Source organism: Rhodococcus qingshengii JCM 15477, assembly GCF_023221595.1.
In the GTDB taxonomy this organism is placed as follows: Bacteria; Actinomycetota; Actinomycetes; order Mycobacteriales; family Mycobacteriaceae; genus Rhodococcus_F; species Rhodococcus_F qingshengii.
In genome coordinates this window covers 4160001-4332500 of sequence record NZ_CP096563.1, presented here as the reverse complement: position 1 = coordinate 4332500, position 172500 = coordinate 4160001, and the positions used below count along the sequence as shown (strand labels likewise).

General features: G+C 62.1%; 152 protein-coding genes, 2 tRNA genes, 2 rRNA genes, 1 pseudogene and 2 riboswitches (1 of these 159 cut by a window edge). Of the genes and pseudogenes, 96 read left to right on the top strand and 61 right to left on the bottom strand.

The genetic code is table 11. From position 1 onward, the window contains the following. From M0639_RS19660 to M0639_RS19640, 5 genes are all read left to right on the top strand, one after another. Positions 1-2956: ribosomal RNA gene (locus tag M0639_RS19660) — 23S ribosomal RNA — on the top strand; it begins 177 nt to the left of the window's first position. 153 nt (positions 2957-3109) lie between these two features. Next, a 5S ribosomal RNA gene (gene rrf, locus M0639_RS19655) occupies positions 3110-3226 on the top strand. Positions 3227-4013: 787 nt separating this feature from the next. Beyond that, complete coding sequence (gene istA, locus M0639_RS19650; RefSeq protein WP_064075337.1) at positions 4014-5558, top strand: IS21 family transposase; 1545 nt, start codon at positions 4014-4016, stop codon at positions 5556-5558. Continuing rightward, positions 5555-6349, top strand: coding sequence for an IS21-like element helper ATPase IstB (gene istB / locus M0639_RS19645; protein ID WP_183591811.1), 795 nt, complete (start codon positions 5555-5557; stop codon positions 6347-6349). The genes istA and istB overlap by 4 nt, the downstream gene beginning before the upstream one ends. A 120-nt stretch (positions 6350-6469) precedes the next feature. Continuing rightward, positions 6470-7708, top strand: coding sequence for a plasmid pRiA4b ORF-3 family protein (locus M0639_RS19640; protein WP_248671210.1), 1239 nt, complete (start codon positions 6470-6472; stop codon positions 7706-7708). A gap of 81 nt (positions 7709-7789) precedes the next feature. Here the strand turns inward: M0639_RS19640 and M0639_RS19635 are convergent, their stop codons facing one another. Together M0639_RS19635 and M0639_RS19630 are read right to left on the bottom strand one after the other, a co-directional pair. Then, entirely contained in the window at positions 7790-8365 is a 576-nt protein-coding gene (locus M0639_RS19635; RefSeq protein WP_003940660.1) for a TerD family protein, read from the bottom strand. Positions 8366-8478: 113 nt separating this feature from the next. Next, complete coding sequence (locus M0639_RS19630) at positions 8479-11661, bottom strand: DEAD/DEAH box helicase (RefSeq protein ID WP_064074705.1); 3183 nt, start codon at positions 11659-11661, stop codon at positions 8479-8481. Positions 11662-11773: 112 nt separating this feature from the next. Here M0639_RS19630 and M0639_RS19625 point away from each other — a divergent pair, with 112 nt between their 5' ends. Further along, positions 11774-12901 carry an alpha/beta hydrolase gene (locus M0639_RS19625; RefSeq protein WP_031333643.1) on the top strand — a complete coding sequence of 376 codons (1128 nt, stop codon included), beginning with the start codon at positions 11774-11776 and terminating at the stop codon, positions 12899-12901. A 52-nt stretch (positions 12902-12953) separates the two neighbouring features. Here M0639_RS19625 and M0639_RS19620 read toward each other — a convergent pair whose 3' ends face one another. Continuing rightward, positions 12954-13313 carry an excalibur calcium-binding domain-containing protein gene (locus M0639_RS19620; RefSeq protein WP_003940648.1) on the bottom strand — a complete coding sequence of 120 codons (360 nt, stop codon included), beginning with the start codon at positions 13311-13313 and terminating at the stop codon, positions 12954-12956. 172 nt (positions 13314-13485) lie between these two features. Beyond that, positions 13486-14859 carry a dicarboxylate/amino acid:cation symporter gene (locus M0639_RS19615; RefSeq protein WP_003940669.1) on the bottom strand — a complete coding sequence of 458 codons (1374 nt, stop codon included), beginning with the start codon at positions 14857-14859 and terminating at the stop codon, positions 13486-13488. A 339-nt stretch (positions 14860-15198) separates the two neighbouring features. On the opposite strand from M0639_RS19615, the gene M0639_RS19610 reads away from it, so the two are divergent. The 3 genes from M0639_RS19610 to M0639_RS19600 all read left to right on the top strand — a co-directional run bounded on the left by M0639_RS19610 (position 15199) and on the right by M0639_RS19600 (position 19013). Beyond that, a complete protein-coding gene (locus M0639_RS19610) occupies positions 15199-16104 on the top strand; it encodes a phosphodiesterase (protein ID WP_064074706.1) in 906 nt (301 codons plus the stop codon). A 78-nt stretch (positions 16105-16182) separates the two neighbouring features. Further along, a riboswitch (SAM riboswitch) is annotated at positions 16183-16296 on the top strand. Beyond that, positions 16279-17625 (top strand): LLM class flavin-dependent oxidoreductase, encoded by a 1347-nt coding sequence (locus tag M0639_RS19605; protein ID WP_156525050.1) that lies wholly within the window; start codon positions 16279-16281, stop codon positions 17623-17625. (Overlaps the previous riboswitch by 18 nt.) A 20-nt stretch (positions 17626-17645) precedes the next feature. Then, positions 17646-19013, top strand: coding sequence for an NtaA/DmoA family FMN-dependent monooxygenase (locus M0639_RS19600; RefSeq protein WP_007729254.1), 1368 nt, complete (start codon positions 17646-17648; stop codon positions 19011-19013). 51 nt (positions 19014-19064) lie between these two features. Here the strand turns inward: M0639_RS19600 and M0639_RS19595 are convergent, their stop codons facing one another. After that, the gene (locus M0639_RS19595) at positions 19065-20558 is read right to left on the bottom strand and encodes a stealth family protein (protein WP_020970156.1); all 1494 of its coding nucleotides are present in this window, start codon (positions 20556-20558) and stop codon (positions 19065-19067) included. Between the two features lie 280 nt (positions 20559-20838). Between M0639_RS19595 and M0639_RS19590 the strand changes: the two genes are divergently transcribed. Continuing rightward, positions 20839-21072 (top strand): hypothetical protein, encoded by a 234-nt coding sequence (locus tag M0639_RS19590; protein WP_047269827.1) that lies wholly within the window; start codon positions 20839-20841, stop codon positions 21070-21072. 3 nt (positions 21073-21075) lie between these two features. On the opposite strand, the gene M0639_RS19585 is transcribed toward M0639_RS19590, so the two are convergent. Beyond that, positions 21076-21624, bottom strand: a complete 549-nt coding sequence (locus tag M0639_RS19585; RefSeq protein WP_231915211.1) for a nuclear transport factor 2 family protein — start codon at positions 21622-21624, stop codon at positions 21076-21078. Positions 21625-21735: 111 nt separating this feature from the next. Here M0639_RS19585 and M0639_RS19580 point away from each other — a divergent pair, with 111 nt between their 5' ends. After that, positions 21736-22710, top strand: a complete 975-nt coding sequence (locus tag M0639_RS19580; RefSeq protein ID WP_064074729.1) for a TauD/TfdA dioxygenase family protein — start codon at positions 21736-21738, stop codon at positions 22708-22710. Between the two features lie 349 nt (positions 22711-23059). Continuing rightward, positions 23060-23185 carry a hypothetical protein gene (locus M0639_RS34965; protein WP_257217594.1) on the top strand — a complete coding sequence of 42 codons (126 nt, stop codon included), beginning with the start codon at positions 23060-23062 and terminating at the stop codon, positions 23183-23185. A gap of 89 nt (positions 23186-23274) precedes the next feature. Here the strand turns inward: M0639_RS34965 and M0639_RS19575 are convergent, their stop codons facing one another. Next, positions 23275-23559: an MBL fold metallo-hydrolase gene (locus M0639_RS19575; RefSeq protein ID WP_231915212.1), complete on the bottom strand. Its 285-nt coding sequence runs from the start codon at positions 23557-23559 to the stop codon at positions 23275-23277. 31 nt (positions 23560-23590) lie between these two features. Next, a complete protein-coding gene (locus tag M0639_RS19570; RefSeq protein ID WP_064074707.1) occupies positions 23591-25384 on the bottom strand; it encodes an alanine racemase in 1794 nt (597 codons plus the stop codon). A 160-nt stretch (positions 25385-25544) separates the two neighbouring features. Between M0639_RS19570 and M0639_RS19565 the strand changes: the two genes are divergently transcribed. Continuing rightward, positions 25545-26990 carry an amino acid permease gene (locus tag M0639_RS19565; protein WP_007729264.1) on the top strand — a complete coding sequence of 482 codons (1446 nt, stop codon included), beginning with the start codon at positions 25545-25547 and terminating at the stop codon, positions 26988-26990. Then, a complete protein-coding gene (locus M0639_RS19560) occupies positions 26987-27907 on the top strand; it encodes a universal stress protein (protein WP_064074708.1) in 921 nt (306 codons plus the stop codon). Before M0639_RS19565 ends, M0639_RS19560 begins: the two co-directional genes overlap by 4 nt. Positions 27908-27949: 42 nt before the next feature. Here the strand turns inward: M0639_RS19560 and M0639_RS19555 are convergent, their stop codons facing one another. Further along, the gene (locus M0639_RS19555; protein WP_029255764.1) at positions 27950-28951 is read right to left on the bottom strand and encodes an MBL fold metallo-hydrolase; all 1002 of its coding nucleotides are present in this window, start codon (positions 28949-28951) and stop codon (positions 27950-27952) included. Between the two features lie 296 nt (positions 28952-29247). Here M0639_RS19555 and M0639_RS19550 point away from each other — a divergent pair, with 296 nt between their 5' ends. The 7 genes from M0639_RS19550 (at position 29248) to M0639_RS19520 (ending at position 39560) form a co-directional block, all read left to right on the top strand. After that, positions 29248-30348: an LLM class flavin-dependent oxidoreductase gene (locus M0639_RS19550; RefSeq protein ID WP_064074709.1), complete on the top strand. Its 1101-nt coding sequence runs from the start codon at positions 29248-29250 to the stop codon at positions 30346-30348. 110 nt (positions 30349-30458) lie between these two features. Then, positions 30459-32582, top strand: a complete 2124-nt coding sequence (locus M0639_RS19545) for a hypothetical protein (protein ID WP_231915213.1) — start codon at positions 30459-30461, stop codon at positions 32580-32582. Further along, complete coding sequence (locus tag M0639_RS19540) at positions 32575-34092, top strand: ATP-binding protein (RefSeq protein WP_064074710.1); 1518 nt, start codon at positions 32575-32577, stop codon at positions 34090-34092. Before M0639_RS19545 ends, M0639_RS19540 begins: the two co-directional genes overlap by 8 nt. Beyond that, positions 34089-37013: a Z1 domain-containing protein gene (locus M0639_RS19535; RefSeq protein ID WP_064074711.1), complete on the top strand. Its 2925-nt coding sequence runs from the start codon at positions 34089-34091 to the stop codon at positions 37011-37013. The genes M0639_RS19540 and M0639_RS19535 overlap by 4 nt, the downstream gene beginning before the upstream one ends. Positions 37014-37046: 33 nt before the next feature. Then, positions 37047-37901: a ParA family protein gene (locus M0639_RS19530; protein ID WP_003940667.1), complete on the top strand. Its 855-nt coding sequence runs from the start codon at positions 37047-37049 to the stop codon at positions 37899-37901. Next, on the top strand, positions 37898-38389 hold the full coding sequence (locus M0639_RS19525; RefSeq protein WP_064074712.1) for a hypothetical protein: 492 nt from the start codon (positions 37898-37900) through the stop codon (positions 38387-38389). The genes M0639_RS19530 and M0639_RS19525 overlap by 4 nt, the downstream gene beginning before the upstream one ends. 175 nt (positions 38390-38564) lie before the next feature. Continuing rightward, complete coding sequence (locus M0639_RS19520; RefSeq protein WP_054825839.1) at positions 38565-39560, top strand: HNH endonuclease; 996 nt, start codon at positions 38565-38567, stop codon at positions 39558-39560. A gap of 45 nt (positions 39561-39605) precedes the next feature. On the opposite strand, the gene M0639_RS19515 is transcribed toward M0639_RS19520, so the two are convergent. Next, on the bottom strand, positions 39606-40196 hold the full coding sequence (locus M0639_RS19515; RefSeq protein WP_064074713.1) for a T3SS (YopN, CesT) and YbjN peptide-binding chaperone 1: 591 nt from the start codon (positions 40194-40196) through the stop codon (positions 39606-39608). Positions 40197-40535: 339 nt separating this feature from the next. Between M0639_RS19515 and M0639_RS19510 the strand changes: the two genes are divergently transcribed. The 5 genes from M0639_RS19510 to M0639_RS19490 all read left to right on the top strand — a co-directional run bounded on the left by M0639_RS19510 (position 40536) and on the right by M0639_RS19490 (position 46371). Beyond that, positions 40536-41834, top strand: coding sequence for a plasmid pRiA4b ORF-3 family protein (locus M0639_RS19510; protein WP_306669948.1), 1299 nt, complete (start codon positions 40536-40538; stop codon positions 41832-41834). A gap of 388 nt (positions 41835-42222) precedes the next feature. Continuing rightward, a complete protein-coding gene (locus M0639_RS19505; RefSeq protein ID WP_208722058.1) occupies positions 42223-43875 on the top strand; it encodes a sodium:solute symporter family transporter in 1653 nt (550 codons plus the stop codon). A 27-nt stretch (positions 43876-43902) separates the two neighbouring features. Next, positions 43903-44034 (top strand): putative transporter small subunit, encoded by a 132-nt coding sequence (locus tag M0639_RS19500; RefSeq protein ID WP_003941363.1) that lies wholly within the window; start codon positions 43903-43905, stop codon positions 44032-44034. A gap of 85 nt (positions 44035-44119) precedes the next feature. Beyond that, complete coding sequence (locus tag M0639_RS19495; protein WP_003941330.1) at positions 44120-44581, top strand: MarR family winged helix-turn-helix transcriptional regulator; 462 nt, start codon at positions 44120-44122, stop codon at positions 44579-44581. Continuing rightward, entirely contained in the window at positions 44578-46371 is a 1794-nt protein-coding gene (locus M0639_RS19490) for an AMP-dependent synthetase/ligase (protein WP_064074716.1), read from the top strand. Before M0639_RS19495 ends, M0639_RS19490 begins: the two co-directional genes overlap by 4 nt. On the opposite strand, the gene M0639_RS19485 is transcribed toward M0639_RS19490, so the two are convergent. Then, positions 46368-46748, bottom strand: a complete 381-nt coding sequence (locus M0639_RS19485) for a helix-turn-helix domain-containing protein (protein ID WP_007726046.1) — start codon at positions 46746-46748, stop codon at positions 46368-46370. The genes M0639_RS19490 and M0639_RS19485 overlap by 4 nt on opposite strands. 223 nt (positions 46749-46971) lie before the next feature. Between M0639_RS19485 and M0639_RS19480 the strand changes: the two genes are divergently transcribed. The 3 genes from M0639_RS19480 to M0639_RS19470 all read left to right on the top strand — a co-directional run bounded on the left by M0639_RS19480 (position 46972) and on the right by M0639_RS19470 (position 49252). After that, positions 46972-47217, top strand: coding sequence for a hypothetical protein (locus M0639_RS19480; protein WP_231915214.1), 246 nt, complete (start codon positions 46972-46974; stop codon positions 47215-47217). Positions 47218-47342: 125 nt separating this feature from the next. Then, complete coding sequence (locus tag M0639_RS19475; protein ID WP_064074718.1) at positions 47343-48932, top strand: FAD-dependent oxidoreductase; 1590 nt, start codon at positions 47343-47345, stop codon at positions 48930-48932. Further along, positions 48929-49252, top strand: a complete 324-nt coding sequence (locus tag M0639_RS19470; protein ID WP_007726052.1) for a 4Fe-4S dicluster domain-containing protein — start codon at positions 48929-48931, stop codon at positions 49250-49252. Before M0639_RS19475 ends, M0639_RS19470 begins: the two co-directional genes overlap by 4 nt. Here M0639_RS19470 and M0639_RS19465 read toward each other — a convergent pair. Further along, positions 49242-50297, bottom strand: coding sequence for a 2,3-butanediol dehydrogenase (locus M0639_RS19465; protein WP_003941279.1), 1056 nt, complete (start codon positions 50295-50297; stop codon positions 49242-49244). The two genes, M0639_RS19470 and M0639_RS19465, sit on opposite strands and share 11 nt — an antisense overlap. Before the next feature lie 175 nt (positions 50298-50472). Between M0639_RS19465 and M0639_RS19460 the strand changes: the two genes are divergently transcribed. After that, positions 50473-50967, top strand: a complete 495-nt coding sequence (locus M0639_RS19460; RefSeq protein WP_003941299.1) for a DUF3558 family protein — start codon at positions 50473-50475, stop codon at positions 50965-50967. A gap of 41 nt (positions 50968-51008) precedes the next feature. Then, positions 51009-51335, top strand: a complete 327-nt coding sequence (locus tag M0639_RS19455; protein WP_003941339.1) for a hypothetical protein — start codon at positions 51009-51011, stop codon at positions 51333-51335. A 1-nt stretch (position 51336) separates the two neighbouring features. Here the strand turns inward: M0639_RS19455 and M0639_RS19450 are convergent, their stop codons facing one another. The 3 genes from M0639_RS19450 to M0639_RS19440 form a co-directional block, all read right to left on the bottom strand. Further along, positions 51337-51690, bottom strand: coding sequence for a UBP-type zinc finger domain-containing protein (locus M0639_RS19450; RefSeq protein ID WP_003941317.1), 354 nt, complete (start codon positions 51688-51690; stop codon positions 51337-51339). A 69-nt stretch (positions 51691-51759) separates the two neighbouring features. Further along, positions 51760-53196, bottom strand: coding sequence for an ATP-binding protein (locus M0639_RS19445; protein ID WP_003941311.1), 1437 nt, complete (start codon positions 53194-53196; stop codon positions 51760-51762). A gap of 9 nt (positions 53197-53205) precedes the next feature. Next, a complete protein-coding gene (locus M0639_RS19440; protein WP_003941369.1) occupies positions 53206-54882 on the bottom strand; it encodes an NAD(P)/FAD-dependent oxidoreductase in 1677 nt (558 codons plus the stop codon). Between the two features lie 213 nt (positions 54883-55095). Here M0639_RS19440 and M0639_RS19435 point away from each other — a divergent pair, with 213 nt between their 5' ends. Continuing rightward, positions 55096-55590: a DUF3558 domain-containing protein gene (locus M0639_RS19435; RefSeq protein ID WP_082893221.1), complete on the top strand. Its 495-nt coding sequence runs from the start codon at positions 55096-55098 to the stop codon at positions 55588-55590. Between the two features lie 212 nt (positions 55591-55802). Further along, positions 55803-55982, top strand: a complete 180-nt coding sequence (locus M0639_RS19430; protein ID WP_248671209.1) for a hypothetical protein — start codon at positions 55803-55805, stop codon at positions 55980-55982. Between the two features lie 56 nt (positions 55983-56038). Here M0639_RS19430 and M0639_RS19425 read toward each other — a convergent pair whose 3' ends face one another. Beyond that, positions 56039-56500 carry a 6,7-dimethyl-8-ribityllumazine synthase gene (locus M0639_RS19425; RefSeq protein WP_003941401.1) on the bottom strand — a complete coding sequence of 154 codons (462 nt, stop codon included), beginning with the start codon at positions 56498-56500 and terminating at the stop codon, positions 56039-56041. A gap of 46 nt (positions 56501-56546) precedes the next feature. Continuing rightward, entirely contained in the window at positions 56547-57059 is a 513-nt protein-coding gene (locus tag M0639_RS19420; RefSeq protein ID WP_003941343.1) for an Lrp/AsnC family transcriptional regulator, read from the bottom strand. A 219-nt stretch (positions 57060-57278) separates the two neighbouring features. On the opposite strand from M0639_RS19420, the gene M0639_RS19415 reads away from it, so the two are divergent. The 3 genes from M0639_RS19415 to M0639_RS19405 all read left to right on the top strand — a co-directional run bounded on the left by M0639_RS19415 (position 57279) and on the right by M0639_RS19405 (position 61123). Next, entirely contained in the window at positions 57279-58394 is a 1116-nt protein-coding gene (locus M0639_RS19415) for a Glu/Leu/Phe/Val family dehydrogenase (protein WP_003941274.1), read from the top strand. Positions 58395-58523: 129 nt separating this feature from the next. After that, entirely contained in the window at positions 58524-59642 is a 1119-nt protein-coding gene (locus tag M0639_RS19410; RefSeq protein ID WP_064074719.1) for a methyltransferase, read from the top strand. 113 nt (positions 59643-59755) lie between these two features. Beyond that, entirely contained in the window at positions 59756-61123 is a 1368-nt protein-coding gene (locus M0639_RS19405) for an acetamidase/formamidase family protein (RefSeq protein ID WP_058227701.1), read from the top strand. Between the two features lie 21 nt (positions 61124-61144). Here the strand turns inward: M0639_RS19405 and M0639_RS19400 are convergent, their stop codons facing one another. The 7 genes from M0639_RS19400 to M0639_RS19370 form a co-directional block, all read right to left on the bottom strand. Then, on the bottom strand, positions 61145-62491 hold the full coding sequence (locus M0639_RS19400; RefSeq protein WP_007726081.1) for a T3SS (YopN, CesT) and YbjN peptide-binding chaperone 1: 1347 nt from the start codon (positions 62489-62491) through the stop codon (positions 61145-61147). A gap of 212 nt (positions 62492-62703) precedes the next feature. Then, the gene (locus M0639_RS19395; protein WP_064074720.1) at positions 62704-63186 is read right to left on the bottom strand and encodes a hypothetical protein; all 483 of its coding nucleotides are present in this window, start codon (positions 63184-63186) and stop codon (positions 62704-62706) included. 165 nt (positions 63187-63351) lie between these two features. Continuing rightward, on the bottom strand, positions 63352-63909 hold the full coding sequence (locus M0639_RS19390; protein WP_030536825.1) for a LysM peptidoglycan-binding domain-containing protein: 558 nt from the start codon (positions 63907-63909) through the stop codon (positions 63352-63354). A 288-nt stretch (positions 63910-64197) separates the two neighbouring features. Continuing rightward, on the bottom strand, positions 64198-64992 hold the full coding sequence (locus M0639_RS19385) for an ABC transporter ATP-binding protein (RefSeq protein ID WP_030536826.1): 795 nt from the start codon (positions 64990-64992) through the stop codon (positions 64198-64200). An 8-nt stretch (positions 64993-65000) separates the two neighbouring features. After that, the gene (locus M0639_RS19380; protein WP_003941393.1) at positions 65001-65804 is read right to left on the bottom strand and encodes an ABC transporter permease; all 804 of its coding nucleotides are present in this window, start codon (positions 65802-65804) and stop codon (positions 65001-65003) included. Then, positions 65782-66810 carry an ABC transporter substrate-binding protein gene (locus M0639_RS19375; RefSeq protein ID WP_030536827.1) on the bottom strand — a complete coding sequence of 343 codons (1029 nt, stop codon included), beginning with the start codon at positions 66808-66810 and terminating at the stop codon, positions 65782-65784. The genes M0639_RS19380 and M0639_RS19375 overlap by 23 nt, the downstream gene beginning before the upstream one ends. After that, complete coding sequence (locus M0639_RS19370) at positions 66810-67553, bottom strand: TenA family protein (protein WP_007726090.1); 744 nt, start codon at positions 67551-67553, stop codon at positions 66810-66812. The genes M0639_RS19375 and M0639_RS19370 overlap by 1 nt, the downstream gene beginning before the upstream one ends. Then, positions 67541-67636: riboswitch (TPP riboswitch) on the bottom strand. It overlaps the preceding gene by 13 nt. A 104-nt stretch (positions 67637-67740) precedes the next feature. Here M0639_RS19370 and M0639_RS19365 point away from each other — a divergent pair. Further along, complete coding sequence (locus tag M0639_RS19365) at positions 67741-69309, top strand: carboxylesterase/lipase family protein (RefSeq protein ID WP_058037977.1); 1569 nt, start codon at positions 67741-67743, stop codon at positions 69307-69309. Here the strand turns inward: M0639_RS19365 and M0639_RS19360 are convergent. Together M0639_RS19360 and M0639_RS19355 are read right to left on the bottom strand one after the other, a co-directional pair. Further along, on the bottom strand, positions 69302-70528 hold the full coding sequence (locus M0639_RS19360; protein ID WP_039972654.1) for an MFS transporter: 1227 nt from the start codon (positions 70526-70528) through the stop codon (positions 69302-69304). The genes M0639_RS19365 and M0639_RS19360 overlap by 8 nt on opposite strands. 161 nt (positions 70529-70689) lie before the next feature. Beyond that, a complete protein-coding gene (locus tag M0639_RS19355) occupies positions 70690-70959 on the bottom strand; it encodes a GNAT family N-acetyltransferase (RefSeq protein ID WP_007726096.1) in 270 nt (89 codons plus the stop codon). A 574-nt stretch (positions 70960-71533) separates the two neighbouring features. Between M0639_RS19355 and M0639_RS19350 the strand changes: the two genes are divergently transcribed. Continuing rightward, complete coding sequence (locus M0639_RS19350; protein WP_003941297.1) at positions 71534-71860, top strand: hypothetical protein; 327 nt, start codon at positions 71534-71536, stop codon at positions 71858-71860. A 57-nt stretch (positions 71861-71917) separates the two neighbouring features. Here the strand turns inward: M0639_RS19350 and M0639_RS19345 are convergent, their stop codons facing one another. Further along, complete coding sequence (locus tag M0639_RS19345; RefSeq protein WP_003941379.1) at positions 71918-72541, bottom strand: Type 1 glutamine amidotransferase-like domain-containing protein; 624 nt, start codon at positions 72539-72541, stop codon at positions 71918-71920. Between the two features lie 34 nt (positions 72542-72575). Continuing rightward, positions 72576-73394 (bottom strand): maleylpyruvate isomerase family mycothiol-dependent enzyme, encoded by an 819-nt coding sequence (locus tag M0639_RS19340; RefSeq protein ID WP_064074722.1) that lies wholly within the window; start codon positions 73392-73394, stop codon positions 72576-72578. 191 nt (positions 73395-73585) lie between these two features. Between M0639_RS19340 and M0639_RS19335 the strand changes: the two genes are divergently transcribed. The 4 genes from M0639_RS19335 (at position 73586) to M0639_RS19320 (ending at position 78514) form a co-directional block, all read left to right on the top strand. Then, positions 73586-75124, top strand: coding sequence for an AMP-binding protein (locus M0639_RS19335; protein ID WP_042447907.1), 1539 nt, complete (start codon positions 73586-73588; stop codon positions 75122-75124). A gap of 527 nt (positions 75125-75651) precedes the next feature. Continuing rightward, positions 75652-76761, top strand: a complete 1110-nt coding sequence (locus tag M0639_RS19330) for a Re/Si-specific NAD(P)(+) transhydrogenase subunit alpha (RefSeq protein ID WP_003941381.1) — start codon at positions 75652-75654, stop codon at positions 76759-76761. Then, positions 76761-77084: an NAD(P) transhydrogenase subunit alpha part 2 gene (locus M0639_RS19325; RefSeq protein WP_003941319.1), complete on the top strand. Its 324-nt coding sequence runs from the start codon at positions 76761-76763 to the stop codon at positions 77082-77084. The genes M0639_RS19330 and M0639_RS19325 overlap by 1 nt, the downstream gene beginning before the upstream one ends. After that, entirely contained in the window at positions 77084-78514 is a 1431-nt protein-coding gene (locus tag M0639_RS19320) for an NAD(P)(+) transhydrogenase (Re/Si-specific) subunit beta (RefSeq protein WP_003941368.1), read from the top strand. Before M0639_RS19325 ends, M0639_RS19320 begins: the two co-directional genes overlap by 1 nt. Positions 78515-78888: 374 nt before the next feature. On the opposite strand, the gene M0639_RS19315 is transcribed toward M0639_RS19320, so the two are convergent. The 5 genes from M0639_RS19315 to pdhA are packed head-to-tail and all read right to left on the bottom strand — an operon-like array spanning position 78889 to position 84055. Next, on the bottom strand, positions 78889-79542 hold the full coding sequence (locus tag M0639_RS19315) for a hypothetical protein (RefSeq protein WP_007726101.1): 654 nt from the start codon (positions 79540-79542) through the stop codon (positions 78889-78891). Between the two features lie 29 nt (positions 79543-79571). Further along, a complete protein-coding gene (locus M0639_RS19310) occupies positions 79572-80777 on the bottom strand; it encodes an MFS transporter (RefSeq protein WP_064074723.1) in 1206 nt (401 codons plus the stop codon). A gap of 10 nt (positions 80778-80787) precedes the next feature. Continuing rightward, positions 80788-81996: a dihydrolipoamide acetyltransferase family protein gene (locus M0639_RS19305; protein ID WP_064074724.1), complete on the bottom strand. Its 1209-nt coding sequence runs from the start codon at positions 81994-81996 to the stop codon at positions 80788-80790. After that, positions 81993-82970, bottom strand: coding sequence for an alpha-ketoacid dehydrogenase subunit beta (locus tag M0639_RS19300; protein ID WP_064074725.1), 978 nt, complete (start codon positions 82968-82970; stop codon positions 81993-81995). The genes M0639_RS19305 and M0639_RS19300 overlap by 4 nt, the downstream gene beginning before the upstream one ends. Beyond that, a complete protein-coding gene (pdhA, locus tag M0639_RS19295; RefSeq protein WP_047270247.1) occupies positions 82967-84055 on the bottom strand; it encodes a pyruvate dehydrogenase (acetyl-transferring) E1 component subunit alpha in 1089 nt (362 codons plus the stop codon). The genes M0639_RS19300 and pdhA overlap by 4 nt, the downstream gene beginning before the upstream one ends. Before the next feature lie 221 nt (positions 84056-84276). Here pdhA and M0639_RS19290 point away from each other — a divergent pair, with 221 nt between their 5' ends. Continuing rightward, on the top strand, positions 84277-85305 hold the full coding sequence (locus tag M0639_RS19290) for a phosphotransferase family protein (RefSeq protein WP_054826356.1): 1029 nt from the start codon (positions 84277-84279) through the stop codon (positions 85303-85305). On the opposite strand, the gene M0639_RS19285 is transcribed toward M0639_RS19290, so the two are convergent. From M0639_RS19285 to M0639_RS19275, 3 genes are read right to left on the bottom strand one after another with little or no spacing between them, the layout of a single operon-like run. Next, positions 85302-85751: an acyl-CoA thioesterase gene (locus tag M0639_RS19285; RefSeq protein WP_054826357.1), complete on the bottom strand. Its 450-nt coding sequence runs from the start codon at positions 85749-85751 to the stop codon at positions 85302-85304. The genes M0639_RS19290 and M0639_RS19285 overlap by 4 nt on opposite strands. Then, positions 85748-86986 (bottom strand): benzoate/H(+) symporter BenE family transporter, encoded by a 1239-nt coding sequence (locus M0639_RS19280; RefSeq protein ID WP_047270249.1) that lies wholly within the window; start codon positions 86984-86986, stop codon positions 85748-85750. Before M0639_RS19280 ends, M0639_RS19285 begins: the two co-directional genes overlap by 4 nt. 36 nt (positions 86987-87022) lie before the next feature. Next, positions 87023-87496 carry an Lrp/AsnC family transcriptional regulator gene (locus M0639_RS19275; RefSeq protein ID WP_003941284.1) on the bottom strand — a complete coding sequence of 158 codons (474 nt, stop codon included), beginning with the start codon at positions 87494-87496 and terminating at the stop codon, positions 87023-87025. Positions 87497-87598: 102 nt separating this feature from the next. Between M0639_RS19275 and M0639_RS19270 the strand changes: the two genes are divergently transcribed. Continuing rightward, positions 87599-88222: a LysE family translocator gene (locus M0639_RS19270; RefSeq protein ID WP_003941342.1), complete on the top strand. Its 624-nt coding sequence runs from the start codon at positions 87599-87601 to the stop codon at positions 88220-88222. Positions 88223-88244: 22 nt separating this feature from the next. Next, positions 88245-89081 carry a sulfurtransferase gene (locus M0639_RS19265; RefSeq protein WP_030536840.1) on the top strand — a complete coding sequence of 279 codons (837 nt, stop codon included), beginning with the start codon at positions 88245-88247 and terminating at the stop codon, positions 89079-89081. A 1-nt stretch (position 89082) separates the two neighbouring features. Here the strand turns inward: M0639_RS19265 and M0639_RS19260 are convergent, their stop codons facing one another. Then, positions 89083-89544: a DUF6328 family protein gene (locus M0639_RS19260; protein WP_003941357.1), complete on the bottom strand. Its 462-nt coding sequence runs from the start codon at positions 89542-89544 to the stop codon at positions 89083-89085. A 13-nt stretch (positions 89545-89557) separates the two neighbouring features. Continuing rightward, a complete protein-coding gene (locus tag M0639_RS19255) occupies positions 89558-90376 on the bottom strand; it encodes a shikimate 5-dehydrogenase (RefSeq protein ID WP_064074733.1) in 819 nt (272 codons plus the stop codon). Between the two features lie 127 nt (positions 90377-90503). Between M0639_RS19255 and M0639_RS19250 the strand changes: the two genes are divergently transcribed. Continuing rightward, positions 90504-92078, top strand: a complete 1575-nt coding sequence (locus tag M0639_RS19250; protein ID WP_030536842.1) for a molybdopterin-dependent oxidoreductase — start codon at positions 90504-90506, stop codon at positions 92076-92078. Here the strand turns inward: M0639_RS19250 and M0639_RS19245 are convergent. After that, entirely contained in the window at positions 92065-92700 is a 636-nt protein-coding gene (locus M0639_RS19245) for a TetR/AcrR family transcriptional regulator C-terminal domain-containing protein (RefSeq protein ID WP_054187324.1), read from the bottom strand. The two genes, M0639_RS19250 and M0639_RS19245, sit on opposite strands and share 14 nt — an antisense overlap. A gap of 158 nt (positions 92701-92858) precedes the next feature. Between M0639_RS19245 and M0639_RS19240 the strand changes: the two genes are divergently transcribed. Next, on the top strand, positions 92859-94091 hold the full coding sequence (locus M0639_RS19240) for a metal-dependent hydrolase family protein (RefSeq protein WP_064074726.1): 1233 nt from the start codon (positions 92859-92861) through the stop codon (positions 94089-94091). 1 nt (position 94092) lies between these two features. Here the strand turns inward: M0639_RS19240 and M0639_RS19235 are convergent. The 4 genes and pseudogenes from M0639_RS19235 to M0639_RS19215 all read right to left on the bottom strand — a co-directional run. After that, positions 94093-94593: pseudogene (locus tag M0639_RS19235) on the bottom strand (HNH endonuclease family protein); the annotation flags it as partial. 26 nt (positions 94594-94619) lie between these two features. Then, positions 94620-97106: a site-specific integrase gene (locus M0639_RS19230; RefSeq protein ID WP_011133408.1), complete on the bottom strand. Its 2487-nt coding sequence runs from the start codon at positions 97104-97106 to the stop codon at positions 94620-94622. Continuing rightward, on the bottom strand, positions 97103-98362 hold the full coding sequence (locus tag M0639_RS19225) for a tyrosine-type recombinase/integrase (RefSeq protein ID WP_064074683.1): 1260 nt from the start codon (positions 98360-98362) through the stop codon (positions 97103-97105). Before M0639_RS19225 ends, M0639_RS19230 begins: the two co-directional genes overlap by 4 nt. A gap of 388 nt (positions 98363-98750) precedes the next feature. Continuing rightward, the gene (locus tag M0639_RS19215) at positions 98751-99671 is read right to left on the bottom strand and encodes an NADP-dependent oxidoreductase (RefSeq protein WP_042445331.1); all 921 of its coding nucleotides are present in this window, start codon (positions 99669-99671) and stop codon (positions 98751-98753) included. A gap of 63 nt (positions 99672-99734) precedes the next feature. On the opposite strand from M0639_RS19215, the gene M0639_RS19210 reads away from it, so the two are divergent. From M0639_RS19210 to M0639_RS19200, 3 genes are all read left to right on the top strand, one after another. Next, positions 99735-102551, top strand: coding sequence for a DEAD/DEAH box helicase (locus M0639_RS19210; RefSeq protein WP_064075267.1), 2817 nt, complete (start codon positions 99735-99737; stop codon positions 102549-102551). After that, complete coding sequence (locus M0639_RS19205; protein WP_047270178.1) at positions 102548-103321, top strand: SWIM zinc finger family protein; 774 nt, start codon at positions 102548-102550, stop codon at positions 103319-103321. Before M0639_RS19210 ends, M0639_RS19205 begins: the two co-directional genes overlap by 4 nt. A 149-nt stretch (positions 103322-103470) precedes the next feature. After that, positions 103471-104220, top strand: coding sequence for a GntR family transcriptional regulator (locus M0639_RS19200; protein WP_007726130.1), 750 nt, complete (start codon positions 103471-103473; stop codon positions 104218-104220). Between the two features lie 54 nt (positions 104221-104274). Here the strand turns inward: M0639_RS19200 and M0639_RS19195 are convergent, their stop codons facing one another. Together M0639_RS19195 and M0639_RS19190 are read right to left on the bottom strand one after the other, a co-directional pair. After that, positions 104275-104733, bottom strand: coding sequence for a PTS sugar transporter subunit IIA (locus M0639_RS19195; protein WP_064075266.1), 459 nt, complete (start codon positions 104731-104733; stop codon positions 104275-104277). After that, positions 104730-104960 carry a PTS sugar transporter subunit IIB gene (locus M0639_RS19190; protein ID WP_064075265.1) on the bottom strand — a complete coding sequence of 77 codons (231 nt, stop codon included), beginning with the start codon at positions 104958-104960 and terminating at the stop codon, positions 104730-104732. Before M0639_RS19190 ends, M0639_RS19195 begins: the two co-directional genes overlap by 4 nt. Before the next feature lie 327 nt (positions 104961-105287). Between M0639_RS19190 and M0639_RS19185 the strand changes: the two genes are divergently transcribed. The 11 genes from M0639_RS19185 (at position 105288) to M0639_RS19135 (ending at position 116875) form a co-directional block, all read left to right on the top strand. Then, positions 105288-106631 (top strand): PTS transporter subunit EIIC, encoded by a 1344-nt coding sequence (locus M0639_RS19185; RefSeq protein ID WP_064075264.1) that lies wholly within the window; start codon positions 105288-105290, stop codon positions 106629-106631. Between the two features lie 2 nt (positions 106632-106633). Continuing rightward, positions 106634-106903, top strand: coding sequence for an HPr family phosphocarrier protein (locus tag M0639_RS19180; RefSeq protein WP_003941322.1), 270 nt, complete (start codon positions 106634-106636; stop codon positions 106901-106903). Next, complete coding sequence (gene ptsP, locus M0639_RS19175; RefSeq protein ID WP_064075263.1) at positions 106903-108576, top strand: phosphoenolpyruvate--protein phosphotransferase; 1674 nt, start codon at positions 106903-106905, stop codon at positions 108574-108576. Before M0639_RS19180 ends, ptsP begins: the two co-directional genes overlap by 1 nt. Further along, on the top strand, positions 108573-109814 hold the full coding sequence (locus M0639_RS19170) for an N-acetylglucosamine-6-phosphate deacetylase (RefSeq protein WP_082893283.1): 1242 nt from the start codon (positions 108573-108575) through the stop codon (positions 109812-109814). Before ptsP ends, M0639_RS19170 begins: the two co-directional genes overlap by 4 nt. Next, positions 109802-110581 (top strand): glucosamine-6-phosphate deaminase, encoded by a 780-nt coding sequence (nagB, locus tag M0639_RS19165; RefSeq protein WP_007726140.1) that lies wholly within the window; start codon positions 109802-109804, stop codon positions 110579-110581. The genes M0639_RS19170 and nagB overlap by 13 nt, the downstream gene beginning before the upstream one ends. A 1-nt stretch (position 110582) precedes the next feature. Then, complete coding sequence (locus M0639_RS19160; RefSeq protein ID WP_050655248.1) at positions 110583-111305, top strand: copper homeostasis protein CutC; 723 nt, start codon at positions 110583-110585, stop codon at positions 111303-111305. 129 nt (positions 111306-111434) lie between these two features. Next, a complete protein-coding gene (locus tag M0639_RS19155) occupies positions 111435-112952 on the top strand; it encodes a CoA-acylating methylmalonate-semialdehyde dehydrogenase (protein ID WP_003941275.1) in 1518 nt (505 codons plus the stop codon). 14 nt (positions 112953-112966) lie between these two features. Next, entirely contained in the window at positions 112967-114127 is a 1161-nt protein-coding gene (locus tag M0639_RS19150; RefSeq protein WP_064075262.1) for an isobutyryl-CoA dehydrogenase, read from the top strand. Next, a complete protein-coding gene (locus M0639_RS19145) occupies positions 114124-115182 on the top strand; it encodes an enoyl-CoA hydratase/isomerase family protein (protein WP_042923165.1) in 1059 nt (352 codons plus the stop codon). The genes M0639_RS19150 and M0639_RS19145 overlap by 4 nt, the downstream gene beginning before the upstream one ends. A 23-nt stretch (positions 115183-115205) precedes the next feature. Further along, complete coding sequence (gene mmsB / locus M0639_RS19140) at positions 115206-116099, top strand: 3-hydroxyisobutyrate dehydrogenase (RefSeq protein ID WP_003941308.1); 894 nt, start codon at positions 115206-115208, stop codon at positions 116097-116099. Beyond that, positions 116099-116875, top strand: coding sequence for an enoyl-CoA hydratase (locus M0639_RS19135; protein WP_003941374.1), 777 nt, complete (start codon positions 116099-116101; stop codon positions 116873-116875). Before mmsB ends, M0639_RS19135 begins: the two co-directional genes overlap by 1 nt. 93 nt (positions 116876-116968) lie before the next feature. Here M0639_RS19135 and M0639_RS19130 read toward each other — a convergent pair whose 3' ends face one another. Further along, entirely contained in the window at positions 116969-117502 is a 534-nt protein-coding gene (locus tag M0639_RS19130; RefSeq protein WP_054825961.1) for a MarR family winged helix-turn-helix transcriptional regulator, read from the bottom strand. Between the two features lie 85 nt (positions 117503-117587). Here M0639_RS19130 and mraY point away from each other — a divergent pair, with 85 nt between their 5' ends. Continuing rightward, the gene (gene mraY / locus M0639_RS19125; protein ID WP_003941316.1) at positions 117588-118664 is read left to right on the top strand and encodes a phospho-N-acetylmuramoyl-pentapeptide-transferase; all 1077 of its coding nucleotides are present in this window, start codon (positions 117588-117590) and stop codon (positions 118662-118664) included. Here mraY and M0639_RS19120 read toward each other — a convergent pair. Next, positions 118661-119929, bottom strand: coding sequence for a multidrug effflux MFS transporter (locus M0639_RS19120; protein WP_100084653.1), 1269 nt, complete (start codon positions 119927-119929; stop codon positions 118661-118663). The two genes, mraY and M0639_RS19120, sit on opposite strands and share 4 nt — an antisense overlap. Positions 119930-120162: 233 nt before the next feature. On the opposite strand from M0639_RS19120, the gene M0639_RS19115 reads away from it, so the two are divergent. Beyond that, positions 120163-120233 (top strand) — tRNA-Cys (locus tag M0639_RS19115). 159 nt (positions 120234-120392) lie between these two features. Next, positions 120393-121688: a DNA (cytosine-5-)-methyltransferase gene (gene dcm / locus M0639_RS19110; protein WP_064075261.1), complete on the top strand. Its 1296-nt coding sequence runs from the start codon at positions 120393-120395 to the stop codon at positions 121686-121688. Positions 121689-121769: 81 nt separating this feature from the next. On the opposite strand, the gene M0639_RS34960 is transcribed toward dcm, so the two are convergent. Continuing rightward, on the bottom strand, positions 121770-121895 hold the full coding sequence (locus M0639_RS34960; RefSeq protein ID WP_255246884.1) for a hypothetical protein: 126 nt from the start codon (positions 121893-121895) through the stop codon (positions 121770-121772). Positions 121896-122289: 394 nt separating this feature from the next. Then, positions 122290-122937, bottom strand: coding sequence for a TetR/AcrR family transcriptional regulator (locus tag M0639_RS19105; RefSeq protein WP_003941289.1), 648 nt, complete (start codon positions 122935-122937; stop codon positions 122290-122292). 97 nt (positions 122938-123034) lie between these two features. Between M0639_RS19105 and M0639_RS19100 the strand changes: the two genes are divergently transcribed. Continuing rightward, positions 123035-124825, top strand: coding sequence for an N-acyl-D-amino-acid deacylase family protein (locus M0639_RS19100; RefSeq protein ID WP_003941306.1), 1791 nt, complete (start codon positions 123035-123037; stop codon positions 124823-124825). After that, positions 124822-125667, top strand: coding sequence for an alpha/beta fold hydrolase (locus tag M0639_RS19095; protein WP_054186753.1), 846 nt, complete (start codon positions 124822-124824; stop codon positions 125665-125667). The genes M0639_RS19100 and M0639_RS19095 overlap by 4 nt, the downstream gene beginning before the upstream one ends. A gap of 73 nt (positions 125668-125740) precedes the next feature. Here the strand turns inward: M0639_RS19095 and M0639_RS19090 are convergent, their stop codons facing one another. Genes M0639_RS19090 through M0639_RS19080 form a run of 3 tightly spaced genes read right to left on the bottom strand, consistent with a single transcriptional unit; the run spans position 125741 to position 128839 of the window. Continuing rightward, entirely contained in the window at positions 125741-126880 is a 1140-nt protein-coding gene (locus M0639_RS19090; protein WP_064075260.1) for a sulfotransferase family protein, read from the bottom strand. 7 nt (positions 126881-126887) lie between these two features. Next, positions 126888-127670 (bottom strand): SDR family oxidoreductase, encoded by a 783-nt coding sequence (locus M0639_RS19085; RefSeq protein WP_054801046.1) that lies wholly within the window; start codon positions 127668-127670, stop codon positions 126888-126890. 2 nt (positions 127671-127672) lie between these two features. Then, a complete protein-coding gene (locus M0639_RS19080; RefSeq protein WP_064075259.1) occupies positions 127673-128839 on the bottom strand; it encodes a hypothetical protein in 1167 nt (388 codons plus the stop codon). Positions 128840-128955: 116 nt separating this feature from the next. Here M0639_RS19080 and M0639_RS19075 point away from each other — a divergent pair, with 116 nt between their 5' ends. The 5 genes from M0639_RS19075 (at position 128956) to M0639_RS19055 (ending at position 134324) form a co-directional block, all read left to right on the top strand. Then, entirely contained in the window at positions 128956-129891 is a 936-nt protein-coding gene (locus tag M0639_RS19075) for a helix-turn-helix domain-containing protein (protein ID WP_047270168.1), read from the top strand. 143 nt (positions 129892-130034) lie between these two features. Continuing rightward, complete coding sequence (gene cysD / locus M0639_RS19070) at positions 130035-130961, top strand: sulfate adenylyltransferase subunit CysD (RefSeq protein WP_003941285.1); 927 nt, start codon at positions 130035-130037, stop codon at positions 130959-130961. Next, a complete protein-coding gene (gene cysC / locus M0639_RS19065) occupies positions 130961-132805 on the top strand; it encodes an adenylyl-sulfate kinase (RefSeq protein ID WP_064075258.1) in 1845 nt (614 codons plus the stop codon). Before cysD ends, cysC begins: the two co-directional genes overlap by 1 nt. Continuing rightward, positions 132802-133956 carry a 3'(2'),5'-bisphosphate nucleotidase CysQ gene (locus M0639_RS19060; protein ID WP_064075257.1) on the top strand — a complete coding sequence of 385 codons (1155 nt, stop codon included), beginning with the start codon at positions 132802-132804 and terminating at the stop codon, positions 133954-133956. Before cysC ends, M0639_RS19060 begins: the two co-directional genes overlap by 4 nt. Continuing rightward, positions 133953-134324, top strand: coding sequence for a nuclear transport factor 2 family protein (locus M0639_RS19055; protein WP_064075256.1), 372 nt, complete (start codon positions 133953-133955; stop codon positions 134322-134324). The genes M0639_RS19060 and M0639_RS19055 overlap by 4 nt, the downstream gene beginning before the upstream one ends. A gap of 9 nt (positions 134325-134333) precedes the next feature. Here the strand turns inward: M0639_RS19055 and M0639_RS19050 are convergent, their stop codons facing one another. Further along, positions 134334-135485, bottom strand: coding sequence for a N(5)-(carboxyethyl)ornithine synthase (locus M0639_RS19050; RefSeq protein WP_003941354.1), 1152 nt, complete (start codon positions 135483-135485; stop codon positions 134334-134336). A gap of 233 nt (positions 135486-135718) precedes the next feature. After that, entirely contained in the window at positions 135719-136096 is a 378-nt protein-coding gene (locus tag M0639_RS19045) for a MarR family winged helix-turn-helix transcriptional regulator (protein WP_003941367.1), read from the bottom strand. An 85-nt stretch (positions 136097-136181) separates the two neighbouring features. Between M0639_RS19045 and M0639_RS19040 the strand changes: the two genes are divergently transcribed. Next, the gene (locus M0639_RS19040) at positions 136182-137711 is read left to right on the top strand and encodes an MFS transporter (RefSeq protein ID WP_064075255.1); all 1530 of its coding nucleotides are present in this window, start codon (positions 136182-136184) and stop codon (positions 137709-137711) included. A 73-nt stretch (positions 137712-137784) separates the two neighbouring features. Here M0639_RS19040 and M0639_RS19035 read toward each other — a convergent pair whose 3' ends face one another. The 4 genes from M0639_RS19035 to M0639_RS19020 all read right to left on the bottom strand — a co-directional run bounded on the left by M0639_RS19035 (position 137785) and on the right by M0639_RS19020 (position 142228). After that, positions 137785-139677: an FAD-dependent monooxygenase gene (locus M0639_RS19035; RefSeq protein WP_064075254.1), complete on the bottom strand. Its 1893-nt coding sequence runs from the start codon at positions 139675-139677 to the stop codon at positions 137785-137787. A 2-nt stretch (positions 139678-139679) separates the two neighbouring features. Continuing rightward, entirely contained in the window at positions 139680-141008 is a 1329-nt protein-coding gene (locus M0639_RS19030; protein ID WP_064075253.1) for an MFS transporter, read from the bottom strand. Between the two features lie 128 nt (positions 141009-141136). Continuing rightward, complete coding sequence (locus M0639_RS19025) at positions 141137-142063, bottom strand: LysR substrate-binding domain-containing protein (RefSeq protein ID WP_064075252.1); 927 nt, start codon at positions 142061-142063, stop codon at positions 141137-141139. An 89-nt stretch (positions 142064-142152) separates the two neighbouring features. Then, a tRNA-Arg gene (locus tag M0639_RS19020) sits at positions 142153-142228 on the bottom strand. Positions 142229-142471: 243 nt separating this feature from the next. On the opposite strand from M0639_RS19020, the gene M0639_RS19015 reads away from it, so the two are divergent. Further along, positions 142472-144841, top strand: a complete 2370-nt coding sequence (locus M0639_RS19015; RefSeq protein ID WP_003941371.1) for a phosphoketolase family protein — start codon at positions 142472-142474, stop codon at positions 144839-144841. Between the two features lie 55 nt (positions 144842-144896). Here M0639_RS19015 and M0639_RS19010 read toward each other — a convergent pair whose 3' ends face one another. Both M0639_RS19010 and M0639_RS19005 read right to left on the bottom strand, forming a co-directional pair. After that, a complete protein-coding gene (locus M0639_RS19010; RefSeq protein ID WP_030537330.1) occupies positions 144897-145616 on the bottom strand; it encodes a DUF305 domain-containing protein in 720 nt (239 codons plus the stop codon). Beyond that, positions 145609-146436 carry a thioredoxin-like domain-containing protein gene (locus M0639_RS19005; RefSeq protein ID WP_003941378.1) on the bottom strand — a complete coding sequence of 276 codons (828 nt, stop codon included), beginning with the start codon at positions 146434-146436 and terminating at the stop codon, positions 145609-145611. Before M0639_RS19005 ends, M0639_RS19010 begins: the two co-directional genes overlap by 8 nt. A 216-nt stretch (positions 146437-146652) precedes the next feature. On the opposite strand from M0639_RS19005, the gene argS reads away from it, so the two are divergent. From argS to M0639_RS18895, 22 genes are all read left to right on the top strand, one after another. Beyond that, on the top strand, positions 146653-148305 hold the full coding sequence (gene argS / locus M0639_RS19000; protein ID WP_003941360.1) for an arginine--tRNA ligase: 1653 nt from the start codon (positions 146653-146655) through the stop codon (positions 148303-148305). Further along, complete coding sequence (lysA, locus tag M0639_RS18995; RefSeq protein WP_064075251.1) at positions 148302-149723, top strand: diaminopimelate decarboxylase; 1422 nt, start codon at positions 148302-148304, stop codon at positions 149721-149723. The genes argS and lysA overlap by 4 nt, the downstream gene beginning before the upstream one ends. Then, entirely contained in the window at positions 149720-151033 is a 1314-nt protein-coding gene (locus tag M0639_RS18990; RefSeq protein ID WP_007726192.1) for a homoserine dehydrogenase, read from the top strand. Before lysA ends, M0639_RS18990 begins: the two co-directional genes overlap by 4 nt. Then, positions 151030-152112, top strand: coding sequence for a threonine synthase (gene thrC / locus M0639_RS18985; protein ID WP_003941280.1), 1083 nt, complete (start codon positions 151030-151032; stop codon positions 152110-152112). The genes M0639_RS18990 and thrC overlap by 4 nt, the downstream gene beginning before the upstream one ends. A gap of 44 nt (positions 152113-152156) precedes the next feature. Next, a complete protein-coding gene (gene thrB / locus M0639_RS18980; protein WP_007726194.1) occupies positions 152157-153101 on the top strand; it encodes a homoserine kinase in 945 nt (314 codons plus the stop codon). Positions 153102-153604: 503 nt separating this feature from the next. Then, positions 153605-155743 carry a transcription termination factor Rho gene (gene rho / locus M0639_RS18975; protein WP_064075250.1) on the top strand — a complete coding sequence of 713 codons (2139 nt, stop codon included), beginning with the start codon at positions 153605-153607 and terminating at the stop codon, positions 155741-155743. Between the two features lie 226 nt (positions 155744-155969). Beyond that, on the top strand, positions 155970-156206 hold the full coding sequence (rpmE, locus tag M0639_RS18970; RefSeq protein ID WP_003941310.1) for a 50S ribosomal protein L31: 237 nt from the start codon (positions 155970-155972) through the stop codon (positions 156204-156206). 146 nt (positions 156207-156352) lie between these two features. Continuing rightward, positions 156353-157432, top strand: a complete 1080-nt coding sequence (gene prfA, locus M0639_RS18965) for a peptide chain release factor 1 (protein WP_003941341.1) — start codon at positions 156353-156355, stop codon at positions 157430-157432. Positions 157433-157509: 77 nt separating this feature from the next. Next, on the top strand, positions 157510-158442 hold the full coding sequence (gene prmC / locus M0639_RS18960) for a peptide chain release factor N(5)-glutamine methyltransferase (protein ID WP_030537333.1): 933 nt from the start codon (positions 157510-157512) through the stop codon (positions 158440-158442). After that, on the top strand, positions 158439-159101 hold the full coding sequence (locus M0639_RS18955; protein WP_003941345.1) for an L-threonylcarbamoyladenylate synthase: 663 nt from the start codon (positions 158439-158441) through the stop codon (positions 159099-159101). The genes prmC and M0639_RS18955 overlap by 4 nt, the downstream gene beginning before the upstream one ends. A gap of 2 nt (positions 159102-159103) precedes the next feature. Beyond that, positions 159104-160429, top strand: a complete 1326-nt coding sequence (locus M0639_RS18950) for a serine hydroxymethyltransferase (RefSeq protein ID WP_054186743.1) — start codon at positions 159104-159106, stop codon at positions 160427-160429. After that, positions 160426-161613, top strand: coding sequence for a glycosyltransferase family 4 protein (locus M0639_RS18945; protein WP_030537335.1), 1188 nt, complete (start codon positions 160426-160428; stop codon positions 161611-161613). Before M0639_RS18950 ends, M0639_RS18945 begins: the two co-directional genes overlap by 4 nt. A 32-nt stretch (positions 161614-161645) precedes the next feature. Next, complete coding sequence (locus tag M0639_RS18940) at positions 161646-162116, top strand: Cg1360 family ATP-synthase-associated protein (RefSeq protein WP_030537336.1); 471 nt, start codon at positions 161646-161648, stop codon at positions 162114-162116. Positions 162117-162396: 280 nt separating this feature from the next. Further along, entirely contained in the window at positions 162397-163224 is an 828-nt protein-coding gene (gene atpB, locus M0639_RS18935; RefSeq protein ID WP_003941403.1) for a F0F1 ATP synthase subunit A, read from the top strand. A gap of 83 nt (positions 163225-163307) precedes the next feature. Continuing rightward, on the top strand, positions 163308-163550 hold the full coding sequence (locus tag M0639_RS18930; protein ID WP_003941327.1) for an ATP synthase F0 subunit C: 243 nt from the start codon (positions 163308-163310) through the stop codon (positions 163548-163550). 7 nt (positions 163551-163557) lie between these two features. Beyond that, positions 163558-164118 carry a F0F1 ATP synthase subunit B gene (locus M0639_RS18925; protein ID WP_003941337.1) on the top strand — a complete coding sequence of 187 codons (561 nt, stop codon included), beginning with the start codon at positions 163558-163560 and terminating at the stop codon, positions 164116-164118. Between the two features lie 5 nt (positions 164119-164123). Further along, positions 164124-164948, top strand: a complete 825-nt coding sequence (locus tag M0639_RS18920; protein ID WP_003941304.1) for a F0F1 ATP synthase subunit delta — start codon at positions 164124-164126, stop codon at positions 164946-164948. Positions 164949-165010: 62 nt separating this feature from the next. Then, the gene (atpA, locus tag M0639_RS18915) at positions 165011-166654 is read left to right on the top strand and encodes a F0F1 ATP synthase subunit alpha (RefSeq protein WP_007726218.1); all 1644 of its coding nucleotides are present in this window, start codon (positions 165011-165013) and stop codon (positions 166652-166654) included. Between the two features lie 48 nt (positions 166655-166702). Beyond that, positions 166703-167686 carry a F0F1 ATP synthase subunit gamma gene (locus tag M0639_RS18910; RefSeq protein ID WP_003941320.1) on the top strand — a complete coding sequence of 328 codons (984 nt, stop codon included), beginning with the start codon at positions 166703-166705 and terminating at the stop codon, positions 167684-167686. 3 nt (positions 167687-167689) lie between these two features. Beyond that, a complete protein-coding gene (gene atpD / locus M0639_RS18905) occupies positions 167690-169141 on the top strand; it encodes a F0F1 ATP synthase subunit beta (protein ID WP_003941349.1) in 1452 nt (483 codons plus the stop codon). 6 nt (positions 169142-169147) lie between these two features. Next, the gene (locus tag M0639_RS18900; RefSeq protein WP_003941287.1) at positions 169148-169516 is read left to right on the top strand and encodes a F0F1 ATP synthase subunit epsilon; all 369 of its coding nucleotides are present in this window, start codon (positions 169148-169150) and stop codon (positions 169514-169516) included. Between the two features lie 49 nt (positions 169517-169565). Continuing rightward, positions 169566-169988, top strand: coding sequence for a DUF2550 domain-containing protein (locus M0639_RS18895; RefSeq protein ID WP_029255703.1), 423 nt, complete (start codon positions 169566-169568; stop codon positions 169986-169988). Positions 169989-169998: 10 nt separating this feature from the next. Here M0639_RS18895 and M0639_RS18890 read toward each other — a convergent pair whose 3' ends face one another. After that, positions 169999-170571 (bottom strand): cob(I)yrinic acid a,c-diamide adenosyltransferase, encoded by a 573-nt coding sequence (locus tag M0639_RS18890; protein WP_030537338.1) that lies wholly within the window; start codon positions 170569-170571, stop codon positions 169999-170001. Positions 170572-170625: 54 nt separating this feature from the next. On the opposite strand from M0639_RS18890, the gene murA reads away from it, so the two are divergent. Then, the gene (gene murA / locus M0639_RS18885; RefSeq protein WP_030537339.1) at positions 170626-171885 is read left to right on the top strand and encodes a UDP-N-acetylglucosamine 1-carboxyvinyltransferase; all 1260 of its coding nucleotides are present in this window, start codon (positions 170626-170628) and stop codon (positions 171883-171885) included. The last annotated feature ends 615 nt before the right edge of the window (positions 171886-172500 follow it).

The window sequence follows — 172500 nt, the reverse complement described above, 5'->3', positions numbered from 1 at the left end:
GGAGGGAACGTGGGGAAGTGAAACATCTCAGTACCCACAGGAAGAGAAAACAACCGTGATTCCGTGAGTAGTGGCGAGCGAAAGCGGAAGAGGCTAAACCATGGGTGTGTGATAGCCGGCAGGTGTTGCATTCGTGGGGTTGTGGGGTTCATTTTGTCAATACTGCCGTGTTGGCCAACAGTAAGAAATCACAGGGTTAGTGGAAGTGGTCTGGAACGGCCTGTCGTAGAGGGTGAGAATCCCGTACACGAAAACTTTGTGACTGTTGTAATGGAAACCCAAGTAGCACCGGGCCCGTGAAATCTGGTGTGAATCTGTCGGGACCACCCGATAAGCCTGAATACTCCCTGGTGACCGATAGCGGACTAGTACCGTGAGGGAAAGGTGAAAAGTACCCCGGGAGGGGAGTGAAATAGTACCTGAAACCGTGCGCTTACAATCCGTCAGAGCCTTCGAGCAGTTTACTGCTGGGGGTGATGGCGTGCCTTTTGAAGAATGAGCCTGCGAGTTAGTGGCATGTCGCGAGGTTAACCCGTGTGGGGTAGCCGTAGCGAAAGCGAGTCCGAATAGGGCGATCGTAGTGGCATGCTCTAGACCCGAAGCGGAGTGATCTACCCATGGCCAGGTTGAAGCGACGGTAAGACGTCGTGGAGGACCGAACCCACTTAGGTTGAAAACTGAGGGGATGAGTTGTGGGTAGGGGTGAAAGGCCAATCAAACTCCGTGATAGCTGGTTCTCCCCGAAATGCATTTAGGTGCAGCGTCGCGTGTTTCTCACCGGAGGTAGAGCTACTGGATGGTCTAGGGGGCCCACAAGCTTACCGAAATCAGCCAAACTCCGAATGCCGGTGAGTGAGAGCGCGGCAGTGAGACTGCGGGCGATAAGGTTCGTAGTCGAGAGGGAAACAGCCCAGATCGCCAGCTAAGGTCCCTAAGCGTGTACTAAGTGGAAAAGGATGTGGGGTCGCGAAGACAACCAGGAGGTTGGCTTAGAAGCAGCCACCCTTGAAAGAGTGCGTAATAGCTCACTGGTCAAGTGATCCTGCGCCGACAATGTAGCGGGGCTCAAGTACACCACCGAAGCTGCGGCATTCACGCAATAGCCCCCAGTTGATCCACGGATTTTCTGGCAGGTGTGTGGATGGGTAGGGGAGCGTCGTGTGGCCATGGAAGCGGCAGGGTGACCTAGCCGTGGAGGCCACACGAGTGAGAATGCAGGCATGAGTAGCGAAAGACGAGTGAGAAACTCGTCCGCCGAATGACCAAGGGTTCCTGGGCCAGGTTAATCCGCCCAGGGTGAGTCGGGACCTAAGACGAGGCCGACAGGCGTAGCCGATGGACAACGGGTTGATATTCCCGTACCCGTGTGAACGCGCCCATGGTGAATCAGTGATACTAACCATCCTGAAGCCACGAGAAGACCTTCGGGTCTCGAGTTGGTGGATGCATGGGACCTGATCTGGTAGTAGCCAAGCGATGGGGTGACGCAGGAAGGTAGCTGAGCCAGTCAGTGGTAATACTGGTGTAAGCGTGTAGGGCGTGACCTAGGCAAATCCGGGTCGCACATAGCCTGAGACGTGATGCGTAGCCGATTGAGGCGAATTCAGTGATCCTATGCTGCCGAGAAAAGCCTCTAGCGAGCTTTCACACGGCCCGTACCCCAAACCGACACAGGTGGTCAGGTAGAGAATACTAAGGCGATCGAGATAACTATGGTTAAGGAACTCGGCAAAATGCCCCCGTAACTTCGGGAGAAGGGGGGCCCTGTCTGGTGACGACATTTACTGTCTGAGCTGGGTGGGGCCGCAGAGACCAGTGAGAAGCGACTGTTTACTAAAAACACAGGTCCGTGCGAAGTCGTAAGACGATGTATACGGACTGACGCCTGCCCGGTGCTGGAAGGTTAAGAGGACCGGTTAGTTCTTCGGAGCGAAGCTGAGAATTTAAGCCCCAGTAAACGGCGGTGGTAACTATAACCATCCTAAGGTAGCGAAATTCCTTGTCGGGTAAGTTCCGACCTGCACGAATGGCGTAACGACTTCTCAGCTGTCTCAACCGTAGACTCGGCGAAATTGCATTACGAGTAAAGATGCTCGTTACGCGCGGCAGGACGAAAAGACCCCGGGACCTTCACTACAGCTTGGTATTGGTGTTCGGTTCGGTTTGTGTAGGATAGGTGGGAGACTGTGAAGCGGTGACGCCAGTTATCGTGGAGTCGTTGTTGAAATACCACTCTGATCGAATTGGACCTCTAACCTCGGACCATGATCTGGTTCAGGGACAGTGCCTGGTGGGTAGTTTAACTGGGGCGGTTGCCTCCCAAAATGTAACGGAGGCGCCCAAAGGTTCCCTCAGCCTGGTTGGCAATCAGGTGTCGAGTGCAAGTGCACAAGGGAGCTTGACTGTGAGACTGACAGGTCGAGCAGGGACGAAAGTCGGGACTAGTGATCCGGCACCGGCAAGTGGAAGCGGTGTCGCTCAACGGATAAAAGGTACCCCGGGGATAACAGGCTGATCTTCCCCAAGAGTCCATATCGACGGGATGGTTTGGCACCTCGATGTCGGCTCGTCGCATCCTGGGGCTGGAGTAGGTCCCAAGGGTTGGGCTGTTCGCCCATTAAAGCGGCACGCGAGCTGGGTTTAGAACGTCGTGAGACAGTTCGGTCTCTATCCGCCGCGCGCGTTAGAAACTTGAGGAAGGCTGTCCCTAGTACGAGAGGACCGGGACGGACGAACCTCTGGTGTGCCAGTTGTTCCGCCAGGAGCACCGCTGGTTAGCTACGTTCGGAAGGGATAACCGCTGAAAGCATCTAAGCGGGAAGCCTGTTCCAAGATGAGGTTTCTCACCCCCTCGAGGGGGTAAGGCCCCCGGCAGACCACCGGGTTGATAGGCCAGAACTGGAAGTGCAGTAATGCATGCAGGTGACTGGTACTAATAGGCCGAGGACTTACCACAAAGAAGCTACGCGTCCACTGTGCGGTATCTGAAACAACACACAGATACTGATGAGAAACCCTGTTTTCTCCATCCCCCAACACCAGAAACTGGTGTTGACGGGTGGTGAAACCAGGTGATCAGAAGAAGGTTACTGTGACAGTTTCATAGAGTTACGGCGGTCATAGCGAAGGGGAAACGCCCGGTCCCATTCCGAACCCGGAAGCTAAGCCCTTCAGCGCCGATGGTACTGCACTCGACAGGGTGTGGGAGAGTAGGACACCGCCGAACACACATTAGAGAAGCCCCCCAACCAGTGATGGTTGGGGGGCTTTCTCGTACCCAAAACACCCCACCACCACCACCATCACCCGAAAGCACCGCCGCCGGCACCCCCGACTTCGAGCGAACGGCACGTTCGTCGCCTCAGATCGACCCAACGCACCGTTCACACCATCAAAGGGGCGGGCACGCCGCCGACTCACCACCCCGCCCGGGACCGAGCGAACGACACGCTCACCCTCTTAGGCGAGGGGAACGGTACGTTCACTATCAGGGCAGGAATTGGGCGAGGAAGATGCCGCCGCCGATGCACGTAGCGACTTGTTAGCCAAGGTATAGATTGTGAACCGTCTCATAAGTCCGAAGTACTCTCCGATTTTGTGCCTTCGTCCCTAGCACTTTGGCCTAGGCTGAGTCTCATGGTGGGGTTGAGCAGCTCGAGGGTGTCGCATTTGCGACTCGTTCCGACGGAACCTGAAGAACTGCAAAGGTTTGTACTAGAAGCTGGCGGAGGGCGTGGGGGCATTCAGATTGCGCGATCGTTGCGTTCGAAGAGGCGCGCGGTACCGGCGCAATACGCGATACGTATCAGTGTCGACAATGTTTGTCGGCGGCCATGAAATTCTGCCCGGAGACGGCCACGAAACTGCCCGCTGGCGGACATGAAACCTGCCCGGTGGCGGTCATGGGATCTGCCCGACACGACGTCGTCTGCCTCACCGGCTCCGACGGTTGAGGCCCCTCCTCAGGTGCGATCGGCGGTGCTGAAGCGCCCGTCGCCCTGAGGAGGGACAACTTGAAGTCTGCCGAGGAGATCATGGAAATCCTGGATGCCTACGACCTGACAGGGTCGTTGCGTGATGCCGGCGAGCTGGCCGGATGCTCGCACCACACGGTCAAGCACTACGTGGACCGCCGTGCTGCCGGGGGTGAGCTGGACAAGGCCGTGACTCGGCCGCAGTTGATCGATGAGTACCTGCCCAAGGTCGAGGAGTGGGTCGAGCGGTCCAAGGGCAAGGTCCGTGCCGACAGAGCGCACGAGAAGCTGCTCGCGATGGGCTACAAGGGTTCGGAGCGCACCACCCGTCGTGCGGTCGCATCGGTGAAGAAGTCATACCGGTCAGGACATGTGCGGGTCCACCGGCCCTGGGTCACCGAGCCGGGGATGTGGCTGCAGTACGACTACGGCGACGGACCTGTCGTCGACGGCGTCAAGACGGTTCTGTTCGTGGCGTGGCTGGCGTGGTCGCGGTTCCGGGTCGTGATCGCGCTGCGCGATAAGACCATGCCGTCCGTGTTCGCCGCGCTGGACCAGACCTTCCGCCGGTTGGGTGGGGTGCCGACCTACGTGCTGACCGACAACGAGAAGACCGTCACGACCGAGCACATCGCCGGGATCCCGGTCCGCAACGGACAGCTCGTCACCTTCGCCGAGCACTACTCGGTCGTGGTCCACACCTGTGTGCCGGCGGATCCGGCGTCCAAGGGCGGCACCGAGTCGTCGGTGAAGATCAGCAAGGCCGACCTGGTGCCCAAGGACACCAACCTGCGTGAGGAGTACGCGTCGTTTAGCGAGCTCGAGGAGGCGTGTGAGGCGTTCTGTCAGAAGGTCAACACCCGGGCTCACCGGACCACGAAGCGGCCACCGGTCGAGATGTTGGCCGAAGAGCGGACACGGCTACACCCGGTCCCGACACAGCCGCACACAGTCGCGTTCGGCACCACCCGGGTAGTGCCGGGCAACACGCCGATGGTGATGTTCGAGTCCGGCCAGTACTCGGTGCCACACACCCTGCTCGGCGCCACGGTGTGGGTTCGTGCCCAAGGACTCGGCGACGGCGAGGAGGTCGTCATCGTTCACGTCGGCGAGGACGGACCCGCCGAGGTCGCCCGCCACGCGCGCGCGACGCCGGGCACGCCGAGGATCAACGACGAGCACTTCCCACCGCAGCCGGAAGGTCCGTTGAACCGGCAGCCGCGAGCGAAGAACCCAGCGGAAGCCGAGTTCCTCGACCTGGGCGAGGGCGCCCGCCTGTGGCTGGTCGAGGCCGCTGCGGCGGGCACGCCGCGGATGAGGGTCAAGATGGCCGAAGCCCTCAGCCTGGCCAAGCTGTTCGACCCCGTCGAGGTCGACTGGGCACTCGGCCACGCCGCCGTCCACGGCCGGTTCGCCGAGGCCGATCTGTCCTCGATCCTCGACCACCACGCCCGGCAACCCGCTGTTGGCGAGCACCGTGCCGGCGAAGAACGGTCGCTGACCCAGGGCACCGCCGGATGGGCACGTCTCGGCCAGCACGACAGCCAGCACGACAGCCGCGAGGGGAACGAGGTGACCCGATGACGACCAAGACCACCACACCATCGATGGCGTCCGCGCCGCCGTTGCCGGCCGAGTTGGAGGACCTCTTGCGGCGGCTTCGGCTGCCCCACATCCGTCGCCACGCACCGGAGGTCGTCGCGACCGCGAAGGCCCAACGCTGGGAGCCCGCCGAGGTGCTCAAGGCTCTGTTCGCCGAGGAGGTCGCCGGAAGGGAACGCTCCGCACTGGCCACCCGCAGGGCGGCTGCGGGGTTCCCGACCGGGAAGACGTTCGATGCGTGGCAGCCCGAGGCATCCTCGATCCCGGCACCGACCCAGCAGGCACTCCGCACCCTGGAATGGGTCCACCGTCGGGAAAACCTCGTCGTGTGCGGGCCGTCGGGGACCGGGAAGACGTTCCTACTGGAGGCACTCGGTCACCAAGCCGTCGAGGCCGGGTTGAAGGTCGCCTGGTTCACCCTGGAAGACCTCGGGGTCCTGCTGCGCCGCCATCGTGCCGACGACACGGTGTCCAAGGCCATCGCCCGTGTGCTGCGCGCCGATCTCGTTGTCGTCGACGACATCGGCCTGTTGCCGGTCGCCCAGGATGCCGCCGAGGGGCTCTACCGGCTCGTCGACGCCGCCTACGAGAAGCGGTCGGTCGCGATCAGCTCGAACCTGCACCCGTCCGGGTTCGACGAGCTGATGCCCAAGACGCTGGCGACCGCCACCGTCGACCGGCTACTGCACCACGCCCACGTGTGCCAGACCAGCGGAGACTCCGTGCGACTTACCCAGGCACTCGCCGGCCGAGGGGTGAGTCCCTTGAGCTGAGTGCTCTGGTCGGTGGTGGCCGCAAGCCCACTGGGCAGATCCCATGGCCACCACCGGGCAGTTCTCGTGACCGTCAGCGGGCAGGTCTCACGACCGCCCCTGGGCAGTTCCTACTGTCCCTTGACAAATGTTTCCACTCAGATCTGGCGACGAATCCTCGTCGCGTCGGATCTGAATCTGGATGACCTGCATTCGGTGGTTCAACGGGCAATGGGGTGGAGTGACCGTCAATCGCACGCGTGGTCCAAGTCCGGCAGCCGATTTCCCGGCGAGGTCGAAGAGTACGTAGCTTCCGGGAGCAACGCAGAGCAGCGTCGGGCCGGCCGAGCGGCGATCGTAGAGTCCGCGGTACGCCTGGACGAGGTCATGGTCTCGCCTGGCGATGAAATCAGTTATCGCTACGGACGCTTCGGGAACTGGCGCCACACGCTGACACTTGAATCTTCCGAAGTACTGCCCGAAGGGTTCCAAGTTGTGTGTGCCGCGGGTCGCGGTGCTTGTCCGCCGGAGGAATGCGTCGGACCTGACGAGTACGAGCAGCTCCTCGGTGTTCTCGCTTCGGAGAAGCTGCGCTCCCATGAATGGACCCTCGAATGGCCACAAACTGATTTCGAGCCGACACGATTCGAGATCGCTGAGGTCAATAATCGACTGCATAGTCCTAGACCGGACGAGATCGCTGCGTCGTACGACATTGCGAAGCTCGTCGAATGCCTGGGACCCTCGCGAGTCCCGGAACTGCATGCGGTCCTCGCCCGAGCAGGCATTGACGATCAGTCGGCAATCGGGGAGTTGGTCCACGTCGAGGCGGGCCAACGCATTCAAGCGGTTCTGGCTCTGATCGGTGTCGAAGGGATCGGTGCCGATGATTTCTTCACGACGGTCGACGCGATGCTCGACGAACCTGAACTGGGACCTGTAAACCTTCCACAAGGGCGATCACTCTTCGCAGTGCTCAAGAAGTTCGGCCTGGTGCGAAAGCACAAAGGGCAGATTGTTCTGACGAAGCGGGGACAGTCGGCAGAGCGGGACGCGTCAATGACGTGGTCGGTGATCGTCGAGGGAGTTCCGGTTGCGCCCGGCGGCTCGCAGAGAGCGGTGGAACTCCTCGTCCTCCTTGCCGTAGCCGCCGGCATGTCCCCGGCGGATCGTCATCGTTTCGTCGCGGGAGCGCTGGAGTCGATTCGGTCGTCGAGCATCCTGATGGCTGGAGCTCAGACTTCCAGACGTGACACGTCCGGGAGCACCGTAGAGGTGCTCGGATTGATCGGCGCTACGGGGTACGAGCTGGGGAAGTTCGGCAGCAAAGCGGACTCGCCCTGGGCTGTTCACCTCGCGAGGGCGATCCTGCGGCGTTAACTCGCGCGTCGACGCAGACAACCGAAACGGGGTTCGATCCGGCAATGCCGAATCGAACCCCGTTTCGTGTACCGATAGAGATCAGATGTTCACGCCGTAGTCGCGGGCGATTCCGGCCAGTCCCGATGCGTATCCCTGTCCGACTGCACGGAACTTCCATTCGCCATTGTGGCGGTAGAGCTCACCGAAAAGCATGGCTGTCTCGGTGGATGCATCTTCGGAGAGGTCGTAGCGTGCCAGTTCGGAGCCGTTCGACAGATCTACGACGCGGATGTAGGCGTTGGTGACCTGTCCGAAGGACTGGAGTCGCGCATCGGCGTCGTGAATCGAGACGGGGAAGAAGATGTTGGTGACGTTGGGCGGTACAGCCGGGAGGTCGACGTTGATGACCTCGTCGTCGCCGTCACCTTCACCGGTGAGGTTGTCGCCGGTGTGCTCGATGGATCCGTCGGGCGAGCGAAGGTTGTTGTAGAAGACGAAGTGAAGGTCGGAAAGGACCTTGCGTTCCGGGCCGGTGACCAACGCGCTGGCGTCGAGGTCGAAGTCGGCACCACTGGTGCTGCGTGCATCCCAGCCGAGACCGACTGCGACCTTGGTCAGATTGGGTGCGGCCTTCGACAGAGATACGTTGCCGCCCTTGGCAAGTGTGACGCCCATTCAGGTTCCTCTCGTTCGAACGAAGTGGATTTCTTCGTTCGGGAGTTCTGTGTTGTCCGTTCGCGACTCACATTACCGTGAGCGGGTAGGTGCGGTTCGACCGAATAGGCACCTCACTCGAACAGCGCGCGAAGATCCTCGGCGTCGAGTCCGGTGCCCAGTGTGCCTTCGGCGTCCATGACATTCGAGAACAATGCCGACTTCTTGGCTTTGAGCGCCATGACCTTCTCTTCGATGGTGTCTTTGGCAATGAGGCGGTAGACCATGACGTTTCGTGTCTGCCCGATGCGGTGAGTACGGTCGACCGCTTGTGCCTCGGCGGCCGGGTTCCACCAGGGGTCGAGAATGAAGCAGTAGTCGGCCTCGGTGAGATTGAGGCCGAAGCCACCAGCCTTGAGGCTGATCAGGAAGACGGGGACTGCACCAGACTTGAACTCCTCCAACACTTCACCGCGATTGCGCGTCGAACCGTCGAGATAGCTGTACGGAATTCTTTCCTCGTCGAGTCGGTTGCGGACAGAACCGAGGAACCCGGTGAATTGGCTGAAGATCAACGCACGGTGTCCGCCGGCAATGACGTCGTCCAATTGCTCGACGAGAGCGTCGACCTTGGCCGATGGGACGGGTCCGCTTTCCTCGTCGACCAGCGAGACGTCGAGACTGAGTTGGCGTAGCAGCGTCAGCGATTGCAGGATCGTGAATCGGTTCTTGTCGACGTCGTCGAGCAGTCCGAGAATCTTCTGCCGTTCGCGTTGCAGGTGGGTGTCGTATATCGCGCGATGGCTCGGATGCAACTCGATCTCGAGTACCTGCTCCTGCTTGGGCGGCAAGTCCGCAGCCACCTGTTCCTTGGTGCGCCGCACCATCAGCGGTTTGACGCGTCGTCGCAGTTGCGCCAATCGTTCTGCATCACCGTCTTTTTCGATGGGAGTGCGGTAGAAATCGGTGAAGGTGGTGGGGCTGGGAAACAGTCCCGGTGCAGTGATCGCGAGCAGCGACCACAACTCCATGAGATTGTTCTCCATGGGTGTTCCGGTGATCGCGAGTTTGAACGGTGCGTTCACCGCCCTCGCGCACTGGTGGACCTTGGACTTGTGGTTCTTGGCGAATTGGGCTTCGTCGAGTACCAGTCCGGACCAGCGGCCCGCGGAATACGCATCGGTGTCGAGGCGGAAGAGGGCGTACGACGTCACGACGATGTCCGCCCCGTCGACGAGTGCGGCCAGATCGGTTTTTCTGCGGCGCAGCGTGTCCGTGATGACAGCGGTGTGGAGGGTCGGTGCGAACTTCGCCACTTCGGACTTCCAGTTGGAGACCACGCTGGTGGGTGCGACGATCAGAAAGGGAGGCGCGGCTGGATTCGACTGCCTTGCAGCGCAGATCATTGCGAGGGTCTGCAGTGTCTTGCCCAGGCCCATGTCGTCGGCGAGTATGCCGCCCAGGCTGTGCTGGCGCAGGAAATTGAGCCAACGGAATCCGTCGACCTGATAGGGACGTAGCGTTGCCGTCAACGTGTCCGGGACTTCGACGGGATCGATGCCCGAACTGCCGAGCAATCCTGCGATCTGCTTCTTCCAAGCTGCTGCTTGATGTTCGACCCTTCCGAGCGCCGTCAATTCTTCCCACAGTCCGGCCTGAAATTTGCTGATCCCGAGTTTGCCGGTAGGCCGATCGAGTAGCGACCGCGCTTCGGTGATGAGACGGTGCAGGCCGAGTAGTTCAGGTGCGTCGAGCCGAAAGAAGGCGCCGTCCGGTAGCAGTATGTGAGTCTCGCCCTTGCTCAGAGCAGAGAACAGTGTTGTGAACGGAACGCTTTGTCCCGCAACATCGACGGTGACATCGAGGTCGAACCAGTCGGATCCGCTGTCCCCGTCGGGGGCTGATGTGCTGAGGCCGATCACGACAGCGTCGTCTGCAGGCCGGTAGTCGGCGGGGGTTCCTGCAACCGTGAGGTCGATGGCGTCGTGCGCTTCGAGTTGGGGCAGGAGGTCGAGTGTGAACTGCATGGAATCGAGGCCGGTCAAAGTTCCCGCGAGAGTGGCCTTCGCCGCGGCCGCGCCGAGGCTGTTGGTGATGGCATCTTCGGCAGCGTGATTGCGGACCTCGGACTCGTCGGTGGTTGCATCGGCGGTAGAAATGATCAGTTCGTCGGCATCGACGGTGTACTTCCATGCCGACTCGATGTCGATGCGGTGGTCGCCTTCGTAAGTGGCCATCAGTTGTAGCCGAGGACCGGACACAGTCGGTGGGTTGTAAGCACCGTCGGAAGATAGGACGGGAGCGAGGCTTCCGAGTTTGAACACGAACCGCGAAGTGAACGCATCTCGATGCTCGGCGGGTATGTCGACTGACTTTCCGGAGTCGATCAACTGCCTCAATTGGTGGGTGACCGGCGTGTGCAGCGGTGCGAGCGTGATCGCGTTGGCGGCGTCGAGCGCGAAGACACCATGTGCCGGCGTACCGACAAGTCCCCAGTCGGAATGGGTGATGATGTGCCCATCGGTCTGAATTCGGGGAGTGAGACGGAGGTTGTCGTCTTCTGCTCCGTGGACGTCGAGGCAGATGTTGGTGTCGTCGAGTAGGGAGATGTTGCCGAGGCCGGCCTTCGAGTGAACGAGTGAAACGCCGACGCTGATCGCCTCATCAAGAAGCGACCAGAGTTGCGGGCTCGGAAACCCGGCAAGATCGATCTCCGCTGCATTCTGATTTCGGTAATGGTTGCCGGCGCTGTGGAGGAGATGTATGTCGCGTAGAACCCGGAGGTGATCTGCGGGGAACTGAAAAGTGCTTCCGAGTTTGTTCCAGGCGAGCCCGCCGGAGATCCACCCTCTCGCTCCTGGTTGTACGGGTTTGATGATGAGCCTTGTCGATGCGCCCTTGGTTCGGGTGGTGAATTGAATGCCAAGTCCACGTGTAGTGCGGCCGGCCAGGTCTGGTCGGAGCAACTCCTCGAGCGAGCTGTCCCATCCGAGGTGTTGTGGAGTCTTGTTCGCCTCGGCCACCGCTGCGAGTACCAACGCGACTACGTGCTTGCAGTTCATCCGCACGGGACACGTGCAGAGGCCACGCGTGAACGTTGCTGTACCGGCCGCGCCGCGACTTACCGAAATCGTGCAGGTGTACGGCTCTCGCGCAGTTCCCGATACAGCGCCGGTCAAGATGTCAGCGGTGTCGTTCCATCCGATGGATTCGACTGCATTCTCCCGCAGGTAGACAAGTCCGCGGTCGTAGGTGGTTGTGCCCACGACAGCGCGAATTCGGTCGAGGTCGAGGGCCCTGACTGAATCCGGTTGCACGGGGGCCAGCCTAGTAGCGGCGACCGACAGATCTTGTCGTGGTCGTTTGTCCAAGAAAGTCCGAACTGCACGGTATGTTCACGGAAACATCTTTGACTGGTTTGGGAGTTTCATGAGGACTGAGCGGCGTGCGTGGATTCGATCTGCGCGCACAGGTGCGGTGTGTTTGGCCGTCTGTGCACTTTCTTTGCAATTGGGCGGACTGTCGACGGCAGCGCCGAGTTCCGGAAGCTCGGGTAGTTCGGGAAGCTCGGGAAGTCTGGGCAGCGTCGAGGGAAGCGTGAGCTCGGGGTCGACGATCCCGGGACCACTTCAGGAGGATCCGGGCCCCAAACCGGACCTGCGCGACGACATCGTCGTCCCGGCCATCGTCGGCGAGAAGGTGACCGCACCACAAGCGATCAGGCTGACGGTGGCGTCGCCCGCACTTCGACGCGAGGTCGGCGTCGAGATTTTGCTACCCGCTGACAATTCGGTTCCGCGCCCAGCGCTGTACATGCTCGAGGGTGTCGACGCCGGAGAGAAAAGCAGCGGATGGATGACGATCGGCGGCGCCCCGGCGTTCTTCGCCGACAAGAACGTCAACGTCGTGATGCTCAATGGCGGAATCGCGAGCCTGTACTCGGACTGGGAGAATCCGGATCCGCGGCTGGGACTGCACAAGTGGGAAACCTTCATCACCGAGGAGTTGCCACCGCTGATCGACGCGCGACTCGAGACCAACGGAATCAACGCGATTGCCGGCAATTCCATGGGCGCGATGGGTGCAATGATGCTCGCCCAACGCTTTCCGGACATGTATCGCGGCGTTGCCGTGTTCAGCGGTTGTTATTCCACGATGGATCCGCTCGGCCGAACTGCCGTCCAGGCCACGATTTCTTCTCGAAGCGGAGATCCGGCCAACATCTGGGGTGTGCCAGGGGGCCCGGAGTGGGAGGCACACGATTCGTTGATCAACGCAGAGAAGTTGCGTGGCAAGGAAATCTACGTGTCGACGGCAAACGGTCGTCCCGGATCTGACGAGACGCTGCAGACTCCTGAACTGCTCGAGCGTCTGGTGATCGGCGGCGGCATCGAGGTTGCCGCCCACGCCTGCACCAAGATGTTCGACGCTCGGTTGCAGGAGCTGAAGATTCCGGCGCAGGTGGATTACGAGCCGAACGGCACGCACGCGTGGGCGTATTGGCGTGAACGACTGCCGAAGGCGTGGCCGACTCTGTCCCGGGCATTGGGCGTCTGACGGTTCGACAACAGTGCTCGGGTTGTGGATGCACCACAACCCGAGCGTTGGATCACTCGCAGGCGATGCCGTCGTTGTCGCGGTCGAGATGCGGGGCGTATCCGTTCTGGCCCCGGTACAACGGAGCTGCGCCGGCATTACGAACGGCTGTGCAGTTCTGGTAGTACCGCGCTGGTGCGGGAGTGTTCTGCGGCGCCGGCTGGTTCTGGGGCGCTTGCGGAGCGGGCGGCGCCGGCGGTGCGAAGACCGGGGGAAGGAACGGCTGGACTGCGTCGGCAGAGCCAGTCGGAATCATGCGTGCGATCTCGATCGGTAGGAAATCGAAAACCGTGGATGCCTGAGCGGCGGGCGCGGCAACCAGAGTGATTGCGGCGCAACCTGCGACGCTGAATGCCAAACGGCGGAGCTTCATGTGACCTCGTGTTCAACTGGGCAGCCCTTCCACTTCGGAGGGCTGTGCCGGCTGAGCATACTGGTCATAACGACCAAATGGTTTATTTCGGTAAGGGTGAAATCTGGGGTGAAAAGCAGCGTCCCCGCACCGTATTGCTCAGGTGCGAGGACGCTGCTGTAGTCATCGAGGGTTACGCGTCGACAAGTTCCTCGGCGAAGGGGTCACCGTTGCGGGGAGCGTCGAAGCGCTCCTTGTCGAGGATTCCCTCACGCTTTGCGACGATGACCGGGACCAGTGCCTGGCCGGTGACGTTGACTGCGGTACGGCCCATGTCGACGATCGGTTCGACTGCGAGGAGCAGTCCGACGCCGGCCAGGGGAAGACCAAGGGTGGAGAGTGTGAGTGTGAGCATGACTGTCGCACCGGTGGTTCCGGCCGTTGCCGCTGAGCCGATGACCGAGACGACGACGATCAACAGGTAGTCGGTGAAGGTCAGCGGAACGTCGTAGAAGCCTGCGACGAAAATCGCCGCGATCGCGGGATAGATTGCGGCGCAACCGTCCATCTTCGTGGTGGCACCAAGCGGAACGGCGAACGAGGCGTACTCACGCGGAACGCCGAGGTTGCGTTCGGTGACGCGTTCGGTCAACGGCAGGGTGCCGATCGACGAGCGCGAGACGAATCCGAGCTGAGTTGCGGGCCAGACGCCGGAGAAGAAGCTTCGAACCGAGAGGCCGTGTGCGGCAATCAGGATGGGGTAGACCACGAAGAACACGATCGCCAGACCGATGTAGATGGCGGCGGTGAAGACGCCCAGCGACCCGATCGCATCCCATCCGTAGGTGGCGACAGCGTTGGCGATCAGCGCAGCGGTGCCGATCGGGGCAAGGCGGATGATCCACCACAGGACCTTCTGGACGATCGCGAGCAGCGACGCGTTGAACTCGAGGAACGGCGCAGCCTTGGGGCCGATCTTCAGTGCAGCAATGCCGATTGCGCCGGCGATGACGAGCAGCTGCAGGACGTTGAAGCTCAGCGATGTAGTCGCCACGCCTTCGGCGACGGAAGTCTTTGCGCCCAGCCCCAGGAAGTTGTTCGGAACCAGTCCGGTGATGAACGCCCACCACGAGCCGGAGCTCTTGGGTTCCTTTGCTGCTTCGGCGGCGACATCGGTCCGTGAACCGGGATCGGTGATCAGGCCGACGATGATGCCGATGATCACAGCAATGAAAGCGGTGATCGCGAACCAGAGCAAGGTCTGCACGGCCAGGCGAGCTGCATTGGCGACCTGGCGCAGGTTGGCGATGGAGCTGACAATGGCGGTGAACACCAGCGGGATAACCGCAACGGTGAGCAGCTTGACGTAACTCGAACCGATGGTCTGCACGGTGCCGACCAACCAGTTGACGTTGCCGTCGGCTGCATCAGGCATTGCCCGGGCGACGAGACCGATGATGACACCGAGTACGAGACCGGCGACGATCTGCGGTCCGAATGCCGTCGCCCAGGACGGAAAACGCGACGTGGACTTTTCCGGCACGCCGGTGGAGGTGGAGCTGGGCATGACTATGCCTTTCGAAAATCAAGGGAGCGAAACGCAGCGCGGCACCAGAGGCCGGGCAGATTCGAAGAAATGTTTCCTGGTACGCGTCAGGTCAGAGCGAGCGCGTACACATTGCGCTCGCCTGCAGGCGAAGGTCGACGTAACGCCGACTGGTCAGGAACAACACTGTCCACACACTACTCGCAGCTTCAACTACTCGATCCCGAGGGTCGCCGCGGGAGTTCGCTTCGTGTTCGTCGGGTGTGCCCCGATCAGTCACTGTTGGTCGGTTGACTAGTCTCGACGATCAGTAGGTGCCGCACCGGCGCCTACGCGTCGGCAAGCGGAAGCGAGAGACCGATGAGCGTTCGGAATGCCGAGTACCCGCGTCCGAAGCATTTCCTGGTGCACCTCAGTGACACGCATCTGGTGGCTCAGGGGGAGTTGTACGACGCCGTGGATGCGTCGACGAGATTGCGGGAAGTGCTCAGCGGGATCGTGGCCTCGGGCGCACGCCCGGATGGACTGATATTCACCGGCGACCTGACCGACCAGGGACACCCCGACGCATACGCGGAATTGAAAGCCATCGTGGAACCCGTGGCGGCCGAGATCGATGCGCAGGTCGTCTGGGCGATGGGCAACCACGACGACCGCCCTACGTTCAGATCTCTGCTGTTGGGCGAGGACGCCACCGATCATCCCGTCGACAACGTCTACGACCTTGACGGACTGCGGGTGATCACCCTGGATTCGTCGGTTCCCGGGCATCACTACGGTGAGATCACGGATGGCCAATTGGATTGGCTACGCGCAGAATTGGCGGTGCCGGCGCCCGACGGAACAATTCTGGCGCTGCATCATCCGCCGGTTCCGTGCATTCAGGATCTCGCGGTTCTGGTGGAGTTGCGCGATCAGTCCCGGTTGGCGGACGTCTTGCGTGGCAGCGACGTCCGGGCGATTCTTGCTGGGCATCTGCACTATTCGACGACGGCGACGTTCGCCGGCATTCCGGTTTCCGTGGCGTCGTCGACGTGTTACACCCAGGACTTGAATGTGGAAGTCGGTGGTCAGCGTGGTCGTGACGGGGCTCAGGGGTGCAATCTGGTGCACGTGTACGACGAGACAATTGTTCATTCGGTCGTTCCACTCGGCGCGCACGTGACGGTCGGTGAGCCCGTCGACGCGGCCGAGGGTGCCCGGAGGCTCAGTGCTGCCGGCATTCGAATCCTCGAGAGCGAAAAGGCGGCACGCTCGATCATCTGAGGTCGCAGGCGGTTTCCGGCACCCACGCGCAGTTCTGGGTGATTGCCGGGCGGTCGCGTACTCACTACCGTCGAGGTAGGTGCAGAGCTCCAGCAACAAGGACCGGCTAGCTGGACGGCAACCCTTCATGCCGATGGGGTGCCCCGGAATCACACCTGGCGACACGCGCGGTGCGTGTCGCAAGCGGCAGTCGCCACGAGAACCGCCAGTCGGGTGCTGACGGCTTCTGCGGTCGGCACTGTGCGCTCCCGAGTAGTTCTCGAACAGGAGTATGCGCCGATGACCTCCACCCCCTCTTCTTATCTTGCTCCGTTGCATCTCGCCGTAGCGCTGGACGGTGCCGGTTGGCACCCAGCGGCCTGGCGAGAGCCGCACTCGCGCCCGAGTGAGCTGTTCAGCGCGTCGTATTGGACTGACGTGGTGGCGACCGCCGAGCGTGGTCTGCTCGATTTCGTCACCATCGAGGACAGTCTCTCGGTGCCGGCCAACCCACTCGAGCCTGTCGACGACGCGGTTGACCGGGTGCGCGCTCGGCTCGACGCACATCTCGTGGCCGCCCGACTGGCACCGATCACGAGCAACATCGGGTTGATCCCGACTATCACCACCATTCACACCGAACCGTTCCACTTGTCCAAAGCCGTTGCCACGCTGGACTACACCTCGCGCGGTCGCGCCGGGTGGCAGGTGAAGGTGTCGGCGTCGGAATCCGAGGCAGCACAGTTCGGGCGCCGCGACATCCCAGTTCTCACCGATGCCGACCGTCAGTCGATCGTTTCAGGCGTCCTCCCGGACTTCGTGCGCGACCTGTTCGACGAAGCTGCGGAGGCAGCTGACGTAATCCGGCGACTCTGGGACAGCTGGGAGGACGGCGCCGAGATCCGCGACGTGGAGCAGCGCCGGTTCATCGACCGAGACAAGTTGCACTACATCGACTTCGAGGGAAAGTACCTCTCGGTCCGTGGACCGTCGGTGACTCCGCGCCCGCCGCAGGGGCATCCCGTCGTCACCGCATTGGCACATCAGCGGGTCGCGTACGAGCTGGCGGCGCGGACGGCCGATCTGGTGTTCGTGACGCCGTTCGACGACGAGCAGGTCACGGCAATCCTGGGTGAAGTGCGAGCAGCCGAAGAACACGTGCAGCGCACCGGCGAACCGCTTCGGGTCTTCACCGACATCGTCGTATTCTTCGATGCTCCGGAAGAAACCGGAAAGGAACGGCTCGCTCGCCTCGACGCGCAGGCCGGCGCCGAATACCGTTCGGACGCGCTGACCTTCACCGGCACCGCGGCTGAGTTGGCAGATCTTCTGCTCCGGTGGCAGCAGTTGGGAATCGACGGCTTCCGGTTGCGGCCGGGCGTCGTCGTGGACGACCTCGACGCGATCGCAGGTGAGCTGGTACCTGAATTGCAGCGACGCAACGTATTCCGCACCGAGTATCCGCAGACGAATCTTCGCGGACTGCTTGGCCTACCCATCGACGTTCCCAACCGCTACGCCGCCGGTACTCCGGCCGCCTGACAGACGAGGAATACATTTTCATGAGTTCTCAGAAGCGTAAGCAGGTCATCCTGGGTGCCTACCTCGGCGGCGTCAACCATCACACTGCATGGTGGGATCCGCAGGCGGGCAGCCAGATCGAGTTCGATTCCTTCGAACACACCGCTCGAACCGCCGAGCGTGGGAAGTTCGACTTCTTCTTCCTCGCCGAAGGCCTTGCCCTTCGTGAGCGTGCAGGACAGATTTTCGATCAGGACATCATCGGTAGGCCGGACACCTTCACGGTCCTTGCATCGTTGGCGGCGGTAACCGAACACCTCGGATTGGCCGGCACTATCAATGCCACGTTCAACGAGCCGTACGAACTGGCCCGCCAATTCGCGACGCTCGATCAGTTGTCCGGAGGACGTGCCGCCTGGAACGTCGTCACCTCGTTCGACGCATTCACCGGCCAGAACTTTCGCCGCGGCGGATACCTCGACCGCGCGCAACGATACGAGCGTGCGGAGGAGACCGTAGCGCTGGTGCGTGAACTGTGGGATTCGTGGCGAAGCGACGACATCGTGGCCGACAAGGCATCAGGGCGCTTTCTCGCGCGACCGGATGCCGGTGAATTCGCTTTTCATGGATCGCATTTCGACGTGAACGGCCGATTCACAGTGCCGCGTAGCCCGCAAGGGCGCCCGGTTATTCTGCAGGCCGGGGTGTCGCCGCAGGGGCGCGATTTTGCTGCCGGCAATGCCGACGCGATCTTCTCACCGTACGGTCAGTTGCCCGAGGCGGCCGATTTCTATCGCGATATCAAAGCACGTGCCGTTGCGGCCGGACGTGACCCGGGTGACATCAAGATCCTGCCGTCGGCGAGTTTTGTTCTCGGCACCTCGGAGGCAGATGCGATCGAGAAGTACCGAGAGATTCGCGACCAGCAGGTCACCGGCCAGACCGCTTTGGTTCTGCTCGAACAGATCTGGAATCTCGATCTGTCGAAGTACGACCCCGAAGGACCACTACCCGATATCGCTCCGGATCCCGAGGCTCCGCCGATCATCCAGGGCCGCGCCTTCATTCACCAAGATCGTTTCGCGACCGTCGCAAAACTGCGCGCGGTAGCGGAGAGCAAGAAGTTGAATCTGCGCGAAGTGGTGATCGATCAGTTCGAGCGTGGACCGATCGTCGGTACACCGCAGCAGGTTGCCGAGAAAATAGATTCGTTTGTCAGCAACGACGGTTCGGATGGGTTCATCCTCGGGTCGCACCTTGTGCCGACCGGCCTCGACGAGTTCGTCGACGACGTGGTGCCGCTGCTGCAGGATCGAGGTGTTCTCCGCAGTGACTACGAAGGAACGACGTTGCGTGACAATCTCGGTCTGCCCATTCCGGTGCAACGGGAGCATGTGACAGCACGCTGATCGACCGAAGTAGCAAGGGCCCAGCCGAAATCGGCTGGGCCCTTGTTTCGTCTAGGCTTCCCAGGGCGCCGGGATGGGGTAGTAGCTCTCCAGGAACTCCGTGATCTTGCGTGTCCGAAGTTCCAGATCGATCTCCGGAGCGCTGCCGTCGTTGAGGCAGAAGAAGTCCATGGAGCGCTTGGCGAGCAGTGAGTCCATGTCGCGCAAACCGGCCTTGACCGTCGTGTCGACGTATTTGACGGCGGCGGACTTCTGCACCACCGACCGTCCACTCATGAGCGTGTAGTAGTGGTACAGCGAATTGGTCACCGAGATATTGGAACTCGCGCGGAAGGTGCTTGCTGCAGTGGCCGCGAAGTCTTCGGCGAACTCGCGTTCCATCTCGGCCATCACGCTCTTGCGTAGTGGCGTCGCTGCGTGCTCCAGATGTCTGGTGGTCATCAGACCGAAGCGGTCCTGCAGCAGACGGCGGTTGACGCGGGCCGCATTCTCGAACCCGCTGCGGTCGTTGTCGTTGTGTCCCAATCCGATTCTGGTGTCGGCCTCGATGAACATGCTGATCCCACCGGGGGAGAAGAACATGTCAGGGCCGACGGGGCGACCGAAGAACATGTCGTCATTGGAGTAGAGGAAATGCTCTGCCAGACCCGGAATATGGTGCAGCTGGCACTCGACAGCTTGAGAATTGTGGGTGGGCAACACACTTGGATCGGCGAAGAACTTTTCGCTGGGCATGAACGTGACTCGCGGATCGTCGGCAAGCCAGTCCGGACGATCGGAATCGGTTGCGACGAAGATCCGCCGGATCCACGGCGCGTACATGTGGATAGATCTAAGTGCGTATTTGAGCTCGTCGATCTGACGGAAGCGCGCTTCTGATTCGTCGCCCTCGCCGACGATGTAGTTCTGCATGCGCTTGGCGCGCTGAGCCTGAAACTCTTTGGAAGAACCGTCGACCCAGGAAAAGACAAGATCGATATCGAAGCTGATATCGGAGGCATGATCGGCGAACATGTTCTCGATGGTCGGCCAGATCCGGCCGAATCGCTCGACGGTTCCTCGGACAGCTTCTTCGGGGAGGACGGTTCGTCGTGTCAGTGAGTTCTCGACGGGTAGGACGATTTCTTCGTCGGAAATCGACCACAATTCGATCTGAACGCCGATGTTCGCGCCGTAGTTCATACCGCTTGCGACGTGAACCCTCGGACGGAACAAGCGGAAGATCCGTGACTTGTTGGTTTTCGACAGGGCACCGTCCGCGACAAGGAGCGCTGGACTCTTCTTCGCGTCGACGGTTTTGGAATAGAAGGGTGCGTTGGCGCATCCCTCGACAAGTGCCTGCCGCAGGTTTTTGCGCTCGGTCCAGCTCACCGCGATCACGGGGCGCTCGTCGTTTCCGCGGACGAGTAGATACTCGATTCCTGCGGCGTCGAGGATGTCGCGGATGAAGAGGAGATCTTCGACCATCGCTTCGAGCGGCGTGGTGGTCGTGATCGCGAGGGCAAAACGATTCTTGAATCGGACGGTCTCGGGTAGCTCGCCCATCCGTGCGCGTGACGCGGCCGACGCCGGCTCCACAGGATTGGGGCTGTCCTGCTCCGGGGGTACGAAGTAGATGTCGTGCGGAGCGGGAGATTCTGTAATGGGATGCCTTCCGATTCTGATCCAGCTGTGTATCTGTCGCCCCCGACGCTGCGAGAGCGTGGTGGCGACGAGCTCAGTCTATGCCGTCGGCGCCGAAAGTCGGACATGAGTGACGGGGATGGGTAGCGCGGGGCGAGTCGGGTACCCCGAGGACCGAAGCGAGAGTGAAGGAGGAGAACCGATGCGTGTGAAAGCGATGGTCGGAACAGGCGCGGTGGCGGTTGCGCTGGCCGCCGGCCCAGTTGCGACAGCGTCTGCGGAGCGAACCGAGGCAGCGGGGTCGGAGGGTTCACCAGAGATGCTGACCTGCGAGGTGGTCTTCGATGCACTCGAAGACATGAGCCCGGAATGGACGGAAGAGGGGATCGATCAGGTCGAAGACTGGTGTGAGGCGATCACCGGCGAAGAAGACTGACCGTCAGCCGCGCGAGATCACTCGTCGCGACAGTCGCCACCGCCCGTCTTCGAGTTCGAACTCGTCCGCGTAGCTCCCGACGCCGCTGAGTTCGGGCGACGTGGCTGTGTCGACGTAGAACGTCCACACCGCATCCGCGCGGGCTGTCGTTTCCGAGGTCACGTCCACGGCGATCGCCGTGGTGACGTGGCGTGTGAATGTGCCCGGGCCTTGTATGCCGGCGGCTCGACGCTCGACTACTCCAGCAGCAATTTCTTCGCGGCCACGTCGTACCTGTGCGGGGATACCGCGATCGGGGTTGGCCGGCATGTTCCATTCGGCCTCGCGGGTGAACTGCTCCACGTAATCCTCGACCGAGCCGGTATCGGCAAGATGCGCGATGCGAGCGAGCGTTGAACGAATCTGTTCGGCAGGGCCCTCGGGTTGCATGCTGTCCTCCGTAGACGTGGGTGCGGCAGATCGCACGCTACAGCTCATGACGACAACGACGACGGCCTCGTCCCAGTGAGCGGCAGTATTCTCCGGCGAGGGAGCGGTGAACTTTGAGATCACCTCGAGTTCAACCGTATTCGGGCGCGCAGCGTAAATGATTGAGTGTTCACAGTAGGCAGCGCCATGACGACTGCCGCGCCCGTAGGCTTGACCGACTCACAGGAGATCGCCATGTCCGTCACCGAACTCGAACGTGTCACCCAGACCCCGGAGCAGATCTACGCTGCCGGCGGAATCACCGTCCACAAAGTAGGCGAGCTGATCGGCGCCCGCATCGACGGCGTCCATCTCTCCGGCGACTTGTCCGAAGAGACCGCTTACGCGATCAACTATGCGCTGGCAGCGCACAAGGTTGTGTTCTTCCGTGGGCAGCAGCATCTCGACGACACGTCGCAGTACGAATTCGCCGGAACCCTCGGCACCCAGACCACCCCGCATCCGACGGTGAAGTCCAGGGGCGACAAGCTGTTGGTGCTCGACCGTGCCGCCAACAGTTGGCACACGGACGTGACGTTCGTCGACCGCATCCCGAAAGCCTCGATTCTGCGAGCGACGACCATGCCCGAGTACGGCGGAGCGACCACGTGGGCGTCGACCACCGCTGCGTACGACCAACTGCCGCGTTCGCTCAAGGTCTTGGTCGAGAATTTGCGGGCCGTTCACACCAATGCCTACGACTATGCCGAGGTTGTCGATCAGGCGAACCCGGTAGACGCGCAGCGCCAGGCCTACTACGCCGAATTCACCCGTGAGATCTATGAGACCGAACACCCGGTGGTGCGTATCCATCCGGCGACGGGGGAGAAGACCCTCCTGCTCGGTCACTTCTTCAAGGAGTTCGTCGGGCTCAAGCCGTCGGAGTCGGTCGCTCTTTACCAGATCCTGCAGGCACGAATCATCAAGTTGGAAAACACTGTTCGATGGAACTGGTCGGCCGGCGACCTGGCGATCTGGGACAACCAGGCGACTCAGCATTACGGTATCGCCGACTACGGGACTCAGGCCCGCAGTGTGCACCGTGTGACATTGGCCGGCGACGTCCCCGTCGACGTCCACGGCGAGCAGAGTCGAATCCTCCAGGGTGACGCCGCGGAGTATTCGATCATCGCGGACATCGATCGGCTTCCCGGCTTCGCCGCGAACTGATCAGTCGTGCTGCGGGTGATCCGGCGGGAACATCTGTCCCCATGAGTGACTGCACGCTCGGCACGTCCATTCCGGGGTGTCCGGTCCCACGACGCAGCCAGTTACGGCGAGCCACGGTAGGTGATCGAACGGATGGACCGGCATCCCCGGGGCACACTGAGCGGTTCTGTGTGCACCGCAGTGTGGGCACGGTGGATTTTTCGCCAGCATGTAGTCGATGAAGTTGGTGTGCCCAGACGTGGCCATCCTTCCGGTGCACTTGCGGCACAGGACGGCTGGGTAGTCGTCACCAGGTTCAGCCTGCCTGAAGATCCGTGATGCGGAATGAAAGTGAAGGCGATCGCTGCTGTTGAACTTTCGCAACGGCAACGGCATCGGTGAGCCGCAACCTGTGCAGTTTCCCCGCTCGTTCATCAACGTCCGGGCGTGGGCAGCTGTGGACGTCGGATCCAGCGTGTCGATGTCGCCGAAGTAGTGCGCATAGTGTGACTGGCCGGCCGTGAGAATCCGGTCGGCCAGTGCGTCGTCGACCGGCCCAGGATCCGTGGGAAACGTGATGGACCATCATTGTTCGAGTTCTGGAACGGTGGGCAAACCGTGGAGTTCGTACGGGCGTTCATCGACTTCCATCGGCGACGTGCCGTCGAAGGGCGCAGCCACGGTCTCGATGCAGAGCAGCGTGCGAGGAGTGGTGTCGAGAACCGTGACCAGCAGGTCACCGATGGCCATCTTTCCGTGCATGATCCAGGGATCGACACGGGCTCGGGGTTCGAGAAACGCGACCACGGCATCGATCCATGGCGTGCCGAGTGCGATGAATACGTGCTGACCGGAGCTCCGCGTGATCATCGGACGATTCTCGCAAGGGCTGCCGACAGCGTCAGGCTTTGACCACCTTGCGCCCGAGCAGCGATGCAACCAGTCCGTCGACGAAGGTCGCTTGCCGTCCGAGGGGATCGGAATCCGCTGCCGCGACGCTGCCGATCGAAATCGATCTCGTCAGGCCGGTCTCGCTGATGAATTCGGCGGCGAGGTGCGCTTCTCGGAATGTGAGGCCGCCCAGATGTGTCGTGTCGTCGACTCCGAGAACACGTCCGTCGATGATGTCCATGTCGAAATGGACGTGGACGCCGTTCACACCCTGGCCCGCCGCGGCGAGGACGCGAGGCATCAAGGCCGCCATGCCATGGCGATCGATCTCGTCGATCGTCACCAGCAATACCCCGTACTCGTCGAGTGCGCGCTTGTGATCGACCGTGGCGTTCTTGACGCCCACCAAGACGGTGTTCTCCAAACTGGGGCCGTGCAGATCCGCCGCCGACGACAGCAATTGTTCGATGTCACCGTGTGAAGCGAAAATGATTGCACCCAAATCGGTTCCAGGTTCGGTGGCGATCGGAATTCTGGTGTTCTGCCAGGCTTCGGCAGTGAGCCACAGCGGCAGCGTTGTGAGATCCGCAGCGGCATTCTCTGCTTGAATGCAGTCGAAACCGATTCCGGACATGTCCTCACGTAGACCGTGATCGAGGAGATGGCTTGCCAGGCCGGTAGTTTCGAGGTCGATCAATTCGACGGTCGCATTGGCATCGATCGGTTCGGTGCCCAGAACGTATCGCTTTTCGACGTAGGGCGATGTCATTGCCATCAAGAGCGCGCCGTAGTCGATCGTGAAGTCGACCGTGCCACCCAGTCGGTATTCGTCACCTGTTTCTCCGGCGTCGACGAGGAGGTGATCGCTGCTGGCGCTGATCACTTTCAGGCGCGGATCTATCGGGGTCAAGCCTTCCGGCGAGATGTCTTCGCGGCCGATGGACAAGATCAGGCGTCGGCTCGGCTTGTCCTCGTTGTCGAAGACGGGGCGTCGGCCGAACGCGTCTTCCCCTGAGACTCCATACGGCCGCGACGGCTTGATCTTGGCCTCGATGATGTCCGCGGTGAGAGTGAAGGCGTCGTTGTTCAGCAGTTCGTACAGTCCTGGGGGAGTCGGTGATTCGGCCAGAACGATGCTGGCACCCAAACGCAGATGGTTGATCCCCTCGGGCATCGTTCCGGTCTCGAGGAGTGGCAGAGAGAACGTATTGCCGCCGGAAACGATCGGCAGTTCGATCGAGAACCGCTTCGTGATTTCGTCGGCAAGGTAGACCAGATTCGACAGGTTGTCGACGGTTGGCTGGATGCCGCCGACGCACGCGAGATTCGCGCCGATTCCGATCAGTCTGATGCCCTCGATGGGAAGGATTTCGGCGACTACATCCAACGCCTCCGCCGGCAGGATCCCTTCGCGGAGATCTCCGAGGTCGATCATCAGCACGATGTCGTGGATTACTCCTCGCGCCCGTGCTGCTCTGCCCAGAGCAACAATCGTCGTCAACTCCGAGTTGAGGCTGATGTCCGCGTAGCGGATCGTGTCGTCGATCTCGTTCAACGACGGTGCGCGGATCAGCATCAGGGGAACGGTGATGCCGTCGCGGCGGATGCGGGCCAGGTTGTCCAGGCGGGAGTCGGCGATCTGTGCGACGCCGCCGCGGACCATTGCTCGCGCCACCTTGGGGGAGCCACATGTAGATTTGCTGACGCCCGCCACCGCAATACCCTTGGCATTGGACGCTTCGACGAGGACGCGCGCATTCTGTTCGATACGACGCAGGTCGACGGTGATGGTCGGTCCGGTCATGATCTCCCCGTTTTCTCCGAAGGCGGTTCACGATCCGGGCATTCCAGACCGGACGGTTGGCGTGAGCTGGGCAACTTTGCTCCAACTGTTGTGTCGCAGGACACTTACGTGCAGTATGAGGATACAACAGTTTCCTACCAGGCACTCTAGAGGAGCGTCGATGGCTACTCTCGTCAAACACGTACTTCGGCGCAAGCCGGCTTTGCAGATAGACCAGGAGACCGGCGCAGATACCAACGGCGGCGAGCTGACCCGCAGTATCGGTTTGGCGCAGTTGTCCATGTTCGGCATCGGCGCCACGATCGGCACCGGTATCTTCTTCGTCCTCTCGCAGGCAGTCCCGGTTGCGGGTCCGGCAGTCATCATCTCCTTCGTTGTTGCCGGTGTCGTCGCGGGACTCACAGCGATTTGTTACGCGGAGTTGGCCGGAGCTGTCCCGGCGTCGGGCTCGTCGTATTCCTACGCTTACGCGACGCTCGGAGAGCTTCCGGCCATGGCCGTCGGCGCGTGTCTGCTTCTCGAGTACGGAGTCTCGGCCGCGGCGGTGTCCGTCGGATGGTCGCAATATTTGAACCAGCTACTTGGCAACCTCTTCGGGTTCCAGATCCCCGACGCGTTGTCACAAGCGCCGGAGCAGGGCGGCATCATCAATCTGCCCGCAGTGATCCTGGTGTGCCTGTGCGGTGTTCTGCTCATCCGCGGCGCCAGTGAATCGGCCAAGGCCAACGCCATCATGGTCTCGATCAAACTCGCAATTCTGTTGCTCTTCATCGTGGTCGGCATCGCCGGATGGAACAGCAATCACTTCGCCGACTTCGCACCGTTCGGATTCAGTGGCGTCATGTCCGCCGCCGGAATCATCTTCTTCTCGTACATCGGCCTCGACGCTGTGTCCACCGCCGGCGAAGAAGTGAAGAACCCTCGTCGCAATCTCCCTCTCGCGATCCTCATTGCGCTCGTGTCTGTCACCGCGATCTACATCGCTGTTGTCGCCGTCGCGATCGGTGCACAGGATTCCGCATCGTTCGAAGGTCAGGAAGCCGGACTGTCCGCCATCCTCGAACAGGTGACCGGATCTACCTGGCCGGGAACACTTCTGGCCGCCGGTGCGGTGATCTCGATCTGCAGCGTCACGCTCGTGGTCATTTACGGTCAGACCCGGATCCTGTTCGCGATGTCACGCGACGGCATGATTCCGTCGATCTTCCACAAGGTGAACCCGCGGACTCTGACGCCGGTGCCCAACACCATCATCGTCTGCGTCGTCATCAGCATTCTGGCCGGTTTCATTCCGATCAACTTCCTCGCCGAAATGACCAGCATCGGAACCCTGGTGGCGTTCCTCGTGGTTTCGGTCGGGGTCATCATCCTGCGGCGCAGTGACCCGGACCTGCCGCGCAGCTTCAAAGTTCCCGGCTATCCGGTGACACCGATCCTCTCGATCCTGGGCTGCCTGTGGATCATCAAGGACCTCCGAACCGTCACGATCTACGTGTTCCTCGTCTGGGTGACCGTCGCGATCATCTGGTACTTCGCCTACGGTATGAAGCACTCGCGCCTCGGTGCGAAGAACCGCGCCGAACTGGGATCGGAGTCCGAGTCATGACGTTGCTCGCGGGATACGCACCCGACGGTGACAGCTCCGGAACCGTCCATCTGGCAACGCTGTTGGCGCGTTCGTCCGGTGAACCGCTGGTGATCTGCGCGGTGATTCCCTCGCCGCCACCGCCCGGGATGGCGCGTGTCGACGCCGAATACCACCAGCAATTGCGAGCCGAAGCCGAAGCGGCACTGGCGAAAGCGCGGGCAGACATGCCCTCCGACGTCGACGTAACCTATGTCGTGCATGAGGCTCAGTCGGCGTCGAGTGGCCTGCTCGATCTCGTTCACGAGCACGAAGCCAAGATGATCGTCCTGGATTCGTCTACGGCCGGGGTGTTCGGTCACGTGGCTCTCGGCAGTGTCACCTCACGCTTGCTGCACAGCTCCGACGTTCCGGTCGCCCTGGCGCCGAGGGGATTTCGAACCAAGCCCGGTGAGGTGGTTCGCCGCGTCACCGCCGCATACTCGGGCACACCCGATCAAGACGATCTGGTGCTCGCCGCCGCGACCGTGGCTGCGCGTGTCGATGCCGGACTCAGACTGGCGGCGTTTGCAGTTCGCGCAAACGCGCAGTACACGACCACGCTCGGGACCGAGGGGGATTCACCGATCATCTCTGAGTGGGCCGAGGTGGTCGAGCGCGAGACCAACGCTGCCTTCGAGCGCGTGCGTGCACTGCCCGAAATACCCGACGTCATGGAATCGGTTATCAGCCATGGTCGTAACTGGGCCGAGGCGCTCGCGGGCGTCGAGTGGGACCGAGGTGACGTTCTGACTGTCGGCTCGAGCAAGGCAGGTCCACTGGCGCGGGTGTTCCTCGGCAGTCGGGCGGCGAAGATCGTGCGGTACTCACCGGTTCCGGTGGTGGTGGTGCCGCGATCGGCGTCGACCCGAATAGTCGATCAGGCCGAAGCGGAATAGAGATCAGGGCCGACGAGCGGAGTGCTTGTCGGCCCTGATCTTTCAGATGGAGCGAGCGAAGAGCGCGGGCTCGGAGCCGGGAACCTGAGAGACCTGCTCTCGGGCAACCAGATGGCGAAGGTGAGCTGCACCTTCGGACAACGCCATCGTCTTTCCCATCGGGGAGATCTCGGCCCACGGCTTGTACCACTTCATCTTTGCCGCGACGTCCCACACGGTGAGCTTGTCGTCGGCGAACTCTTGCAGCAGATGATCGAGTCGCTCCTGGTGATGCTCGATCAACTCGCCGGCGCGGCCACCGACGTCGTCGATCGGAATGCCGTGAGCGCCGAGACCGCGGGTGATGTTCATGTTCTGCACCCGTGCGAGCGAGTCGAGGAAGTCGGCGAGGGCGTCTCGCTCGTCGAGTGGGTACACGAAGTTGCCGACGTGTGGTGTCGTCTTCTGCAGGACGTGGTCGCCGGTGAACATGACGTCGGCGTCGTCGAGGTAGAAGCAGACGTGACCAGGCGTGTGGCCGGGGGTGTAGACAACGCGGAGGCCGCGGCCGGTGAGCGCGATGATCTCGTCGTCGGCGAGAAGGCGGTCGGGAGCGGACTCGGGGCCTACTGGAGACTCACCCGCGGCAGCCAGTCGGAAGGCATCACGGTCAGCTGCGGGCGCTCCGGCACGTTCCATGTTGTCGAGCTGGTACGCCATCCACTCCTCGTTACGCGCAGTGGCCATCTGATCGAACAGGTAGTGGTCGTCCTCGTGCATGGCGATCCAGGCGCCGGATGCCTCGCGGACCCGTCCGCACAGTCCGGTGTGGTCCGGATGGAAGTGCGTGACCACGACGCCCTCGATGTCGGTCACCGAATGCCCGATCTCGGCGAGCCCCGCGTTGAGGCCCTGCCAGCCGTTGTCGTCGCCCCATCCGGCGTCGACCAAGATCAGTCCGCCGGGGGATTCCATGGCGTAGACGAGCGTGTGCCCGAGCGGGTTGTCCGTGATCGGGACAGGAATCTGGAATATGCCATCACCGATGGCCGCCGCACCGTTCATAACAAGTACCTCTTAACGATAAGGGAACGCACTCTTAGTACTTCATGTTTACCGTGCGCTTGATTGGTCAGTGACACAGGTCCTGCCTGGCGGGAGTTCGGCATGTTTTCGGTCGACTTCGGATCGGTGAGAGTTTTATCGACCGAATGGTCTCATTGAGTCGAAAGATGTTGCTGAGTAGCGTGTTTCGGGACGTCATTGCGTTGGGAACATCCTCGGATGGCGGATCCGTCGAGCAGTCGCGCACTAGCCTCCGAGGGACAGGCGTGCTGTGTGGTTATCGAGAAAGACGGGTCATGCGTTTTCAGGTTCTGGACATCATTTTCAACCCACCCCATCCAGTGACCGGCGAGGAAGTTGCCCCGTCCGATCGGCTCAACCGCGTCGTCGAACTCGCGGTTCTCGCCGAAGAACTGGGTATCGATTCGTTCTCGGTGGGTGAGCGCCACGCCGGGCCGGTTCTTTCGTCGGCGCCAACCGTCGTTTTGGGGGCGATTGCGCAGGCCACGGACAGAATCCTGCTGTCGACAGGTGTCACGGTCCTTTCGCTACTCGATCCGATCCGAGTCGCCGAAGATTTCGGAACCATCGATCAACTCAGCCGGGGACGCCTCGAGATCGTGATCGGCAAGGGCAACGAGGTCCTTCAGTACCCGCTCCTCGGGTTGGACATCGCCAAGCAGTACGAATACCTCACCGAGAACTACGAACTCCTCAAACTGCTGATCAGCGAGGAAAACGTCAAGTGGGTGGGGACTCACAGACCATCGCTCGAGGACGCGACGACGCTACCGCGTCCGTATGACGGCCCGTTCCGTATCTGGCATGGATCGGCTACCTCGTTCGAGGCCGTCGAACTCGCGGCGAAGTGGGGCGACCCCATCGTCACCGCCAACGCCTTCCAGCCTCGTGAGAACTACAAAGTGCTGATCGACCACTACCGCGAGCAGTACCTGGCGTACGGACATGACCCGGCCAAGGCGTATGTCGGTTCGGGTTCGGGCGGATTGTTCCTCGCCGACACGACCGAGCAGGCCATCGAAGAGTTCCGTCCGATCTACGAGGGCGCCGTTGCACAAGCTGACAAACGCAAGCACGACCCCAAAGCGGTCGGAAAGTCGACGAGCTTCCGGACGATCGAGGAAGCCGTCGACCGCGGGCCGGCGTTGGTCGGGTCTTCGGAGCGAGTCGCCGAGAAGATCCTCGATTACCACCAGAGCTACGGCCACGATTTCCAATCGGTGTCGGTCAATCACGTGCTCGACTTCGAGCAGCAGAAGGACACTCTGCGCCGCTTTGCCGAGGAGGTCATCCCGCTGGTGAAGGCCGAACTGTCGACGACGCTGTGGACGTCGGTCGACAAAGATCGGGCGAAGGGTTTCACCGCCGTCGACTGAGCGGAGAAAGTCTGACTGTCGGGTAAGCAGGTCCGGCGCTGCGACCGCTCACAAGCTGCAGTAACTTGTTACCGACATCGCGGTCGGTTTTGACTGCAATGAAGGTATCCGTGAGTGGGAGTAGTGCGTTGACGTTGGGTGTGAACTCGCTTCCCGCGAACGAGCTGAGTCAGACGCTGTGGGTCGATCTGTTTCCTTGGCTGGACGACTACGTATCCGATCGTGCTGCGCTGCTCGAGCCGCTGGCCCCGTCGCCTGATTGGTGGTTCAGCGAAGCGCCGTCGTTCACTGTTCTCGAGGTCGATCTCGAGAAGGTTCTCTCCGAGCTGGCGTCCCTCTACATCGCTCACCACGCGGCAGCGGTATTACAAGAGAGCTTTCCGCTCCTTGGTGAAGATCTCCCGCTGGAGGTGTTGAGTCTCGATACTCGCGCAGTGACGGCGTTGTCACGGCTCACCACCGACAAAGCAATCGGCGGTCTACTGACGCATACGACCGCTGAGATCTTCGGCGTGCGCGGAACGAGCGAACAGACGGTGCACGACATAGTGCTCAACCTGTTGGTCTGTGCGGTCATGACGACTCCGCTCGCCCGCGTCGAGACCGCTGAGGAATCAGTTGCCCCACCCGCGATCACAGCGCTGCTCGACGATCTCGCTCAGCTGGCAATGTGGCGACGGGTCCGAGGCCAGGACAGCAGACCACTCGTCACCGTCGAGATCGACGATGAATCTCCGGCCTCGATTCAGGAAGTTGCCGCCCGGATCTCGGCTCTGACGCCGAACGACTTGCCCGACACGGACAGTACTGACGCGATGGACGAGATCGACAATCTCTTCTCGCAGCTGGATGAGCGGGAGTCGTTGGTGTTGCGTGAGCGGATCGTGGCGCGAGTTCCGCAGCGCAGGGGAGCGATCGGAGCCAAGCTCGGTGTGGGCTCGGGGCGGGTCGGGCAGATCGAGGCCGACGTGAAAGCCAAACTCAACGCGGCGTGCGGATTCGGGACGGCGGTGGGGAACCTGCTTGCCAGCCTGCGGGTCGAGATTCAGCCGGTAGCTTCGCTTGATCGCCTCCTCGACGTGCATCCGAGCATCGCGGCGGAGGTGCCTGGTTACGGAGTTCCGCTGTGGTTGGTTCTGGACCGTCTCGACGACTACTTCGAGGTGACTGACGGTTGGGCTGCCGCTCCGGGCGTCGCGGAGGCCAAGAAACGGACTCAGACCTTGCTCGAGGACTTTGAGTCCCCGAACGGTGTGGTTGCACTCGACGACGTCGCCGAAGTGGTGTCGATGTCACGCGGCGAACTGGAGAAGTGGCTTGCGTGGTGCGGCGTTGTCGTTGTGGCGGAGTCTGCGCTGACGCGTGCGCGTCGGATCTCCGATCTGGCAGTCGGCGCGCTCGAAGCCGTCGGATCGCCGAAGTCCGTCGTCGAGCTAGTGGACTTGCTGAAGTCCGATCGCAGTGAGCGGTCGATCGAGCGCGCGCTCGAGGCCGACGATCGCGTGGCGCTCGACGGCGCAGTGTGGCGGCTGCACGCCTGGGGAAGCGCGGATTCCGTTGGGGAGGAACCGGTTTCTTCGGGAGAGGCTGAAGAAGCCAGTGAGTTCAACATTGGTGGTGACGGGATAGTCCGGCGCAAGCGGACACGCAACACTGCGAAGACGCCAGAGTTGACTCGCCGCCTGTACCGGTCAGGTAGTACGTGGCGGTATCGACTGACTGTGACCGCAGATCATCTGCGGGGCTCCGGATTTGCTGTACCCGCCGGTGTTGCAGTCGCTGCCGGCTGTGTGCGGGGTGAGACCATCGAGTTGGAGAGCCACCTCGGCGTTCAAGCAGTTCGGTGGACCGGAGCGCAGCCGACGTTCGGCACTATCCGCCGATTCCTGCGTGAACTCTCCGCTGTGGAGGGCGAAGACGTGTTGCTCGAGCTGTGGCAAGACGGAACCTTCCGCGTGGTCCGACCGGCGATCGTTCACTCTGACATCGACCCACTACGTCAGGCACTTGCAGAGGTTGGCAATCGCGAGCCATTGCGAACTGCCGAGAGACATGTGGTGCGGATTCTCGCCGAAGCCGTGTGTCTGGACGGCGAAGACCGTCCACGAAAGATGCTGCGCGCGTACGAAGATCGTGGTGAAGACGTGGTTTTGGACTTCCTGGAGGCGGCATGGAGGCGCGGCGAAGCATCCGAAATCGACGAGGTAGAGGGTAAGGATGCATCCCATGACTGACGTCGCGGACACCCGCATAGTGGGCACCAAGATCCTTGCTGCGGACGAGTCCCTCGCCGGCGCCATCGGCTTGCACCACACCATCGCGACAGCGCTCGCCGATCTGATCGACAACAGCCTCGACGCCGAGGCCTCCCACGTGCTGATCAGGTTCGTTCAGGACGGCACACGGATCGTGTCGATGATGGTGATCGACAACGGCTCCGGCATGGACAGTGACACCATTGATTCCGCGATGACCTACGGCCGCCGACGCGACTATGCCGCCGGGGACCTGGGTCATTTCGGTGTAGGGATGAAGGCGGCGTCGTTGAGTCAGGCTCGGTTGCTCCGAGTGTGGTCTCGAAAGTCCGGGCACCCGACGCAGGGCCGCGAGATCGACTCGGCCTCAGTGCAGGGGCGTCAGTCAGTTTCGGTGATCGAGGGCCGGCAAGCCGAAGAATTCTTCGACGCAGTCACGCCCCGCTTTCCCTTCGACACCGGAACTGTTGTCGAATGGCGCGGCATCACAACATTTCTCATGTCCGCGCACGCGGACGAGCAGACCAGCTGGCTCGAACAGACCATCAACGACGTGCGCAGTCACCTCGGCGTCGTATTTCACCGTCTCATCGAATCCGGCCGGATCGCTCTGACTGTGGATGTCTTCGACGTCGAAGCGGGACGCGCCGGCGCGCTGCGCACAGTCAGTGCCATCGACCCGTTCCGGTATCCGCGCACCGGCGACCCCAACTACCCTCGGACACTTACCGTGTCGATCGCCGGTGCCACAGTAACCGCCGAAGCTCACCTGTGGCCCGCCCGGAGCAATGCACCGGAATTTCGCATCCACGGCGCCCCCGGCCGCGACCAGCAGGGGCTCTACTTCTATCGGCACGATCGACTCCTGCAGATCGGCGGCTGGAACGCGATAGTGCGGGGCCGACCGGACTACGGATTGGCACGAATTGCTGTCGATCTGAACGATTCTCTGCTGCAGCACATCACCATCAATCCCGAGAAATCGGGGGTGACGCTCGACGCCACTGCGTCGGCTGCCGTCGACGGGGCCGTCTTCACGGATGGCAACGGTGGATTCCGTTCGTATCTGACCGATGCCGAGCGCGTCGTGCGGGCAGCCCGAAGTTCTGCACCTCGGCCGATCAGCGTCATCGAGCCGGCATCCGGCTTTCCGGAAGACGTGCTCGATTCCTTCAGCGACGCCTTCGAATTCAGCGTCGGTGATGATCCTGTTGCGGTGGGTTGGCGAGCCTTGGCGCGTGATCAGTTCTTCGAAGTCGACCTCAAGACTCGGACTTTGTGGATCAATGCGCGTTTTCGGCGTGATCTGCTCGGACGTCGCAGTCTCGACCCGGCTGATGCTCCGGTGCTCAAGACGCTTGTCTTCCTGTTGGTGAGTGAGATGTTCGAAGGAACGAGAATCGGCGCTCGTCAGAGGGAAAAGATGCAGGCGTGGCAGGAAGTGTTGATTTCCGCAGTGGCAGCGCACCGGGAGCAGGTAGTGCAGTGAGTGATGAAGTATTCCGTGCGGTTGCGCGTGAACTCGGTGATGGGTTTCCGCCCGAGAACGTGCTCTACCCGGTCAACGCGCGCCTGCGAGCGAGCTATCCGGACGGCCTGACCATCGCGGACATCATCGATGTGTTCCTCGATGAGAGTGCTGTCGGTGTACGAACGGCGCTCACCTCGCGTCTACGGCAGTGGGATGCGGATAGTGTCGAGACGTGGGTAGGCTCGACTGTTCCGCAAAGTCCGGAACGGCGGGCTCGGATCTACGACTTGTTGGGATTGCCGGTCGACGCCCACGCCGAGATGGATGCGCACTTCCCTCGCGAAGGTGGGCCCGTTGTCATTGCGGCTCAGCAGCCGTGGGACCCCTGGTATACCTCCGAGCGCCGGCGCGAGCACGACTTCTATTGGCGCGCTTACAAGCGAGGTCTAGCCGACAAGAACTGGGACGAGGCGACAATCGGAAAGCTGGACATTGCAACCACTGAGGTTGTGCACCGGCTTGCGGATCCGACGCGGCCCGAGCCGTATCAGTCCAAAGGTTTGGTGGTCGGCTACGTCCAGAGCGGGAAGACGGCGAATTTCAGCGGCGTGGTGGCCAAGGCGATCGACGCTGGGTACCGCTTGGTCATCGTGTTGACCGGCACGATCGAGATTCTCCGGAGCCAGACTCAGCGACGCCTCGACATGGAATTGGTCGGTCGTCAAAACATCAGTGCCGGTGTGGACGACGACTACGCCAACGACGAGGACTGGCGGGACGGGAACTTTCTCGAACACGAAATCGATCCGAACAAGACCAATGAAATCCCGGCTATCCGTCGACTCACCACCTCGACCTTTGACTACAAGAGCCTGCTCGCGGGCCTGAGCGCACTGCACTTCGAAACCGTGGATCACTCCCTTCCGCTGAATGATCCGAAGAATCTGTACCCCAGCAATATTCGCATCGCGGTCGTGAAGAAGAACGTCTCCAGCCTCAAGAAGCTGGTGGCCGATCTGAAGAAAGTGCCGACCGAACTCGATCAGATTCCTGCCCTGATCATCGACGACGAAGCCGATCAGGCATCGGTGAACACGATCGATCCGAAGAAGATGAAAACCGAGCAGGTCGAGCGGACGGCGATCAACGGTCAGATTGCCGAGATCCTCGGTCTACTCGAGCGTGCCCAGTACATCGGTTACACCGCAACACCTTTTGCCAATGTGTTTGTCGATCCGGAAGACAGCGTCAACGTCTTTCCTTCGGACTTCATCGTCAGTCTCGAGCGGCCCGGCCCGTACATGGGTGGTGCGGACTTCCACGATCTAGACGATCTCGAAGACGACGACAAGACTCCGGCCAATTCGAACCAGAAAGCGTACGTACGGGATCTCCGGGCCGAGTGCGACGAGGATCGCTCAGCCGAGCAGTTGCGAGCGCTCGACTCGTTTGTCCTGACCGGGGCGATCAAGCTATTCCGGGAATCGAAGGGCGCCAAGCCGTATCGGCACCACACGATGCTGGTGCACGAATCGGTGAAGCAGGCCGAGCATGACGCCGTAGCCGACGACTTCAAGGCCTTGTGGAAATCGGCCGGATACAGCCAGGCCAAGAGTCTTTCCCGGCTGGACAAGCTCTGGGCCGAAGACTTTGCGGTGGTGAGTGCGGCTCGGGGCAGTGAACTGGAGAATCCTGGTTCGTTTGCCGAGTTGGAGGAATTCATCGGCGCTGCCTACGACAAGATTTCCGAGGGAACCAGCCCCGTTATCGTGGTCAACGGTGCGGCCGAGAAGGACTACAAACAGGATTCCCTCGATTTCCAGGAACGCGGCGTGTGGAAGATTCTGGTCGGCGGCACGAAGCTGAGTCGCGGCTTCACGGTCGAGGGCCTGACCATCACTTATTATACGCGTCGAACGGGCCAAGCTGACACATTGATGCAGATGGGACGATGGTTCGGATTCCGCCCCGGGTACCGAGACTTGGTGCGCCTGTTCATCGGCCGCACGGTTGGCGGACCCGCCGGCGCGGACTACGACATGTACAAGGCGTTCGAGGCGATCGTTCGGGACGAGCAGGAGTTCCGGAACGAGCTCACTCGGTTCAGCGGCGTGAACGAGAAGGGCGAACCGTGGGTCACTCCACGCGATGTGCCGCCGATGGTGTTTCAGCAGCTGCCGTGGCTGAGGCCAACAGCTCGAAACAAGATGTTCAACGCCGATCTGGTTTATCGAGGCATGGGCGGTGAAAGTTTCAGCTTCACGATGCAGCCCCCGCGAGGTGACGGTTCGATCAACGCTCGGCACTTCGACGCGGTTGCACCATTATTGAAGTCGTTGGGCGAAACAGGGTCCTTCAATTTCGTTGACAAGGATGATGTTTCGCGATCGTTCACTGCGCGATACGGCATTGTCCCTGCCCATGTGGTGTTAGAGGCCGTCGACCAGTTCGAGTGGGCGAACGGGTGGGATTTCGGTCCCCACCGCGAAGCGCTTTCGACCGCAATCGAATCCGGATTGCTCGAGGATTTTGCAGTTCTGCTGCCGTACCCCAAGACCCGGGAGCCGATCGAGATCAAGGGTTGGCACGAGAAACTTCCGATCGTCAATCGCAAGCGTCAGGAACGCGAGTACCGAACAGGTTTCACCGGTACGGCCGTCCGTGAGCGCGATGCGATCGAGCACATTGCGGGCAGCCCGAAGAAGAACGGTGGACCGCTTGCGGGTGCTCTTCATCGGAAGACTCGCGGTGCATTGATTCTGGTATTGGCGAACGATCCGGCTCCTCGTCAGTTGAAACGGGCACAGGCTGGTCCCGTGGACTCGCGCGATTTTGCGACGTTGTTCTCGTACGCGCTTCCGCACGCGGCGGAGCCGTTGGGGCGAATCGGTTTTCGGGTGAAGCAGTCAGGGACAGGGGCGATCGTCGATGCGAACTAGGTGTGTTGTGGTGGGAGACAGGAATGGGTTCTGATGGCTAAGACGATTGCGACGATCAACCTCAAGGGCGGCGTCGGTAAGACGACGATCACCGCGGGGTTGGCCGAGTTCATGTCGCTCGAATTCGGTCAGCGCGTGCTGTTGATCGACCTCGATGCGCAGATCAATCTGACGACGATGATGATCAGTGAGGATCACTGGCTCGAACTCAACAAGCAAGGGCTGACCAGCGCAACCATTTTCCGCGACGCCGTCGATGGCACGTCGAACTTCGATCTTGAAGCCTCGATTCAGCGCGGAGTTTCTCCGGTCAAGCGAGTGACGGGTGTGGATCTGCTTCCCTCATCTCTCGATTTGATCGAGCTACAGGAGGAGATCAGTGCCCTTCGGGTTGCTGATCGGAACTCCACCAAGCCGGTTGAATTGTTGAGGGATGCCGTCGCCCCGGTGATGCCGTACTACGACTACGTTCTGATCGATTGCCCGCCGAATCTCGGGCCGATCACACTCAACGGATTGGCCATGGCTGACGGCTACGTGATCCCCACGATCCCGGATGTGCTCTCCACGTACGGCATTCCGCAGATCCAGACGCACATCGCGAAGTTCGGCAAAGAACTCGGCCGTGAACTCTTCGAACTCGGGTTGGTGATCACCAAGTACAAGTCCAACTCGGCGGTGCACCGCACGACTGTGCGAAATCTTCGACGCGATCCCAACGTCCCTCACGTATTGCCGGAGTATCTCGCGGAGTCGAATCAGATTGCCGCGTCGGCGGAGTTTCACCCGTACAGCACTTTGAAGGTGAAGTACGGCAATGCAGGTCAGTTCGATCAGATGCGTGCAATTACGCAGAACATTCTCACGGAAGCGCAGGCGAAGCTATGAGTGCGGGTATCGATGAGGCGCGTCGTCGCGTGCAGGTGCAGGAAACCGGTGCAGCGCTCCTCAAGTTGGGAGCAACCAATGCCTCGGCATCGGTGTTGCTGGCCAAACTGGTTCAGGTAGTTGCAGAGGAAGCTGCCCGTACCCCGCGCTTCGCGAAGGCAATCGAAAGCGCTTTCGTAGTTCCGTCGGATGGATCCGCCGTTGTGGTACCTGCTTCTGCGCCGGCGCCGCGTCGTCGTGCTGCTGTACCGAAGGTGAAGCGGGAGCCGGGGGCTTTCGACCCGTTCGATGTCTTCAAGGTCGATGGGGAAGCAGCGCTGCTGGAGCGTCTTTCAGCCCTCGATGCAGACGGGATCAAGGACATCATCGCGGAGCAGGAGATCGACACGCACAAGGAGACCGGCCGTAAACGGAAGGTCGATGTGCTGGCGGTCTGGACCGTCGAGCGGGTGAAGGCACTGACCTCGAAGGGCAGTGCGTTCCGGTAGGGGCTCCTTCTCTCAGCGCGCCGTTGTGGTCCTTGGGGCCGCCAGATTGGCGCACTGGTTCGCCGGACTCCTTCATCAGTGGATGGCGATACCACACGAGTGGCTTCGAATGATTCCGCGCGGCGCCGGCTAGTGTGTGAACTTGCGGGTTGGACGCTTACCAGGAAGGCGCATAGTGGCACCTTCGGTGATCTCCGAGTTTCTTGACCCATCGCCCGCCGCGCTGGAGGCGCAGTGGAAATCGGTACTCGCACGTCAGGAGGTACCGAAGGGAAGCCGACAGGTGCCGTTCGTTCCGAGCGAGGTCGTGTTGTCGCTCTGCGCATCGCTGTTGGTTGACCATCGCCGGTTCGGTAGCTCTTCTGCACATCGAGCGGGAATGCCGGTCCAGCATCTTGCGAGTTTGTTCAAGCGTCCGCCCACGAGCTTTATCGCAAAGATGGCGAACCTGGATGGAACACGTAGTCATGGCGGGCGATATGAGGTCGAAGTCGCGTCGTTGATGCTTTCGGACAGCGTGTTGATGCAGGACGTATACCTTCGAATTCTGCGGTCGGCGCGTTCCCACGGAATTGACGAACATGCGTTGCCAGACTTCCTCGAATTGGAAAACGGCGAAACGCTGTGGTTGGCGGGACAAGAAGAGTTAGTCCAAAGTGAGATCGAGAGATCCTTGGAGCAGTCGCTCGAAAAGTGGTCTAGCGAGCGTAAAGATATCCCCATCGCGACCACCCAGCGATTGCTGACCTCGAGGGTTCGGATCGGCCAGCATCGGTTCGCCGCTGGCGTACTCAGCAATCACGAGCACCGCTGCGTGTTCTGTGGCCTTAGCGCGAACATCGGTGGCCGACGCCGGCCGCGCCTCCTTACTGCAAGCCATATCAAGCCCTGGCGAGACAGCACTGACAAAGAGCGACTTGACCGTCGCAACGGCTTCACCGCGTGTCCGACACATGACATTGCCTTCGATACGGGGCTCATCACCGTCGATGAGGACTTGAACCTCCATTACGCGCCCGGCGTCGAGAGCGATATGGAGATCGAAGGTCCGCTTCGCGCCGCACTCGGGAAGCCACCTCTGAGAGACCGATTGATCTTGCCGGACAAGGCGGAGCGTCCGGATGTTGTCTATCTGGACTGGCACCGCACGCAGATCTATGTCGCTTCGTGACTTCGCCAGCGAGCGCTCTGCGGAGCAGATCGAAGATGAGCCAGACTACTTAACTTGTGTAATACCAAGATCACCGTCGACGCCGTCTGCATCATCGCCGCACGCACAGTCACAGTCACCGCCGCAACCGCCGGGATTGCAGTCGCCGGCGTAGCTGTCGTCATCGGCGTCGCAGTCGAGGGTGCCGCCGAAGGACTCAGCAAAATCGTCGTCGAGTTCGTGAGTGAAGTCGTGAACCTCGTCGATCAGGTTCAGCAGATGCTGCGGCGCGAAGGGATCGGCGTCGAGCATCGTGGAGACCAGTAGGTGGTCGCCGCTGAAGGCGAAGCGCAGGCGCGGCCATTCCTGCGCGAGTTCGATCAGTCGAGTCGCAGCATGCGAGGGATTGCCGAGGCCGGTCAGAACCGAAGACCAGACGTTGATCTGAGGGCCGTCATCCGCAACTGTCACGTAGACGACAAATCCGTGAACCGGCACGACGATGTCGCCGTCGTCATCGGTGGCAGGCTCACTACCCAGTAGTTCGGCGAGGGTCTGGACGCACAGGCGAACCAATTCGTCGCGCTCGTCCGTCACCAAGGCAATTGCGCCGTTGATGTGGAGGGGCTGGTCGGCGGTCGTGTCGTGGTCGCTCATGGATCCTCATGTTCTGTGCCAGTCCGAGCAGGCGCTGGGCACTGTTTTCGTGCGGTAGCTGTCAGGTCTACGGTAATCGGCGCACACTGTTGTCCGCGCAGTGGATGATCAAAGATGCCTGGGTAGGTCCGTGTTGATCTGGACTTGACAGCCGACCAGCGACGAGATGCGAGCCCCGACAAATCGGGTAACCTTGTGGCAGTGAGTATCTCGGCTGTCGGTAGGTAGATCTAGCCTCCATACATGACGGGTCAGCGAGTTCGGCGAGCTTCACATCTGCGTTTGGTACCTGCATATCAAGCGACCCAAAGCCAGATGAAGGTCCTTACGCCGAGGCAGATGCGGAATCAGCGTCGACGGCCGGAGGTGGCGAACTTTGTCATGCGGATCGAACTCGATTGCATCACGCCGCCTATTTGGAGACGGTTTTCGGTCCCGTCGAATATCGAACTGGACCAACTTCATTCGATTGTGCAGGCGGTGATGGGGTGGGGAGATCAACACGCTCATCAGTGGGTGAGTGTCCATCATTCAACGGACAATGGCCCAGATCGGTATATCGCGCCAGAGGTGATCGAGCGCGACGGATACCAGGAAGACGAGTTTGGTGAGGACGAAGTCCGGATCGACGAGGCAGTTACCGCGGTCGGGGAGTACGTCCGTTATGAGTACAATGCCCGCGCAAGGTGGAGTCACACGTTGGTTCTCGAGCAGATTGTCGAAGACCAGCCGATTTCTGAGCCATCCTGTCTCGACGGCGAGAGAGCGTGCCCGCCGGAGGATTCTGGCGGTCCGATCGGGTATCGCGAGTTCCTGAACGTGCAGGCGAGTACCGGACTGTTCGATCCCGAACGTTTTGTTCCCGCAGAGTCCAATGCAGCAGTCACCATTGCAGTGGCACTGCATAAGTCACCACCTGTGGGAAGCTCGGTATTCGAGAAGTTCTTGCGCCGCCTGTCGGTTCATTCCGCGCCGAAATTGTTTGCCGCAGTTGCCAAATCGGAGCTTCGTGGCGGATATGACAACTATTTCGAGGTGATGCGTGAGGGAGCAACCCGCCAACTGCTGTGGCTGCTGAACTCCGCGCGAGGTGGTGGGATTGTTTTGACGGCGTCCGGGGCACTTCCTTCGGACCATGTTGCGGACGCCCGAGACGAACTCGATTGGGGCAGTGACTGGATCGATGTCACGGCAGGGAGTGACTCGCAATTGGCAGTACTCGTTGAAGCCGCCAAGACACTGGGATTTGTCCGGAAACTCCGAGGCACTTTGATTCTGACTCGACTCGGCGCGTCAGTGCTTGCATATGAAGGCGAGCTGTGGCGTCACATCGTGACGGCCATGCCGTTGGGAAAGGGTGAGTTGGCGCAGGAAGCCGGCCGAATTCTGTTCCTTACGTTGGCTGCCGGCTTGTCGGAGTCCGAACGTAGTGAAGTGATGATCGAAGGCCTCACGGCATTGGGTTGGTCGACAACAGACGGAACACGACTCGGGGACGACGATTGGACGTGGATGGTGCGAGACACTCTCGTGTACCTGCGAATGATCGGGGCGATTGTCTCCAATCCGCTGGACCAGCATGTTTCCGCCGATCCCGAGTGGGGCCGACGGTTTGCCAGGATGGTCCTGTCGATGTAGGTACGCGATCGAATCGAGCATCGATTTCAATCGATGCGGAGTTGTTATATGCGCTGGAAGCGCACGATATTACTGCGGCGGAAACATGAATATTTTCGGGTGGGAAAATATCGGAGTTTTTGTTCGAAATTGCCATCATGCTATGGTCGATTCTCAGTTGTTGAATTGCGTGGTCGAGCCAAAAGCTTGCGCAGAAGATTTATTTTGTGGAGGTTGGGTTTCCGAAAAGACGAAGTGCGTGTTGCTAGTCAATTGAATATGTGACCGGTGTTGGTATGGCGGTCGCTCCTAGGGCGTGCAGAAACGAAGCGCAAAAATCCTGAACAGGGGTTTTGTGCTTTGCTCTGCCGATTATGTGCGAAGGATGTGGCATGTGACGGGGTCCGACATGGTCCAGTTCAGTACCTTGGTAATTGTTTCACTGCTTGTTGCTTTTTATGGTGGAACATTTCTGATTTCTCTTCGTATTGGTAAGAAACAGGAAAATGCCGACGGTTTTATGACCGCCGGAAACAAATTAGGATTTGGTGTTTCGGCCGCGAGCATGACGGCCACCTGGATTTGGGCGTCGTCGATGTACGCATCTGCCACTTCTGGCTACACCTACGGAATCTCCGGCCCCATTCACTACGGTTTGTGGGGCGCGTTGATGATTCTCTTCATTTATCCGTTCGGCCAGCGAATTCGCAAAGTAGCGCCGAAAGCCCACACCCTGGCTGAGGTCATGTACGCGCGGCACGGACGCTCGAGTCAGCTGATGCTCGCGGGCTCCAATATCGTCGGCAGTCTCATCAGTTTGATGTCGAACTTCCTCGCTGGTGGTCTGCTGATCGCGTTGCTTTCGCCGTTCAACTTCATCCAGGGTGTGTTCATCGTTGCGCTGGGCGTTTTGCTGTACACGTTGTGGTCGGGCTTCCGCGCTTCGGTGTTGACCGACTTCGTTCAGCTGATCGGAATGCTCGGTGCGGTAGCGGTTTTGGTGCCGTTCATCTTCTTTGCGGCAGGGTTCCCGGCAGCCTTCGACTCCGGGGCAGGCAACCTTACTGCTGAGCAGGGCAACTTCTTCTCGAGCGTTGCCTTCTTCGAGCAGGGCGCGCCGTACATCGCGGCAGTTCTTGCCTACGCAATCGGCAACCAGACCATTGCCCAACGTCTGTTCGCGGTCCACGAAGACCTGATCAAGCCCACCTTCATCACCGCAACCGTCGGATACGGCGCAACGGTCATTGGTGTCGGAATGCTGGGTGTTCTCGCTCTATACCTCGGAATCGAGCCGATGGATGGTGACGTCAACAATCTGATTCCGCAGATGGCCGCGTCGTACCTGCCCGGAATTTTGCTGGCTGTCTTCTTTGTCATGATCATCGGCGCGCTGTCATCGACGGCAGACTCGGACCTTGCGGCGCTCTCGTCCATCGTGATGACCGACGTTTACGGCCAAGCCGTCGCAGGCAAGGCCAATGCGAACCCTCGACGGATGCTGCTCATCGGCCGAGTAACGATGATAGTTGCCACGGCGGCGGCTATCTCCTTGGCAAGTCTGCAACTGAGCATTCTTGATCTGTTGGTGTTCGTCGGCGCGCTGTGGGGCGCGCTGGTGTTCCCGGTTATCGCGAGCTTCTATTGGGGAAAGGTCACCAACAAGGCCTTCACTGTGTCGGTGCTGGTGGCGCTTGCCGCCTTCTTGCCCGTCCGATTCAGTTGGGTGCCGATGGATGGGATGTTCGGGATCTTCTCCGACATCGTTGCCGTTGTCGGTATCGGAGTGGTGCTGGGGCTCATGGCATTTGGATTCTTCGGCCTGAAGGTTGCGCAGATCGTCGGTGGCCTGGCGATCGTGCTGTCCGCGCCGTTCGCAATCGGCTTCCTCCACGACTACCCAACGCTCAGCGGATCTTTGGTGGCCTATGCCGTCAGTACCGTCGTGTGCTTTGCGATGTCCGTCAATCAGCGTGAGACGTTCGATTTCGAACTGATCAAGCAGCGGACCGGAGACTTCGACGATGACGAGCTTTCTGCCGTGGGAGCGTCCGGAAAGTAACCGTCGAGACAAGTGGAAGGGATACGAATGAGTACAGCTCTACTGACCATTTATGTTCTGATCTGGCCGGCGTTGGTCTTGGTCGTGCTGGGAGTCATCAGCAAGGGATTCTTCAAGGATTGGGCAACTGCTCGCCGCAACGGTGAGGATCTGGTCTAACTTTTCACGCCGCCACCGACGGACTTCTTGTCGGTGGCGGCGGTCATATTGCAATCGGGACTGGGGGCAGCGTTATAGTTGCCCAGTGCAACACGACGGAGCAATGGCGCTCACCGGTCCACCAGCCGTTCATGACGAGCTGGTGCACCTGACGCGGCAGTTGATGACGGGGGATCGGCATTCCGATGACCACCCGTCGATCGCCCAGCATTCGTTCCTCTCCTTCATCGGCCGCAATGACGGATGCAAGGCCACGGAGATCTCCGAAGTCTTCGGCGTCAACCGCTCGACCATCTCGCGCCAAGTGCGCGGGTGCATCGAGGCAGGCTGGGTATATGCCGATCCGGGATCCGTTCGTCAGGGCAATCCGCTGCACCTCACGGAGGCTGGCCGCAAATACCTCGACGCCGCCGACGCGCGTCGGCTCGACCAAGTCGCCGGCAGGCTGCACGATTGGACCGAGTCCGAGGTCGCAGACTTCGCCCGCGCACTCCACCGCTTCAGAATCAGCATCGAATCGCAGACCAACGGAGATGACACCCTGTGAGTGAGTACAGCGCCAAAGCCCAGTTCACCATCTCCGACAATGAGTCTGTGGTGCACACCGTCTTCACTCACGCCGAGCGCACGCCCGAACTGACGGTGTTCTCCCGCCCCAAGGGAGAGGGTTGGGTAGACGTCACAGCCAAAGAGTTCGCCGAGCAGGTCACCGGCGTCGCAAACGGTCTCATTGCAGCCGGGGTGCAGGCAGGCGACCGCGTCGCACTCCTCTCCGCGACCCGATACGAGTGGACGCTCTTCGACTTCGCCATCTGGGCTGCCGGCGCCGCTACCGTTCCGATCTACGACTCGTCGTCTCAGGGGCAGGTCAGCTGGATCCTCGAAGACTCCGAGGCCGTCATCGCGATCGTCGAAACCGGCGCGCACGAGCAGCTGTTCCAGGACGCGCCAAGCTCTCTCAAGGCCGTCATGCAGATCGACGACGGAGCAGTCGAAAAGCTAACCGCACAGGGCGCCGACGTTGACGATACCGAGCTGAAGAAGCGACTCGCGGGCATCAAGGCCGACGATCTGGCGTCACTCGTCTACACTTCCGGCACCACAGGCCGTCCCAAGGGATGCATCCTCACGCACCGCAACTTCCTGTCCGAGGTGCGCGGGATTCTCACGGCATCGATCGGCAAGGTGGCGGTTCCGGGAAACCGAGTCCTGACCTTCTTGCCGCTCGCGCACGTACTGGCCCGCGCGGTGTCCCTCGCGACGTTCGAAGCTGGTGCGTCGCAGGCGCACTGGTCTGACTTTGCCACCATCACAACTCAATTCGAGCGGTACAAGCCCAACACCATCCTCGGTGTTCCGCGTGTCTTCGAAAAAGTTCGTGACGGCGCAGCACGCAAGGCGGAATCCGGTGGAAAGATCCCCAGCGCGATCTTCGCCTTCGCCGAAGCCACCGCCAAGGAGTACAGCCAAGCCCTCGACAAGGGCGGTCCCTCGCTGATCTTGAAGGCGAAGCACGCAGTGGCAGACAAGCTCGTGTATTCGAAGCTTCGTGAGGCTCTCGGCGGCGAGTGCTGGTTCGCGATCTCCGGTGGCGGCGCCCTCACTCCTGAGCTGGGGCACTTCTTCCGTGGGCTCGGAGTTCCGATCTACGAGGGCTATGGCCTCACCGAAACTACTGCGGCGCACTGCGTCAACGTCCCGGGTGCTCAGAAGATCGGAACCGTCGGACAGCCGATGGGCGGCAACGGGGTTCGCATCGCCGAGGATGGCGAGATCGAACTCAACGGTGGAGTCGTCTTCAAGGGATACTGGAAGAACGACAAGGCCACCGAAGAGACATTCGTCAACGGCTGGATGCGAACCGGTGATCTCGGTGAACTCGACAGCGAAGGTTACCTTTCCATCACCGGACGCAAGAAGGATCTTCTGGTGACGGCGGGCGGCAAGAACGTCTCGCCCGGCCCGATGGAAGACCGTATCCGTTCGCATTCCATCGTCTCGCAGGCAGTCGTCGTCGGCGACGGGAAGACCTACATCACGGCGCTGTTGACCGTCGACCCCGAGGTGTTCGAGAAGTGGAAGGCCGAGAACGGCAAGCCTTCTGGTGCCACCGTCGCCGAACTACGTGACGACAAGGACCTTCGAGCGGAGCTGCAGAAGGCCGTCGACGACGCCAATGCCGCTGTCTCACATGCAGAGTCGATCAAGAAGTTCGTCATTCTCGATCGCGATCTGACCGAGGAAGACGGTGAGATGACAGCGACGCTCAAGATCAAGCGCAATGTCGTCGTCGATCGGTTCTCGAAAGAGATCGAAGGAATGTACGCGAAGAGCTAGGCGCGTTTGGGGAACTGCTCGCGGTAAGCCATCACGTCGTCGAGGCGGAACCTGCGGTGGGTGCCGCGTAGTTCGATCGGGAGTTTCCCGGCGTCGGCGAGTTTGCGCACATACGTGTCCGAAACGCCGAGGATCTCTGCTGCCTGCGAGGTGGTGAGGAGCTCTGCGACTGGCCCGAGGGCGACGCTGTCCCCGGCAGCGAGGTAGGTCAGGAGCTGCACGACGGCGTCGCCGACCGACGGTGGAATCTCGATCCGGACGCCGTCGAACACCAGCGTGGTCGTGTCCGTCGAGGTTGCGGCTCTCTGGGTCAGGGCCGTTTTGATTCGCTCGGCAGCATCGCCGTCGACTGCGGAAACGATGTGGTCGATGCTCACGCGATGTATCTCCGATCGAAGGCAGTGTTTCGCAAGCATAGACAGCGACAGTGTCCGTCGGCACGCTGGATGGCACTGTGTGCGTTGCATTACATGAGTGCCGTGAGTGGAAAACTATTTACCCACGTAGATCGGAATTCGAAGGTTTTGGCGCCCAAAGATATTCGACTCGACGCATATGTAACTCACCAAATTTGGTGTACCCGCAAGTAACATCCTGAGCGTGGCTAGACGATCGGTAACGGTGAGATTCGACGTAGAGGAACTGAGGGCCCTAGAGGCCCTCCAAGAGCTCACGGGCGCGGACATTTCCAGCGTCATTCGTGAAGCTGTGATCGAGCATGCTCGTCGATGTGTTGCACAGGGAAAGCCCCGCGACATCGCCGAGCGACGCAAATCGCTGACCTTGCAGGAAGCCTTCGCCAGGTACTCCGCGTTGTGCACCGACGAGGAGCGGGAAGCGTCGTAGCACATCTGTCGATGCGATGGTGACCGGTTGAGTTCACAGTGATTCTGACTGTGGCGCTGCGTAGTTCGTTCGAGGAATATTGCGGCAACAGAAGTGTTGCGTAGACCTCTGACAGGAGCTGGCCAGTGACGGACGTCCTCGAACTCTCCACCGATGTATTGGTGATCGGTGGTGGCCCCGCCGGCGCATGGGCAGCGTTGCGCGCGGCCAAGGCCGGTGCAGACGTCGTCCTGGTCGACAAGGGCTACTGCGGAACGAGCGGCGCAACGGCCCCCTCCGGAACAGGTGTTTGGTACGTCGAACCGGATACGACTGCCCGTGAGCGGGCGAAGGCCGGTCGTGAGGCGCTCGGCGGATATCTTGCAGACCACCATTGGATGGACCGCGTTCTCGAGCAGACCTACTCCAACATGGATCTCCTCGCGGTGGAGGGCAGATATCCGTTCCCCATCGACCCCAGCACGGGCAAGCAGATCCGTACCGGCTTGCAGGGACCTGAGTACATGCGACGGATGCGCACCTGGATTCGTCGAGCCGGGGTGCGGATCCTCGACCATTCGCCGGCACTGGAGTTGTTGGTGGACTGTGAGGGCCGAGTTCGCGGAGTCGCCGGATACCAGCGTCACGAACATCAGGACTACCGAGTCTCGGCAGGCGCGGTAGTGGTCGCCAGCGGAGGTTGTGCGTTTCTGTCCGGTGCGCTGGGTACCAACGTCGATACCGGTGACGGTGCATTGATGGCAGCGGAAGTCGGAGCAGAGTTCTCTGGGATGGAGTTCTCGAACGCGTACGGAATCGCAGCGGCCGGATCGACGATCACCAAGACGGCTTACTACGCGTACGCGACGTTCTTCCACGCAGACGGAAGAGTGCTCGAAGGGGCCGGTTCGGCGAAGGGGAGGTCCGTCATCGCCAGCACGTTGCGGAACGAGCCCGTGTTCGCGCAGATCGATCGGGCCGACGCCGAGGTGCAGCGTCGAATGAGGCTGGGGCAACCCAACTTCTTCCTTCAATTCGATCGCCGCGGAATCGATCCCTTCACCGACAAATTCGAGGTCGGCATGCTCGCTGAAGGCACGGTGCGCGGCACTGGGGGAATCAACGTCGTCGACGACGATTGCGCGTCATCCGTTCCAGGTCTGTTTGCCGCCGGGGACGCAGCGACCCGAGAGCGAATCTGCGGAGGGTTTACCGGCGGGGGAAGTCACAACGCCGCGTGGGCGATGTCCTCTGGTTCATGGGCGGGAATCGGTGCTGCGCGCTATGCGCTGTCGGTCGGACGCGGGGCTACCAGTGGTCTACGCGGAGCCGGAACCGTCGGATTGCGTAATCCGGTACGAACCGGGTTTGCTGCCGACGATGTGGTGAAAGCTGCTCAGGCGCAGCTGATTCCCTTCGACAAGAACTACCTCCGCAGCGGTGATCGAGTATCCGCAGCGCTCGGTGAGCTCGAATCGCTGTGGGGTGCAGTGAGGTCGGATCTGGGCGCGGATCCAGCAGGTCGGATGGCGGCGCGGCAGGCTGCCGCGATCACGGCCGTCGGTCGCTGGATGTACCACTCGACGTTGGCGCGGACCGAGACTCGGGGAATGAGCAAGCGAGACGATTATCCCGAACTCGATGTGACGCAGCACCATCACGTCCTCACCGGCGGTTTGGATTCGGTGTGGACCCGGACTTCTGAATCTGTCGGGTCTGCACTGGTGGCGTCATGATCGAGCTGGTGTCCGCGCCTGACTGCATCGGCTGCGACAAGTGCGTAGACGTTTGTCCTACAGATGTTTTCGATCGGACGCCGTCGGGCGTCCCGGTGATTGCGCGCCAATCGGATTGCCAGACCTGCTTCATGTGTGAGGCATATTGCCCGACGGATGCGCTGTATGTGCATCCGCAATCCACGCCGTTGGAAACGGCCGATGTGATCGAGGACGATCACATCGGCCGCTACCGAGAGAAGATCGGATGGGGCAAAGGGCGGGCACCTGGGTCCCTGACTGCGGTGGGCCCGGAGGTGCCCCGTCCGGTCACGACCTGACGAGAATCTTGACTGCAGTGTCGTTGTGCTCGATCAGAGTGGTGAATCCTTCGGAGATCAATTCTTCGAGCTGAATACGACCGGTGATGAATGGCGCCAGATCGACGACACCGTCCTGGACCATCTTGATGACCGCTTCATGGTCGCGTACGTACGCGATGGTTCCGCGTAGGTCGATCTCCTTGAGGACCAGCTTCTGCATGTCGATGGTCGCGGGTTTGCCCCAAATCGACACGTTGACAACAACTCCAGCAGGCCTGACCGTGTCGAGCATGGTGTCGAGGACCGCGTTGACGCCTGCGCATTCGAAGCCGATGTCTGCGCCGATGCCTCCGCTGAGTTCGAGGACGCGCGCTTTGACGTCTTCGGTGGTGGGATCGATGACGTAGTCGGCTACGCCACTGGAGAGGGCCTTGGCCTTGCGGGCCTCGCTGAGTTCAGTGACGATCGTCGTGACACCCAGACCCTTGAGGACTGCCGCAACGAGGAGTCCGATTGGTCCGGCTCCGCCCACGATGGCGACGTTGCCGCTTTCGGCACCACTGCGTACGACTGCGTGATGGGCGACGCTCAACGGTTCGATGAGCGCTGCCTCATCGAGCGGGATGTTGCCGATCTTGTGGATCCAGCGACGGTCGACGACGACCTTCTCACTGAGCCCGCCACCACCGCCGGCCAAGCCGATGAACCCCATCTTCGTACACAGGTGGTAGTTGCCCGCCTTGCACGGGGCGCACTCGTTGCAGACGAAGTACGGCTCGACGACAACATTTTCGCCGACCTCGACGTCCGTGACACCTTCGCCGACCTCTTCGACGGTGCCGGAGAACTCGTGGCCCATCGTGACCGGCGCATTCTCGTGTGAGAGTGGATGCGGGTGTCCGGGTGCGGAGATGAAGATCGGTCCCTCGAGGTACTCGTGGAGATCGGTGCCGCAGATTCCGCACCATGCGACCTTCAGCTTGACTGTTCCTGGCCGCAATTCGGGCTCAGGAATCTCTTCGATCCGGATGTCTTTCTGCCCGTGGAACCGTGCTGCCTTCATTGATCCGCACCTCACTTCGTTGTGAATCCCCTGGTAGATCGACGTTAGGCCGATTGTTGGCGTGGGTGAAGGGTTGCAACGGAATGCAATGGGGTGGAACCGATCGGTCCTGGGGAGCGTCCAATACTGTGAGCGGGCCGCGAATGAGGGGAGTGCTGTGGAAGTGAGGGGGGCAGTGGTCTTGGTCGCGGCCGCGCTGTTGGTTGGGGGTTGTTCCTCGACCGTCGAGGGCGAGGCTTTCCCTGTCGATGTGATTGGGATGTTTGATCCGTGTGAGGTTCTCAGCAATGAGGAATTGGAGAGAGTCGGAGTTGACCCGGCAACAAAAGAGGTTGACATAGTCAACACCCATATCGATGGGTTCAATATATGCAAGTGGGAAGGATCTTGGTTCTTCCTCCGTCTGACTTCCACAACACACTCGCTTGCGGAAGTCGAAGCAAATCCGGTGATGCGCGATCTACATCGAATTCAACTCGCCGGCCGACAGGTCCTGATGTTCCAGGAACACAATGACAAGGCGGACACCGCGTGCAATATCGCCTTCGCGACTGCTCAGTCCACGGCGATGATTCGAGTGGGTGCGAAAGTCGGTGACCAGCGCCCCGAAACTCCGTGTGAACTGGTTGAGCGGGTCGGTCTGACCGTGTTACCGCTGCTTCCCGAATAACGCTCGGAAGAGATTCGACTCGTAGTGAATTGGAGTATGTGATGTCCGGTTTGTATCTGGAGAAGAGGGTCGCAGAGGATCTGGCGAAGGCGTGTGATGATCTAATTTCGCTGTTCAGGTCACTGTCGGACGATGCGAACTATCTCGGGCAAGTGGGAGGCTTCGGCACTCTCGGATCCGCCCGGGCACTGCAGGTTAAGTTCGAGGAAAAGGCGGTTGGCGGCCCGGATGCGCTCGTCGATGTGTTGGCGAGTCATATCGCGGTCGTGGAGGCAATGCAGGCTCAGTTTCAAGCCTGCATCGACAACGCATTCGAGCAGGAGTCGTCGAACGTCTCGACTTTGAGGTCGATCGACCAACCGAACTGAGTCAGTGGATGTGTTGCTGCCAATCGGCCGGGACACGACCCTTAGGCCCTGGGGTCGGCTGATCTACGGGATGTGAAGTGGGCGCCGCCAATTCAGGTCCGTCGTACGCCTCGTTGGTTTCGAAGCTCCAGAACCAATCCTCACCGGGTTCGTAGCTCTGCATGAACGGATGCTTCGTCGAGGCCGCATGCTTGCTTGCGTGCTGTGACGGTGAGGAGTCGCAACACCCCACGTGACCGCATTGCGCGCATCGACGCAGGTGCACCCACCAACCGCCGCTCGCATCGCATTCAACGCATCCCGCGCCACTGGGCGGCACGCTCGGATCGATCCCCGCTGGAAGTCCGTCGGTCATGGTCCACCCTCTCGCTGACTGAAGTCGGTCATTTCATCGTGCGCTTTGCCTACCGGCCGTGCAAGGTGGCTAGTCGTCGCGCGTATCCCGCGGTGGGCCCGCGATGGGCAACAAAACTCTGAACCGGGTGTTACCGGGCTCAGACGTGACCCGTAGCTCACCACGATGCTTGCCGACCACAATTCGCCACGAAATATCAAGGCCGAGACCGGTTCCCTCACCGACAGGCTTAGTCGTGAAGAAGGGTTCGAAGATCCTGTCGATGACGTCATCGGGAATCCCGGCGCCGGTGTCGCAGATCTCGATGCACACGCGGTCGCCATCGCGGCTTGTCCGAACGGTGAGTGTTCCCGATCCGTCCATGGCAGACACCGCATTGTCGATCAGGTTGGTCCACACCTGATTGAGTTCGGCGGCGTAGGCGTCGATCGGAGGCAACGCAAGGTCGTACTCCTTGACGACTTCGATTCCGCTTCCGATCTTTTGCCCCAACATGATCAACGTGCTGTCGAGCAATTCGTGGACATCGATGGTCTGGAAGGGTGCGCGGTCCATCTGAGAATACTGTTTGGCTGCACCGACGAGAGTCGAAATCCTCGTTGTGGAGTCGGCGATCTCGTTCATCAGGAGTTCGGATTCGATGGTGTAATTCAGCCAGCGAATTGCGCCTTCGAGTACGGACTCGTCAACGGCTGCAGCAACGTTCTCGAGCCAAGCGGTGTCGAGTCCAGCCTGCACGAAGGTCGGAGCCAGGTCCCAACCTTCTCGAATCGAATGATCCTCGAACCATTCACCCAACGAATCCTCCCGATCGGAGGCTTCGAGGGGGGTGAGCGTCGGCGCCTTGGCGACAACCTCTGCAACTTCCTCTTGAAGTCGCATGAGAGTGACGAGGGCATCGCGGTCGTAGGTGCCCGAGGCAACCATTCCCAGTTTGTGACGCATGCCTGCGACACGCTCGCGCAAAGACGCGGTCGCTCGAACTGCTGCGGCTGCGGGATTATTGAGCTCGTGAGTCAATCCCGCCGACAGTGATCCAAGCGCCAGCAGTCGTTCTCGTTGGTCGATGATCTGCTGGGTGTTCTTCTTGCCGAAGAAGACACCCTCGAGTAGATGTACCGCCATCGGAAACCACTCGCGCATCGCGTTGCCGAACTTGTCGGCGTCCAGGACGAAGAACGTCGAAGGAGTCGTCACTCGCATCGACCCCGCGTAGACCTGCGGTACCCGATCGCCGAGATACGCCGTCCATCCTCCCGAGTAGACGCCGCGCTGGGTGGTCCTGTTGATCTCGATGTCTTCGCCGCCCGACAGCTTGGACAGCACCACCTCGCCCTCGATGAGGACGTAGAAGCAGGTGGCAGGCTCACCTTCGAGGTAGACCTGACCTCGATCGATCTCGGTGATATGGCCTGCCTGGCAGAGTGATTCGAGCTGATCGTCGGTGAGCTTCTCGAACAGGAACAGGGTGCGAAGCAAGTCTGGGCTGCATTCAGGAATGGACATCGAATCTCCCTATTGTTGAGCGAGATAGCGGTGGACGAACATCACGGCCATCGCGCCCTCTCCGACGGCCGACGCGACGCGCTTGGCCGATTCGGCGTGTACGTCCCCGGCGACAAACACTCCGGGGACACTGGTTTCGAGATGATGTGGTGCGCGGTCGAGCGGCCACCCGTCCGGGGTGACGCCTTCGGACGGAAGGTCCGGGCCGGCAAGAACGAAGCCATTTCCGTCGCGGACCACCACGTCTCCGAGCCAGTCGGTCAGTGGAGCGGCACCGATGAAGATGAACAACCACTGAGCATTGACAGTGTCTTCTTCTCCGGTGGCTCTGTTACGCAGTGTGATTCGTTCGAGGTGATCGTCACCCTCAGCGCCGACTACCTCCGTGCACGTGCGCACGGTGATCTTCGGATTCTTTTCGATCTGCTGAATCAGGTAGTAGGACATCGAGGCTTCGAGCGAGTTGCCGCGAATGAGAATGGTGACGGACCTAGCTCCGCGGGAGAGATAGACCGCAGCTTGCCCTGCCGAATTGGCGCCGCCGACTATGTACACATCCTGCTCGCTGCACCGTGCAGCTTCGGTGACGGCCGATCCGTAGTAAACCCCTCGGCCGGTGTAGGTATCGAGCCCCGGCGCCGACAGTTGGCGATAGGAAACACCGGTCGCCAAGATGACCGAATGGGCGTCGACCGACGAACCGTCGTCGAAACGTACTGTGCGGGCCGAGCCGTTGATTTCCAAACCGGTGACGTCGCGAGCGGTGATGACCTCGGCGCCGAACTTGGTCGCCTGGCGCCTCGCCCGATCGGCCAACTGTGCGCCGGAAACTCCGTCGGGGAAGCCGAGGTAGTTCTCGATTCGTGAACTCTGGCCGGCCTGACCGCCGGTCGCTCGCCGTTCGATGAGGACCGTCCGAAGTCCCTCCGAAGCGCCGTACAGGGCAGCTCCCAGACCCGCAGGGCCGCCGCCGATGACAACGAGATCGTAAAAGTCTTCGGAGAGAGTAGTACTCAACCCGAGTTTGTCGGCGAGTTCGGCGTCAGTGGGCTCGACGAGGACATCCCCATTGGATGCGATGACGACGGGAAGCCGCAGTTCGTCGGTACCGGCAGCCGAGAGCAGTCGTTGGCCTTCCGGCTCGTCCGACATGTACCAGCGATAGGCAAGTTGGTTGCGTGCCAAGAACTCTCGAACGTCGGATGATCGCTCGGACCAACGATGGCCGATCACCTTTGTTTCCTCGGCGGGGTGATGACTCGAGCTTGCCCAGGCATCGAGCAGCGCATCGATGACGGGGTACAGCTTCTCTTCCGGGGGATCCCACGGCTTGAGGAGGTAGTGGTCGAGGTCGACTACGTTGATGGCGTCGATCGCAGCATCAGTATCGGCGTAGGCGGTCAGTAGAACGCGCCGAGCTACGGGATACAGGTCCATTGCCTGTTCGAGGAACTCGATTCCACTCAAACCAGGCATGCGGTAATCGGCGACGATGACAGCGACTGCATCGCCGCGAAGTTTCATTTCACGCAAGGTCTCGAGAGCCTGGTCGCCGGACTCCGCACGAATGATTCGGTACTTCTCTCCGTACCGTTTGCGAAGGTCTCGAACGACGGCACGCGAAACACCAGGATCGTCGTCGACGCTGAGGATCGCTGGTTTGGCCGGGGCTTTCGGTGCGCTCACTCGGTGCCTTCCCGAAGTCGTAGTCAACCTCTCCAGTATGCGACTGCTGAGCTGAGCGTCAATCGCTGAAGATGCGCTCTGAGTGAACCGGCGAACCTGAACTGGGAATTTCAAGATTGCGGGAACCGATCGAGCCTCCGGTGCATCCAATACAGTGGGTCCACATCAACAGGGGGTGTCATGCGGGGGTCGGTGGGGGTTGGGCGACTGCTCATGGCTGGGGTGTTGGTGTGGGCTGCGGCAGGATGCAGCTCAGTCGTGGAGGGGGCGGCTGAGCCTGCATCCGGCCACGAGGGTTTGTTCGATCCATGCAAGGACATTCCGGACTCAGTGTTGGAAGAAGTCGGGCTTGATCCGACTACCGAGGAAGTTGACATCGCCGGCGTCGAGCAACCGGGTTGGAAAATCTGTTCGTGGACTGAGTCCTGGTATTACTTGTCGATTTTTTCGACCGAAAGTTCCATCGAGACCACCAAACAGAATCCGAACTACGTGGGATTCAAGCCCGTGACGATCGGCCAGCGAAACGGCGTCGAGTTCCATCTTCAGGCGGATGCCGACCTTGTCAGATGTTTCGTCGCCTTGCCTGCTGCGCAGGGGGCGATTTGGCTCAGCGTCGATACCAAACTTGCTCTTAAGCCCGAAGGGTCGACATGCGAGCTCACGCAACATTACGCGAACCTCCTCGATCAACGTCTCCCCAGTTAAACACGTGTTCTATCGGCCGAATTGAGGATCTAATGTCTGAGACCCATACCTCTCGAACTCCAAGTGCCCACAGCATTGACCTCGACCCAAATGTTGCAGCACAGCTTGCCGTCGCGTGTGAGGGGCTTCTTGCCGAGTTGCAAGACATGGCAGGCAACTTGAACAGACTTACTGCCTTGGACTGCTTTGGGACACTTCAGTCGGGAAAAGACATGGCTGGCAAGTTTGCGCAAAAGGCCACCGGTGGTGCCGATTCACTCGAAAAGTCTCTTCTCAGTCATGCGCTTGTAATCACCGAGATGCGGGACTTCTTCCAGCAATGCGTCGACCGCTATGGCGAAGTCGACGACTCGAATGCCTCCGCACTGGCAAGCGTCGACACCCCTCGATAGACACAAAAAATCTCGCTGAGCCGATGGCATTCGACTCAGCGAGACTTGGGTAACGACTAGCTGGTGGGCAGGGCCTTCAACGACTTGACGGTGGCGTCGACCGCGCGAGCAGCCTCGGCGCCCTTCTTCACGAAATGCGTGCTGAAGTAGTCGACGTGCTCGGCGTGCTCGTGGAAGTGATGCGGCGTCAAGACCACCGAGAAAACCGGAACGTCGGTGTCGAGCTGCACGCGCATCAGACCGTCGATGACAGCCGTCGCCACGAAGTCATGCCGGTAGATACCGCCGTCGACGACCAGACCTGCGGCAACGATCGCCTGGTAGCGGCCGGTCTTGGCCAACCGCCGGGCGTGCAGCGGGATCTCGAAAGCTCCCGGTACCTCGAAGAAATCAACCGTGTCCTTGGGGTAGCCGAGCTCGACGATCGCGTCGGTGAATCCGTCGCGTGCACGGTCGACGATGTTGCGATGCCACGTCGCCTGAATGAACGCGATGCGCTGTCCCTGGATCTCACTCATAACCATGAAACTAGCGCACTGGGAAGCATCGACGCGACCACCCGTCCTAGTCCTGCTGACGGGGGAAGGCGGTCGAACGACCCCAGCCGGCGTCATTGGTGAGGTGCTCGAGGAGAGGCTGAATTCGATACGGAAGGGGATTGGTCAGAGCGATGGTCGTGGTCGAATGCGTGACGCCTGGAAGTGACACGATCTGCTCGGCCAACTTCTGCAGGGCCGCGTGCGTCGAGGTGGCGACGCGAACGAGCAAATCCTCGCGACCGGTCGTGGCGTGAATTTCGATCACCTCGGGCAACTCGGTCAGACTCCGAGCGACTGCGCTGATCTTGCCCTGCTCGAGTTCCAGACCGACAAATGCCTGAATCGGGATACCGACCTCGGGGAGATTGAGATTCGGCCGAAACCCGGTGAGAAGTCCGTTGGATTCCATGCGCTTCATTCGCGACTGGACGGTGTTGCGGGCGACGCCCAACGAGTTGGCCAACTCGGCCACACTCATCCTCGAGTCCTTGCTGAGCAGACCGAGCAACTGGACGTCGAGCTTGTCGATGCTGAGCACTTTGTGAACCTCTCCTCAGTGATATGAGTCACTGGATGATCGAATTGACTAGTTCAAGAGATTTGCATTGACCAAATCGTAACTCAGGCAGAGCATTGGTTCCACGAATTGCTCAGCGGGATTCTCTTTGGGCTATTTGTCCCCAATAGTACCCAACGGCCAATTCGTCCCAATATTTCGACTGCGCCCCGTTTATCCTTCGGAAAGGTCTATCCCACAATGACTCTCACCGCCGAGCCCGTGAACTCCGTTGTTTCCCATGACGACACTGCGGGCGTGTTCGATCGCGCCGACTACCTGCGCGATTACCCCCACGAGCAGGTGAGCTTCTTCCAGGATCCCGCGAGCGGCCTCAAGGCCATCGTCGCCATCCACTCCACGACGCTCGGTCCCGCGCTCGGCGGAACGCGCTTCTACCCGTACTCCGACGAATCTGCCGCAGTCACAGACGTTTTGCGCCTCTCGCGCGGCATGACCTACAAGGCTGCGGTTGCCGGCGTCGACCTCGGCGGCGGCAAGGCTGTCATCATCGGCGACCCCGCAACGGCCAAGACCGACGAATTGCTCGGCGCCTACGCAAAATTCGTCCAGACCCTCGGTGGCCGCTACATCACCGCTGGTGACGTCGGAACCAACTCCAACGATCTCGACATCATCGGTCGTAACACCGACTTCGTCGTCGGCCGCAACGCCACGGTCGGCGGTTCCGGCGACAGCGCTCCGATGACGGCCCTCGGCGTATTCCAGTCGATGCGCGCCGCGGCACAATCGCATTGGGGCACTCCGTCGCTCGCAGGCAAGACTGTTGGTGTCGAGGGCACAGGCAAGGTCGGCTACGAGCTGATCAAGCTCCTCCTCGCAGACGGCGCAACCGTTCTCGCGACCGACGTCAACGCCGCAGCGCTCGACCGTGTCAAGGCTGACTTCCCGCAGGTGAGCATCGTCGACAGCATCATCGACGCCGATCTCGACGTTTACGCACCCTGCGCGATGGGCGCAACCCTCACAGACACGACCGCACGCTCGATCAAGGCCGAGGTTGTCTGCGGCGCTGCCAACAACCAGCTCACCGTCCCCGAGGTCGAGAACATCCTCCGCGACCGCGGCATCACCTGGACACCTGACTACGTGGCGAACGGCGGCGGCCTCATCCAGGTCGCCGGCGAGCTGAAGGGCAACTCGGCCGAAGAGGTCAAGCTCAAGGTCGAGAAGATCTTCGACACGGTCACCGAGATCTTCGCGAAGTCGAAGAAGGACGGAATCCTCGCCGGAGAGGCTGCTGACGCGGTCGCCGAGGCTCGGATCGCCGAGGCAGCTCGCGTCGCCAAGGGCTGACATCCCTCTCGCAGTCATGTAGCGCGGCCGGTCCCGACTAGTGTGGACACCAGACGAGCAGATTTTGCAGATCTGGACCACATCAGCCGGTAGACCGGCCGCTATGCGTCGGACGCCGGAAGGGCTTACATGACTGAACAATTCGCTGTGTGGACCGAGAACGACGCCGAGCAATCGGCCCGTTGGGGTTCGACGAGCAACGCCCCGGCGCCCAAGCGCATCGTCGTCGCCGACGACACGATGAAGGCCGACGACGCCTATCGCTTGGCATGCGAAGGCACGGCGTTGTTGTGGCGCGGAGATTTTCAGAACGCTCGCCAACTGTCGAAGGCCGTCGCGTCGCGCATCGACCGCAAGCCGCGCCGAGCCTCCGACGATCCCGCCAAAGCCTTCCATCTCCACCGGCAGACCCAAGGACGCCGCGCGCAGATCCTCGGCATGCTGCTAATTCCCTTGGATGCAGATCTGTCGATTCCACTCCGGCGAGCCCCGGACGCGCAAGTCGCGTTGACCGAAGCTTTCGGGATTACCGGTGAGCCTTCGGTTCGCTCGTTGCGTGACATCCTCGGCGCGATCGGCGCTCACGAGTGGCACCGCAAAGGTGTTTTCATCGAGGCTCTCGACGCACGAGTGCATCCCGCCTTCGGAGTGTTCTCACCCGTCCGCGGGGAGTATGTCGATCTTGTCGCGTCTGCGCCAGTGCCGTCGACGGAATCGGCTTTCGACATCGGCACCGGCACCGGCGTTCTTGCTGCCGTACTGGCGCAGCGCGGTGTCAAGGCAGTGACGGCCACCGACCAGGACCCCCGGGCACTGCAATGCGCTCGTAGCAACCTCTCGCGGCTTGGCTACGGCGATCAGGTGACCGTGGTGGAAGCAGACCTCTTTCCCGAAGGCACCGCTCCGTTGGTGGTCTGCAATCCTCCCTGGATTCCGGCCAAGGCCACCTCGCCCATCGAATACGCCGTCTACGACCCCGCTGGAGCGATGCTGAAGGGCTTCCTGACTGGTGTCGCAGCGCATCTGGACGACGCGGGAGAAGCGTGGCTGATCCTCTCGGACATTGCCGAACACCTCGGTCTCCGAACGCGATCCGAACTGCACGATCTGATTGCGGCCGGTGGGCTCACTGTTGTCGATCGCATGGACGTCAAACCGACGCACGCAAAGGTCAGTGACCGAACCGATGCGCTTCACGCCGCCCGGGCACGTGAAACGACGTCGCTGTGGCGGCTTCGCCGTCGCTGAATTCATTCTCAGTCAACGGTATTTTCCTGCCATGAAATGGTAATGAACGAGTAACAAATCGGGTCTAGCTTTCTTCGCAGTCGCACATCGTCACGCACTCCGGAGGAATCTCGATGGAATACACTCTTGCCCGCAACGCAGCCGAAGACCTGACGAAAGGTCTTGGCCGACGCGGATTCATGAGGGCAGTCGCTGCCCTCGGTGCGGGCGTAGGAGTTGCCGGTGTGGCTTCGGGATGCGCGCACTCGAACGCGTCACCGGCTGGGTCGTCCTCCTCTGCACTACCGTTCGCCGATGGCATTCCGATTCTGCAGCCGGGCAGCGGAAACGTCAGTGGCGATCACTATCTGAGTTCGGATCCGTCGGACGTCATGTGGGGTTATGTGCCCAACATCCACACCCGCGAGGTGATGCGGATGAAGTCGGGCCAGACCGTCACGATCGACGCCCTCTCGCACGAGGGAATTCTCGAGGATCAAGGGCGCAATCCTCTCGAATACTTCGGTAGCAAAGGCGTTTCCGAGAAGGACGTGCTCGAGGATGCGATTGCCGTTGCGGCCGAATACAACCGAACCGAACGAAACTTCGACAAGGACGGACCGCACGTCGTCACCGGCCCGGTCTTCGTCGAAGGCGCCCAGCCTGGAGACGTACTCAAGATCGAGACTCTCGAAGCCATTCCCCGCGTGCCGTACGGCGTTGTGTCGAGCAGACACGGCAAGGGCGCTCTCGCCGTCACAGCAGACGGAACCGCTCCAGCGGGAATCACTCTGGACGAAGTCATGCCGCCGGTCGCCACAGACGGGCGCGCAACAAAGGACCCGTTGAAGTACGGCGGTGTTTCCACTTTCACGGCGATCGAAGACGGCAAGGGCGTGATGCCTTTCGGACAGTCGAAGGTGCGGTTTCCCCTGCGGCCCTTCATGGGAATGATGGGAGTTGCCTATTCTGCGGATGCAGACCCGACATCCCCGTCGTCGAACTCCATTCCTCCGACCCTGGGCGGCGGAAACATCGACATCAGGCATCTCGGTGTCGGATCAACCTTCTATTTGCCGGTATTCGCTGAAGGCGCCCTCTTCTACGTCGGTGACCCCCACATGGCCATGGGCGACGGCGAGGCAGCGCTGACGGCGATGGAAGGTTCGCTGCGCGGCACGTTCCGACTAAGCGTGTGCAAGAAGAACTCCGGTGAGGCTCCATCGGTGGCTTTCGGATACCCGTTCGCCGAGACCGAGGAGGCCTGGATTCCGATCGGCCTGTCCGACCCCAACGGTTCGGTCGATGGGCAGAACAGTGACCTCAACGGTGCCATGCGGCGCGCGGTGGTCAACGCGCTCGACTTCCTCGAGCATGATCGCGGAATGGATCGAGCGACGGCCTACGCCTATCTTTCTGCCGCAGCCGATTTCACGGTCTCGCAGGTTGTCGATCGAACCGTGGGCGTCCACGGACAGATCTTCAAATCCCACTTCGAATAGCGGGAAAGGCGATCCGTGTTGTCAGGACGGATCGTCGAAGAGGCTCTGTTGCAAGGGATCGGCGAACAAGCCCATTTGCTCAGGTTGCGGCTTTGCCGGCGTCTCGGTTCGAGAATTGGGTAGGACCACCAGTCGCAAGGCCCCTCGCAGACGGTCGACCATGAGTTCCCACCCGCCGACCTGATCCTCGTATCCCGCAGCCTCTTCGGCGTCTCCGCGACTGTGGGCGTCCACAGCCTGACTACGCAGCTGAATCTGCCATTCGTTGCTGATGTGGAGGAGCTGAAGAATCAGATCGCGATCACGACCACAGACATCGGCTACCGCGTCGAGATCCTCGGCCACGTCCAGATCGAGGTGCAGCAGGGTCTCGAGTTCGGGAGGCAGGTCCTCGGCCGTCAGATCGGGCTGCAGCGAGGAGGAGTCACCGCTCTTGCTCGCGAAGAAGAGGTCTCCGCCGACGCGTGCGGCGAACTCGTCGTCCACGGTACGCAGGAACGACGTCAGGGCGGCGCACGTATCGGTGAGTTGCTTGGGAACGAATGGCGAACCCGCCACCTCGAGGAACACCGACAGACGGTCGTCGATCAAGACGAACTTGATGCGCGACCACTTGCGGTTGAGATCGGCGATGACCTCGGCTGCACGAGTGCGGTTGCTGATGTCCTGAACGAGTGGGGAGAACAACTGCACGTCCATGGACTCGGAAAGCGGACCGACGAACATGACAGTCGAACCGACACGAATGGGTATGTCGCCGTCGCTGTCTCGCTCGGGAAGAGTGCCGAGCATGGGAAGCAAAGCGAGAGTGACCAACTCCTTGAGGTGGTCGATGTCGTTGGGCATGTAGGCCGCGGTGGGGTCGAGTGTCGGAAGTTCTGTCGACTCGACGACCGACGGATCGAAATCCGGAGTCTGCTCGTTGCCGGTGAGATCGCTGGATAGAAAAGCCGGGTGGTGCACACCGAACACATCACGGAATGCAGCGACAGTCATCGCTGCGAGCTGATCGGCCCAGTTCTGCGCCTTGTCGACGCAGAAGGCGGGGGAGTTGTTCGGATCCTCCAGATTCTCGGAAGGCGGATTCCAGCCGAGTGCGATCAACTTTTGTTCGTCGGCATCTTCGAGTCGATAGCGCGGATGAAGGAAGTCGTTGGAAGGAACCTCGCAGCGGACTGTGTTCTCGTCCCACACGAGGAACTGAACGCATGGCGCTGCGCCGTCAGCTGGATCGAAGTCGCCGGTGGACGATTCCACGGCAAGAACGTCGCCGTCGACCATGATGGAAATGTGATCGCCGAGGCGACGTTGAAATTCTGCCCACGCCCGGTCGACACTGACATCGAGATCGAAGCCCATTGCGCTCATCAGCCACCTCCTTCCGCAAAAGCTCAGACCTATACGGTATCGCGAGGCTCCGACAATGCTGCTGTCCTTTTCCGGTCGACCGGATTGCAGCGGACCACGAACCGTGACGACGAGGAAGGTAGTCGCAGGTAGATCGGTTATTCGAGAGCGGCGACTGAAGTGTGCCTGTAACCGCCGTCACGCCAGGCGGTGTGCGGGCGAAAGGGCGAGGGTTATCCGGCGAGAACGGGCGAGACCTCGACGACGGGCGGCGTGGATCCGGTCGTGACAACGGGGGTGGTGCTGGTCTTGGTGGTTGTGGCCGTCGCGGTCGGTGACGAGGTCGCGGTAGCCGACGCAGTTGTCGTGGATGAGACGGGTGTTGTCGTACTGGTGGCCGTCGTAGTCGAGGTGGCGGAGCTCGTGCTTGTCGCGGTCACCACAAGCGGCTGATTACGAGGAGCAGTCGTCTCGTCGGCGATTCGCCAGGTCGGCGTCGGCGGGATGACAACCGTGGGGACTGCAACCGAGCTGTAGAACGCGGCCGGTTCGATCCCGGTGACGGACTCCACGGAAACCGACGAGACCAGAGTGGGAGGCTTCACCACAGGGCCGCCGGCACCGAATGCGCCGGCTGCTCCGCCGAAAACGAGGCCTGATGTCAGAGAAAGAGCGGCCACTGCGACAGCGCCGATCATGACTGTTCTGTCTTTCATGCACACCTGTCCTTCGGGAGCAGTACGGAAGTACTGTAGGCGAAAAGATGCCGCAATGGAGTATCAGGGTCTGCTGGGCGGGACGCGAATCTGTGTGGCGTAGAACACAAAAGGCCCTGGGTGCCGACGCGGACGTCGGCACCCAGGGCCAGGTCAAGCAGTGAATCAGGCGGGGATCGTCAGTACCTGACCGGCGTTGATGAGATCCGGGTTCGGGATGCCGTTTGCATCCGCGATGCGCTGGTACTGGTTGCCGTCACCGTAGAAACGCTCTGCGATCGCCCACAGGGTGTCGCCGCTTTCGACGGTGTAGCTCTGCGCTGCCGGAGCGGCGGGGGCAGGCTCGGGCTCGGGTGCCGGAGCGGGCTCCGGGGCAGCCTCGGCGGCCGGCGCTGCGATTGCAGTGTCCGAAGACCACAGAGCATTTCCGCCGACGGACAGAACGACGTTGCGATCGTCCTGAACCGAGAGGGAGGCACCGTCGTTGCCTGCGGTCTGCGATGCCCACACGGCGTCGGAGTCCTTGTAGATGACGAAGTTTCCGTCAGCCTGCACCTCGGCGCGGTTGGCGCCGGATCCGTTGGTGCCTGCGGCCCAAACAGCCTGTCCGCCCTCGGACAGAACCAGGTTGCCGTCGTCCTGCAAGGTGAGGGTGTATGCGCCGTTGTCGGACTTGAGTTCCTGGCCGACTCCGAGGCTCTGACCTGACTGCAGTGTGCTCACGCTGTCCCTTTCCAAATCTGTTGCGATGACTGTGCCTCCACGATTCCGCTTTACCGTCCAGTTACCTTCTGGCCGTTGGTCTCGTAGGCGACCGAGTGTACGTTACCGAAGAGTACAGAGAATTGTGCAGCGTTGGCGGATTGCGTGTCGAGCGTTCGGATCTTGCTGATATTAAGGCGTTTTGGGCGAACGCGCCGCGACATCCTACGCGAAGTTGCACCGTTGCGATGCACTTTCTCTTGAACGGCAGGTGAAATCGGCGCGCTCTCAGCGCATTGTCAGTAACCGCTAGGGGTGTAGCGACTTGCGCGTCTCGTCGTGGAGTACGGCAAGCAGTTCACGCTCGACGTCGGCGAACTCGGGCGAGGTGATCATGTCCAGTTCGCGTGGCCTCGGCAAGGGAACGTCGACGACGCACCTGACCGTTGCCGGCCTCGCCGACAGAACGACCACGCGATCGGACAGATAGATCGCTTCACGAATATCGTGGGTGATCATCAGCACGGTCCACCGGTACTGCTGCCACACGTCTTGTAGCCAGGCCTGCATCTCGGTGCGGGTCAACGAGTCCAGTGCGCCGAACGGCTCGTCGAGCAGCAGGACAGGTTTGCCCTGAACAACGGTGCGCAGCATCGCCGCTCGCTGGCGCATGCCGCCGGACAGTTGTGACGGCCGGGCGTCCTCGAATCCGGACAGTCCGAACGCCGGGAACAACTCGCGAGCGCGCTCGCGTGCTTCCTTCTTGCCGACTCCCTGCACTTCCAAACCGAGGGCCGTGTTGTCCAGTACCGAACGCCAAGGGAACAGAAGATCTTTCTGCGGCATGTACGCGGTATGCACCTCGGTGGCTGGTTCGGATTCCGTTGCGCGCGTGCCCACACGGACCGAACCCGCGGTCGGGGATTCGAGCCCGGCCAGGACGTTGAAGATCGTGCTCTTGCCGCAGCCGCTCGGCCCGATCACCGACACGAATTCGCCCGCGTCGGCACCAAAGGACACCGAATCGAGCACGAGACGCGATTCTCCGGCCGTGTCGAACCTCTTGGTCAGGTCCTGGATTTCGACCATTGCATCCTCGACCATCGGGTCAGTCATGTCCGCGACCTTTCGTTCATCGCCCATGGTGCAACGATGCGCTCGATGGCGAACGTCAGCAAGTACAGCGTGACACTGATCAACGCGGTCACCAGTACGGCCGCCAACACCAGGTCGGTGCGGAAGGAGTTCTTCTGGGTGCTCATGTAGATACCCAAACCGGAAGTAGCGCCGACGTATTCGGAGAACACCGCACCCACGACCGCATACGTGATGCCGATGCGCAGGGCAGTGAAGAATCGCGGAATTGCCGAAGGAAGGCGAACGTATCGGAACTCCTGCCAGCGAGTGCTGCCCATACTGCGCAGGAGAGCGCCCGCTTCCCGATCGGCCGCGGCAAATCCCTCGATGAGTCCGATGGTCATGGGGAAGAACGTCGCAAGGGCGATCACCAACACCTTCGGCAACAACCCGAAGCCGAACCAGATGATCATCAGCGGCGCGATGGCGATGATCGGCAGCGTCTGCGAGACGACAAAAAGTGGTACCAGCGCGCGTGACAACCACGGCGAAAAGTCCACGACCACAGCAAGAATCCAGGCCAACACCAATGAAACAGTGAAGCCGACCAACGTGACCTGCAATGTCGACCAGGCGTGGCCGGAGATGATCTCGCGGTTGTCCCACCCCTGGGACAGAACGCGCCCCGGAGACGGAAGTACTTGCGGCCGAATCCCACTGATCTCGACGTAGATCTGCCACGCCGCCACGAGGAGCACCACCACGGCGAGCGCGGGAAGCGCCCGCCGCATGGTCGAGACCAACCGTCCGCTCACGTCAGGACGCGTCGAGATACTCATTGGTGAAGTACTCCGACCAGTCCGGCTTCTGGGTCAACGGCTTCCCGTCGGGTCCGGCGAGCAATCCGTTCTCGAAGAGGAATCCCGAGTAGCCCGACCAGGTTTCGAGATTCTGGGCGCCCACAACGCCGTTGGCGTCTTTCATGTAGTCGGCGGCGAGCATCCGCTGACTCTCACGCACGAGGTCTTCGTCGGTGAATGCTCCGGGGTTCGCGTCGATGAGATCCTGCGCGGCCTGGTCCGGGTTGTCGGCAGCAGTCTGATATCCGCGCTGAACGGCTTTGACGAACTTGCGTGCCTCGTCGGGATGGTCCTTCAACCACTGCTGGTTGCCGTTGATCACGATCGAATATGCATCGGGGAAGCCGTAATCGGTGTACTGGAAGTACCGCATCGGAGTTCCGTTTCGCTCCGCTTCGAGGCCTTCCCAAGCAAAGTAGGAGACGGTGAAGTCTGCCTGGCCCGAGTACACGGCTTCGTACGCGGAAGTTCCGAGCGTGACCGTCGTGAAGTTCCCGGTCCCGCCGTCGTTGCGGATGATCTGCTGCAGCGTTTCGACTTCGCCGGGATCGCCGAACCCGGCGTACGTCTTCCCGTCGAGATCACGTGGGCGCGTGATGTCCGCACGATCCGCCTTCACGCCGATGCCGGTGGCGCGGTGCTGAAGTGGCGCGATGACGGATGTCGTGGCGGCGCCGGCTGCACGGGCGAACGTGGCCTGACTCTGTGTGCTGATGCCGAACTCGGCATTGCCGGCATCGACCAGGGTGTCGGGCGAGGTGTTGTTGTACGGCAGGATCGAGACGTCCAGGCCGGCGTCCTCGAAGTAGCCCTCTTGGAGTGCTACGTACAAACCGGTGTGGTTCGTGTTCGGTGTCCAGTCGAGTGCGAACCGAATGGTCCCGTCGGAAGAGCCGGTGTCAGAGGCGCATCCGGTCAGAACTGTGAACGCGGCTGCGATCGCGGCAGACGTGGCAAGCGTGCGGCGCAGCGCCGCAAACGACATCACGACGCCGGCCAAGGCTGCTGGTGGAGTGCGGAATCCCAGAACATCAGCTCATAGCGGCTGGCGATGCGGAATGCTTCACTCATCGCCTCACGCTCTGTCTCGGTGGCAGCTTCGGCCGCAGCATCGACCAGCACGCGGGCCTGCGCCACCGACTCGTGGAATTCGGGTGCGTCGTAGGTCGTGACCCACTGTGCGTACGGATGCGACGGATCGGCGTCGAGTACCTCGCGCGCTGAAGCGGCAAGATCGCGGCCGACCTCGGCGTAGATCCAGAAGCAGGGGAGTACTGCCGCGGCGGAGACCGGGTAAGGCGCAGTTGCTGCAGTCGCCGTCAGATACGAGACGTATCCCAGGCAGGCCTGCGAATGCTCGAGCCTTCCCGATCCCGCTGGAAGAATTCCACCGGTGAGAAGTCCGTCGTGAAGCGCAGATTCCACTGTCGCTGCCGTCGACGCGGAATTCGACCAGAAGCCCGCGGACTGCGGATCCGGGGCGTGGGCCGCGACCAGGGACAACGCTTTCGAATATCCCTCGAGATAAAGCTTGTCCTGCTCGATGTACGTGCGGAACGCGTCGAGAGGCAATGTTCCGTCGCCGAGGCGGCGGAGGAACTCCAGTGAGTCGATCGACTCGCGGAGGGCCTTCGTCTCGGCCCAGAGTCGATCTGTGAACCGATCCGTCGACGGCGCTGTGGCCACCGAGTTTTCGGCAGAATTGTATGCAGGCTGCGTAGTAGCCATGACATCCCTTCGTCAGCATTACCTGATCAGGTTCCCGGGTGTGTTCTCAGCCCCGCCCATGCGGAGCACCCCGTGTCAGAACTAGGCGACCTTAACACCGAGGGGTTGTGTACTCGGCGCACACCCGTCCGAGATTGGTAGGTTTGGTCTTGATTGCCACACGCGCGGGTCGGGAGGGGATTCAGACATGGAGACCGACGTTCGACCAAATCTCGGCGAGGACGGAACTCTGGTGATCCGGGCGCGAGGCGGAGAAGCCCGCGGGTATCCGGATGGCGGTGTATTCGCGTGGAAGGGCATGCCCTACGCAGCGGCGCCGGTGGGTGAGCGGAGGTTCCGAGCGCCGCAACCCGCACAGTCGTGGGACGGGGTGCGCGACTGTCGTGAGTTCGGGCCGATCGCGCCGCAAGGCCAGAGTCCGGCGGTTCCGATCGATCGGGCCTTCAAAATCGACGAGGACTGCCTGTCGATCAACGTCTGGGCCCCGCGACCCGACGGCACGCCGCGACCGGTGATGGTGTGGATTCACGGCGGCGCCTACTGCCTCGGATCCGCCGCCCAAACGATCTACGACGGCCGTCATCTGGCTGAAACCGGTGACGTCGTTCTCGTCTCCTTCAACTATCGCGTCGGCGCACTCGGATTCCTGGACCTGTCTGCATTCTCCACCGCGGATACTGTTTTCGAATCGAACTGTGGTCTGCGAGACCAGATTGCGGCACTCGAATGGGTTCGAGACAACATCGACGCCTTCGGTGGTGACCCGAGTGCGGTGACCGTGTTCGGGGAGTCCTCCGGCGCAGGATCCATCACGACGCTCATGACCTGTCCGAGCGCCGAAGGTCTGTTCCATCGTGCGATTGCCCAGAGTCCGCCCGCGACCTCCGTCTACGGGGCCGAGCGCGCCAAGACCGTTGCAGAGCGGTTTCTCGAACTGCTCTCGATCGACCCCGAAGACGCAGGCGATCTGCTGACCACGGATCTGGAACTGCTCGTCAAGGCAAGCGATGATTTGGTCAACGAAATTCCGACCCGGATTCCGGGAACTTTGGCGATGGCACCCGTTGTCGATCGCGATCTGGTGCCGCACTACCCGGTTGCGGCTTTCCAGAAGGGTTACGCGCACCGAATCCCACTGATCATCGGTTCCAACAAGGACGAGGCGTCGATCTTCAAGTTCATGAAGTCTCCGCTGATGCCGGTGAGTGCGCAGTCCGTCGAGGCAATGCTCCAATTACTGGCCGACGATCACCCCGACATCTCGGCGACCAAACTTGCCGAGATCATGTCGGCTTACCCTGACCATGCGAAACCGAGTGGTGCGCTGGCGCTTTCACGGGACGCGGCGTTTCGCATGCCGACCCTGTGGATCGCCGACGCGCACTGCAGGCATTCCCCTACGTGGGTCTACCGCTTCGATCACGCGACGCCGATGCTCAAGGCGGCGCGGATCGGCGCGGGCCACGCGACCGAATTACCTTATGTATTCGGCAATTTCGGAACCCTGAACGTCGACCCCACGTTCTGGCTCGGCGGACGGAAGGCCGCGATGGAGGTGGCCGGCCGTATCCAACGGCGGTGGTTGGCCTTCGCGCGGCATGCCGTGCCCGCAGCTCTCGACGGTTCGAAGCACTGGGCGCCGTACGAGGAAGAGAAGCGGTCGACGCTGTTGATCGACTCCGCCGACACCCTCGTCAGCGACCCCGATCACGGACTGCGCGTCGCCTGGGGCAACGACGTGATGGGGTTCAACTGACGTCGGTCGAGTGCCGCGGACGATCGAGTTCGCGAAGCACCGGTAGGGAGGCACATACTGCGGCGATCAGGATGATCGGAATCGACAGGGCCACAAAGGTCGACGCGATTCCGAGCTGATCGAGCAGCGGGCCGACCGCGAGGTAGCCGAGCGGGCCTGCGGCGTAGGCCGTCGACGTCATGACACCGACGACGCGTCCACGCATGTGCTCCGGGCTGTGCGTCTGCATGGCGTAGTTGGCGATCGGGCCGACTGGTCCGTAGACGAGGCCCTGCAGTCCGGCAAGTACGAGGATCACCCACAGTGGAGGTAGGAGCGCCATGGCCAGCATCGCTATGCCGAGAACGGCGACGGCAAAAATCATGATCAGCCGCCGGGACATGATCGGCGCCAGTGGGGCGTAGGCGAGAGAGCCGATGATGCCGCCGATCGCCAAGGCCATCAACACCGATCCGAGTTGGGCCGGTTGATCCAACTCTGTGAAGTACACCGGGAACACGACACTCTCCACCGGCATGTAGAGCGCGACGACTGCCATGTCGATCAGCGCCAGGGTGCGCAGCAGTTTGTTGTTCCAGACGAACCGAAGACCGTCGAGTGTGCCGTGCCAGATCGATTTCGGACGGTGTTCGTGTTCGGGCACTCCGGCGCCGGGAAGCCGGATGAAGGCGACCACGACTATCGAGAACACAAATCCTGCCGCCGTGACCCAGAGCGTGTTCACCGCTCCGATCGTTGCGATGAGGACACCGCCGATGCCAGGGCCGATCAGATACGCGACGTTGAAGTTGGCCTCGTACACACTGTTGGTTCGATCGAGCTTCCACTTGGCGGTCCGAGTCGCTGCAGGCAGCATGGACTCCCTCGCCGCCATTCCGGCGGGGTCGAACACGGCGCCGAGTGCGGCCAACGCCGCGATCACCGGGATCGTCAAGCCCGCGGTGGCCGCGATGATCGGAATCGCTGCAACGGACATCGCAGAGAGAGCGTCGGAAATCATCGACGTTCGACGGCGTCCGAACTTGTCGACGAATGTCCCCGAAAACAGGCTCGACACGAGTAGCGGAATGGCTGCTGCGCCGGCAACTATCGCCGCGTCGGTAGCCTTACCGGTTCGTTCGAGAACCAGCCAGGGGAGCACGACGATGGCGATACCGTTGCCGATCGCCGAGAACAGCGTCGCGAGATTGACCAGTACGAGAGGGAGATAGCTGGGGATAGTTACGTCCGTGGACGCAGGTGGACGCCGATCTGCTGAGGCGACCACGTTCTTTCCTTCCCCGAGATGGTGCCGCCCAGGATTTCGACGACGGCACCATCGACGCTAGCAGCGGGGTCTGCAGGTTCGCGACTGGTTTTTCGCCGGCCGTTCTCGTTCGGTTATGCCTGGTAGACGGGGTTCTCCGCAACAAACTTCTCGACGTACGAGCACGTCGGAAGGATCTTCAATCCCTCGTTCCGGGTCTGATCGAGCGCTTCACGCACCACGATGGCGGCAAGCCCGCGCCCACGAAACTGCGGATAGGTCACCGTGTGGTGGAAATCACGGACGCCGGAATGGTCCGAGTACTCGGCGAAACCGGCGAGTTCGCCGTCGACTCGGATCTCGAAACGCGTTTCCGCGGGATTGTGCGCCACTGTCTCGGTCATCTTCGGGCTCCGTTTCGAAAGGGCGGCCGGTTGCGCCGCGCCGCGTCTACGTTCTCTGGAGCACGCTACCTGGCAGGCCGTCCGCAATATCGGTTGCCGACGTGGGATCCGTTACTTAGCGCAACTACAACTGGACGACCGTTCAAGGGACCTTCGTCGCCATGGAGAACGAACAAAACTGGTCTGTACGTGCCGATTTGCCCGTACTTTTGTGCCCACAACGGGTGATACATATGCATCACGATCGTAACTATCCCAATATGTGGGACCGGTCACAAAGTTTTTTGTCGTCTGTTCGGATGGATTAAGTGGAGGGCCTGAAACGGGCAAATTGCAGGTCAGCGGCGCGCTGGTTACGTGTCGATGATGGGTGCGAGTGGCCGGAAACCCCAGGGGTATTGCGTTGGTCATCAGATCGTTTCTCGGACGTGATCCCAAAGACCCGCTCGGGGGGTTAGCGTTTGAATCGTCGGGGATAGAAGAAGCGTTACAACTTCGCCAAAAAAACTTTGGCGTCGCTGCTCAACGGTTCGATTTCGAGTCTTCGTCGGACAACTTCGAGGAAGGAACGCACATGATTTTCGGGCAGCGTGAGTCGAACAGTTACTTTGCCGCAATTTTTTCGTACGACTTCCTTGACGAAGGTCTGGGATACGAGACCATCGCACGGATTCACCGAGGCGAGATCTGCGAATGGATTCGTGATCTCGAGGCTTCCGGGTTGTTCTCGGCTGCGGAAGTCCATGCCGCTGAACTGGCATGGCGCGAAAATCCACGCCTGCTCCTCGACGCCCTTCTCGAGGACGCTGACGAGGTCTCTGTCAAGCGCTGGGAGATCGCGTGGACGAGGCTCGAGCGTCAGTCGCCGGCAGCCGGAACCGCGGTGGCAGAGCACGGCTGATCCGGTCGGGCCGAGTCGACTGCTCAGTCTGCGTCAAGATCAACCGTCTGCGTTACATCAACGGTCGACGAGTATCACCTCGTAATCGGTGAGCACGGTGAATTGCACGCCCGCCGTGGTCAGGGCCGCAACCGTCCGCGCAGTCACCTGTGGATCTTCGAGTAGCGAATCGCCGCCGTGCGGCACTATCGCGAAGTCGATCAGCGCGAGCCCGGACCAGATCGGGTCGATACCGCACGTTGGCATGACTTCAGCGGGGTCGTCCGACGCGTCCAGCCCGATCAGAGTCGGAGTCGCCAGGCACGCTCCGGCGCTGTATCCCGCATAGGCCACGACGCCTGAACGAACCAGCATCTCGATGACCCGGTCAGCGCCACTTCGAGCTAGCTGAGCTCGCAGGACGAACGTGTTTCCGCCGCGAACCCACAGGCAGTCGAAATCGCGGAGCCGGAGTTCCAGTGCTTCCGGTGCACCCAGGAAGTCTCGGACATCCACTTCCTCTGCGGTGAAGCCGGCTGCCCGTAGTGGAGTCAGTTCGCTGGTGACTGCTGAACTGCGGGCATTGACGGGCCACGAATCTGCAGCCGCGGCGATGACTGCGATGCGAGCGCCGCGGCCTACGAGATCGACAAAGGCCTCGCGGTGGTCGCCGAATCGGTAGGACGAGAGAAACAGTTTCACTTCTCAGTACCTTCGCGACCTACCCACCCAGCCCTCAAATCGTGAACGCCAGATTGTCGACGACGCGTGTGCCCACCGTGGTGTCACCGCGAAGCGAGATGTCGGTTCGGTGATCCGAAGCGTGGACGCGGCCACCGGCAATTCGGGTGAAGAGCGGTGAGCTCATCGAGATGGTCGTGGTCGCCGGACCGTCCAACTCCGGGACGAGTGTTGCTCGCGCGTCGACCGAGACGTGAAGTGAACGGGTAAGTGGCCCTTCGAGTTCGAAAGTGATCCGTGCTCCCTCTGGCGCCTTTCCTCGTTTTCCGACGACGAATCCGAGCGCGCTGGTGATTTCGCCGAATGCAGTCTCCGCGCGCAATCCGCCTTCCTCACCCGGAATGCCAACTGCATCTCTGATGTCGAGTTCGTGCATCCAACAGTCGAAGGTCCGAATACGCATGAACCGGCCATAGGGCGCAAGACCGACCGGTGTTTGTGTCTCGGCGTCCCAGTCCGCGCTGGTCATCGAGCGCAGCGCTTCGGTTCGTTCGGCGGTGATCTCGCGATATCGGGTCAGCAGGTCCGAGTGCGGTGTCCGCCGCAGGCCTTCGACCCAGCGCTCGTTGAACGCCGCAATCTCGTTGTGGACGTGGGGCAATGCGTGCACGTCCAGATTGATCGACGGCGGATTGATGCCCGAGAGCAGTGATTCTGTACCGATCAGATGGGACACGATGTCGTGAACCGTCCACCCCGGAAGGTTCGACGGTGCCAACCACTGATCGCCGTCGAGTTCGGCCAGCAGTGCGTCGATGACTCTCCATTCCTCGGTCAATGCGTCGACTACTGAGTCCTGGGGCCAACCACTCATGTGGACATCTCCTGTTTCGGACGGTGCGGTTCTCCTCACTGTATGTCCCGGCGGATAAGTGAGCGGGCATTCCCATGCTTCGAGTCGGTGTCGCCAAACCTCCGAGGGTGGCAGAGTTCCTGTGGTAGACCAGGATTGTCGACGCCGAATCAGGCTCACGCGGCGTTGTCGTCACCGACAGAGGAGTCTTCGTGTTTCCAGGAAATTTTGTCCAGTCCACGCCGGACAAGCCCGCCGTCATTCGCCCTGCGACGGGTGAGTCCATCACCTATCGGGAACTCGACGAACGGTCGACGCAGTTGGCGCGATACTTCCGAAGTGTCGGTGCCAAGCCTGGGGACCACGTCGCTCTCATCTCGAACAACGATCTCCGGGCGTTCGAGGTGTACTGGGCAGCGTTGAGATCCGGCCTCTACATCACCGCGGTGAACTGGCATCTCACGGCTGCGGAGGCTGCCTACATCGTCGACGACTGCGAGGCGACAATTCTGGTGGCGTCGGGGCAGGCGTCCGCAGCAGTTCCGTTGGACGAGAAGCTGATTCCACGCGTGCGGCACCGATTGGTGTACGGCGGCGCCCTCGAGGGCTTCGACGACTACGAAGACGCGGTCGATGCGCAGTCCACTGCTCCACTCGACTCGCAGCCGCGTGGGGCTGACATGCTGTATTCGTCGGGAACGACCGGCAGGCCGAAGGGGATCAAAGGAGATCTCCCGGAGGGTGAGGTGAACACCACCATGGATCCGTACACCGCGGTGTTCGCACCGATGTACGGGTTCGATTCCGACACAGTCTATTTGTGCCCGGCTCCGGTCTATCACGCGGCGCCCCTGCGTTTTTGCGGCGTGATCAATTCGGTCGGCGGAACCGTGATCTTGATGGATGCATTCGAAGCCGAAACCGCGCTGGAGTTGATCGGTAAATACGCTGTGACGCACAGTCAGTGGGTACCGACGATGTTCGTTCGAATGTTGAAACTTCCGAAGGAGACCCGTGATCGTTACGACGTCTCGACGGTGAAGGTCGCCATTCACGCTGCTGCTCCCTGCCCGCCCGAAGTGAAGACGGCAATGATCGACTGGTGGGGGCCGGTGATCTACGAGTACTACGCCTCGACCGAGGGTTCGGGCGCTACCTTCATCAACAGTGAGCAGGCCTTGTCGCATCCGGGTTCCGTCGGGCGTGACGGAGTGATGGGGATCGTGCACATCTGTGACGACGCCGGGCGCGATCTTCCGGTCGGCGAGATCGGTACCGTGTTCTGGGAGCGGGAGACTTTGCCGTTCCGGTACCACAATGATCCCGAGAAAACGGCTGCCGCGCAGCATCCGGATCATCCGACGTGGACGACGAGTGGAGATATCGGCTATATCGACTCCGAGCGTTTCCTTTATCTGACCGACCGCGCCGCGTTCACGATTATCTCCGGTGGTGTGAATATCTACCCACAGGAGTCCGAGAACATCCTTACTTTGCACCCGAAGGTGTTCGACGTGGCGGTCATCGGTGTTCCCGACGAAGAAATGGGTGAGCAGGTCAAGGCGGTTGTCCAACTAGCGGAGGGAATCGAGCCTGGTGCCCATGTCGCCGAGGAATTGCTGGAATACGTTCGCAGTCAGGTCGCACATTTCAAAGCTCCGAGAAGCATTGACTTTGCCGACGAATTGCCTAGGACCGCTACAGGAAAGCTCGTCAAGCACAAGTTGCGGTCTCAATATGTGAGCAATTGATGCTCTAGTGAAATGCTAGGACATCAGAGTAATTCTGCGAGATAGTCGGCAAGGACCTGCGCGTGACCGTATGGCAGGTCCTTGCTTGCTGTCAGTAGAACAACGGGTCGAGCATCCGAGGCCGGTGCGAGGCGTACTGCAGGTTTTCGCGTTTGAGGCCGCGTGGCCGGAGTCGGTCTACGCGGAGTCGGACGGCGTTACATTCGGAAGCCGGTTCGTAAACTCGCTCGACGGTGATTATTCGGCGCGTCATTCTGATGCCTTTACGTCTTTCGGCCGTTTCAAATAGTGGAATAGTCCGCCATTCCGGTGTGATCGGCCTCACAGTAGGCTTCTTCAGGTATGTCCAAACATACTGTTCGGACTCGATTCAGATGGAGAAAGTGCGTCGTCGGTTTCCCTACGCCGCGTTAACTCTGGCTACTATCAGTCACCATTCACCCAAAAGCGGGTCATCTTCCGCTCATCACATGCTGGTTGCCGCTCGTCGCAGCAGGCGAACCACCAACCGCAGAAGGTAATGGAAAATGGAAACATCGAAGAGCGCACAAGTGCGTCCGTCGGTCGGCGTCCCTCGAGAATCGAGTGATGGTGAGCGTCGGGTCGCATTGGTGCCGAAAATTGTGTCCGCTTTGATCGGCAAGGGTGTCGACGTAGTCGTCGAGTCCGGGGCCGGTCTCGGGGCGTTGATTCCCGACGAGTTGTACACCGCTGCCGGCGCGAAGATCGGCGATCCGTGGACTGCTGACGTGGTGGTCAAGGTTGCGCCTCCGTCGACAGAAGAGATCGCCCGGATCAGTACCGGCGCGAAGCTCATCGGTTTCCTGAATCCGCGTAATGCGGACAACCGCATCGCCGAGTTGAAGGCCGCCGGCATCGAGGGATACGCCGTGGAGGCGATTCCTCGTATCTCCCGCGCGCAGGTGATGGACGCGTTGTCCTCGCAGGCGAACGTGTCCGGGTACAAGGCTGTTCTGTTGGCAGCATCGGAGTCGACGCGGTTCTTCCCGATGCTCACCACCGCTGCGGGCACGGTGAAGCCTGCGACGGTTCTGGTCCTCGGAGTGGGTGTGGCAGGTCTGCAGGCGCTGGCGACAGCCAAGCGTCTCGGTGGCCGCGCTACCGGGTACGACGTGCGTCCTGAGGTCGCCGACCAGGTGCGTTCGGTGGGTGCACAGTGGCTCGACCTCGGAATCGATGCGGCGGGCGAGGGTGGATACGCCCGCGAGTTGACCGACGACGAGCGAGCGAAGCAGCAGCAGGCACTCGAAGATGCGATCAAGGGCTTCGACGTTGTGATCACCACAGCTCTGGTTCCGGGTCGTCCCGCGCCGCGCCTGGTGACCGCTGCCGCGGTCGAAGGCATGAAGCCGGGCAGTGTCGTGGTCGACCTCGCGGGTGAAACCGGTGGTAACTGCGAGCTGACCGAGCCGGGTCAAACCGTCGTCAAGCATGGCGTGACCATTTGCTCTCCGCTGAATTTGCCGGCGTCCATGCCGGAGCATGCGTCCGAGTTGTACTCGAAGAACATTTCCGCGCTGATCGAACTCATGTTGGTGGAAGGTGCCTTGGCGCCTGATTTCTCCGACGAGGTTCTGGCCGGTGCGTGCGTCACCCGTGAAGAGAAGGGCGCCTGATGTACACATCACTGCTGGCGAACATCGCGATCCTGGTGTTGTCCGGGTTCGTCGGTTTCGCTGTGATCTCCAAAGTTCCGAACACCCTGCACACCCCGTTGATGTCCGGTACGAACGCCATCCACGGCATCGTCGTCCTGGGCGCGTTGGTCGTCCTGGGCAAGGTGCACGATCCCTCGATCGGGCTGCAGATCATCTTGTTCGTCGCGCTCGTCTTCGGAACCGTGAACGTTGTCGGTGGTTTTGTCGTCACGGACCGCATGTTGGCGATGTTCAAGGCCAAGCCGGCCGCCAAGTCTGTGTCGAAGGATGGTGACCAGTAATGGAATACCTGGTCAATGCGCTCTACATTGTCGCGTTCTCGATGTTCATCTACGGCCTCATGGGTCTTACCGGCCCGAAGACCGCAGTCCGCGGCAACCAGATCGCCGCGGTCGGCATGCTCATCGCCGTCGTTGCAACTCTGATCTCCATTCGTGATGCGGAGATGGGGAACTGGATCCTCATCGCTGCCGGCCTTGTCATCGGTGTCGTGCTCGGCGTTCCGCCGGCGCTCCGGACGAAGATGACGGCCATGCCGCAGTTGGTGGCACTGTTCAACGGTGTCGGCGGCGGCACGGTCGCGTTGATCGCGTACGCGGAGTTCCTGGACTCGGACGGTTTCACCGCATTCCAGCACGGCGAATCGCCGACGGTACACATCGTCATCGCGTCGCTCTTTGCCGCGGTGATCGGATCGATCTCCTTCTGGGGCAGCGTGATCGCGTTCCTGAAGCTGCAGGAAACTCTGCCTGGTCGTCCGATCGGAATCGGCAAGCTCCAGCAGCCGCTCAATGCTCTGCTGCTCATTGCCGCCGTCGCGTTCTCGGTGATCATCGGTATCAAGGCGATCTCACCGGAAGGCCCGACCAGCTCACTGTGGATCGTCGGCGTGCTCGTGCTCTCGGGCATCCTCGGACTGATGGTCGTGCTGCCCATCGGCGGCGCGGACATGCCCGTCGTCATCTCGCTGCTCAACGCTCTGACCGGTTTGTCAGCTGCTGCTGCAGGTTTGGCGCTCAACAACCAGGCGATGATCGTCGCCGGCATGATCGTCGGTGCTTCGGGCACCATCTTGACCAACCTCATGGCCAAGGCCATGAACCGGTCCATCCCGGCCATCGTTGCCGGCGGCTTCGGTGGTGGTGGCGGTGAAGCCGCATCCTCCGACGGCGTCGTGCGCACGGCAAAGGCGACCTCGGCCGCCGACGCGGCCATCCAGATGGCCTACGCCAACCAGGTCATCGTCGTACCCGGATACGGACTTGCCGTCGCGCAGGCTCAGCACGCGGTCAAGGACATGGCGAAACTGCTCGAGTCGAAGGGCGTCGAGGTCAAGTACGCCATTCACCCGGTCGCCGGCCGTATGCCTGGTCACATGAACGTTCTTCTCGCAGAGGCGGATGTCTCGTACGACGCGATGAAGGAAATGGACGACATCAACGACGAGTTCTCTCGTACCGATGTCACCTTGGTGATCGGTGCGAACGACGTCACCAACCCGGCGGCGCGCAACGATCCGAGCTCACCGATTCACGGAATGCCGATCCTCAACGTCGACCAGTCGAAGTCCGTCATCGTGCTCAAGCGCTCGATGAACTCCGGTTTCGCCGGTATCGAGAACCCGCTCTTCTTCGCCGAGGGCACCTCGATGCTCTTCGGTGACGCCAAGAAGTCGGTCTCCGAAGTAACCGAGGAACTCAAGGCGCTCTAGCGCTGGTACTCGGAGGGGGCGTCCACTCGCAGCTGCGAGTGGACGCCTTTTTTCGTGGCCGTGTTGCAAAGATGTCGTGTGTTGCAACGACTTCTTGTGCTGAAACGACAAAGGCGCCTGGTCCGAGACGAAACTCGGAACAGGCGCCTCTGGCGACGTTTTACGGAACCTCGGGGGTTTCGGGGTCGGAAGAGAAGCCGGAAAGTAGTTCGATCAACTTCTGGATCAGTTCGAGCGGGTTCAGATCTTCGAGGCTCACGGTAAAGACTCCTTCGCTGTGGAACTACTTGATTCGGACATTTCAGAACATACGTCATGTCCAACCGTGGCGGGAGAGCTATCGGCGAAAATCTCTGAATCCCAAAGATTTAGGACTAAAGTCGGATGCTCCGGTGCCTGGAAAACGCGATGGCTGCCGTATCCGGGCGTAGCTCTTCACGTTTCGCGGCGATGGGCGATCGTGCCATCAAAATGGCTGCGGCACAGGCCCATACCAGGGTGATCAGAATGCCAGCTATCACTCCGAAAAGGCCGCTCAGCTCGGCGGCGAGCGCGCTGGCACCGATCGCAGCAACTCCGACGAATCCGAGCCCGGCGACCACCGGACGCCACTGCGGGGCGGAGATCAAGATCGCCGAGCAGTACAGCGCGGTCGCCGCTGCGACGTGACCGCTGGGCAATAGGTCCTGGGGCACATCGGGGAGCCAGGAACCGAATGCCGCGTTGGTGAGATTGGCGCCCATTCCGAGGAGCAGGATCGCGCCGATGCCGTATGGCAGTCCGCGGACCATCGAGACGACGGCCAGAGCGGTAGTGGCTGCGAGTACAGCGGTGACGTCGAATCGGCCTACCGTCCACTCGGCAAGTGCGCGCACCTGTTCCGGGACGCTCAAACCGGGCGAGGTGGGTCGCACGAAATACAAGACGCCCAGCGCTACGACGGCGATCGCGGCAAGGACGAGGAAGCGAGTGGTTGTGGAGGGAGCGGGGTGCTGGGTGGAGGTCGAGACGGTCACGAGTACCAGCATCCCTGTTGAGTCTGTGCCGATCGTGAGGATCAGCTGTGAGGTCTGTAGGCGGTCGGAGAATCGCGCCGAACGACACCCGCACAACCCGCTGCGACCAGGACGCATGCAAACGGGATCAACATTGCTGTGGTGAGAGGCACAAGCTTGGTGACCCACCCGATGGTTGCCGGCCCGGCGAGGAATCCGATGTATCCCATGCCGACGACGCGAGACATGTTGGTACCGGCCGAACCTGAGCCCAGATTTCCGGCCGTGGTGAAGATCTGCGGAATACATCCCGACAGGCCTGCGCCGAACAGTGCCCAACCGAGCAACGTCAGTGGTAGCCAGCCGGATACCACGACGGTCAGCATGCCGACGGAGGACAGCAACGCGCCGTAGCGAACCACGGCCACCGGGCCTACCGCCGCGCTGATTCGATCCGCGGTGAACCGGCCGACGGTCATCATGGCGGAGAATGCGCCGAACGACAGTGCGGCAACGGCATTCGAAACACCGAGATCTTCCTTGACCTGCAGCGCGCTCCAGTCGTTAGCCACTCCCTCGGCCAGCATCAGAACAAAGGCGAGGGTTCCGAGAGCGAGCACCCGAGCCGAGAATCTGCCGTGTGTCTTTCCGGTTGTCGACGCAGTTTCGGCATGAACGTCGACGTGAGGGAGCAGGGGGCGCGAGCACAACCAGACTGCCAGCAAGCCGATTGCCGACGCGATGCTGAGCGTGACGTACGGCGGAAGATCCAGTGCGAGAGTGCCGAATCCGATGACGGACCCCAATACGCCACCGACCGAGAACATACCGTGAAACGCCGCCATGATCGGGCGCCGGTACAGCTGTTCGGCCTCGACGGCCTGCGAGTTCATCGACACGTCCAATGCGCCATTCGCAAAGCCGAACACGACAAGTGCAGCGCCCAGTTGCCAGGTGTTCGTGGCAAACCCCGGGCCGAGAGTGGCGAATGCCAGCCCGCTACCCGCCAGGACGACCATGCGTCTGCTGCCGTATCGATCTGCGAGCGGGCCGCTCAACTGCATGCCGGCAATGGCTCCGACTGCAAGAAGGAGAAGAAGTGAGCCGAGCGTCGAGTGACTGATCCCCACTCGGTGTTCGATGGACGGGATGTGGACGACCCACATCGCGAGGAGAAATCCGTTGATGCCGAAAATGCCGAAGATGCCGGCGCGGGCGCGCACCAGGGCGGAGGTGGGGACTGCGCGGTCGGTGGGGTTGACGCTCACTCGTTCCTTTCTACAGGTGAGTCAGCAACAGGTCCGGGTTCGCGAGCATCTCTGCGACAAATGAGAGGAATCTCGCGGCCTGCTCACCGGTCAGCACGCGGTGGTCGAACGTCAACGTCAGTGTCACGACGCTCCGCACTTCGATCTTGCGCTCGATCACCCACGGACGCTCGCTCACCGAGCCCAGACAGAGAATGACGGCTTCTCCCGGATTGAGAAGCGGAATGCCGCCCTCGACGCCGAAGACTCCGACATTGGTGATCGTGACGGTGCCACCCGTCAGGTGACGGACGTCCGTCTTTCCCTCACGGGCAGCAACGGTCAGTTCGGTCACCGCGCGGGCGAGTTGGACCAGGCTCAGTGTCTCGGCGCTTTTGATGTTGGGCACGGACAGTCCACGTTCGGAGGCGACGGCGATGCCGAGATTCACGTCATCGTCGACGGCGGCGTCGCCGCGGGCCTCGTCCCAATGCGCGTTCACCATCGGGTGCGAGGCGATGGCGGCCACCATTGCCTTGGCAGCGAGAGTCAGCGGAGTGAGGGACAGTCCGGTGAACGCCTCCGAAGAACGGAGCCTGCCGAGCAGTTCCATCGAAGGCGTGATATCGGCGGTGAGGAAGACGCTGGCCTGCGGAGCGCGGACGCTGGCAACCATCGCCGACGCCATCTGTTTTCGTAGCCCGGACGAGGCCAGGCGTGTCGCGTTATCCGAAGGCGCCTGCACGGTAAGCGCGTCTGCGACGTCAGCTGCGGTGACGGCGCCGTCGAATCCGCTGCCGGTGATTTCGCTCAGTTCGATGCCGGCTTCGCGGGCCGCGCGCCGCGCCGCGGGTGTTGCGGGCTGTCGTTCGGTATTCGCCGCGGATTGCGAGGCGGGCGTGATCTTGCTCCGTCGGCGGCTCGGTCTCTCGGCCGCGGGTCCGTATCCGACCAGCACGCTCGGAGACTGTGAATCACTTGGAGACGGTGAATCTGCAGGCTCCTCGATACGGATGATCGGAGTACCCACCGGAACGGTAGTGCCAGGTTCGACGAGGAGATCTCTGACAACGCCGACGTAGGGCGACGGCAGTTCGACAAGAGCTTTGGCTGTCTCTACCTGGGCGAGAACTTGATTGAGTGCCACCGTGTCGCCGACGCCGACCGTCCACTCGACCAGATCGGCGGACGTCAGGCCCTCGCCGAGATCCGGCAACCGGAATTCGTGCCCTGTACTCATGCTGCCAGCGTCCGGTCGAGTGCTGCGAGGATCCGGTCGGCGTCCGGAAGGTGAAATCGCTCGAGCTTGGCGGGCGGGTAGGGGATGTCGAATCCGGTGACCCGCAGGATCGGTGACTCCAGCTGATAGAAGCAGTGTTCCGCGACGTGTGCTGCGATTTCGGCGCCGACGCCGAGAAACTTCGGAGCCTCGTGGACGACGACCAGCCGGCCTGTCTTGTTCACCGACGCCTCGATCGTGTCGAAGTCGACGGGGGAGAGTGAACGCAGATCCACGACCTCCAGATCGTGGCCTTCTTCTTCGGCAATCCGCGCGGCCTCGAGTGCGGTGGCGACCATGGATCCGTACGCAACCACTGTCGCGTCGTCTCCAGGGCGAGCGACGCGGGCACGGTGGAGCGGAAGCTCGGGCGCGGCATCGGTAGCCACGTCGGCGGTGTCCCAGTAGCGCCGTTTGGGTTCGAGGAATATCACCGGGTCGTCGCCGGCAATGGATTGGCGGATCATGTGAAAACCGTCGATCGGATTGCTCGGGTACACCACCCGCAGCCCTGCGGTGTGAGCGAAGTACGCTTCCGGCGACTCCGAATGATGTTCCACCGCGCCGATTCCGCCGCCACTGGGAATCCGAATCGTCAGTGGCGCAGAGGCAGCGCCTCGGGTGCGGTACTGGATCTTGGCCACCTGCGAGACGATCTGATCGAAAGCCGGGTAGACAAACCCGTCGAATTGAATTTCGCAGACAGGCCGATATCCGCGCAAGGCAAGCCCGAAAGCTGTTCCCACGATCCCTGATTCGGCGAGGGGCATGTCGATCACCCGAGTGTCGCCGAAGTCCTTCTGCAGGGCGTCGGTAACCCGGAATACGCCGCCGAGACGGCCGACGTCCTCGCCCATGATGACAACGCGACGATCGTCTTCGAGTGCGCGTCGAAGGCCGGTGTTGAGCGCGGTCACCAGATTCATGACGGTCATGACGAAGCCCCTTCCAGGCTGCCCAGATACGCGCGATGCTCTTCGCGTTCAGCGTCGACCAGTGGGTGTGCCTCGGCGTAGACGTGATCGAAGAGCGCTGACGGGGGCGGATCGGCGAGCGCGATGGTTGCGCGTCGCAGTCCAGCGGCGACGTCGTCGGCGGCTGCCGCGATGGTGCTGAGTTCGTTTTCTCCGAGAAGATCGCGACGGCCGAGGAGCAGACGCATTCGCTCGAGCGGATCGCGGCTTTTCCACTCCGACATATCCGTATCGGTGCGGTACCTGCTCGGATCGTCGGAGGTCGTGTGCGGGCCCATCCGGCAGGTGATCGCCTCGATGAACGTCGGGCCGCTGCCTTCGCGTGCGCGATAGAGCGCCGAGCGCGTCACGGCGAGCACGGCAAGGACGTCGTTACCGTCGACGCGGATCGCCGGAATACCGTAACCGATCGCCCGATGCGAGATGGGTGTACGGGACTGCAGGGATACCGGTTCACTGATTGCCCACTGGTTGTTCTGGCAGAAGAAGACAACGCCGACACGGAAACTGGCGGCAAATCCCATCGCCTCGGCGATGTCACCCTGACTTGTGGCGCCGTCGCCGAAGTACGCGATCGTTGCGATCTCGGCGCCGTCCAGGTGTGCGCCGAGTGCGTATCCGGTGGCGTGCAGCCCTTGGGAGCCGACGACGATCGCCGGATTGGTGACGTTGAATTGTTCTGGATCCCAACCGGAATGGGAGATTCCTCGCCACATGGTGGTCAGCAATTCGGGGGGAACACCCCGGCAGTACGCGACGGCATGTTCGCGGTAGCTGGTGAACGCGAAGTCGTCTGGGGCGAGCGCTCTCGCGGAACCGACCTGCGCGGCTTCCTGACCGAGCATCGGAGCCCACAAACCGATTTCGCCTTGACGCTGCAGGGCAACAGCTTCGGTGTCGATGCGGCGACTCACGACGAGATCGCGATACAACGACAGCAGTTCGTCAGGCCCGATGTCCGTTATCAGGCGGTCGAATTCGGGACGGCACACCCGTGCGCCGTTCGGTTGGATGAGTTGGACCGGATAATCGAGGTTGTCGATCATCTTCGCTCACCTCGGTTTCTGCTCATGCCCGGCGCGCCTCGTGAGTACGCCGCACAATCCCGATGTGTCGTATGCAGTTGTCGCTCTACCATCAGGATCCCCCTGATTGGGAAATCCGCAAGTATTTTCACTGCCGTATCAAGACCTGAACTGCGAACTGGCGAGTAACAAACGTGTCGGTACGGCCAACCGATCGGACTTCAACCGCTAGCATCGGTGCGGTGACTGCAGTCGGTTTGAACGAAGAAGCTGTTTCCGCGTGGATCGCCGAACTGGGGGTCGGCGCCACGACACCACTGACTTTCGAGAGGATCGGTAACGGGCAATCGAACCTGACCTACTCCGTGACGGATGCGGGCGGAGGACGGTGGGTACTGCGCAGACCTCCACTCGGCACGTTGTTGGCGTCCGCGCACGACGTCGTTCGCGAGCACCGCATCCTGTCCTCGCTCCAGGGAACCAAAGTGCCGGTTCCGAAGATCCTCGGCATCACGGAAGATCCGGAGATCACGGACGCTCCGCTGGTCCTCATGAGCTACATCGACGGCGTTGTGATCGACGGCGTTCCGGTGGCTCAGAAGTTGACCGAGGACGAGCGTCGCGCGGTCGGCTTGGCGATGCCCAAAACCCTCGCCAGCATCCACGGAGTTGACCTGGAAGAGACCGGGCTGGACGACCTGGCCAGCCGCAAGCCCTTTGCCGAGCGTCAGCTCAAGCGGTGGTCGGCGCAGTGGGAGAAGTCGAAGACCCGCGATGTTCCGGATGTCGACCGATTGGCCGAGATTCTGCACCGAAACATTCCGGAACAGAACGAAGTGACGTTGGTTCACGGCGACTTCCACCTCAACAACGTCATCACCGATCCGGCCGAGGGGCGCATCGTTGCCGTCGTCGACTGGGAGCTGTGCACGTTGGGGGAGCCGCTCGCGGACCTCGGTGCGCTACTCGCGTACTGGCCGGAAGCCGGTGACAAGGTTGCCGGTCCGTTCATGGCGTCCACGCTGGAAGGCTTCCCGAACCGTGACGAGCTGGTCGCTGCCTACGTCGAGGCGACTGGCCGCGACGTGTCAGCGGTCGGATACTGGCACGTACTCGCTCTGTGGAAGCTCTCGATCATCGCGGAGGGCGTGCTGCGACGCATTCTCGACGATCCGCGCAACAAGGCCGAGCACGGCGGCCCGACGGTCGCGCTGATCGACGGAATCGTTGCACGCGCCGTCTTGACGGCAGGTCAGCTCGGCCTGAGCTAGTTTTCGGTCAAGATCCCGGCTGCAGATCTGATGGCCGCCGGGATCTCCACCGGCTTACGGGTGTCGGCGTCGACGTAGACGTGGACAAAGCGGCCGGTGGCAGCGGGTTCCCAATTGCCACCGTCGACCTCGTGGAATATCGCCAGGGCGTAGACGATGCTCTTGGTGCCCAGCTTCTCGACGGAGATACCCACCTGCAACTGCTCGGGGAACGACAGTTCGCTCAGGTACCGGCACGACGTCTCGGCGACGACGCCGATGGCAGGCAGGGTGCGGATGTCGGTTCCTGTGGAAGACATCAGCCAGGCGTTGACCGCGGTGTCGAAGTACGAGTAGTAGGTCACGTTGTTGACGTGGCCGTAGTGATCGTTGTCGTCCCACCGCGTCGGGACGGGCCAGAGAACGGGAAACTCGCTGATCGACGGGGGCGTCTGCGCTGTGCTCACGGCTTCGACTGTAGTGAGGACTTTCGCGAGAGTGGGGGCAGGGTGGTGCCCTGTAGGACGGCGCGCACGATCAGTCCCACCAACAGTGCCCAGAATGCCGAACCGATTCCCAGGATACTGACGCCGGATGCGGCGATCAGAAACGTGACCACGGCGCCTTCACGTTCACTCGCCTCGCTCAGCGCCGAAGTGAGGGCGCCGGCCAGTGTTGCCAGGAGTGCCAGTCCGGCAACAGTTTCCACGACGCCGGCCGGAGCGGCAGCTACCAAGGCGGCCACGGCGGCCGCGCCCGCAGCGAGAACGAGATACGCCCAGCCTGCGGTGAAGGCAGCGATCCATCGGCGTTTGGGATCCGGATGTGCGGTGGGGGCGGCGGCCAGGGCTGCGCTGATCGCCGCGAGGTTGATCGCGTGGCCACCGGCCGGAGCGCCGACGATGGTGCCGATACCCGTCACGATCATTGACGGTCGCCAGGGAACGGTGTATCCGAACGAATTCATCACCGCCACACCGGGAATGTTCTGCGAAGCCATCGTGACGATGTAGAGCGGAACGGCGATGCCGATCATCGCCTGCCAGGTCCACGACGGCGCGGTGAGATCGATGCGGGGGATCATGGCGCCGGCGTCGAGCGTGCGATCCGACGTGACGAGGCTGATCCCGATCACGATCGCTGCGGTGAGAAACGCGAGCGGAACCGCCCATCGCTTGGAGAAGCGTTGCGCCGCAAGCCAGACCAGGATGACCGGTGCGACCGCTGCCGGTGCGTCCCGGACGGCGATGATCGGCGCCAGGCACAGCGGCATCAGAACTCCGGCGAGCATCGCCTGCGCGAGGGGCGTCGGGATTGCCGAGATGATCCTTCCGAGCGTCGGCCACAATCCGGTCAGCACTATCGCGATTCCCACGACGACGAAGGCGCCGACCGCGGCCGGCCACCCACCCTCGACCGCACCCGCGCCGGCGAGCAGAGCGGCACCGGGCGTCGACCAGGCGAGGGTGATCGGCATCCGATACCGGCGTGAGAGCCAGAGCATTCCCAACGCTTGGGTCACGCACAGAACCAACAGACCGGACGCCGCCTCGGTTGCGTCCGCACCGACGGCGGCGAGCCCGGTGAGCACCACCGCGAACGAACTGGTGAAGCCGACGAGGGCCGTGACGATGCCTGCGCTCATCGGTTGTGAGTTGCTGCGAACGGCTTCCGGTTCGGTGGTTTCTGTGGAGTCCGACATGGTCAGTGATTCTGCCCGACCACCTCGGGGCGCGAATTACCTGTCCGGTCGGATGGGCGAGGTGACCGCTTTGCCGTAGATGAGGTGCGTTTGGGCGTGCCAGACCTCGGGGTGCGCGGCGAGGTGGTCGATCAGTACCCGTTGTAGATGAGCACTGTCGCGGACCGCGACGTGGAGGAAGAAATCCTCCGGGCCCGAGACGTTGAAGAGGGCAAGGGTTTCCGGCAATGCGAGCGCGTCGGCTGTGAAGCGGTCGACGAGGTCGCGGCGGTGTGGTCGCAATTGAACGGCGATGATCGCCTGCATCGACCGGCCAACGGCTGCCGGATCGACAACCGCATGGATGCCGCTGATCGTGCCGTTGGCGCGTAGGCGTCGTACGCGCTCGTGGCACGAGGACGTCGCCAAGCCGACTCGATCGGCCAACACCTTGTTGGTGATCGACGCGTCGTTCTGCAATTCGGCCAAAATCTTCCAGTCCACCGGATCCAGAGGCTCATTCTTCGTCATCTGCCGAACTATATCCGGAGTCGTTTTGAACTTCCCGGATCCAGTTGCACACTCCTGGCATGAACATGTGTCTCGAATCAGCTCGGGTGTGAGGTATTTCGGATGAGTGTCGGTCAATGGCTCGCTTTCGGCTCCCTGCTATCCATCGTCCTGTTCACGCCGGGACCGGATTTTGTCCTGATCCTGCGTCATTCTCTGGCAGATCGTCGGACCGGCGCGGTGGTGGCCGCCGGTGTGATTTCCGGGCTCTTCGTTCACACCGCTGCCGCGTCACTTGGTCTCTCCGCACTTGTGGCAACACGGCCGCAGTTGCTCTCCGCGCTCACCTACGCCGGGGCGGCATATCTGACCTGGCTCGGCATCTCCGCGATTCGAAGTGCTTTCAAGGCCCGAGCCTCGGACGAGGGAATTCCGGCAGCGAAAGAACCGATCGCGGTCACCACAGCATTTCGCTACGGCTTCCTCTCGAACCTGCTGAACCCGAAGGCGCTGTTGTTCTTTCTCGGGCTACTCCCGCAATTCATCGAGCCGGGTGAAGGCGCAGGGCTGCGCACGTTGATGTTGGCGGGCGCGACGGTGGTCGCCGCGGCGCTGTGGTGGGCGATCGTGGTGGTGTTGGCAGCCGGAGCCGGCAAGAAGCTGCGTCGCCCTGGCGTCGGCAAGCGAATCGACGTGGTGACGGGAGTGTTGTTGGTGGGTCTCGGTGCCTTCTTCGGGGTTGCATGAGTGGTCGTGTCAGGATGGGCTCATGACACTTCCCGTGCTGATCGACGTCGAAGAACTGTCCGCTCTCATCGAGGCCGGCGCTGCGCCGCGATTGCTCGATGTCCGATGGGCGCTGGGTGATTCGAACGGCGAGCAGCATTTTCGCGACGGCCATATTCCCGGTGCGGTATTCGTGAACCTCGACGAGGAACTTGCCTCGCCGCCGTCGCCGGACGAGGGGAGGCATCCGCTGCCGAGTCTCGAAGACCTGCAGGACGCGGCGCGTCGTTGGGGAATCGACGACGGTGATTCGGTGGTGCTTTACGACGCCACCGGCAACACGGCCGCGGCCCGTGGTTGGTGGCTGCTGCGGTGGGCCGGACTCTCGGATGTCCGACTGCTCGACGGCGGGCTGCAGGCCTGGGAGTCCGCAGGACTGCCGTTGGCGGCCGGTATCGGCGAGTCCGTCAGCCCGGGCGACGTGACTTTCACCGGCGGCAACATGCCGACTGTCGACATCGACCGTGTCGGCAACTGGACGAGCGAGGGCGGTGTCCTTCTAGACGCCCGAGCCGGGGAGCGGTACCGCGGCGAGGTCGAGCCGATGGATCCCGTCGCAGGGCACATCCCCGGTGCGGTGAACGCGCCGACCGCCGAGAACATCACCGGCGACGGGCGATTCCTGGATACGACCCACCTGCGTGAGCGATTCGCCGGACTGGGCGTCGGAGACAAGGTGGCGGTGTACTGCGGATCCGGAGTGACTGCCGCGCACGAGATCGCGGCGCTCGCGATCGCTGGTTACGACGCGACGCTGTTCCCGGGCTCGTGGTCACAGTGGTCCAACGACAGCACTCGCGCCGTCGACACCGGAGCCTGAGTCAGCTCTTGGTGCGATCGATGAATGACGGCACGAGAAACCACAGCGCCGTGAACATGATCGCGGCGCACGCTGCCAAAACCTTTGCGGCAACTCCGCCGACGGCGACCTCGGCGATCAACAGGACCGTGCCGGTCATGGAGGCGGCCAGAAAGGCTATGCCGCACAGGGCGAATCGGTTGGCCACGGGCAATATGTTCTCGCGGTGCCCACGGCGGAAAAGCATGCGATGCCAGACCGCGGGTGCCATCAGGAACCCGAACGAGATGGCAACAAGGATCACCGTCACCAAGTGGATGCCGCGGATGTACGCCGACGCTTCCTCGTAGCGTTCGGTGAATGCCACGGCCAGCAGGAAGGCAAACAGGATCTGCACACCAGAGAGCGCGACGCGCAGTTCTTGCAACAACTCGTTGAAGTTCCGCGCGAGTTGTTGAGGTGGAGTCTCCCCGGTCTCGTTCACGGCGACGTGGTTCCTACGCCCGTGAGTATTCCGACGCTCGCTGGATCTGCTCCGCGCTCGGGCGCACACCGGTGTAGAGAACGAACTGCTCGGCGGCCTGAAGGGCAATGACCGACGCTCCTGTGATCGCCGTTTTGCCGAGTTCGGTCGCCAACGCGATCAGTGGCGTCTTCGAAGGCATCGCGACGACGTCGAAGACGACATCGGCTGCGCGCACTGCGTGCTCGGGGAACGACAGTGCATCTGCTTCTGCGCCGCCGGACATACCGATCGGGGTGGCGTTGATCAGCACACCGGGACGAAGCTCACCGAGTTCGGCCTGCCAGTCGAAGCCGTACTGCTTCGCAAGCGATGACCCCACTTGCTGGTTGCGGGCGATCACGGTGACGTCGGTGAATCCGGTGTCGCGCACCGCGGCGACGACTGCTTTTGCCATGCCACCGCTGCCGGCGACAGCGACGGACAGGCTCGTGTCGACGTTGTTGTCACGCAGTAGATCGGCCACCGCCTGATAGTCGGTGTTGTAGGCGTGCAGCACTCCGGACTCGTTGACGATCGTGTTGACGGAGTCGATGGCGCTGGCCGAATCATGCATGACGTCGATGTGCTCGATGACCTGTTCCTTGAACGGCATCGACACCCCACAGCCTCGAATCCCGAGTGCTCGTATGCCTGCGATCGCGGCTGGCACGTCTTCGGTGGTGAAGGCTTTGTAGACGAAGTTCAAGCCCAATTCTTCGTAGAGGTAATTGTGAAATCTGGTGCCGATGTTGCTCGGTCGCCCGGAGAGCGACATGCACAGGAGCGTGTCCTTGTTGAGGTCGACGGTCATCGTTCCCACTCTAATCGCGAGTTCGGAGTAGTTCTTGATGGAGGAGTGCACCCATCCGGATGGCCCGCAGCGCCGAATGTCGGGTATCCGATCGAAGCACCACTCGCACCGACAGAGCCGAGACGACATGGTCACACAGAACATCGACGAGCACCCGAGCACCGAATCTCGTCCACCGCGTCGTAGATGGGCTGCTCACGCGATCTCCGGGGTCTTGGCCGCGGCTGTCGTCCTGGGCGTCGGTGAACTGGTTGCGTTGCCGATCAACCCGGACGCGTCGCCCTTCTACGCGGTAGGTGCGACTACCGTCGACCGAACGCCGGCGTGGGCTCGCGAGTTCGCGATCGACACTTTCGGTACCAATGACAAGCCGGCGCTGTTCATCGGAATGTCGATCTTGATCGTTCTGCTCGGTGCGGTGGCCGGGCTCCTGGAACGGCGACGCCGCCCGATCGGCAGCGTCATTCTCGTTCTTCTGGGCGCGGTTGGTGTGTATGCGGCGATGCAGCGCCCGACTGCCGATGCGATGTACGTGTTCCCGACGTTGGTCGGTGTGGTGGCGGGCGTCGCAACCTTGCGGTTGCTGATCACACAACTCGAAGTGCCGCTCTCGCCGGGCGTCGCCGACTCGTGGTTGCCTCGTCGTCAGTTCCTTCTGCTGGCAGGTGCGGCGTTGGCAGTGGCTGCGGCAGCGGGTGCGGCCGGGAAGTTCGTGGGGCAGAGAATCGCCGGAGCAGTAGCGAATCGTGAAGATTTTGTCGTGCCCACCGCCGCTGACCCGGCGCCGCCGATTCCGGCGGGTGCGGACATCGGGATTTCGGGTGCATCGACGTACATCACGCCCAACGACGACTTCTACCGAATCGACACGGCTCTCCTCGTTCCGCAATTGACGACGGATTCGTGGGAACTGCGGATTCACGGAATGGTGGACCGGGAGATGACGTTGTCGTTCGACGATCTGGTGGCGCGAACGCCCATCGAGCGGGTCATCACGCTGACGTGTGTTTCCAACGAGGTGGGCGGCGTTCTGGCCGGAAACGCGAAGTGGATCGGTTATCCCATGAAGGACCTGCTCGACGAAGTCGGTGTCCATCCCGACGCCGACATGCTCCTCTCGACCAGCGTCGACGGCTTCACAGTCGGCACCCCGGTCGAGATAGTCACCGACGGCCGTGACGCGATTCTCGCCGTGGCGATGAACGGTGAGCCGTTGCCGTTCGAGCACGGTTATCCCGTTCGGCAGGTAGTTCCCGGCCTGTACGGTTTCGTCTCCGCCACCAAGTGGGTGACGGAGTGGGAACTCACGCGTTTCGACAAGGTCGAGGCCTATTGGACCCAGCGCGGTTGGGGTGCGCAGGCACCGATCAAGACGTCGTCGCGTATCGAGGTGCCGGCAGCTTTGGCGCCGATCGAGCCGGGACAGGTGCTGGTGGCGGGAACTGCTTGGGCGCAGCATCGCGGGATCGAGAAGGTCGAGGTTCGCGTCGACAACGGTGAATGGCAACCGGCGACGCTGGCTCAGGAGTACTCGATCGACACGTGGCGTCAATGGTCCTGGATGTGGGACGCGGGCTCAGGTTTGCACACCGTGCAGGTCAGAGCGACGGATTTGGACGGGAACGTTCAGGTGGAAGAGCGCACTCCGCCGATTCCCGGTGGCGCCACGGGATGGCACACCAGGTCGTTCACCGTGAAGTGACGTCGGAATCCGAATGAGGTTCGGTATACAGACGAACAACGCGTTGAGCCATCCATCCGGCGATCAGGGTTCGCAGGCCGAAGTCGAACGTGTCGTCGGTTCGCAGCGGGGTCGTAGCCTCGCGCGTGACCTCGCTCGGGTTGGAGGATTGAGTCCACGCGACATCCGGCGTTGAGAGTTTCACGACGGATCCGAGAACCAAACTGTCCAGCGTGGAGATTGCGTGACGAGTGTCGGTCGGATCGAAACCGCCGTCCGAAAATGCTTGAACCAGTGCAGTATCGATATCAAAAGTCACCTCGGTGCGGACGCTGCGTGTCATGAGTAGCGGGATGAGGCGCCAATGTTCGACGGCAGCTCGGCGATAGGCCCACCCCCACGCGCTGATCCGTTCGCTCCATCCTGGGGGTGGGTGGGGGACAGAGATCGACGACATCACGCGGATGCGCATGAGTTCGACGATCTCGGATCGACCCGAAATATGTGTGTAGAGCGAAGACGGAGTCACGTTCAATTGCTTGGCGATCCCGGGCATGGTGAAGTCGCCGGTCGCGTCGACAGCATCCAGAGCCGCGTCGGTGATGTTTCGCGTGGACAGTATCGGCTGGGTGGGACGCGGCATCGATTCTCCTGGTGAGGGATTCGTCAGCAATCTCGGACTTCATCGAGTGATGACAACTCCTTGATTTCGGGAGCCGATATGCATCATACTAACCGAACCCTATTCGGTATGTCGGCGGAAGCTTCCGGCAATCGGTACACGTCGGAGGAACATTCAATATGTCTGTCGTATGGCTGACCGGTGCAACGATCATCGACGGGACAGGCGCCGACCCGATCGAGAACTGCGCTGTTGCTGTGGAAAACGGGCGCATCAGTGCACTCGGTGGCACGCCACCCACGGGGGCGGAGGTGCTGGACTGCGCTGGGCTGACAATCACGCCCGGCCTCATCGACGCACACGTTCATCTCGGTGGATCGAGCGATCTCGCACCGAGCCTGCGGCGTCAGATCTCGGTAGCCGAGCTCGCTGCAGACATGTTCGCGACCTGCGCATCGACCCTCGACGGGGGATTCACCACTGTTCGTGACTGCGGCGGAATCGACGGTGGACTCGCCGGAGTTGTCGCCTCGGGCAAGATTCCGGGTCCGCGGATCATTCAGTGCGGCCCGATCCAGTGCCAGACCGGTGGACACGGACACCTGGCGGCCGAATGGGAGCCGACTTCGGACTGGTCCGATCATGACATCCCCGGATTACGGTGTATGTCTCTGCTTTCCGACGGTCCGCACGAAATGCGAAAGAACGTTCGCGAGACGTTCCGCAGGGGTGCGGACTTCCTCAAACTGTGTGTTACCGGGGGAGTGGTATCCACTCATGACAAGCTCACCGATACCCAGTTCACGGTCGACGAGATCGAAGTTGCCGTCGAGGAAGCCAATGCGCGCGGTACCTATGTCACGGTGCATGCTCACAACAACGAGGGAATCCGTAACGCTGTCACTGCCGGCGCGAAATGCGTCGAGCACGGCTCTGATATCGACGACGAGACCGCCAAGTTGATGGCCGAGCACGACGTCGCCTTGGTGCCGACGTTGGCTGTGGTGCAGGCGCTCTCGGACAGCGCGGCGTCAGCAGGCCTACCCGAATCGATTTCGGCTCGGATCGGCCAGATGATGCAGGGTCAGATCGACGGGCTTCTTGCTGCTCGAAATGCCGGCGTCAGAGTGGGCTTGGGATCGGACCTCATCGGTACCGATCAAACGGGCCGTGGGATGGAGTTGGTCCTGCGCGCCAAGGTCGAAACACCCATGGATGCACTGGTTTCCGCTACCCGGATCAACGCCGGCATTCTCGGAATCGCCGACGAGGTCGGCACCATCGAAGTCGGTAAGTTCGCCGACCTCGTTGCCTTCCGCGGCAATCCGTTGACGGATCCCTCGATCTTTGCCGATCGTGAGCGGATCGCACTCGTCATCCAGAGTGGGCGAGTGGTGAAGGACTGCCGCTAGATCAGCAGCGAGTGGCAAGGTCCGTCAGGGTCGAATGATCAGCTCGGCTGACTGGTAAGCCATAGGAAATCGCGACGGTCAGGTACTTGCCGGCGTAGAAGCATCGGTACGCAGGATCGGGCGGCAACCAGTCACTGGGCGTGCTGTCGCCTTTCGCCTGGTTGTCGGGGCCGTTGACGGCCAACAGGTTCAGAGACATGTCGTTCGCGAACCTCATCCGCAACGCAGGAGTCCAGGAGTTCGCGCCGAAGTCCCAGGCCGCGGCGAGCGGGAAGACGTGGTCGATCTGGACGGACTTGGCCTGGCTGCGTTCGAATTCGATGCGATCTCCGGAGTACGGGTCGGTCATCGCGCCGGACAGTACGACGCAGTCACGTGTTCCTGGTTTGAACACCACGTCCGAGAGATCTTGGGCCAGGACGTTGTTGCGGGTATCGCACCCGTCGTGGCCACCAGGTGCGTCCTGGTCGTCGGACCACGCGGGGCCGAAGACGCAGGCTTCTCTGAACAAGAATTCAAGCTTGGTAATCATGTGGAAGTCCTTCCCGAGATCGATCCGAATCCAGGCATTCCGAGGTCAGTTGTTGCCGATCCTCGTTTCATCGTGGCATCGACCTGTGCGATCTTGTCCCTGACTCCGGTGTAGCTGACCTGCAGTCCTTCGACTTCACCCAGCCAGCCTTCCTGTTTGGCTTCGATGATGCGGGCTTCGAGGTTGTCTCGGATTTCTTCGAGCCTGCCTCGCTGCGTTGGATCCGGCCGCAGGAGTGAGCATCTGACGCAAGCATGCTCATGGATGCAGGGTGTGCCGAACGACCGTGCGCAGGTCCCGACCGATACTTTCCGCTTCTCGAAATGAGACAAGAACGCATCCCATTCCTCGTCGGTCGGTGTCCGGTATTCCTCACTGGGTCTCATCGAACGACGACGCGCGATGAACGCTCGATGCGCTTCGATCGTTTCCGAGGGGTAGACGGCCTTGTAGCCCATCGTCGTGTCAATTGTCTTGTGCCCGCAAATAACCTGTGCGATATGGGGTGGCAGGCCGTTCATGATCGCGTCGGTGACGAATATTCGCCGGAAGTCGTGGGGCTGAAACATCAACGGATCGCCACTGGCATCGGTGAGAGCTGCCACGGTGAGCGCATTGATGAGGAGCTTGCGGACGAAACTCGGTGGGATCGCTCGGCGTTCGTTTCCGATTCCCCGCTGAAAGAGCAGCGGCATCGGCGGATTCCACAGCTTCTCCTGCGTATCGTAGGCAGCCACGAGCGGTATCGATCCGTTGGGTTGCCGCGAACGCTGAACTACCGCACTGAGGACTTCCGCAAGCTCGGGACTGACCAAGATCAGCCGCTCGGTATCGGTCTTCGATGGAGCTATCTGCAGCAGCGGAACCAGTTCACCGGTACTAGGTAGTCGATATTCGGTGATGCTGTGGTGACTGAGCTCGAGGAGCTCTTCATGACGGATACCGCTGAGCCGCAACACTTCGATAGTGGCGAATGCCCAGAATGCTTCCTCGTCCTCGTAGGTGAGATCGCGGCGAACACCGGTAACAGTATTGTCGGCCCATACGACGCGGCCAGTTCCCCGACGGATCAAGGATCGTCGCAGTTCTCCGTCGGTTCCCGCGATCACCTCACCTGGTTCGGTGTTCTGCGCCGCAACAAGTAGAGCCGCTGCGGCCGCGCGGCGGTCAGCTGCGGACCGAACCAACTGCGACAGGACAGGCAATCGCTCGCGAGTGCGCTGATCCATCCGCGCTTTACGGTGTTTGAGTTCCTTGCCTCTTTTGACCTCGGCGTCGCTGATCGGGCAGGGCGCCACCCACTGCGCCCAGCGTGCCGGATCTTCGACGGCCCAGTGCGCGAGGTCGAGATAGAACGCACGCACTTGCAACAGATTGTCTTTGTAATTCTTTCGGGGCGAAGTTGTTTCGTGCTTTCGTCCCGCCGCGTCGACGGCGGTGCGTGTGATCGATCTCAGGTCGTCCTTCCATGCTCGGGCAACGTCAGGCGGCAGCGCCAGGGTGTCGATACCGGGGGCGAGTGTCTCGACGCGGCTCCAGAACAGCCCGGCGAGTCCTCGGGCACGAGAGTTGAGACTGGTGTAGTCCAGCGCGGGTTGACGCTCGCGCAGATAGTCGATGAGCAAAGCTCGGATCGGTTGGTTCTCGATCGGGTAGCGGTCGACGAGTTGTTCGATCGTCAACTGTCCGACCGGAGCGCCGAACGCACGGATGCTGTGTGGTGCATCCTCGGGAAAGATGCCCATCGCACGTAGTCGCAGGTAGAAATCGATCTTCTTCTGACCGCGGCGGGAGTGCACCTGCGCCATCGTTTCGATCAGCTCCACGCAATCGCCGACAGTGATCTCCGCGACCGTCCCGCCTTTGGATACCAGCAGGGTCGCGATTCTGGTCGCTGCGATTCGTGCATCGTCTCGCGAGGTATCCGGCTGAGTGGCAGCAAGCTCGTCCAACCGCGCGAATCCGTCCGGATCTCGCAGCTTTGCCATCATCGGCGCGAGAAACGGGTGCGCCCGGGAGAGCATCCACGGCAACTGCGGCCGGATCACGTCCAGGCACAGCAACATCAGCAGTCCTGCAGCCAGGTCGTTGCGATCATGTCTGACAGGGCGCCCGTGTCCGGCAATCCATTCCACCGGGAGATCGGCCCAGGAGGTTGTCGCGCCGTAACGAGACCCGCGGATGTTCTCGGCGCCGCTGGCGAGCCACCGGGCTTGCCAGGTATCGCCTGGCACCGAAGCCAACCAGGTCAGTATCTTGATCACGCCCCGGTGCCGTCCGGCTCGGGTGGTGACCGCAGCCTCAGCAAGCACCGAGCAGTTCAGTCGGGCCTCGACCTCCTCAGCAGAGGCAGCGGTGTGCGGCCACCAGAGTTCACCTTCGCGTGGTGGAAACTGTTTGTGCAGTTGGCGAATCCTCGAATGCGGCACCGGTGTGACCTCGAAGCGTTCCGGGCGGGTCATGTGCTTGACGGCAGTGCTCACAACGGCCTCCCGAACAGCACGCTCAACGCTGCCGGATCGTATCCAGGAGCAGGAGGCGGCGACGGAGCCCGCGGATGTTCCCGCTGATCAGCAGTACGAGCGTGGTGGGCCAGGACGCTGGCGATCACCTCGTCCTTATCGGGTGTCAGATAAATTTCGGTCGTCGACAAATGGGCGTGCCCCAACACCTCTTTGACCTCCACCAAGGACAAGTGCGGGTCGTTGGCCATCCGCCTCGCTGCACTGTGACGTAAGTCGTGCAGAGTCCAATCCGAACCGAGGGTAGCATTCGCACGCTCGAACATCCGATGCGCCGCATGGTAATTCAACGGGCGGCGAGGCCTTCGCAGTGTCCACCACAACGGTTGCATCCGTCCGAGTGGCACCTCGCCCCGCAACTGCTCCTGATACAACCGCAACCAGACGAACGCGTCCGCCGACGCGGGTACCTGCTCCACCGCACGTGTTCCCTTGCGCACCACAGTAATCAACTGCTGCCCCGGGTCGACATCGCACTCGCGGACTCCCAACAGCTCCGACGCTCGCACCCCCGATGAAATCCAGAACGCCACCAACGCCCGGTCCCGATCCGACGACAACGCCGCGAACAACTTATCGAACAGATCCTCGGGAATCGCTCGGGGAATCCGCTGCGAGACCCGAGGCCGGTAGCGCCCCACACGCTCAGGTGCCCAATGATCCATCGGATTGTGGTGCGCATGAGCCCATCTCGACCGGCGAGAGAGATCGAGAGGGAACGGATTCAGAAGCGGGCCAGTCCCCGCGTCCCGATGAAAATCGTAGAAACTTCGCAGCACCGTCTCACTGTGCGCCACTGTCGCCGGCGAGTACCCGGCCCCCAGAGCCGGTTTGCCGGTGACAGGATTCGGCGATGCCGCAGCAGTAGCAGCCGCCTCGGCGCTGGCCGGCACCACTGATCCTTGTCGTGCCTTCGCCGTCAACTGGATCCAACAACTGAAATCGCGGGCATCGACCCGATCGGCACGATCCCACGCCACGTCCACAGCGTGAAGGAACCGCCACCATCTGAGCAGATCCATACCGTACGAACGCACCGTCGCCACCGACCTCCCGGAAGCGATCAGCTCCCGGAAGAACACCTCGACGGACTCCACTCGTTCACCGTCGCTGCCCTGCAAGACGTAAGGCTCCGCCGCCTGACCTGTCGCTATCAACCGACCCACTCGGGCCACCACAAGCCCCGACAGATCTCTCGAACTTTCCCCTTCGCTCATGTCCGCAAGCTACCGACCCACATCGACCCCACCCCTTCAGACCTGCACCATTCGGCATTTAGTTCAGTCAACGGGGCCTCGCCGTTACCGCAGCCGCGCTGGTATCCACCCGGATGTGGTCGGGTGTCGACAATCGCTGTCCGGGACAGCAACTCTTCCAGTTCCGATCGCGTGGGGCTGCCAGGGGCCGACTCGAGACGCTCGTCCCCGAACCATCCGCAGGACGCGACGAGACATACGAGCGCGAGCGTCGACAGGATCGCAAATAACCGTGCAACCACCTGTGCCCCCGTCCGTCGTAGACGGTGATTCAACGCCGCCCGTCGTAGACGGTGATTCAACGCCGTCCGTCGTAGACGGTGATTGAACCATCGGGGGCCGACAGGAATCAGCCAAACTCGATCACCACTTTGCCGGCGGCATGGCCGTCTTCGACTGCAGCGAGCGCTTCCCCAGCGCGGGAGAATGGGTACCGCCCGGACACGGACGGGTCGAGGATCCCGTCGGCCACGAGCGCCGCGATCTCCGTGAATACTGCTGTAGTTCTTCGGCGTTCGACACCACCGCCGCCGAGTCGGCTCGCCGCCAGAGGATCGGCGATGCTCAGGATCGGTGCGTCCGGTCGGGCGAGCTCAGCGCCGCGAGTGAGAGTGTCCCCGCCGACCAGGTCGAAAACCGCGTCCACTCCGACTGGGGACAACGCGGACACGTCGTCTGCGAAGCCGTCCCCCGACGCAACCCAACGTGCTCCCGCTTCCTCGATCGCGGTTCTCTTGGACTCGCTCGCGACACCGATCACGTTGATACTCCGCGCCAGAGCAAGCGCGATCGTGCTGCGACCAACGCCGCCGCCGGCGCCGAGCAGCAGGAGTGTCGCCCCGGGTTTCAGACCGAGATCGTGGAGTGCGTCGTAGGCCGTTCCTGCCGCAACCGTCAGCACTGCGGCATCGGCCCAGGACACGGTAGGCGGCTTGTGTGCTGTCGAGGAGACGTTGAGCAATGTCGACGCGGCGTAGCCGCCGAAGCCGGTCGCGGTAGCGCCGAACACTTCGTCGCCGACCTCGAACTCGGTGACCCGCGGACCTACTCCGATGACAACACCGGACACTTCGCGGCCCAGAACCGCAGGCAGCGTCACCGGGACAGTATCTTTTCGAGTACCCGCGCGAACTTTCCAGTCAGCGGGGTTGACGCCCGCCGCTCGGACCGACACCAGCAGTTGGCCGGCACCGGGCGGGGGCAAGGTGACGTCGAAGTAGGACTGTGTGTCGGGTCCGCCGTACTCGGTGAAGCCGTATGCCGTCGTCATGCCTGCCAGCCTATTGCCCGGTAGGCGGGAAGTGGTGTCGGTGGCACCTGATTGGATGGTCGGATGCTGCATGGACTCTGGTCACCGGGATCGGGGCTCAAACTGTGGGTCGACGGGCACGAGGGTGCCGGGACCGACGATCCCCGTGATCCGGTCAGTGCTGTCCTGCATCGCAAGTTCCGTCATCGTGTGAATGTCGCTATGCCGCCCGTACCTGGCGGGCCTTTGCAGAGTGAGTACGCAGCTGTTGCGTTGGCGCCGCCGGACGCAGTCGATCTCCTGCTGCGGTTCAAGGCCGACGATCAGCGAATTGCGGGAGACCTGCACTTTCTCGTACATGTGGCGCGAGGAATAGACCGGTGGGTGCGCGCCGGACGGGTGGTCCCCGCACTGACGCGGGCTGAAGGAAGTTGGTGGCCACGCTGGCAGTTGTCGGTGGGGGAACGCCAGCGCGCCTGGATCGGCGAACTGGTCGTGGCGATGCCGCCGGTGCAGCGGGCGGTCGGTTCGCCGAGGGCGACGATCGAAGACATCACGAACGAACTCACGGACCCGATCGTTCGTCGTGCTCTCGGGGACTCACATCCGGTGGTGCAGACCCCGCTGTGGCAGGTCGTGTTGTCCGGGGACGCTTTCGACGACGTGTCGGTACGAGCGGCCGAGGGACTCGCCGAATGGGGGTCGACGTTCACAGCCGGAGAGCCGGACTTGGTTCTGCGGCTGATCGAGCCTGAACTCGACGACAATTCCGATCCCGACGACGATGCGCTGTGGCGTCTGCACGTGTGTTTGCGTCCTGAAGGTGAAGCGCCCGAACGTGTTCGACTGCACCGGGCAGATCCCAAACGTATCCAGCTCGGCAGCCGCAAGCTCGAAGACGCAATCAAGGCTTACCCACGTTTTCGCGACGTGCCGCGCGACGAGGACAGCCTCGACCTGTTGCTGCCCACACCTGTCGTGATGGACCTGGTCGGACACGGCGCGATTGTCCTGCGAGAGCGAGGGATCACGCTGCTGCTTCCTCGCGCATGGAACGTGGTGTCTCCATCCCTGCGTGTGCGCGTGACCTCGGCGGCATCTCCGATCGTTGCGGAGAATCGTACGGTCGGTATGGACCAATTGCTGGAATACGATTGGGAATTGGCGCTCGGAGACAAGGTACTCACCGCCGAGGAAATGACCCAACTCGTCGATGCGAAGTCCGATCTGGTCCAGTTGCGCGGCGAGTGGGTTCAGGCGGACAAAGACGTCCTGGCCCGCGCGGCTCGTTTTGTCAGTCAGCGGCACTCGAGCGGGGACCGAGCGATCGTCGATCTGATCAAGGATTTGATCGCCGACGACCTCAAAGACCTGCCGGTCGAGGAAGTGAAAGCAACCGGATGGGCCTCGGCACTGCTCGACCAGTCGGTGGCTCCGCGGCAGGTGGCGGTACCGTCGACGGTCAACGCGACTTTGCGTCCGTATCAACGACGCGGTCTCGACTGGTTGGCGTACATGAGTGCTCTCGGGCTCGGCGCTGTTCTGGCCGACGACATGGGTCTGGGTAAGACGCTGCAACTGTTGGCGTTACTTGCGCACGAGAAGTCCAAGACAGCAACCCTTTTGGTGTGCCCGATGTCGGTTGTGGGTAACTGGCAGCGTGAATCGGCGCGATTCGTGCCGAGCTTGCGCGTCTACGTTCATCACGGTTCGGATCGCGCTACCGGGGCGGAGTTGGAACAGGCAGTTCGTGAGAGTGACCTCGTGATCACCACCTACGCGCTCATGACCCGCGACGTCGCGGCCCTCAAGGATCTCGACTGGCGGCGCGTAGTGCTCGACGAGGCTCAACACATCAAGAACGCCAAGACATCTCAGGCGAGAGCTGCTCGCAGCATCCCCGCGGATCATCGTGTTGCTCTGACCGGAACGCCGGTGGAGAACCGACTGGACGAGCTGCGGTCCATCCTCGATTTTGCCAATCGCGGTGTGCTCGGCTCGGAGCAGATGTTCCGCAAAAGGTTTGTCGTACCGATCGAGCGGGAAAAAGATCAGCTTGCCGTCTCGCGACTGCGAGCCGTCACGTCCCCCTTTGTGCTGCGGCGCGTGAAGACCGATCCCGCCGTGATCGCGGATCTCCCGGAGAAGTTGGAGATGACGGTTCGAGCGAATCTCAGCGAAGAGCAGGCCGCGTTGTACCGCGCCGTGGTGGACGAGATGATGGCGCAGATCAAGGGGACGGAAGGGATGAAGCGCAAGGGCGCCGTCCTGTCTGCGCTGACCAAACTCAAACAGGTGTGCAATCATCCCGCGCACTTCCTGCGCGACGGTTCGCCGGTGATGCGCCGCGGGCAACACCGTTCGGGAAAGCTCGGACTGGTCGAGGACATCGTCGAGTCGGTCATCGGCGACGACGAGAAGGTTCTGTTGTTCACACAGTTTCGTGAGTTCGGCGAATTGGTGGTGCCGTACCTGGCCGACCGGTTCACCACCGAAGTTCCGTTTCTCCACGGCGGAGTGTCGAAAGCCGGGCGCGACGCCATGGTCGAGGCATTCCAAGGTGAAGGCGGCCCGCCCATCATGGTGCTCTCGCTCAAAGCCGGCGGCACGGGTCTGAATCTCACGGCGGCCAACCATGTGGTTCACCTCGACAGATGGTGGAACCCGGCGGTAGAGAACCAGGCGACGGACCGTGTCTTCCGCATCGGTCAGAGAAAGAACGTTCAGGTACGCAAGATGGTGTGCGTCGGAACCTTGGAAGAGCGAATCGACACGATGATCGCGAGTAAAAGTGAACTCGCCGAACTTGCAGTCGGGACCGGTGAGAACTGGGTGACGGAGATGAGCGTCGAGCAATTGGACGAGTTGTTGCGACTCGGCGACGACGCGGTGGGCGAATGAGTCCGCGCGGCAAGGGCCCCGATTTCAGCGAGTACACCGGGCCTCGACGGCGAGCACCCGCGCCGGTCAAGCCTCGTCCAGCGTTCGGGAGGACGTTCTGGGGCAAGGCTTTTGTTCGGGTCGTCGAAGAGATCGGCGACAAACCTCGTGTCACGCGTGGGCGTACGTATGCGCGTTCGGGTCAGGTCTTGGCGCTCGACATCGAACCAGGAGTGGTGACGGCCGAGGTTCAGGGCAGCCAACTTCAACCGTTCGTTTCCACGCTGTCGATCGACACCCTTGACCAATCGGATATCGACGACATCATCACCAAGATCCGCCGCGTGCCGGGAAGTCTTGCCGCACTGGTGTCCGGCGTTGTCCCGGACATGCTTGCTGCTCAACTGATACCGGACGGCCCGTCGGCTTTTCGCTTCGACTGCACCTGCCCCGATGTCGGTTGGCCGTGCAAACACGCTGCGGCCGTGGCGTTCTTGACCGCGGAGCGAATCGACACCGATCCGCTCAGGTTGCTGAGACTTCGCGGGGTCGACCTGGAGCAGTTGATCGGGGGAGTGGAAGACGAGTCGACTGTTTCGGTGGACGTCGAGAATTGGTTCGGAATCGCGGCTGCCCTCCCTGCGCTACCGAAGGTGCCTTTTCGCGCGGCGATCGACGATCTGGATATCAGGCGGTTGCGCGAGGCGGTTGCGGCATTGGGATTGGACATGGCTCAGCAGAACGTCGCCTTGGACGAAATACGGTCCATCTACCGACGGTTGGACGGTTGAAATCGGACAACTCCGGACTGGTGCTAGTTTCCTGTCGTAAATTCCAGTATCGTTAATTGGACCGGTCCGGTCGGGACCTGCCTGCGATTTCAGGTCGTTGTCGTCGGCGAATAGACGACTATTCATTTCTCGGAGGGACAGTCGCTGTGATGCCCGTTCATTTGCGCGACAGCGCAATACCCAAACACGAACAGTTGCGCACCATTCTCCTGCGCAAGTGCACCCAAGAACTCCAGCCTGGCGACTTGATGACCAGCGAGCGAAACCTGATGCAGGACTACGGCGTCAGTCGGATCACCGTTCGCGAGGCAATCGGGCAACTGGTCAATGACGGACACCTCGTTCGCGTGCGTGGCAAGGGAACCTTCGTTGCGCACCGTGCTGTCCAATCCAAGCTGCACCTTGCATCCTTCACCGAGGAAATGCGCGCCCAGGGGCATCACCCCACGACAGTGGTCCTGGTCAGCGAACAGGGGCCGGTCCCCGAAAACACTGCTGCCGCACTGAATATGCGACCGGGTTCCGACGGTTACCACGTCAAGCGCTTGCGCCTTGCCGACGGCGAGCCGGTGAGCGTGGACGACGGCTGGTTCAATCCCGAACTGTTGCCGGGTTTGCTCGACATGGACTTGACGGGTTCGATCTATCGGGCAACCGCCGACAAGTACGACAAGCCGATCGATCGGGCAGAGCAGACAGTCAGTGCCGATGGTGCCAGTACGGAGATCGCGACTCTCCTGGGCACTCGTAAGGGCGCTCCGGTTCTGTACTTCGATCGAGTGTCGTTCAGCGAGATCGCACCGGTCGAGCACACTCGCAGTTGGTACCGATCCGACCGCTACCAGTTGCAGATGGAAGTCCAGGGCCAAGCGCGGCCCAAAACGCGCGGCGACCAATAGTCATCGTTCGAAGCGAAAGGGCGAGCACACCTTCCGGTGTGCTCGCCCTTTGCGTTACGCCGACCAGTCGAACAGAGTGTCGCCAGTGGCGACGTCCCCACCGACGGAAGGGGATTCGACGGTGTCCGGTTTGGAATCCATCACGACTACCGGGCAGATCGCCGAGTAACCGGTCGTGTCGATGTGCGCTGGATCGAAGCTGACAATGGGATCACCCGCATCGACGGTGTCACCCTCGGCGGCGATGAGGGTGAATCCGTCGCCTTCGAGCTTGACCGTGTCGATGCCGATATGGACCAGCACGCCGGTGGCTTTCTCGCCGAAGATCACGAACGCGTGGGGGTGAAGTTTCAGGATCTTTCCGCTGATCGGCGCCACGACCGTGAGCGGGCCCTGACCGCGAGCGGGTTCGATCGCGACGCCCGAGCCGACCATCTGCTGAGCGAACACCGGGTCCGGTACGTCAGTGAGTGCGACGACCCGACCGGGGAGTGGGGCGAGGACGACCGTCACAGGATGTCCTCGATGTCCTCGGCAAGGGTGTCGGCCTCGGGCCCGACGATGACCTGGACAACCGTTCCGGACTTGAGTACGCCGTGTGCGCCGGCAGCCTTGAGAGCGGACTCGTTCACCTTCGCTCCGTCCTTGACCTCGGTACGCAGGCGGGTGATGCAAGCCTCGATCTCGACGATGTTCTCTGCGCCGCCGAGGCCTTTGATGATTGCTTCCGCTTTCGACATTTGCTGCTCCTGATTGTCGGGTTGGTCGTGATCGTTGAACGGTCGTACAGGTGGGCTGACTAGTTGCTGGTCAAGGCTATCCCGGTTACGTATGTCACATTTGGGTGTTGACAACTCGCCTCCACCAGGTAAAACTACAACTGGTTATGACCGGACAGTACCCGTTGGAAGTCCGGCTCCACAACAGTTTCGACAAAACGGTTTCGGCCTCACTTCCGAGCAAGAACCGTGACCTGCATTTTCACGAAACCTGCACGTGTACGACACCCGAATTTCCAGAACCAGCGGCCGATCGCGACGCGGCCCGGCGAACGAAGAAGGTCCTTGATGACTCTCGAAGACACCCCGAAGAAGGAATCGAAAGTGTTCGCCGGGGTTCAACGCCTCGGCCGAAGCTTGATGCTTCCGATCGCCGTTCTGCCGGCTGCGGGAATCTTGCTCCGCCTCGGCCAGGACGACCTGCTCGGGCGATTCAGTTCGATGCACAGTGCTGCTGCAGTGATCTCTGCGGCAGGACAAGCAGTCTTCACGTGGCTGCCGCTGATCTTCGCCGTCGGTATCGCGATCGGCTGGGCCAAGAAGGCCGACGGATCGACTGCCTTGGCAGCCGTCGTCGGCTACATGGTGATCGACGGCGTGTTCAAGGCGATGTCGCCGATCGTCCTCGAAGGGAAGACGGACCCGAACGGGGATCAATCCCTGATCAACTACGGTGTGCTCGCCGGTATCGTGATGGGCTTGCTGTCGGCGATCTTGTGGCAGCGGTTCTATCGAACGAAGCTTCCCGATTATCTCGGGTTCTTCAACGGGCGCAGGCTCGTTCCCATCCTGACAGCGATCACCGGTCTTGTGGTCGGTGTCCTGATGGCATTCGTGTACCCCTTGTTCAACTCCGGCCTCAACTGGGTCGGTGAAGCAGTTGCTTCCAATACCGTTGTGGGCGGCGGCATTTACGGCGCAGCGAACCGCCTCCTGATCCCCACGGGCCTGCACCACATCTTGAACTCCGCCGTGTGGTTCCTGATCGGCGACTACCAGGACGCGAGCGGTCAGATCGTTCGCGGTGACCTCAACCGGTTCTTCGCCGGCGACCCCTCCGCCGGTACGTTCATGACCGGCTTCTTCCCGATCATGATGTTCGCCCTCCCCGCTGCAGCCTTCGCAATCTGGCGCAACGCCAAGCCTTCTCAGAAGAAGCTCGTCGGCGGCATCATGCTCTCCACCGGCCTGACCGCATTCCTCACCGGTATCACCGAGCCGCTCGAATTCTCCTTCATGTTCGTCGCGTGGCCCCTGTACGTCATCCACTCGCTCCTGACCGGAACGTCGATGGCCTTGGTCAATGCGCTGGGGATTCACGACGGATTCACGTTCTCCGCAGGCTTCTTCGACTACGTGTTGAACTTCGGCAAGGCAACCAACGCATGGATGTTGATCCCGATCGGACTCGGCTACGCCGTGATCTACTACTTCCTTTTCAGCTTCGTCATCAAGAAGTGGAATCTGCGCACGCCAGGACGAGAAGAAGAGGTCGAGGTGGCTGCAGGTGAGCCCGACCCAGCGCTGCTCGAGGCCGAACTGGCACTGGCTGCCGAAGGTGACAGCCGCACCGACGCCCCGCTCGTCGCCGAACTGGAAACCAAGCTCGACAAGGAACTGGAAGGACGCTGAACATGGCGATCGCAACCACGACAATCGGATCCCGCGTCGGACTCCACGCACGACCCGCAGCGCTCTTCGCGCGCGCCGCAGCCGATCTACCGGTAGACGTCACCATCGCGCTCGGCGACGGCGAACCCGTCGATGCCTCCAGCATGTTGTCTGTCATGACTCTCGGTGCAGCATTCGGGGATTCGGTGACCTTGCGTGCTGACGGTGACGGCGCCGACGCTGCGGTCGGTTCGCTCGCAGAGCTTCTCGCATCCGAACTGGACGAAGCCTGATGACGGCGAGTGTGGACAACCGCATCGCGGGTATCGGAGTGAGCGCGGGTTCGGTCTGCGCGCCGTGGTTGCGATTCTCCACGCCTGAGCCGACCTCGGCGTCGGACCCGATCACAGGCAGTCCCGAGGCGGAGCTGATCAGGATCCGTGAGGCACTGGACGCCGTCGCGGAGGAATTGCTCTCGCGTGCAAAGACAGTCGAGGGCGTCTCCGCGGAGATCCTGACGACGTCGGCTGCGATGGCGCGCGACGCGGGCATCGTGAAGGCGGCCAAGGCGAACCTGGAATCGGGGCTGCCGACCGCACACGCCGTCGCAGTTGCCTTCGACGCATTCTGTGAAAAGCTCACGGCGCTCGGTGGGTACATGGCCGAGCGGGCAACGGATTTGCGCGATCTCGGGCAGCGAGCCGTGGCCGTTCTTCGCGGGGAACCGATGCCCGGAATCCCCGCTCCCGGTCATCCGTACATCCTGGTGGCGCGCGACCTCGCTCCGGCGGATACAGCGACGTTGGGCACCAGTGACGTGGTCGGATTGTTGACTGCCGAAGGAGGTCCGACCAGCCACACCGCAATCTTGGCGAAGTCGCTCGGAATCCCGGCCGTGGTCAACTGCTCGGGAACCGATCTGCTGGCGGAGGGAAAACTTCTCATCCTCGACGGCACCACCGGGACGGTCACCATCGATCCCTCGGCAGAAATGCGCGAGCGCGCTGTCCTCGAAGCATCGTTCGTGGCAGAGCAGTCGGCTTCGGCACAGGGTCCAGGACGCACGCGTGACGGGTTCGCGGTGAGGTTGTCGGCCAACATCGGAACCCTCGAGGACGCCGCGCGGGCCGGAGCGGCGGATTGCGAGGGCGTCGGACTGTTCCGTACCGAATTCTCGTATCTCGGGCGTCACGACGCGCCGTCGGTGGAGGAGCAAGCACAGACGTACGCGTCGGTGCTCGGGCACTTCGCCGGACAGAAGGTGGTGGTCCGCACTCTCGATTCGGGTTCGGACAAGCCGTTGCCGTTTCTCGATCTCGGGGTCGAGGAGAATCCGGCCCTTGGTATCCGCGGGCTCCGTGTCGGCACGGTTTATCCCGACACGCTCATCAGCCAGCTCGACGCCCTCGCGGCGGCAGGCAATGCGACGGGTGCCGATCTGTGGGTCATGGCGCCGATGGTAGCTACGGCCGACGAGGCGAAGGACTTTGCAGAACTTGCGCGTTCGCGGGGGATCGGCAAGGTCGGAGCGATGATCGAGGTTCCAGCTGCAGCGTTGCGGGCGAAGGATATCCTCGAGCACCTCGATTTTGTCAGTATCGGTACCAATGATCTGAGCCAGTACACCTGCGCCGTGGATCGTATGGCCGGAGGCCTGGCGCAACTGCTCGATCCGTGGCAGCCGGCGGTCCTCGATCTGATCGCGATGGTCGGTCAGGCTGGCGCCGATGCCGGAAAACCTGTTGGTGTGTGCGGAGAATCCGCGTCTGACCCGCTGTTGGCTCCGGTTCTGGTCGGTTTGGGCGTGACGAGTCTGTCGATGTCGGTCCCGGCATTGGGCGCAGTTCGCGCGCAACTGGCCTCTCTCGATCTGGCGGTGTGCAAGGACATGGCCGCGGCGGCGCGGGGCGCGCGAAACCCGATCGAGGGTAGAGCGGCCGTCGCGCGGATTCGCGAGTCGGCATGAGTACATCAGGCTCGGCTGCTGTCGGCGATCCGATCGTATTGCGGGGAACTGTGATCGGATCTCCGGCCGGGAAGATTCACGACGGAGTCGTCGTCGTGGACGGCGAAAAGATCAGTTGGGTCGGCTCGGCTGCGGACTATGTGGCGTCCACACCCGTCGTCGTCATTCCGGAACGCACCGACGCGGTGATCATGCCCGGCTTGATCGATGTCCACAGCCACGGCGCCGCGGGTGCTGGTTTCCCGAACACCGACGCCGATGGAGCGAGCCGCGCGGCGGCGCACCATTGCGAGCACGGCACGACCGGAATGCTGGCCAGCCTGGTCTCCGCACCGCGCGCAGATCTGGTGCGACAAGCGACGATGCTCGCCGATCTGGTCGAACGCGGAGAACTTCTGGGTATCCACCTCGAGGGGCCGTTCATCAACGGCGTCCGCTGCGGTGCCCAGGATCCGGCGGCGATCATTCCCGGTGATCCGGATCTGCTCGAAGCCGTGTGTGACGCCGCGCGTGGGACCGTGCGGTCCATGACCTTGGCGCCCGAGACCGAGAATTTCGAAGAGTTGCTCGCGATCATGCGTCATCGCAACATCGTGCCGAGTTTCGGTCACACCGATGCCGACGCGGCAACGACGTCGGCGCGCATCGATGCTGCGGTGCACGGGGATTGGGCCGGACAGATCAGCGCGACCCACCTCTTCAACGGGATGCCGCCCCTGCACCATCGATCTCCGGGTCCCGTCGCGGCGTGCCTGGCGGCTGCCGCGAGAGGCGAGATGGTGGTGGAACTGATCGCAGACGGTGTGCATCTTGCACCCGAGACCGTGTCGATGGTCTTCGATGCTGTCGGACCGGACCAGATCGCCTTGGTCAGCGATTCGATGGCCGCTGCGGGAATGGACGACGGCGACTACCAACTCGGTGCGCTCGACGTCACCGTACAGGCGGGCGTCGCACGGCTCGCGACGACCGACGGCTCGGCCGGCGCGATCGCCGGAGGGACCGCGAGGTTGCTCGACGTCCTGCGCAGCACCGTCTTCGACGGCGGCGTCGCGCTGGAAGATGCTGTCGCAGCGGCAACTCGGAGCCCAGCGCATCTGCTGGGGCTCGGCGACCTGATCGGATCGCTGGCCGTGGGCTGCCGAGCCGACATCCTGGTCACCGATCGTCACTTGCGCCTGGGGCGTGTACTACTCGGCGGAAAAGCCGTCGGAAAGGAAAAATCATGGAAATCGTAATACAGCCGACACCCGCGGAGGTCGACTCGACCGTCGCGGACATCGTCGAAGGCTACGTCAGAGCCGGGGCGACGACGCTCGGTCTCGCAACGGGGTCGTCGCCGATCGGAACCTATCGTGAACTGGCAGCGAGGCATCGCGACGCCGAACTCGACTTCTCGCTGGCTCGGGCATTCCTGCTCGACGAGTACCTGGGATTGCCGAAACGCCATCCGCAGTCGTACTACTCGGTGATTCGGTCGGAGTTCGTCGATCACGTCAACCTGGATCCCGCGATGGTGTCCAGTCCCAACGGTGAAGCGCCGTGCCCGGAGCAGGAGATCGCCCGGTACGACCAGAGCATCGCGGCGGCCGGGGGAGTGGACGTGCAGTTGCTCGGCATCGGTACCGACGGCCACATCGGCTTCAACGAGCCCGGATCGTCGTTGACCTCGAGAACCCGCGTGAAGACGCTGACCGAGCAGACCCGGATCGACAACGCACGCTTCTTCGACGGTGTGGACGACGTCCCACATCACGTGCTCACCCAGGGGCTCGGAACCATCAGCGATGCAAGGCATCTGGTGATGATCGCGACCGGAGAAGGCAAGGCTGACGCGATCGCCGCTGCCGTCGAAGGTCCGTTGTCTGCCTTCTGCCCGGCTTCGGTGATGCAATTGCATCGCCATGTCACCGTCGTCATCGACGAAGCTGCGGCCAGTTCACTCAAACTTGCCGACTACTACCGGTATGCGCTCGAACACAAGCCGTCGTGGCAGTCCTTCTGACATGACGGTTCTGGAGCTGGCTGTGCAGGACGTGCGGGGGGCGAGGATCGCGCGTTCGGTGGGAGCGACTCGAGTCGAGTTGTGTGCGGCACTCGGCCCGACGGGGGGATTGACGCCCAGCATCGGAGTGATCGAGGCTGTGTCGGAAGTGGGGATCGCGGTTCACCCGCTGATCCGTCCGCGCGCCGGAGGTTTTGTGTTCTCACCCGACGAAGTGTGGGTGATGGAGCACGACGTACATGCTGCTGTGGCCGGTGGAGCTTCCGGCATCGTGATCGGCGCGCTGACAGAAGACAACTCGATCGACACCGTCGTGCTGCGCCGCATCATCGGATGCGTGGACCGGGCGAGAGTCGAGGTGACAGTACATCGTGCGATGGACGTGGTGACCGACCGTCTGACCGCGCTGGACGAACTGATCGACCTGGGCGTGACCCGCGTGCTGACGTCCGGGGGTGCGGACACTTGCAACGAGGGACTCGACGAGATCGGTCGAATGGTCGAACATGCCGCGGGCCGGATCCAGATCATGGCCGGTGGCGGAATAACCGTCGACGACATCCCGGCAATCGCTGCCGTCGGCGTCGATGCGGTGCATCTCTCGGCACGCAAGGTTGTCGCGGTGTCCGGTGGCCCGGGCGGGGGATCGGACGGATACGACGTCACCGATGCAGTAGTCGCGCAGGAAGCGGCAGCCGCGCTCCGCGCTGTGCGCCTTTATTAACCCCCCGCGGTTAATAAAGGCGCACAGCCCTTGGGCTCTAGACATACATGGACATCCAACTATAGGATGGTAGACATATTCACTGCTGCCTCCTGGGCGGTCCATACGAGCAAGGAACGGGTTAGCACAATGGTTGAAAATGCGACGGTTCACGAGTTGACGCACTTCGTCGGTGGCAAGCGTGTTCCCGGGACATCTGATCGATTTGCGGACGTGTTCGATCCCAACACCGGCAAGGTGCAGGCCCGCGTTCCCCTCGCGAGCAAGGCCGAGACCGAAGCCATCATCGCCAATGCCGAAGAGGCGCAGCAGGTGTGGGCAGCGTTCAACCCGCAGAAGCGTGCCCGCGTGCTGATGAAGTTCCTGCAGCTCGCTCAGGCCGAGATGGATTCTCTGGCCCGCCTCCTCTCGTCCGAGCACGGCAAGACCGTCGCCGACGCCAAGGGTGACATCCAGCGTGGCCTCGAGGTCATCGAGTTCGCCGTCGGCGCTCCGCACCTGCTCAAGGGCGAATTCACCGAGAGTGCCGGCACCGGCATCGACGTGTACTCCATGCGCCAGCCGCTCGGCGTCGTTGCAGGCATCACGCCCTTCAACTTCCCCGCGATGATCCCGCTGTGGAAGGCCGGCCCCGCCCTCGCCGCCGGTAACGCCTTCATTCTCAAGCCCTCCGAGCGTGACCCCTCCGTCCCGCTGCGCCTGGCTGAACTGTTCCTCGAGGCCGGACTGCCCGCAGGTGTGTTCAACGTGGTCAACGGTGACAAGGAAGTTGTCGACGTCCTGCTCACCGACGATCGCATCAAGGCTGTCGGCTTCGTCGGCTCCACGCCGATCGCCCAGTACATCTACGAGACGGCCGCAGCTCACGGCAAGCGCGCACAGTGCTTCGGTGGCGCCAAGAACCACGCGATCGTCATGCCGGACGCCGACCTCGACGAGGTTGCCGACGCCCTGATCGGTGCGGGCTACGGCAGTGCCGGCGAGCGTTGCATGGCCATCTCGGTTGCCGTTCCCGTCGGCGAGGAGACCGCGGACGCTCTTGTCGCGAAGCTGAAGGAGCGCGTCGCGAAGCTCAAGATCGGTCGCAGTGACGACGAAGGCGTCGATTTCGGACCGCTCGTTTGCCAGGATGCCCTCGACCGCGTCAACAACTACGTGCAGATCGGCATCGACGAGGGCGCAACGGCAGTCGTCGACGGCCGCGGCTTCACCCTCGAAGGCCACGAAGGTGGATTCTTCGCCGGCGCAACCCTGTTCGACAACGTCACCTCGGACATGCGCATCTACAAGGAAGAGATCTTCGGACCCGTCCTTCAGGTGGTCCGCGCTGCCGATTACGAAGAGGCACTGCGTCTTCCGACCGAACACGAGTACGGCAACGGCGTCTCCATCTTCACCCGCGACGGCGACACCGCGCGTGACTTCACCGCTCGCGTCAACGTCGGCATGGTCGGCGTGAACGTGCCGATCCCGGTCCCGATCGCGTACCACACCTTCGGTGGCTGGAAGCGCTCCGGATTCGGTGACCTGAACCAGCACGGTCCCGACTCCTTCCGCTTCTACACCAAGACCAAGACCGTGACGCAGCGCTGGCCTTCCGGCAAGAAGGAAGAGACCAACCACTTCGTCATCCCCACGATGAACTGATCGGAACACTTTCCATGTTTACTCTGACCGATGACGAGCGGGCGATTCGTGACACTGCCCGCGACTTCGCGGCCGAGCATCTGGCGCCCAACGCAGTGGAGTGGGATCAGACCAAGCATTTCCCGGTGGACGTCCTCCGTAAGGCGGCGTCCCTGGGAATGGGCGGTATCTACATTCGTGAAGACGTGGGTGGCAGTGAGCTGAGTCGCGTCGACGCTGCCCGGATCTTCGAAGAGCTGGCCAAGGGCGATCCGTCGATCGCCGCGTACATCTCCATCCACAACATGGTCACGTGGATGATCGACCAGTTCGGCAACGACGAACAGCGCCACAAGTGGGTTCCCGGACTCTGCTCGATGGATCAACTGGGCAGCTACTGCCTCACCGAACCCGGCGCTGGCTCCGATGCTGCGGGCCTGAGCACCAAGGCCGTTCGTGACGGCGACGACTACATCCTCAACGGCGTCAAGCAGTTCATTTCCGGCGCAGGCACTTCCGACGTGTACGTCGTGATGGCACGCACCGGATCTGCCGGTGCCAAGGGGATCTCGGCGTTCATCGTGCCCAAGGATTCGCCCGGACTGTCGTTCGGTGCCAACGAGATCAAGATGGGCTGGAACGCGCAGCCCACCCGTCAGGTGATCTTCGAAGACGTGCGAGTTCCTGCCGCCAACATGCTCGGTGAAGAGGGCAGCGGATTCCGCATCGCCATGAAAGGTCTCAACGGCGGCCGGCTGAACATCGCCGCCTGTTCGGTCGGTGGGGCCCAGGCAGCGCTGGAGAAGGCAGTCGCATATCTGGTGGACCGCAAAGCTTTCGGTTCGGCACTGATCGAGTCGCAGGCCCTGCAGTTCCAGCTCGCCGACATGCGTACCGAACTCGAAGCGGCCAGGACGTTGCTGTGGCGCGCCGCCGCCGCGCTCGAAGACGGAGCGTCCGACGTCGTGGAGTTGTGTGCGATGGCCAAGCGCTTTGCCACCGACACCGGATTCGACGTAGCCAACAAGGCCCTCCAGCTTCACGGCGGGTACGGCTATCTTGCTGAGTACGGGATCGAGAAGATCGTCCGCGATCTTCGGGTTCATCAGATCCTCGAAGGCAGCAACGAGATCATGAGGGTGGTCATCGCGCGCAGCGTGGTCGCATCAGGTCAGGGAAAGCAGGGAGCAGCATGAGCGACGAGCTCGAGGTATTGATCGAAAAGCGTGACGGACTGGGGCTCATCACTCTCAACCGTCCCAAGGCGATCAACGCCCTCAACCACTCGATGGTCAAGGCGATGGCCAAGGCCCTCGAGGAATGGAAGTCCGACGACGACGTCAAGGCAGTCGTACTCACGGGCGCCGGCGAGCGTGGTCTGTGCGCCGGCGGCGACATCGTCTCGATCTACCATGACGCCAAGGACGGCAAGACCGGTTCGCTCGACTTCTGGCGTGAGGAGTACATCCTCAACTCCGAGATCGCGAACTACCCGAAGCCGTACGTCGCGATCATGGACGGGATCGTCATGGGCGGTGGCGTCGGAGTGTCCGCACACGGCGACATTCGCATCGTGACCGAGCGCTCGATGATCGGAATGCCCGAGACCGGAATCGGTTTCATTCCAGACGTGGGCGGAACTTACCTGCTCTCGCGTGCTCCCGGTGAACTCGGGACGCACATCGCGCTCACCACGGCACGACTGAGCGCCGGCGATGCCATCGCAGCAGGTTTCGCTGACCACTTCATCCCGTCGGAGAACATCGAGACGTTCATCGCCGCACTCGCGTCGTCTTCGGTTGCCGACGCCGTGGCGCAGTACGCGGAGCCGGCTCCGGTGTCGGAACTGTTGGCCCAGCAGAGCTGGATCGACGCCGCGTACTCCGCCGACGACGTATCCACCATCGTCGAGCGTCTTCGCGCAAGTGGAATCCCCGAAGCGGAGAAGGCAGCGGAGCAGATTCTCGGCAAGTCCCCGATTGCACTGTCGGTGACCCTGCGATCTCTGCGGCATGCCAAGGAAGCAGCAAGCTTGGAAGAAGTCCTCAACGAGGAGTTCCGGGTCTCGACCGCTGCGCTCGCCTCACACGATCTGGTCGAGGGCATTCGCGCCCAGGTCGTGGAGAAGGACCGAAACCCGAAGTGGTTGCCGGCAACTCTCGACGACGTCACGGCAGAATCCGTCGACGCCTACTTCGCCCCGCTGGGCGACAACGAGCTCGGACTCGCCCCTCAACCGCAAGGCAACTGATCACCGCCGAAGGAGCATCACTAATGAGCACCATTGGATTTATCGGACTCGGTCACATGGGTGGCCCGATGGCGGCCAATCTCGTCAAGGCCGGACACAAGGTCGTCGGTTTCGACCTGGCACCTGCGGCGCTGGAGCAGGCAGTCAAAGACGGTGCATCGGTGGCGGATTCGGCGGTCGACGCCGTTCGCGGTGCCGACGTCGTGATCACGATGCTGCCGAGCGGTAAGCACGTTCTGGGTCTGTACGAAGAGCTGCTGCCGGTGGCAACACCGGGCACGCTGTTCATCGACTGTTCCACCATCGACGTCGCCGACGCCCGCGAGGCGCACGACAAGGCCGAAGCAGCCGGTCACCGCAGCGTCGACGCACCGGTCTCCGGTGGAGTCGTCGGAGCTACCGCAGGCACGCTGGCATTCATGGTCGGCGGTTCCGAGGCTGACTTCCAAGCCGCGTCACCGTTGCTGGACGTGATGGGCCGCAAGGTCGTTCACTGCGGCGACGCCGGTGTCGGCCAGGCAGCCAAGATCTGTAACAACATGATCCTCGGCATTTCGATGATCGCGATCAGCGAGGCGTTCGTGTTGGGCGAAAAGCTCGGCCTGAGCAACCAGGCGCTCTTCGACGTGGCGTCCAACGCCTCGGGACAGTGCTGGGCACTGACCACCAACTGCCCGGTTCCGGGACCTGTGCCCACCAGCCCGGCCAACAACGACTACCAGCCCGGCTTTGCTGTTGCACTGATGGACAAGGACCTGGGTCTGGCAGCAAATGCGCTGCGCAACAACGGCGTCGATGCAGAGATCGGACTCAAGGCAGCCGAACTCTACAGTCGCTTCCATGCCGCGGGCGGTGGCGGTCAGGACTTCTCTGCCATCATCAACGACATCCGTGACCGTTCGACCGAAGGACAGTAGTGACCGACTTCAACACCATCATCCTCGAGCGTAAGGGTCGCGTCGGCGTCATCACGCTCAACCGCCCGAAGGCTCTCAACGCGCTGAACTCCGAGCTGATGAACGAGGTCGTCGCCGCGGTTGCCGACCTCGAAGCGGACAACGGCATCGGAGCGATCCTGATCACCGGTTCCGAGCGCGCCTTCGCCGCCGGTGCCGACATCAAGGAAATGCAGTCCAAGACGTACATGGACGCATACGTCGAGGATTTCTTCACCCCGTGGGATCGCGTCGCAGCAGCTCGTAAGCCGCTGATCGCCGCCGTCTCCGGATACGCGCTCGGTGGTGGCTGCGAGCTGGCGATGCTCTGCGATTTCATCATCGCTTCGGATACCGCGAAGTTCGGCCAGCCCGAGATCAAGCTCGGTGTCATTCCGGGTATCGGTGGCTCGCAGCGCCTTACGCGCGCCGTGGGCAAGGCCAAGGCCATGGAGCTGTGCCTCACCGGCCGCAACATGGACGCAGAAGAAGCCGAACGTGCAGGCCTGGTTGCCCGGATCGTTCCGGCCGCCGATCTGCTCGACGATGCCTTGAAGACCGCAACCACCATCGCCGAGATGTCGCTGCCGATTGCGATGATGGCCAAGGAAGCAGTCAACCGGTCCTTCGAGACCACCCTCGCCGAGGGCGTCCGCTTCGAGCGTCGGGTGTTCCACTCGACCTTCGCGACGGAGGATCAGAAGGAAGGCATGACCGCGTTCGTGGAGAAGCGGTCGGCAGAATTCAAGCATCGCTGAATTTCAACAGCGCCGAATTTCAACAGCGCTGAAACTGCCCTCACACTCGTCGAGAGTGTGAGGGCAGTTTCTTTGTGTGTACGGGTGGTCGGTTCACCACTTGGTCGGTGCGCCGCCGGTGTCGAAGTCACCCGCAGTCTTGCGAAGTTCAGTGAGGATCGTCACCAATTGCTCGAGCTTGTCCTGCTGGAGTCCGGGGTGAGCGAACACCTTGCTGTTGAGCATTTCGGTCGCTTCGAGGGCCAGTGCGCGACCGGCGTCCGAGATCTCGATGAGCGTTGCACGGCGATCGCTGGGATGCGGGACCCGCCTGACCAACTCCGCTTTCTCCAAACGGTCGACGGCATTGGTGACGCTGGTGGGGTGAACCTGGAGTCGGGCGCTCGCCTTGGCCATCGGGAGTGCGCCCGACCTGGTGAAGGTGAGAAGCGTCAGCAGTTCGTAGCGAGCGAAGGTCAACCCGAGCGGCTTGAGTACCTCTTCGACCCGCGCCATCATGATCTGCTGCGCACGCATCACCGACGTGACCGCAGCCATACCGTCGGCGACGTCGCTCCACCCGTGCTCCGTCCACTGACGATGCGCCTCTTCGATGGGGTCGAGGGGGAGCGGCGCGGGGGGAGACATAGGTTCGATCATCCCATGCTGGCAAGCGGTCGGGTGCCTTGTCTGATTGTGTGTCGCAGCCGCTTACGTCTGTAGAGTCCCACGGGTGATTTCAATCCTCGTAGCGGGTGGCGTCTCGTTGTTCGTCGCGCTCTTCCTGACTCCGTTTCTCATTCGTGTGCTTTCGCGGCAGGGGCTCGGGCACGAGATTCGGATCGAGGGTCCGCAGAGTCATCAGGGCAAGCGTGGCACCCCGTCGATGGGCGGGATCGCGATCATCGCCGGTATGTGGGCGGGCTACCTGGCGGCACACATCATCGGATTCGGCTCGCGGCTACCGCGGCTGTCTGCATCCGGTTGGCTGGTTCTCGCGCTCGCCACGTCACTGGGAATCGTCGGCTTTCTCGACGACTTCATCAAGATCCGTAAGAAGCGCAATCTCGGGCTCAACAAGACAGCGAAGACCGTCGGTCAGCTGGCGAGTGCCATCATCTTCGGCATTTTGTTCCTGCAGTTCTCCAACAACAACGGAGTCACTCCCGGAAGCCAGTACCTGTCCCATGTTCGTGACATCTCGGTGTTCTCCATGGGTGCCATCGGCTTTGTGGTCTTCTTCTGCATTCTGGTGTTCGCCTGGTCCAACGCCGTCAATTTCACCGACGGCCTCGACGGTCTCGCGGCCGGTTCGATGGGCATGATCCTGGGGACCTACGTCGTCATCGCCGGTTGGCAGTACCGGAACTCGTGTGTCCTCGAGCCTGCCGCCGGTTGCTACGACGTTCGTGACCCTCTCGATCTAGCGATCGTCGCTGCCGCCGCAGGCGGGGCGTGCCTCGGCTTCCTCTGGTGGAATGCCGCCCCGGCTCAGATCTTCATGGGCGACACCGGCTCCTTGGCACTCGGCGGCCTGGTTGTCGGCCTGTCCGTCACGACGCACACCGAGCTGCTGATGGTCATCATCGGCGCCCTGTTCGTCGCTGAGATCCTGTCGGTGATCATCCAGGTTCTGGTCTTCCGATCGTCCGGTCGACGCGTATTCAAGATGGCCCCGATCCATCATCACTTCGAGTTACTCGGTTGGCCGGAAACCGTCGTGATCGCAAGATTCTGGATCTTCGTCGCGATCTCGTGCGTCCTGGGACTTGCCACCTTCTACAGCGAGTGGTTCTCCGCTGCCGGTTAGACCGATTCACTCTTTCGGGTCGTAGCCAGAAGAGCGATCAGACCGAGCGACACACACGCCGTCATCGTGACGGCCAGGGCTGTGCTCGTGTTTCCCAGTAGGCCGACGGCCGGCGCGATGGCCGCACCGACGCCGAACTGGAATGCACCGAGCATTGCGGCGGCAGTACCGGCCGCTTCGCCGTGACGAGCGAGCGCCAGTGCCGGGGCGTTGGGCAGAACGAACCCGATGGCGCCGGCCATGACCCACAGTGCGATCACGAATCCAGCGAGCCCGCCCAGTTCCAGGACCGCGACAGCAATGACGACGGCCCCGGAGACAACGGCAGCCACGAGGGCCCACTTGGTGATCTGCTGAGGAGTCCACCGGTCGAGCAGTCGGACGTTGACCTGGGAAGCGCCGATCAACGCGATAGCGCCTGCACTGAAGAGCAGCGCGAACTCCTGCTGGTTGAGGCCGTACTGATCCTGATAGACAAACGACGCGCCCGAGACATACGCGAACAACGACGCCATGCCGACGCTGGAGACGAGCGTGAGGACCATGAACGTGCGGTCGCCGAGCAGCGAACCGTAGGTACGGAGAACCGACGTCAATCCGCTCGGGCGACGCTTTTCCTTCGGCAATGTTTCGGACAGTCCGAACGCACCGATCATCGCCGTGCCTACGCCGATCAGTGCCAGGACGACGAAGATCCCGCGCCAGTCGAGGGCGACGAGGAGGGCGCCACCGATGCTGGGCGCCAGGATCGGCGCAACGCCGAGCACGAGCATCAGCCGGCTCATCACGACGGCAACGGTGTTACCGCTGTAGAGGTCGCGGACGATCGCCATGGTGACCACTGCCGCGGCCGCCGCGCCCATGCCCTGGAAAACCCGCAGGATGCCGAGGACAGCGATGCTCGGTGCGAAGACCGCCAGCAGCGAAGCCAGGATGTGCACACCGATCCCGGCGAGCAGCGGCTTCTTGCGGCCGAGAGTGTCCGAGAGCGGCCCGACCAACAGCTGTCCGAGTGCGAGGCCGATGAGGGTTCCGGTGATCGTCAGCTGAACCGTTGACGACGAGACTCCGAGATCGGCACCGATATCCGGCAGCGCGGGCAGGTACATGTCGATGGTGAAGGGCCCGAGCGCAGTCATGGAACCGAGGGCAAGAATCTTCCCGACGCTCGGCTTGCGGTCGACACTGCTCGTATCCAGCGGGGCCGTCTCCAAGAGCGGAGCTGCCTTCACAGGCGGGGCGATGGCGGTGTTCTCGGCACTCATGAAACCTTCTGGGTTGTCTGGGTCTGGCGAACTGCTCGGTCGTTCGGTCGAAAGTCGGGCCGCAATCGAATGACCTGCGCCCACCGAGGGAGTCAGCATCGAGACTGACCGATTTGTTCCCGAAGGGCTCACGGTTTTCCCAGAGACTGGAACAGTTGGTGGGATTGCACTCGAATCATGCTGAGCGGAACTGTGGTTCGGCGCCGCGACTCGGGGCAGAGTTACTCACTGACGCGGGTGTGGCTGAGTGGCTAGGCACCGGCCTGCAAAGCCGTTCACACGGGTTCGAGTCCCGTCATCCGCTCGTGTCGGAGACCGGCAGGCATACCGCCTGCCGGTCCCTCTTGTGTGGTCCCGGTTCACGGGGTCGGCTGCGATAGTCTGGGCTGCCGGAGCGAGCGGACCACATGAGTGAGGCACTGAATTGATTTCGGGACAGGACCTGCGATCGCGGCGCTTGCACGTGGGGATCAGTCAGTTCCAGTTCGCCCGCGAAGCGGGAGTCTCGTCAGCCGTCGTCTCCGCGTGGGAACTCGACAAGGCATATCCGAAGCTACCGGTTGAGCGAGCGATTCTCACGGCCCTCTCCGCGTTGGAAGCGGCCAAGCGTGAAGGCACATACGCGGCCCCGCGGAAGCGATCGCGCGGTAGTACCCGTGCGCGTCGGGCGACACCCGTCAACGACCTCGCCTCGGTGGCCAGCCGTGCGGTCGCGGCGGCAGGAAGCGGTGGCCCCACCGTATTGACGGCGTTCTCCGGTTGTGGCGGTATGGCCGAAGGCTTTCGGATGGCGGGGTTTTCGGTGGAGGGATACATCGAAGTCGTGCCGGAGGCGCGCGCGACCTTCGATCGGAACTTCCCCGGCGCGCGGTGCCTCGGCGAGGACATCCGGGCCATCGACGAAGCCCGGGTGAAAGATCTTCTGGCACAGGTGGACATCGATGTGTTGGCCGGGGGGCCGCCGTGTCAGGGTTTCAGTCTCGCCGGCCGACGCGACCGCGCCGATCCGCGCAACCATCTCTTCCGGAACCTGCTCGAGCTCGCCGAACTGGTGAAGCCGAAGGTCTTGGTGATGGAGAACGTGCGACTGCTGCTCAGCATGAAAGACCCGGACGGTGGGATGGTCGTCGACCGGATTCTCGGCGAGATGGCTGCATGCGGTTATGACGCCTCGGTCAACACGGTGAATGCGCAGGATTACGGAGTGCCGCAGTTCCGGGAACGAGTGTTCATCGTGGCGACCCGCCGCGACAGTGGTATCGGGCCGCTGCGTTTCCCGCCGAAGACTCACGGCGTGAATGGTGTTGCGCCGCTGAGGACTTTCCGCGATGCCACCGTCGATCTGGCCCCGCTGGAATCCGGGCAGGCCTGCGAGACGGACCCGCTGCACTGGGCCGTCGAACATCCCGAGCACGTCTTGCGGTGGCTGCGTGATGTACCGGAAGGAATGTCGGCTCACGACAACGAAGATCCGGCCATGCGACCGTCGTCCGGATACAACACGACGTACAAGCGCCTCCGGTGGGACGAGCCGGCGTCCACGGTCGGAACCACTTTCGGGATGATCTCGGCTTCACGCAACGTGCATCCGAAACACACGCGATCGTTGACCGTTCGAGAAGCTGCTCGCCTCCAGACCTTTCCCGACGACTACGTCTTCGAGGGTAAGTGGGGAGCGGTGCGCACGATGATCGGCAATGCGGTGCCGCCGCAGCTGGCGTCGGTACTGGCAGGAGAGATCAAGAAGGCACTCGGCTGAGATAGGGCACCTACGGAAAATGGGGCCGACGATGTCGGCCCCATTTCGAGTTACGCCCTGGCAGGGTGTGGTCCAAGCGAATCAGCTGAGGTTGAGCTTGGCGATCAACGGCTGGACGACCTTGATGATGTCGATGACGGCGCTGAGGGTGTTGATGGAACCCATGTTTCGGTCCTCCGTGTCGTATGTACAGGTTTGTATGTACAAGGTTGTGTCTGCGTGGTGTTTCTGTACGACCTTGTGTCGCAGACACAAATTAGCAAACTGGACGCTTGTTTGGGTCGAAATGACCGCTTTGCGCTGAAGTTGCTGAAAAGTTCACGGATTGTTCAGGAACGTAAACAAAAAACAGGCCGGACTCCCCGAAGTCCGGCCTGTCGATGACGCTTTGCGATCAGCTGAATGCCGACAGTGCGCTGATGAGGCCGATGCCCGCAACTGCGACCTTGAGCACACTCAAGACGTCTTCGAGCTTGACGCCAGCGGGCAATACGTTTTCGACAGACTCCATGTTGGATCCTTCATATGTTGGGGTCGTGGTCCAGCGCCACTGCAAGCAAGATACCCAATCGTGACCACCTGTGAAACCCCGGCGCGAAGATCACAGTTGTGTTGCGCCGGACTCACTGGCCGTCGCGACAACGGTGGCTGCCACTATTTGCTCCACGCTGATGCCCGCTGCCGGTAGGCAATGGTAGAAAATTCGTTCGCAGAGGTCGACCATTTCGCCTCGCTCGAGCGTCGGCTCGTCGATCCAGTTGACCACGATTTCCTCCATGAATGCCTGCCACCCGGCGATTGTCGCCTCCACGGTCGCGTTCGATTCGATGCCTAGATTCGTCAGCGCAGCGACGATCCACGTGGTGAAAGTGCGGCGCATGCCTCGGTAGATCGTGCGCATTCGGACGTCGCCACTGCCGGCCATACGCATCACGGCGAGGTAAATGGTGGGGTGCTCGATAACGGCGTCGACGAATGTCTCGATACCTGAGCGCAGCTGGGACGTGATGGGTAGCTCGGGATCCGGTCGCATTCGATCTTCGAGATCGGCCGAGGCGGCCTCGAGGATGGCGTTCTGGAAACCCTTCTTGTTCTTGAAGTAGTGGAACAGCAGTGGCGGCGAGACACCGGCCTCGGCTGCGACGCGATCCATCGACAGTTGGTCGAAAGGCTCGGTCCGCAGCATCTGTACTGCCACCTCGAGGATTTGCCTCTGACGGTCTTCGGGGGAGCGGGGGACTGCAGCCATTCCGTCATCCTATGTATTGGTTCGAAAGGTTCATTGACTTTTACTCAACGCTGTCTATAACGTGAGGTAACACATACGTGAGGCGAGGAGTCCGACAGTGTCTGCTTTCGACATCGTGGTCAACGACGGGTTGTGGTTCGACGGGACGGGGGCTCCAGGTCTGCGTCGTAATCTCGGAATTCGAGACGGCGTGGTCGCGGAGGTGTCCACGACGCGCCTCGAGATCGGGCCGGACACAGAAGTGATCGACGCGGCCGGCAAATGGGTTCTCCCCGGCTTTGTCGACGTCCACACGCACTACGACGCCGAAGCCTTGGTCAGTCCAGGGCTTCCGGAATCGGTTCGCCACGGCGTCACGACGGTCGTGCTCGGCAATTGCTCGCTGTCGACGGTGTATTCGACGCCGCGCGAGATCGCGGATCTGTTCAGCCGGGTCGAAGCAGTTCCCCACGACGCGGTGCTGCGCATCCTCGAAGCGAACAAGACCTGGACCGGTCCCGCGGCGTACACCGCCGCCCTCGAAGCCCTTCCCCTCGGACCCAATGTCGCGGCCTTCATCGGTCATTCCGACATCCGCACGCACGTACTCGGACTGGGGCGCGGCACCGACAAGAAGGTCAAGCCGACTCGCTCGGAACTCGGCCGGATGGGCTCGATGCTCGAGGATGCCATCGACGCTGGGATGCTCGGCCTGTCGTCGATGACCAATGCCCTCGACAAGATCGACGGCGACGAATATCGTTCTCGCTCTTTGCCGTCGACGTATGCACGGTGGAAAGAGTTCCGATTCCTCAACCGCATCCTTCGCGATCGCGGCAAGATCTTGCAGAGCGCTCCGACCATCAACCTGCATCCGAACGTCGCGGCGTTCTTCGCCGAAAGCTCCGCGATCGGACGCAAGAAGCCGCTCAAGACGTCGCTGCTCTCCGGTGCGGATTCGAAGGCCTACCCGGTGATCGTGTACTTCATGCTCGCTGCGGCCCCACTGCTCAATCGCTTCGCGAAGACCGATTTCAAGTGGCAGCACCTTCCGGTTCCCTTCACCGTCTACGCGGATGGAATCGACCTGGTCGTGTTCGAGGAGTTCGGTGCCGGCGCCGCCGCTTTGCACCTCAAGGACCAGGTGGAGCGCAACGAACTGCTCCAGGACGAGTCGTACCGTCGCGCATTCCGTAAGGACTACGACAACAAGTTCTCACCCCGCATCTGGCATCGCAATTTCTACGATGCGGTCATCGTGGGATGCCCGGACGAGACGTTGATCGGCAAGAACTTCGGTCAGGTCGGTGACATCCGCGGAGTGCACCCGGTGGACGCGTACCTCGACCTGGTGGTGAAGTACGGGCGAGATCTTCGCTGGCGCACCACCATTGCCAATCACCGGCCCAAGTTCGCGAAGAAACTCGCCGCGAGTTCCGGTGTGCAGATGGGCTTCGGCGATGCCGGCGCGCATCTGCGCAACATGGCGTTCTACAACTACCCGGTGCGACTCCTCAAGCGCGTCAAGGACGCTCAGAGTGACCGCAAGCCGTTCCTCACCATCGAGCGCGCAATCCACCGCCTGACGGGCGAACTGGCGGACTGGTACGGCATCGACGCCGGGCATCTACGCCAGGGTGACCGCGCGGACTTCGTTGTCATCGACCCGGCCGGGCTCGACGAGTCGGTGGACGGGTTGTTCGAGGCAAAGGTTCCCGAGTACGGCGGGATCAGCCGGATGGTCAACCGCAGCGACGACGCAGCGGTCGCTACGGTGATCAACGGCCGACTCGTCTACCGCGAAGGTGAATTCGCCCCCGGATTCGGAATCGAAAAGACAGGTCAGTTCCTGCGTGCCGGTGAAAAGGCTCCGGTTACCAGGGCCGCGAAGACTAGCGTGGCGCTATGACTACACCGGCGGATCGCCTCACCTCGTACTCCCGGTCCGGGCTGACCTTCGACGTACGCGACGAAGGACCCGCCGACGGTCCGGTCGTGGTTCTCCTGCACGGGTTTCCGCAGGATTCCCGCTCATGGGATCACCTTGCGCCGTTACTGCACGCCCGCGGCTTCCGGACCGTCGCACCGGATCAGCGAGGGTACTCACCCGGCGCCAGGCCGAAAGCGCGCTGGGCGTACCGTGGGTCCGAACTCGCCGCTGACACTGTCGCACTGATCGACGCGCTCGCGGTGGGCAAAGTGCACCTGGTCGGCCACGACTGGGGTGCCGCAGTCGCATGGCAGGTGGCCGCCGAACGGCCGGACTTGCTCGATACCGTGACCGCGGTGTCGGTTCCGCACCCACTGGCGTTCGTCAAGGCGATGGTGACCAGCACACAGGGACTGAAGTCGTGGTACATGGGGGCGTTCCAATTACCCTTCGTCCCCGAGAAGATTCTGTCCTCCACGTCGGCAGGTGAAAAGTTCCTGATTTCGAGCGGGCAGACGCCGGAGAACGCGCGGCGCGATCTGAACGCCATGCTGGCTCCCGGTCGGCTACGCGGCGGTCTGAACTGGTACCGCGCGATGTGGATGACCAAGCCGAACCCCGCAACTGCCAGGGTCACCGTGCCGACCCTGCACGTCTGGAGTGACGGCGACGCCGCCATCGGCCCCAAAGGGTCTGCGCTCACCCCCGCGTTTGTCGACGGCCCGTACCGGTTCGAGGTTCTCAGCGGCGTGAGCCACTGGATTCCGGACGAGGCGCCGGTCGAGTTGGACCGACTGCTGGGTGAGCATCTCAGCAGCTGACCGCGTTTTGATCACTGAAGCCCCGCCGATCGGCGGGGCTTCAGTTGTCAGCAAGGTCGTCGGCCAGCGGTGGTCAGCGAGTTCCGAATCGCTCTTCCACCTGCTCCTTCGTCAGACCGAACTCCTCGAGCGTGTACTTGTGCGAAGGTTTGCGAGCACCCGAGCGGCTTTCCTCGTGCATGGCCTCCATCGACTGCTGCGCGGCAGCTGTCAACGGGATGTCGAAGTGCGTGTAGATGTTCTCGACGGTTCCCAGCGGATCGGTGACGAAGTCCTGATAGTCGACGTCGATGAACTGCGCGGGATTGTGGTGTGCGCGTGCACTGTCGAACTGCTCGAGCCCCCTGGCCCACAATTCGAGCTGACTTTCGCCGATCACCTTGTCGGTGAACGTGTTCGACCAACCCTCTGTCGCCTGGGCGGCCAGGCTGCACACCGACGGAATGATCGTCGTAGGGGAGCGGTGAGTCTGAATGACAAGCGCGTCGGGGTACGCCTCCATCAATTCGTCGAGCGCGAACAGGTGGCTCGGGTTCTTGAGGACCCACCGTCGATCCTGATCGGGCAGACCGATCAGCTGCAGGTTCTTCTTGTGTCGTGCATAGGCGTTCGACCACTCCTGGTCCTTCAGCCATGCGGAGTACGTGGGTAGATTCGCCAGACACTCGTACGACACGGACTTGAACGTCTGACGCAAGAGTTGCCAACATTCTTCGACTTCGCTGGCCGACATGTAGTGCACGCCCATGAATTCGGGATGCTCGACGTGGTGTTGACCGAATGTCTCCTCGATCTTGGCGAAGACCTGGTTCGATTCCCACGTATCGCGACGCGGGCGAGGCTGAGGGAACTCGGTCAGCCACATCTCGAGGCCCTGGTGAGCCGGGTCGACCGTGAGGAGGCGGTGCAAGGCAGTGGTGCCCGTCCGTGGCAATCCGGTGACGAAGATCGGCCGCTCGATCTTGACGTCGGCGTGCTCCGGATGCTCCTTCCACGCCGATTCGCTGAGCAGACGGGCCACCAGGGCGCCGCGAAGGAATACCCGAGAGATCTTGCTGCCGAAGGGCGTCAGATCCTCGTCACGGTCGTAAGACTCGAGCAGGACCGACAGAGCTTCGGTGTAATCGTCGACGCCGAAGTCCGTCAGGCCGGTCATCCGCGTCGCCGAGGCATGGAGATCCTCGACGGTGCCGACGTGAGTGCGTTCAGTCATGGTGCTCCTAGTGATGGAATTCGCCGCAGTTGACGTCGATGCATTGGCCGGTGATCGCGCTGGCCATCGGAGACGCCAGGAAGATCGCCGCATCGGATACTTCATCCGTCGTCGGCAGGCGCTTGAGGTCGGTGTTCGACGCAGTGTGCTCGTAGATCTGCTCGACAGTCATGCCGAACTTCTCCGCCTGGTGCGCGAAGTATCCCTTGAGGGTGTCTCCCCAGATATAGCCGGGTGCAATCGAATTGACACGAATTCCCTGCGGGCCGAGTTCGGTGGCCAGGGACTGCGACATGGCGAGCAGGGCCGACTTCGCCATCTTGTAGCTGCCGTAACGCTCTTGCGAATGCCGCAACACCATCGAATTGATATTCACCACGGAGCCGTCCGACTCGCCAAGTGCCGGCGTGAACAGCTGAGTCAGGCGCAACGCACCCAGTACGGTCAGTTCGATGCTGTCGCGGATGTGCTGGTAATCGGTGCGAGCCAACGGTTTCATCGACGGAATCGAGAATGCATTGTTGATCAGAGTGTCCACTTTGCCGTAGGCGGCAATGGACTCGGCCACCAGATTCTCGGCGGAAGCCTGGTCGGTGATGTCGGTGGCAACGGTGACGGCGCGCCCACCGGCATCGACTATTTCCTTCGCAACGTCGTCGAGTCGCGATTGCGTACGTGCTGCGAGAACAAGACTCGCGCCGGCCGACGCACATCGAAGGGCCAGAGCGCGGCCGAGTGCCGGGCCGACTCCGGAGATGACTACTACACGGTCTTCGAGCAAGGCGGTCATGATTACCCCAGCATTCGGTTGTCGATGGCGGCCTGGCGCTGGGCAATGCGTGCTGCCCAGTCCTCGGCGGTGATGGCGTTGGTGTCGAAATGCGGCAGGTGCTTCGCAATATCTGCGACGGCGACGATTTCGACGGTGGGACCGTCCTGCGGCGTCAGCTCGCGGGACACGCGCTGCCAACGGAACTGCAGAATGCCGCGCGGATGTCCGACGGTTTCGATCCAGTTGGTGACACCGGGGTTCTTCTCGCTGACCACCATTCGAACCATCCCGTCCGGATCGACCTGTGCCTGGCCGTTGTTGAGGGAGGTCTGATGATTGACGTAGTCCAGTGAGATGTACCAGAGGCTCCCCAGTTGGAAGCCGAGATACGGTGCGTCGGAGGCGGGAACGGTGATGATCATCGCCTGCTCGTCGGTGAGTTCGTAATGTCCCACCGACGAGTACTGCGTTGCCAGCCCGCCCGGTGTCAGGCGTGGTTCGGTCATGGTGTTGACCGTGAGCTTGAGGTAGAACCACTCCGGGAACTGGAGCCACGTCTTGACCCGCGTGACCAGTGCCTTCCCAGCCCGGGCGTAACGCTTCTCGGTCTCTTCGGCGGTGAGAGGTGGCGGCGCGATCCCGATCGAATCGGTGCGCTCGATGCGGATCACACCGCGCTGCTGACTCCAGTCGCTGTAGACCTCGCGAACGACCAGCTGCGAGGATCCGGGCGCCAGGGTGTAGTAGTTGGCTCGGCCGTCGGCAGGGCCGGGGCCGAACCAAGCGACGAAGTTACCGTCGTCGTCTATCTCCAGCTCGCGGTCGTCGAAGGCGATTTCGCTGCCGGGAACGTTCGAGTTGGTGTAGTTCCCACTCAACACCTGGAAGCTGAGATCGGCTGTGGTGCCGCGCTTTCCGGTGACCTTGTATTCCTTGTCGTCGTTGATACGGGCGCCGAAGTACAGAGTGTCGGGGTTGTCGAGGCCCATCTTGGTGAATGGTCCGGTGCCCTGGATGAAACTCGGATGGGTCTTTTCGCCGGCCCAGGCGGCATGCGTCGTCGCAATGATTCCGCCGGCCAGATATTGGTATCCCTCCAGTAGATCCTGTTCGGATCTGATGTGCGGCGCAGTCTCGATCAATTTCTCGGCTTCGGCGATCGCCTCGGCAAACGGGTCCGTCAGCACGCTGGCTCCTCACAGTTCCGACTATGTCGCCGGTCCAGAGTGTCGTGGTACAAATATGTACCTATTTGGTAGATGTTGGGTATTTCGACAATAGAACGCGTTCTAGGGAGTGGTCAATGGGTGGACCGGAGAAGACGCCTGAAGAGGGACGCCCGAGGGGGAGACAATCGCCTCCCACCGAACGGGTGGTTCAGGTGCTCGACTACCTCGTCGGTCGCCCTGATCAGCGGTTCGGGCTGTCGGAACTGGCCCGCGCGCTCGAGATCAGCAAGCCCACCTGCTTGGGAATCCTCACGGCGCTGGCTGATCGTGGATACCTGACTCGGGACGAGGTGTCGAAGACCTATGGGCTCGGTCCGGCCTTGATCGCAGCCGGACGTGCAGCTCAGCGGGGATTTGCCGTCGGACCCATTGCCCGCACCCATCTGGAGAAAGTGAGCACGGAGTTCGGGACGACGTGCACGGCGTCCGGTGTGATCGGTGATCAGATCAGCGTTCTCGAAGTGACCGGACCGATCGGCGCGCGTCGCGCCGCCAAGGTCGGTCAGGTGTACCCGTTCGCTCCACCGGTCGGACTGATGTACGTCCTCTGGGGTTCGGATCACGACATGGACAGTTGGCTGAGCAAAGAGCCGAGCCTGCCGGTGCGCTTGGATCGCGAGCGTCTGTGGAACGTGGTCCGCGAGTGTCGCGCTGCGGGGTATCTGGTCGAGAGTCTGGATCCCGTCGGGCAGCGACTGCACACGCTGATGGCGGGCGTTGCGACGCACGATCTTCCGCCGGAGGTGCGTGAACTGCTCGGTGAGATGGTGTCGAGCCTGGGCGAGAGGGTGTATCTCGGACGCGACATCAGCTCTGACGACGAGCATCCGGTGAGTCTCATTGCCGCCCCGACCTATGACGCCGAGGGGCATCAGGCCCTTGTGCTCACTCTGTATGTGGGTGGGGCGATCACGGGCGCCGAGATCGAGCGCCGCGCCGCGGTGCTGGTTGCGGCGGCGGATGCGGTGACGGCGGAAGTTGGTGGCAGGAGTCCGGTTCGCGGTCTGTGACGTCTGATTGCCGGTCATTGACCTTTGGGTAGAACGAGTTCTATTCTGTGATTGCGTTCAATTTAGAACCAGTCCGGTACATAAATGTACCGATGCGGAAATGGTGTTCCGCACGGAGTACGTGATGCTCAGGAGCGAAAGACATGGCAACACTCCAGACCCCGCCCGCCTACGAGTTGTCGCATCTGCGAGCACTCGAAGCGGAGGCGGTCCATATATTCCGCGAAGTCGCAGCGACTTTCGAAAAGCCGGTCCTCCTGTTCTCCGGAGGTAAGGATTCCGTCGTGATGCTGCACGTAGCGGCCAAGGCATTCTGGCCTGCCCCACTGCCGTTCGCTGTGATGCACGTCGACACCGGTCACAATTTCGACGAGGTGATCGAATTCCGCGACCAGACGGTCGATCGCTTCAACCTGCGTCTTGTCGTCTCCAGCGTGCAGGACGACATCGACGCCGGTCGCGTCATCGAGGACACCGGAGTCGGTTCCAGTCGCAATCGCCTGCAGACGCACGCGTTGCTGCGCGGAATTCGCGACAACAAGTTCGACGCCGTGTTCGGTGGTGCTCGCCGAGACGAGGAGAAGGCGCGCGCCAAAGAGAGGGTGTTCAGCTTCCGGGACGAGTTCGGGCAATGGGATCCGAAGGTGCAGCGACCTGAACTGTGGAACCTGTACAACGGCAAACACCGTAAGGGCGAACATATTCGGATCTTCCCGCTCTCGAACTGGACAGAGCTCGACATCTGGCAGTACATCGAGAGCGAGCAGATCGACCTCCCCGGCATCTACTACGCCCATCGTCGCGAGGTGGTTCCACGCGACGGAATGTTGTTGGCACGCACCCGTTTCCTCGAGCTTCGCGCCGGCGAAGAGTCCTACGAGGCGTTGGTGCGCTTCCGTACGGTCGGCGACGCAACGTGTACCGGATGTGTCGAATCGTCGGCCGAAACACCGGGCGCTGTCGTGGAAGAAGTTGCGGCGAGCCGTATCACGGAGCGTGGCGCAACCAGGGCTGATGACCGGATTTCCGAAGCTGGCATGGAAGATCGTAAGAAAGAGGGGTACTTCTGATGCCGCAACTGCTGAGAGTCGCTACAGCGGGCAGTGTCGACGACGGAAAATCGACACTCATCGGCCGGTTGCTCTACGACTCCAAGTCGATCTTCGAGGACCAACTCGAGGCCGTGGAACGGAGCAGTCGAGAACGCGGCGACGAGTACGCCAACCTCGCGCTACTGACCGACGGATTGCGCGCCGAGCGTGAACAGGGCATCACGATCGACGTGGCCCACCGGTATTTCGCGACCCCTCATCGGAAGTTCATCATTGCGGACACTCCCGGGCACGAGCAGTACACCCGCAACATGGTGACCGGCGCGTCGACGGCCGACCTTGCCCTGATCCTGGTGGATGCTCGCAAAGGGGTGCTCGAACAGACGCGGCGGCACGCCTTCTTGTCCACTCTCCTGGGGATACCCCACCTCGTGCTGTGTGTGAACAAAATGGACCTCGTGGGCTGGTCTCAGGAACGGTTCGAGGAGATCAAGGAAGAATTCCGACAGTTCGCGATCAAACTGGACGTCCACGACCTGACGTTCATTCCGGTCTCGGCGCTGTTGGGGGACAACATCGTTGCCCGGACCGAGAACATGTCCTGGTACGACGGGCCTTCTCTGCTGCACCATCTCGAGCAGGTGCACATCGCGTCGGATCGCAATTTGATCGACGCGCGTTTCCCGGTGCAGTACGTGATCCGTCCGCAGAAGCAGACCGACGCCGACCTCCACGATTTCCGTGGATACGCCGGAACGGTGGCCAGTGGCGTCTTCAAGCCCGGCGACGAAATCGTGGCTTTGCCTTCAGGATTCACCTCGACGGTGAAGGCAGTCCACGGGCCGGGCGGTGACGTGATCGACGAAGCGTTTGCGCCCTCGGCCGTATGCATCGAGCTGACCGACGACCTCGACGTCAGCCGCGGGGACCAATTGTGTCGGCTCAACAACCGGCCGCAGGTCGGGCAGGAAATCGATGCGATGGTCTGTTGGTTGACCGAACAGACAACTCTGTCGGAGAACAATCGCTACTCGTTGCTGCACACCACGCGCTCCACGAAAGCGCAGATCGTCAAGCTCGACTACCGGCTGGACGTCAATTCTCTGCACCGCGACGAGAAGGCAGAATCTCTGTCCCTCAACGAGATCGGCCGCATCTCGATCAAGACGCAGCAGCCGTTGATGTTCGATCCCTACCGCCGCAACCGCGTGACGGGCAGCTTCATTCTCGTGGACGAGACCACGGGCAATACCGTCGCCGCCGGAATGATCAACGGTCCGACGCTCAAGGAATCGCGCGTCGTCTGGCACAGTTCGGAGGTTTCTCGCGAGGAACGTGCGACTGCCGGCGCCACCGTGTGGCTCACCGGTCTCTCGGCCTCGGGTAAGTCGACGATCGCGGTGGAACTCGAACGCCGCTTGGTGGCCGCGGGTATCCCGGCGTACCGCCTCGACGGCGACAACCTCCGGCACGGATTGAACGCGGATCTGGGATTCAGTGGCGATGACCGCGCCGAGAACGTCCGCCGAGTCGGCTCGGTGGCGCAGTTGTTCGCTGATTCAGGTGCAGTGGCAGTGGCCTGCCTGATAAGCCCGTACCGCGAAGATCGTGATCGAGTGCGGGCGGCGCACGAGGCCGCCGGGCTGAAGTTCGTCGAGGTCTACGTCGACACCCCGATCGAGCAATGTGAAGCCCGAGACCCCAAGGGCATGTACGCCAAGGCCAGGGCCGGGGAAATCACGGGATTCACCGGAGTCGACGATCCCTACGAAGCTCCGACAAGTCCCGAGCTGGTGATCAGACCCGAAGACGGAACGCCTACCGAACTTGCGCTGCGAATTATGGAAGTGTTGGACCGGTGAGCGAATCCACACACAGCAGAATCGCCGACGAGGCACTCGCGGCGGAATTGGCGCAGGCCGCCGGTGCGATCCTCCTGGGGATCCGAGCCGAGGGTCTGGGTGTCGACGACGGTCGTGAACTGGGCCGCCGGGGCGACAAGGCCGCCGATTCCTACATCCTCGACCGGTTGGCTGCCGAGCGGCCGGGCGATGCCGTGCTCTCTGAGGAATCTGCCGACGATCGCAGTCGTCTGGATGCAGCTCGGGTCTGGATCATCGATCCGCTGGACGGCTCCAAGGAATACGGCTTGCCGAATCATGCGGATTGGGCAGTGCACGTGGCGCTTTGGGAGCGCGATAGCGGAATTACCGCAGCCGCGGTTGCTCAGCCGGCGCTCGGAGCGGTGTACTCCAGTGGCGACGAGGCAGCTTCGGTTGCCGCCAACTCGCCGCTCCGCGTAGTAGTCAGCGGATCGCGACCACCCGCATTCACCGAAGCGGTGGCAGCCGAACTCGGCGCCGACGTGGTGCACATGGGATCGGCCGGCGCCAAGGCGATGGCGGTGGTGCGCGGCGAGGTCGACGCGTACCTGCACGCCGGTGGGCAGTGGGAATGGGATTCGGCTGCGCCCGTCGGCGTCGCACAGGCGGCGGGACTGCATTGCAGCCGCATCGACGGTTCGCCGCTGCTCTACAACGAATCTCATCCGTACCTGCCGGATCTCGTGATCTGCCGACCGGAGTTGTCGGAGTCGATCCTGGGCGCAATTGCCAAGCACACCACGGAGTCTGCGGTCAGCGGACGCGTCGCCATGGCGCGTGAATACGTGAACGCATTGCTCACTCATGACGCAACGAAGGTCCGCTTCGCCGCCGACGCCTGGCGGGTCGAGAACGGTCAGCGAACCGGTGACAGCGGCGCCTTCATCAGCAACGAGCTCGAACAAGGCCAGCAATATCGCGGAATCGTGGCGATACGTGAACTCGCGCTGCGTGAGTGGGGCGACAGCGTCGTAGCCCGGTATCTGCTCGACCTCGGAACACCTGGCCAGGCACCGGCCGTCACGGTTTTCGTGACCGAGTACTTCGGGATACCGGCAGGCGAGATCGAAAGCATCCTGGCAATCATCGAACCCCACGAAGACGATTCGAAAGAGGCTGGCACACAATGACATCGGACAAACTGATCACCGATTTCTGCGCGCTGTGGGCGGCCGCCGATGTTGCAAAGATCGTCGACTACTTCACCGATGACGTCGTTTATCACAACATTCCGATGGAGCCCGTGGTCGGTCGCGAGGCCGTCCGGGCGTTCATCGAGCAGTTTGTCGGTGCCTTCGGCAACATCGACTTTCAGATCAAGCGTCAGGTCGCGGACGGCAACACCGTCATGAACGAGCGCATCGACGTCTTCACCATCAACGGCGCCGAGGTAGCGCTCCCGGTCATGGGGGTGTTCGAAGTCGAGGACGGAAAGATCAAAGCCTGGCGCGACTATTTCGACATGGCACCGATCAACGCGGCAGCCGGCCAGGCCTGATCGGGGCGCCTACTCCGCGATGACAGCGTGCGGGTAGTCCGCCGAACGGTGCTGGAAACGCGTAATGGCGGGATTCACGATGACGCCGTCACGGATTTCGATGGCGCGGTCGACGGTCTCGTCTGCCTTCCAGGCCGTCTCTCCTGCCATCACAGTGGGCAGGTAGGGAAGAAGTGATTCGCTGATCTCCCACGACGCGGAGTTCCACAGGTATGACGGACTGTGGTCGACACCGTAGTAGGTGATGTTGTCACCGACGATGAAGGTCGGCTCGGCAAACGAGGTGGGGCGAGCCCAACTGAAGCCCATGCCTTCGTCGCACGATACGTCCACGATGAGGCTGCCGGGTTGGAAGTCCATGAGATCTTCCTCGGTCAGGAACGTCAGTGGGGCGTCCGTGTTCTGCAGTACGCAGTTGACGACGATGTCGTGCTCGGCCAAGAAACCGGGCACCGGCACGCTGTGGTTGTCGAGCATGACGTGGCTGCCACGGACGTCACCGTTGTTGTTGTCGAACGAGACCATGCGCGCCGAGTGGATGGGGGAGCTGACGGCGGTGACTCCACGCTGGGTGAGGACGTCCACTTCGTGGATACCGTGCGCCTTGAGTGCTGTGACCGCGCCGCGTGCAGTGGCTCCGAAACCGATCACGGCAGCGGTGAGACGCCGGCCGTAGTCACCGGTGGAACCGATCAACTGCAGGGCGTGCAGTACCGAGCAATAACCGGCGAGCTCGTTGTTCTTGTGGAACACATGCAGATTGAACGATCCGTCGCTGTGCCAGAAGTTCATGGCCTCGAAGGCGATGAGAGTCAGTTTCTTGTCGATCGCGATCTGTGTCAGTTCGGTGTCCTGGACACAGTGCGGCCAGCCCCAGAGAACCTGACCTGATCGTAGCTCGGCGAGGTCACGCACCAACGGCTTCGGTAGCAGAACCACATCGGTTTCCGCCAAAATCTGCTTGCGCGTGCGGATTCCGGCAACGAGGCGCGAGAGGTAGTCGTCGGAGTAGCCGAAGGGGTGACCGTAGCCTTCTTCGAGGTAGATCCGAGAACGTAGTTCGGCATCGATGCGATCGAAATGCGCAGGATGGATCGGCAACCGGCGTTCTGCCGGTTTGCTCGACTGTCCGATGACTCCAAGGGTGCGTGCGTTGTTCAATTGTGTATCTCTCGATAGGAGCAGGTAGAGATGTCAGGCAGGAGCCTGAGGGACTAGCAGAAGCCGCAGGAACGCTGGCAGATTGCCTCGGCCAGGACCGCGTGAAAGCGTGCTGGCTGCGCTGCTGTCGATCGCCGACGGCAACAGAAAGGCGCGTCGGTATGTGCTCAGTCTAGTCCGGAACGGCCCTCACCCGGTGGCCGGGCGCTGTGTTGTGCTCCGCTGACGTGTGGCTACTGCTCGCGCAGGCGTGAATCCAGTACGGCCAGTTGAATTTTGCTGGCGTCCGCGTGTACCTGACGTCCTTTGTCGGTGACGTCGACGAAGACTCCGCGCCGGTCGGCCTCGCACAGTGCTCGCTGAACCAGTCCGGCCTTCTCGAGACGGGCCACGCTACGGGAGAGCGCGCTGGGACTCAGGTACATCTCCGAGGCAAGCTCCTGCATGCGTGGACGTTCGCACGTGGCGTCCATGAGTCGGTCGAGAGCCTCGAAGTCGCTCATGCTCAGCCCATGCGCCGACTGCATCTGGCGATCGAGTTCGCACGCGATGTCGTTGTAGCTGGTCGACAGCGAGCGCCAGGTGTTGCGCAATTCGGATTCCGACGTCACGACCGCATTCTAGTTGAAGACTCGATTACGTGCAATTGCATTAAATGCTTGTGCATTATGTGCATGTGCATCTATTCTCGCTGACGTGACTTGCACAGACTCGACACTCAAACCATTCGATTCGCCGGACGCCCCGGTTTCTACGGAATCCTCGGATCCGGCCACAGGGGAGGGCTGGTCCCTCAAGCTGTGGGGCATCCTCGCGGTGCTCTGCCTCGTGTTGTTCCTCGACGGTCTCGATGTGTCGATGGTGGGCGTCGCTCTTCCGTCCATCGGCAATGAACTGGGCCTGTCCACTACCTCGCTGCAGTGGATCATCAACGGCTACGTCCTCGGATTCGGCGGCCTGTTGCTACTCGGTGGACGTACCGCCGATCTTCTTGGGCGCAGGAAGGTCTTCCTGATCGCGCTGACCGTCTTCGCAATCGCCTCGCTGGTCGGTGGCCTTGTCGACAACGGAACACTGCTGATCGCATCACGATTCGTGAAGGGATTGGCTGCGGCCTTCACCGCTCCGACCGCAATGTCCATTCTCACCACGACGTTCAAGGAAGGTCCGGCCCGTAACCGTGCGCTGTCGGTGTTCTCCGTGTTCGGCGCCAGTGGTTACTCGTCCGGTCTGATCCTCGGTGGGCTGCTGACGAGTGCCGGTTGGCGATTCACGTTCCTGATGCCGGTTCCGTTTGCCGTCATCGCGCTGATCGGTGGGTACTTCCTCATTCCGCGGGACCGTCCCGCAGATACCGGGGGACACGATCTCGTCGGCGCCGTCACCCTGGTGACGGGAATGCTTCTCACGGTGTACACGATGGTTTCGGCTCCGACCCGTGGATGGGCACACCCGATGACGCTGGGTTCGTTCGCCGTCGCAGCCGTGCTTCTGGCGACGTTCTTCTTCGTGGAGAAGAAGGTGGCGCATCCGCTTGTGCGACTTGGGCTTCTGCGCGTCGGCACCATCGTTCGTGCAAATCTGGCCATCATCGCGCTCTTCGGTTCCTACCTGAGCTTCCAGTTCATGATGACGATCTTCCTGCAGTCGGCCCTCGGCTGGTCGCCCCTGAAGATGGCGATGGCACTGCTGCCCGCTGGCATCATCGTCGCATTCGGATCGCCGTTCGTCGGACGGCTGGTCGACCTGTACGGCAGTGCCAAGCTCATCATCGCGGCACTGACCTCGCTCAGCGTCGGGTACCTCTGGTTCCTCTTCGCGGGCAGCGATTCACCGTCGTACGTCGTGGCGATTCTGCCGAGCGTCATCCTGCTCGGACTCGGATTCGCGCTGGGGTACACCTCGATCATGGCCCAGGCCACCTCGGGTGTCGACGACTCGGAGCAAGGTTTGGCGTCCGGGCTGGTGAACACCTCCGCTCAGGTCGGTGCGGCGCTCGTGCTCGCTCTGACCACTGCCCTCGTAACCGCTGGATCGCACACCGCGTTCGGCGCCGGTACCGCCGGATTCGAGCAGTTCCATCCCGGACTGATCCTGGTCACCGGGGTCGCGCTGGTGGGCTTGGCGATCACCGTCTCGCCGCTGGTACGTGGAAGGTCGCAGCGGGGAAGATCCGTGCGTGAAATGCGCGCTGAGGAAGAAAAGGAATTGGCCGAGGTCAACTGAATACTCGCTTCATCCGCGAATGCGCTCGGCCGCGTAGGGGACAATCCTGCGCGGCCGAGTTGCTGTGTCTGAACTATCGCGTGGCAGATTTCAGGGCAGCGTCTTTCAGAGCAGCGTCTTTCAGTGCTAGGTCGAAGGTCGTCGACGTAGCTTGCGAACCGAGAATCAAGGCAAGGCGCACCAACATGGCTTCGCGGTCGGACGGATCAGCCTGATCCAGTGCATTCGACAGTGTCAACCAGACGTGTTCGCGGCGGCCCTCGTCGTCGATCACAGTCGTCGTGACGGACTGTTGCAAGTCGAAGTGCGTCGGCGCAGTGCCGGCGGTGAGGTGCTTGGCCACGTCGTTCAATTGCGTGGGATCGCTGATGCGGCACAGTGCCAGTCCGTCGGGCCGAATCACGAAGATCTCGCCGACACGTGCGCCGAGGGCAGATGCGAGATTGCCTTCGGCATCGGGAACCGTGGAGTCGGTAGTTCCCACGGTGATCACGCGTACGGTTTCCGGTGCAAGGGCCTGAGCAAGGATTTCGGCTTGCGTGTCGAGTTCGGATACCAGCTCAGCTGACAGTCCGAAAGCCAGCAGGCCGAATCCAGTACCGCGCAGACTGTTCAAGGAGGTAGATGAACCGTCCGCCGAGACCTGGACGACCCTGTCTTCCAACGGATCGCCGGGTAGTACGCCCTCGGCGCCCGCAGCTGTGGGCCATGTCAGCGGCGAGAGCCGGGCGTGCGTCGCACTCGACTGGCGCGGGTTGATGAGGTGCGCGAATTCGCTTCGCTTGGTGGCGATTTCGAGTACGGCATCGCGGGTGGTCCGGTAGCCGTGACTTCCCGGCGACATGATGAGCGTCGACTTGCCTGCGTTGTCGACGTTCTGCTGCCACGCGCTGCGACGTTCCTTCGAATACGCGTCGAGGATGGTGGAATCGGCAGCTCCGTTGATGACGGCGGCTAGTTGCCACACCAAGGTCTCGGCGTCTTCCATGCCCGAGTTCAGGCCGCGAACACCGAAGATCGGAACGAGATGCGCGGCGTCGCCGGCAAAAAGCACACGGCCGTGAGTGAAATCTTCCAGAGCGAGTGCGTGGGCGCGGTAGAAGCCGAACCATTCCAGGGTCCAGGGGATGTCGCTCTGGAGCCATTCGAGGTGACGCGTGATGCGGTCACGGATGCGATCTTCTTGCGTCTCCGCTTCCGGATCGTCCGAGGCGTCGAGCTGGTAGTCGATGCGCCAGATGTCCCGTGGTTGGCGATGCATGATGATCGTGGACCCCGGGTTGCTGGGTGCGTCGAACCACACCAGACGCTCGGCCGGGAGTTCCGATTCCCAATGAATGTCGGCAATGACGTAGTTGCCCTCGTAGCTGTTGCCCTGCAAGCGGATTCCGCTGAGTTCGCGCATCTTGCTGCGTCCACCATCGGCGGCAACGACCCACGCCGCGCGCAGTTCGCGGGTTCCGAACGCGGTGTCGACGGTCAGAGTCACCTCGTCGTCACCGACGGAGATGCCGGCGATCGACGACGACCAGTGGAAGTTCACCAGTGGGTAAGCGAGCAGCTTGTCGGTCATGATCTGCTCGAACTCGGATTGCGAGACGTTGACCATGGGTCCACGCGCGTCGTGCTCGGCGGATGCCATGCGGAACTGCAGTACTTCCTGATCGCGGTAGTAACTCCGACCACCCACCCACGGCAGAACGATGTCTTCGAGCTCGGCACCGAAGCCGAGGCGTTCGGCAACTTCGAGGCTGTGGCGTGACACGCAGATCGCGCGACTGCCGAACGAGACCTGATCGGCTGCTTCGAGAATCGTGACGGCAATGCCGCGCTGCGCCAAGCCCATGGCTACGCCCATGCCGACGGGGCCGGCTCCGACGATCACGACGGGAAGTGCGTCGGCCGAAGGCGCCAGGGAAGCGAAGTCCTCGGGTGCGTACTTCTTCGGATGAAAGTAGGTCGACATGGTCACGAGGCTTTCTGTGCGGCAGTGTTTTTCGGGATCAATTGAGGTTCCGGGAGCAGCAGGATGGAAACCAGGCTGATCACGGCAATGATCACGAAGTACACGGTGATGGCGAACGAGGTGTCGAAGGCGGCGTAGAGCGCGGTGGCGATCATCGGGGCCAGACCGCCGCCGAGGATTGCGCCGATCTGGTAGCCGAGTGGCGCTCCGCTGTAGCGGATGTGTGCGGGAAACAATTCGGCGAACAGTGCCGCTTGTGGGCCGGCGCAGCAGCCGAGCGTGAAGCCGAGGGCGATCATCGATACGAGCATCACCGGAACGATCGCTGTGTCGATCAGCGGAAAGAACACCGCTGCCGCCACTACCAGGGTGATCGAACTGCGGATGTAGACGGTCCGGCGTCCGAGAGTGTCCGACTTGTGAGCGCTGAAAGCCATTCCCGCCATCCAGAACGGGCAGGATGCGATGAGAAGGAAGAGCATCGTGGTCTTGCTGAAGCCGAGTTCGGTCTCGCCGTACTTGAGGACGTAGACCATGTACGCGTAGGCAATTCCGTTGGTGGCGATGAAGGTTCCACCGGCGAGGAGCACTGTCTTCCAGTGTCTGGTGAGAACCTCGAGAATCGGCATGGACTCCGCCGGTGCTTCGGACTTCGACGCGGTGAACTCGTCACTTTCCTCGAGGCCGAGTCGGATCCACATCGCAACGCCCACCAGAACTGCGCTGAGCAGGAACGGGATTCGCCATCCCCAGGAGTTGAATGCATCGTCGTCCATGAAGGCGGCGAGGGGGAGATAGACGAGATTGGCCACCAGTACGCCTGCGGGAACACCGATTTGTGGTGCGCTGCCGTACAGCCCCTTCCTGCCCTCCGGTGCGTTTTCGGTGGCGACCAGAACTGCGCCGCCCCACTCGCCGCCGACACCGAGTCCCTGAACGAATCGCAAGGTCACCAGGAGTATGGGGGCAAAGACGCCGATAGCGGCGTAGTTGGGTAGCAGCCCGATGGCAACGGTGGCGCAGCCCATCAGCATCAACGAGGTGACCAACATGGATTTGCGTCCGATGCGGTCGCCGAAGTGGCCCATCACGATTCCGCCGATGGGACGCGCGACGAATCCGACGGCGAGGGTGGCGAAGGCGGCGAGGGTGCCGGCCAGATCGGACGTGCCGGGGAAGAACTGCTTGCCGAGCACGAGTGCGGCGGCGGTGCCGTAGATGAAGAAGTCGTACCACTCGATGGCGGTGCCGACAAAGCTGCCGAGGGCGGCCTTACGCGCCTTGACCGTCGCGGCGGCGCGCGTTGCGGTCGGTGAGGCGATGGAGGTCATGAAGTGCCTTTCGAGATGAATGTGGCTTGAAGAAACAATGACGTGCGCCACAACAATTGAAAAGCGAAAGAATTGGAGGTTCTTGCACGGAAAATGCGTGGAACCAGCTCCGCTGCCTGGTAGCGGGACTATTGGACAGGTTCTGAGGGTGAAACGAATTCTATGAAAGCGCGTGCGACGCGGCTGAGGCGAGTGTTCTGGTGCCAAGCGAGAACTACGAGCACCGACGGCACGGCGGGGGAAGCGATGGTCTTGACGACCACCTCGAGCCCCTCGTACGTGACGTCGATCTTGGGCCGCTGGAGTAGCAGCGTCCAGCCGAGGCCACGGCCGACAAATGCCCTCGCCGTCTCGAAGTTCGCAGTTCTGTAGGCAACCTTCGGGGCGAATCCGCCTGCGCGACAGACGTCGAGCGCGTGTTTGGTGCTCGGCGGCGCGTCGAGGAGAACCATCGGGTGTTCCGCCAGGTCCGGAAGATGGATCGGTCGCTCGGACCGCGCGAGTGGGTGTTCTGCACCCAGGACGATCAAGGGTTCGCGGATGGCCAACGGAACTGTGCGCAATTGTGGAGACAGGTCCAGGTCGTAAGCGATTGCGAGGTCCAACTCGCCGTTCTCGAGATGTGTCTGGAGCCGATTCTGAGTGTCCTCGCGGAACTCCACCTGCGCGTCAGGATTCTCACGGGTGAACCCGGCGATCATCGACGGCAACACCGTCGGCCCCAGAGCGGGATAACAGCCGATCGCGATGGGCCCCGACACGCTTCCGCCGGTTCCGAGCGCATCGGATTCGAGTTCCCCGGCTTGCTGAAGTAGCGCCCGGGCGCGCACCAGAACGGATTCACCGGTGCGGGTCAGTTGAATGCCGAATGAGCGACGGCGAACGCACAGTTGAACTTTGAGCGCGCGTTCGAGTTCGGTGAGCGCCGCGGACAGGGCGGAAGGAGAGAGGTGCAGGCGCTCGGCCGCGGCACTGATCGTTCCGGTCTCGGCTACCGCGACAAACGCAGCAAGCTGACGCATCGTGTACGTGGGAGCAGGATCGATGCGAGGCATGAGATCGACAGTAGTCGGGTAGATTGCCCTGAATATTTTGGTGTGGCACCGTGAAGAGGTCGACGATCAATCGCTGACCTGCGTCTTCGTGGTGCCCCCGGCAGGATTCGAACCTGCGACCTTTCGCTCCGGAGGCGAACGCTCTATCCCCTGAGCTACGGGGGCGCACCGAACTTTCGGTGTGCCGATTGGGCTGCGTTAGCGTAGCGCATCACGGGGGGACAAGACCAAACCGGCACCCGTCTCGGCATGGCGTCCTCGCGTGAGGTAGTCGAGGATGCGGCCGGGGACCATGGTCGTCGAATCATCTGTACCGACTGACTCGGATGCTTTTTACGCCTAGGCTCGGCTCTGAGCACAGGCTCGGGCGGACTGCTCGGGCACCCTCGTGAGGTACGGGAGTCGTTGATGACCGATCACCACTATTCCGAAGACCAGCTCGCGCTCGACCTGAAGTGGTGGGCAGCGGCCAACTACCTGACCGTCGCGCAGATCTATCTGAAGGACAACACGCTTCTGCGGGAACCGTTGCGTGCCGAGCACATCAAGCCCCGACTGCTCGGGCACTGGGGGACCAGCCCCGGCTTGTCGATGATCTACACGCTCCTCAATCGGCACATCGTCGCCACCGGCGCAGACTGGCTTTACGTGACCGGTCCCGGGCACGGCGGTCCGGCGCTGGTCGCGTCGACGTATCTCGAGGGAACGTACTCGGAGATCTATCCGGAAGTCTCGGACGACGCCGAGGGCATCCACCGGATGTGTCGGCGATTCTCCGCTCCCGGCGGAGTGCCCAGCCATGTGAGTGTGCAGACACCCGGAAGCATCCACGAAGGCGGCGAGCTCGGCTACGCCCTTGCCCATGCGGCCGGCGCTGCCTTCGATCATCCGAACCTCGTGGTGGCCTGTGTGATCGGCGACGGCGAAGCGGAGACCGGGCCGTTGTCCGGCTCGTGGAAGCTCCCGGCGTTCCTGAATCCACGACGCGACGGCGCGGTGCTGCCGATCCTGCACGTGAACGGTGCCAAGATCGCCGGGCCGACGGTCTACGGACGCAGCAGCGACGAAGACATCCAGGCCTATCTTGGTGGACAGGGGTGGGCGCCGATCGTCGTCTCCGGTGACGACCCCGACGCGGTGTTTCCTCAGCTGTATCAAGCGATCTCGCAGGCGCACGAGAAGATCCGCGAGATGCAGGGTGCCGCACGCCGCGGAGAGGAGTGGACGGGTTCGTGGCCGGCAATCGTGTTGCGGACGCCGAAAGGATGGACCGGTCCACACACCGTCGACGGAATCTTGGTCGAGGGCACACATCGTGCGCACCAGGTGCCGTTGTCCGGCGTGCGAAGCAACGAATCACATCTGCGGCAACTCGAAGAGTGGATGCGGTCGTACCGTCCGGACGAGTTGTTCGACGCCAACGGATCACTCGTCGCGGAACTGGCGGCGCTGTCGCCGACGGGGGACAAGCGCATGGGGAGCACTCCCTACGCGAACGGTGGACGACTTCGCGTCGATCTCCCGATGCCGCCGCTCGAAAAGTATGCGCTTCCCATCCAATCCCCGGGTTCGACCTTCCACGAGACGACGCGAGTTCTCGGCGAGCTTCTGCGCGACATCTACGCCGCCACGGAAACCGAGGACAGCGGCGGGATCTTCCGACTCTTCTGTCCGGACGAGACGTCGAGCAATCGCCTCGGCGCCGTATTCGAGACAACCGATCGCTGCTGGCAACTGCCGATCACCGACTACGACGACGGGCTGTCCGCGGACGGTCGTGTCATGGAGGTCCTCAGCGAGCACCTCTGCGAGGGATGGCTCGAGGGCTATCTGCTGTCGGGCCGACACGGGATGTTCGCGAGCTACGAAGCATTTGCGATGGTGAGCGTGTCGATGCTCATCCAGCACGCCAAGTGGCTCCAACATGCCGTCGACCTGCCGTGGCGGGCGTCTGTTGCTTCGCTCAACGTGCTGTTGACCAGTACGTGCTGGCGCAACGACCACAACGGATTCAGTCATCAGGGCCCCGGCATGATCGACGCCGTTATTCCCTTGGCACCCAGTGTGATCCGCGTGTGGCTGCCGCCGGATTCCAACACGTTGCTCTCGATCTCGGATCACTGCCTGCGTAGTACCGACCACGTCAACCTGATAGTCGTGGACAAGCAACCGCACCTGCAGTACCTCACGCTCGAGCAAGCGCACGAGCACTGCGCGGCGGGCGCTTCGGTCTGGGAATGGGCCGGAACCGAGGCTCGCGGACAGGAACCGGACGTGGTCCTGGCCGCCGCGGGAGATGTGCCGACGCAGGAGATCCTGGCTGCTGCACAGTTGCTGCGCGATCACACACCCGAACTGATCACCCGCGTCGTCAACGTCGTCGATCTGATGGCCTTGCTGACGCCAACCGAGCATCCCCACGGATTCGGGGAGCGGGTCTTCCTCGATCTGTTCTCCGCGCAGACCGACGTCGTGTTCGCATTCCACGGATACTCGCGTGCCGTGCACGAACTGATTCACGGGCGTCCGAGTCCCGAGCGCTTCCACGTTCGCGGATTCAGTGAACAGGGAACAACCACAACACCGTTCGACATGGTCGTCCTCAACAAGATGAGCCGCTACCACCTGGTGATCGAGGCGCTACGACGCTCCAAGCGTCGGCCGGCCGGGGCGTCCGAGTTGGCGGAGTTCTGCCGCACACAACTCGAAAAGCACTCGCGTTACATCGTCGAGCACCTCGAAGACATGCCGGAAGTAGAAAACTGGACCTGGTCCTGAAATTCAGGACCAGGCCCAGTTGGGTCTGAACATTCTCGGCTCAGTTCAGTTCTGCTCAGTTCATGGGCAGTGGCACTGCGCCGCGAGCTGCCAACATGTCGGTCATCAGCTTGGACTCGCTCTGCTGCGTGTTGACCATCGTCTGCGCCAGGCTGCGCACCGGCCCCTCGGTGGCGTCGGCTGCTGCGTACTCCATCATCGGAAGCCCACCTTCGTGGTGACGAAGCATCAGCTGCAGGAACAAGGTGTCGAGTTGCAGACCTTCCGCTGCGCGGAGAGCCGCAAGGTCCTCGGGGGACGCCATGCCGGGCATGGTGTCGACCGGCCCGGAATGACTCATGTCCATCGTGGCCGAAGTCCCGTGCGATCCATGGCCGGAGCCCGAATCCGACGACATCCACTCCATGTACGGGCCCACCTTGGACAGCGGCTGATCCCACATGGTCAGCCACGCCTGCATCTGACCGAGCTGGTTCTGCTGCGTGGTCAAGATGTCGAACGCCAGCGTGCGTACGTCGTTGTCCGTGGACTTCGTCAGGGCGATGGACGCCATGTCGACGGCCTGGCTGTGATGCACGCTCATGTCCTGCGCGAAGCCCACGTCCACCGAATCCGAAGCCGGAACGGTCAGTGACGACTTCGCATCGGGTCCGAGGAGGTTGGTCAGTGCGCCGAGCGCAAAACCGACGGCGATCGCGCCGATCAGACCGATGATCAGCAGTGCGGTGCGCTGACTCGGCTTCGAAGACTGATCGGTGTTCGTCGAACTATCCACCGGCGGGAATCTGTTCGTCGGTGGCCGGGGTAGCGCCCGTGCCGTCCATCTGGATGGCGTCGGCGCCCGGAGGTGTCGGATCGAACGGCGACGTCGACGGAGTGAACAGCGGGTTGGTGCAGCTCGCGCCGACCTCGGGGTAGACGTTCGGGTTCTGGTTCAGCGCAGTGATGAACTGATCGATGCGATCGTCGTCGGCCTTGTCGATCTCGAGGCGATGGCCCCACGACTGCAGAGAAATGGGGCTGCTCTGACCCGGGTACGGCGACATCAGCATGTAGGACTTGCCGTTCACGCGTCCGGCGAGACTGTCGATCTGGTCCTGGTCGACGAGATCGGGGTTGTACGTGATCCAGATGGCGCCGTGCTCGAGCGAGTGGACGGCGTTCTCGGTGCGAATCGGGTCGGCGTACACGGTTCCGGTGCAGTTAGCCCAGGTGGCGTCGTGCGGGCCACCGAACGGCGGGGTCTGGTCGTACGCCACGCGCTGAGTGGAATCGACGTGCTGGCCGGCCGGGTACTCGATCTTGAGGACGCCGTCGATCTTGTCGGACGGATCCTTGTTCTCGGAGCTGTACTTGTACGGCTCGAGGGCCTGCCGCTCCTCGACCTTGGGCCACAGATTGATACCGAGCACGGCGATGAGTGCGAGCACAGCCACACCGGCGCCGATCGACAGCCAGGGGATCTGGCGGGGAGCGGGGACGCCGCCCTTGCCCTTCTTGGCCGGCCGACTGTTCTTGTTGGCGGCCTTGATGGCCTTGGCTGATTTGGCCCCGGAGTTCTTGTTGGGACCGCGACTATCGGAACCGCTTGGCATCGATTGGGCTCTTTCGGTGTGTGGGCTTGAGGTGTGGCGCGCCCGCGCATGAAGGTACGCGGTGGTAGCTCGGGCATTACCACTGTACTTTCCGAGTCTGAGGGCAAACTTTGAGAGTGGCGTGCGACACGCCACAGCGGCCCCGCGCACGTTCACGGAGAGCGAGGCGTGAGGCGAGTCTCCACTTCCGGTGTGCAGGCAATAGGATGAATACCTGTGACTCCAGCTGACCTTGCCGAACTGCTCCGCGGAACCGCAGCGAGCGTCCTTGCCGATCGTGGCCTCGACGTATCCGTGCTACCCGAAACCCTCACCGTCGAGCGACCACGCAACCCCGAGCACGGCGATTACGCCACCAACATTGCCATGCAGGTAGCCAAGAAGGTCGGCACGAATCCCCGCGAGCTGGCGGGCTGGATCGCCGAAGCCCTCACCGCTGCCGACGGAATCGAATCCGCCGAGATCGCCGGGCCCGGCTTCCTCAACATTCGGTTGGACAAGGACGCCCAGGGCGCGATCGTCGTGTCGGTTCTCGAAGCCGGTGCGTCGTACGGCTCGGGTGACTCCCTCGCCGGCAAGAAGATCAACCTCGAATTCGTCTCCGCCAACCCCACCGGACCGATTCACCTCGGTGGAACCCGTTGGGCCGCAGTCGGAGACGCGCTCGGACGCATTCTGTCCGCGCAGGGTGGTTTGGTAACACGTGAGTACTACTTCAACGATCACGGTGCCCAGATCGACCGCTTCTCGCGTTCGCTGATCGCTGCAGCGAAGGGTGAACCTGCTCCCGAAGACGGTTACGCCGGCGCGTACATCGCCGACATCGCCGCCTCGGTTCTGAAGCAGCGTCCCGACGTCATGGATCTGCCTGCCGACGAGCAGCAGGAAACCTTCCGCGCCATCGGCGTCGAATTGATGTTCACGCACATCAAGCAGACCCTGCACGACTTCGGCGTCGACTTCGACGTCTACTTCCACGAGAACTCGCTCTTCGAATCCGGTGCGGTCGAGAAGGCCGTCGAATCCCTCAAGGGTTCGGGCAACCTCTTCCACGAAGACGGTGCGTGGTGGCTCAAGAGCACCGACTACGGCGACGACAAGGACCGCGTCGTCATCAAGAGCGATGGCAACGCCGCCTACATCGCCGGTGACATCGCCTACTTCCAGAACAAGCGCGCCCGTGGGTTCGACCTCTGTATCTACATGCTCGGCGCCGACCATCACGGTTACATCGGCCGTCTCAAGGCTGCCGCTGCCGCATTCGGCGACGATCCGGACACCGTCGAGGTGCTGATCGGCCAGATGGTCAACCTCGTCAAGGACGGCACTGCCGTCAAGATGAGCAAGCGTGCAGGCACCGTCATCACCCTCGACGACCTGGTCGAGGCAATCGGCGTCGACGCCTCGCGTTACGTCATGATCCGCTCGTCGGTCGACTCGAGCATCGACATCGACCTCGACCTGTGGACCAAGACCAGCAGCGAGAACCCCGTCTACTACGTGCAGTACGCGCACGCACGCCTCTCGGCGATCGCTCGCAACGCCGCAGACCTCGGTCTGTCCGCCGACGCGAGCAACCTCGCCCTGCTCACCGTCGAGCAGGAGGGTGACCTCATCCGCACGATCGGCGAGTACCCACGCGTCGTGTCGAGCGCGGCGAATCTGCGTGAGCCGCACCGTATTGCCCGCTACCTCGAAGAACTCGCGGGTGCGTACCACCGCTTCTACGGCGCGTGCCGCATCCTTCCGCAAGGCGACGAAGACGCCACCGACGTGCACCGCGCGCGTCTGGCTCTCTGCGCCGCCACCCGACAGGTCCTGGCCAACGGTCTCGAACTGCTCGGCGTCACCGCACCGGAGCAAATGTGAACGCGCACCCCGCCGGCCCCAAGCACGCCGAGCAGTTGCAGGCCCCCGGCTTGCCCGACCGTCCGACCAGCCCCGAAGCCTTCGGCGAACTCTCACCGCAGGTGTGGCCGCGCAACGCTTCTCGTGGCGACGACGGTGAAGTGACCCTCGCGGGTGTCAAGGTCGGTGAACTTGCCGAGAAGTACGGCACCCCGCTGTTCGTCATCGACGAGGACGACTTCCGCTCGCGCTGCCGTGACATGGCCCGCGCCTTCGGCCCGGATGCCAAGGTGCACTACGCATCCAAGGCATTCCTCTGTGGCGAGATCGCACGCTGGGTCGCCGACGAAGGCCTCTCGCTCGACGTCTGCTCCGGCGGCGAACTGGCGATCGCGTTGCACGCGGACTTCCCGGCCGAGCGAATTGCCATGCACGGCAACAACAAGTCAGCCGCCGAACTGGCCGCTGGTGTCGCCGCGGGCGTCGGACACGTCGTGCTCGACTCGGCGATCGAGATCGACCGACTCGATCGTGTCGCCGGTGAGGCCGGTGTCGTTCAGGACGTGTTGATCCGACTGACCGTCGGCGTCGAAGCACATACCCATGAATTCATCTCCACCGCACACGAGGACCAGAAGTTCGGTTTCTCGCTGGCCGGGGGAGCGGCGATCGACGCGGTCCGTCGCGTCTTCGCTGCCGACAACTTGCGCCTGGTCGGCCTGCACAGCCACATCGGTTCGCAGATCTTCGACGTCGACGGTTTCGAGGTGGCAGCGCACCGCGTGATCGGTTTGCTCCGCGACGTCGTCACCGAGTTCGGCGTCGAGAAGACCAAGCAGATTTCGATCATCGACCTCGGCGGCGGAATGGGGATCTCGTACATTCCGTCCGACGACCCGCCGCCCGTCGACGAACTGGCAGCAAAGCTCGGCCACATCGTGCGCAACGAGTCCGCACTGGCCGGATTGCCGGAGCCGACGCTTGCCGTCGAACCCGGCCGCGCCATCGCCGGACCTGGCACGGTGACGCTCTACGAGGTCGGCACCATCAAGGACGTCACGGTGGGTAGCTCGCTGACACGCCGCTACATCAGCGTCGACGGCGGGATGAGCGACAACATCCGCACATCCCTCTACGGTGCGGAGTACGAAGCCAAGTTGGTTTCGCGAACTTCCGAGGCTGATCCCGTCGTTGCACGTATCGTCGGTAAGCACTGCGAGTCCGGTGACGTGGTCATTCGGGACACCTGGATGCCCGAGGACGTCGGGCCCGGTGATTTACTAGCGGTAGCAGCGACCGGTGCATACTGCTATTCGATGTCGAGCAGGTACAACCTGCTCACCCGCCCAGCCGTGGTGGCGGTGCGTGACGGAGTCTCACGCGTGATTCTGCGGAGGGAAACAGTGGAAGATCTGCTCAGCTTGGAGGTATCGCAGTGACGAGCGAATCGGCGCATCGCGCTATCGGTGTGGCCGTTCTCGGCCTCGGCAACGTCGGGAGCGAGGTCGTCCGGATCATTCGTGAGCAGGCCGAGGAACTCGAAGCTCGCGTCGGCGCCCCGTTGGAACTGCGGGGGGTTGCCGTCCGCCGTATCGGCTCGGACCGCGGAATTCCCGAGGAACTGCAGACGACGGACGCCGAGTCCCTGGTCGGTCGTGACGACGTCGACATCGTGGTCGAGGTGATCGGCGGAATCGAGCTCCCTCGCAAGCTGATTCTCTCTTCCCTCAACTCCGGCAAGTCGGTCGTGACCGCCAACAAGGCGCTGCTCGCGGACCACACCGGTGAATTGGCGGAGGCTGCAGAGGCCAACTCTGTCGACCTGTACTTCGAGGCCGCTGTTGCCGGCGCGATCCCCGTGATCCGCCCGCTCACACAGTCGTTGGCCGGAGACCGTGTCAACAAGGTCGCCGGAATCGTGAACGGCACCACCAACTTCATCCTCTCCGCGATGGACGAGACCGGCGCCGACTACGAGGAGACCCTCGCCGAAGCCGGACGCCTCGGATACGCGGAAGCCGACCCGACCGCGGACGTCGAAGGCTACGACGCCGCAGCGAAGGCAGCGATCCTCGCGTCGATCGCATTCCACACCCGCGTCACTGCCGCGGACGTGTACCGCGAAGGAATCTCCACGATCACCTCCGCCGACCTGGCGTCGGCGAAGGCACTCGACTGCACGATCAAGTTGCTCTCGATCTGCGAGCGCATCGTCACGCCCAAGGGCAAGGAGCGGATTTCCGCTCGCGTGTACCCGGCGCTGGTTCCGCTCAGCCATCCGCTGGCCTCGGTCAACGGCGCGTTCAACGCCGTTGTCGTGGAAGCAGAGAACGCCGGCCGGCTCATGTTCTACGGCCAGGGCGCAGGCGGCGCCCCCACCGCTTCCGCGGTGATGGGTGACCTGGTGATGGCTGCGCGCAACAAGGTTCACGGCGGCCGCGGTCCCCGCGAGTCCAAGTACGCCAAGCTCAAGGTCGCCCCGATGGGCGACATCCTCACGCGCTACTACGTGAACATGGAGGTCGCGGACAAGGAAGGTGTGCTGTCCGCAGTCGCCGCCGAGTTCGCCAAGCACGGCGTGAGCATCTCCGTCGTCCGCCAGGAGGGCGCCGGCGCCGGCGCGCGTCTGGTGGTCGTCACTCATGTAGCAACCGACGCGGCTCTCTCCGAGACCGTGGCGGCCCTCAACGAACTCGAATTCGTCACCGCTGTGACCAGCGTGCTGCGACTGGAAGGCACTGAACAATGACCGGCATCGTCAACCCCGTCCACAAGGCATGGCCGGGTCTCATCGAGGCATACCGGGACCGTCTCGCGATCGGTGACAACTGGAAGACCGTCACCCTGCGCGAAGGCGGCACCCCGCTCCTGCCGGCCGGCCACCTCTCCGAGATCACCGGCTGCGACGTCTACCTCAAGGTCGAGGGCCTCAACCCCACCGGTTCCTTCAAGGACCGCGGCATGACGATGGCCGTCACCGACGCCTTGGCCCGTGGCCAGCGCGCAGTGCTGTGCGCGTCCACCGGCAACACCTCCGCCTCGGCCGCTGCGTATGCAGCCAAGGCCGGCATGACCTGCGCCGTGCTCATCCCGCAGGGCAAGATCGCCATGGGCAAGCTTGCGCAGGCAGTCATGCACGGCGCCAAGATCATTCAGGTCCAGGGCAACTTCGACGACTGCCTCGAGCTGGCACGCAAGACCACGGCCGAATTCCCCACCATCGGTCTCGTCAACTCGGTCAACCCGGTGCGGATCGAAGGCCAGAAGACCGCGGCATTCGAGATCATGGACGTCCTCGGCAAGGCTCCCGACGTGCACGCACTCCCGGTCGGAAACGCCGGTAACATCACCGCGTACTGGCGCGGATACTCCGAGTACTACGCGGACGGTCTGACCACGGTCAAGCCCCGCATGCTCGGCGTCCAGGCAGCCGGAGCGGCTCCGCTGGTCAACGGTGCACCCGTCAAGGATCCCGAAACCATCGCCACCGCAATCCGAATCGGTTCTCCCGCTTCCTGGAACGGCGCTGTCGCCGCGAAGGAAGAGTCGAACGGTGCATTCCGTGCCGCCACCGACGAGAAGATCCTCGAGGCTTACCGTCTGATCGCCGCCACCGAGGGCGTCTTCGTCGAACCGGCGTCGGCAGCCAGCGTCGCCGGCCTGCTCGCCGCACGTGCAGAGGGCTGGCTCGAGCCGGGCCTGACCGTCGTGTGCACGGTGACCGGTAACGGTCTCAAGGATCCTGACACGGCTTTGAAGGGTATGCCGAACGTCGAGCCGATCGGTGTCGATCCCGTTGCCGTCGCGGCTGCCCTCGAGCTTGCATAGTGTCCGTGGATTCATCGACCACTCCGCGGAATCCGGTGTCTGACATGACTATAACCCTGCCTATCGGCCTTTCGGTGACTGCTCGCGTCCCGGCCTCGAGTGCAAACTTGGGGCCGGGGTTCGACACCCTCGGTCTGGCCTTGGGGTTGTACGACGAAATCGTGGTCACCACAACGGATTCAGGCCTTCAGATCCGCGTCGAAGGTGAAGGCGCTGCCGACGTGCCCTGGGGTCCTTCGCATCTCGTGGTCCGCGCCATCGAGCGTGGTCTCGAGGCGGCCGGAGTGTGGGCCAGTGGCCTGGACGTGTTGTGCCGCAACGCGATTCCACATTCGCGCGGGTTGGGATCCTCGGCTTCCGCGGCTGTCGGTGGATTGGCAGCAGCCAACGGTCTGGCGCGCGCTCTCGATGCCGAGATCGGCTTGACGGAAGAGCAGTTGGTTCAACTCTCGTCCGAGTTCGAAGGTCACCCGGACAACGCGTCTGCCAGTGTTCTCGGTGGCGCAGTCGTCTCGTGGAGTTGCCCACCGGCCGTCGAAGGCGACGAGCCGATCTACTCCGCGGCGAAACTCGACGTCCATCCCGACATCCGTGCTGTGGCACTGGTTCCCGAGGAGCGGTCGTCCACCGCGCACACTCGCGGGCTCCTGCCCGAATTGGTTCCGCACCAGGATGCCTCGTTCAACGCGAGCCGCAGCGCGCTCGCCGTCGTTGCGCTCACTGCTCGGCCCGATCTGTTGATGGCGGCCACCGAGGATCGCCTGCATCAGGCACAGCGCGCACCCGCGCTTCCGCTCACGACGCGATGGATCGGGATCCTGCGCGAGGCGGGTATTGCTGCGACCGTTTCGGGAGCCGGCCCCACCGTGTTGGCGCTCAGCACAGAACCTTTCCCCGTCGAACTCGCGGAAGCGGCGCGGGCAGACGGACTACGTGTGCTCGAATTGGACATCGCCGACGGCGTCGAAGTATCCACGACGACGGTCTGATCCCTGCCTTGGTCCTGGTGATCGCCCACTACCGATCGGTAGTGAACTGACACACCCAGTCATCCAAATTCTTGCCGGACTCAGGTTTGGGCGCTATCCTGGGCTATGTCCGTACATCGTGCGCGTCAGTCGCCGGTGCATCACCAGGGGGCAAAACTCCTTCCCAATCGGGGTCCACAGTCCTTGGCATGATTCTCGCAGGCATGATCCTCACGCTTGTACCTTCTCCGAAGGTTTGAATCCTCCGCGGATCGAACACTCAGAGGTTCCATCACTCTGGGGTTCAACACACGGGGGAGTGAATCGTCGACGAAGGCGCGTTGGGCAGGTTTGCGAGCGCATGAAAAGTTTGAGGCGAGAGTTTCCGACAATCATGTGACGGCGGACAAGCCGGCAGTTCTGGACAGCAACCACGTACGGCACCACCGAGTTCGGTATTCAATCGAACTGCGGGACGAACCCTCGACTTTGCGCAGTGCGAGTGAGGGAAGGAAAGGACCTCCGTGACCGATACGGACCTCATCGCCACTTCTGCACCCGCCGGGTCGGAATCAGGCGACAATTCTCAGGCGTCATCTTCAGCATCGAACGGTGCGGTGGCGACCTCCACGAAGCGTGCCGAAACGCGCCGTGGTGCCGGACTCTCCGGCATGGTGCTCACCGAACTCCGCACTCTTGCGGGTGAACTGGGCATCAAAGGCACTTCCGGCATGCGCAAGGGTGACCTGATCGCAGCCATCAAGGAGCGCCAGGGCGGCAGCGCGAAGGCTGCACCCGCACAGAGTGAACTCACTCTCGACGACGCACCCGTTGCGCGCACTCGTGCCAAGAGCACTCGCGCCGCACGCACCGAAACCCCCGCAGCCGAAACAGCTCCGGCAGCCGAGTCGGCTCCTGCCGAGGCCGCGCCTGCGCGTACGGAATCCGCCGAGGATTCCGATCAGAGCGCACCCCGTCGCGGACGTCAGCGTCGTGGCGCCGCTCGTCGTGCAGGTTCACCCGACCAGGGTGAACTGAGCATCGAGCAGGAAGCTCCTTCGGCGAAGTCCGACACGGACACCGCGAAGGCCGCCGATACTTCGAAGGTCGCCGAGACCGCCAAGGCCGAGGCTCCGGCCGAGCGTCCTGCGCGCACCGAGGGCAAGTCCGACGCTGATCAGGCTCCCGCCGAGCAGGGCAACGAGCGTCCCCGCCGCGAGCGAAACCGGGACAATCAGGGCCAGCGGGACAACCAGGGCCAGCGCGAGAACCAGGGCAACCGGGGTAACCAGGATCGCCAGGATCGCCAGGACCGTCAGGATCGCGGCAATCAGAACAACGCCGGCCAGAACAACGCCGGTCCGCGTACGGACAACCGCAACAACGGACCGGATGACGACGAAGAGGGTGGACGCGGACGCCGCGGACGCCGTTTCCGCGAGCGCCGTGGCCGTGGTCGCGATCGCGGTGAGGGTGGCGCACCCAACGATTCACGCGAGACCGAGATTCGTGAGGACGACGTCCTTCAGCCGGTCGCCGGCATCCTCGACGTCCTCGACAATTACGCCTTCGTGCGTACGTCCGGGTACCTCGCCGGTCCCAACGACGTCTACGTCTCCATGAACCTGATCCGCAAGAACGGCCTTCGCCGTGGCGACGCCATCACCGGTGCCGTCCGCGTCTCGCGTGACGGTGAGCAGGGCAGCCAGCGTCAGAAGTTCAACCCGCTGGTCCGTATCGACACGGTCAACGGCGGCGACGTCGAGGCCGCGAAGAAGCGCCCCGAGTTCAACAAGCTCACGCCGCTGTACCCGAACCAGCGTCTGCGCCTCGAGACCGAGCAGCACATTCTCACGACGCGTGTCATCGACCTGGTGATGCCCATCGGTAAGGGCCAGCGCGCCCTCATCGTGAGCCCGCCCAAGGCCGGTAAGACCAGCGTGTTGCAGGCGATCGCGAATGCCGTCGCCACCAACAATCCTGAGTGCTACCTGATGGTCATCCTCGTGGACGAGCGTCCCGAGGAAGTGACCGACATGCAGCGCAGCGTGAAAGGTGAGGTCATTTCCTCCACCTTCGACCGCCCGCCGGGAGATCACACCGCAGTTGCCGAGCTGGCAATCGAGCGTGCGAAGCGCCTGGTCGAGATGGGTAAGGACGTCGTCGTACTGCTCGACTCCATCACGCGTCTGGGTCGTGCGTACAACAACTCCTCGCCGGCGTCGGGACGCATCCTCTCCGGTGGTGTCGACTCGACGGCGCTCTACCCGCCGAAGCGTTTCCTCGGTGCTGCCCGCAACATCGAGAACGGTGGATCGCTCACCATCATCGCTACCGCAATGGTCGAGACCGGATCCACCGGCGACACCGTGATCTTCGAAGAGTTCAAGGGCACCGGCAACGCCGAGCTCAAGCTCGATCGCAAGATCGCCGAACGCCGCGTGTTCCCGGCCGTGGACGTCAACCCGTCCAGCACGCGTAAGGACGAGTTGCTCCTGAGCCCGGACGAAGCTGCGGTGCTGCACAAGCTCCGCCGCGTCCTGTCCGGTCTGGACTCGCATCAGGCCATCGATCTGCTGATCGATCGACTGAAGAAGAGCAAGAACAACCTCGAGTTCCTGATGCAGGTCTCCAAGACCGCACCGGGTGCGATCGACGACTGATCGACTCGACGTCAAAAGGCCCACAACCAGCTGGTTGTGGGCCTTTTGCGTGGGCGGAACAAAACCGAGCGACAGTGCGTTGAAAACTTCGTACAGCCACCCCGAGGCGTGCGAGACGCGGATTATCCGGTGAGGTACCGCATCTGGCATACTGAACGGCCGAGTCCGGTTCCGGTTCACGATGTCGATTGGCGACGTCGACCCGGCGACCATTGAAAGGGACACCATGAAGGCAGGAATCCACCCAACCTACGTAGCGACCACCGTCGTCTGCGGTTGCGGTAACACGTTCGAGACCCACAGCACCAAGGAGTCCGGACGCATCAACGTCGAGGTTTGCTCGCAGTGCCACCCGTTCTACACGGGCAAGCAGAAGATTCTCGACACCGGTGGACGCGTCGCTCGCTTCGAGGCTCGCTACGGCAAGCGCGCAGACAGCAAGGTCCCGGCCACCGAGTCCTAGCTGTTCCGCCGACGCCCGATCTGCCATGCGCAGATCGGGCGTCGGCTTTTTTGTGCCTGCACTCGGTTTGCGCGTTTCCCGGGTCCCGGCGTCGAAATACCTTCAAGCGCGCACCGTAGGAATCGAAACTCAGAGCGGAGCGAACCATGGCAGGCGCAACCCAGCCCTCGGCCATCGACGACATCTTGGCGGAGCACGCCGGTCTCGAAGCACAGATGTCCGATCCGGCGCTGCACAACGACCCTGCCGCTGCCAGGCGCGTCGGTAAACGGTTCTCCGAGCTCTCGCCGATCATGTCGACGTACAACAAGCTCACCGCTGCGCAGGACGATCTGGAAGCCGCGCGCGAACTAGCCGCCGACGATTCCAGCTTCGCCGCCGAGATCCCCGATCTCGAAGCCGAGGTCGCGCAGCTCGAGCAGACGCTTACCGATCAGTTGGCGCCGCGTGATCCGCATGACGGCGACGACATCGTCCTCGAAGTGAAGTCCGGTGAGGGCGGCGAAGAATCCGCGCTCTTCGCCTCGGACCTGGCCCGCATGTACGTCCGCTACGCGGAACGGCATGGCTGGCGCGTCGAGATTCTCGACGCGACGGTCTCCGATCTCGGCGGATACAAGGAAGCCACGCTGTCGATCAAGAGCAAGTCGGACACCCCGGACGGAGTGTGGGCGCGGCTGAAGTTCGAGGGCGGCGTTCACCGCGTCCAGCGAGTGCCCGTCACCGAATCCCAGGGGCGCGTTCACACTTCGGCTGCCGGCGTTCTGGTCTACCCGGAGCCCGAAGAGGTCGAGCAGGTCCAGATCGACGAGAGTGACCTGCGTATCGACGTCTACCGTTCGTCCGGCAAGGGCGGTCAGGGCGTCAACACGACCGACTCTGCTGTCCGAATCACGCACCTTCCGACCGGCATCGTCGTCACCTGCCAGAACGAGCGTTCGCAGCTCCAGAACAAGGCGCGCGCCATGCAGGTCCTTGCAGCCCGTTTGCAGGTAGTCGCCGAGGAGGCCGCGGACGCAGAAGCGTCGGCAGGCCGCCAGAGTCAGGTTCGGACGGTGGACCGTTCGGAGCGCATCCGCACCTACAACTTCCCCGAGAACCGCATCACCGATCACCGCATCGGATTCAAGTCGCACAACCTCGACGCGGTGCTCGACGGTGAGCTCGACGCACTTCTCGATGCATTGGGCAAGGCGGACCGAGAGGCGCGTCTCGCGGCCGAGTAGATGCAGACCATGACTGACCTCCATCCCGCCGGGAACTCGGTGAACCGCGTGTCGGTCGAGCGTGGCAGGCTGTACCCGTGAGTCGACTTCCACTTCGTTTGGCGCTGATCGAAGCTGCAAAACAGCTCGACGCCGCAGGTGTGCCCAGCCCACGCACCGACGCCGAGTTGTTGGCATCCCACCTGCTCGGGGTCGAACGCACGCGTCTCGGACTGATTCCGTTGGTCGATCCCGAGGTCATCGCGGCCTTCGACGAGTTGGTTGCCCAACGCGTGAAGCGGATTCCGTTGCAGCACATCATCGGAGTCGCGTCGATGGGCAACATCGACGTCGCTGTCGGGCCGGGTGTCTTCATTCCGCGGCCGGAAACCGAACTGCTCATGGGTTGGGCACTCTCGTTCCTCGAAGGTTGCGGAAGCAAGCCGCCGGTAGTTCTGGACCTGTGCACGGGATCGGGTGTACTCGCGCTGTCCATCGCCGAGGCCCGTCCGGACGCCGTCGTTCACGCCGTGGAGAAGGAGCCCGCCGCGTTGGCGTGGGCGCGTCGTAATGCTGCCGACCGCGAGGCCGCCGGTGATACACCGATCCATCTGCATCAGGGCGATGTCACCGATCGGAACCTGTTGCCAGGGCTCGAGGGCGGCGTCGATCTGGTCGTTTCCAATCCGCCGTACATCCCCGAAGGCGCGCAATTGCAGCCTGAGGTCATGGATTACGACCCGCACACCGCACTGTTCGGTGGTACCGACGGTCTGTCCGTCATCAAACCCATGATCAGCAACATCGCGCGGTGGCTTCGAATCGGCGGCGCGGCAGGCATCGAGCACGACGACACCAACGGGGACGGCGTCGCTGCGCTGTTCTCGGCGCGCCGGGTATTCGGCGAGGTCGCGCAGCATCCAGATCTTGCCGGTCGTCCGCGATTCGTCGTCGCCAGACGTGTCGCCACCGACGTCGAAGCACAGCGGAATCGAACGCCCGAAGCGCAGAGTGAAAGGATGGCTGAGTGAGCACCGTGTACGACTGCAGTCAGACAGATTCCCGAACCGCAGGCTTGGCCGCCGCGAAGAACGCGCTCAAGGCCGGCCGACTCGTAGTTCTCCCTACCGACACCCTTTACGGACTCGCCGCCGACGCGTTCGACAGCGAAGCTGTCACGAGTCTGTTGCGCGCCAAGGGACGCGGGCGAGACATGCCCGTCCCGGTACTGGTCGGATCGTGGAACACCATCGACGGGCTCGTCTACAGCGTGCGCCCGCAGGCACGGGATCTGATCCGCGCCTTCTGGCCCGGCGGACTGAGCCTGGTCGTCGAGCAGGCGCCTTCACTTGCCTGGGACCTCGGTGATACCCGCGGAACCGTCATGCTCCGCATGCCCCTCCACCCGGTTGCCCTCGAATTGTTGCGCGATGTCGGACCGCTTGCCGTCTCGAGCGCCAACATTTCGGGGCGTCCGCCGGCAACTACCGTCGAGGAAGCCCGAGATCAGCTCGGCGGATCTGCCAGCGTGTATCTCGACGGGGGCAAGGCCGAACACGCCGTCGCTTCCACGATCGTCGACCTGACCGGCAATTCACCGCGTATCTTGCGAGTGGGTGCCGTCTCGGCAGAATCCATCGCCGAGGTATTGGGCACCAGTCCGGAAAGTCTCGTAGAGGGAGTTTCGTAACGATGGTCGGCGCCGGCGGCGAGCGCGCGGGGGAATCCACGTATTGGGGACCGGATTTCGGTGAGCTTGCCACGGCAGACCCCGAGATCGCGGCTGTTGCGCTGGCCGAACTCGAGCGTCAGCGCGACGGACTTCAACTCATCGCGAGCGAGAACTTCACCAGCCCCTCGGTACTGGCTGCCTTGGGTTCGACCCTGAGCAACAAGTACGCCGAGGGCTATCCGGGTCGGCGTTACTACGGCGGGTGCGAGTACGTCGACGTAGCCGAGAATCTGGCGATCGATCGGGCAAAGGCGCTGTTCGGCGCCGAGCACGTCAACGTCCAACCGCATTCGGGGGCCACTGCGAATCTCGCGGTGTACGCCGCATTCGCCAAGCCCGGCGACACCGTATTGGCGATGAGTCTGCCGCACGGTGGGCATCTGACTCACGGGTCTCGCGTCAGCTTTTCTGGGCAGTGGTTCACCACCGTTCCCTATCACGTCGATTCGGCCACCGAATTGATCGACTACGACGAGGTTCGCACCCTGGCTCTGGCGCACAAGCCGAAAATCATCGTCGCCGGCGCGACCGCGTACTCCCGCACCATCGACTTCGCAGCCTTCCGCTCGATCGCAGACGAGGTCGGTGCGATCCTGTGGGTCGACGCCGCCCACTTCATCGGACTGGTGGCAGGCCGGGCGATACCTTCGTGCGTTCCGTACGCCGACGTCGTCTCCGCGACGACGCACAAAGTCCTCAGAGGCCCGCGCGGCGGAATGATCCTGTGCCGCAGCGAGCATGCCTCGGCTGTAGATCGCGCAGTGTTCCCCTTCATTCAAGGCGGCCCGATGATGCATGCGATCGCCGGGAAAGCGGTTGCGTTCAAAGAGGCGTCGACGCCGGAATATCGTTGGTATGCACAGGAAGTGGTTGCCAACGCATCGGCGCTCGCGCTGTCGTTGGAAGCTCGCGGTCTGCGCACCGTGTCCGGTGGAACCGACACACATCTGGCGCTTCTCGACCTGCGCGCAAGCGGTGTCACCGGCGTCGACGCCGAGCGTAGGTGCGGACTGGCTTCGATCACGCTCAACAAGAACGCGATTCCGTTCGATCCGCAGTCGCCCGCCGTCACGTCCGGAATCCGCGTCGGGTCCGCGGCCGTGACGACCCAGGGTTTCAACCGCTCCGACATGAGCGTGGTGGGGGAGTTGATCGCGCGCGCAGTTGTCGCGGACCCCGCCACCACGTCAGGAGAGGCCGAGTTGGCAGCAGTTGCCGACGGCGTTCGCGAACTGGTCCGGGCAAAGCCTGCCTATGCCCGCCAGACGGGTGATCTCGAGCAGTGATCACTTCCTACGAGGCGACCACGTATCTGGCACAGGGTGGCGGGGGAGCGGGTGTTCCCATCCGTGAACTTTTGCTCGTGCTGTGTACGGCGGCGGTGGTGACCTACCTGGCGACTGGCGCAGTCCGGTTGTTGGCGCTGAGGTTCGGCGCTGTCGCGATTCCTCGTGATCGGGACGTTCACGTCGAGCCGATTCCGCGCCTCGGTGGCGTCGGAATGTATGTCGGCATGGCTGTCGGTCTGCTGTTCGCGCAGCAATTACCCGCGCTCACAAGAGGTTTCGGCTTCGGCAGTCCTGACGTACACGCTGCGCTCGTAGCTGGCGCCGTCATCGTCCTCGTGGGTGTGATCGACGACAGGTGGGGCCTCGACGCCCTCACCAAATTTGTCGGTCAGGTGACTGCTGCCGGCGTTCTCGTGGTGATGGGCGTCAGCTGGTTCATCATCTACAACCCGTTCGGCGGTGACGGTGGGTCCACCATCATCCTCGATCAGATTCAATCCGGACTGTTCACCGTTGCTGTTGCCGTCGCGACCATCAACGCCATGAATTTTGTCGACGGTCTCGACGGATTGGCCGCCGGGTTGGGGCTGATCGCGGCGCTCGCCATCCTCATCTTCTCGATCGGTCTTCTCCACGATCAGGGCGGCGACGCGAGTGTCTACCCGCCGGCGATGATCGCGGCGGCCTTGGCAGGCGCTTGTCTCGGTTTTCTTCCACACAACTTCAATCCAGCGCGCATTTTCATGGGCGATTCCGGGTCGATGTTGATCGGTCTCATGCTGGCCGCGATCTCCACCAGTGCATCCGGTCGTATTCCGCTCGCTGCTTACGGAACCCGCGACCTCGTCGGCCTCCTCGCGCCGTTGTTGCTGGTCGGGGCTGTGATGTTCATCCCGATGCTGGACATGCTCCTGGCCGTGATCCGCCGGACGAAAGCGGGCGTCAGTCCGTTCAGTCCGGACAAGATGCACCTGCATCATCGCCTCTTGCAGATCGGACACACGCACCGACGAGTTGTGCTGGTCATCTACCTGTGGGTCAGCGTCCTGGCGTTCGGTGCCGTCGGATCCTCGCTGCTCAATCGTCAGCTGGTTGTTGTACTCGTCGCGGCCGGTTTGGTTCTTGCGTTGTTCTTCACTGCGGTGCCTTCGCTGATCGATCGCAAGCAGCAGCGTCGCTAGCCAAGTTTTCCGATCCATTACCCTTGGGCATCGTGACGAACACGCCGCAGCCTGTACCTGCCTCGCAACCCATCCCTGATTCGACCGCCGCCATGAAGTCGGCCGTGAAGTGGGGTGTGATGGGGCTGATCGCGCTGGCCGTGGTCGGCGCGCTCCTGGGCGGGCTCTTCGCCGGTAAGGAAGGCGTCTACGGCGCTCTGATCGGCGCAGCCGTCGGCGGCGGGTTCATCTTGTTCACGGCGTTGGGCGTGCTGCTCACAGCGAAGCTGCCTGCGCTCACGGCCGGTGCCGTTCTGCTCGGTACCTGGCTGCTGAAGATGATTCTCGCGATGGTGGTTCTCTTTGTCCTCTCGGACATGGATTTCTACAACAAGACCGCCCTCGTCCTGGTCATCATCATGTCGCTGGTCGTGGTGCTCGGTGCGGAGACTTACGGCGTCCTGGGAACCAAAACTCCGTACGTCGATCCCGCTCCCAGCAGCAACGTCGACGACGACGAGTAGTACTACAAGAGGTAACTAATCGGACTTCCAGGTACCCCATCTACACAATGTCGTAGATGACTTGATAAGGTTCGGTTCAAGCGAGAGCAATGGTGGGCCGAGTAACACTCAGCCGACGATGCCATGTGCTCGCAGGTGGTCGAAATTCTGACCACTGAGTCGACGAGAGTCGCCGACACCGACAGACGCCAGGCCCCTCTAGGGTTCTCCAGCTGCTGACGAATGCGCGAGTCGAACTTGTCGACTTGTAGATCGTCAATGTCCGATCGAACCGCAGTCAATGATGGCTGCGGACCGACTACGGGAGAGAACGCTGAGCGTCACCACCCTGGCCGCGGATGAATTCCATGCGCCGTCACTAGACGATTTTTTCCCGCCCTCCGTGTTGATTCACGCGGGCCCCTTCGAGCTCGACCGTCTGATGCTGATTCGTCTGCTGATGTCGGTGCTGGTCGCAGCCTTCTTCGTGATCGCAATGCGCAGCCCTCGACTGGTTCCCCGTGGACTGCAGAACGCAGCTGAGCTCGCGCTCGACTTCGTTCGTATCAACATCGCCGAGGAGATCCTGGGCAAGGAACAGGGCAAGCGCTTCCTGCCGGTCATCACGACGATCTTCTTCATCGTGGTCGCCAGCAACCTGGCCAGCGTCATTCCCTTCCTGAACATCTCGCCGAACGCACGAATCGGTATGCCGCTGGTACTCGCAGCGCTCGCCTACATCGTGTTCAACTACGTGGGAATCAAGAAGTACGGCTTCTTCAAGTACGTCAAGAGCAGCATCGTCGTTCCCGGCGTCCCGCTGCCCCTGCACTTCCTGTTGGTGCCCATCGAGTTCATCTCGACCTTCATCCTGCGCCCGTTCACGCTGATGGTTCGTCTCATGGCCAACATGTTGGCCGGCCACATCCTGCTGGTGCTGTTCTTCAGCGCGACGAACTACTTCTTCTTCGTGTCCGGCGGATTCCAGGCGATCTTCGGTGTTCCGTCGATCATTGCCGGTATCGCATTCACGTTCTTCGAGCTGCTGGTCATCTTCCTGCAGGCTTACGTGTTCGCGCTGCTGACCGCGGTGTACATCGATCTGGCGCTCCACGCCGACGAGCACTGACCTTTTACCTCCTCACCAGCTACACCAAGAACTGAGCCTCTTGCCGAATCCGGCGGAGGTCAACAGAAAGGGAATGGAACACCATGAGCATCGCTTACCTCGCTCAGGAAGTTGTCGAGACCAAGTCGCGCGGCTACGGAGCCATCGGCTACGGCCTCGCAGCAATCGGCCCCGGCATCGGCGTGGGCATCGTTGTGGGCAAGGCAATCGAAGGCATGGTCCGCCAGCCCGAGATGGCCGGCCAGGTTCGTACCACCATGTTCCTCGGTATTGCATTCACCGAGGCCCTCGCGCTGATCGGCCTCGTCGCCGGCTTCATCTTCTAAGACCGACATGGCAGCCACCATCGCAATTCTCGCGGCGGAGGGGACGACTGAACACAATCCCCTCATCCCCGAGACATACGACATCGTGTGGTCCGCGGTCGCGCTCGTAGTAGTTGGTTTCGTCTTCTGGAAGCTCGTTCTTCCGAAGTTCCAGAAGGTCTTGGCCGAACGCACCGAGCAGATCGAGGGCGGCATCAAGAAAGCCGAAGACGCACAGGCGGAGGCAGCAGCAGCGCTCGAGCAGTACCGCGCGCAGCTCGCCGAAGCTCGTACCGAGGCAGCGCAGATCCGTGAGGAAGCGCGTACCCAGGGTCAGCAGATCATCGCTGACATGAAGGTTCAGGCGCAGGACGAGAGCGACCGCATCGTGGCCGCAGGCCACAGCCAGCTCGTCGCCCAGCGTCAGCAGATCGTCGCTGAGCTCCGCTCGGATCTCGGCAAGACCGCTGTAGACCTGGCCGAGAAGGTCATCGGGGAGTCCCTCGCCGACGACGTGAAGCGCGCCGGAACGGTTGATCGTTTCCTCAACGAGCTCGACACCGTCAGCGCTGATTCAGCCAGGAAGTGAGCAACATGTACGCAGCGAGCCGTGAAGCCTTGGCGCAGACTCGTTCTGCGCTGAGCAGTGCCCTGGGCGCCGTCTCTGCAGGAGCCGCAACTGCTGCTTCTGCTCAGGCTGGGTCCGAGCTCTTCTCGGTGGTCGAGGTACTCGACGGCCAGCGCGCTCTTCGCAGCGCGCTGGCTGACGCTTCGGCACCGGCCGCTGGTCGCCAGGCTTTGGCAGAGCAGTTGTTCTCCGGAAAGGTCGGCGCCGAGGCGCTCGCCACCGTGAAGGCAGCTGCAGGCCAGGACTGGTCTGCGGCCCGCGACTTGGTCAACTCGCTCGAACTGCTCGGACGCGAAGCTCTGCTCCGCGCCGCAGCCGATCAGAGCCAGTTGGACACCGTTGAGGACGAGCTCTTCCGTCTCGGTCGCATCGTGGCAGGGGATCCCAGCCTGGAGCAGACGCTCTCGGATCTGTCGGTTCCCGCAGCCCGCAAGCGTGAGTTCCTCTCCCGCTTGCTCTACGGCAAGGTCACCGCGGTCACCGAGGCACTCGCCGGACAGGCTGTCGGCCGGTTGAAGTCTGCACCCGCAGACACTTTCGATCAGCTGTCGAATCTTGCCGCAGCGCAGCGCGATACCACCGTTGCTCACGTTCGCAGCGCCTCGGCGTTGAGCTCGGAGCAGTCGGATCGCTTGGCGAGCACTCTTACCCGCACCTACGGGAAGCCGGTAGCAGTGCACGTCGAGGTCGATCCAGAACTCCTCAGCGGCTTGGTCGTCCGGGTGGGCGACGAGGTTATCGACGGCAGCGCAGCGGGTCGACTCGCAGCACTGCGGAAGAACCTCAAGTAGTCCTTCAGCCGAACACATACTCCAGATCTTTTCGAAGACCAGACACCGAGAGCAGGAAAAACATGGCGGAGCTGACGATCTCCTCCGACGAGATCCGTAGCGCGATCGACAACTACACCGCGAGCTACTCCCCGGAGGCCTCCCGTGAGGAGGTCGGCACAGTGACCGACACCAGTGACGGCATTGCGCACGTCTCTGGCCTGCCTTCGGCTATGTCCAACGAGCTGTTGGAGTTCCCCGGTGGAATCGTCGGCGTCGCGCTCAACCTGGATGCCACCGAAATCGGTGCCGTCATCCTTGGCGATTACCAGAACATTCAAGAAGGCCAGGAAGTAAAGCGCACGGGCGACGTTCTGTCGGTTCCCGTCGGCGATGCTTTCCTCGGCCGCGTCATCGACCCGCTGGGTGCGCCCATCGACGGCCTCGGCGAGATCGAGAGCACCGAGAACCGTGCACTCGAGCTCCAGGCCGCTTCGGTGCTCGAGCGCCAGCCGGTCGAAGAGCCGCTCCAGACCGGTATCAAGGCTATCGACGCCATGACCCCGATCGGCCGCGGCCAGCGCCAGCTCATCATCGGCGACCGCAAGACCGGCAAGACCGCGGTCTGCATCGACGCCATCCTGAACCAGAAGGCCAACTGGGATTCCGGCGATGTCAACAAGCAGGTGCGCTGCATCTACGTTGCCATCGGTCAGAAGGGTTCCACCATCGCGGGCGTCAAGGCTGCCCTCGAGGAGAAGGGCGCGATGGAATACACCACCATCGTTGCTGCTCCGGCATCTGATTCCGCAGGCTTCAAGTGGCTCGCACCGTACACCGGCTCGGCCATCGGCCAGCACTGGATGTACCAGGGCAAGCACGTTCTGGTCGTGTTCGACGACCTGACCAAGCAGGCAGAGGCGTACCGCGCCATCTCGCTGCTGCTGCGTCGCCCGCCGGGACGCGAGGCTTACCCCGGTGACGTCTTCTACTTGCACTCCCGTCTGCTGGAGCGTTCGGCGAAGCTGTCCGACGCACTCGGCGGTGGCTCGCTGACGGCTCTGCCGATCATCGAGACCAAGGCGAACGACGTCTCGGCTTACATCCCGACCAACGTCATCTCCATCACCGACGGTCAGGTGTTCCTCGAGTCCGACCTGTTCAACAAGGGCGTTCGCCCCGCGATCAACGTCGGTATCTCGGTCTCCCGCGTCGGTGGCGCTGCACAGACCAAGGGCATGAAGAAGGTTTCCGGTTCGCTGCGTCTGGAACTGGCTCAGTTCCGTGAGCTCGAAGCGTTCTCCGCCTTCGCTTCCGACCTCGACGCTGCCTCCAAGGCTCAGCTCGAGCGCGGCGCCCGTCTGGTCGAGCTGCTCAAGCAGGATCAGTACAGCCCGATCCCCGTCGAGGACCAGATCGTCTCGATCTACCTGGCCGGCGAAGGCATCTTCGACAGCGTTCCGATCGGCGACGTCCGTCGCTTCGAGAAGGAACTGCTCGAAGACCTCAAGCACTCGGCTGCTGGCGTCTACTCCAGCATCAACGGCGGTAAGGCACTCGATGCCGACAACGCTGCTGAGCTGATCGCCGCGACGAACAAGTTCAAGGAAGGCTTCATCGCATCCGACGGAAGCCGGGTCGTGAACGAAGCCGAGGCTGACGCTTTGGGCGCCGACGAGGTCGCGAACGAGCAGATCAACGTCAAGCGCAAGACCGTCAGCAAGTGACGTACGCGCCCATGACACTGCGAATTCCGAAGGGAGAGTGATTGATCGATGGCGAGCATTCTCGAATTGCGGTCTCGTATCAAGTCGGTCAACTCGACCAAGAAGATCACCAAGGCACAGGAACTGATCGCGACTTCGCGTATCACCAAGGCTCAGATTCGCGTCGCCGCGTCCAAGCCGTATGCCGAGGAGATCACGAAGGTACTCACCGAATTGGCGAGTGCGTCTGCTTCGCTCGATCACCCGTTGCTCAACGAGCGTCCGGAGCCCAAGCGGGCAGCGGTCCTCGTTGTCACCAGTGACCGCGGCATGTGTGGTGGCTACAACTCCAACGTCCTCAAGCAGGCAGAAGAGCTCATGGCTCTCCTCCGCAGCGAGGGCAAGGAGCCGGTCGTGTACGTGCTCGGTTCCAAGGGGCTCGGCTACTACACGTTCCGCGGCCGCGACATCGGTGCTGCGTGGACGGGCTTCTCGCAGGATCCGGGTTACTCGGATGCCGCGAAGGCCAGCCGCCACCTGGTGGAGCTGTTCATGGCTGGTTCGGGTAACCAGGTTGCCGCTCCGAACGGTGAAGGCACGATCGAGGGCGTCGACGAACTCCATATCGTCTACACCCGCTTCGTGTCGATGCTGACGCAGACTCCCGAGGTTCGCCGTATGGCTCCTCTCGAGGTCTTCGTGTCGGAAGAGCGCATCGAACTCGGTGACGACATGCTGACCAACGGCCACGACGACGACCATGACAATGGCCCCGTCGCGGACTTCAGCTTCGAGCCCGAGCCCGAGAAGCTTCTCGGTGCTCTTCTCCCGAAGTACGTCAGCACTCGTATCTTCTCGTCGCTTCTCGATGCTGCGGCATCGGAGTCGGCAGCCCGTCGTACCGCCATGAAGGCCGCGACGGACAACGCAAACGAACTGGTGAACACGTTGAGCCGTCAGGCCAACCAGGCTCGCCAGGCCCAGATCACCCAGGAAATCAGCGAGATCGTCGGCGGCGCCAACGCGCTCGCCTCGAGCGCAGGAAGTGACTAGCACATGACCGCAGCAGTAACCGAAAACAACGGGGCAGGTTCGGCTTCGGCCGTAGCCGGCCGCGTCGTGCGGGTCATCGGTCCCGTCGTGGACGTTGAATTCCCGCGTGGCGCTGTTCCTGAACTGTTCAACGCCCTGAACGCCGAGATCACGCTTCCCTCGGTCGCCAAGACGCTGACGCTCGAGGTTGCACAGCACCTCGGTGACAACCTGGTCCGCACCGTCTCCATGCAGCCCACCGACGGCCTCGTCCGCGGCACTGCAGTGACCGACTCGGGCAAGCCGATCTCGGTTCCCGTCGGTGACGTCGTCAAGGGCCACGTGTTCAACGCCCTGGGCGATTGCCTCGACACCCCCGGCCTCGGCCGCGACGGCGAGCAGTGGGGCATCCACCGCAAGCCACCAGCCTTCGATCAGCTCGAAGGTAAGACCGAGATCCTTGAGACCGGCATCAAGGTCATCGACCTTCTCACCCCGTACGTCAAGGGTGGAAAGATCGGCCTGTTCGGTGGCGCCGGCGTCGGCAAGACCGTTCTGATCCAGGAAATGATCACGCGTATCGCTCGCGAGTTCTCGGGCACCTCGGTGTTCGCAGGCGTCGGTGAGCGTACCCGTGAGGGCACCGACCTCCACCTGGAAATGGAAGAGATGGGCGTCCTCCAGGACACCGCCCTTGTCTTCGGCCAGATGGACGAGCCGCCCGGAACGCGTATGCGCGTCGCCCTGTCCGCACTGACGATGGCGGAGTACTTCCGCGACGTTCAGGGCCAGGACGTTCTGCTGTTCATCGACAACATCTTCCGCTTCACGCAGGCAGGCTCCGAGGTTTCCACCCTCCTCGGCCGTATGCCTTCGGCAGTGGGCTACCAGCCCACGCTGGCGGACGAGATGGGTGAGCTCCAGGAGCGCATCACCTCGACCCGTGGTCGCTCGATCACCTCGCTGCAGGCTATTTACGTGCCCGCCGACGACTACACCGACCCCGCGCCGGCTACGACGTTCGCGCACCTCGATGCCACCACCGAGCTTTCGCGCCCGATTTCGCAGATGGGTATCTACCCCGCTGTGGATCCGCTGAGCTCGACCTCCCGCATCCTGGAGCCCGGCATCGTCGGTGCCGAGCACTTCCGCGTTGCCAACGAGGTCAAGCGCATCCTGCAGAAGTACAAGGAACTGCAGGACATCATCGCCATCCTCGGTATGGACGAGCTTCAGGAAGAGGACAAGGTCCTCGTCGGCCGCGCCCGTCGTATCCAGAAGTTCCTCGGCCAGAACTTCATCGTTGCCGAGAAGTTCACCGGTGAGCCCGGCTCCGTCGTGCCGCTCCGCGACACGATCGAAGCCTTCGACCGCGTCTGCAAGGGCGAGTTCGATCACCTGCCCGAGCAGGCATTCAACAGCTGCGGTGGACTCGACGACGTCGAGGCTGCAGCCAAGAAGATGGCCGGGAAGTAGTCCACGATGGCTGAGATGACCGTAGAACTCGTTGCCGTCGAGCAGCGCTTGTGGTCTGGTTCGGCGACGCTGGTCAGCGCTCAGACCACCGAGGGTGAAATTGGAATCATGCCTGGGCATGAGCCGGTCCTCGGCCAGCTGATCGAGGGCGGAACCGTGTCGATCACCTCGGTCGACGGCGAGCGTATCGTTGCTGCGGTACACGGAGGATTTCTCTCCGTCACTGCGACGACGGTGACGATCCTTGCCGAGTCCGCGGACATGGCACAGGACATCGACGTCGAGGCAGCCAAGGCTGTCTTGGCCGAGAACTCGGGCGACCTCGAAGCGATTGCGGTCGCCAAGGGTCAGCTCCGGGCCGTCGAGCGCGCGTAAGTTACTCGAGTAAAGCCGCGACGGGAGCCGACGAACAGTGACATTCGGAATGACTGTGTTGATCATTCTGGTTGTGCTGCTCGCGGTTCTCGTCGCGGCTTTTCTGTATCGTCTGCTGGTTCTGCGTCGCGGCGGTACCGCTGCACTGCTTCGTGTTCTGCCATCTCCGGGGGACAGCGGGTGGCGTCACGGAATCATTCGCTACGGCGAAAGCACCTTTGTCTTTTTCAAACTGTCGAGTCTGCGGCCGGGCCCGGACTCCAGGATCGATCGTCAAGGTATCGAGGTCGAGAGCCGTCGTTCTCCCTCGGGTACCGAATTCGACATCATGAGCGACGACATCGTCGTGGTCAAGGTCAATGACGGCTCGTCGGCCTACGAAATCGCTTTGGACAGTGGAGCATTGACAGCGTTCCTGTCCTGGGTGGAATCTCGGCCGGACGGGCGCGCCCGTAGGCGACGCACCGCCTGACCGGTCCCGCTCAAGCCCCGGCGCCGGGCTTCCAGAGCACATCGCCTTCAGGATTTGCCACTCTTCCCATGATGAAGAGCAGATCCGACAATCTGTTGAGGTATTTCGCGGGGAGCACGCTCGTGTCCTCCGGGTTCGCATTGATGGCGGACCAAGCCGCACGCTCAGCACGCCGCGAGACGGTTCTTGCTACGTGAAGCAGGGCTCCCAAGGCGGTTCCGCCCGGCAGAATGAACGAATTCAACGGTGCCAGTTGCTCATTGAGTTCATCGCACCATCCTTCGAGTCGATCGATGTAGGACTGAGTCACTCGTAGCGGCGGGTACTTCGGGTTCTCGACCACGGGGGTGGACAAGTCGGCCCCTGCGTCGAAAAGGTCGTTCTGGATCTGGCGCAGCATTGCGAGGAGATTCTCCGGGGGAGTGCCGAGGGCAACGGCCACACCGATCGCTGCATTGGTCTCGTCGCAATCCGCGTAGGCGATCAGACGCGGATCGTTCTTGGACACGCGGGAAAAATCGCTGAGGCCCGTGGTCCCGTCGTCGCCGGTCCGGGTGTAGATCTTCGTCAGGTGAACAGACATAGGGCTACGGTACCGGCGCGGTGCCGACGAGGTTGTGGCTCTAGGCTGTGAACCGTGAGTGAGCACTTTCTTGTGACCGGGGGTAACCGCCTCGAAGGTGAAGTACTGGTGGGAGGGGCCAAGAACAGTGTGCTGAAGCTGATGGCCGCGGCGCTGTTGGCCGAAGGCACCACTGTCGTGACCAACTGCCCGGACATTCTCGACGTACCGCTGATGGCGGACGTTCTGCGAGGTCTGGGCTGCGAAGTCGAACTCGAAGATTCCGAAGTGCGGATCACGACGCCGGCCGAGCCGAAGTATCACGCTGACTTCGATGCGGTGAAACAGTTCCGAGCGTCAGTGTGTGTTCTCGGTCCGCTGGTCGCGCGTTGTCGACGCGCTGTTGTTGCCTTGCCTGGCGGTGACGCCATCGGTTCGAGGCCCCTCGACATGCACCAATCCGGGCTCCGCCTGTTGGGTGCGCGCAGCGAGATCGAACACGGATGTGTAGTTGCCGAGGCAGACGACCTGCATGGAGCGAACATCCGCCTGGTCTTCCCGTCTGTGGGTGCAACCGAGAACATCTTGATGGCAGCGGTCCTCGCCCGTGGTGAGACAGTGATCGACAACGCTGCACGTGAGCCCGAGATCGTGGATCTGTGCAACATGCTCAACGAGATGGGCGCCAAGGTATCTGGCGGCGGAAGTTCGACGCTCACCATTCAAGGCGTCCGCAAGTTGGAACCGACTACGCACCGTGTCATCGGCGATCGGATCGTCGCTGCAACGTGGGGTGTCGCTGCCTCCATGACCAGGGGTGACGTCCGCGTTCGCGGGGTGAACCACAAGCATCTCGGACTGGTCCTCGACAAGCTTCGGACGGCCGGCGCGGAGGTGACTCCCGAGGTTGACGGTTTCCGCGTCATTCAGCGTGAACGGCCTAAAGCGGTCAATTTCGCAACATTGCCGTACCCCGGATTCCCGACCGACCTGCAGCCGATGGCAATCGGTTTGGCTGCGGTTGCCGAAGGCACGTCGATGATCACCGAGAACGTATTCGAATCGCGTTTCCGATTTGTCGAGGAAATGATCCGACTCGGCGCCGACGCTCGTACCGACGGTCACCATGCGGTGATCCGCGGAGTTCCGGTGTTGTCGAGTGCACCGGTGTGGTCTTCGGACATTCGGGCCGGCGCCGGGCTCGTGCTTGCGGGGTTGGTTGCGGACGGAACCACCGAAGTTCACGACATCTTCCACATCGACCGTGGGTACCCGCGATTCGTCGAGAATCTCCGTGGACTCGGGGGAGTGATCGAGCGGGTGGGTACCGACTAGGTGTCGGTGCTCGGCGTCACACTCGGGACTATTCGCAGTTGGCGGAAAGGCTCAACGGTCTGACCTGGCCTTAATCGGCCAATTCGGTGTGGTGACCAGGCGATTTGTGAATTGATTGAAGGTTCGCGTAACTTATTCCAAGTCAGAGCGACACGGACACCGACTCCCGCCTTCACGGCGAGTGACACGAGGTTGTACGAAGTGCCTGACCAAATTTCGAAGTAGTTTCCATCGTGTATGGTTGTGCTTCACCTCCAGTTCTTCCCCGAATGTTCAGCGGTTTGCGCCGGTGGCCAGGTTGGGATAGGCTGGGAAAGTTGCCCCGGAGCGGCGGCCATAGGGTCGTGGTGATGGTGTGTGCGTGTTCTTTGAGAACTCAACAGTGTGTCGATGAATGTCAGTGCCAGAATTTTTTTGGTACTTCACATCCGCGAATGATCAACCGCCTCTTGGGGTTTGGTTGGTTTGTGTGTGGTGTGAGTATTTTTCGTCGGTGATTGTTCATTCTTCCGTCTGAATGGTTGCCGACACATTTTTTGCTAGTTGAGTTTTTTTGCTAGTGATTTGACTCTTTTTGTCTATGACTGATTAGCCGGCCTTCGGGTTGGTGATATC

Bases quoted from the DNA above. Each gene is read 5' to 3' on its own strand.
- istB (WP_183591811.1), top strand. From the start codon at position 5,555: ATGACGACCAAGACCACCACACCATCGATGGCGTCCGCGCCGCCGTTG.
- M0639_RS19635 (WP_003940660.1), bottom strand. From the start codon at position 8,365: ATGGGCGTCACACTTGCCAAGGGCGGCAACGTATCTCTGTCGAAGGCC.
- M0639_RS19625 (WP_031333643.1), top strand. From the start codon at position 11,774: ATGAGGACTGAGCGGCGTGCGTGGATTCGATCTGCGCGCACAGGTGCG.
- M0639_RS19620 (WP_003940648.1), bottom strand. From the start codon at position 13,313: ATGAAGCTCCGCCGTTTGGCATTCAGCGTCGCAGGTTGCGCCGCAATC.
- M0639_RS19615 (WP_003940669.1), bottom strand. From the start codon at position 14,859: ATGCCCAGCTCCACCTCCACCGGCGTGCCGGAAAAGTCCACGTCGCGT.
- M0639_RS19610 (WP_064074706.1), top strand. From the start codon at position 15,199: ATGAGCGTTCGGAATGCCGAGTACCCGCGTCCGAAGCATTTCCTGGTG.
- M0639_RS19600 (WP_007729254.1), top strand. From the start codon at position 17,646: ATGAGTTCTCAGAAGCGTAAGCAGGTCATCCTGGGTGCCTACCTCGGC.
- M0639_RS19595 (WP_020970156.1), bottom strand. From the start codon at position 20,558: ATGGGCGAGCTACCCGAGACCGTCCGATTCAAGAATCGTTTTGCCCTC.
- M0639_RS19590 (WP_047269827.1), top strand. From the start codon at position 20,839: ATGCGTGTGAAAGCGATGGTCGGAACAGGCGCGGTGGCGGTTGCGCTG.
- M0639_RS19580 (WP_064074729.1), top strand. From the start codon at position 21,736: ATGTCCGTCACCGAACTCGAACGTGTCACCCAGACCCCGGAGCAGATC.
- M0639_RS19575 (WP_231915212.1), bottom strand. From the start codon at position 23,559: ATGATCACGCGGAGCTCCGGTCAGCACGTATTCATCGCACTCGGCACG.
- M0639_RS19570 (WP_064074707.1), bottom strand. From the start codon at position 25,384: ATGACCGGACCGACCATCACCGTCGACCTGCGTCGTATCGAACAGAAT.
- M0639_RS19565 (WP_007729264.1), top strand. From the start codon at position 25,545: ATGGCTACTCTCGTCAAACACGTACTTCGGCGCAAGCCGGCTTTGCAG.
- M0639_RS19560 (WP_064074708.1), top strand. From the start codon at position 26,987: ATGACGTTGCTCGCGGGATACGCACCCGACGGTGACAGCTCCGGAACC.
- M0639_RS19555 (WP_029255764.1), bottom strand. From the start codon at position 28,951: ATGAACGGTGCGGCGGCCATCGGTGATGGCATATTCCAGATTCCTGTC.
- M0639_RS19550 (WP_064074709.1), top strand. From the start codon at position 29,248: ATGCGTTTTCAGGTTCTGGACATCATTTTCAACCCACCCCATCCAGTG.
- M0639_RS19540 (WP_064074710.1), top strand. From the start codon at position 32,575: ATGACTGACGTCGCGGACACCCGCATAGTGGGCACCAAGATCCTTGCT.
- M0639_RS19530 (WP_003940667.1), top strand. From the start codon at position 37,047: ATGGCTAAGACGATTGCGACGATCAACCTCAAGGGCGGCGTCGGTAAG.
- M0639_RS19525 (WP_064074712.1), top strand. From the start codon at position 37,898: ATGAGTGCGGGTATCGATGAGGCGCGTCGTCGCGTGCAGGTGCAGGAA.
- M0639_RS19515 (WP_064074713.1), bottom strand. From the start codon at position 40,196: ATGAGCGACCACGACACGACCGCCGACCAGCCCCTCCACATCAACGGC.
- M0639_RS19510 (WP_306669948.1), top strand. From the start codon at position 40,536: ATGCGGAATCAGCGTCGACGGCCGGAGGTGGCGAACTTTGTCATGCGG.
- M0639_RS19505 (WP_208722058.1), top strand. From the start codon at position 42,223: ATGGTCCAGTTCAGTACCTTGGTAATTGTTTCACTGCTTGTTGCTTTT.
- M0639_RS19500 (WP_003941363.1), top strand. From the start codon at position 43,903: ATGAGTACAGCTCTACTGACCATTTATGTTCTGATCTGGCCGGCGTTG.
- M0639_RS19470 (WP_007726052.1), top strand. From the start codon at position 48,929: ATGATCGAGCTGGTGTCCGCGCCTGACTGCATCGGCTGCGACAAGTGC.
- M0639_RS19465 (WP_003941279.1), bottom strand. From the start codon at position 50,297: ATGAAGGCAGCACGGTTCCACGGGCAGAAAGACATCCGGATCGAAGAG.
- M0639_RS19455 (WP_003941339.1), top strand. From the start codon at position 51,009: ATGTCCGGTTTGTATCTGGAGAAGAGGGTCGCAGAGGATCTGGCGAAG.
- M0639_RS19450 (WP_003941317.1), bottom strand. From the start codon at position 51,690: ATGACCGACGGACTTCCAGCGGGGATCGATCCGAGCGTGCCGCCCAGT.
- M0639_RS19445 (WP_003941311.1), bottom strand. From the start codon at position 53,196: ATGTCCATTCCTGAATGCAGCCCAGACTTGCTTCGCACCCTGTTCCTG.
- M0639_RS19435 (WP_082893221.1), top strand. From the start codon at position 55,096: ATGGCTGGGGTGTTGGTGTGGGCTGCGGCAGGATGCAGCTCAGTCGTG.
- M0639_RS19430 (WP_248671209.1), top strand. From the start codon at position 55,803: ATGGCTGGCAAGTTTGCGCAAAAGGCCACCGGTGGTGCCGATTCACTC.
- M0639_RS19425 (WP_003941401.1), bottom strand. From the start codon at position 56,500: ATGAGTGAGATCCAGGGACAGCGCATCGCGTTCATTCAGGCGACGTGG.
- M0639_RS19415 (WP_003941274.1), top strand. From the start codon at position 57,279: ATGACTCTCACCGCCGAGCCCGTGAACTCCGTTGTTTCCCATGACGAC.
- M0639_RS19410 (WP_064074719.1), top strand. From the start codon at position 58,524: ATGACTGAACAATTCGCTGTGTGGACCGAGAACGACGCCGAGCAATCG.
- M0639_RS19405 (WP_058227701.1), top strand. From the start codon at position 59,756: ATGGAATACACTCTTGCCCGCAACGCAGCCGAAGACCTGACGAAAGGT.
- M0639_RS19400 (WP_007726081.1), bottom strand. From the start codon at position 62,491: ATGAGCGCAATGGGCTTCGATCTCGATGTCAGTGTCGACCGGGCGTGG.
- M0639_RS19395 (WP_064074720.1), bottom strand. From the start codon at position 63,186: ATGAAAGACAGAACAGTCATGATCGGCGCTGTCGCAGTGGCCGCTCTT.
- M0639_RS19385 (WP_030536826.1), bottom strand. From the start codon at position 64,992: ATGGTCGAGGATGCAATGGTCGAAATCCAGGACCTGACCAAGAGGTTC.
- M0639_RS19380 (WP_003941393.1), bottom strand. From the start codon at position 65,804: ATGAGTATCTCGACGCGTCCTGACGTGAGCGGACGGTTGGTCTCGACC.
- M0639_RS19375 (WP_030536827.1), bottom strand. From the start codon at position 66,810: ATGTCGTTTGCGGCGCTGCGCCGCACGCTTGCCACGTCTGCCGCGATC.
- M0639_RS19370 (WP_007726090.1), bottom strand. From the start codon at position 67,553: ATGGCTACTACGCAGCCTGCATACAATTCTGCCGAAAACTCGGTGGCC.
- M0639_RS19365 (WP_058037977.1), top strand. From the start codon at position 67,741: ATGGAGACCGACGTTCGACCAAATCTCGGCGAGGACGGAACTCTGGTG.
- M0639_RS19355 (WP_007726096.1), bottom strand. From the start codon at position 70,959: ATGACCGAGACAGTGGCGCACAATCCCGCGGAAACGCGTTTCGAGATC.
- M0639_RS19350 (WP_003941297.1), top strand. From the start codon at position 71,534: ATGATTTTCGGGCAGCGTGAGTCGAACAGTTACTTTGCCGCAATTTTT.
- M0639_RS19340 (WP_064074722.1), bottom strand. From the start codon at position 73,394: ATGAGTGGTTGGCCCCAGGACTCAGTAGTCGACGCATTGACCGAGGAA.
- M0639_RS19330 (WP_003941381.1), top strand. From the start codon at position 75,652: ATGGAAACATCGAAGAGCGCACAAGTGCGTCCGTCGGTCGGCGTCCCT.
- M0639_RS19325 (WP_003941319.1), top strand. From the start codon at position 76,761: ATGTACACATCACTGCTGGCGAACATCGCGATCCTGGTGTTGTCCGGG.
- M0639_RS19320 (WP_003941368.1), top strand. From the start codon at position 77,084: ATGGAATACCTGGTCAATGCGCTCTACATTGTCGCGTTCTCGATGTTC.
- M0639_RS19315 (WP_007726101.1), bottom strand. From the start codon at position 79,542: ATGCTGGTACTCGTGACCGTCTCGACCTCCACCCAGCACCCCGCTCCC.
- M0639_RS19305 (WP_064074724.1), bottom strand. From the start codon at position 81,996: ATGAGTACAGGGCACGAATTCCGGTTGCCGGATCTCGGCGAGGGCCTG.
- M0639_RS19300 (WP_064074725.1), bottom strand. From the start codon at position 82,970: ATGACCGTCATGAATCTGGTGACCGCGCTCAACACCGGCCTTCGACGC.
- pdhA (WP_047270247.1), bottom strand. From the start codon at position 84,055: ATGATCGACAACCTCGATTATCCGGTCCAACTCATCCAACCGAACGGC.
- M0639_RS19280 (WP_047270249.1), bottom strand. From the start codon at position 86,986: ATGTCGGACTCCACAGAAACCACCGAACCGGAAGCCGTTCGCAGCAAC.
- M0639_RS19275 (WP_003941284.1), bottom strand. From the start codon at position 87,496: ATGACGAAGAATGAGCCTCTGGATCCGGTGGACTGGAAGATTTTGGCC.
- M0639_RS19270 (WP_003941342.1), top strand. From the start codon at position 87,599: ATGAGTGTCGGTCAATGGCTCGCTTTCGGCTCCCTGCTATCCATCGTC.
- M0639_RS19265 (WP_030536840.1), top strand. From the start codon at position 88,245: ATGACACTTCCCGTGCTGATCGACGTCGAAGAACTGTCCGCTCTCATC.
- M0639_RS19255 (WP_064074733.1), bottom strand. From the start codon at position 90,376: ATGACCGTCGACCTCAACAAGGACACGCTCCTGTGCATGTCGCTCTCC.
- M0639_RS19250 (WP_030536842.1), top strand. From the start codon at position 90,504: ATGGTCACACAGAACATCGACGAGCACCCGAGCACCGAATCTCGTCCA.
- M0639_RS19245 (WP_054187324.1), bottom strand. From the start codon at position 92,700: ATGCCGCGTCCCACCCAGCCGATACTGTCCACGCGAAACATCACCGAC.
- M0639_RS19240 (WP_064074726.1), top strand. From the start codon at position 92,859: ATGTCTGTCGTATGGCTGACCGGTGCAACGATCATCGACGGGACAGGC.
- M0639_RS19225 (WP_064074683.1), bottom strand. From the start codon at position 98,362: ATGAGCGAAGGGGAAAGTTCGAGAGATCTGTCGGGGCTTGTGGTGGCC.
- M0639_RS19215 (WP_042445331.1), bottom strand. From the start codon at position 99,671: ATGACGACGGCATACGGCTTCACCGAGTACGGCGGACCCGACACACAG.
- M0639_RS19210 (WP_064075267.1), top strand. From the start codon at position 99,735: ATGCTGCATGGACTCTGGTCACCGGGATCGGGGCTCAAACTGTGGGTC.
- M0639_RS19205 (WP_047270178.1), top strand. From the start codon at position 102,548: ATGAGTCCGCGCGGCAAGGGCCCCGATTTCAGCGAGTACACCGGGCCT.
- M0639_RS19200 (WP_007726130.1), top strand. From the start codon at position 103,471: ATGCCCGTTCATTTGCGCGACAGCGCAATACCCAAACACGAACAGTTG.
- M0639_RS19190 (WP_064075265.1), bottom strand. From the start codon at position 104,960: ATGTCGAAAGCGGAAGCAATCATCAAAGGCCTCGGCGGCGCAGAGAAC.
- M0639_RS19185 (WP_064075264.1), top strand. From the start codon at position 105,288: ATGACTCTCGAAGACACCCCGAAGAAGGAATCGAAAGTGTTCGCCGGG.
- M0639_RS19180 (WP_003941322.1), top strand. From the start codon at position 106,634: ATGGCGATCGCAACCACGACAATCGGATCCCGCGTCGGACTCCACGCA.
- ptsP (WP_064075263.1), top strand. From the start codon at position 106,903: ATGACGGCGAGTGTGGACAACCGCATCGCGGGTATCGGAGTGAGCGCG.
- M0639_RS19170 (WP_082893283.1), top strand. From the start codon at position 108,573: ATGAGTACATCAGGCTCGGCTGCTGTCGGCGATCCGATCGTATTGCGG.
- nagB (WP_007726140.1), top strand. From the start codon at position 109,802: ATGGAAATCGTAATACAGCCGACACCCGCGGAGGTCGACTCGACCGTC.
- M0639_RS19160 (WP_050655248.1), top strand. From the start codon at position 110,583: ATGACGGTTCTGGAGCTGGCTGTGCAGGACGTGCGGGGGGCGAGGATC.
- M0639_RS19155 (WP_003941275.1), top strand. From the start codon at position 111,435: ATGGTTGAAAATGCGACGGTTCACGAGTTGACGCACTTCGTCGGTGGC.
- M0639_RS19150 (WP_064075262.1), top strand. From the start codon at position 112,967: ATGTTTACTCTGACCGATGACGAGCGGGCGATTCGTGACACTGCCCGC.
- M0639_RS19145 (WP_042923165.1), top strand. From the start codon at position 114,124: ATGAGCGACGAGCTCGAGGTATTGATCGAAAAGCGTGACGGACTGGGG.
- mmsB (WP_003941308.1), top strand. From the start codon at position 115,206: ATGAGCACCATTGGATTTATCGGACTCGGTCACATGGGTGGCCCGATG.
- M0639_RS19130 (WP_054825961.1), bottom strand. From the start codon at position 117,502: ATGTCTCCCCCCGCGCCGCTCCCCCTCGACCCCATCGAAGAGGCGCAT.
- M0639_RS19120 (WP_100084653.1), bottom strand. From the start codon at position 119,929: ATGAGTGCCGAGAACACCGCCATCGCCCCGCCTGTGAAGGCAGCTCCG.
- M0639_RS19105 (WP_003941289.1), bottom strand. From the start codon at position 122,937: ATGGCTGCAGTCCCCCGCTCCCCCGAAGACCGTCAGAGGCAAATCCTC.
- M0639_RS19095 (WP_054186753.1), top strand. From the start codon at position 124,822: ATGACTACACCGGCGGATCGCCTCACCTCGTACTCCCGGTCCGGGCTG.
- M0639_RS19090 (WP_064075260.1), bottom strand. From the start codon at position 126,880: ATGACTGAACGCACTCACGTCGGCACCGTCGAGGATCTCCATGCCTCG.
- M0639_RS19085 (WP_054801046.1), bottom strand. From the start codon at position 127,670: ATGACCGCCTTGCTCGAAGACCGTGTAGTAGTCATCTCCGGAGTCGGC.
- M0639_RS19075 (WP_047270168.1), top strand. From the start codon at position 128,956: ATGGGTGGACCGGAGAAGACGCCTGAAGAGGGACGCCCGAGGGGGAGA.
- cysD (WP_003941285.1), top strand. From the start codon at position 130,035: ATGGCAACACTCCAGACCCCGCCCGCCTACGAGTTGTCGCATCTGCGA.
- cysC (WP_064075258.1), top strand. From the start codon at position 130,961: ATGCCGCAACTGCTGAGAGTCGCTACAGCGGGCAGTGTCGACGACGGA.
- M0639_RS19055 (WP_064075256.1), top strand. From the start codon at position 133,953: ATGACATCGGACAAACTGATCACCGATTTCTGCGCGCTGTGGGCGGCC.
- M0639_RS19035 (WP_064075254.1), bottom strand. From the start codon at position 139,677: ATGTCGACCTACTTTCATCCGAAGAAGTACGCACCCGAGGACTTCGCT.
- M0639_RS19030 (WP_064075253.1), bottom strand. From the start codon at position 141,008: ATGACCTCCATCGCCTCACCGACCGCAACGCGCGCCGCCGCGACGGTC.
- M0639_RS19025 (WP_064075252.1), bottom strand. From the start codon at position 142,063: ATGCCTCGCATCGATCCTGCTCCCACGTACACGATGCGTCAGCTTGCT.
- M0639_RS19015 (WP_003941371.1), top strand. From the start codon at position 142,472: ATGACCGATCACCACTATTCCGAAGACCAGCTCGCGCTCGACCTGAAG.
- M0639_RS19005 (WP_003941378.1), bottom strand. From the start codon at position 146,436: ATGCCAAGCGGTTCCGATAGTCGCGGTCCCAACAAGAACTCCGGGGCC.
- thrC (WP_003941280.1), top strand. From the start codon at position 151,030: ATGACCGGCATCGTCAACCCCGTCCACAAGGCATGGCCGGGTCTCATC.
- thrB (WP_007726194.1), top strand. From the start codon at position 152,157: ATGACTATAACCCTGCCTATCGGCCTTTCGGTGACTGCTCGCGTCCCG.
- rpmE (WP_003941310.1), top strand. From the start codon at position 155,970: ATGAAGGCAGGAATCCACCCAACCTACGTAGCGACCACCGTCGTCTGC.
- prfA (WP_003941341.1), top strand. From the start codon at position 156,353: ATGGCAGGCGCAACCCAGCCCTCGGCCATCGACGACATCTTGGCGGAG.
- M0639_RS18950 (WP_054186743.1), top strand. From the start codon at position 159,104: ATGGTCGGCGCCGGCGGCGAGCGCGCGGGGGAATCCACGTATTGGGGA.
- atpB (WP_003941403.1), top strand. From the start codon at position 162,397: ATGATGGCTGCGGACCGACTACGGGAGAGAACGCTGAGCGTCACCACC.
- M0639_RS18930 (WP_003941327.1), top strand. From the start codon at position 163,308: ATGAGCATCGCTTACCTCGCTCAGGAAGTTGTCGAGACCAAGTCGCGC.
- M0639_RS18925 (WP_003941337.1), top strand. From the start codon at position 163,558: ATGGCAGCCACCATCGCAATTCTCGCGGCGGAGGGGACGACTGAACAC.
- M0639_RS18920 (WP_003941304.1), top strand. From the start codon at position 164,124: ATGTACGCAGCGAGCCGTGAAGCCTTGGCGCAGACTCGTTCTGCGCTG.
- atpA (WP_007726218.1), top strand. From the start codon at position 165,011: ATGGCGGAGCTGACGATCTCCTCCGACGAGATCCGTAGCGCGATCGAC.
- M0639_RS18910 (WP_003941320.1), top strand. From the start codon at position 166,703: ATGGCGAGCATTCTCGAATTGCGGTCTCGTATCAAGTCGGTCAACTCG.
- atpD (WP_003941349.1), top strand. From the start codon at position 167,690: ATGACCGCAGCAGTAACCGAAAACAACGGGGCAGGTTCGGCTTCGGCC.
- M0639_RS18900 (WP_003941287.1), top strand. From the start codon at position 169,148: ATGGCTGAGATGACCGTAGAACTCGTTGCCGTCGAGCAGCGCTTGTGG.
- M0639_RS18895 (WP_029255703.1), top strand. From the start codon at position 169,566: ATGACTGTGTTGATCATTCTGGTTGTGCTGCTCGCGGTTCTCGTCGCG.
- M0639_RS18890 (WP_030537338.1), bottom strand. From the start codon at position 170,571: ATGTCTGTTCACCTGACGAAGATCTACACCCGGACCGGCGACGACGGG.